This is a genomic window from Rhizobium azibense, from assembly GCF_004342325.1.
Classification (GTDB): Bacteria; Pseudomonadota; Alphaproteobacteria; order Rhizobiales; family Rhizobiaceae; genus Rhizobium; species Rhizobium etli_B.
Map to the genome: position 1 here is coordinate 170,579 of NZ_SMBJ01000006.1, position 230,686 is coordinate 401,264.

At 59.0% G+C, this 230,686-nt stretch carries 207 protein-coding genes and 1 tRNA gene (2 of these 208 cut by a window edge); 115 read left to right on the top strand and 93 right to left on the bottom strand.

Annotated elements, in window-relative coordinates:
- From EV130_RS16560 to EV130_RS16590, 7 genes are all read left to right on the top strand, one after another.
- Nucleotides 1–130, top strand: the final stretch of a protein-coding gene (locus EV130_RS16560; RefSeq protein ID WP_074064472.1) for an SDR family oxidoreductase. Its footprint begins 728 nt before the window's first position; only the last 130 of its 858 coding nucleotides appear in the window; its start codon lies off the left edge, out of view; the stop codon is at nucleotides 128–130.
- A 202-nt stretch (nucleotides 131–332) separates the two neighbouring features.
- Nucleotides 333–536: a hypothetical protein gene (locus EV130_RS16565; protein ID WP_074064471.1), complete on the top strand. Its 204-nt coding sequence runs from the start codon at nucleotides 333–335 to the stop codon at nucleotides 534–536.
- Between the two features lies 1 nt (nucleotide 537).
- Nucleotides 538–750: a hypothetical protein gene (locus tag EV130_RS33385; RefSeq protein ID WP_074064470.1), complete on the top strand. Its 213-nt coding sequence runs from the start codon at nucleotides 538–540 to the stop codon at nucleotides 748–750.
- Nucleotides 751–831: 81 nt separating this feature from the next.
- The gene (locus EV130_RS16575; RefSeq protein WP_132550739.1) at nucleotides 832–2,475 is read left to right on the top strand and encodes an alpha-amylase family protein; all 1,644 of its coding nucleotides are present in this window, start codon (nucleotides 832–834) and stop codon (nucleotides 2,473–2,475) included.
- Nucleotides 2,472–3,440, top strand: coding sequence for a TIGR03885 family FMN-dependent LLM class oxidoreductase (locus EV130_RS16580; protein ID WP_132550993.1), 969 nt, complete (start codon nucleotides 2,472–2,474; stop codon nucleotides 3,438–3,440). Before EV130_RS16575 ends, EV130_RS16580 begins: the two co-directional genes overlap by 4 nt.
- A gap of 640 nt (nucleotides 3,441–4,080) precedes the next feature.
- The gene (rfbC, locus tag EV130_RS16585) at nucleotides 4,081–4,644 is read left to right on the top strand and encodes a dTDP-4-dehydrorhamnose 3,5-epimerase (RefSeq protein WP_074064467.1); all 564 of its coding nucleotides are present in this window, start codon (nucleotides 4,081–4,083) and stop codon (nucleotides 4,642–4,644) included.
- A gap of 12 nt (nucleotides 4,645–4,656) precedes the next feature.
- Nucleotides 4,657–5,940, top strand: a complete 1,284-nt coding sequence (locus EV130_RS16590) for an NAD(P)H-dependent oxidoreductase (RefSeq protein WP_132550741.1) — start codon at nucleotides 4,657–4,659, stop codon at nucleotides 5,938–5,940.
- A gap of 440 nt (nucleotides 5,941–6,380) precedes the next feature.
- Here the strand turns inward: EV130_RS16590 and EV130_RS16595 are convergent, their stop codons facing one another.
- Together EV130_RS16595 and EV130_RS16600 are read right to left on the bottom strand one after the other, a co-directional pair.
- The gene (locus EV130_RS16595) at nucleotides 6,381–8,285 is read right to left on the bottom strand and encodes an acyltransferase family protein (RefSeq protein ID WP_074064465.1); all 1,905 of its coding nucleotides are present in this window, start codon (nucleotides 8,283–8,285) and stop codon (nucleotides 6,381–6,383) included.
- A gap of 547 nt (nucleotides 8,286–8,832) precedes the next feature.
- On the bottom strand, nucleotides 8,833–9,603 hold the full coding sequence (locus EV130_RS16600; protein ID WP_132550743.1) for a metallophosphoesterase family protein: 771 nt from the start codon (nucleotides 9,601–9,603) through the stop codon (nucleotides 8,833–8,835).
- 538 nt (nucleotides 9,604–10,141) lie between these two features.
- On the opposite strand from EV130_RS16600, the gene EV130_RS16605 reads away from it, so the two are divergent.
- From EV130_RS16605 to EV130_RS16680, 17 genes are all read left to right on the top strand, one after another.
- A complete protein-coding gene (locus EV130_RS16605) occupies nucleotides 10,142–11,563 on the top strand; it encodes a glutamate-1-semialdehyde 2,1-aminomutase (RefSeq protein WP_074064463.1) in 1,422 nt (473 codons plus the stop codon).
- Between the two features lie 171 nt (nucleotides 11,564–11,734).
- Entirely contained in the window at nucleotides 11,735–12,973 is a 1,239-nt protein-coding gene (locus EV130_RS16610; protein WP_074064462.1) for a class I SAM-dependent methyltransferase, read from the top strand.
- 41 nt (nucleotides 12,974–13,014) lie between these two features.
- Nucleotides 13,015–14,280: a DUF4910 domain-containing protein gene (locus EV130_RS16615; protein ID WP_132550995.1), complete on the top strand. Its 1,266-nt coding sequence runs from the start codon at nucleotides 13,015–13,017 to the stop codon at nucleotides 14,278–14,280.
- Nucleotides 14,281–14,286: 6 nt separating this feature from the next.
- Nucleotides 14,287–15,018: an SDR family NAD(P)-dependent oxidoreductase gene (locus EV130_RS16620; protein ID WP_132550745.1), complete on the top strand. Its 732-nt coding sequence runs from the start codon at nucleotides 14,287–14,289 to the stop codon at nucleotides 15,016–15,018.
- A gap of 453 nt (nucleotides 15,019–15,471) precedes the next feature.
- The gene (gene exoK / locus EV130_RS16625; protein WP_081377236.1) at nucleotides 15,472–16,341 is read left to right on the top strand and encodes an endo-1,3-1,4-beta-glycanase ExoK; all 870 of its coding nucleotides are present in this window, start codon (nucleotides 15,472–15,474) and stop codon (nucleotides 16,339–16,341) included.
- Between the two features lie 118 nt (nucleotides 16,342–16,459).
- Nucleotides 16,460–17,458 carry a glycosyltransferase family 2 protein gene (locus EV130_RS16630; protein ID WP_074064459.1) on the top strand — a complete coding sequence of 333 codons (999 nt, stop codon included), beginning with the start codon at nucleotides 16,460–16,462 and terminating at the stop codon, nucleotides 17,456–17,458.
- A complete protein-coding gene (locus EV130_RS33865; protein WP_257788712.1) occupies nucleotides 17,455–17,586 on the top strand; it encodes a hypothetical protein in 132 nt (43 codons plus the stop codon). The genes EV130_RS16630 and EV130_RS33865 overlap by 4 nt, the downstream gene beginning before the upstream one ends.
- The gene (locus EV130_RS16635; RefSeq protein ID WP_245520067.1) at nucleotides 17,583–19,973 is read left to right on the top strand and encodes a GNVR domain-containing protein; all 2,391 of its coding nucleotides are present in this window, start codon (nucleotides 17,583–17,585) and stop codon (nucleotides 19,971–19,973) included. The genes EV130_RS33865 and EV130_RS16635 overlap by 4 nt, the downstream gene beginning before the upstream one ends.
- Before the next feature lie 106 nt (nucleotides 19,974–20,079).
- Nucleotides 20,080–21,192 carry an NAD-dependent epimerase/dehydratase family protein gene (locus EV130_RS16640; RefSeq protein ID WP_074064458.1) on the top strand — a complete coding sequence of 371 codons (1,113 nt, stop codon included), beginning with the start codon at nucleotides 20,080–20,082 and terminating at the stop codon, nucleotides 21,190–21,192.
- Nucleotides 21,193–21,262: 70 nt separating this feature from the next.
- Entirely contained in the window at nucleotides 21,263–22,051 is a 789-nt protein-coding gene (rfbF, locus tag EV130_RS16645; RefSeq protein ID WP_074064457.1) for a glucose-1-phosphate cytidylyltransferase, read from the top strand.
- A 233-nt stretch (nucleotides 22,052–22,284) separates the two neighbouring features.
- Nucleotides 22,285–22,965, top strand: a complete 681-nt coding sequence (locus EV130_RS16650; protein WP_132550999.1) for a sugar transferase — start codon at nucleotides 22,285–22,287, stop codon at nucleotides 22,963–22,965.
- A 39-nt stretch (nucleotides 22,966–23,004) separates the two neighbouring features.
- The gene (locus EV130_RS16655) at nucleotides 23,005–24,294 is read left to right on the top strand and encodes a polysaccharide biosynthesis/export family protein (RefSeq protein ID WP_081377235.1); all 1,290 of its coding nucleotides are present in this window, start codon (nucleotides 23,005–23,007) and stop codon (nucleotides 24,292–24,294) included.
- Between the two features lie 22 nt (nucleotides 24,295–24,316).
- Nucleotides 24,317–25,615 (top strand): O-antigen ligase family protein, encoded by a 1,299-nt coding sequence (locus tag EV130_RS16660; protein WP_074064455.1) that lies wholly within the window; start codon nucleotides 24,317–24,319, stop codon nucleotides 25,613–25,615.
- A gap of 333 nt (nucleotides 25,616–25,948) precedes the next feature.
- Complete coding sequence (locus tag EV130_RS16665; protein ID WP_132550747.1) at nucleotides 25,949–26,911, top strand: glycosyltransferase family A protein; 963 nt, start codon at nucleotides 25,949–25,951, stop codon at nucleotides 26,909–26,911.
- A 56-nt stretch (nucleotides 26,912–26,967) separates the two neighbouring features.
- Nucleotides 26,968–28,035: a glycosyltransferase family 8 protein gene (locus EV130_RS16670; protein WP_165918535.1), complete on the top strand. Its 1,068-nt coding sequence runs from the start codon at nucleotides 26,968–26,970 to the stop codon at nucleotides 28,033–28,035.
- 90 nt (nucleotides 28,036–28,125) lie between these two features.
- Nucleotides 28,126–29,577: an oligosaccharide flippase family protein gene (locus tag EV130_RS16675; protein WP_165918536.1), complete on the top strand. Its 1,452-nt coding sequence runs from the start codon at nucleotides 28,126–28,128 to the stop codon at nucleotides 29,575–29,577.
- 379 nt (nucleotides 29,578–29,956) lie between these two features.
- The gene (locus EV130_RS16680; protein WP_132550753.1) at nucleotides 29,957–30,775 is read left to right on the top strand and encodes a hypothetical protein; all 819 of its coding nucleotides are present in this window, start codon (nucleotides 29,957–29,959) and stop codon (nucleotides 30,773–30,775) included.
- Nucleotides 30,776–30,848: 73 nt separating this feature from the next.
- Here EV130_RS16680 and EV130_RS16685 read toward each other — a convergent pair whose 3' ends face one another.
- Nucleotides 30,849–31,580 (bottom strand): sugar transferase, encoded by a 732-nt coding sequence (locus EV130_RS16685; RefSeq protein WP_132550755.1) that lies wholly within the window; start codon nucleotides 31,578–31,580, stop codon nucleotides 30,849–30,851.
- 429 nt (nucleotides 31,581–32,009) lie between these two features.
- Here EV130_RS16685 and EV130_RS34240 point away from each other — a divergent pair, with 429 nt between their 5' ends.
- The 5 genes from EV130_RS34240 to EV130_RS16710 all read left to right on the top strand — a co-directional run bounded on the left by EV130_RS34240 (nucleotide 32,010) and on the right by EV130_RS16710 (nucleotide 39,023).
- A complete protein-coding gene (locus EV130_RS34240) occupies nucleotides 32,010–32,219 on the top strand; it encodes an exopolysaccharide production repressor protein (protein WP_165918537.1) in 210 nt (69 codons plus the stop codon).
- A 182-nt stretch (nucleotides 32,220–32,401) separates the two neighbouring features.
- A complete protein-coding gene (locus tag EV130_RS16695; protein ID WP_074064448.1) occupies nucleotides 32,402–33,550 on the top strand; it encodes an NAD(P)/FAD-dependent oxidoreductase in 1,149 nt (382 codons plus the stop codon).
- A gap of 467 nt (nucleotides 33,551–34,017) precedes the next feature.
- Nucleotides 34,018–35,616 (top strand): FAD-dependent oxidoreductase, encoded by a 1,599-nt coding sequence (locus EV130_RS16700; protein ID WP_165921940.1) that lies wholly within the window; start codon nucleotides 34,018–34,020, stop codon nucleotides 35,614–35,616.
- A gap of 208 nt (nucleotides 35,617–35,824) precedes the next feature.
- Nucleotides 35,825–37,237, top strand: coding sequence for an FAD/NAD(P)-binding protein (locus EV130_RS16705; RefSeq protein ID WP_132660888.1), 1,413 nt, complete (start codon nucleotides 35,825–35,827; stop codon nucleotides 37,235–37,237).
- Nucleotides 37,238–37,526: 289 nt separating this feature from the next.
- The gene (locus EV130_RS16710; RefSeq protein WP_132550761.1) at nucleotides 37,527–39,023 is read left to right on the top strand and encodes a DegQ family serine endoprotease; all 1,497 of its coding nucleotides are present in this window, start codon (nucleotides 37,527–37,529) and stop codon (nucleotides 39,021–39,023) included.
- 156 nt (nucleotides 39,024–39,179) lie between these two features.
- Here the strand turns inward: EV130_RS16710 and EV130_RS16715 are convergent, their stop codons facing one another.
- The 9 genes from EV130_RS16715 to EV130_RS16750 all read right to left on the bottom strand — a co-directional run bounded on the left by EV130_RS16715 (nucleotide 39,180) and on the right by EV130_RS16750 (nucleotide 48,592).
- Entirely contained in the window at nucleotides 39,180–39,968 is a 789-nt protein-coding gene (locus EV130_RS16715) for a crotonase/enoyl-CoA hydratase family protein (RefSeq protein WP_074064445.1), read from the bottom strand.
- Complete coding sequence (locus tag EV130_RS16720; protein ID WP_074064444.1) at nucleotides 39,968–40,837, bottom strand: hydroxymethylglutaryl-CoA lyase; 870 nt, start codon at nucleotides 40,835–40,837, stop codon at nucleotides 39,968–39,970. The genes EV130_RS16715 and EV130_RS16720 overlap by 1 nt, the downstream gene beginning before the upstream one ends.
- Nucleotides 40,837–42,813: an acetyl/propionyl/methylcrotonyl-CoA carboxylase subunit alpha gene (locus EV130_RS16725; RefSeq protein WP_132550765.1), complete on the bottom strand. Its 1,977-nt coding sequence runs from the start codon at nucleotides 42,811–42,813 to the stop codon at nucleotides 40,837–40,839. Before EV130_RS16725 ends, EV130_RS16720 begins: the two co-directional genes overlap by 1 nt.
- Before the next feature lie 7 nt (nucleotides 42,814–42,820).
- Nucleotides 42,821–44,428, bottom strand: a complete 1,608-nt coding sequence (locus tag EV130_RS16730) for a carboxyl transferase domain-containing protein (protein WP_132550767.1) — start codon at nucleotides 44,426–44,428, stop codon at nucleotides 42,821–42,823.
- On the bottom strand, nucleotides 44,425–45,588 hold the full coding sequence (locus tag EV130_RS16735; protein WP_074064441.1) for an isovaleryl-CoA dehydrogenase: 1,164 nt from the start codon (nucleotides 45,586–45,588) through the stop codon (nucleotides 44,425–44,427). Before EV130_RS16735 ends, EV130_RS16730 begins: the two co-directional genes overlap by 4 nt.
- Nucleotides 45,589–45,894: 306 nt before the next feature.
- Nucleotides 45,895–46,926, bottom strand: coding sequence for a hydroxyacid dehydrogenase (locus EV130_RS16740; protein WP_074064440.1), 1,032 nt, complete (start codon nucleotides 46,924–46,926; stop codon nucleotides 45,895–45,897).
- A 243-nt stretch (nucleotides 46,927–47,169) separates the two neighbouring features.
- Nucleotides 47,170–47,355, bottom strand: coding sequence for a hypothetical protein (locus EV130_RS16745; protein WP_420493401.1), 186 nt, complete (start codon nucleotides 47,353–47,355; stop codon nucleotides 47,170–47,172).
- Nucleotides 47,356–47,616: 261 nt separating this feature from the next.
- Nucleotides 47,617–47,862 carry a hypothetical protein gene (locus EV130_RS32580; RefSeq protein ID WP_165918533.1) on the bottom strand — a complete coding sequence of 82 codons (246 nt, stop codon included), beginning with the start codon at nucleotides 47,860–47,862 and terminating at the stop codon, nucleotides 47,617–47,619.
- A 223-nt stretch (nucleotides 47,863–48,085) separates the two neighbouring features.
- Entirely contained in the window at nucleotides 48,086–48,592 is a 507-nt protein-coding gene (locus EV130_RS16750) for an Hsp20/alpha crystallin family protein (RefSeq protein WP_074064438.1), read from the bottom strand.
- A 342-nt stretch (nucleotides 48,593–48,934) separates the two neighbouring features.
- Here EV130_RS16750 and groES point away from each other — a divergent pair, with 342 nt between their 5' ends.
- The 11 genes from groES (at nucleotide 48,935) to EV130_RS16805 (ending at nucleotide 60,128) form a co-directional block, all read left to right on the top strand.
- Nucleotides 48,935–49,249, top strand: coding sequence for a co-chaperone GroES (gene groES / locus EV130_RS16755; protein WP_074064437.1), 315 nt, complete (start codon nucleotides 48,935–48,937; stop codon nucleotides 49,247–49,249).
- A 42-nt stretch (nucleotides 49,250–49,291) separates the two neighbouring features.
- On the top strand, nucleotides 49,292–50,923 hold the full coding sequence (gene groL, locus EV130_RS16760) for a chaperonin GroEL (RefSeq protein WP_132550770.1): 1,632 nt from the start codon (nucleotides 49,292–49,294) through the stop codon (nucleotides 50,921–50,923).
- Between the two features lie 54 nt (nucleotides 50,924–50,977).
- Complete coding sequence (locus EV130_RS16765) at nucleotides 50,978–51,217, top strand: hypothetical protein (RefSeq protein ID WP_074065644.1); 240 nt, start codon at nucleotides 50,978–50,980, stop codon at nucleotides 51,215–51,217.
- 230 nt (nucleotides 51,218–51,447) lie between these two features.
- Entirely contained in the window at nucleotides 51,448–51,735 is a 288-nt protein-coding gene (locus tag EV130_RS16770; protein ID WP_074064435.1) for a hypothetical protein, read from the top strand.
- Nucleotides 51,736–51,884: 149 nt separating this feature from the next.
- On the top strand, nucleotides 51,885–52,913 hold the full coding sequence (locus tag EV130_RS16775; RefSeq protein WP_132550772.1) for a LacI family DNA-binding transcriptional regulator: 1,029 nt from the start codon (nucleotides 51,885–51,887) through the stop codon (nucleotides 52,911–52,913).
- Between the two features lie 40 nt (nucleotides 52,914–52,953).
- Nucleotides 52,954–54,192 carry an ABC transporter substrate-binding protein gene (locus tag EV130_RS16780; RefSeq protein WP_132550774.1) on the top strand — a complete coding sequence of 413 codons (1,239 nt, stop codon included), beginning with the start codon at nucleotides 52,954–52,956 and terminating at the stop codon, nucleotides 54,190–54,192.
- Nucleotides 54,193–54,266: 74 nt separating this feature from the next.
- Complete coding sequence (locus EV130_RS16785) at nucleotides 54,267–55,181, top strand: carbohydrate ABC transporter permease (protein ID WP_074064432.1); 915 nt, start codon at nucleotides 54,267–54,269, stop codon at nucleotides 55,179–55,181.
- Nucleotides 55,178–56,041 carry a carbohydrate ABC transporter permease gene (locus EV130_RS16790; RefSeq protein ID WP_074064431.1) on the top strand — a complete coding sequence of 288 codons (864 nt, stop codon included), beginning with the start codon at nucleotides 55,178–55,180 and terminating at the stop codon, nucleotides 56,039–56,041. Before EV130_RS16785 ends, EV130_RS16790 begins: the two co-directional genes overlap by 4 nt.
- A gap of 23 nt (nucleotides 56,042–56,064) precedes the next feature.
- Nucleotides 56,065–57,993: a glycoside hydrolase family 127 protein gene (locus EV130_RS16795; protein ID WP_132550776.1), complete on the top strand. Its 1,929-nt coding sequence runs from the start codon at nucleotides 56,065–56,067 to the stop codon at nucleotides 57,991–57,993.
- A 1-nt stretch (nucleotide 57,994) separates the two neighbouring features.
- Nucleotides 57,995–59,071: an ABC transporter ATP-binding protein gene (locus tag EV130_RS16800; RefSeq protein ID WP_074065642.1), complete on the top strand. Its 1,077-nt coding sequence runs from the start codon at nucleotides 57,995–57,997 to the stop codon at nucleotides 59,069–59,071.
- 331 nt (nucleotides 59,072–59,402) lie between these two features.
- Nucleotides 59,403–60,128 carry a YoaK family protein gene (locus tag EV130_RS16805; RefSeq protein WP_074064429.1) on the top strand — a complete coding sequence of 242 codons (726 nt, stop codon included), beginning with the start codon at nucleotides 59,403–59,405 and terminating at the stop codon, nucleotides 60,126–60,128.
- A gap of 16 nt (nucleotides 60,129–60,144) precedes the next feature.
- Here the strand turns inward: EV130_RS16805 and EV130_RS16810 are convergent, their stop codons facing one another.
- Nucleotides 60,145–60,750, bottom strand: a complete 606-nt coding sequence (locus tag EV130_RS16810) for a class I SAM-dependent methyltransferase (protein ID WP_074064428.1) — start codon at nucleotides 60,748–60,750, stop codon at nucleotides 60,145–60,147.
- A gap of 269 nt (nucleotides 60,751–61,019) precedes the next feature.
- On the opposite strand from EV130_RS16810, the gene EV130_RS16815 reads away from it, so the two are divergent.
- Nucleotides 61,020–61,095 (top strand) — tRNA-Val (locus EV130_RS16815).
- Nucleotides 61,096–61,285: 190 nt separating this feature from the next.
- Here the strand turns inward: EV130_RS16815 and EV130_RS16820 are convergent.
- On the bottom strand, nucleotides 61,286–61,591 hold the full coding sequence (locus tag EV130_RS16820; protein ID WP_132550778.1) for a hypothetical protein: 306 nt from the start codon (nucleotides 61,589–61,591) through the stop codon (nucleotides 61,286–61,288).
- Nucleotides 61,592–61,968: 377 nt separating this feature from the next.
- On the opposite strand from EV130_RS16820, the gene EV130_RS16825 reads away from it, so the two are divergent.
- Nucleotides 61,969–62,406, top strand: coding sequence for a VOC family protein (locus tag EV130_RS16825; RefSeq protein WP_074064427.1), 438 nt, complete (start codon nucleotides 61,969–61,971; stop codon nucleotides 62,404–62,406).
- Nucleotides 62,407–62,629: 223 nt separating this feature from the next.
- Here the strand turns inward: EV130_RS16825 and EV130_RS16830 are convergent, their stop codons facing one another.
- The 4 genes from EV130_RS16830 to EV130_RS16845 all read right to left on the bottom strand — a co-directional run bounded on the left by EV130_RS16830 (nucleotide 62,630) and on the right by EV130_RS16845 (nucleotide 67,330).
- On the bottom strand, nucleotides 62,630–62,851 hold the full coding sequence (locus EV130_RS16830; protein ID WP_074064426.1) for a hypothetical protein: 222 nt from the start codon (nucleotides 62,849–62,851) through the stop codon (nucleotides 62,630–62,632).
- A gap of 311 nt (nucleotides 62,852–63,162) precedes the next feature.
- Nucleotides 63,163–65,661 carry an ImcF-related family protein gene (locus EV130_RS16835; protein WP_245520068.1) on the bottom strand — a complete coding sequence of 833 codons (2,499 nt, stop codon included), beginning with the start codon at nucleotides 65,659–65,661 and terminating at the stop codon, nucleotides 63,163–63,165.
- The gene (locus EV130_RS16840) at nucleotides 65,658–66,566 is read right to left on the bottom strand and encodes a M15 family metallopeptidase (RefSeq protein WP_237358654.1); all 909 of its coding nucleotides are present in this window, start codon (nucleotides 66,564–66,566) and stop codon (nucleotides 65,658–65,660) included. Before EV130_RS16840 ends, EV130_RS16835 begins: the two co-directional genes overlap by 4 nt.
- Nucleotides 66,563–67,330 (bottom strand): PP2C family protein-serine/threonine phosphatase, encoded by a 768-nt coding sequence (locus tag EV130_RS16845; protein ID WP_074065639.1) that lies wholly within the window; start codon nucleotides 67,328–67,330, stop codon nucleotides 66,563–66,565. The genes EV130_RS16840 and EV130_RS16845 overlap by 4 nt, the downstream gene beginning before the upstream one ends.
- A gap of 118 nt (nucleotides 67,331–67,448) precedes the next feature.
- Here EV130_RS16845 and EV130_RS16850 point away from each other — a divergent pair, with 118 nt between their 5' ends.
- Nucleotides 67,449–68,207: an OmpA family protein gene (locus EV130_RS16850; protein WP_074064424.1), complete on the top strand. Its 759-nt coding sequence runs from the start codon at nucleotides 67,449–67,451 to the stop codon at nucleotides 68,205–68,207.
- Between the two features lie 109 nt (nucleotides 68,208–68,316).
- Nucleotides 68,317–69,265, top strand: a protein-coding gene (locus EV130_RS16855; RefSeq protein WP_132660890.1) for an IS630 family transposase whose coding sequence is annotated in 2 segments (ribosomal slippage) — nucleotides 68,317–68,652 and nucleotides 68,654–69,265 — 948 coding nt in all. Because the reading frame shifts where the segments join, the coding sequence is not laid out codon by codon here.
- Between the two features lie 27 nt (nucleotides 69,266–69,292).
- On the opposite strand, the gene tssH is transcribed toward EV130_RS16855, so the two are convergent.
- Nucleotides 69,293–72,007: a type VI secretion system ATPase TssH gene (gene tssH / locus EV130_RS16860; protein ID WP_132550782.1), complete on the bottom strand. Its 2,715-nt coding sequence runs from the start codon at nucleotides 72,005–72,007 to the stop codon at nucleotides 69,293–69,295.
- Between the two features lie 162 nt (nucleotides 72,008–72,169).
- Between tssH and EV130_RS16865 the strand changes: the two genes are divergently transcribed.
- From EV130_RS16865 to EV130_RS16950, 18 genes are all read left to right on the top strand, one after another.
- Entirely contained in the window at nucleotides 72,170–74,263 is a 2,094-nt protein-coding gene (locus EV130_RS16865; RefSeq protein WP_132660892.1) for a serine/threonine protein kinase, read from the top strand.
- 96 nt (nucleotides 74,264–74,359) lie between these two features.
- Complete coding sequence (gene tssA / locus EV130_RS16870) at nucleotides 74,360–75,523, top strand: type VI secretion system protein TssA (protein ID WP_132550786.1); 1,164 nt, start codon at nucleotides 74,360–74,362, stop codon at nucleotides 75,521–75,523.
- On the top strand, nucleotides 75,520–76,056 hold the full coding sequence (gene tssB / locus EV130_RS16875; RefSeq protein WP_132550788.1) for a type VI secretion system contractile sheath small subunit: 537 nt from the start codon (nucleotides 75,520–75,522) through the stop codon (nucleotides 76,054–76,056). The genes tssA and tssB overlap by 4 nt, the downstream gene beginning before the upstream one ends.
- A 3-nt stretch (nucleotides 76,057–76,059) precedes the next feature.
- Nucleotides 76,060–77,568, top strand: a complete 1,509-nt coding sequence (gene tssC, locus EV130_RS16880; protein ID WP_074064419.1) for a type VI secretion system contractile sheath large subunit — start codon at nucleotides 76,060–76,062, stop codon at nucleotides 77,566–77,568.
- Nucleotides 77,569–77,596: 28 nt separating this feature from the next.
- Nucleotides 77,597–78,046, top strand: a complete 450-nt coding sequence (locus EV130_RS16885; protein WP_132550790.1) for an Hcp family type VI secretion system effector — start codon at nucleotides 77,597–77,599, stop codon at nucleotides 78,044–78,046.
- Nucleotides 78,033–78,791 (top strand): type VI secretion system baseplate subunit TssE, encoded by a 759-nt coding sequence (gene tssE, locus EV130_RS16890; RefSeq protein WP_132660963.1) that lies wholly within the window; start codon nucleotides 78,033–78,035, stop codon nucleotides 78,789–78,791. The genes EV130_RS16885 and tssE overlap by 14 nt, the downstream gene beginning before the upstream one ends.
- A gap of 2 nt (nucleotides 78,792–78,793) precedes the next feature.
- The gene (gene tssF, locus EV130_RS16895; RefSeq protein WP_074064416.1) at nucleotides 78,794–80,668 is read left to right on the top strand and encodes a type VI secretion system baseplate subunit TssF; all 1,875 of its coding nucleotides are present in this window, start codon (nucleotides 78,794–78,796) and stop codon (nucleotides 80,666–80,668) included.
- On the top strand, nucleotides 80,632–81,696 hold the full coding sequence (gene tssG / locus EV130_RS16900; RefSeq protein ID WP_132550794.1) for a type VI secretion system baseplate subunit TssG: 1,065 nt from the start codon (nucleotides 80,632–80,634) through the stop codon (nucleotides 81,694–81,696). Before tssF ends, tssG begins: the two co-directional genes overlap by 37 nt.
- Entirely contained in the window at nucleotides 81,693–82,961 is a 1,269-nt protein-coding gene (gene tagH / locus EV130_RS16905; protein WP_132550796.1) for a type VI secretion system-associated FHA domain protein TagH, read from the top strand. The genes tssG and tagH overlap by 4 nt, the downstream gene beginning before the upstream one ends.
- Nucleotides 82,961–83,422 carry a type VI secretion system lipoprotein TssJ gene (gene tssJ, locus EV130_RS16910; RefSeq protein WP_074064413.1) on the top strand — a complete coding sequence of 154 codons (462 nt, stop codon included), beginning with the start codon at nucleotides 82,961–82,963 and terminating at the stop codon, nucleotides 83,420–83,422. The genes tagH and tssJ overlap by 1 nt, the downstream gene beginning before the upstream one ends.
- Nucleotides 83,423–83,438: 16 nt before the next feature.
- Entirely contained in the window at nucleotides 83,439–84,773 is a 1,335-nt protein-coding gene (tssK, locus tag EV130_RS16915; protein ID WP_074064412.1) for a type VI secretion system baseplate subunit TssK, read from the top strand.
- Nucleotides 84,774–84,777: 4 nt separating this feature from the next.
- Nucleotides 84,778–86,100, top strand: coding sequence for a type IVB secretion system protein IcmH/DotU (gene icmH / locus EV130_RS16920; RefSeq protein WP_074064411.1), 1,323 nt, complete (start codon nucleotides 84,778–84,780; stop codon nucleotides 86,098–86,100).
- A 1-nt stretch (nucleotide 86,101) separates the two neighbouring features.
- A complete protein-coding gene (gene tssM, locus EV130_RS16925; RefSeq protein ID WP_132550798.1) occupies nucleotides 86,102–89,632 on the top strand; it encodes a type VI secretion system membrane subunit TssM in 3,531 nt (1,176 codons plus the stop codon).
- The gene (tagF, locus tag EV130_RS16930; RefSeq protein ID WP_132550800.1) at nucleotides 89,614–90,159 is read left to right on the top strand and encodes a type VI secretion system-associated protein TagF; all 546 of its coding nucleotides are present in this window, start codon (nucleotides 89,614–89,616) and stop codon (nucleotides 90,157–90,159) included. Before tssM ends, tagF begins: the two co-directional genes overlap by 19 nt.
- Complete coding sequence (locus EV130_RS16935) at nucleotides 90,159–91,262, top strand: DUF2169 family type VI secretion system accessory protein (RefSeq protein WP_132660894.1); 1,104 nt, start codon at nucleotides 90,159–90,161, stop codon at nucleotides 91,260–91,262. Before tagF ends, EV130_RS16935 begins: the two co-directional genes overlap by 1 nt.
- Nucleotides 91,259–92,281 carry a beta-ketoacyl synthase N-terminal-like domain-containing protein gene (locus EV130_RS16940; protein ID WP_132550804.1) on the top strand — a complete coding sequence of 341 codons (1,023 nt, stop codon included), beginning with the start codon at nucleotides 91,259–91,261 and terminating at the stop codon, nucleotides 92,279–92,281. The genes EV130_RS16935 and EV130_RS16940 overlap by 4 nt, the downstream gene beginning before the upstream one ends.
- A complete protein-coding gene (locus EV130_RS16945) occupies nucleotides 92,281–93,276 on the top strand; it encodes a DUF4150 domain-containing protein (protein ID WP_132550806.1) in 996 nt (331 codons plus the stop codon). The genes EV130_RS16940 and EV130_RS16945 overlap by 1 nt, the downstream gene beginning before the upstream one ends.
- A gap of 12 nt (nucleotides 93,277–93,288) precedes the next feature.
- Entirely contained in the window at nucleotides 93,289–94,134 is an 846-nt protein-coding gene (locus EV130_RS16950; protein WP_132660896.1) for a beta propeller repeat protein, read from the top strand.
- 23 nt (nucleotides 94,135–94,157) lie between these two features.
- On the opposite strand, the gene EV130_RS16955 is transcribed toward EV130_RS16950, so the two are convergent.
- The 3 genes from EV130_RS16955 to EV130_RS16965 are packed head-to-tail and all read right to left on the bottom strand — an operon-like array spanning nucleotide 94,158 to nucleotide 97,245.
- On the bottom strand, nucleotides 94,158–94,502 hold the full coding sequence (locus EV130_RS16955) for a hypothetical protein (protein ID WP_132550810.1): 345 nt from the start codon (nucleotides 94,500–94,502) through the stop codon (nucleotides 94,158–94,160).
- Nucleotides 94,502–94,927: a DUF6484 domain-containing protein gene (locus EV130_RS16960; RefSeq protein WP_132660898.1), complete on the bottom strand. Its 426-nt coding sequence runs from the start codon at nucleotides 94,925–94,927 to the stop codon at nucleotides 94,502–94,504. Before EV130_RS16960 ends, EV130_RS16955 begins: the two co-directional genes overlap by 1 nt.
- 11 nt (nucleotides 94,928–94,938) lie before the next feature.
- The gene (locus EV130_RS16965) at nucleotides 94,939–97,245 is read right to left on the bottom strand and encodes a type VI secretion system Vgr family protein (protein ID WP_132550814.1); all 2,307 of its coding nucleotides are present in this window, start codon (nucleotides 97,243–97,245) and stop codon (nucleotides 94,939–94,941) included.
- 283 nt (nucleotides 97,246–97,528) lie between these two features.
- Here EV130_RS16965 and EV130_RS16970 point away from each other — a divergent pair, with 283 nt between their 5' ends.
- Nucleotides 97,529–99,670, top strand: a complete 2,142-nt coding sequence (locus EV130_RS16970; protein ID WP_132550816.1) for a caspase family protein — start codon at nucleotides 97,529–97,531, stop codon at nucleotides 99,668–99,670.
- A 480-nt stretch (nucleotides 99,671–100,150) separates the two neighbouring features.
- Here EV130_RS16970 and EV130_RS16980 read toward each other — a convergent pair whose 3' ends face one another.
- From EV130_RS16980 to EV130_RS16995, 4 genes are all read right to left on the bottom strand, one after another.
- Nucleotides 100,151–102,400, bottom strand: a complete 2,250-nt coding sequence (locus tag EV130_RS16980) for a glycosyltransferase (RefSeq protein WP_132550818.1) — start codon at nucleotides 102,398–102,400, stop codon at nucleotides 100,151–100,153.
- A gap of 834 nt (nucleotides 102,401–103,234) precedes the next feature.
- Nucleotides 103,235–104,032 (bottom strand): ATP-binding cassette domain-containing protein, encoded by a 798-nt coding sequence (locus EV130_RS16985; RefSeq protein ID WP_132550820.1) that lies wholly within the window; start codon nucleotides 104,030–104,032, stop codon nucleotides 103,235–103,237.
- Nucleotides 104,025–106,277 carry an ABC transporter permease gene (locus EV130_RS16990; RefSeq protein ID WP_132550822.1) on the bottom strand — a complete coding sequence of 751 codons (2,253 nt, stop codon included), beginning with the start codon at nucleotides 106,275–106,277 and terminating at the stop codon, nucleotides 104,025–104,027. The genes EV130_RS16985 and EV130_RS16990 overlap by 8 nt, the downstream gene beginning before the upstream one ends.
- Nucleotides 106,278–106,354: 77 nt before the next feature.
- The gene (locus EV130_RS16995) at nucleotides 106,355–107,437 is read right to left on the bottom strand and encodes a substrate-binding domain-containing protein (RefSeq protein ID WP_132550824.1); all 1,083 of its coding nucleotides are present in this window, start codon (nucleotides 107,435–107,437) and stop codon (nucleotides 106,355–106,357) included.
- 362 nt (nucleotides 107,438–107,799) lie between these two features.
- Here EV130_RS16995 and EV130_RS17000 point away from each other — a divergent pair, with 362 nt between their 5' ends.
- A complete protein-coding gene (locus tag EV130_RS17000; protein WP_074065636.1) occupies nucleotides 107,800–108,441 on the top strand; it encodes an alpha/beta hydrolase family protein in 642 nt (213 codons plus the stop codon).
- A 187-nt stretch (nucleotides 108,442–108,628) separates the two neighbouring features.
- Here the strand turns inward: EV130_RS17000 and EV130_RS17005 are convergent, their stop codons facing one another.
- Nucleotides 108,629–110,590: a HAMP domain-containing methyl-accepting chemotaxis protein gene (locus tag EV130_RS17005; RefSeq protein WP_132550826.1), complete on the bottom strand. Its 1,962-nt coding sequence runs from the start codon at nucleotides 110,588–110,590 to the stop codon at nucleotides 108,629–108,631.
- 552 nt (nucleotides 110,591–111,142) lie between these two features.
- Nucleotides 111,143–111,958, bottom strand: a complete 816-nt coding sequence (locus EV130_RS17010) for a class I SAM-dependent methyltransferase (protein ID WP_425375512.1) — start codon at nucleotides 111,956–111,958, stop codon at nucleotides 111,143–111,145.
- A gap of 100 nt (nucleotides 111,959–112,058) precedes the next feature.
- On the opposite strand from EV130_RS17010, the gene EV130_RS17015 reads away from it, so the two are divergent.
- From EV130_RS17015 to EV130_RS17035, 5 genes are all read left to right on the top strand, one after another.
- Nucleotides 112,059–113,189 (top strand): ABC transporter substrate-binding protein, encoded by a 1,131-nt coding sequence (locus EV130_RS17015; RefSeq protein WP_074064396.1) that lies wholly within the window; start codon nucleotides 112,059–112,061, stop codon nucleotides 113,187–113,189.
- A gap of 84 nt (nucleotides 113,190–113,273) precedes the next feature.
- Entirely contained in the window at nucleotides 113,274–114,410 is a 1,137-nt protein-coding gene (locus EV130_RS17020) for an ABC transporter substrate-binding protein (protein ID WP_074065635.1), read from the top strand.
- Nucleotides 114,410–115,477, top strand: a complete 1,068-nt coding sequence (locus tag EV130_RS17025; RefSeq protein ID WP_132660900.1) for a FecCD family ABC transporter permease — start codon at nucleotides 114,410–114,412, stop codon at nucleotides 115,475–115,477. The genes EV130_RS17020 and EV130_RS17025 overlap by 1 nt, the downstream gene beginning before the upstream one ends.
- Nucleotides 115,471–116,223: an ABC transporter ATP-binding protein gene (locus EV130_RS17030; RefSeq protein ID WP_074064394.1), complete on the top strand. Its 753-nt coding sequence runs from the start codon at nucleotides 115,471–115,473 to the stop codon at nucleotides 116,221–116,223. The genes EV130_RS17025 and EV130_RS17030 overlap by 7 nt, the downstream gene beginning before the upstream one ends.
- Before the next feature lie 173 nt (nucleotides 116,224–116,396).
- Nucleotides 116,397–116,564, top strand: a complete 168-nt coding sequence (locus EV130_RS17035) for a Thivi_2564 family membrane protein (protein ID WP_022716243.1) — start codon at nucleotides 116,397–116,399, stop codon at nucleotides 116,562–116,564.
- Nucleotides 116,565–116,666: 102 nt separating this feature from the next.
- Here the strand turns inward: EV130_RS17035 and EV130_RS32585 are convergent, their stop codons facing one another.
- The 3 genes from EV130_RS32585 to EV130_RS17045 form a co-directional block, all read right to left on the bottom strand.
- Entirely contained in the window at nucleotides 116,667–116,837 is a 171-nt protein-coding gene (locus EV130_RS32585; protein WP_165918538.1) for a hypothetical protein, read from the bottom strand.
- A 109-nt stretch (nucleotides 116,838–116,946) separates the two neighbouring features.
- Nucleotides 116,947–117,156 (bottom strand): cold-shock protein, encoded by a 210-nt coding sequence (locus EV130_RS17040; RefSeq protein ID WP_074064393.1) that lies wholly within the window; start codon nucleotides 117,154–117,156, stop codon nucleotides 116,947–116,949.
- A gap of 364 nt (nucleotides 117,157–117,520) precedes the next feature.
- On the bottom strand, nucleotides 117,521–117,826 hold the full coding sequence (locus EV130_RS17045; RefSeq protein ID WP_074064392.1) for a DUF982 domain-containing protein: 306 nt from the start codon (nucleotides 117,824–117,826) through the stop codon (nucleotides 117,521–117,523).
- 445 nt (nucleotides 117,827–118,271) lie between these two features.
- On the opposite strand from EV130_RS17045, the gene EV130_RS34245 reads away from it, so the two are divergent.
- On the top strand, nucleotides 118,272–118,619 hold the full coding sequence (locus EV130_RS34245; RefSeq protein WP_074064391.1) for a helix-turn-helix domain-containing protein: 348 nt from the start codon (nucleotides 118,272–118,274) through the stop codon (nucleotides 118,617–118,619).
- Nucleotide 118,620: 1 nt separating this feature from the next.
- A complete protein-coding gene (locus EV130_RS17055) occupies nucleotides 118,621–118,845 on the top strand; it encodes a hypothetical protein (RefSeq protein ID WP_074064390.1) in 225 nt (74 codons plus the stop codon).
- A gap of 36 nt (nucleotides 118,846–118,881) precedes the next feature.
- Here the strand turns inward: EV130_RS17055 and solA are convergent, their stop codons facing one another.
- The 6 genes from solA to EV130_RS17085 all read right to left on the bottom strand — a co-directional run bounded on the left by solA (nucleotide 118,882) and on the right by EV130_RS17085 (nucleotide 124,731).
- The gene (gene solA, locus EV130_RS17060; RefSeq protein ID WP_132660902.1) at nucleotides 118,882–120,048 is read right to left on the bottom strand and encodes an N-methyl-L-tryptophan oxidase; all 1,167 of its coding nucleotides are present in this window, start codon (nucleotides 120,046–120,048) and stop codon (nucleotides 118,882–118,884) included.
- Between the two features lie 10 nt (nucleotides 120,049–120,058).
- On the bottom strand, nucleotides 120,059–121,552 hold the full coding sequence (locus tag EV130_RS17065) for an HAL/PAL/TAL family ammonia-lyase (protein WP_132660904.1): 1,494 nt from the start codon (nucleotides 121,550–121,552) through the stop codon (nucleotides 120,059–120,061).
- Nucleotides 121,549–122,325, bottom strand: a complete 777-nt coding sequence (locus EV130_RS17070; protein ID WP_132660906.1) for an ABC transporter ATP-binding protein — start codon at nucleotides 122,323–122,325, stop codon at nucleotides 121,549–121,551. Before EV130_RS17070 ends, EV130_RS17065 begins: the two co-directional genes overlap by 4 nt.
- Before the next feature lie 28 nt (nucleotides 122,326–122,353).
- Nucleotides 122,354–123,058, bottom strand: coding sequence for an ABC transporter permease (locus EV130_RS17075; protein WP_074064386.1), 705 nt, complete (start codon nucleotides 123,056–123,058; stop codon nucleotides 122,354–122,356).
- Between the two features lie 9 nt (nucleotides 123,059–123,067).
- On the bottom strand, nucleotides 123,068–123,793 hold the full coding sequence (locus EV130_RS17080; RefSeq protein WP_074064385.1) for an ABC transporter permease: 726 nt from the start codon (nucleotides 123,791–123,793) through the stop codon (nucleotides 123,068–123,070).
- Nucleotides 123,794–123,888: 95 nt separating this feature from the next.
- Nucleotides 123,889–124,731 carry a transporter substrate-binding domain-containing protein gene (locus EV130_RS17085; protein ID WP_074064384.1) on the bottom strand — a complete coding sequence of 281 codons (843 nt, stop codon included), beginning with the start codon at nucleotides 124,729–124,731 and terminating at the stop codon, nucleotides 123,889–123,891.
- 196 nt (nucleotides 124,732–124,927) lie between these two features.
- Between EV130_RS17085 and hutC the strand changes: the two genes are divergently transcribed.
- From hutC to EV130_RS17125, 8 genes are all read left to right on the top strand, one after another.
- The gene (gene hutC / locus EV130_RS17090) at nucleotides 124,928–125,683 is read left to right on the top strand and encodes a histidine utilization transcriptional repressor HutC (RefSeq protein ID WP_132550830.1); all 756 of its coding nucleotides are present in this window, start codon (nucleotides 124,928–124,930) and stop codon (nucleotides 125,681–125,683) included.
- A 320-nt stretch (nucleotides 125,684–126,003) separates the two neighbouring features.
- Nucleotides 126,004–126,396 carry a hypothetical protein gene (locus tag EV130_RS17095; RefSeq protein WP_074065633.1) on the top strand — a complete coding sequence of 131 codons (393 nt, stop codon included), beginning with the start codon at nucleotides 126,004–126,006 and terminating at the stop codon, nucleotides 126,394–126,396.
- A 92-nt stretch (nucleotides 126,397–126,488) separates the two neighbouring features.
- Nucleotides 126,489–126,716, top strand: coding sequence for a hypothetical protein (locus tag EV130_RS17100; RefSeq protein ID WP_074064383.1), 228 nt, complete (start codon nucleotides 126,489–126,491; stop codon nucleotides 126,714–126,716).
- Nucleotides 126,713–128,179, top strand: a complete 1,467-nt coding sequence (locus EV130_RS17105; protein ID WP_074064382.1) for a TolC family protein — start codon at nucleotides 126,713–126,715, stop codon at nucleotides 128,177–128,179. The genes EV130_RS17100 and EV130_RS17105 overlap by 4 nt, the downstream gene beginning before the upstream one ends.
- Nucleotides 128,180–128,193: 14 nt before the next feature.
- On the top strand, nucleotides 128,194–129,540 hold the full coding sequence (locus EV130_RS17110) for a multicopper oxidase family protein (protein ID WP_132550832.1): 1,347 nt from the start codon (nucleotides 128,194–128,196) through the stop codon (nucleotides 129,538–129,540).
- A gap of 34 nt (nucleotides 129,541–129,574) precedes the next feature.
- Nucleotides 129,575–130,054 (top strand): cupredoxin domain-containing protein, encoded by a 480-nt coding sequence (locus tag EV130_RS17115; RefSeq protein WP_074064380.1) that lies wholly within the window; start codon nucleotides 129,575–129,577, stop codon nucleotides 130,052–130,054.
- Between the two features lie 22 nt (nucleotides 130,055–130,076).
- Nucleotides 130,077–130,364 (top strand): copper-binding protein, encoded by a 288-nt coding sequence (locus EV130_RS17120; protein WP_074064379.1) that lies wholly within the window; start codon nucleotides 130,077–130,079, stop codon nucleotides 130,362–130,364.
- Nucleotides 130,365–130,419: 55 nt separating this feature from the next.
- The gene (locus EV130_RS17125; protein ID WP_074064378.1) at nucleotides 130,420–130,881 is read left to right on the top strand and encodes a DUF411 domain-containing protein; all 462 of its coding nucleotides are present in this window, start codon (nucleotides 130,420–130,422) and stop codon (nucleotides 130,879–130,881) included.
- 207 nt (nucleotides 130,882–131,088) lie between these two features.
- On the opposite strand, the gene EV130_RS17130 is transcribed toward EV130_RS17125, so the two are convergent.
- The 11 genes from EV130_RS17130 to EV130_RS17180 all read right to left on the bottom strand — a co-directional run bounded on the left by EV130_RS17130 (nucleotide 131,089) and on the right by EV130_RS17180 (nucleotide 142,401).
- Nucleotides 131,089–131,748 (bottom strand): peroxiredoxin, encoded by a 660-nt coding sequence (locus EV130_RS17130; protein WP_074064377.1) that lies wholly within the window; start codon nucleotides 131,746–131,748, stop codon nucleotides 131,089–131,091.
- A gap of 98 nt (nucleotides 131,749–131,846) precedes the next feature.
- Entirely contained in the window at nucleotides 131,847–132,431 is a 585-nt protein-coding gene (locus tag EV130_RS17135) for an RBBP9/YdeN family alpha/beta hydrolase (protein ID WP_074065632.1), read from the bottom strand.
- Nucleotides 132,432–132,546: 115 nt separating this feature from the next.
- Nucleotides 132,547–133,104, bottom strand: coding sequence for an FMN reductase (gene msuE / locus EV130_RS17140; protein ID WP_074064376.1), 558 nt, complete (start codon nucleotides 133,102–133,104; stop codon nucleotides 132,547–132,549).
- Nucleotides 133,105–133,356: 252 nt separating this feature from the next.
- Nucleotides 133,357–134,688 (bottom strand): hemolysin family protein, encoded by a 1,332-nt coding sequence (locus tag EV130_RS17145; protein WP_074064375.1) that lies wholly within the window; start codon nucleotides 134,686–134,688, stop codon nucleotides 133,357–133,359.
- 169 nt (nucleotides 134,689–134,857) lie between these two features.
- On the bottom strand, nucleotides 134,858–135,622 hold the full coding sequence (locus EV130_RS17150; protein ID WP_207900887.1) for a FadR/GntR family transcriptional regulator: 765 nt from the start codon (nucleotides 135,620–135,622) through the stop codon (nucleotides 134,858–134,860).
- Between the two features lie 23 nt (nucleotides 135,623–135,645).
- Nucleotides 135,646–136,707 carry a four-carbon acid sugar kinase family protein gene (locus EV130_RS17155; RefSeq protein WP_132660910.1) on the bottom strand — a complete coding sequence of 354 codons (1,062 nt, stop codon included), beginning with the start codon at nucleotides 136,705–136,707 and terminating at the stop codon, nucleotides 135,646–135,648.
- Nucleotides 136,704–137,696 (bottom strand): ABC transporter ATP-binding protein, encoded by a 993-nt coding sequence (locus tag EV130_RS17160; RefSeq protein WP_074064372.1) that lies wholly within the window; start codon nucleotides 137,694–137,696, stop codon nucleotides 136,704–136,706. Before EV130_RS17160 ends, EV130_RS17155 begins: the two co-directional genes overlap by 4 nt.
- On the bottom strand, nucleotides 137,696–138,700 hold the full coding sequence (locus EV130_RS17165) for an ABC transporter ATP-binding protein (RefSeq protein ID WP_074064371.1): 1,005 nt from the start codon (nucleotides 138,698–138,700) through the stop codon (nucleotides 137,696–137,698). Before EV130_RS17165 ends, EV130_RS17160 begins: the two co-directional genes overlap by 1 nt.
- Nucleotides 138,700–139,659 (bottom strand): ABC transporter permease, encoded by a 960-nt coding sequence (locus tag EV130_RS17170; protein WP_132660912.1) that lies wholly within the window; start codon nucleotides 139,657–139,659, stop codon nucleotides 138,700–138,702. The genes EV130_RS17165 and EV130_RS17170 overlap by 1 nt, the downstream gene beginning before the upstream one ends.
- A gap of 2 nt (nucleotides 139,660–139,661) precedes the next feature.
- Nucleotides 139,662–140,618 carry an ABC transporter permease gene (locus EV130_RS17175; RefSeq protein ID WP_074065631.1) on the bottom strand — a complete coding sequence of 319 codons (957 nt, stop codon included), beginning with the start codon at nucleotides 140,616–140,618 and terminating at the stop codon, nucleotides 139,662–139,664.
- Between the two features lie 136 nt (nucleotides 140,619–140,754).
- On the bottom strand, nucleotides 140,755–142,401 hold the full coding sequence (locus EV130_RS17180; protein WP_074064369.1) for an ABC transporter substrate-binding protein: 1,647 nt from the start codon (nucleotides 142,399–142,401) through the stop codon (nucleotides 140,755–140,757).
- Nucleotides 142,402–142,684: 283 nt separating this feature from the next.
- Here EV130_RS17180 and EV130_RS17185 point away from each other — a divergent pair, with 283 nt between their 5' ends.
- From EV130_RS17185 to pdxA, 4 genes are all read left to right on the top strand, one after another.
- Nucleotides 142,685–143,590 (top strand): dihydrodipicolinate synthase family protein, encoded by a 906-nt coding sequence (locus EV130_RS17185; RefSeq protein WP_132550838.1) that lies wholly within the window; start codon nucleotides 142,685–142,687, stop codon nucleotides 143,588–143,590.
- Nucleotides 143,591–143,600: 10 nt separating this feature from the next.
- Complete coding sequence (locus tag EV130_RS17190) at nucleotides 143,601–144,788, top strand: sialidase family protein (RefSeq protein ID WP_074064367.1); 1,188 nt, start codon at nucleotides 143,601–143,603, stop codon at nucleotides 144,786–144,788.
- Nucleotides 144,789–145,066: 278 nt separating this feature from the next.
- The gene (locus EV130_RS17195; RefSeq protein WP_074064366.1) at nucleotides 145,067–146,200 is read left to right on the top strand and encodes an iron-containing alcohol dehydrogenase; all 1,134 of its coding nucleotides are present in this window, start codon (nucleotides 145,067–145,069) and stop codon (nucleotides 146,198–146,200) included.
- A 28-nt stretch (nucleotides 146,201–146,228) separates the two neighbouring features.
- Complete coding sequence (pdxA, locus tag EV130_RS17200) at nucleotides 146,229–147,215, top strand: 4-hydroxythreonine-4-phosphate dehydrogenase PdxA (RefSeq protein ID WP_074064365.1); 987 nt, start codon at nucleotides 146,229–146,231, stop codon at nucleotides 147,213–147,215.
- A 279-nt stretch (nucleotides 147,216–147,494) separates the two neighbouring features.
- On the opposite strand, the gene EV130_RS17205 is transcribed toward pdxA, so the two are convergent.
- Complete coding sequence (locus tag EV130_RS17205) at nucleotides 147,495–147,971, bottom strand: Lrp/AsnC family transcriptional regulator (protein WP_074064363.1); 477 nt, start codon at nucleotides 147,969–147,971, stop codon at nucleotides 147,495–147,497.
- 589 nt (nucleotides 147,972–148,560) lie between these two features.
- Here EV130_RS17205 and EV130_RS17210 point away from each other — a divergent pair.
- The 12 genes from EV130_RS17210 (at nucleotide 148,561) to cysG (ending at nucleotide 164,360) form a co-directional block, all read left to right on the top strand.
- Nucleotides 148,561–149,148: an ANTAR domain-containing response regulator gene (locus EV130_RS17210; protein WP_074064362.1), complete on the top strand. Its 588-nt coding sequence runs from the start codon at nucleotides 148,561–148,563 to the stop codon at nucleotides 149,146–149,148.
- 49 nt (nucleotides 149,149–149,197) lie between these two features.
- Nucleotides 149,198–150,472, top strand: a complete 1,275-nt coding sequence (locus tag EV130_RS17215) for a CmpA/NrtA family ABC transporter substrate-binding protein (RefSeq protein WP_132550840.1) — start codon at nucleotides 149,198–149,200, stop codon at nucleotides 150,470–150,472.
- A gap of 362 nt (nucleotides 150,473–150,834) precedes the next feature.
- Complete coding sequence (locus EV130_RS17220; RefSeq protein WP_074065630.1) at nucleotides 150,835–152,133, top strand: CmpA/NrtA family ABC transporter substrate-binding protein; 1,299 nt, start codon at nucleotides 150,835–150,837, stop codon at nucleotides 152,131–152,133.
- A 59-nt stretch (nucleotides 152,134–152,192) separates the two neighbouring features.
- A complete protein-coding gene (ntrB, locus tag EV130_RS17225) occupies nucleotides 152,193–153,083 on the top strand; it encodes a nitrate ABC transporter permease (RefSeq protein WP_074064360.1) in 891 nt (296 codons plus the stop codon).
- Nucleotides 153,084–153,094: 11 nt separating this feature from the next.
- Complete coding sequence (locus tag EV130_RS17230) at nucleotides 153,095–153,892, top strand: ABC transporter ATP-binding protein (protein ID WP_074064359.1); 798 nt, start codon at nucleotides 153,095–153,097, stop codon at nucleotides 153,890–153,892.
- Between the two features lie 166 nt (nucleotides 153,893–154,058).
- Nucleotides 154,059–154,661: an ANTAR domain-containing response regulator gene (locus EV130_RS17235; protein WP_074064358.1), complete on the top strand. Its 603-nt coding sequence runs from the start codon at nucleotides 154,059–154,061 to the stop codon at nucleotides 154,659–154,661.
- Nucleotides 154,658–155,872 (top strand): CmpA/NrtA family ABC transporter substrate-binding protein, encoded by a 1,215-nt coding sequence (locus tag EV130_RS17240; RefSeq protein WP_132660914.1) that lies wholly within the window; start codon nucleotides 154,658–154,660, stop codon nucleotides 155,870–155,872. The genes EV130_RS17235 and EV130_RS17240 overlap by 4 nt, the downstream gene beginning before the upstream one ends.
- Nucleotides 155,873–156,188: 316 nt before the next feature.
- Nucleotides 156,189–157,454: an MFS transporter gene (locus EV130_RS17245; protein WP_074064356.1), complete on the top strand. Its 1,266-nt coding sequence runs from the start codon at nucleotides 156,189–156,191 to the stop codon at nucleotides 157,452–157,454.
- Nucleotides 157,455–157,470: 16 nt separating this feature from the next.
- A complete protein-coding gene (nirB, locus tag EV130_RS17250; RefSeq protein WP_132660916.1) occupies nucleotides 157,471–159,921 on the top strand; it encodes a nitrite reductase large subunit NirB in 2,451 nt (816 codons plus the stop codon).
- A gap of 10 nt (nucleotides 159,922–159,931) precedes the next feature.
- The gene (gene nirD / locus EV130_RS17255; RefSeq protein WP_022716194.1) at nucleotides 159,932–160,261 is read left to right on the top strand and encodes a nitrite reductase small subunit NirD; all 330 of its coding nucleotides are present in this window, start codon (nucleotides 159,932–159,934) and stop codon (nucleotides 160,259–160,261) included.
- On the top strand, nucleotides 160,262–162,919 hold the full coding sequence (locus EV130_RS17260; protein ID WP_132660918.1) for a nitrate reductase: 2,658 nt from the start codon (nucleotides 160,262–160,264) through the stop codon (nucleotides 162,917–162,919).
- Nucleotides 162,891–164,360 carry a siroheme synthase CysG gene (gene cysG / locus EV130_RS17265; RefSeq protein ID WP_132660920.1) on the top strand — a complete coding sequence of 490 codons (1,470 nt, stop codon included), beginning with the start codon at nucleotides 162,891–162,893 and terminating at the stop codon, nucleotides 164,358–164,360. Before EV130_RS17260 ends, cysG begins: the two co-directional genes overlap by 29 nt.
- A gap of 254 nt (nucleotides 164,361–164,614) precedes the next feature.
- Here cysG and EV130_RS17270 read toward each other — a convergent pair whose 3' ends face one another.
- Nucleotides 164,615–165,658, bottom strand: coding sequence for a LacI family DNA-binding transcriptional regulator (locus EV130_RS17270; RefSeq protein ID WP_074064351.1), 1,044 nt, complete (start codon nucleotides 165,656–165,658; stop codon nucleotides 164,615–164,617).
- A 139-nt stretch (nucleotides 165,659–165,797) separates the two neighbouring features.
- Here EV130_RS17270 and EV130_RS17275 point away from each other — a divergent pair, with 139 nt between their 5' ends.
- The 5 genes from EV130_RS17275 to EV130_RS17295 are packed head-to-tail and all read left to right on the top strand — an operon-like array spanning nucleotide 165,798 to nucleotide 172,184.
- On the top strand, nucleotides 165,798–168,119 hold the full coding sequence (locus EV130_RS17275) for an alpha-L-rhamnosidase (RefSeq protein ID WP_132550846.1): 2,322 nt from the start codon (nucleotides 165,798–165,800) through the stop codon (nucleotides 168,117–168,119).
- Between the two features lie 42 nt (nucleotides 168,120–168,161).
- Complete coding sequence (locus EV130_RS17280; protein ID WP_132550848.1) at nucleotides 168,162–169,442, top strand: ABC transporter substrate-binding protein; 1,281 nt, start codon at nucleotides 168,162–168,164, stop codon at nucleotides 169,440–169,442.
- A gap of 50 nt (nucleotides 169,443–169,492) precedes the next feature.
- Nucleotides 169,493–170,371 carry a carbohydrate ABC transporter permease gene (locus EV130_RS17285; protein WP_074064349.1) on the top strand — a complete coding sequence of 293 codons (879 nt, stop codon included), beginning with the start codon at nucleotides 169,493–169,495 and terminating at the stop codon, nucleotides 170,369–170,371.
- On the top strand, nucleotides 170,368–171,195 hold the full coding sequence (locus EV130_RS17290) for a carbohydrate ABC transporter permease (protein WP_074064348.1): 828 nt from the start codon (nucleotides 170,368–170,370) through the stop codon (nucleotides 171,193–171,195). Before EV130_RS17285 ends, EV130_RS17290 begins: the two co-directional genes overlap by 4 nt.
- 5 nt (nucleotides 171,196–171,200) lie before the next feature.
- Nucleotides 171,201–172,184 (top strand): ABC transporter ATP-binding protein, encoded by a 984-nt coding sequence (locus EV130_RS17295; protein WP_074064347.1) that lies wholly within the window; start codon nucleotides 171,201–171,203, stop codon nucleotides 172,182–172,184.
- A 19-nt stretch (nucleotides 172,185–172,203) separates the two neighbouring features.
- Here the strand turns inward: EV130_RS17295 and EV130_RS17300 are convergent, their stop codons facing one another.
- From EV130_RS17300 to EV130_RS17320, 5 genes are read right to left on the bottom strand one after another with little or no spacing between them, the layout of a single operon-like run.
- Nucleotides 172,204–172,941: an ABC transporter ATP-binding protein gene (locus tag EV130_RS17300; protein WP_132550850.1), complete on the bottom strand. Its 738-nt coding sequence runs from the start codon at nucleotides 172,939–172,941 to the stop codon at nucleotides 172,204–172,206.
- Nucleotides 172,938–173,783 carry an ABC transporter ATP-binding protein gene (locus EV130_RS17305; protein WP_132550852.1) on the bottom strand — a complete coding sequence of 282 codons (846 nt, stop codon included), beginning with the start codon at nucleotides 173,781–173,783 and terminating at the stop codon, nucleotides 172,938–172,940. The genes EV130_RS17300 and EV130_RS17305 overlap by 4 nt, the downstream gene beginning before the upstream one ends.
- Nucleotides 173,770–174,672: an ABC transporter permease gene (locus EV130_RS17310; protein ID WP_132550854.1), complete on the bottom strand. Its 903-nt coding sequence runs from the start codon at nucleotides 174,670–174,672 to the stop codon at nucleotides 173,770–173,772. The genes EV130_RS17305 and EV130_RS17310 overlap by 14 nt, the downstream gene beginning before the upstream one ends.
- A complete protein-coding gene (locus tag EV130_RS17315) occupies nucleotides 174,669–175,697 on the bottom strand; it encodes an ABC transporter permease (protein ID WP_132660922.1) in 1,029 nt (342 codons plus the stop codon). Before EV130_RS17315 ends, EV130_RS17310 begins: the two co-directional genes overlap by 4 nt.
- Before the next feature lie 19 nt (nucleotides 175,698–175,716).
- On the bottom strand, nucleotides 175,717–177,312 hold the full coding sequence (locus EV130_RS17320; RefSeq protein ID WP_074064342.1) for an ABC transporter substrate-binding protein: 1,596 nt from the start codon (nucleotides 177,310–177,312) through the stop codon (nucleotides 175,717–175,719).
- A 139-nt stretch (nucleotides 177,313–177,451) separates the two neighbouring features.
- On the opposite strand from EV130_RS17320, the gene EV130_RS17325 reads away from it, so the two are divergent.
- The 3 genes from EV130_RS17325 (at nucleotide 177,452) to kdgD (ending at nucleotide 180,177) form a co-directional block, all read left to right on the top strand.
- Complete coding sequence (locus EV130_RS17325; RefSeq protein WP_132550858.1) at nucleotides 177,452–178,153, top strand: FadR/GntR family transcriptional regulator; 702 nt, start codon at nucleotides 177,452–177,454, stop codon at nucleotides 178,151–178,153.
- A gap of 71 nt (nucleotides 178,154–178,224) precedes the next feature.
- Entirely contained in the window at nucleotides 178,225–179,205 is a 981-nt protein-coding gene (locus tag EV130_RS17330) for a mannonate dehydratase (protein ID WP_132550860.1), read from the top strand.
- A 48-nt stretch (nucleotides 179,206–179,253) separates the two neighbouring features.
- Nucleotides 179,254–180,177 (top strand): 5-dehydro-4-deoxyglucarate dehydratase, encoded by a 924-nt coding sequence (kdgD, locus tag EV130_RS17335; RefSeq protein WP_074064340.1) that lies wholly within the window; start codon nucleotides 179,254–179,256, stop codon nucleotides 180,175–180,177.
- A 352-nt stretch (nucleotides 180,178–180,529) separates the two neighbouring features.
- On the opposite strand, the gene EV130_RS17340 is transcribed toward kdgD, so the two are convergent.
- A complete protein-coding gene (locus EV130_RS17340; RefSeq protein ID WP_074064339.1) occupies nucleotides 180,530–181,864 on the bottom strand; it encodes a dicarboxylate/amino acid:cation symporter in 1,335 nt (444 codons plus the stop codon).
- 248 nt (nucleotides 181,865–182,112) lie between these two features.
- On the opposite strand from EV130_RS17340, the gene EV130_RS17345 reads away from it, so the two are divergent.
- Nucleotides 182,113–183,975 carry a sensor histidine kinase gene (locus EV130_RS17345; RefSeq protein ID WP_074064338.1) on the top strand — a complete coding sequence of 621 codons (1,863 nt, stop codon included), beginning with the start codon at nucleotides 182,113–182,115 and terminating at the stop codon, nucleotides 183,973–183,975.
- Nucleotides 183,972–185,339: a sigma-54-dependent transcriptional regulator gene (locus tag EV130_RS17350; RefSeq protein ID WP_132550864.1), complete on the top strand. Its 1,368-nt coding sequence runs from the start codon at nucleotides 183,972–183,974 to the stop codon at nucleotides 185,337–185,339. Before EV130_RS17345 ends, EV130_RS17350 begins: the two co-directional genes overlap by 4 nt.
- 376 nt (nucleotides 185,340–185,715) lie before the next feature.
- On the opposite strand, the gene EV130_RS17355 is transcribed toward EV130_RS17350, so the two are convergent.
- The 4 genes from EV130_RS17355 to EV130_RS17370 form a co-directional block, all read right to left on the bottom strand.
- Nucleotides 185,716–186,192 carry a hypothetical protein gene (locus EV130_RS17355; RefSeq protein ID WP_165918541.1) on the bottom strand — a complete coding sequence of 159 codons (477 nt, stop codon included), beginning with the start codon at nucleotides 186,190–186,192 and terminating at the stop codon, nucleotides 185,716–185,718.
- 48 nt (nucleotides 186,193–186,240) lie between these two features.
- On the bottom strand, nucleotides 186,241–186,717 hold the full coding sequence (locus EV130_RS17360; RefSeq protein ID WP_132550868.1) for a TspO/MBR family protein: 477 nt from the start codon (nucleotides 186,715–186,717) through the stop codon (nucleotides 186,241–186,243).
- Nucleotides 186,718–186,787: 70 nt separating this feature from the next.
- Complete coding sequence (locus EV130_RS17365) at nucleotides 186,788–187,012, bottom strand: DUF378 domain-containing protein (RefSeq protein ID WP_074064335.1); 225 nt, start codon at nucleotides 187,010–187,012, stop codon at nucleotides 186,788–186,790.
- A 70-nt stretch (nucleotides 187,013–187,082) separates the two neighbouring features.
- Nucleotides 187,083–187,565 (bottom strand): fasciclin domain-containing protein, encoded by a 483-nt coding sequence (locus EV130_RS17370; RefSeq protein WP_420493406.1) that lies wholly within the window; start codon nucleotides 187,563–187,565, stop codon nucleotides 187,083–187,085.
- A 172-nt stretch (nucleotides 187,566–187,737) separates the two neighbouring features.
- Between EV130_RS17370 and EV130_RS17375 the strand changes: the two genes are divergently transcribed.
- The 5 genes from EV130_RS17375 to EV130_RS17395 all read left to right on the top strand — a co-directional run bounded on the left by EV130_RS17375 (nucleotide 187,738) and on the right by EV130_RS17395 (nucleotide 193,678).
- Nucleotides 187,738–188,316: a helix-turn-helix domain-containing protein gene (locus EV130_RS17375; protein WP_132550870.1), complete on the top strand. Its 579-nt coding sequence runs from the start codon at nucleotides 187,738–187,740 to the stop codon at nucleotides 188,314–188,316.
- Nucleotides 188,317–188,961: 645 nt separating this feature from the next.
- A complete protein-coding gene (locus EV130_RS17380) occupies nucleotides 188,962–190,086 on the top strand; it encodes a sugar ABC transporter substrate-binding protein (RefSeq protein WP_074064333.1) in 1,125 nt (374 codons plus the stop codon).
- A 78-nt stretch (nucleotides 190,087–190,164) separates the two neighbouring features.
- Nucleotides 190,165–191,718: a sugar ABC transporter ATP-binding protein gene (locus tag EV130_RS17385; RefSeq protein WP_074064332.1), complete on the top strand. Its 1,554-nt coding sequence runs from the start codon at nucleotides 190,165–190,167 to the stop codon at nucleotides 191,716–191,718.
- Nucleotides 191,715–192,695 (top strand): ABC transporter permease, encoded by a 981-nt coding sequence (locus EV130_RS17390; protein WP_074064331.1) that lies wholly within the window; start codon nucleotides 191,715–191,717, stop codon nucleotides 192,693–192,695. The genes EV130_RS17385 and EV130_RS17390 overlap by 4 nt, the downstream gene beginning before the upstream one ends.
- Nucleotides 192,692–193,678, top strand: coding sequence for an ABC transporter permease (locus EV130_RS17395; RefSeq protein WP_132550874.1), 987 nt, complete (start codon nucleotides 192,692–192,694; stop codon nucleotides 193,676–193,678). The genes EV130_RS17390 and EV130_RS17395 overlap by 4 nt, the downstream gene beginning before the upstream one ends.
- Before the next feature lie 11 nt (nucleotides 193,679–193,689).
- On the opposite strand, the gene EV130_RS17400 is transcribed toward EV130_RS17395, so the two are convergent.
- The 19 genes from EV130_RS17400 to otnK form a co-directional block, all read right to left on the bottom strand.
- Entirely contained in the window at nucleotides 193,690–194,679 is a 990-nt protein-coding gene (locus EV130_RS17400; protein WP_132660926.1) for a beta-ketoacyl-ACP synthase III, read from the bottom strand.
- On the bottom strand, nucleotides 194,676–195,941 hold the full coding sequence (locus tag EV130_RS17405) for an adenosylmethionine--8-amino-7-oxononanoate transaminase (RefSeq protein WP_074064328.1): 1,266 nt from the start codon (nucleotides 195,939–195,941) through the stop codon (nucleotides 194,676–194,678). The genes EV130_RS17400 and EV130_RS17405 overlap by 4 nt, the downstream gene beginning before the upstream one ends.
- The gene (gene bioD, locus EV130_RS17410; protein WP_074064327.1) at nucleotides 195,938–196,576 is read right to left on the bottom strand and encodes a dethiobiotin synthase; all 639 of its coding nucleotides are present in this window, start codon (nucleotides 196,574–196,576) and stop codon (nucleotides 195,938–195,940) included. The genes EV130_RS17405 and bioD overlap by 4 nt, the downstream gene beginning before the upstream one ends.
- Nucleotides 196,573–197,721: an 8-amino-7-oxononanoate synthase gene (locus EV130_RS17415; RefSeq protein WP_132550878.1), complete on the bottom strand. Its 1,149-nt coding sequence runs from the start codon at nucleotides 197,719–197,721 to the stop codon at nucleotides 196,573–196,575. Before EV130_RS17415 ends, bioD begins: the two co-directional genes overlap by 4 nt.
- The gene (gene bioB / locus EV130_RS17420; RefSeq protein ID WP_074064325.1) at nucleotides 197,718–198,731 is read right to left on the bottom strand and encodes a biotin synthase BioB; all 1,014 of its coding nucleotides are present in this window, start codon (nucleotides 198,729–198,731) and stop codon (nucleotides 197,718–197,720) included. Before bioB ends, EV130_RS17415 begins: the two co-directional genes overlap by 4 nt.
- Before the next feature lie 128 nt (nucleotides 198,732–198,859).
- Entirely contained in the window at nucleotides 198,860–199,528 is a 669-nt protein-coding gene (locus tag EV130_RS17425) for a GntR family transcriptional regulator (RefSeq protein ID WP_074064324.1), read from the bottom strand.
- Nucleotides 199,529–199,588: 60 nt separating this feature from the next.
- On the bottom strand, nucleotides 199,589–201,310 hold the full coding sequence (locus EV130_RS17430; RefSeq protein ID WP_132660929.1) for an ABC transporter ATP-binding protein: 1,722 nt from the start codon (nucleotides 201,308–201,310) through the stop codon (nucleotides 199,589–199,591).
- A gap of 214 nt (nucleotides 201,311–201,524) precedes the next feature.
- On the bottom strand, nucleotides 201,525–203,159 hold the full coding sequence (locus tag EV130_RS17435; protein WP_132550884.1) for an FGGY-family carbohydrate kinase: 1,635 nt from the start codon (nucleotides 203,157–203,159) through the stop codon (nucleotides 201,525–201,527).
- Between the two features lie 2 nt (nucleotides 203,160–203,161).
- Nucleotides 203,162–203,890, bottom strand: coding sequence for an SDR family oxidoreductase (locus tag EV130_RS17440; RefSeq protein ID WP_074064321.1), 729 nt, complete (start codon nucleotides 203,888–203,890; stop codon nucleotides 203,162–203,164).
- A 25-nt stretch (nucleotides 203,891–203,915) separates the two neighbouring features.
- Entirely contained in the window at nucleotides 203,916–205,163 is a 1,248-nt protein-coding gene (locus tag EV130_RS17445) for a sugar ABC transporter permease (protein WP_132550886.1), read from the bottom strand.
- The gene (locus tag EV130_RS17450; RefSeq protein WP_132551005.1) at nucleotides 205,160–205,981 is read right to left on the bottom strand and encodes an ATP-binding cassette domain-containing protein; all 822 of its coding nucleotides are present in this window, start codon (nucleotides 205,979–205,981) and stop codon (nucleotides 205,160–205,162) included. The genes EV130_RS17445 and EV130_RS17450 overlap by 4 nt, the downstream gene beginning before the upstream one ends.
- An 80-nt stretch (nucleotides 205,982–206,061) precedes the next feature.
- Nucleotides 206,062–207,147: an ABC transporter substrate-binding protein gene (locus EV130_RS17455; protein ID WP_132550888.1), complete on the bottom strand. Its 1,086-nt coding sequence runs from the start codon at nucleotides 207,145–207,147 to the stop codon at nucleotides 206,062–206,064.
- 211 nt (nucleotides 207,148–207,358) lie between these two features.
- On the bottom strand, nucleotides 207,359–208,243 hold the full coding sequence (locus EV130_RS17460; protein WP_074064318.1) for an AraC family transcriptional regulator: 885 nt from the start codon (nucleotides 208,241–208,243) through the stop codon (nucleotides 207,359–207,361).
- 277 nt (nucleotides 208,244–208,520) lie between these two features.
- Nucleotides 208,521–209,231, bottom strand: a complete 711-nt coding sequence (locus EV130_RS17465; RefSeq protein WP_074064317.1) for a DUF899 family protein — start codon at nucleotides 209,229–209,231, stop codon at nucleotides 208,521–208,523.
- A 243-nt stretch (nucleotides 209,232–209,474) separates the two neighbouring features.
- Nucleotides 209,475–210,302, bottom strand: coding sequence for a 3-methyl-2-oxobutanoate hydroxymethyltransferase (gene panB, locus EV130_RS17470; protein ID WP_074064316.1), 828 nt, complete (start codon nucleotides 210,300–210,302; stop codon nucleotides 209,475–209,477).
- Nucleotides 210,302–211,177 carry a pantoate--beta-alanine ligase gene (gene panC, locus EV130_RS17475; RefSeq protein ID WP_132660931.1) on the bottom strand — a complete coding sequence of 292 codons (876 nt, stop codon included), beginning with the start codon at nucleotides 211,175–211,177 and terminating at the stop codon, nucleotides 210,302–210,304. The genes panB and panC overlap by 1 nt, the downstream gene beginning before the upstream one ends.
- A 142-nt stretch (nucleotides 211,178–211,319) precedes the next feature.
- A complete protein-coding gene (locus EV130_RS17480; RefSeq protein ID WP_257788711.1) occupies nucleotides 211,320–212,213 on the bottom strand; it encodes an NAD(P)-dependent oxidoreductase in 894 nt (297 codons plus the stop codon).
- Nucleotides 212,214–212,258: 45 nt separating this feature from the next.
- Complete coding sequence (otnC, locus tag EV130_RS17485) at nucleotides 212,259–212,900, bottom strand: 3-oxo-tetronate 4-phosphate decarboxylase (RefSeq protein ID WP_132550890.1); 642 nt, start codon at nucleotides 212,898–212,900, stop codon at nucleotides 212,259–212,261.
- Nucleotides 212,893–214,176 carry a 3-oxo-tetronate kinase gene (gene otnK, locus EV130_RS17490; protein WP_074064313.1) on the bottom strand — a complete coding sequence of 428 codons (1,284 nt, stop codon included), beginning with the start codon at nucleotides 214,174–214,176 and terminating at the stop codon, nucleotides 212,893–212,895. Before otnK ends, otnC begins: the two co-directional genes overlap by 8 nt.
- Nucleotides 214,177–214,363: 187 nt before the next feature.
- On the opposite strand from otnK, the gene ltnD reads away from it, so the two are divergent.
- The 3 genes from ltnD to EV130_RS17505 all read left to right on the top strand — a co-directional run bounded on the left by ltnD (nucleotide 214,364) and on the right by EV130_RS17505 (nucleotide 217,183).
- Entirely contained in the window at nucleotides 214,364–215,284 is a 921-nt protein-coding gene (gene ltnD / locus EV130_RS17495) for an L-threonate dehydrogenase (protein ID WP_132550892.1), read from the top strand.
- Nucleotides 215,284–216,060, top strand: coding sequence for a 2-oxo-tetronate isomerase (gene otnI, locus EV130_RS17500; protein WP_074064312.1), 777 nt, complete (start codon nucleotides 215,284–215,286; stop codon nucleotides 216,058–216,060). The genes ltnD and otnI overlap by 1 nt, the downstream gene beginning before the upstream one ends.
- 97 nt (nucleotides 216,061–216,157) lie before the next feature.
- Nucleotides 216,158–217,183: a LacI family DNA-binding transcriptional regulator gene (locus EV130_RS17505; RefSeq protein ID WP_074064311.1), complete on the top strand. Its 1,026-nt coding sequence runs from the start codon at nucleotides 216,158–216,160 to the stop codon at nucleotides 217,181–217,183.
- Between the two features lie 21 nt (nucleotides 217,184–217,204).
- Here EV130_RS17505 and EV130_RS17510 read toward each other — a convergent pair whose 3' ends face one another.
- From EV130_RS17510 to EV130_RS17550, 9 genes are all read right to left on the bottom strand, one after another.
- Nucleotides 217,205–217,951 (bottom strand): SDR family NAD(P)-dependent oxidoreductase, encoded by a 747-nt coding sequence (locus tag EV130_RS17510; RefSeq protein ID WP_074064310.1) that lies wholly within the window; start codon nucleotides 217,949–217,951, stop codon nucleotides 217,205–217,207.
- 39 nt (nucleotides 217,952–217,990) lie between these two features.
- Nucleotides 217,991–218,884, bottom strand: a complete 894-nt coding sequence (locus EV130_RS17515; RefSeq protein ID WP_074064309.1) for a carbohydrate ABC transporter permease — start codon at nucleotides 218,882–218,884, stop codon at nucleotides 217,991–217,993.
- Between the two features lie 16 nt (nucleotides 218,885–218,900).
- Entirely contained in the window at nucleotides 218,901–219,836 is a 936-nt protein-coding gene (locus tag EV130_RS17520; RefSeq protein WP_074064308.1) for a carbohydrate ABC transporter permease, read from the bottom strand.
- A gap of 65 nt (nucleotides 219,837–219,901) precedes the next feature.
- The gene (locus EV130_RS17525; protein ID WP_074064307.1) at nucleotides 219,902–221,215 is read right to left on the bottom strand and encodes an ABC transporter substrate-binding protein; all 1,314 of its coding nucleotides are present in this window, start codon (nucleotides 221,213–221,215) and stop codon (nucleotides 219,902–219,904) included.
- A gap of 129 nt (nucleotides 221,216–221,344) precedes the next feature.
- Nucleotides 221,345–222,412: an ABC transporter ATP-binding protein gene (locus tag EV130_RS17530; RefSeq protein WP_074064306.1), complete on the bottom strand. Its 1,068-nt coding sequence runs from the start codon at nucleotides 222,410–222,412 to the stop codon at nucleotides 221,345–221,347.
- Nucleotides 222,413–222,503: 91 nt separating this feature from the next.
- On the bottom strand, nucleotides 222,504–223,280 hold the full coding sequence (locus EV130_RS17535) for an SDR family oxidoreductase (protein ID WP_074064305.1): 777 nt from the start codon (nucleotides 223,278–223,280) through the stop codon (nucleotides 222,504–222,506).
- Between the two features lies 1 nt (nucleotide 223,281).
- Nucleotides 223,282–224,265 carry a D-erythronate dehydrogenase gene (gene denD, locus EV130_RS17540; RefSeq protein ID WP_132550894.1) on the bottom strand — a complete coding sequence of 328 codons (984 nt, stop codon included), beginning with the start codon at nucleotides 224,263–224,265 and terminating at the stop codon, nucleotides 223,282–223,284.
- A gap of 30 nt (nucleotides 224,266–224,295) precedes the next feature.
- Nucleotides 224,296–225,039: a FadR/GntR family transcriptional regulator gene (locus tag EV130_RS17545; protein ID WP_074064303.1), complete on the bottom strand. Its 744-nt coding sequence runs from the start codon at nucleotides 225,037–225,039 to the stop codon at nucleotides 224,296–224,298.
- A 197-nt stretch (nucleotides 225,040–225,236) separates the two neighbouring features.
- Nucleotides 225,237–225,680: a CBS domain-containing protein gene (locus tag EV130_RS17550; RefSeq protein ID WP_074064302.1), complete on the bottom strand. Its 444-nt coding sequence runs from the start codon at nucleotides 225,678–225,680 to the stop codon at nucleotides 225,237–225,239.
- A gap of 245 nt (nucleotides 225,681–225,925) precedes the next feature.
- On the opposite strand from EV130_RS17550, the gene EV130_RS17555 reads away from it, so the two are divergent.
- Nucleotides 225,926–226,366, top strand: a complete 441-nt coding sequence (locus EV130_RS17555; protein ID WP_074064301.1) for a DUF2267 domain-containing protein — start codon at nucleotides 225,926–225,928, stop codon at nucleotides 226,364–226,366.
- 96 nt (nucleotides 226,367–226,462) lie between these two features.
- Here the strand turns inward: EV130_RS17555 and EV130_RS17560 are convergent, their stop codons facing one another.
- The 3 genes from EV130_RS17560 to EV130_RS17570 form a co-directional block, all read right to left on the bottom strand.
- Nucleotides 226,463–226,927, bottom strand: a complete 465-nt coding sequence (locus EV130_RS17560; RefSeq protein ID WP_074064300.1) for a YbhB/YbcL family Raf kinase inhibitor-like protein — start codon at nucleotides 226,925–226,927, stop codon at nucleotides 226,463–226,465.
- Between the two features lie 305 nt (nucleotides 226,928–227,232).
- Nucleotides 227,233–227,877, bottom strand: a complete 645-nt coding sequence (locus EV130_RS17565; protein ID WP_132550896.1) for a TenA family protein — start codon at nucleotides 227,875–227,877, stop codon at nucleotides 227,233–227,235.
- Between the two features lie 5 nt (nucleotides 227,878–227,882).
- Complete coding sequence (locus EV130_RS17570; protein WP_074064299.1) at nucleotides 227,883–228,725, bottom strand: BtpA/SgcQ family protein; 843 nt, start codon at nucleotides 228,723–228,725, stop codon at nucleotides 227,883–227,885.
- A 24-nt stretch (nucleotides 228,726–228,749) separates the two neighbouring features.
- Here EV130_RS17570 and EV130_RS17575 point away from each other — a divergent pair, with 24 nt between their 5' ends.
- On the top strand, nucleotides 228,750–229,646 hold the full coding sequence (locus EV130_RS17575) for a ribokinase (RefSeq protein WP_132550898.1): 897 nt from the start codon (nucleotides 228,750–228,752) through the stop codon (nucleotides 229,644–229,646).
- Nucleotides 229,647–229,649: 3 nt separating this feature from the next.
- Here the strand turns inward: EV130_RS17575 and EV130_RS17580 are convergent, their stop codons facing one another.
- Together EV130_RS17580 and EV130_RS17585 are read right to left on the bottom strand one after the other, a co-directional pair.
- A complete protein-coding gene (locus EV130_RS17580; RefSeq protein ID WP_132550900.1) occupies nucleotides 229,650–230,420 on the bottom strand; it encodes a glutamine amidotransferase in 771 nt (256 codons plus the stop codon).
- A gap of 26 nt (nucleotides 230,421–230,446) precedes the next feature.
- Nucleotides 230,447–230,686 carry the end of a phosphotriesterase family protein gene (locus tag EV130_RS17585; RefSeq protein ID WP_132551007.1) on the bottom strand. 828 nt of this gene lie beyond the right edge of the window, so 240 of the gene's 1,068 nt are visible here — the last part of the coding sequence; its start codon lies off the right edge, out of view — the gene reads right to left on this strand; the stop codon is at nucleotides 230,447–230,449.

Consider the following 230,686-nt stretch of genomic DNA (forward strand, 5'->3'; position numbering starts at 1 on the left):
ACAGGTTCCCATGCAGCGCCCCGGGCAGCCGGCAGAACTGGCGACGACCTATGTAATGCTCGCCGATCCCCTGTCGAGCTATGTCTCAGGCGCAACAATTGCCGTTACAGGGGGCAAACCGATCATCTGATGGCAAGTGCCGGAACCCTGCCGGTAAGACAAGTTGAAGCGCGCCAGCGAGCATCTGCTGGCGGCTTCTGGCTCGACGGTCAAAATCCCCATTGCTCCGACTTGGGAACATTGGAGTTGATCAAGGGTTAGACCCTCAGGAATGATTACAGCGACGGCAGCCAGCAAGCCTGCCACAACCCATAGACAAACGGAGGACCAAGATGGGCATGAATACACCGAAGAATGGTCCACCAGGAACCACTGATCAGTCGCCACGTTGGGAAGGCCCCAAAGGCAACACTCCGCGAGGCTATCTTCCGCCGAAAGACGATCCGGACAATGATCGGGACGCGCTTGGTGAAAACAATCGTGATCCAGAGAAGAAAAATCTTTCCGATGCCTTCAAGACAAAAGGAGGGACCTGAAATGGGTGGCAACCCTAGAAAGGATGCAGCCGGGCAATTTGCGAGGTCTCGTGCAGACAGAAAGGCTTCCGGCGTCCACAGCGCCAAGCCCACCGTCATAACAGGTTCGGAGGATGCCACGGTTCACAAGAACCCTCCAGGCAGGCAAAAGCCGGAAAAAGACTGGGATCCGAATTATGATCCCGCCGACATGAACGAGGGCCAATCGCACTAGGGGTCTCATCGGTGGTGCAGATCACAGCGCTGCTGTCCTTCGTCCTATCGCGCTATCGGGTGGTCCAAACTGGGTTCCCAGATGCCTGAATCGATCGTTCCCTGGTATATCGACGCCGTTATCTACGGCGTGGATGTCGAGAAATTCGCTGACGGAAATGGCGATGGCATAGGTGATTTCGTCGGCCTGACGGAAAAGTTGCCATATCTCGGTGAGCTCGGCGTAACTTGTATCTGGCTGTTGCCCTTCTATGGCAGTCCGGACCGAGACAATGGCTATGACGTCAGTGACTTCTACGCCATCAATCCGAAGGTGGGAACGCGTAATGACTTCCTGCAATTTCTCCACAGGGCCGGCGAGCAAGGCATGCGGGTGATCATCGATCTCGTCGCCAATCACACATCAAACGAACATCCCTGGTTTGAGGCCGCTCGACGCGACCATCAAACGCGCTATCGCGATTATTACGTATGGAGCAATGATCCGCCGCCGATTGAAGCCGGCGCCACGTCGATCTTCCCCGGCGAGGAGTCGAAGCTATGGACGTATGACGACGTCGCAGGAGCCTACTACTTTCACAAATTCTATCACTTCCAGCCTGAACTCAACTTCGCCAATCCCGAGGTTCGCGGGGAGATCGAACGCGTCGTCGACTACTGGCTCGCATTTGGAATCAGCGGCTTCCGCTTGGACGCAGCGCCGCTCATCATCGGCGACAATGGGCTGGAAAGGGCAAACCCACGCGATCCTCACGGAGTATTGCGCGATCTTGGTGGGTATCTGCAAAAGCGGCGGCCAGGTGGCGTTTTGCTTGGGGAAGTCAATCTCGATCCAACTGAGATGAGCCTCTACTTCGGCGAGGGCGATCAGTTGGGACTGCTCTTCAATTTCATGCTGTCTTGCTACATTTTTGCTGCGATGGCGAAAAAGGAGGCGGCGCCGATTTACGAGGCGCTCAGTTTGCTGCCCGAGCCGCCTGTTCTGTGTGGCTGGGCAAACTTCTTGCGCAATCTCGACGACCTGGACTTTTCGCGCGTGCCGCCGGAGTTGAAGGACGTCGTCTTCAAAGCTTTTGCTCCCGAGGAAAACATGCAGGTCTTCGGCCGCGGCATCCGGCGCCGACTGGCGCCGATGCTGGACGGCGACCAGCGGCGGATCGAACTTGCCTTCAGCATCATTCTTTCCCTGCGCGGGCCACCACTATTCGTCTACGGCGATGAGATCGGAATGGGCGAGGACCTTTCCCAAGAGGGACGCAATGCCATGCGGGCACCAATGCAATGGTCTTCGGAACGAAATGGCGGATTTTCGACTGCTAAGGCCGAAACGATCTGTCAGCCTCCAATTTCGCGAGGCCCGTTTTCATACAAGCATGTGAATGTCGAAAGCCAGCAGAAGGATCCAGACTCGCTGTTTAGCTGCATCAAGCGGCTGATCACCTTTCGTCGTCGGAACGTCATTTTCTCCCAGGGCCGTTTTGTGCGACTGACCGCAGACCACCCGGCGATCCTGGCATATGGATTTGAAGATGCCGGCTCCGTCCTGTTGGTGGTGCACAACCTGGGCGACCACTCGGTCGATGTCGAGGTATCACTCGATGCTGTCCACTGCGAGCGCCTGCAAGACATGACGAGTGGAGACGTTTTCGAAGCATCGACCACGCTGAATGTCAAAATGGCACCATATGGTTATCGGTGGCTCGCTTCAAAAAAGGAGGCCGGCTGATGCATATAGGATATCATGCGTCCCATGAGCAGTTCACACCCTCGGACTTGCTACACTATGTGAAGCGTGCCGAGGCCACGGGCTTCCAGAGCATTATGTCTTCTGATCATTTCGCCCCGTGGAGCGAACGCCAGGGCCAGTCGGGTTTCGTCTGGTCATGGCTTGGAGCGGCAATGCAGGCAACGCGTCTGCCGTTTGGGCTCATCACGGTTCCTTCTGGTTGGCGCTATCACCCTGCGATCACTGCGCAGGCTGCCGCGACCGTGTGCGAGCTCTTTCCGGGAAGGCTGACATGGCTGGCGGTTGGCAGCGGCGAGGCTCTGAACGAGCACGTTGTCGGCGGCGACTGGCCATCCAAGGCGGAACGGAACGCCAGGCTGCTTGCCGGGGTCGAGATCATGAAGGAGCTCTGGGCAGGACGGACGGTCAGTCGGCTGAAGCCGATCAAGGTTGACGAGGCGAAACTTTATACGCTTCCAGCCGAACCACCGATGATCGTTGCCGGTGCACTTTCACCAGGAACAGCCGAGTGGGCCGGCCACTGGGCAGATGCGTTAATCACCGTCAATCAACCCCGCGAACGGCTCGCAGAGATCATAGACGCCTTCAGGCTCGGCGGCGGGAACGGAAAACCTCTCTATCTGCAGGCCCATGTCTCCTTCGCAAGAAGTCAGTTCGAGGCACGCGCGAATGCCTACGACCAGTGGCGCAGCAACGCGGTAACAGCGGCGATGGCGGAAGACCTCCGTCTCACTAGGGATTTCGACGATGCCTGTCGGCACGTTCGTCCAGAAGACATGGATCAGCATGTCCGCATTTCGGCCGATCCTGCAGATCATATCGCATGGTTGGGTGATGATGCGCGGATGGGCTTCGAAAAAGTATTCTTGCACAATGTCGGGCGCAACCAAGCCGAGTTCATTGACGTCTTTGCCAAAGAGGTCTTACCAGCGTTCAAAAGCTAGACGCGGCGCGCCGCCTGCTTGTGGCACGGTCTGACCGTCCACACCGTTTCAATCCGCCGGATCGTCAATGATGAGTGTCCCAAACGGCCCGTTTCATGATGCAGCACATGCCGCAGCATTCATCACGCCTTCCCGGTCACGCTATCGCTTCCCGCAATTAGCAACGTCAAGGTGATGTTGTCCTGTAATCTTCGGTCTCGGCGTTTATCGAACGACATTATTTCTTCCTGATGAATAAGTCTTAAGAGTTGACATTGCGTAATGGCGGAAGGTAGCATATAGCACGGTGGAATAAACGATATGGTATTGTCGATATTGGCAAGTATCGATTTTAATTAGCACAGACGTTTAAGACACTGTTTCTACCAGAGTTCCTTGCTTCTTTCAAAGTTCGATCGTCATTCTTTTAACATAACCCCCCTGTATTGACATTGTATTTGTACGAGGTGTGTATTTTGTTGACTTTAAAAGTTATAAATTTATCGCTAATGCACACTAAACTTCCGGAGCAGCGTGAAGAGCACATGATCGAGATTAATCTTTGCGAGCCATCCAAGGATGCTCAGAATGTCATCGCTCTACAGTCGGGGGCTGCTGCATCGCAGCTGGCCGCTAAACAGAGGGATACGAGGCTAGCAGCATGAAGTTTCACGCGACGCCTTTGGATGGTGCATACGTTATCGAGCCGGAACCGCGCGGCGACGAACGCGGGTGGTTTCAGCGCGTCTTTTGCGAAAGAGAAATGACCGATGCCGGCCTCGAAGGCCGCTTCGTACAAGTCAATAACTCGTTCAACGCCGAAGCAGGCACCCTGCGTGGACTGCACTATCAACTCCCGCCCTCGCCAGAAGTTAAGATCGTCCGGTGCCTCTCCGGAGCACTGTGGGATTGCATCATCGATTTGCGACCCAATTCGGCGACATACCTTGGTTGGCACGCAGTTGAGCTAACGGGTGAGAACCGGCTGGCATTTTATGTGCCCCGCGGCTTTGCCCACGGTTTTGTAACACTAAGGCCCAACACCGAAGCATTGTACCTTGCCAGCGAATTCTATGATCCAAATTCGGAGCGCGGTGTGCGTTGGAATGATCCGAAGTTCGGCATCGCCTGGCCGGTTGAAGGGGCCATAATTTCGGAGAAAGACGCGAAATGGCCCGACTTCGACGAGGATTTTCATGGCGTGGAACGCCTACGCGGCGTCTAGCAGGAGGTTTTGATGGTGATTGACACGCTCCTGAAGAAGCGGGAAGAGGATGGCCGTCCCATCAGGGTCGGGATGTATGGCGCAGGCTTTATGGCCAAGGGCATCGTCAACCAGATCTCCAATTCCGTGCCAGGAATGGTCCTTGGCGTGATCTGCAACCGAAACGTGGAAAAGGCAATATTGGCCTACCGCGATGCCGGCCTTGAAGCATCCTACGCTTCCGATAGCAGCAAGCTTTCCGACTTGATTGCCGAAGGCGTGCCGGCCGTCACTGACAATCCAGCATTGCTTTATGAGTCGGGTGACCTGGATTGCCTGATCGATGCGACGGGTGCGATTGAATATGGCGCCAATGTCAGCTTAGGTGCAATCGCGCACGGTCGCGACATGGTGACGATGAACGCCGAACTGGACGGTACGGTCGGCCCGCTTCTCAAGAAAAAGGCCGATGCGGCAGGGGTTATTTTCACGGCCTGCGATGGAGACCAGCCCGGGGTCCAGATGAATTTGTGGCGCTTCGTCAAATCCATCGGGCTAACGCCGCTGGTGTGCGGCAATATCAAGGGTCTGCAGGATCCCTATCGCACACCGACAACGCAGGCCGCATTCGCGGCAAAATGGGGGCAGGACCCGCATATGGTAACCAGCTTCGCTGATGGCACGAAGATTAGCTTCGAGCAAGCTATCGTCGCCAACGGCACTGGTATGTCCATTTTGAAGCGCGGCATGATGGGTCTCGAGCATCGTGGCCATGTCGATGAACTCGTCAATGCGTATGACATTGAGGCACTGAAAGCCGTAGGTGGAGCTGTCGATTATGTTGTGGGAGCGACACCAGGTCCGGGTGTCTTTGTTCTCGCCTATCACGACGATCCGAAGCAACAGCATTACCTGAACCTTTACAAGCTCGGAACCGGCCCGCTTTATAGCTTTTACACACCGTACCATCTCTGCCATTTTGAGGTCCCCCTCTCAGTGGCTCGAGTTGTACTTTTACGCGATCCGGTGCTTCAGCCACTGGAAGGGCCAAAGGTCGAGGTTGTGGCGACTGCAAAGCGCGACCTTGATGCTGGCGAAACGATCGACGGTTTGGGCGGCTACATGAGCTATGGCCAGTGCGAGCGCATCGACGTCGCCAGTGCTCAGGATCTGCTGCCCATGGGGGTTGCAGAGGGATGCGTCGTGAAACACGCCGTAGCGAAGGATCAAGTCCTTACCTATGCCGATGTGGTGCTGCCGGCGGGCCGCACCATCGATCTGTTGCGCCGCGAACAGGCGGAGATGTTTGCCGCGTAGTGCTGGAGACGGGACTCGGGCTGCGGCCCTTGCATCAACATATATATGGCTGATTCAATGGGGTTGTTCCCTCGGCGTACTCGTCCTTGCCGCGGTGATGAGCGGCGAAGAATCGTCCAGCCGTCCAGCATGCTGCTCTTCCTTTGCAACGCGTCGTACTCCATCTTACTTGGGATGTGTTATTCGGCGTGGCGATCGTCGCTCTTCTCCTGCAATGCGAAAATCCCCGTTCGGCCTTCCCTCCGATCGAAGTCGCGACCGCGCTCGAAAGATAGATCAATCCGTTCTTTTCAGACCAAACATCGCGACCCACTGGCGACAACGATCACCTGACGAAGAGGCCCAGGCTTGAGGGAAGGAGTTATGCCCTTGCAGCCTGAAAAAAAGCGGAGTGGGCAAGGCCTTGGGGTGGCCCGGCCGAAAGTCAACCGGCGCTTACTTCAATTGACACGGGATACGAGCGGGAAATAGCGTTCGACTACGCGAGCGCTGCCGAAATTCGACAGGTGGCCGGAATCGAAATAAAGCATTCTGCCATCGTCAATGTAAGGGCACTCGCCGGCTGTGCAATCCATTGCAATCGGATCAACGAAATCGGCGCCGCCCGCAGCAATACGCAGCCGCTCGTTGAAATCGTGATCGATCACGGTTGACCAGGAGGCCGCTTTTTGGCCGGAGGCGGCCTTCTTAAAAGCAATGACGTCGACATTGGTTACAAACATTGGCGATTGCCCGATCACTATCACCCGGACGCCCTCCGCCTGAAGCTGTCTGACGGTGTCTTCGAGCATTTCCAGCCCCCGGCGCTGCAAATCAACCCACCGGCCCGAGAGCACGACCGTCTTAACGTCGAGTGAGCGGATGATGTCTAAAGCCTTCTGATTGAATGCCTGGCAGTTCGGTCTGGCGTAGGAGTAGTAGGCAAGGACGGGAGGGCAGCCGGCAAATGTATACTCATAGACTCGGCCAGGAATGGACGCAGCGTTGGCGACGATCCCGGGGGCGTAGTGGGCGGCATAGGAATCCCCCCACAAAAGCGCGACATCGCCGGTGCTTGTCGTCAAAGCGCAATTTTCGGGGAGCCATTTTTTAAAGCCATCGTCGTCTTCGAAAAAGCACGTGCCATTCCGCCACGTCTGGCCGGCCTGCACTGTCGTATCCGCGCTCGCTACAACTGCTGAAACGTCAAGCATGCGCGCTTCGACGTTTGTTGCATAGCCTGGAAAACGCTGGGGAAAGCCATGAGCGGCAACCCCCGCGTAACCGAACAGCGAGACGATCGTCATGCTGGCAAGCGCTGAGCCTATGAGCGCGCGCCGGGTCCAACTCACGGTCTGCAGACGGAATGGCGTTTCGACAAAGCGCCAGGAGAAAATGGCAAGCAGGAGACTCGCGGCGACGATGCCCATGGCGTGGAGCCCATTGGGCTCCTCCAGGGTCACGTATCGGACGAAGACGGTGATTGGCCAGTGCGCCAGATAGAGCGAATAGGAAATCTTGCCGATGAACACGAACGGCGCGCTCGCAAGGATTTTTCCAACCACGGAACGGGTCGGGCCGCCTGTATAGATGATGAGAGCTGCGCCCGCGCATGGCAAAACCGCTGCAAGCCCGGGAAATGGGGTCGCATCGGTATAGGCAAATACCGAATAGAGGATCAAGATCGCCGCACCGATCGCAACGGCGCTGTTTGACCGGTAGGACAGCGTGCTTTGTCCGCCCCAAAGCGCCAGCAAGCTTCCAATCAACAGCTCCCAGCTTCGTGTCGGCAAGAGGAAGAAATTTGCCGTCGGTGCGACGTCGATTGCATAGATGCTTAAAGCCAGGGACAGTGTTAAGGCGAGTGCGAATGCCGCCAATCGCACCCGGAAGTTCACTTTGTAGAGCAGCCACATGGCGATCGGCATGAAGATGTAGAACTGCTCTTCGACCGCAAGCGACCAAGTATGCAGCAGCGGACGTAACAGCGCGCTGTTTTCGAAATAACCTGAGAACTTCCAGAAATAGATATTTGAGGTGAACGTCCCGACGGCCACCAGGCTTCGGGCGAAGTCTTCGAAGAATGGCGGCAGGAAAAGCATGTAGGCGGCGATCGCCGTCAGTAAAATATAGAAAACCAGTGCCGGAATGATCCTGCGAAAACGCCGCTCGTAGAATGTCAGTATGGAAAAGCGACGATTCTTGAGATCTTCGTCCAGAATTCTTGTTATGAGGAAGCCGGAAATAACAAAAAAAATGTCGACGCCGACGAATCCGCCAGAAAATCCAGTGACTCCGGCATGAAAGAACAGCACCGGCATAACTGCTATCGTCCGTAACCCGTCAATCTCCGGCCGATATTTCATGAATATCCTAGTTCGTAGAAGGATTTTCAGTTTTGTTAGTCATGGGTAATCAGCTTAGAAGACGGTGTCAATAGAACAGTTAAAGCGGAGAAACTTACTTATCTGTCCCGTGTAACATGGTTTCTTATTTGTTCATCAGCTTTCCTGGGTAGCTGTTGGTGTTCGCACGTCGGCGACTTACTTCACCGGTCGAAGCGGCCCGCGCCTCTCCTAAAGAACTTGCGTTGATTCACTCAAAGTCACACCTTGCCCCTCTTGCCAATTTCGCCATGCGCTTGAACAGCGGGCGCAAGGGTGGCCGGCGATCGCCAGAATCTGTCGGCAATGCGCCCTGCAATTTGTCTTCAACGGCTAAACAGTGAAGAGTGATGGCCTGTCATCCCTCGCAATTTCAGACGAGAGATGTCATTGCGTGCAGGCGTCCCGCGACGCTATGCCGTTGATTTTCACGGCAACGCCGCCGACGGCATCGTTCTTAACGAGGCTGCGAACATCGCGACACCTGGGCGACTGCGCGGCCAGACCCACCCAAAGGGTCCAGCCCGTGTCAGATGAAATTGAAGCTTTCGTCGGCGATCTTCAGCACCGTCAGGTGGCCAGTGGCCGCCGCCGCCGTGTCGATGGCAACCCGCTGCGGTCCGAAGGTCGGCTGCAGGACAGGGGTATGCCCGTGGACCACGAAGAGCGGCCGACGCGGGCCCTCGCTTAAGAACGGCTCGCGGATCCACATGAGGTCCATATCCGTTTGTTTGGACATATCGACGCCAGGCTTTATGCCGGCGTGCACGAAGAGCAATTTGCCGATCTGAAGCGAGACCGGCATCATTTCGATCATGGCGATGTGCCTTTCTGGCACGCGATCCGCGACAAGGCCTTGAAGGCCGCGCGTCCCTTTCGTCTTGATGACATGCGCAACGTCGATACCGTAGGAAGCAAGCGTTTCGGTCCCGGCGAAGTCGAGCCAATCGCCAATGATGGAAGGTTTGCGGAACATTCGGGCGAATTCGTCGTCGTGATTGCCCGAAAGCGCGACCTGCATGAAGCCATCAGGCGGCTCTGCGCCAAGCATGTCGAGGACCTTGCTGCTGGCGGGACCGCGATCAACGTAGTCGCCGAGAAAAACGAGGAGCTTTGGGCCAGGATAGGCCCGAGCGTCATGGTCTATGCGTCGTTTTGCTTCTGCCAGTTCATCAGCGCAACCGTGTATATCGCTGACAGCGTAGATCGCATCGAAGGCGTTATCGAGCCACAAGAGCCTTTGCCTGCCGATCGACTGCGGGTTCGGATTGCGGCGCCAACGCATCGGGAAGTGAAACATTCATCCACCGAAAATGACAAGGACTCAATCTCCCTACAGGAAGAATCTTAACTGAAGCCCAAAGGGGAAAATTCCCGAATCCCGTTTTGGTACAACTCCATGGGATTTGGTTACAATTGCATGCTTCATCCAACGCAATGCCATTGGCACCAAATATCAAAGCACACAAATACACCAGCGTGATTGCAATTTTAACTCCTCATTAATTGTCATTTACATGTTGTTGCTTTGGTGATAACTCTTGAACAGTAGCAGTGGAGTATAGTGTACTTGAGTGTATCCAGTGTGTACCTGACGAACTTGAAATCATGCGACCGTTGCATGATTTCAATTTGGCTAGCGTTGCAATATATGCGGCTGGCTCAACAGTTTTTCAGAAAGAATTTTGGCCGCTTTGATATCTCAAGGCATGGCCTTCCCGCGCTTGGGACATCCCACGGTCACCCTTCCCCGCTCAGCCATTTTAAAATGTCGTTAGACACGTCCTCCAACGCTTCTTGCAACGGCGTGCGACGTGTTTTCGGAGGGGTAGAAAACGGTGACCAGCCTCATTAGTAACTTTGAGCACTCGAATGAGTTGCGTCAGCGAGCCCGACGGTTGATTCCGGGAGGAGCGCACACTTATGCAAAGGGCGACGATCAGTATCCGGTCTTGTCGCCGGGCTTCATCGCCCGGGGGCACGGCGCCTATGTCTTCGATGTCGACGACAACAAGTATATCGAGTTTGGCATGGGAAACCGCGCAGTCTCCCTCGGCCACGCCTATCCAAAGGTCCTGCGCGCTGTCGAGCGGGAGCTGAAAAACGGCGCGAACTTCACGCGACCGGCAGTCATCGAGGTGGATTGCGCAGCAATCTTTCTTGAGACGATCCAAGGCGCCGAAATGGTCAAATTCTGCAAGGATGGATCACATGCGACCTCTGGCGCAATCCGTTTGGCAAGAGCCGTCACCGGGCGCGACCTCGTTGCTCGATGTGCCGATCACCCGTTCTTTTCGACCGACGATTGGTTTATCGGGACAACGCCCATGAATGCCGGCATCCCGAAAGCCGTACGGGATATGACGCTATCGTTTTGCTATAATGAAATTGACAGTGCCAGAGCACTGTTTGAGCAACATCCCGGTAAGATCGCGGCTGTCATTCTTGAGCCATCGAAAGGCGAACCGCCGAAGGATAATTTCCTGCACCGTCTGCGTGATCTTTGTCATGCCAATGGAGCACTTTTCATCCTGGACGAGATGATAACCGGTTTCCGGTGGCATCGGAACGGAGCGCAGGCTCTTTACGATATCCAGCCAGATCTATCCTGTTTCGGCAAGGCGATGGGCAATGGCTTTGCGGTCTCCGCACTTGCGGGAAAGCGCGAATTCATGGAGCTGGGCGGTATAGATCAGCGCGAGAAGCCACGGGTCTTCCTGCTGTCGACCACTCATGGCGCTGAAACGCACGCCATGGCGGCGGCAATTGCAACGATGAAGATCTATCGTGACGAGCCGGTGATCGAGCACCTTTATGAAAAAGGCGAGGCGCTTCGACAAGGCATTTCGCAGATTGCGGCCAGCCATGGAATAGGAAATCATTTCAGCGTCTTCGGGTTGGCAAGTAACCTCGTCTACGCAACGCTTGATGAGGATGGTCGTCCCTCCCAGGCGTTCCGCACGCTGTTTCTGCAGGAACTGATCAAGCGCGGCGTTCTCGCTCCCTCCTTCGTTGTCAGTTACACGCACGGCGACCCCGAGATTGCAAAGACGCTCGATGCAGTCGATGGCGCGCTCGGCGTTTACCGCAATGCCCTTGAAAACGGCGTATCCAGTTATCTGGTCGGGCGACCATCGGAGGTGGTGTTCCGCGCCACGAACCGCATGACAACGGAACCTGACGCTGTTCCCGCTCTGGTGCCTGAATTAGATCGTCGCGTCAAACGGCGCGAGACGCGCCTTGCCACTGCTGGCCGATAGGGAGGTTTGCCGATGCTTCACCACGTATCATTTCCAAGAAGCCTGAAACTCATGGACGATGCTTTGCCGGCAGTTGTTCTTCTGCAAACCGATCCGCAAAGCTAAACGTCTCTTGGAGCCGCGTTTCAACCAATTCTTCACCGTATCGTTTCGTCTAGGGGGACGAAGATCATGGCTTCATTCAACTGCAGGTTTTGCAACACCGCTCTCACTCAGACGGTCGTCGACCTTGGCGCGTCACCGCTTGCAAACTCCTATATCGCCGTCGACAAAACGCAGGACGCCGAACCGTTCTTTTCACTACATGCGTTCGTCTGCGACGAGTGCTTCCTGGTCCAGGTGCCTCCTATGGCGCCGCGCGAAGACATCTTCGACAGCGAGTATGCCTATTTCTCCTCCTATTCGGCCTCGGTACTGAAACATGCGCGCGAATATGTTGACCATATGGTCGAGCGGTTTCAGTTCGACTCGGGCCACCAGGTAATCGAAATTGCCAGCAACGACGGCTATCTTTTGAAAAACTTCAAGGAACGCGGCGTTCCGGTGCTCGGCATAGAACCATGTGCCAACGTCGCGGCTGTCGCGGTAGAGGCCGGCATCCCGAGCAGGGTACAGTTCTTCGGTGTGGAGACGGCACGGCAGTTGGTTGGCGATGGTCTCACCGCCGACCTGCTGATCGGCAACAACGTGCTGGCGCATGTCCCCAACATCAACGATTTTGTTGCCGGCATCAAGATCGTATTGTCGGCAACCGGCATCGCAACGATCGAGTTTCCGCATCTCATGAAGATGCTGGAGCTCAATTACTACGATACGATCTATCACGAGCACTATTCGTACCTGTCACTTTTTAGTGTCGAGAAAATCTTTGCCCACCACGGCTTGACGATCTTCGATGTCGATGAGATCGCTCCACAAGGGGGATCGTTGCGCATTTATGCTCGCCACGCCGAAGATCAAAGCCAGCCGGTCTCGGTGCGTGTAGATGAACTGCGTGCCCGCGAAATTGAAGGCGGCGTCAATTCTATCCAACGCTACAGCAAATTTTCCGAGCAGGTCCACCGCTCCAAGCGCGATCTTCTGCGATTTCTGATCGATGCAAAGGAAAGCAAGAAGACCGTTGTCGCCTATGGTGCTCCGGCAAAAGGCAACACGCTTTTGAATTTCTGCGGCGTTGGTACGGATCTTATCGAATATACTGTCGATGTCAGCCCTCACAAGCAGAACCACTTGCTTCCGGGCACCCGCATCCCGGTCCACGCACCACAAAAGATTGCAGAAACCAAGCCCGATTACGTCTTGATCCTGCCCTGGAACATCAAGGATGAGATCATCAGCCAAATGTCGGAGCTCAAAGGCTTGGGCAGCCAGTTTGTCGTTCCGCTTCCCAATGTCGAGGTCGTTGCTTGAGCGCCGTCAGCGCGACAGACAAGGAGCCTGCCGGCGCGCGGATGGCTGCCCTCATCGAGCGACTTTTTCCGATCTGTCGCAGCATCACCGGTCCGGGCGTCGTCGAGACCCTTGAGATTATCAGGCAGGAAATTCCGGTTACGATTCATCGCATAGCAAGCGGCACGCAGATCTTCGACTGGACCGTCCCGCAGGAATGGAGCATCCGCGATGCCTATGTGAAGGACGAGAAGGGCAACCGGATCATCGACTTCAAAGCAAGCAATCTGCACGTCGTCAACTATTCCCGACCGATCCGCGCGACATTGCCGCTTAATGCACTGAAGCTTCATCTGCACACCGACCCCGCCCATCCCGCCTGGATCCCCTACCGGACGACCTACTACAAGGCAGACTGGGGCTTCTGCCTCTCCCAGAACGCCCTGGAGGCGATGAGCGAAGGAACCTACGAGGTCCTGATAGACTCAACACTTTCAGATGGCGAACTTCTGTGGGGCGAATGTTTCATCCCCGGTACTACGACCGACGAAATCGTTATCTCGACCCATATCTGCCATCCATCACTTGCCAACGATAACCTGTCGGGCATCGCCGTCTGTGTCGAGCTTGCCAAGCTTTTGATGGCGGCACAGCGGCGCTATTCCGTGCGGTTGCTCTTCATTCCGGGCACCATCGGTTCGATTGCCTGGCTTTCGACGAACCGCGAGCGGCTGTCGCGCATCAGACATGGTCTTGTTGCCGTCAACCTCGGCGATCCCGGGATGCTTCATTATAAGAAGAGCCGTCACGAGACGGCTGAGATCGATCGGGTTGTGGAACATGTGCTGAAGTCAGCGGGACAACCCCATTCGATTATGGCGTTTGCTCCCTATGGCTATGACGAAAGGCAGTTCAGCTCACCTGGCATCAACCTTCCCTTCGGCTGTCTGTCGCGCACACCCTACGGGCGGTTTGCTGAGTACCATACGTCGGCCGACAACCTTGATTTCATCAAGCCTGAAGCGCTTGCCCACTCACTCAATACCTACGCCTCCGTGCTCGAAACACTTGACCGCAACCGAGCTTTCCTGAACCTTTCGCCGATGTGCGAGCCGCAACTTGGAAAACGCGGGCTTTATGATGCCGTCGGCGGAAAATCCGACACGAAGATACGTCAGATGGCCCTGCTCTGGGTTCTAAACTACTCGGACGGCAGACATGATCTCCTCGATATCGCCACAAAATCGGGTCTTGCGTTTGATTTGATCGCCGATGCCGCCGATCTTCTGATTGGCCATGATCTACTTGCACCGGCACAGAGGACCTAGGAGATCATGGAAAAATCTCTTCAGGGGCGCGTGGCAGTGGTGACCGGGGCAGCGGGCGGTATCGGTCAGGCGATCGTTTCGGCCTTCGGTGGAGCCGGCGTGACCGTTCATGCTCTTACCCGCGGCGGCGTCCCTCCGTCGTCCCTTAGCAATGGAGCATCGATCAGCTGGCATCACGTCGATCTTGCCGATGACCGGGCCATCGCCGAATTCGTCGCCCGTTTGCGGGTGAGCGAACGCGGCATCGATTACCTCGTGCACAGTGCTGGCGTCTTTCGTTCAGGCCCGGTTGCGCAAAGCCCGGTGGAGGAACTCGATAACGTCTGGCGCGTCAATCTGCGCGCTCCCTATGTTCTGACACAGCTCCTTCTCCCGGCACTGGCCAGACAGAAGGGTTATATCGCATTCATCAACTCAAGCGTGTGGCTCAATCCGAAAATCGATCTTGCGGGTTACACGATGAGTAAGTATGCGCTGAAGGCATTCGCCGACGTCCTGCGAGCCGAGATCAACAATCAGGACGTGCGCGTCCTCAGCATCTTTCCCGGCAAGACCGCAACGCCGATGCAGGAAACTATCCATGATGCAAGGGCGCTTTTCTACCAGTCAGACGAGCTGTTGCAGCCGGAATCGGTGGCAGCAAACCTGATCTCAGCCTTGTCGATGCCGTCCACCTGTGAAGTGACCGAAATTTTCATGCGGCCAGCACGGCCGACAACGCCGACCTTCAACGACTAGGCATTCCCAGTGCCATGATCTCCAGCGCCAGCATGATAAACCGCATGCACGCATGACGGACGAACGTCCCTGCCTCTCCGGCATTCGGAATGACTACCTGTACCATTATGAAACGACAGGAGCTGAACTTTGTTCAAACACTAATCTACGGCGTAAAATCAAGCTTTTAGCCATCACATTCGTTAATTTTATGTTGCCTCTTTCAATTTTCTGAAATAACGTCTCCGCAAATACTGCTACGCCGTTCTCGGGATGCCGGTATAGACGATCGTGATTAGTTGAACGCGGTCGAAGTTGGCAACGTCGGCGCTGCATATCAGGCAGGAAAACTATGCAATGATTCAACAATGCATGTATTCTGCCTGTAAAAAAGAATCGGGAAGTATAGCCTGGAATTTTTAGTGCCAACGTCGCCGCGCCATTTGTCTCTCGTACTCGCTTCGGGTTGCTATTATGAATTTCAATCAATCTTCACATGCTGACCGTGCAGCTACGGGTCGGGGATTCAGTTGCATTTTCCGGCACATCCTTTCACTGATCTTGCTGACATGTTGGTTTGCTCCTAACGTCGGGGCCGCGGACGGGCGCCCTGGAGCGTCGTTCTTGGAGAGCTTTGACCGCCTCGACCCCAACTTCTGGTATATTTCAGATGGCTGGACGAACGGTGATCACCAGAACTGCATCTGGTCGGCGAGAATGCTTAAGATTGCAGATGGCTTTGCCTCGCTCATGCTCGCAAAGGACACTATCGATCAGAAGGCCCTGCTATGCGCAGAAATCCAGACGAAGCAGCGCTACGGCTATGGTACCTACGAGGCACGGATAAAGACGGCGACCGGGTCAGGCATCAACTCGGCGTTCTTCTCCTATATTGGCCCCGCCGACCATGAGGAACACGACGAGATTGATTTCGAGGTGCTGGGGAAGAACAGTGCTGCTGTCCAGGTCAACCAATATGTGAAGGCGAAGGGCGGCAACGAAAAGCTCGTTTCGCTCGCCGGTCCGGCCGACGAGGAATTCAACCATTTCGCCTTTACCTGGGAGCCCTCCAGACTGCGGTTCTTCGTAAACGGCCTGCTCGTCAACGAGATTACCGATCCGCTCCGCATTCCGACGGCAAGGCAGAAAATCTTCTTTAGCCTGTGGGGAACCGATACGTTGACAGGCTGGATGGGCCCTTTTGCCTACAAAGGACCGGTGATCATGCAGGTCGACTGGGTGAGCTTTACCGCTACGGGCGAAAGATGTCTGTTTGCAGGCTCTGTGACCTGCGACGGCACGATCACCGTCAGCGCCCCTGCAAATCAGCAGGAGAACCTTTGATGGCGCCTGTGTTTTACCTGGTCCACGATCTGTACGATCCCGCTTGGCGAAAGCCGCCTCGCAAGACATCAGGTCACTTTCCGATCATTTCGTCATTTGCCATACAGGATTGAACGCGATGAATAAGCACGGGGGCCCAGAAGATTGCTGCTTGATCGTCATTCCATGCCTTAACGAACGAAACTACATCGGTGCGCTTCTGAACGATCTGAGCACGGAGCTTCAAGCGCCGGGCTGGCGCATTGTTGTGGCCGATGGCGGCAGCAAGGACGGCTCGCAGGATATCATTAAGGCCGCCTGCGCCATCGATCCGCGCATCATCTTCCTTGACAATCCGAAGCGCCTGCAAAGTGCGGCGATTAATCTTGCCGTGGCACGCTACGGCCGTGATTTTGACTATTTCGTCCGCATGGACGCCCATGGTCAATATCCGAGGAATTATTGCCAGCAGCTGATTGCCGATGCCGAGATGACCGCTGCTGCCTCCGTCGTCGTCGCCTTGGAGACGACTGGTTTCAACACATTCCAGAAAGCAGCGGCGATTGCACAGAACTCCAAGATCGGCAACGGCGGTTCTGCCCATCGCAACCAATCGACGGGTCGCTACGTCGACCACGGACACCACGCTTTGATGCGCGTCAGCGCCTTTCTCGCCGTTGGAGGCTACGACGAGACCTTTTCCCATAATGAAGATGCCGAGCTCGACTTCCGTCTGACGAAGGCCGGCTACAGGATCTGGATCAGCGGCAAGACAAGCATGATCTATCATCCGCGCGCAAGCGTTGGCGCGCTGTTTTGTCAATACCTCAATTACGGCCGCGGACGGGCGCGCAATATTCGCAAACACAAGACGATGCCAGCCTTGCGCCAAATGCTGCCGCTTACAGTCGCGCCCGCCGTTGCCGGCACTGCGCTCGCGCTGTTTTACTGGGCAGCCATCGTCCCAGCTTTCGCCTGGGCGTTCACCTGTATCGGCTATGGTTTTTACCTTCGCGTGCGCCAGCAAATGCCCCACGGACCATTGGCCGGGCTACTTGCTATGGTCATGCATGTAGCCTGGTCAACGGGTTTCTGGCTCGAGATGCTGTCGCTTGGTCCAAGAAGGAGCGTCTCATGAGCCGGCCACTTCTCATCGAAATCGCTGTTTGCACATACCCGTGGGGCTCGCTCAGAGCGGCACGCATCAAGCCAGCGGCAATGGCGCTGCAGACGCCTGTCTCGGCCGTTAGGCGGGTGTCGCAATGAACGAGTTCATAGGCAAGGCAAAGATGATGCAGGAAGCACTACGCCCCTATCTCGGCCCGCCGGGCACGGCCAAGCAGCCGGAAGCCGGCGATGAGAGGTTCATAGACGTCGACCGCCTGATACAGATCGCCAGGCGTCAAGCAAAGCTCGTCGTCCTTTTTGCCGCCATCGGCCTGCTGCTCGGCGTTACCCGTCTGGTGTTTGCAACCTATTATTACACGGCAGGCACGAGCGTCCTCATCGATGACAATCTGAGCCGGTTTGCTGGAGACGTTTCACCGGCACCTGCAAACATGGAATCTGACAAGAAGATCATGAGCCAGGTGGCGATCTTGAGGTCAAGCTCGCTTGCTGCAAAAGTAGTCGACAGACAGAAGCTTTACGAAAAGCGCGAATTCATAAGTCCTCCACTCTCGGTCACCCAGCAGATCAAGGGCCTTGGCAAGATGGCGATGGACGTGTTTGCCGGCATAGGCACAGAGATGGCAGATGCCGATAGCCTCGATGCGCGCAAGGGCACTGCCGTGGCAGTTCTCATGGACAATTTGAGGGTCGAGCAGCAACCGCAGAGTTTCGTGATCGACCTGTACTACACTTCGACGGACCCCACCTTGTCGGCGCAGATCGCTAACGCCTATGCCGAAGCCTATCTGTCAGACAAGCTCGATGCCAATTTCGACGCGTCACAAAGGGCGACGGTCTGGCTGCGCGCTCGGCTGACCGATCTGAAGGACCAGTCGCAGGAGGCGGCCCTGAAGGTCGAACGCTACCGCACGGAAAACGGCCTCACTTCAGCAAAAGGTGCCCTCTTGTCGGAAGAACAGCTCTCCGACATCAGTGGCCAGTACATCCTGGCCCAGGCGGACAGCGCAAAGGCACTCGCGCTTTACAATCAGTACAAAGCGATCGTCGCCGCCGGCCAGCAGACTGCAGTCGACAATGCCGCGACCGTCTCGGAGCAGGAAGGCTCCACAGTCATTTCGACGCTCAGAGCGCGCTACCTGACGGTCATCAAGAGGGCTCAGGAGATCGAAGGCCGTTTCGGCCCCGAACACCCGCAGGCAATCACGCTGCGTAAGGAGCAGGATGACATCGGGCGGCAAATCTTTCTAGAGCTCAAGCAGATGACGGAAAGCTACCGCAATCAGTATGAGGTTGCCCTCTCGCGCGAGGCATCGCTGAAGGAGGGACTGTCGAGGATTACCGGACAAACCTCGGCGGCGAATGAATCGCTCGTGCAATTGAAGGACCTCGAACGCAACGCCGAAGCCATCAGCGACCTCTACAAGACCTATCTGACGAAATATCAGGAAACGGCCCAGAACCAGTCGTTTCCAATATCAGAAGCGCGCGTCATCTCGCCTGCCTCGCCGCCGACCGAGGCATCCAGCCCCAAGCGCACCCTGACGCTTGGTGGCTCGCTGGTACTCGGCGCGATCTTCGGTATCGGCCTTGGCCTGTGGCGCGAGATTAGGGAAGGCACGTTCCGCCTTGGCGAGGAATTTACGGCGCTCGGCCTGAAGTTCTTCGGTTATCTGCCGCCGATCCCTGGAGCCACGCGTCCCTCCCCCGATGACGAAAGAAAGCTGATCGCCAATCCCGATGTCGAGACCATGCGGTTTGCGGTCAAATCGGGCGGCACCAAGTTTACCGAGACGCTACGGCACGCAAAGATCGTGACCGACACGATGCTTGGCAGCCAGAACTGCAAGGTCATCGGCGTCGTCTCAGTATTGCCTGGCGAAGGCAAGACGACAGTCGCGGCAAACTTTGCGACGCTCGTGGCCTCCAGCCCAGCCAAGGTGCTGATGATCGATGCTGATCTCAGACGCGGATCACTGACGCAGGGTCTTGGCATCCACTTTGAGACCGGCTGGACGGAGGCACTGGCCGGGGCAACGAGATGGCAAGATACCCTGGTTGTCGATCCGCAGACGGGTGCGAGCCTTCTCGCGACACCGCGCCAGCTTAAGGTCTTCAACACGAGCGAGCTGATCTCAGGTCCTTCCATGGCAGCTCTGTTAGAAGAGGCCCGCTCCATGTTCGACTACATAATCGTTGACCTTCCACCAATCGGGCCAGTCTTCGACGCCAAGGCTTTCGAGCCGTTGGCCGATGGTTTCCTGCTCGTGTCGGAATGGGGAGGCACACCACGAGCCCTTTTGAAGTCAACACTTGAACAAGAGCCGGCAATAGCAGCGAAATTGCTGGGGGTCGTGCTCAACAAGGCAGATCAAGAGAAGCTTTCGACCTATGGCGGCCTTGGCAGTTCCGAGAAGCTCTACTCCCGATATGCGAGCTACTACCTCGAGCAGGGCGAGCCCATCATGAAGGCGCGAGGCCGCAGGCGGCGAAAGTCGCGCGCGCAGCTATCGAAGGAGCTCTAGCGAAACGCGCAAGTAGCACTGATCCGATGCAATGTTGGTGTGAAGCAATTCTGGTTTGCGCCATGCCGATTTTCAATGACAGTTACCAGTTCCGGAGCGTTTGAAAATGAAGATCTTGATCACAGGAAACATGGGCTATGTCGGGCCTGCTGTCGTCTCTCACCTGCGCCGTGCGATGCCTGATTGCTTGCTTGTCGGCGTCGATACTGGCCTTTTCGCGCACTGCCTCACCCAAGCAAACCTACCTGAGCGTTTGCTTAATAGTCAGGTCTTTGCCGATGTCCGCGATCTGCCTGCCGAGCTATTCGAGGGCGTCGATGCGGTCGTGCATCTGGCAGCCGTTTCCAACGATCCGATGGGTGGCCGCTTTGAGGCAGTGACTGACGAGATTAACCATCGTGCCACACTCAGGACAGCCGAGCTCGCCGCCAGGATGGGCGTCAGAAGCTTTGTATTTGCCTCCAGCTGCTCAATGTACGGTTTTGCCGAGGGCGGCGCGCGCACCGAAGCAGATGATCTTAACCCTCTGACCGCTTATTCGCGCTCGAAGGTTGCGGCCGAGATCGGGCTTGGCGAGATTGCCCGCAACAGCCAGATGACGGTCAGCGCGTTGCGCTTCGCGACTGCGTGCGGCTTTTCGGGACGTACCCGGCTCGATCTCGTCCTTAACGATTTTGTGGCCTCGGCACTGAAGACCGGGCGCGTCTCGGTCCTCTCTGACGGCACGCCCTGGCGTCCGCTCATTCATGTCAACGACATGGCAAGGGCAATCGAATGGGCGCTGCTCAGGCGGGATGGCGCAAACTTTCTGGCCGTCAACGTCGGTTCCGAGGACTGGAACTATCAGGTCCGCGAGCTCGCGGAGGCCGTCGCCGCCTCGGTTGCGGGCACGGTGGTCGAAATCAACAAGGACGCTCCACCGGACCGGCGCTCTTATCGGGTTAATTTCGATCTATACCGGAGTCTGGCACCGGCCCATCAGCCAGAAGTAACGCTTGCAGGCGCTATTGCCGATCTCAAAAACGGCCTTGCTGCGGCGGGCTTGAAGGATCCCGATTACCGCTCTTCCCAACTCGTGCGGTTGAACGTGCTTACACAGGCAATCGACGGCGGCAGCCTTGGTACCGACCTGCGCTACACGGCCAATTCGTCCGACCTTGGTTCCATTCCTGGTTTCAAGGATCCGGCTCTTCAAACGCGCGAAGCCATGTCTGGCTGAACCGGTTCATGTGACACAGTGACTTTAAAACCGCCTATGGCGGGCAACGATTCAAATGACGAGGGACGCAATGAAAGTTGTCATTTTTGCAGGAGGCTACGGGAGCCGTCTTTCGGAGGAGACTACGCTTCGGCCAAAGCCTATGGTCGAGATCGGCGGGCGGCCGATCATCTGGCATATTATGAAGATCTATTCGCACTACGGCTTCAACGACTTCGTTGTGCTTGCCGGTTACAAGGCGGATTACATCAAGGACTACTTCATCAACTATGCGATGATCAACAGCGACTTCACAGTCGACCTAGCGACGGGCGAGTTTAAGTGGCTTCGCCGCGCGCTAGAGCCGTGGAGGGTCACCGTGCTCGATACCGGACTAAACACGATGACTGGCGGACGATTGAGGCGCGCCCGCGACGTCATCGGCGACAGGCGGTTCCTCCTTACCTATGGCGACGGTGTCTCCGATACCGATATCGCTGCAACCATTGAGCTTCATGAGAGGGACGCTAACTGGATCACGCTGACCGCCGTCAGCCAACCGGGCCGCTACGGCGCACTTGGGCTGTCCGACGACGGAACTCGGGTCCATGCCTTCCGCGAAAAACGCATTGGCGATGGCGGTCTGATCAACGGTGGCTTCTTTGTCTGCGAGCCTGACGTCTTCGACCTCATTGAGGGCGATGACACCGTTTGGGAAGAGGGTCCGATGGAAAGAGCGCTTCACATGGGCAAGGTTGGCTCGCACTGGCACCAGGGCTTTTGGCAAAGCATGGATTCGCTGCGAGACAAGATGGTGCTCGAGAAGGCCTGGGAGAGCGGCAATGCGCCATGGAAGCTCTGGGACCCGACGCCGGGGTGAAACGAAGCCTTGATGAGCGATAGGTCGCCTCTGCGGTTTGGCCCACCCGAACCGAAATTGAATAATACCTGCTACGAAATGGAAAATTGCCTGCGAACAGCGCGAACTACAGACTCAATCTGTATCACTTTGTTACATTAAGTATATTTCAATTAAGAAGGATCTTTTTCTATTGCCTTTTCGAACACTTTAGTTACTAATTTCTTAATATTCTGCTTTCGGGGAGCTTCATGATGAAGCATGATATCGATTTAGCCGATGCCTCTATTTTCTCGCATTACACCCAGTGGCCAATGAGGCCATTGGGCGGTTTGCGCAAGAGGGTGTTTGACATTGTCGGCGCCCTGGTTTTGCTCGTCCTGTTTTCCCCACTGTTCTTGCTGATCGCGATTGCCGTAAAGCTTGATGATCGCGGCCCCGTTCTTTTCGGTCATCAGCGCATTGGCCACAACGGAAAGTCGTTCCGTTGCCTGAAATTCCGGACCATGGTTACCGAGAGCGATGCGCGGCTTGCTGCCTATCTCGCCGAAAACCCCGCCGCCCTTGCTGAATGGGCGACGACGCGCAAGCTGCGTCACGACATCAGGGTAACCGCCACCGGAAAGGTGCTGCGAAAACTCAGTCTCGACGAGCTACCACAACTGCTCAATGTGTTGCGCGGCGATATGAGCCTTGTTGGACCTCGTCCGATCATGGGCGAGGAAATGGTCCGTTACGGTGATCGCGGAAGTCACTACCTTCGCTCGCGCCCCGGTCTCACCGGCAAGTGGCAGGTGAGCGGGCGAAGCGACACGAGCTACGAAGAGCGCGTTCAGCTCGACAGCCAGTATGTTGAGCAGTGGTCTTTCGTCGGCGACGTCTGGATCATCCTGAAAACCGTGCCGGTTGTCCTGTTCGCACGGGGTGCCCGCTAGCACGCCCACGCCTTTGCCAGGCGAAGATAGGAAAGTACCATGAGGTTAGTTCGTCAGCTTTCACTTGCCGCGCCTAACGCCATTTACGCGTTACCGCGGCTGTGCCTTGCAATACTTGCCGCAGTCGTCTGTCTTGTTCAACCGGCGTTGCTGTCGGCTGCGCGCGCTGATGCCTACAAGCTTGGAATCATGGACAAGCTGTCCGTCCGCGTGGTCGAATGGCAAACTGCCGAGGGGCAGTTTCGCGAGTGGCCGGGTATTACAGGCGAATACATCGTCGGTCCGAACGGCGATCTCGCTCTGCCGTTTGCCGGTGAGCTGAAGGTCACCGGTCGGTCGACCTCTGAGGTGGCGCACGAGATCGCACGCGCTCTCCAGGAGCGTTTCGGGCTTGCCAATCCGCCCGAAGCTTCGGTAGAGATTCTGGAATTCCGGCCGATTTTCGTAGCTGGCGAAGTCCACACGCCCGGCAAATACCCCTACGATCCGGAGATGACTGTTCTCAAAGCGATTAGCCTTGCGGGCGGCATGCGTCGCGGATTGCACGAAGGTCAGCGGTTCGAACGGGACTTCATCAACGCCAGGGGCAGCTACGAGGTGCTGGTCGCCGAGCGCGCCCGTCTGATGGCGAAGAAGGCGCGACTTGCCTCCGAGGCTGCCGGCAAGGAGAAGATTGCGGTTCCCCAAGACCTTGCCGCCATCGCGCAATCGCAAACGCTGATCGAGGATGAAATAGCAATCATGGAAACGAACCGCAACGCGTTCGACCTTCGCCTCAAAGGGCTTGATGAGCTGCAAACCCTCTACAGCAACGAAATCACCTCGCTCAGCAAGAAGGTCGACAACCAGACACGGCAAGTGGACCTTTACAAGCGGGAGCTTGAAAAGACTGCCAAGCTCGTCGATCAGGGCCTGGCAGTCAGTTCCCGGGCGCTGGGCCTGGAGACGACGCTTGCCGAAACCCAGAGCAACCTGCTCGACCTCGATGCTGCCTCGCTGCGCGCCAAGCAGGAGATGAATAAGGCCGCACTCGACACGATCGATCTGAAGAATGAGCGCAAATCCAAGATTGCGCTCGATATGCAGGAAACGAAGTCGCAGCTTGATGAAAATGCGCTGCAGCTTCAGATGTATCGCCAACTGATGGCAGAGGCGCTGGTGAATGCGCCAATGGCCTCGCAATTGACCGGAGGCGACGCCGACAGGCTCATCAGCTATTCGATCGTGCGCACAGTCGCCAGCAAGATACAGGAGATTCCAGCGACCGAAACGACCCCCGTGCAGCCGGGAGACTTGGTCAAGGTCAGTGTCACCAACGAAAAATCATAGGACTTGGGGTCGGCAGGTCGGCATGCGTATCAGCATCAATGCTTTCTTATCACCCGGACAGAACGCCCCCTTTGCGATCTCTGCTATGATCGCGACGATGTTTTTCATCGCCTATGCGCAACTGTTTGGCTCTGTCTTCATTTTGTTGTTCTATCTCGTGTGGCTGCCTCTTCTTGCCATGGATCCGCGCGCAGTCATCGGAGATCCACGGCCTTTCTACTGGATTTTTGCCTTTTCCATCTTTGCGTGCCTGTCCTTTTTTTGGTCCGCGGTTCCGGGGCTCAGCCTGCGCGGCGGACTCCAATATCTTTCAACGATTGCCTGCGCCTTGATTGCTGCACGGGTCGTGCCTGTAAAGGCGATGGTTTTGGGAATGAGCCTCGGCGCATCGCTGGTGCTGCTCTACTCACTGATGTTTGGACACTTCAGCTACGATCCTCTTGATGGCGTCTACAGCTTCATCGGCGCCTTCGCGTCGAAGAACCAACTCGGCATGTTTGCCGCGCTCGGCGTTTTTGCCTCCTTCTCGCTGGTCTTCATTCTGCGCGTGCAGATGATCTGGCGCATCCTGGCCCTGATGTCCGGCGTCTTCGGCGCCTTTTCGTTGCACGCCGCCCAGTCGGCGACGTCTACGATCACGATCGCCGCAACGATCGCCGTAGCGGTCGCTGCGGTCTTTTTGAAGCGGTTCTCACCGCGACACAGGACTGTCCTCTTCCTGTCTATCGTTCCAGCAGCAGCCGTCGGACTCCTAATTGCGCTGAGTAGCGGGCTGTTCGGCGCCATCCTCGGCGTCTTCGGCAAGGATGCGACCTTGACAGGCCGGACATATCTTTGGCAGCGCGGTATCGAAATCGCACACGACGAACCGATCTTTGGCCTCGGTTTTCAGGGTTTTTGGGTCCAGGGCTTTTCCCAACCGGAGGTCTTGTGGCAGCAATTCTACATTGCCTCGCGTGCGGGCTTTCACTTTCATAATACCTACATCGAGGCCGCGGTCGAACTCGGCTATATCGGGCTGGTCTTGCTCGGCGCCGTTATTCTTGGCCTCCTCGTTGGATACATCAGACGCCTCCTGTCATCAGGCGCGCGAGACGAGGACGTGATCCTCTTCGGTATCGTCATACTGTTCATCGGTCGCTCCTTTTTCGAGGTGGATTTTCTCAACCAGTACACGATCGGAACCTTCCTCATCTACTATTGTGCCGGTGCACTCGCAAAACCGGTCGCGGGAACGGCAAGCAGCGCCTCGGTGCGGTACTATTCTCAATTCGCTGGCAAAGAAGGTTTCCATGTGCCTCGCCGTGGCGGTCACGCTTGACCGCCGAAAAAACCGTGAGGCGACCGATGGAAGGCATTGATCTGGTTCTGTCGACTATCGTCTGCCCGATGTACCACCGTCCGCTCACGAAACGGTCGGCGCGGCGTTGTTTTTCAAATCCTGCCGTATTCCCAAGGGCGGCAAGCTGACGCCGAACCGTCATCAGAAGCACAGGAACGGCGCAAAAGATCTTTGATAGTCAGCTATACAGCGTATCCACAGTATCGTAATAATAAATTGGATTCCAAGCCAAGCCATTGTTGACTAATATCACCTGAACTATAACATAGCTTTAGTTCTTCTTTGGATTTCTTTCGCGTGGTGGAATGTACAATGTCTATGCCACTTGTCGCCGTTGTGACACCGACATATAATGGCGGGCGGTTCTTGGCTGAAACAATGGAATCCGTCCAGCAGCAAGATTGGCCAAATCTTGTTCACGTTGTTCTCGACAACAATAGCAGCGACAATACCGAAGAGATTGTCTCCGCCTATTTGAACAGGCGCATCCCTGTCCTTCGCTTCCGTAATGAAAAAACGCTGGATCAGCGTGCAAACTGGACGCAAGCGTATCGCCTCGTACCCCAGGACGCTGTCTATGTGCGCTATCTCTGCGACGACGACACGATCAGCCCGACGTCGATCTCCAAGATGGCGACACTCGGCGAAACCTTTCCCAATGTCGGAGTCATTGGCAGCCTGCATGACTGCGCGGGTGGCGTTCAAGATTTCTTCTGGCCACCCGGCAAGCCGGTGTTTTCCGGCAAGGAAGCCATGCGTATGGCGCTGCTGCGCCAGGGCATTTTGATGCCGGTCCAGATGATGTGGCGCAAGCGTGTGACTGACGCGCTCGAACCACTTTTCACTGGTGACATGGAAGGCAGTTGGGACCTCGATACGGTATTCCGGATGCTGGCCATCAGCGATTTCGGTTTTGTGCATGAAGCGCTTGGCTTTACCCGTGTTCACGAAAATACGGTAACTGCCTTACATTATGCCGGCAAAACCCGCGCCTGGACGCGCGATGGCCTTGATCTCATCATGCGCCACGGCCCGGTCGCCTTCGGGCCAGACTACCGCCGCCAGCTTCTTACGTTTCGCCGTTACTACGTGCGCCGCATTTTGACCTGGTGGCGCGAAGATCGCGGTCGCGAGCATCTGCAACCGCATTTAGATGCACTGGCAAAGGCCGGCTTTGGTGTTAACGGCCTGCTTGTCGTCGATGCCGTCCTGGACTGGATTTATGTCAAGCTTGGCATGCGCCGCGCCTGGACCGGATACCCGGGCTGGCAATAAGCGGCGAACGTTCGATGAAATGAGACAGGAGCATGAGGCTCCCGCATGGAGGGGTAATGAGTGATCCCGCATTTGAAGGAAATCTGGCATCTCCTACCATGGGCGCCTTGCCGATGAAGACTGCCAGTTTGCGGTCAATCACCGGGGGCCTGAACGGCCGCCCCCTTGCCGAACCTCTACTTGAGGCAGCAATGCAGCGATACAGCCGCCCGCGCCCGCCAGCATCGGAGGTGGCAATCGCCTTTGGACTCGATACCACTTACCTGCCGCATGCAGCTGTTGTGCTGGCATCGCTTATCGCTAACGCACCGGGCGCAAAATTCCGTTTTCTGGTGGTCCATGATGGCATTTCCCCCCAGGCCCGTTCGACCTTTGAACGCTGCGGCGAAGGGCATCGTTTTGATTGGCTGGAGATCAAAGGCTCAAGCGTCCTTGGAATGCCCGGCAAACGCCATATCAGCCGCGCCGGCTACTACCGACTGATGCTTGCCGAACTTGCCCCGCCAGATATCGATCGGGTCCTTTATCTCGATGCCGACCTCGTCGTCATGGGTGATATTCGCGAACTCTATGCATCCGATCTGGGAGAGCATGCAATTGGCGCGGTCTGCGACGTCGGCATGGATGGCGAGGTGTTCGCCGAGCGCTTTCAGCTGCAGCCCCAGCGTCTTGGCTACTTCAATTCCGGTGTGCTGTTGATGGATCTCGCCAAGCTGCGTGCCAGTGACGATCTTTCCAAAGTGATTACCGTTTTGGAAACGCGTATCGACGACATGGAATATGGTGATCAGTGCGCGCTGAACGTTGTCTTCTGGAGCCGATGGAAACAGCTTGACATATTGTGGAACGTCCAACGCCGCATGCTGATGCCGCAGGAAGGAAAGCCCTGCTATGCAACCGCTGCCGAGATAAAAAAAGGGCGCCGACCAAAGATCATCCACTTCACCGAGCACAACAAACCCTGGTCGACGGACGGATGGCATCCGTTGATCTGGACCTATTATCGCTACCTGAAGAAGACCCCTTATCGGGCCCAGGTCCTCAAGCTTGGCGAGGTCCACTTCGTCAAGGATCTGCGTCGGAAAATCAAGACCATCGTCAACTGGTACCGGTTGCAGGCGTGAGGCAGACCTGGATTTCCAGGCGCACATGCTTGATCATGACCCGCAGCGGCGCAACGGCGCCGGTTACACCTTGCACAGATGAGATGGTCCATGTCTGAAACGTCGCTGGCAACGGCACTTCGAAATGGCATTGCCTGGAACACCATCAACGCGATCTTTTCGCAGAGCGCCGGTTTTGTCATCTTCCTGGTTCTTGCGCGCATGCTGGAACCGGCCATCTTCGGAGCAGTCGCGCTCTCTGCTGTTGTTGCCGACTTCATTGCCAATGACGGCCGCTATGCCGGCATGGATGCGATCCTGCAGCGTGGTGACTTCGACAAGAAGAGCTTGAACGCAGCCTTCATTTCCCTTTCCTTGGTCGCCTCCCCCTTCGCGCTCTTTCTGGTCATGGCTGGGCCTATGATCGCAAGCTTTGAGGACGCGCCGCTGGTCGGCTACTATATGCCGATTTTCGGGCTCCTCTTGCTTTTTACGCCGTGGCTGTCGGTGATGGATGCGCTCATAATGCGCGAACTGGGCTTCAAGACGTTTGCCAAGCGCAATATGATTTCGACCCTTGCGGGCGGTATCGCCGGCATCACCTTGGCATTCTCACCGCTGGCAATTTGGGCGCTGCCTGCCCAGCGCATTGTTTCGACAATGGCCGTTGTTGTCTTTGAGTTCCGTCATACCGCTTGGCTTCCTGGGCGTCATATGGAAAAGGGCGCGTGCCGAGACATTCTTCGCCGCTTCCTGCCTCTGTGGATGGTCGCCGCCATTAACATATCCATGCAACGCGCCGCCGTGCTGGTCTTCGGCATCCGCTTCGATGGCGCGACCGTCGGTCTCTTCCGGGCCGCCGATAGGATCAGCGAGTCGCTGCAAAATCCCCTGGTCAGCCCGCTCTTTGCGCTTTGGTTTCCTTTGATGAGCAAGGTGCGCGGCAACCTTGCGGCGGAACGCGAAGTGTTTACCGCCATCATACGCACCGCTGCCTTCGTGACACTGCCGGCCTTTACCGGACTGATCGTTGTCGCCGATGATGCGGTGGCTTTGCTGTTGCCCTCTTCCTATGCAGGGGTTGCGCCCATTCTTCGCGCTGTGGCGATCACCTCGCTGATGATCCCGATCGTCTGGTTCAACCCCATTGCAATGAACGCGCTTGGCTTGAACCGCATGTCGCTGCAATATTCCACCCTGGTTGCCCTGACGTGTATCGGTGCGCTCGTCGTCATACCGACAGGCACGCCGGGCGCGGCGATTTTGGTGATGTCGTCGCCGGCGCTCGTCTATGGTGTGATCGGCAATATGTTGTTGCTGCGCCGGCTGAACCTGCCAGCGAAGGTGCATTACATGGGGCTCGCGCCGGCCGCAGCGGCGGCACTCGCCATGGGCATCATCGTCTATTATGTGCAAGCAACAGCAATGGCTGGGATGCAACCCTCCTTCCGCCTCGCGAGCTCGGCGAGCCTTGGCATGGTCATCTATTTCGGCTGGCTAACCTGCTTCAGCCGAGGCTGGATGATCGAGCGTATCCAGCTCCTGCGTGGACAAGGAAGATGACGCTCTCCTTCAAAGCCAGGTGACAGTCCCGGCGCAAGCTTCACCGTCTATCCTTCTCTCATGCGAAAGCGGAGAGCGAGATGAAGAAAGCGACGTTGCTGAATGCCACCGGGCTTTCCCTGCTCCTCTGGCTCTTTATCCTGCTCGCGATTGCCTGTCTGCTGCGCTAGCGCAAGCAGAAAGGATCGGCGCGCCAAGAGCTGCTCCGGGCTTGCCTTTTTCAAAGGATAGAAATTGGCAGATCGTATGCATGAATAAACCTGAGGCATTTGTGTCTCATTATCCAGATAGCGTAACATCATGAGCCTAAAATCGAAGTTTTTATCTGGCCTTTAGTCAGATATGTCTTCATATTGTTAGCGCTTCTACGGATGGTATAGTGATGTTACTCAATGATACCGTGTTTCCTGCCGTTCAGGCAGCATCAATCTGCATACTTGACAGACTTTTGGTCAGCGAGAGCGCTGAATTATCATTTTTGTACTTTCACTATGAGGCTCGCTTCGTCCTTATCATGCGCACAGCAGGTGCGCCGGCAAGGTGCGAAATCATTGAAGATTTCGAAGAAAAGACCGGGGCGGCGGCCGACAATTATTTCCGTGACTTTGCAGCGGCTGTGCTCGAAGTCAGATCCAGCGAGCTTGGACTTTATCTGACATCTGCAATATCTCCGGCAGAGGGCTTGGCAAATGGTGCGGTCGGGATCGCAAGGCGTGCTGGACGACACAGCGACGCGCTCGCCCTGGAAAAGCTGAGCGCCGCAAGCTTCCTGATTGGCCAGTTGCTCAAAACATTCACCGAGATCGCAAACGATGTGCCGCAACACGATGCCCTGCCCGGACTTGTCTTACATCGTGCCCTTGACGCGCTGACCATCCTTTTTGATCTGCGGGTATCTTTGCTGCGCAGCTTCGAGGGTATTGAAGCTTATCGGGAACGACTACTGATCCTGATCATCGCGCTGTCGACAATGGCAGCGAGCGCACAGGAAGCAGAGGCCGTCAGTGTCGAGATCGCGGGCGGGGCAGCAGAAGGATCGGTGACTTTCATCCAAAAGAACGCCACGCTAATGTTTCCGTTCATGAGCGGCCGGGATGCTGCGATCCTAAGGCGCGCCGTCAATGGCCTTGGCGCGCGGCTATCGGTCCAGCGTGATAGTCAGACCAATATTACCCGCGTCCAACTCATGATTCGCTAGTGAGGTTGGCCCCGAAAGCTCCCGGACTTACGCACCAGCACAGTCACGAACCGCGCTGCCTACAGCGGCCTTCTCAATGATCGAGCTGAAACCTTTCATCCTGGAACAGACCACCGATCGCCCGGACCAAAATTTTCAAATCACCAAAAAAACTCCACTGTGCGGCATAGGAAGCAGCCGCCATCTCTCCGTTCTTGACGCCGTCCGCCGTGGCGCAGCAACCGCTGATCATGCCTGGCCTGCAGAACTGTGCCGACACATTGACCCTTTTTACGAAGCCGCGCTCAACGGGCAGCGATGGTGGACCAACGAAGCTCATGTCACCAAGGAGCACGTTGAAAAGTTGCGGCAGGTCATCAAGCCCTGTTCGATGAAGAACTCGTCCAACTGGCGTAAGCAGAATGTCGTCCTTCAGCGTTTCCGTCATGATCCAACTGGCAAGCTCGTCTGGATAGCGCGACAGATGCTGACCCAACCGGAGGCGCCAGTCGACCGGCAGTTTCCGGAAGCTGTAGCAGTCAAACGCCTCTCCCCCGGCGGATCGCCGTCTTTCCAAGTGAAGGATCGGTCCGCCGTCGGAAAGACGAACAAGTAACGCGATCGCAATCATCAGCGGCAGAAGGCAAATGACAGCCACTCCCGCCAGAACGACGTCAAAAATCCGCTTCTGCGCACCCCCCGCAGGCTGCGGGATGTGACGATCGCCGTGATCACGTGAGGGATTTGCAAATTCGGCATCGTATTTCATTCTGAGGCCTCCACAGCGCTGGCCATTTAAATCGTAGTGATCAGTATTTTCAAGCAAAATCTGATGTATACCTCGAAAGCATGAACTACGTCTTGGAATACCCTACGTTACCGTAGGTAGCGTTACGTCATGAACGATTTACACGACGTCATTCATCTGGCGCATAGACTTCAGATTTGCGCCGATGACTCATTATCTTTCGTTTTGTAATCTTCTATGTTGCCGGTTACTGGCAGGGTCTCGTCATTTGCCGAAAATGTCGTTATCAAAAATGCGTTTAATGACTTTTTAACGATGACATCTTTTTGACATCTTGTCTGTTGAAGGTTTCAAGTGACGCATTAAGCATGGTAACATTGCATCAAAGAACTCAGTTATCTCTGATTATGCGAAGTATTGCGGGACGATAGAAGAAGGTCCCAGATCAGAGTGTGCGTCGCGAGGCCGGAGGGGGAGTTCATGTACGCACCCAGGGTTTTTGTTTCGATGGCCGCCGTGCTCATCGCTTTCTTTTGCGCGATATTATGGATACAAGGATCCGTTCTCAGCGCATTTGCCGATAGTCTGTTATGCGCTGTGCTGATCCAGTGCGGGTATTTTCTCGGGGTGCTGTTTCTGGTCTGGCACGAGGAGGCGTCCAGGCCTTCTCGCGCCCTTGATATTTCGAACCAGGCGGTCCGTCCCCGATCCCGATGAGGTCACGATCCTTTCAAGCAGTCCCCATGACTGTTTCAGATCGGCCCGAGGTGAGCGTTCTCCAATCTCGCATGACGAAAAATCTGCACCGCTTTGCACGCTGCAGAATTGACTTCGCTGCTCAGAGGTCAGATGAATGAGGGTGGTTCTTGCGTGGCGGCGGTTGGTGAGATGAAAGCCGGATGAGCAGATTGTTTGTCGACGCCATTGTCGTTGGCGCAGGCGTCATCGGCCTGGCGGTTGCCCGCAAGCTCGCGCTTTGCGGCCTTGAAACCATCATTCTCGAGCGCGCCAACGCAATCGGCACAGAAACTTCGTCGAGGAACTCGGAAGTTATCCACGCCGGTCTTTATTACCCACAAGGTTCGCTCAAGGCGACGGTATGCGTCAACGGCCGGGAAGCGCTTTACGACTATTGTGCCCGCCGCGGCGTGGAAGCGCGCCGGGTAGGCAAGATTCTGGTTGCAGCAAGCCCCGAGGAATTACCCAAACTTGAAGCGATTGCTGCGGCAGCCAAACGCAACGCCGTTTTCGACCTAGTTCCGCTCACACAAAGCGACGTCGCCGACCTCGAACCGGAGCTGCACTGCGCCGGCGCGCTGCTCTCGCCATCGACGGGCATCATCGACAGTCACGGCTATATGCAGGCGCTGCGCGAGGATTTCGAGACTGCCGGCGGCATGATCGCCTTCCACACGCCGGCTGTAGCAATCAGCTGCGGCGGTGCGCGGATCAGACTGACCACGGGCGGAGCGGAGCCTACCGAAATTGGGGCCAGCTTCGTGGTCAATTCCGCCGGCCACGGTGCCCCCGGCCTTGCGGCAAGAACAGCGGGACTTTCGCCCAACATGGTGCCGCCACAGTGGTACGCCAAGGGAAACTATTTCGCGCTTTCCGGACGCCAACCCTTTTCGCACCTCATCTATCCGATGCCAGACCATGCCGGCCTTGGAGTCCACGCAACACTCGATCTCAACGGACGCTGTCGTTTCGGGCCTGATGTCGAATGGGTCGACGAGAACTATTCGCTCGATGTTGCAGCCTCGCGCGCTGAACAGTTTTATGATGCGATCCGCCGCTATTGGCCAGGTTTGCGTGACGGCGCCTTGCAGCCGGATTATGCCGGGATACGGCCAAAGCTTCACGACGCAACCATGCCAATGCCGGACTTCCGCATCGACGGACCGCACCTGCACGGCGTCAAAGGCCTGGTCAATCTGTTCGGGATCGAAAGCCCGGGGCTGACGGGATCGCTTGCGATCGCGGATGAGGTTGCGGCCGCGCTTGGAGTTGCAGCAATAAGCAAGCCACCCATTCCGATCGATAATTAGTTCTTATACTCCTTATCTTGCTTGCGCGGCCGAGTTCACCGAGCAAGGGAGCGGAATCTCCTGCAATCGACGCCTTCTCGCAGGGTGATCCTTGTAAGTGCTTGGCGATGAATGCCGGAATAATGTTCCGATCCTTTGAGCAAGTGATATCAAAAAAATTTCGAGTATTAGTAGCATCGATACTGATACACGCAGTGATAGAGAAAATACTGCTCCATTGCCGGCCGCGCGATATCACTAATCTTTTCATACACATTACGTGATTGAACACTATTTCAAACTTATGATAGTAAATAAGTACTGCAGCCGACAGAATCATGCTGCCGCATCCTTCGTGAGAATCGTCGGGATTCTTCATCCAAATCCTGTTGAACCTCACGCCTGCATGTCTTTTTTTGCATTGAATGCATTGCAACATATCGCATCATAGTGACGGGGCCGGAATGATTTCAGGGCGCATTGATGACATGCCAGGTGACATCGATGTCCTAATCGTCGGATCCGGACCCGTCGGCCTCACCCTCGTCAAAGAGCTTCGGCGGGCCGACAAGCGCGTGCTCGTTGTTGAGTCGGGCGGGTTGGACCCATCTGCGGCCTCGAACGAACTCGCCGGCGCCTTGATCCTGGAGCCTGCCACCCATGATGACGTGCGCATCTGCGTCTCGCGCCAATTCGGCGGAACAAGCAACCTTTGGACCGGGCGATGCCTTCCCTTCGATCCGATCGACTTTGAAGATCGATTTACCGATGCTCGGTGGCCTATGTCCTATGACGAGATAAGACCGTTCTACGACCGTGCCGTTGAATACGCCAACTGTGGCCAAGGGTTCCTCGATAAGACGCCACTTGTGTCGGCAGACGCCCATTTCGAACTCACGCGCCTTGAACGTTACAGTCGTGATCCGAAACTGTTTCGCGCAAGCCTTCAGCAATTCAGCGAGGATAAGGGACTGACAATCCTCCTGAACACCACAGTCGTGGATCTGGTCCTGACGGAAAATGGCAGAGTCAGCCATATCGTGGCTCGTCACAAAAACGGTCTTGCCTACCGCATTTCATGCAAACTCGTGGTTCTTGCCTCAGGTGGGCTGGAAGCGGCGAGACTTCTGCTCAACATTCAGCGGCGTCACCCGCTGATGTTCGGCGGCCCCCATGGAGCGCTTGGCCGCTATTACATGGGCCATCTTTTCGGGCATGTTGCCGCGGTTAGATTTTCGAACAGGCCGGCTGAGGCACTTTTCGACTTCCGCAGGGACGAAACAGGCGCATACATGCGCAGACGCATCGTGCCGAGCGATACGCTAATCAACCAGCATCATCTGCCGAATGTGGCGTTCTGGCCCGACGTGCCGGCCCTTTCAGATCCGCAGCATGAAAGTGCCTTTTTGTCCGCCGCTTATCTTGCCCTGAATTTTCGTCCACTCGCACGATACCTTGCTCCTGAAGTCATCCGCCGGCATCACGCAAGCCGCCTTGATGCAATCGCCGGCCATCTCAAGAACCTCGCAATCAACCCAACCGAGATTGTCAGGCAGCTACCAGGTTATTTACGCAATCGCTATCGGCGAAGCGCCAGGAAACCCGGCTTCTTCATCAATAACAGCCGTTTGACCTACAGGCTCGCTTTCCATGCCGAACATTTCCCGGACAGACAAAGCCACGTGCGTTTGTCTGACAGTGTCGATGCCTTCTTCATGCCGCGGCTGACGATCGACATGCGCGTGCTCGACGAAAATATCCATGCACTCGTTCGCACCCATCGGCTCCTCAATGCCTGGCTTGAAAAAAACTGCCTGGGTCAACTCGATCTCGATCGAAATGACGATACGCTTGCAAGTGCCATCACTACGCGCATCCGCCATGGCACGCATCAGATTGGACTGACACGCATGGGAAGGAACCGCAACGAAGCCGTCGTCGACGCGAACTTGAAGATCTTCGATCTTGCTAACGCATATATTGCGAGTTCTTCTGTCTTTCCGACGTCGAGCCAAGCCAATCCAACATTGACGGCAATGGCCCTTGCAATTCGCCTCGCGCAGCACATCATCCAGCCGGCGCCCTAGCATTTTTCTGCAGAGTTCGAGCAACCTCAGGTTTTATTGAAGAACCTTGGCGAAACGAGTTTATATTGGCCTCTGTGAGTGCAGTTGCAGGTTCAAATTGATCTCCATTATAGATTATTTTACCGCGTCGGCCCCAAATACCGGCTAGGCCGAGCCTCGAAGAGGCCTCAAGCTCCTTCCAAATCTAAACAAAGTTGGATTAGCATCGGTGACGAAAACCCAAACGGATAGTGTCAAAAGACCGGCCATTGCCATTGTTGGCGGCGGCTTTTCCGGCGCGGGAGTAGCCTTTCACCTCGCAAGGACAATGCACGAGATGGCGCGCCTCATCGTCTTTGAGCCGCGCCGCGAATTGGGCCGCGGGCTTGCCTATGATACGGACGACCCTTCCCACCGCATCAATGTTCCGGCAGCCCGTATGAGTCTGCTTCCCGATGAACCGGAGGATTTCCTTGATTGGATTGCCGATACCGATGGTGTCGCGGACGATCCGGAAGCATTATGGCCGAATGGCAATCTCTATCCTCAACGCCGGCTCTTCGGCGCCTATGTCGCTGCGAGACTGCGCCCATACCTTGAAAACGGCAGGATAGAGCACAGGAGGACGCGTGTAAAAAGGGTGTTACCCGACCCAAAGGCTTGGATGATCACCGACAGCGATGGCGAGGAGATGCGCGCAGATTTACTCGTAATCGCCACCAGCCATCCAGCCCCCTCTGCACCGCCCAGCCTCTGCGCCGCATTGGCCGGCCACCCGCGCTTTGTTGCCGATCCGACGCGCCCCGGCTCACTCGATGCCATCCGTCCCGACGATCGGGTCCTCATTGTCGGCAACGGCTTGACATCCGCCGATATCATCGCGTCTCTAACACGCAGCGGCCATCAAGGTCCGATCACCTCCATCTCCCGCCGAGGGCTTCGTTCTCGCGGGCACCCGCCGTGCCCGCAGGAGCCCTTGGGCGACTTCCTTTCCGAGCCGGCAACAAGCGCTGCAGCACTGCTCCGCAACGTCCGAAACTCGATCGCGCAGGCTGCCGAACTCGGCGAAAGCTGGCATGCAGTCATCGATCAGGTCCGCAGCAACGGCCATGAAATCTGGCGCAATCTGCCTCTCGCCGAGCGGCAGCGCATCGTGCGTCATTTGCGACCTTACTGGGACGTCCATCGCTTCCGCATCGCACCGCAGGTCGAAGAGGTGCTGGACCGGGCGATCGCTGACGGACGCCTCGAGATCCTTGCCGCTTGCGTAGCCGGTGCAAAAATCGACGGAGCGGCGATCGATGTATTTCTATTGAGGCGAAGTGGCGAGCGCGTGGAGAAACGCTTCGATGCCGTGGTCGTGACCACCGGTCCTGCCCATGGCGGCATTCTCCAAAGCCAGATGTGGCTGCACGAACTCGCGCAGAGCGGTCATCTAACGCTCGATCCGACCGGCCTCGGAATCGCCTGCAACGAGAGCTCCGAAGCGGTCGGAACGGATGGGGTGGCGGATTCCTCATTGCTGATCTCGGGTCCGCTTGCGCGTGGCACTTTTGGAGAACTGATGGGGCTGCCGCAGGTAAGCGAACATGCTGTCTTCATCGCAGCCGAACTTGCAAAGAAATTGAAAGCGGTTCGCTGATGCGAGTACCGCCGACCGCTTGGCACCCGCCCGCATTGGTTTACGGTAGCAATAACCAGCTGTAATTCTTACATTTTTGCAATGAAACGGTAATGAACATTTAATTTGAAAATGGGCATTGGCCAGAGCATATCTTTTCGCGACGCCATTTCTTCAAACCGGCAGCATTCGCGACAGTCTCGATGTCCTCTGGAGGCCAAAGAATTGGCGCCACGTTCACCCGACGCCCGCGTTCCCCGACATGGAACCAAGACGCCGCCATGCAGTACTTCGCAAGGGACTTGTCACCATGTTACCAATCCTCCCCAAGCATCGCACCGCAGCGCTGATCGGCGTAGCGATTATCGCCGCCACTGCCGTCGCGCCGTTTGCCATCAACGCATCCAATGCCGCGGCCTCTGCGGCCGGAACCCAGGGCGCGCTTTCGGCCAGCGGCTCTTTCGCCTCCGTCGTTGATGCCGACAAGCCTGCCGTCGTCACGATCACCACGACGATGAGGGCCGACGCCAGCGCCGACGACGACCAATCGCCGATGGACGAGCAATTCCGGCAGTTCTTCGAACAGCAAGGCATACCATTTCCGAAACAGGCGCCGCAGCATCAGCACGGTGAGCGTGCCATGGCGCTCGGCTCCGGTTTCATCATCAGCCCCGATGGCGTCATCGTCACCAACAATCATGTGATCGACAATGCATTGGGCATCAAGGTGACACTCGATGATGGAACGGAACTGCCGGCCAAGCTGATCGGTGCCGATGCGAAGTCTGATATCGCTGTCTTAAAGATTGAAGCTTCGAAGCAGCTTGCAACGATTTCCTGGGGCGAATCTGATACGCTAAAGCTTGGCGATCAGATCCTGGCCATCGGCAATCCCTTCGGCATCGGCACGACAGTCACAGCTGGTATCGTGTCGGCCCGCGGCCGCGATCTGCACAGTGGTCCCTACGACGACTTCATCCAGATCGACGCCCCGATCAATCACGGCAATTCCGGCGGTCCGCTCGTCGACCACGACGGCAATGTCGTCGGCATCAACACGGCGATCTATTCACCAAACGGCGGCAGTGTCGGCGTCGGTTTTGCCATTCCCTCCGATGAGGCCAAGGCGATCGTCGCCAAGCTTCAGAAGGACGGGTCGATCGAGCATGGTTACCTTGGCGTGCAGATCCAGGCAGTTACCAAGGATGTTGCAGATGCCGTTGGGCTCAATGCCTCGCAGGGTGCGCTCGTTGCAGGCGTAACCGGGGGGAGTCCTGCCGCACGCGCCGGTGTGAAAACGGGCGATATCATCACCGCCTTAGGCAGCGAGGCCGTAAAGACGCCGAAAGACCTCTCGCGTCTCGTCGCCGACATGTCGCCGGGCGCCCGAGAGACGCTCACCGTCTGGCGTGACGGCCAGAGCACCGATCTCGCCGTCACCATCGGTAGCAACGGCACCGGCGAGAAGCAGGCAGCAGCCGAAGACAGCAGCGGCAGGACACCGGCCGGTTCGGGCATCGGAATTGCTCTTGCCGATCTGACGCCGGGTACGCGGGAGGAACTGAACCTGCCCAGAAGCGTCACAGGCGCAGTCGTCGCCAGTGTCAATCCGGACAAGACGGCCGCCGATGCAGGCATTCAGACGGGCGACGTCATCGTATCGGTGAACAACAAGGCCGTCCATAATGCAGGCGATGTGAAGAACGCCGTCACCTATGCTGCAAGATCCGGCCGCAAGTCAGTGCTCCTGCTTGTCGAACGTGGCGGCAATAGGATCTTCGTAGCGGTACCTTTCGTAGCGGCTTAACGGCGAACGTCCTGCGCTCTGCACTCCCGGTGAAAAGCGCTGTCGCTCCAAGGCCTGCGCCGCCGAGTTGCTCGGCGGCGCGCAGAGGCGATGGAAACGACGATGTTCATCGTCGAAGCCGACAGCGACATTGCCGAGCCAATCGAAGTACCCTTTTCAAGCATCACTTCGCCAGGATGGCTCCCGTCCCTCGAAGAAGGCGGCAATGCCTTCGCGCGCCTCTTCCGTTTCCCAGGTATCGGCCAATTGCTCGATGACGCTTTCGATGACCGCGTCCGTGATCGGCATTCCGAGCGAACGCGCAAGTGTCTTGGCTCTTGCCGCTGCATCCGGTGACGCCCTCAAAAAATGCCCGACTTCGGCCTCGACTGCCGCATCGAGGTCCTTGGTGGGTACAACATGCGCGGCCAGCCCGGCAGCCTTTGCCTCCGATGCGCTGATCAGTTTACCGGACATGATGAGAGGACGAGCAGCACCTTCGCCAATCCGCGCGACGACGAAAGGACTAATCGTCGCCGGGATGATACCGAGGCGAGCTTCGGTCAGGCCAAAACGGGCGCTTTCAGTGGCGATCACCAGATCGCAAACACTGACAAGGCCGACACCGCCGCCATAGGCATTGCCCTGAACACGGGCGATCACTGCCTTCGGAATTTCATTCAATGCGCGGAACATGGTGGCAAGCCGCCTTGCCTCGGACATTCGCTCAGCCCGCCCCGCCTCAAACTGGGCGCGCATCCAACCGAGATCGCCGCCCGCACAGAAGCTTGCTCCCTCTGCGGCAAGCACGATAACCCGAACGCTGCGATCAGCACCGAGAGCCTTTGATGCGGCGGTCAGTTCATCCATCATCCGGGGCGAGATCGCGTTGTGCTTTTCTGGCCGCGCAAGCGTCAGCCGCGCAAGGCCGCGGGCGTCGATATCGATGCGAAGCGTTTCAGGCATCACGACTTACTCCTCAACGCACGGGCAAATGCGGCTGCCTGCCGAAGCTTGTCTTGCGCAAGCCCTGTCGAATAACCTCTTGCCGCGAGGTGCCGCGCGACCGCCGCGGTGTCGACATTGCCCTTTGCACCGGGTGCATAAGGACAGCCTCCGAGCCCGGCGATCGAGGCATCGAAGACGCGAAGCCCATGGTCCAGCGCAACGTCGATATTCTCGAGCGCCCGGCCCGAGGTGTCGTGGAAATGGCCTGCAAGCATTGTGGCGGGTGCCTCGTCAAGCACGGCCGCGATCATCCTTGCCACAGCTTCCGGTGTTGCACGGCCGATCGTATCGCCAAGGCTGATCTCGTAGCATCCGAGGTCCCTCAGCAATGCTACCACCTTCGCGGCATTGGCAGGCGGTACACCACCGTCATAGGGGCATTCGACAACACAGCTGACATAGCCGCGCAGTGGAATGCCATGTGCGATACTTGCCTGCGCGACGGGTCTGAAACGGTCAATGCTCTCGGCAATCGAGCAATTGATATTATGCTGGGAGAAGCCTTCGGAAGCTGCGGCAAAGATCGCCACCTCGTCGGCCCGTGCCTCAAGTGCCGCCTCAAAGCCCTTCATGTTAGGGGTGAGGACGGCATACCGCACGCCAGGTACGCGGCGAATTCGGGCCATCACTTCGGCCGCGTCGACAAGCTGCGGCACCCATTTCGGGCTTACGAAACTCGTCACCTCGATACGCTCGTAGCCGCAATCGGACAGCATATCGACAAGAGCAATTTTGTCTGCCGTCTCGATGAAATGTTGCTCATTTTGCAGACCGTCACGCGGTGCCATCTCGACGATCGAAACATGTTCCTGGTGTAAAGCCGTCATCATGCCTCTCCGGCCTTCAGGGTGACGAGGACGGCGCCCTCGGAAACCTGCTGGCCCTCACTCGCGTGAACGCTTTCCACGATCGCGTCTCGCGCAGCGGTCAGCGTCAGCTCCATTTTCATGGCCTCCATGACGATCAGCGGCGCGCCTTTCGAGACTGCAGCACCTTCGCTTGTCCGCACGATCTTGACGAAGCCCGGCATCGGTGCGATCAGCCGATCGCCGACATCCGTTTCTGAGGTAGTCCCATCCAGCGGATCGGGCAGCGTAAAGAGATGCGAATTGCCGTCAAGCCTCAGGCACAACCGATGCGTCCCGCGCTCCACCTCGACGGCAACCTGCCTGCCATCGGTCTCCACTTGCAAACGGTCGGCATGTCGGCTGACGATCCTTATGGGGATGACGCGGCGGCCGTCATGGACGGCGAACATGCCGAAGCCTCGTGCAACGACGCACAGACTTGCAAGACTGCCTGCATGTTCCAACGTCACTTTACGCTGCATTTCGCCCCAGAGCTGCCAATGGCCGAGCGTGTCCCACGGATCGTTGCCGTGGCCCCTTGCCTCCAGCGACAGCACCGCCGCAAGGGCAATCACCGTGTCTTCGGCAGCCGGAATTGCGATCAAGGTCTCAAGATTGCGCTCAATCAGACCAGTGTCCGGATGGCCCGAGACAAACTCCTCCTGACGGCTCAGGTTGGTGAGAAAGCCGATATTGCTCACCGTCCCGGCGATGTGCGATGCCTGCAGTGCCCGCGTCAACATCGCAAGCGCATCGGCACGATCGGCGCCATGGACGATCATCTTGGCGATCATCGGGTCGTAGTAGGCAGAAATCCGATCGCCTGCCCTGACGCCCGCATCGATCCGCACGCCGTCTGGAAAGCGCATTCCGTCGATCACGCCCGTGGCGGGTAAAAAACCCCTTGCCGCGTCCTCCGCGTAAATGCGTGCCTCAAAGGCCCAGCCGTCGATCTTCAGCTCAGTTTGTTTTTTCGGAAGCGGCTCACCGGCTGCCACCCGCAATTGCCATTCGACGAGATCAACACCCGCAATTGCCTCCGTTACCGGATGCTCGACCTGCAGACGCGTGTTCATTTCCATGAAAAAGAAGCGGTCCGGCAGCAAGCCCTTCGAGACATCGGCGATGAACTCGACGGTCCCGGCGCCGCGATAATCGATCGCCCGCGCAGCGCGCACGGCCGCTTCGCCCATGGCGCGACGCATCTCGGCGGTCATGCCCGGAGCCGGCGCTTCCTCGATGACCTTCTGGTGGCGCCGCTGGAGTGAACAGTCGCGCTCGAAAAGGTGGACGACATTGCCGTACCTGTCTCCGAAAACCTGTATTTCGATATGACGCGGTCGAAGCAGGTACTTTTCGATCAGCACGGCATCATCGCCGAACGCCGCCTTCGCCTCGCGCTTTGCCGCCTCCAGGGCAGATGGAAGCTCCTCGGCGCCCTCGACACGGCGCATGCCCTTGCCGCCGCCGCCTGCGCGCGCCTTGATGAGAACGGGGTAGCCGATCTCGGCTGCCTTGTCCGCCAGAAGGTCCAGATCCTGGTCGTCGCCGTGGTAGCCCGGCACGATCGGAACGCCAGCGCTTTCCATCAGGGCCTTGGCGGCATCCTTGCGGCCCATTGCCCGGATCGCCATTGGCTGCGGACCAACGAAGACTATTCCCGCCGCCTCGACAGCCTCGGCGAACTCGGCGTTTTCCGAAAGAAAGCCATAGCCCGGATGAATCGCATCGGCGCCAGCCCGCTTGGCCGATTCTAAGACCCGCTCGATGGAAAGGTAACTTTCATGGGCCGCCGCACCGCCGATGCGGATCGCTTCGTCAGCAAGTTCGACGTGCAGCGCGTCGCTGTCGGCATCGGAATAGACCGTCGCTGTGCGCACGCCCAGGCGGCGGGCGGTACGAATGATACGGCAGGCGATTTCGCCACGGTTGGCAATCAGGATCTTTTCAAACATCGCCCCCTCACATCCTAAACAGGCCGAAGCGCGTGTCCTCGATCGGCGCATTCAGCGCCGCTGACAGCGACAGCCCGAGCACATTGCGGCTCTTTGCAGGATCGATGATGCCGTCGTCCCATAGGCGGGCGGAAGCATAGAGCGGATGGCTCTGGCTTTCGAAGAGATCGAGAACCGGCTTTTTGAAAGCCGCCTCGTCTTCTGCATTCCAAGGCGTTCCAGCGCGGATCAGCGCTTCGCTGCGAACGGTTGCAAGAACGCCTGCCGCCTGCTCGCCGCCCATTACGGAAATCCTACTGTTCGGCCAGGTCCAGAGGAAGCGCGGCGAAAAGGCGCGGCCTGCCATTCCGTAATTTCCGGCGCCGAAGGAGCCGCCGATCAGCATGGTGATCTTCGGTACCCTGGTCGTTGCCACTGCGGTGACCAGTTTGGCGCCATGCTTGGCGATACCTTCCGTCTCGTATTTGCGCCCGACCATGAAGCCGGTGATGTTTTGCAAGAAGACCAGCGGGATTTTCCGTTGCGAGCAGAGCTCGACAAAATGTACGCCCTTAAGAGCGGATTCGGAAAACAGGACGCCGTTGTTGGCAAGGATCCCGACGGGGATGCCATGAATATGCGCAAAGCCGCAGACGAGCGTGGCACCGTAGCGCGCCTTGAACTCGTCAAAACGCGAACCGTCGACGATGCGGGCGATCACCTCGCGGACCTCGTAGGGTGTGCGAAGGTCAGCGGGCACGATACCGGCGATTTCCGCCGGATCGTAGCGCGGCGGCTCTGCCTGGCGAAGCTCGACGGTATGCGCTTTTTGCCGGTTCAGCGAGGCAACGGCGCGGCGTGCCAGCGCCAGCGCATGGGCATCGTCGCGCGCCAGATAGTCGGCAACGCCGGAAAGGCGCGTGTGCACGTCGCCGCCGCCGAGCTCTTCGGCAGAGACCACCTCGCCCGTCGCCGCTTTGACAAGCGGCGGCCCGGCGAGAAAGATCGTTCCCTGCCCTTCCACGATGATGGCTTCGTCAGACATGGCCGGGACATAGGCCCCGCCTGCCGTACAAGAGCCCATCACCACGGCAATCTGGGGGATTCCGGCCGCCGACATATTGGCCTGGTTGAAGAAGATCCGGCCGAAGTGATCACGATCGGGAAAGACCTCGTCCTGATTGGGCAGATTGGCGCCGCCGGAATCAACCAAATAGATGCAGGGCAGGTTGTTCGCCGCTGCGATCTCCTGTGCCCTTAGGTGCTTCTTCACCGTCATCGGATAGTAAGTACCGCCTTTGACCGTCGCATCGTTGCACACGATCATGCATTCGCGACCTGCGACGCGCCCGATTCCCGCAATCAGCCCGGCTGCCGGCGCCTCGTCGCCGTACATGCCATAAGCAGCTGTCGCAGCAATTTCCAGAAACGGTGTTGCCGGGTCGATCAACTCCATGACCCTGTCGCGCGGTAGCATCTTGCCGCGACCCACATGCCGCTCGCGTGCCGCCGTCCCGCCGCCGTTCTGGGCCGATCGCGCGACGTCCTCAATAAGCCTGATAGCCTCCTGCATGGCCACCTGATTGGTCCTGAAGGTGTCAGAGTTGGTCGAGATCTGGGATTTGAGTACGGTCATGCCGTCTCCGCAAAGAGCTCACGTCCGATCAGCATTCGCCGGATTTCGGAGGTGCCGGCGCCGATCTCGTAGAGCTTGGCATCCCTTAAGAGCCGTCCTGCGGCATAATCGTTGGTGTAGCCATTGCCGCCCAGCGCCTGGATCGCTTCGAGCGCCACGCCAGTTGCCTTTTCCGCTGCATAAAGGATGCAACCTGCAGCGTCCTTGCGGGTCGTCTCACCGCGGTCGCAGGCCGCCGCCACGGCATAGACATAGGCGCGCGCCGTATTCAGCGTCACATACATGTCGGCGAGCTTGGCCTGCATCAACTGGAATTCGCCGATCGCCCGGCCGAACTGCTTGCGTTCATGCAGATAGGGCAGAACAAGATCGACGCAAGCCGCCATGATCCCGAGGGGACCGGCCGAAAGCACAACGCGTTCGTAATCCAGGCCTGACATCAGTATCTTCACACCGTCGCCGATTGCGCCCAGCACGTTCTCCTCGGGCACTTGGCAATCCCGAAAGATCAGCTCGCAGGTGTTCGAACCCCGCATCCCGAGCTTGTCGAGTTTCTGACCCGTGGTAAACCCCTGGAAAGTCTTCTCGACAAGGAACGCCGTAATGCCCCGCGATCCGGCCTCAGGGTCGGTCTTGGCATAGACCACGAGCAGATCGGCATCCGGACCGTTGGTGATCCACATCTTGTTACCGTTCAGGAGATATCGGTCGCCGCGCTTTTCGGCCTTGAGCTTCATCGAAACGACGTCCGAACCGGCATCCGGCTCCGACATGGCGAGTGCGCCGACATGTTCGCCCGAGATGAGCTTGGGCAGATAGCGGCGCTTCTGCGCGTCATTGCCGTTGCGGTTGATCTGATTGACGCAGAGGTTGGAATGCGCCCCATAGCTCAAGCCGACCGAGGCCGAGGCGCGGCTAATCTCCTCCATGGCGACGCAGTGGGCGAGATAACCGAGACCCGCACCGCCATAAGCGTCGTCCGCCGTAATGCCGAGCAAACCCATATCGCCCATCTCCCGCCAGAGCTGTGCTGGAAACTGGTTACTGCGATCGGTCTCTGCCGCCAGCGGCGCGATGCGACCACTGGCAAACCGCCTGACACTTTCGCGCAAGGCTTCGATCTCGTCTCCGAGCGCGAAATTCAACCCACCTGAATACATCCGGCCTCTCCCCTTAGCCGTCGACCACGCCGCATCGGCACCGGCATCTGCTCCTTCGAGGTCGCAGTGTTGATCCATGATACTGGAAGCATTGCTCCTCCGCTTCATCAGTCCATGTCAGAACGATAGCACCCGATCAGCATAATTTCCCCACCAAAAATGCGGCTGCAAAGCATCAATCGAAAAGCGAATGCCCAGGCTGGCGATATTTTTACAAAGAAGCTCGGATCGCCCGGATATTGAACCATCTGCTGCCGAGTGCGGCAATCGGCCCGTCGCATCCGGCGCTACTGGGGCGGCGCGGGATCAATTGATCTTCACGCCCTTAGAGCGCATGCGCGAAACGGTCTCACGCTCGGCCCGCTTGCACCGCATGGGCGGCAAACCGCGGTCCATAAGGTCCATGTCCTCCAGCACCATGTCGCCCATCTTCTTGAAGGCACTGTCAAGTGCACCGGCACGATGGGCGGAGCGGATGAACCCATTCAAAACGCGCGCCCCGTGGTCGAGCGGCAGCGGCTCTTCGGGATACACATCGCTGGCTGCAACGATATGGCCCGATGCGACGGCTGCCATCAGTGCGTCGAAATCGACGACATCGGCCCGACTGAGCAGGATGAACGCCGAGCCCGGCCGCATGCTGGCAAACGCCTCAGCATTAAGGAAATGCTTGTTCTCACTGGTCACTGCCGCAACGACAAAGATGAAATCGCTCTCGGTAAGCACCTCTTTTAGGCTTGCCGCCTGAACGCCGTTCTCCTCCAGCATCGAGCGCGGCAGCCAGGGATCGAAAACCCGGATCGTTGCCCGGAAACCGCATAGCACGCGTCGGAGCGCCCTACCGAGATCGCCGAAGCCGATGATGCCGATCTCGGAGCCTGCAATCAGCCTGGAGCGTGCATTGCCCTCGCCGCCCCAAAGCTCTCTGCCTTCACGAAAAGCCAAGTCCTGGTCGACGATGCCGCGCGCGAGCGAAAGTGCAAAACCCAGGCCAATCTCCGCCACAGGTTCGGCAAAGACCTGTCCCGTCGTGACGACGTGGATGCCGCGCTGGAAGAGGATTTCATAAGGCATATTGTTGATAAGGTTGCTTTCGACGTTCAGCACGCAGCGTAATTCGGGCATGCGCGCCAAGGTTCCGGCCGACAAGGGCGGCTGGCCGATGATGTAACGCGCCTTGCCGAGAACTTCATCGCTGAGCTCGGCGATATTGTCCGGATCGGCCTCCACGATCTGATATCTGGCGTGCAACAGTTTTCGCGCCTCGTCGCTAAAGATCAGATCGAGCGTGCGCGGTTCTGGTGCACTGATCGCCAGTGGCCGCTCGTCATATGCCATCTCTTTTCCTCCTCAGCACTTCATTGCCGTCTGAACACAAGCCGGCGCTTCACCTTCCGACGATCGCGATCATAGCCTGATAGTTCCCTGACCTGGTGCTTTTCTTCTTCGAGCCGAGCTGGACAGCGGCACATCGACAAACATCGGTAAAACGACATCGGACCCTGGGAACGGCTTCGATGATGAAGCTCGACAGCATATCAGGCCCAGGAAACACCCTCTTCTAGCGATGACAGAGACCTCTCAGTGATCGAGGTCAAGTTTGAGCTGCTCGCCGCCGCGCGTCTTAGCGAGATAGGGGTTTGGCGGTCTCATCAGCTGGATCCGCTCGAACAGCTTTTGACGGCGCTCCATGTCGCGCTCGCGCGCCGAGCGGGAGGCAGCAACAAAAGCCAAGGCATTCTGGATAACGCGTTCTGCGTGGGTCACGAGCATCTCCAATGAAAGAACACAACGGGCAAAAACAGTGCCATTTTCGGCTTGTCCCTGGTCTGCTTTGGTTTGGCCGACGTTGGCGCCGATCGGCTAGTTCTTCTGCGTCCGTCGCACAGGTGGTCCCGTCCCTCAGTACGGCATACCATTCTCAATCCGTGGCCCTAATGCCTGTGGCTTCTGTCACAGGGTGGAGTTCCGCTCCGGTCCGCGTTCGCGAAGGCGATGCGCAGCTCCGCGGGCCTTGTCGCTCGACCCTCAGGGGATGGACGAGAACGACGTCATCACAAATGTCGTCAAGCCGCTGCTGCCCTGCATCAGCATATGGCTATAGAATTTGTGGTAGTCGACGAGATCTTTAAAACCTCGATCTGAGCCCAAAGGCTGGAAGTGTGTCTGTCCCTCGATCATCACCTGCATCTCAGTGATCCGTTCTTTCGGCGGGCGCGGCCTCTTCATCGCCGCATATGTTCCCGGTATGTTCTTTTTTGCTGGCAAAGTCAACCGACAGCCCTCGCAGTAGACGGAAAATTCCCAATGTCGCTTCTTGACGCACGACGGCGGAAGGTGGGCCTGAGGGCACCGATTCAACTGACGTCATCATCGGCGCTCACTCAAACCCGTTTCCCCGTGGCATCAGCTTTATTTTCTGAGGTGAACGGGATCGACCCAGCGATCCCGTCCTGCCTTCGGGCCAGCCGATGTGGTTTGGCAGCGGTGGAAGGCCCTAGCCGTTAATCGTAATGCGCTTGGCGGTCGATTGCGCCGTTTCGGACCGTGGCAGAGTGATCGTCAGGACGCCGTTCTTGAAAGAAGCCTCCACCTTGTCTTCCTGCACCTCGTTATTGAGCGACAGACGGCGCTCGAAGCGGCCATAAAACCGCTCTGAGAATTGCCGGTCCTTGTCCTCGCTATCGGCCCGCTTTTCACCGCGGATGGTCAGAATGCCATTGTCGATCAGAAGTTCGATATCCTTCTCGTCCATTCCGGGAATTTCGGCGACGATCCGGATGTCCTTGTCGGTCTCCGAGACTTCGATTTTTGGCCAGGCCGTTTCGAACATGAAACCGGACCCGACTGTTGGAAAATGGCCTTCTACGCCGCGGAAGACATCATCGAACAACCTGTTCATCTCGCGATGAAGCGCAAGGAATGGATGCTGGTCTCTGCCTGCATAGCCTGTCGGGGCCGGACTGTTGCTGCGGCCCCAGGGAATGAGATCACGAACGCTCATCTTAAGCCTCCATGTTTTTCAACGCGCCAGATCCTCCGGCGCGCTCGCCTTTGCCCTGGTGGGGGTCAGGCGACTGCCTAAGTCACTCTTTGGATTGACACTGCACAGAACTGCCTGCGCCGCATCATAGATTAAACGCTGGTGGCGAAGCTTCCGTTCCGGCTGCGTTAGCACTCTCCCAACAAGAGTGCTAATTTTTTGCCGGCGCCCTCTTGAAATTCGAAAAGATCGGTAGCAGATTTTTTCCGCCGAGCGGTCAGGAAGGCTCGGCAGCCGCCCGGATTGGTGACCTGGTCTGGGAGCGTAATTAAGTGATCATCATCGTTGTCCATGGAGGGAGCCATGTCATTCCGACCGCTTCATGATCGCATTCTCGTCCGCCGTGTTGAGTCCGAAGAAAGAACCAAAGGCGGCATCATCATACCCGACACTGCCAAGGAAAAGCCGCAGGAAGGCGAAGTCATCGCCGTCGGCCCCGGTGCGCGCAATGACGCGGGCCAGGTTCAGCCGCTCGACGTCAAGGCTGGCGACCGTATCCTGTTTGGCAAATGGTCCGGCACCGAGATCAAGATTAACGGCGAAGATCTGCTGATTATGAAGGAAAGCGACGTAATGGGCATCATCGAGGTTCCGGCGGCCGGAAAGAAAGCCGCTTGAGGTGCCTAACGCCATCCGGCTATCCAATGGAGGAGTGAAGACATGGCTGCTAAAGAAGTCAAATTCCACAGCGACGCGCGCGACCGCATGCTGCGCGGGGTCGACGTGCTTGCCAACGCGGTGAAGGTGACGCTTGGTCCGAAGGGCCGCAACGTTGTGATCGACAAGTCCTTCGGCGCGCCGCGCATCACCAAGGACGGTGTTTCGGTCGCCAAGGAAATCGAACTGGAGGACAAGTTCGAGAACATGGGCGCGCAGATGCTGCGCGAAGTCGCCTCGAAGACCAGCGATGTTGCTGGCGACGGCACGACGACAGCAACCGTTCTTGCTCAAGCCATCGTTCGCGAAGGCGCCAAGGCCGTTGCAGCCGGCATGAACCCGATGGACCTGAAGCGCGGTATCGATCTTGCTGTCGATGCGGTCGTCAAGGAACTGAAGAACAACGCCCGCGAGATCTCGAACAATGCCGAGATCGCCCAAGTCGGCTCGATATCGGCCAATGGGGATGCCGAAATCGGCAGTTTCCTTGCCGAAGCCATGCAGAAGGTCGGCAACGAAGGCGTCATCACCGTCGAAGAAGCCAAGACCGCCGAAACCGAACTCGAAGTCGTCGAAGGCATGCAGTTCGACCGCGGCTACCTGTCGCCGTACTTCGTTACCAATCAGGACAAGATGCGGGTCGAGCTTGAGGATCCCTATGTCCTCATCCACGAGAAGAAGCTCTCGAACCTGCAGTCGATGCTTCCGGTTCTCGAAGCCGTCGTGCAATCCGGCAAGCCCCTGCTCATCATCGCTGAAGACGTCGAAGGCGAAGCGCTTGCAACGCTCGTCGTCAACAAGCTGCGCGGCGGGCTGAAGATTGCTGCCGTCAAGGCTCCGGGCTTCGGCGACCGCCGCAAGGCCATGCTCGAGGACATCGCGATCCTCACCGGCGGCACGGTCATCTCCGAAGACCTCGGCATCAAGCTGGAGTCCGTCACGCTCGACATGCTCGGCCGTGCGAAGAAAATCGTAGTCGAGAAGGAAAACACCACGATCATCGACGGCGCCGGCGCCAAGTCCGACATCGAAGGCCGCGTTGTCCAGATCAAGGCGCAGATCGAAGAAACCACCTCCGACTACGACCGCGAGAAGCTGCAGGAACGCCTTGCCAAGCTCGCCGGCGGCGTTGCCGTCATCCGCGTCGGCGGCTCGACGGAAGTCGAAGTGAAGGAAAAGAAGGACCGCGTCGACGATGCACTGCACGCGACCCGCGCGGCCGTCGAGGAGGGCATCTTGCCAGGCGGCGGCGTGGCGCTGCTGCGAGCCGTCAAGGCCCTCGACAACCTTACCGCGGCCAATTCTGACCAGCGTGTCGGCGTCGAGATCGTTCGGCGTGCAATCGAGTCCCCGGTGCGCCAGATCGCCGAGAATGCCGGGGCGGAAGGTTCGATTGTCGTCGGCAAGCTGCGTGAAAAGGCCGAATTCTCCTATGGCTGGAATGCCCAGACCAACGAGTATGGCGATCTCTATCAGATGGGCGTAATCGATCCGGTCAAGGTCGTGCGCACAGCACTTCAAGATGCTGCCTCCGTTGCCGGTCTGCTGGTGACGACGGAGGCGATGGTGGCGGAAAAACCCAAGAAGGAGGCCGCTGCCGCTGCCATGCCCCCCGGAGCCGGCATGGACTTCTAGGGAAGCCATTCGGCCCGCCTGGCGACGGGCGGGCCGTACGGAATGGAGGTCAAGATGGTTCAGACGATCATCAACAGATCGGAAGTGCCGCTGGATGCCCGTGACCTTGAGATGTGCCAATCTGTATTCGACGAGGTTCGATCGGAAGCCAAAATAGCCAAGGTTTCCGATGAGGCGGAGCGGATTGCTGCCATAACGATCGAACTCTATCGCCAGGGCGTGCGCAGCCCACACCATCTGAAGGTCATGGTAGAGGCGGCGCGCGGCCTAATTGCGCCGCGAAAAGTGGAATGAATTCACGGCGAGGAACGGCATGCCCATTTGGCACCTGCAAACGGGCATGCCTGGAAGATAAACGTTCTTTAGCTGGGGCAGACGCTCGCCGCGTTACCGATGATATGATTTTGCGGCCCCCTTAAACAGCCGCCTGCCAATGATCTGAATTTTTCGCCCCTTTTTCGAGGAGGTTCCATGAATCTGTGCTAAGTCGCGGAAAAGAACGCTAGCACAGGACTTATCGAACCATGATCGAACTTACACCATCGCAGATCGCAGCACTGAAACTTGCAAGGGACGGCGATCTTTATCCTCAGCCGATGAAGAAGTGGACGCACCAAAACGCCACGGTGACCTACGCGAAAACCGACCGTTGGAAAGAACGGCCGCAGAAGGTGAAATCCGTAACCAGCAAGGCGCTGGACGAGTTGAAAGCGTCGGGCTTTCTGGAGCGGCGCCATCTCGATCATGATGCTTCAAAGGATGTCTACGGGATCACGATGGCCGGCAAGATGTGGCTGCTAAAGAACAAATAGGCTTACGCAAATCCTCACGATCCTTGATCCTGATCATCCTGTGGTTCGGCACAAGCGCCTAGGACCATTTCACAAACAAAGAGAAAACGTTTTCGCAGTTGACATTTTTGTTGCGAAAAGGTTTTCTCTAATGGTCACGGGTGGAAGAAATGAGACCGGACCTTACAGGAAAAAAGCAGACCCGCATCACGATCCACGATCTAGCTGCTGCGGCTGGGGTCAGCATCTCGACGGCATCGAAGGCGTTGAACGATACGGGCCGCATGGGCGAGGAAACACGCGAGCGGGTCAAACGCATCGCGCGGGAAATCGGCTTCAGACCGAACGCACTGGCGCGTGGCCTCTTGAGCAAGCGCAGCTTCACTATCGGGCTTTTGACCAACGATACTTATGGCCGCTTCACCCTTCCGGTCATGGCAGGCGTTTCGGAAGCGCTCGTCGATCACGGCGTTTCGGTTTTTCTCTGTGCGATCGAGGATGATCCGGCTCTTGGGCAGATCCACGTGGATGCGATGCTGGACAAGCAGGTCGATGGGATCATCGCATCGGGAAAACGGGTCGATCGGCAGCTTCCGGTCGACTTGTCGAGCCTTCCGGTACCCGTAGTTTATGCCTTCACGGAAGGTGCGCCGGGCAGCGTGAGCTTCCGCTCGGATGACGCACAGGGCGCAAGGCTCGCCGTGGAATGGCTGATTGGGCTCGGGCGTTTCCGAATCGCCCATATTACTGGTCCTCAAAGCTTCTTTTCGGTGCGCGAACGCGCTTTTGCCTATCGCGAACTGGCAGGTGACGGTGAACCGGTTCTTTACGGCGCCTGGTTAGAGGCATGGGGTCACGAAGCGGTCGACCAAATATGGAGCCGCGCCGGAGAAAAACCCGATGGCATCTTCTGCGGCAACGATCAGATTGCCCGCGGCGTCGTCGATGCGCTGCGCGAACGGGGCGTTAAAGTACCAGAGGACGTTTCTGTGGTCGGCTTTGACAATTGGGAGATTGTCGCGGCGCAGACGCGGCCGCCGCTGACGACGATCGACATGGAATTGAAGGAACTCGGGCGCCAGGCAGGATTGACCGTGCTTGCCCTGGCCGAGGGCCGGCCCGTCGAGCCCGGCGTGCGGAAATTGCCGTGCCGTTTGGTCGTGCGGCAGTCCTGCGGGAGTGATGCCCGCGAAAAATGAGAAGCGGCGCGAGGAGACGCGCCATATTGGGAGGAATGTCATGATCAAGCGTCTAATCGCAGCGACCAGCATCGCTACCTTGTGCCTGGTATCGGGAGCATCGGCCGCAGAAAAAGTTGAAATGTGGGTGCGCACGGGAATCGGCGACGCCTTCAAGAAGGTCGTCGAAGCCTATAACGCCAGCCACGAGAACCAGGTGATCGCAACCGAGGTGCCGTTTTCCGAACTCGTCCAGAAATATGCAACCGCGATTGCCGGCGGACAGGCCCCTGATGCCCTTTCGATGGATCTTATCTATAACCCCGCCTTTGCTGCGGCCGGCCAGTTGGAGGACCTGACAGACTGGGCAAAATCCCTGCCCTACTTCAATTCGCTTTCGCCCTCACACGTCCGCCTCGGAACCTATCAGGATCGCATTTACGGCCTGCCGCTCTCCGTCGAAACCTCGGTCTTCGCCTGGAACAAGGATCTCTACAAGAAGGCCGGTCTCGACCCGGAAAGGGCTCCGGCAACATGGGACGAGATTACCTCGAACGCGGAAAAGATCCGCGCGCTCGGTGACGACACCTACGGATTTTATTTCTCCGGCGGCGGCTGCGGTGGCTGCATGATATTCACCTTCACGCCGCTCGTGTGGGGTGCCGGCGCCGATATCCTGTCGGCCGACAGCAAGACAGCAACGCTCGATACCCCTCAAATGCGCAAGGCCGTCGATATCTATCGCAACATGGTGGCGAAGGATCTCGTGCCGGCGGGAGCTGCAAGCGACAACGGCGCAAACTTCCTCACCTTCACCAACGGCAAAATCGGTCAGCAAAGCCTCGGCGCCTTTGCCATCGGCACCCTGGTGACCGAACATCCGGACATCAACTTCGGGGTAACGCTCATTCCCGGCGTCGACGGAAAGCCGTCCTCCTTCGCCGGCGGCGATAATTTCGTCATCACCAAGGGCACGAAGAAGATCGACGCCGTCAAGGAATTCCTCGAATATGTCTATGCAGTGGACGGCCAGAAGGTCATGGCCAAATACGGGAGCCTGCCGACACGCGGCGATATCGCCGAAAAGGTACTTGAAGGGCTCGATCCGCGCATGCAGGTCGGACTCAAGGCCATCGGCGTTGCCAAGACCCCCTATACGCTGCAGTTCAACGATCTGATCAACAGCGCCAACGGTCCGTGGGCCAGCTTCACCAATGCCGCGATCTTCGGCGACGATGTCGACGGCGCCTTTTCAAGCGCCCAGTCAGAAATGCAATCGATCATAGACAGCGGCCAATAGACCTCTCCCGGCCGCGGCCGGGAGGCGGTGGGAGCTTCCCGGCCGACCTCAATGAAAGATGCGGAGCGTTCTCGATGACAGGTTCAGGCTTACCGCACCAAGCTTGCGCGCGCAGGGCTCGCAGATCGCAATGGCGCGGCCTTGCCTATATCGCCCCTGCCATGGCGCTCGTTATCGTCTTCTTCATCATACCGGTGATTTTCACCGGATGGATGAGCCTTCACAACTGGCCACTGATGGGCGCTTCGCGCTGGATCGGATTCAACAATTACCTTCGCATGTATAACGACAGCCGCTTCATGACAGCGCTGAATTTTACGGCCTATTATACCGTGATCGTCACGATCGCGATCTTTTCGATCGCCTTTCCGCTCGCGATCTTTGTCGAAAAAGAGCGGCAATTTGTCAGCGCCTATCGCACGATCGTCTTCCTGCCCGTGGTCGTCGGCCTTGCGACGGCATCGCTGCTTTGGGTTTGGCTCGCCAATGTCGACAGCGGCTTCATCGGTCCCGCCTTGAAAAGCCTCGGCGTCGTGGCAAAGAGCCCGAACCTGCTTGCCACTTTCGACACGGCGTTTCTGACGATTGTCGTGATGGTGGTCTGGAAGATCGCAGGTTTCACCATGATCATCCTCTTGACCGGACTTCAGGCTATTCCCGCCGAACTCACCGAGGCGGCCCGCATCGATGGCGCCGGTCGTTGGCAGCGCTTCGTGCACCTGACACTGCCGTTGATGCGCAAAACGATCGCTTTGGCGCTAATCGTCTCCGTTACCGGATCGGTTCTCGCCTTTGACCAGTTCTATATCATGACGGCCGGCGGGCCGCAGAACAAGATGATCTCGGTCGTGTACTACATCTTCAATCAGTCCTTCGTATCCTTCAATCTCGGCTATGGCGCAGCGCTCTCGATCGCGCTTCTCGCGATCCTGGTTGCTATCAGTATCGTTCAGCTCTGGCTGCTGCGTGTCGGAGGGGATCACCAATGATCTCCGCGAAGGAAAAACGTGCACGAAAGCGCTTACGCTCGAAGTCGGCCTATCACCTGACCGGCATCACCATAGCAGTCTTCTTTCTTGCGCCTTTCGCCGTCACGCTGCTTGCCTCGTTCCGACACGGAACCGAGGCGTCCCTGCCGCCCCTGCCGCCATGGCCGACTGCGGGGATAAGCTTCGATTCCTATAGATTGCTGGATACCTTCGGCGCCGGGATCTGGCGGCATATGGTCAATTCGCTGCTCGTTTCCCTTGCCACCGTGGTTCTCACCGTTGCCGTCAGCCTGCTTGCGGGCTACGGATTTTCACGCTACCGCTTTCCGCTGAAGAACGTGCTCTTCGTGCTGATCATCACGACACTGATGATCCCGTTCCAGTCGATCCTGACGCCGCTTTTCATCATCCTTGCAAAGCTCGGGCTCAACAATTCGCTACTCGGGCTGACGCTCGTGTACGTGACGCTTCAGCTACCCTTTTCCGTTTTCATGATGCGAAATGCTTTCGACGCCGTGCCGAAGGAGATCGAGGAGGCTGCGCGCATCGATGGCGCCCGTGATTTGAAACTCCTCGCGCGCGTGCTGTTGCCCCTCGTCCTGCCGGGTGTCGCTACCGTCGCGATCTTTGCGTTCCTGAATGCCTGGAACGAGTTCCTGGCAGCACTTGTGCTGCTCTCCAGCAACGAGAAATACACCCTGCCGGTCCTCATGACGGCAGTTCGCGCCGGCCGCCTCGGCGCCATCAACTGGGGTGCTGTGCAGGCCGGCGTCGTCGTCATGACGGTCCCCTGCCTCATCGTCTTCCTGCTTTTGCAACGCTACTACATGCGCGGGCTGATGGCCGGCGCGGTAAAATGAAGCCACTTACAACGGATGAAGCCATGAACGATCCAAAACGAGACCGTCAGTTCCGCCCCCTGCCCGTTCCAAGCGTCGAGCTATGCGGCATCTTCGGTGACCGTCAGGAGGCCATCTGCGGATCCACGGCCGAGACACTTCTTGACCGCTGCGTGGAGGCGGGCATGCTGCGCGCGATCGATACCAGCCACCAGGGGCCTGGGGTCGTCATTCCGATTCAGCCCTGGGGTGGTACGACTCAGATGTTCTGGGACAGCGACCTTGGGAAGTCGATCGAGACCGTTGCCTATTCGCTCTACCGGCGTCCCAATCCCCGACTTGAGGCGCGAGTCGACGAAATCACCGACATGTACGAAAAGCTGCAGGATGCAGACGGCTATCTGAATGCCTGGTTCCAACGCGTTCAGCCCGGTCGCCGCTGGACCAACCTGCGCGATCACCACGAGCTTTATTGCGCCGGACACCTGATCGAGGGTGCCGTTGCCTATTTTCAGGCGACAGGCAAGCGAAAGCTGCTCGACATCATGTGCAGGTATGCCGATCACATGATCGAGGTCTTCGGCCATGGCGAGGGCAAGATCCCGGGCTATTGCGGCCATGAGGAGGTCGAGCTTGCACTCGTGAAACTCGCCCGGGTGACCGGCCAGAAGAAGTATCTGGATCTCGCCAAATATTTCATAGACGAGCGTGGCACCGAGCCGCATTTCTTCACCGAAGAAGCGATCCGTGATGGGCGCGATCCGACACATTTCATCCAGAAGACTTACGAATACAACCAGGCCCATCAACCGGTGCGAGAGCAGAAGAAGGTGGTCGGCCATGCGGTGCGTGCCATGTATCTTTATTCCGGCATGGCCGATATCGCGACGGAATATAACGACGACACGCTGACTGCAGCGCTCGAAACGCTCTGGGATGACCTTACAACTAAGCAGATGTACATTACCGGCGGCATCGGCCCGGCCGCTGCAAATGAGGGCTTCACCGACTACTACGATTTGCCGAACGAAAGCGCCTATGCGGAAACCTGCGCTTCGGTCGGCCTGGTGTTTTGGGCAAGCCGTATGCTCGGCCGCGGCCCGAACCGCCGCTATGCCGACATCATGGAACAGGCACTGTACAATGGCGCAATGGCCGGTATTTCGCTCGACGGCCGCACGTTCTTCTACGAAAATCCACTTGAAAGTAGCGGCAAGCATCATCGCTGGATCTGGCATCATTGCCCGTGCTGCCCGCCCAACATTGCCCGCCTGCTTTCTTCCATCGGGTCGTACATGTATGCCGTTGCCGACGACGAGATCGCCGTACATCTCTACGGAGAAAGCAAGGCGCATTTCGAAATCGGCGGCTCCAAGATTACACTGGCGCAGGAGACGCGCTATCCTTGGGATGGCGCCATACGTTTCGACATCGCAACGGAAAAGCCGGCGTGTTTTGCAGTGTCGCTTCGTATCCCCGAATGGGCAAACGGAGTGGCGATCAAGGTGAATGGCGAGACGTTTGATCTCTCTCGTGTGATGCTCGACGGCTATGCCCGCATCGAGCGGGAATGGAAAAGCGGCGACCGCGTCGATCTCGACATTCCTCTTGCAACGCGCTCGCTGTTTGCCAATCCGCTCGTTCGTCAGGATGCCGGCCGCATGGCTTTGATGCGTGGACCTTTGGTCTACTGCGTCGAAGCAACCGACAACGGCCCCGGCTTGAATGGAATCCGGCTCAATGGCGACGTTTCGAAAGCGAAAACCGCCGAAGTCGCCGAGCTTGGTGGTGCCATTGCTCTGGATTTGCCTGCAAGGCGCGATGAGGCCGACTGGGGCGAGGCCCTTTACAGGGCGTCGCCGCCGCATGCACGCGAAACGGCTGCGCGCTTTGTGCCCTATTCATTCTGGGACAATCGAGCGCCAGGTGAGATGCTTGTCTGGGTAAGAGCAGGTGAAGAAGGCGGTGATTAAACTGGCTGACACTGGCGTCGTGCTGGCGGGCGTCCGCAAGAGTTTCGCTGGCCTTGATGTCATTCACGGCATCGACCTTGAAATTGCCGAAGGTTCCTTCGTTGTCTTCGTGGGACCCTCCGGCTGCGGAAAGTCGACGCTGCTTCGCATGATTGCCGGATTGGAAGAGGTTACTGACGGCGAGATCGAGATCAAGGGGCGCAATGTCACCGATCTCGATCCGTCCGAGCGCGGCATTGCCATGGTGTTTCAGTCGTATGCTCTTTACCCACACATGAACGTTCGCGAAAACCTCGCATTCGGACTGAAGATGGCGAAAACGGCGGCAGCAGAGATCGAAGCACGCGTGATGGCCGCGTCCGCGATTTTGAAGATCGAGCACCTGCTCGACCGCAAGCCCGGACAACTCTCCGGCGGTCAGCGCCAACGCGTGGCGATCGGCCGGGCAATCGTGCGCAAGCCGCACGTGTTTTTGTTCGACGAGCCGCTTTCCAATCTCGATGCCGAATTGCGGGTCTCGATGCGCATCGAGATCGCTCGGCTACATCGCGAACTCGCCAACACGATGATCTATGTCACGCATGACCAGACCGAGGCGATGACACTTGCCGACAAGATCGTCGTTCTTCGCGATGGGCGCATCGAACAATCCGGAACGCCGCGCGAGGTCTATGAGAACCCGGCCAATGTCTTCGTAGCGGGCTTCATCGGTTCACCGCGGATGAATTTACTGCAAGCGACATGGTCGGGCGACGGCACAATCAGCGTCGCCGGGACGGCCATCCCGGCGCCGATTGCATCTGGCAAGCTTTCAGCTGGCGACAGGCTTACATTCGGCGTTCGCCCGGAGCACTTCATTGTCGCTGAAGCTGCGGCACAGACGCTTAGAGCGCGCGTTGATTTTTCTGAATACCTTGGCGGAACCCAGTACCTCTACTGCCAGCTCGATGATGGAGGGGCCGTTACCGCTGAACACAGGTCTTCGGTTCCAATCGAGGCCGGTGACACTATCCATCTCGCAAGCGAGATGACCAAGCGCCGCTTCTTCGATTCAGATGGGAAGCGGCTGGCGGATTGAAATCTTCTCCTGGTCGAAACTGTCCTCGGGTGCATTCGCTCGATCTTCCGATCAACTGCAAGAGCGGCACACGGGCCAAGAGTGATCCGCCGCATCTCAGGTGGATCATTTTTCGTTTCCGCGCTTTCTCCTGCGAAGTGAAGAACGCCGGACAAAACCGGCAATATCCGGCCGTGTTGACGTTCATGTTTGAGGCGATAGAAGTGAAAAGTGAATGGATTGTGCAGATTCTTCTGCTCTCGGTCTAAAGGCCCGACCGCATCGAAATTTCACGTCCCGTTGACCGCACTTTCCGGATCTTGACCCGATCCCGCCACTTTGAAGATTGACCATGCTGATCCGCCAGGGGCACGAACGCAACGAACAGATTGACAGGAAGCTCGCCTCTTGTCTTGCGGCCATCGCCGGCGCGCTCAACGCGGCCGCCTTTTACGCGGTCGGCTTCTTTTCGGCAAACATGACCGGTAACATTTCCATATTTTCCGATCACATTGCCGTCGGCGCGTGGATTTCCGCCCTGTTCTACCTTGCGATCATCGTAACCTTCATCCTGGGCGCAGCCGTCTCGACGCTGCTCATCAATGCCGGCCGCAGACGCAATATAAATGCCATCTACGCCTACAGCATCCTGACCGAAGGGATCTTGCTTGCAATACTTGGTTGTGCCGACCTTTGGCTGCTTGGAGAATGGCGAGCACCGGTTCTGGTGATCGGCCTTGCCTTTCTCATGGGACTTCAAAACGCAGTCGTCACCCGCATTTCCAACGCTCGGGTGAGGACCACCCACATCTCGGGAATGGCGACCGATGTCGGAATCGAGCTCGGGATGATGTTCGACATCCTGCGCGGGCGGGAGCGACCCAGCGAGGCGCAGCATGACCGCGCCAAACTCCTTTTACATGTCCAAACCATTCTCGCGTTTCTGTTCGGCGGGATCCTGGGCGTCCTCGTCTATCGCTCCGCCGGCGGCTTATTGCTTATCGCCACTGCCGCGCTACTGCTGGCGATTGCCATGGCCGGCATTTTCAGGGTGCGGCAGCAGCGGGTACAGGCGTGAATCGCAAGGCTGGTGATCAAAGGCGCTGCAGGCAGAAGGAAAAATGCGCATCTGGATCCAGCGTCAGGTATTCGAAGCGCCATCCATATTCCAAGCAGAACTTGTTGACGGCTTCCACGACGCCGTAGACGATCGGCTTTACGGTATTGCCGGTACAAAAATCGTGGCCCGCAATTCGCCCGCCGCGATTAACCTTGCTGTTTGAAAGGACCAGTTCCTTCCAGGTGAGTTCGAAGGAATGATCCGTGTCGATATAAACCCAGTCGAAAAAACTGTCGTCAAACATGCTTAGAGCTTCAAGCGACGTGCCCTGCCGGATCACCACCGTTCCCTCTTTTATCTCGCCGGCGAATTTCTCGCTCACCGTCGCCATGCCGGCCGAGTAACGATCCATTCCCCACGGATCGATCAGGAACAGTTTTTCGGGGCGATTCCGCTTGAGGATTTCACACGTGAACTCTCCTTCAGCTACTCCAATCTCGGCTGCAACTGCACGATTGGGCAGGCGATAAAGGAGTTCATTGCGATCAGGCAGGAGTTTGGCGCCTTCGGTATGGACAAAATCAAGCCTTGTTCGAGGTGTGCTGCTCCTCAGACGCAGCCGCTCTTCGCGCGTTTTCACTCTGTGCTCCAGTCTCGAATGGTTATTGTCACGACACAACACCAGAACGTGCCGCAACGCAGCCCATCTCTATACGCAAGTCCGGCGTCACGAAAGCTTGCGAGACAAGAAGATCCCCCTTGGCGGTTCACAATCATCTGAGCGCGTCCGCAGTTGACATGGTCCGATGATGCCGGTTCTAAAAATTTGCTAGAAAAAGCCGGCAATGGTCTTGCAGTTCTGCGCCGATATCGGTAGAGAGCCTTCACACTGGATGCTGCGGCATCGAGGGGCGATTAGCTCAGTTGGTAGAGCGCCTCGTTTACACCGAGGATGTCGGGAGTTCGAGTCTCTCATCGCCCACCATTCCCTCAGATTGCCTTTGTTTTTGTTTTCCTTTTCGGCTGAATCACGTACCGCGAGTAGGGTGCGGGTTTTTTGGCGGCCTCGATTTGTCCTGTGACCGGGCGTGAGGACTTCCAGCCCGGGCGCGGGCGCATGCGTCTCGTTCCTGCGAAAACAGGCTGACCAGAAAGCGTCCGTTTTAAAGCGCAAGCTACTGCTGCGCCGGAGCCGTTGGAGGAGTGGCCGGCGCCGGGGTTGCATCGTTGTCAGCCGGTGCGGCCGGTGTAGCCGGTGCTGGAGCAGGCTCCGATTTGGTCGTCGAGGACGTTGTCGCAGGGTCTGTATCCGGCCCATCGAGCCACTCGACCAGTGCGAAAGCCGCAACAGCGAAGACCACGATACCCGCGACCCAAGCGCCCCACGAAGGCCGGTTGCGAGCCGGTGTCGCGCGGAGGTCAGGCTCGCTTGGCGGCAGCGGGCGGTTCGGCTCGTTTGGGTTGTTGGGGTCGTATGTCATGCCACGTTCCTCATCTTTGGTGGTAGAGAAATGAAGCGATGGCATGTTTGTTCCGCGCGTCGGTCGCCAGTTGCCCAGCTTGCTCGATTCATTGATGGTGAAGAAACCTCCTGTCGAATATTCCGGCCGGCGCGCAATATATCGTTTGGGTGAAGCCGACGCTGGTGGCCGGTCGAATATCGCCCCTGGAGGCATGACGGCAGCTGCGGCAGTCGTCATATAGGGGCTGGTGAGCCGGAGGAACCGCGGGCGGTCTATGAGACCGACGGCGAATGAACCGTTGACGGGAATGAGGCCCGTGTCGGGGGGCCCCAAGCGTCCGTTGTCAGAGGTGGCGACGCCCCGTCGATTGAAACGACATTTCGGAGATTTATACCATGGCGGTCAAGCGGATGGACAATATCGGAATCGTCGTCGAAGACCTTGACGCGACGATTGATTTCTTTCGCGAACTCGGCCTCGAGCTTGAAGGGCGGGCCGCGATCGAAGGAGAGTGGGCCGGACGTGTTACTGGACTGGGCGATCAGCGTGTCGAGATTGCCATGATGCGCACACCCGACGGCCACAGCCGGCTCGAGCTCTCCCGCTTCATCACGCCGCCCGTCGTCGCAGATCACCGGAACGCCCCGGTCAATGCACTCGGCTACCTCCGCGTCATGTTCGCCGTCGACGACATCGACGAGACGCTTGAAAGGCTCTTCACGCATGGCGCCAAGCTCGTAGGCGAAGTCGTCGAGTATAAGGCCGCGTATCGGCTCTGCTACATCCGTGGGCCCGAAGGGCTTCTCATCGGACTCGCCCAAGAACTCAGTTGAGCGCACGAAGCTGGCTCCCGCGCATCGCTTTCGGCGGAGTCTCTGGACGCCGGATGTCTCTTAAGGGCATCGATAATCTCCATGGCGGTGGCTTCATCAAGGCGTTTGAGCGGCAGAGTTTCAGCAATGACGGCGACCTGGTGCGTTCGCGTATCGACAATCGACCAGGTGCCATCCCCATCGCGCCTGGCATAATAGTGCGGGAATGTTCGAGTGTTCATACCTACCTCTGTTTCTTGGCAATGCGCGCGAGAAGCTGTTCCAAGCTGTGTTCGTTCGTAACGCCGCGCTGATATAAACGGATGATCAGGGTTGCGAGCTCATCACATGCGTCGTCACCTCTTACGTGCTCGGCCGCGCAGATATGATCGAAGACTCTTTTGCAGATTACGATATCTTCGTTCTGCAATGGGGCATCGTTTGCAGCAAAATCATCTCTGGCCATGGGTCAACACTCCCTAAGAGAATGGGTTATTTTCGAAGATGTTCCTGAACGCAGGATGAAAATCCCGCTCGCGGCCAGGCATCGCTTTTGATATTCTGGTGTAGCCTTCGATCTTCCTTCAAGCCTCTCTCACCGTCGGTGCAAAGCCGTGGCGAGGCATAATGTTCAGCCTCTGCCAAGGTATGGTACATCGCCCATTGCCACTGGCGGGAGCGCCAACCGCCGATTGCATCGAGGTTTATTCGCCCGAACTGCAAAGCGCCGTCGATGGTTGGCACCCGGCCGCGCGGGTGTCATCGGTAAAAACGCTTTCAGAGCGTCAACGGACAGGTCAGGCCGCGCATCAGTGAGCGAACCGACACCGGGTTGGCAGCTCCTGCGAAGGACATCTGAAGATAGGCACGCGCCCCCTTGGCACGGACATCTATGAGGAACCGTCGACCGGCCTCGCGGGGCCGCAGGCGCGACCCATCCAGAAACCGCAAGAGACCCCAAGGACCCGGCGCGCTCTTCTTTTCGAGCGCAGGACCTGTATCGAAGGATATCTCAAAGCCTTGCGCGGGCGAGGCTCCTGGCCAGTTCAAGGTGACCGACTCCCCTGATGTGACGACCGGAGCATGAGCGCCGCCGATCGAGACAGTGGCGGCTCCTCGTTGGGCAAGAGCTTCCAGCACAATCGGGATGTCGGGCGGCGCTCCCTTGCGAAACAACGCCTCGCCAACTGCAATCGCCCTTTGGAGAAAGGCCGCGCTTTCGGGTGAGTAGCCCGAAAGCCGCGCTTGCGGCTTCCATCGCCACGGTGTGGTCGACGTGTCCATCAAGTGTGCCAGTTGTGCTCGGAAGTACTTTTCTATGGCGCCATCCGGCGCGAAGATCCGCGCGACTTCGGCCAGGTTCGCATCAGGCCCGTCAAAGAATGGATAATGGCCGCTTACGGCGGCCTGGCAGGCGGCCGCAACCTGGGAACCCCAAGGTGATTGTGGTGACAGCGAAGGCTGCGTTGCCTGAGGTGTCTGTTTGGGAGCGTGATCCACAACAACCTCCGACGCTTTTGGGGCAGCCGTCTGAGCGATCACGTCCTCGACGATCTGCACGACCAGCAGCGGGGCTTGCTGCAAGGCGACGATCGAGTTGGCGCGCTCCTGTGCGTCCATCAGGGATTTCTTTCCGATCTCCGCATCCGCATCGAGGACGGAGAGAGCGACGTTCAGCGACACAAAGAGCTGCGAGATCTCCGACATCCGGCCCTGTTCCACGAACTGGATGGCCGGACCCAATGCAGCTGCCACCTTAAGCTGGTGAGCGTGGCTTCGGCTGCGGTCGGTCCCGCCGGACTGGCGCCATGCCTCGCGGATAAGCGCCGACAGCGGCGAGTTGCGGGCGCTCAGCCCACCGCTGATCACGACAGACGTGGGTTGGTCCGTGAACGGCCGCACGCGAAGCTCACCCAGATACTGCGTCCATGCCTCAAGCGTGCGCTTTTGAAGGAGATCCATCACCGCATCCGTGGTCGCCGTGCCGCCCGAAGGCAGAAGCCTTGCGGCTTCGGACGTTGCCCGGCGGATCGCGTCGGCGGCGCCTGACCTGGCATAGTTCCATCCAGCCTCCGTATAGAGACCGGGGACCCCACGCTCGATCGGCAGGCCTGAGCGATGGATCAAGATCGTTTCGAGACCGGGAACCGCCTGAGCGAGAGACCAGGCAGGAATAGCTGCCGTCTTTTCGGCCCGCGTCAGTTCCAGCAAGGCGCGCTCACTCGCAAAGCCTTCAGCAGCGAATTGCCGTGCCTGGGCGATCGTTTCGGGATCGGGAGATGGAAGTCCCGGCTGAGGCTTTGGCATGGCTGCAACGTGCTCGGCCAGTAAAGCAAGTTCGGGGAAGCTCTCGGCGCGATCGGCGACCCACCCTCCCAAAAACCTGGGCTGCCAGTCCGATGTCCCCTTCAGTATCGACAAAGCGCGAAGGGTATCGTAGAGCGCATTGGCCTCCCCTTCCGTGGCAAGCGCAACAGCCAGTGCCTCGGCGAGCGGCTCGACAACCAAGGCTTCGGCCGCCTCGCCATAGTGACGGCGCGCCGCTGCAGCGGGATCGATCATCTCGATATGGTGAATGAGACCAAGCGGAGAGCGGGCGCCATCCTGCTCAACGAGCCGAACCGCCGCCACGAATGCATCGAGCTGAGCCGCCCGCGCGGCTGGCGTGGCGATCCTGCCCGCTTCCACAACGCTGCCGACGTCAGGTAATCGTGCCAGCAGCCGCTCGCGAAACTGCCACTCGGCCCAACCGGCCCAGGCGACCAGCATCGCGAAGAACAGAGCCACCGGAACAAAGACGAGGCCACGATCTGTTCGCGTTCTGTGCTTCTCCTCCTTCGACTGTGCAGCTTGAACGGCTTCACTGCAGTGCCCCAGAAAGCGCGCCAGATCTCGCCGAGACAGCCCCCCTTTCGCGGCTTGGGAGGCCCTTTCGGCGAGACCGTCGGCGCCAATCATGTGGTTGATCGGAAGAGCGGCTGCGAGCGCACGCTCCCATCGTTTGATCGGCAGCGCCGGATTGCTGCGCGCACGGACATCGAGCAACGCAACGAGCGCGTCGCGCGCATCCAGTATCCAGTCCGGCGGAACGTTCCTGCGCCGTCCTTCTTTCTCGAACTCGGCCACGAGCATGCGGGCCGTCGCAGCCAATTCCTGCGGATCAGGCCGCTTCTCGCTTTCGGCACGCTTCGCGAGGCCAAGCAGCGGCTCGGCCAATGCCGGAAGCACGTCCGCTCTCGCTCCATCCCGACCCGCAGGCTGGACATAGTCCCTCACAGTTTGCCCTCCGCGGCCCATTTGCGAAGCAGCGCCTCACCCACTTCAAAATGCATGGAATCTTCCCGGGTATAGCCAGCTCCCCAATACCAGCCGGCATCATTGAAGAACTCTGCGAGCACTACAAGTCCGAACTGTGTGCTGCTGTCTCCCATCCTGTCGAGGTTCTTCTTGAGCGTCAGATCGACGGCCGCGCCCCAGGCATGCGACGACACAGACCTGTTCGAGCCTCGAACATAACGCGCGCACAGCGCACCAGCCGTGCCGATTGCGGAATAGATATCCGGCTCCTCCTTTCGGAGGCGCTCCATGATATGCGCCAGCGAATCGAGGGCGGGCCTGATCATCGTCAGGCGGAAATGTCCTATGTCCCGGCTAACCAGGTTCTTGAGCAATTTCGGGTTGGTGACCGGTTGGCAGCTTGTGGAATAGGCACTACGCGGCTCGCCGAGGATCTGGCGGAGCACTGCCGGGGTCGGGCGTATGACCCCCTCGTTGAAGCGCTTCTTCGCCAGTTGCATCGGCTCCGTCATATTTTCGGTCTCCTCCGGCGGCGCCATGCCGCCGAACTGGTCGATCGAAAATGATTCCTGGCTCAAAGGTTCCCCGGGAGGGGCGGTGACGGCGAGGCTTGGCGCGACAGGATCGGGGCGCGGCGCCTTTGCTAGTTCTTCCACCTTTCCCTCTAGCTCTATCACCTTTGGCTTGACAGAATTCAGCTCAGCGCGCAGCGACTGGATCTCTCTGTCCTGCTGAGCGAGCTGTTGCGTCAACCGGTCTATTCTTCCCGCGTTCGGATCACGGTCCGTGTCTCGAAGCAAGTCGCCGACAAACGCGAAAACCGCCGCCGCAAGAATGATGCTCATTCCAATGACGACAGCCGCAATCGAATTGAGTGGCCTCAAGGCGCTGCATCTCCGTCAATCCGAATCACTACCACAGACACATTGTCTGGAGCGCCGTGATCGAGAGCGGCGGCGACCAGCTGGCGGCAGGCGGCGTCTGGGCTGGGCGCGTTCAAATGGGTGATGATCTCGGCCTCGGTAAGACAATCCGTCAATCCGTCGGAGCAAAGGAGCAGAAGATCGCCCGGCTCCAGCGCGACCTCGATGGAGTCCACGTCCAGCCGGTCGGCGGCGCCGATTGCCCGAGTAACCACGTGGGACTGCGGGTGCTGCTTGACAGCGGCAGGGCTAATGTGCCCTTCATCGAGAAGTTCCTGCACCACCGAATGGTCGCGCGTGAGTTGCAGCAACTCATCTTTTCGCAAACGATAGGCCCGGCTGTCTCCCACCCAAGCGATTGTTGTTGTCCCGCCGTCGATGAGTGCGGCGACCACTGTAGCGCCCATCTGTGCCACATTGGCCGAAGTCGCCCAACGGCGCACGGCGGAATTGGCCGACTGCAGTGCAGCAACGAGGTGAGCGCCGGAAACGGGATTGTGCGGAATGAGGGCGAGCTGTTCGATGACCAAGTCAGCCGCGACGTCGCCGTGACCGTAGCCGCCCATTCCGTCAGCTACTGCCCAAAGGACGCCCGAGGGATCGGTGAGAACCGCATCTTCGTTGGTTGTTCGCACATGACCGGTATGGCTTAGTCCCGCTCCTTGCGACCTGCCCGGCCGGTTCGGTGCCCGCGTCGAAGCATTGTCCCGAGAATCCGGGGTCATGATCGGATGAACCCCATTAAATCGATCCGTCGCAAGAGCGGCTAGCGGATCGGTTGCAGCCAAAGTCATCCTATAGTAATTTCGTAGAAGGCGAAACCTTTTTGCCAAGGAGCCTGAGATGAAGCGCTTGCTGACCACCAAGCTGACGATGTTTCTCGCTCTATTCTTCGTCACTCAAAGTGATTTGGGCGCGCAGGAACCGAACGATTTGGCGTCGCTCAAAGAGCGCTTTCAGCGGCAGATCGAGTTGTTCAAGGCGGCACGGCTCGGAGCCACTCGCGGCCTGGTTCTTACCAACTCCAACTCCGCGTCCGAAGCAGGGGCCATACCGGTGACAATTGCCACGCCTGAAACCGGAGGAGCCACAACCGCTCCGGCTCCCCCTCCCCCTGCAGCCATTACGTCGCAAGGCACCGAAGTTGCTCCAGCAGCCCCAAATGAAGGTCGGCCGTCAACCCAGCAACCGACGGCGACATCACCGGCAACCGCTCAATCCGCAGCGGCGACAAGCGAACAGCAGACATACTGGAAGCTACCGCCCGACGACCAGATCAACGTCCGCATAAATTTCGACTTCGATTCAGCGGCCATAGCGACGAAGCAAAAGGCGATGCTGCAGAAGTTCTGCGAAGTAATAAAGGATATGGACATTAAACTTGTCCGTATCATCGGTCACACGGATGCGGTCGGAGGCGCAAGCTACAATCAGCACCTTTCCGTGCTGCGCGCAAAGGAAGTAACGCGCTTCTTCACGGATGATTGCAACATCCCTCCAGAACGGCTCGAAGCCGTCGGCGTCGGCGAGCAGTTTCTTCTCAACCAGGAAAATCCGAAAGCCGACGAAAACAGACGCGTGGAATTCCAAGCTGTGAGCTAACGGCGGCCGCAACCGCTAGAGCGCTTCCGTTTTTAGCTGAATCGGAAGGGATTCCGTTTTTGGCTGTTTTGTGATTCAAGATGCTGGCTGGAGTGGAGGCCAGCATCGGATGACTCGACCTCTTTCAAATGATCTACGCAAGCGTGTTGTTGATGCCATCGAAGCCGGCGAGAGCTGCCGGTCGGTGGCGGTGCGGTTCGGTGTTGCGGTGTCTTCAGCGGTGAAGTGGTCTCAGCGCTACCGTTCGAGCGGATCTGTCGCGCCTGGGAAGATGGGCGGTCACCGCAAGCGTGTTCTTGAGCCGTACCGGGCGTTTATCGCCGAGCGAATTAACCAGACGCCGCATCTATCACTGCACGGGTTGAAGGAAGAATTGGCCGCACGAGGGGTGAAGGTATCCCACGACACCGTATGGCAATTCCTGCGGCGCGAGGGGCTGCGGTTCAAAAAAAACACTGTTCGCCCTTGAACAGGGACGTGCTGACATCGCGCGGCGACGACAACGCTGGCGGTCCTGGCAGACCGGTCTCGATCCTAGGCGGCTGGTCTTCATCGATGAAACCTGGATCAAGACCAACATGGCGCCGCTTCGGGGCTGGGGGCCGAAGGGCAAACGCCTGCGCGGCTTCGCCCCGCATGGCCATTGGCGCACCCTGACTTTCCTGGGCGCGTTGCGCTACGATCGGCTTGCCGCACCTTGTGTCTTCGATGGACCCATCAATGGCGAATGCTTCCGAGCCTATGTCGAACAGCAACTCCTATCGGTGCTCGAACCCGGCGACATCGTCGTGATGGATAATCTCGGCTCCCACAAGTCGGTCGCCATCCGTCAGATGATCCGTAACGCTGGTGCCCGACTCTGGTACCTGCCGCCGTACTCTCCCGACCTCAATCCGATCGAACAGGCCTTCGCCAAAATCAAGCACTGGATGCGCCTGGCTCAGAAGCGAACGATCGATGACACTTGGCGCCACATCGGACACCTCGTCACAACCATCGAGCCCGGCGAATGCAGCAACTACTTCGCCAATGCCGGATATGCTTCCGTGAAAACCTGAAACTCTCTAGCGGCGAAAGCACGTTCCTTATTCGAACGCGTAGGTGAAGCCTTCGGCAGATGCTCCGACCGTGGCCTTGGTAAGGCGTTTGCCTTCGAGCGCCCAGTTCAGCACACCTTGGCTCAGGGTCGGCAGAAGCGTGTTTGTCAAAATCGCGTCGATCATGCGTCCGCCTGATTCAACTTCGGTGCACCGTGCCTTAATCAATTCCAAAACACCGTTGCCGATGACCAGTTCGGCGTCATGGCTGGCGCGGAGTCGGCGCGCGATCTTGGCAAAATGATGTTGTGTGATCGCATCGATCATCAAATCCGAGAGCGGGTAATAGGGCACGACGATCACCCGTCCGAGGAACGCTGGCGGAAACACTTTCAGCAGTGGCGGCCGCAATGCGCTTTCGAGTTCCTCAAGCGGCGGCCGCGTCCTGCCGCCGTCTGTTCGCTTCATGATGACGTCGGATCCGACATTCGACGTCAGCAGGATAAGGGTGTTCCTGAAGTCGATCCGTCGACCCTCGCTGTCGTCCATCATTCCCTTGTCGAAAACCTGGAAGAAGATCTCGTGCACATCCGGGTGCGCCTTCTCGACTTCGTCGAGCAAGATGACGGAATAGGGGCGCCGCCGCACAGCTTCGGTCAGTACCCCCCCTTTGCCGTAGCCGACATAGCCTGGAGGGGCACCCTTGAGGGTCGAAACCGTGTGTGCCTCCTGAAATTCCGACATGTTGATGGAGATCAGATTCTGTTCGCCTCCATAGAGTGCCTCGGCGAGCGCCAGCGCCGTTTCTGTCTTGCCGACGCCTGAAGGCCCGCACAGCAGGAAAACGCCCACAGGCTTTTCAGGTGAGCCAAGTCCTGCACGGCTGGTTTGCACGCGCCGTGCGATCGATTCCATTGCAACCTCCTGGCCGACGACGCGCTCTCCAAGAAGCTCTGCGAGCTGTAGCGCCTTTTCAGTCTGGCTGGTCAGCATCCGGCCGACGGGAATACCCGTCCAGTCCTGCACGACGGAGGCCACAGCGTTGCGGTCAACGGAGAGCAGGATTAGCGGCGTCTCGCCCTGGATGCCTGCAAGTTCGGCCATCAGCATCTTGAGCCGTGCAAGATCGGCGACCTGGTCGGAGAGCTTTGTGTCGCCGTCCTGCTCGGGGAGATCCACGTCGGCGGCCACCGGCAATTCCACGTCCGCCTCTCCCCTGGCCAATACCGCATCAAGCTTAACTCCCTCTCCCCGCAGCCTCGCCCGTAGATCGAGGATCTGGGAGACCATGGATTGTTCTCTTTCCCAGCGAGCCCTTGCGGCAAGCAACGCGGATTCCGTCTCGCAAAGAGAGGCTTCGACCTTCGACAGGCGCTCCGCGACCTCGATGCCGATCGCAGCTTCGCGCTCAATGATGCCCTGCTCGATCTCGAGAGAGTGCTTGCGGCGCACAAGATCTTCGACCTCAGCCGGAGTCGCGTGCTGCGAGACCGCCACGCGTGCGCAGGCCGTATCGAGTAGGCTGACTGCCTTGTCCGGCAGTTGGCGCGCTGGGATATAGCGATGTGAAAGGCTGACGGCTGTCTCGATGGCTTCGTCCAGGACCTGCACCTGATGGTGCTTCTCCAACGCGCCTGCCACACCACGCAGCATCAAAATGGCGGCTTCTTCATCAGGCTCTTCAACCTTGACCACTTGGAAGCGGCGGGTCAAAGCTGGGTCTTTCTCGATATGCTGCTTGTATTCTGCCCATGTCGTTGCAGCGATGGTGCGAAGCTCGCCTCGCGCCAATGCCGGTTTGAGAAGATTTGCCGCGTCTCCCGTTCCCGCGGCACCGCCTGCCCCGATCAGAGTATGAGCTTCATCGATGAAGAGAATGATCGGAGTTTCCGATGACTGGACTTCATCGATGACTGTCTTCAGCCGCTTCTCGAACTCACCCTTGACGCTCGCTCCCGCCTGCATCAAACCGATGTCCAGCAGGTGTAGCGCCACGCCTTTAAGCGGCGGCGGCACGTCTCCTTCTGCAAGGCGCAGTGCAAAGCCCTCGACCACAGCCGTCTTGCCCACTCCGGCTTCGCCGGTCAGGATCGGGTTATTCTGGCGCCGGCGCATGAGGATATCGACGATTTGCCGGATCTCGGGATCGCGGCCCAGGACCGGATCAATCTTGCCCTCGCGTGCGCGCCGGGTGAGGTCGGTGGCGTATTTCGCCAATGCCGAGTCACCGCCCGCCGGGCGTTTTTTCCGGGACAATTCTGGAGCTTCGGGCTTACCGGCATTTTCAAGTGAGCCGGCCAGTACGTCGTCCAGCCGCGGGATAACCGCATCCGCCTCGATCCGATCGAATTCGGCACTGATCTTCAACAGGAGCCCGTCAAGTACCGCCACCTTTCTGCACGCCAGCAGAACATGCACGCCGCGAACCTCCTCAGATGCGAACTGCAGGCTTGCGAGGCTCCAGGCCTCCTGGATGGCATGAAAGATGTGATCGGAAAACTCCTCGATGGAGGTAGCGCCATAAGGTAGCTTGTCGATCGCCCTCGCCATGTCGGCAGCAAGCCTTCCGACGTCGACGCCGGCATCGGCGAGGATAAGCTGAAAATCTGCGCGGTCGACCAGGGCCAGCTGTTCGATCCAGTGGACGAGTTCGACATAGGGATTGCCGCGAAGCTTGGCCGCGTCCGCCGCCGCCTTGAAAGCGCGCAAGCACACAGGATTGAGCTTGCCGACCAGTTCCTTGCGCTTGAAGCTCTGCTGCATGTCGGTCAGCTCCCATCATGTGATCTTGAATAGAACGTCGCTGCCCTTCGATCGCTAGTCACAGCGTGCCACATTAGAGTATTCTTGACAAATATCCGACCCGCGTGTTCTTGATGAATATTATGTCGCGTGGTTTCCACTGGGTGCGCTGGGAGGCTCCAGATGATTGATCCACTGCCTGGCGACATCTTCCGCAAAGGACAGTTGCTCAACAACACCTATGAGATCGAGGGTGTTCTCGGCCGCGGTGGAACGGGTGAGGTCTATCGGGCAAGCAATCGGATCACCGGGCGGGTGGTAGCGCTCAAGGCGCTGAAACGGGAGCTCTCGGCAAATGCCGGCTATCTGGAGCTGATGAAGCGAGAGGAGGAGATGCGCAGCATCTCCCACCCCGCGGTCGTGCGCTACACCGACTGCAGCCAGACCGGCGACGGCCACGTCTATCTGGTGATGGACTATGTTGCCGGCACGCCGCTCAGTGAGTGGCTCGAACAGGGCGGGGCTTCCCCGCGAGATCTGCTGATCGTGGCAAAAAGAGTGGCCGAAGGCCTTGTCGCAACGCATGAGCGCAAGATCGTCCACCGCGACCTTTCCCCCGACAACATCATCCTCCGCGACGGCAGGCCGGAGGAAGCCGTCATTATCGATTTTGGTATCGCCAAGGACAGCAACACGGGGGCGCGCACGATCGTCGGCAACGAGTTTGCGGGCAAGTACGAATATGCCGCGCCGGAGCAGATGCATGGGCAAGCGGAGCCGCGCTCCGACCTTTATGCCCTGGGCGCATCGCTGCTTGCAACCTTTCGGGGAAAGGTTCCAGACGTCGGAATGAGTCCGGGCGCGGTCGTCCGCCATAAGGAGCGCCGGCTTGACACCTCGGGCGTTCCAGAGCCGCTTAAGTCACTGATCGACGACCTCACTCAGCCTGACCCGACCCACCGGCCACCGAGTGCTGCCGCGGTCGTCAGGGAAATCGGGGAGCTGTTGCAAGCTGGTCTCGCCAAAGCACAGCCGGACGGGAGCGGCACGAAATCCAAGTGGCGGGCCTGGCTTGCAATCCTGCCTCTCGCGGTGCTGGCGGCGATCGCCGGCCTTTGGTTTTTCGGAGTTTTTCAGAGCTTGTCTCCGAAGACCCTGCCGATCGCTACGCCTTACAAGCTGACCGCCGGAGTGGACGGCCAGGGCCGGCCCACGCTTGCCGGTTTCGCACCCGATGCCAACCAGCATCAGGCAATCCTGGCAAACTTCGCCCGCACCGTCGGCCTTCCCCCACCCAACGACGCCCTCACACTCGCCCAAGGCGCTCCATCCGAACGGTGGGCGCAGGACGTCGATGTGCTTTTTTCGGCCGCCGTTCCGCTCGACGAGTGGAAGCTCGAAATAGCTGATCGAACGGTCCGCCTGACGGGCCTCGCACCCGATAAAACCGGACGCGAAGCTGCCGTTACGCGATTTAATGAAGTGGCAGAAGCGGCCGGATACAGGCCTGTTGCCCGTATTGCGGCCGGTCCGCGAGATCTGTCGCCGGACCAACTGAAACCGCTTATCGTGCCGCTGGAGACTTGCGGTCCACTGCGCGTTCAACAACCGGAGGGCGGTACCTTTCCCCTCGGATCGACGATCTCCGTCCAAGGAGACGTCGCTTCAAGCGGCGACCTCGAAGCCATCCAGCAGGCTCTCGCACCCCGTGTCGGAGATCGCGAGCTGCGCTTCGATGCCACGGTGCTCAGCCGCCAACTGTGCGTTGTTCAAGAGCTGTTGCCGGATACGCCGCAAGGTCAGATGACGATCGTTCTTGGCTATGGCGACAGATCCGAGCCAAACATGTCGGGCATCTATACAGTTGGCGACAATCCGGTCATCGATGTGCTTGCGCCGGCTACGGTTGACAAGGGGTATCTGTGGGTCGCCATCGCCGACGTCACTGGCAATCTCTTCAATGTCCTTCCGAACATCAAGAGACCCGATCACGCAATCGCAAAGGTCGGGACCGTGTCGGACGGAATGCGCACCATCCGGGTTGCCTATCCGACGGCAGAGGGTGCGGCCGACCCCGCAAAGCTCACCTTCGCCGTCGACAACACCTTCGGCAGAACCCTGATAATTGCCATGCAGACCGATCGGCCACTTTTTTCACAACTTCGGCCAACAACCGAGTCCACCAAGTCCTTTGCCGAAGATTTGCGTGCAGTGATAGCGGCCGGTCATGTCTCGATCCTTTCGATGACCACCCGGCTCATCGATACTCGTAATTAATTACAACTCGAAGATACGTTGCATTAGTCTAGGCCAAGAACTTGTGGTAAAAGCAAGAAGGTAGGGGAATATTAGTCGGTTATCGGGGGGAATTTGTTGTTCAACTCGGCTCTCTGGTTAAGTCCACTGAACGGCGACAACCCGTCAGGCGAAAGCTTGCGGAATGACGGGCGTTTCCACGAGTTGGAACGTCTTGTGCAGCCACAGATAGAAATCAGCCGCGATGAACGCAATAACCCGGTCTCACGGACCGAGGTCCCTGTCGATTGGTCGATCGTCCTTCGAAAATCAGAAGAGTTGCGCCAGCACGGACGGGATCTGAGGCTCCTCGTGATCGTGACGCGCGCCCTGGCAAACGAACAGGGCCTTGCTGGCCTCGCAGAAGGCTTGAACCTGATCACCGGAACCTTCGACATGCATTGGGAAACGATGCATCCGGAACTTCGTGAGGGCTTGCCGCCACGGGATGCCGCGCTACGCCGGACCAATGCTCTTCTCCAACTCCAAAACGACAAGGATGGGCTGCTCGGCGATCTTCGCAAGATGACTTTCTTTGCGCCGCGTAGCGTCGGCCCAGTCACAGGACGCGATCTCGAACGCGGGGCTCTCGACACCCGAACCGTTCTCAACGAGGCTGCACCCGGACTGAGCGAGGCAGAGACGGCGTCGCTCGTAAGCGAGCACGACCAGTTACTAAATCGCGTGAGGATCGGCTGTGCGGCGTTTGCGGAACAAGCCGCGGACGAGGCAGCCGCGCTTATCGTCAGCGCAAACGCTGCTGCCACGGCGATGGAGGCTCTCGAGACGTCTCTCAATCGGCGAATCGGCGGTGATGTGCGCGTGAGCTTGCCGGATCTGAGCCGCTTCCTGCAGCGAGTGATCTCGACGCTTGAGCGCGCCAGGCCCAGCCCCAGGCAGGAAACTGCAAACGAGGAAACGCTCGATCGTGAGACCGCGTCTGCAAATACGAACTCTGACGCAGCACCCGCCTATGCCGGAGCACCGGCAGTCTTTCCCTCGCGGCTCACCTCGCGCGAGGACGTCACAAAGTGCATCGACCTCATCATTGCCTTCTACGACCGCACCGAACCGTCGAGTCCCATTCCCCATCTGGCGCACAGGATCAAACGTATGGTGCCGATGGATTTTCTGGAACTCATGGAGGACCTGGCGCCCTCCGGTTTGAAGGAATTCCGGCTTCTGGCCGGCGTGCCGGAAAGAAAAAAACCTGTCCCTGGGACGAAAGGTGACCACCAATGAGCGAAACTAAGGCCAAAGTTATTGAACGAAACCGGGCGCCTCGCGTCCAGATCGCTTACGAAGTCGAAACTTACGGCAGCCCGACCACCATCGAGTTGCCGTTCGTGATGGGCGTGATGGCTGATCTCGCCGGCGCCTCCGAGACGCCGGAGGCTCGCAAGTCCGTCCGCGACCGCTCCTTTGTCGAAACCGACGCAAACAGGTTCGGTCGTTTCATGGAAGCCCTCAGCCCGCGCGTCAAAGCGCGCGTGAGAAACACCCTTCCTCAACCGATCGGCGAAGAGCGCGACGAAGAGCTTGCGCTGGACCTGACCTTTACGAGCATGGCCGATTTCGCGCCGGATCGTATTGCCGAACAAGTTCCGCAGCTTGCAGAACTTTTGAGAATGCGCCGCCAACTTGAAGAATTGCTTGGCTTCATGGATGGCCGCATCGACGCCGAAAAACGCATCGCGCAACTTTTGAACAACGAGCCCCTGTTGGGAAAGATCGCCGATCAGGCGCTCGAAGATAGCAGCAAGTCGGAGGTCTGAACCATGGCCGAACAGGAAAGAGCCGCTGCGGTTGGTGTCACGGAAACCAAAGAAGTCGACCTTCAGGAATTCAGCGAACTTCTGGAAAAGGACTTCAAGGTCAAGAAAGATGACAGCGACAAGCTTCAAACCTTGGTCAAAAATCTGGCGCTTGCTGCGCGCGGCCGCACAGAATCGACCGTCATCTCTTCCAACGCGATCAAATCGATCAAGTCCTTGATTGCCGGCATCGACAAGCTGCTGACCGAGCAGACCAACGAGATTCTCCATGCGCCTGAAGTGCTTCAGATGGAAGGCACATGGCGCGGACTGTGGTACCTCGTGAACAATACCGAGACGGATCAAAAGTTGAAGATCCGCGTCATGAACATTTCGAAAGAGGAGTTGGCTGATACCCTTGAGGATTACGAGGGTCAGATGTGGGACCAAAGTCCCATATTCAAGAAAGTCTACACCGACGAATACTCGATGCTCGGCGGCAACCCCTTTGGCTGCCTGATCGGGGCCTACGAATTCTCAAATCATCCGAAGGATGCCGGTCTGCTCCGCAACATGTCCGGCATCTGCGCCTCGGCGCACACCCCTTTCATCGCCGCCGCCGCCCCCCGTCTGTTCCGCATGGAAAGTTGGCAGGAACTGCCCAACCCTCAGGACCTGCAACAGATCGTGTCGTCGCCGGCCTATGCCTCGTGGCAGTCACTGCGCGAGAGCGAGGACGCCCGCTACATTGGCTTGACAATGCCACGGGTGCTGGCGAGGCTGCCTTACGGCGCAGAAACCGTTCCTGTAAAGGGCTTCGCCTTTGAGGAAGAGGTACAGGGCGACCATCATAAGTATGTCTGGATGAACGCGGCCTTCCCGATGGGGGTCAACATCAACCGCAGCCACAAGCTGTTCGGCTGGGGCACGCAAATCCGTGGGGTCGAGAACGGCGGGGCAGTGATCAATCTTCCCGTCCACAACTTCCCGACCGACGACGGGACGGTGGCGATGAAATGCCCGACCGAGGTCGCCATTGACGATCGGCGCGAGGCCGAGCTCGCCAAGCTCGGGCTGATGCCGATCCTCCATCGAAAGAACACTGATATTGCCGCCTTCATCGGCGCCCATTCCTTGCAAGACGACGAGGCGCGAGCCGGCCGTCTGGTCGATCCGGATGCTCAGGCCAACGAGAGACTGAGCGCAAATCTGCCCTACCTTTTCCCGGTTTCCCGTTTCGCCCATTACCTGAAAGCGATCGCACGGGATAAGATCGGCTCATTCAAGGAACGTGCCGACATGCAGATCTGGCTGACGGAGTGGATCAACCGCTACGTTCTCGCCAACCCCGCCTTTGCCGACGAAAAAGCCCGCGCAAAACGTCCCCTTGCAGCTGCCGAGGTCCAGGTTGACAGCGTGGAGGGTCGCCCCGGCTGGTACAATGCTCGGTTTTACCTGCGACCCCACTACCAACTGGAAGGTATCAATGCTTCGCTCCGGCTCGTTTCGGAGCTGCCGTCTATGAAGTCCTGAACAACATTTAGCCCATGGGAGGTTATTCATGAAAATCGACGGTTTTCTCAAGGTACCTGACATCACGGGGCCAAGCGTTCGCGACGGCCACGAAGACGAAATCGAGGTCCACGGAGTAGAGTTTGAAATGCAGGCTCCTTACGATCCGAATTCGCTATCGCGGAGAGGCCGCGTCAGCATGGGCATGCTCAATTTTATCAAGCACTACGACAAGGCCTCGCCCTATCTGAAGAAGGCTCTGTTCGAAAACAAGCTTCTGGACGAGGTCAAGTTTTCAGCGCGCAGAACGATAGAGGGCGAAACGAGCGACTACCTGGTCATCACGTTGAAGGAAGCTTCGGTGACCAACTACACCATGAAGCCGAGTGAGGAGGAGCCAGATGTGATCGAAGAGCGCGTCGGCTTCGCTTACAAGAACATCAATTTCAATTACGACGACAAGGACGAGGTCGAGATGGATGTCTATGTCGGCAAGTGACGGCTGGCAAAAAGGATTTGGAAGGAAGGCGAGACCCGGCGGGCACCTGCGGGCGACTCGAGAAGCGATCCAGCCGTCCTTGTGGGATCGCCTGGTGAACGACCTGCCGGGGCTCAACTCGGAAATCAACCAACTTCGGCAGGCGATCCAGAAAGAAATAGACCCCGACCGTCTGGACGGGCTGGTTGCCGCAGGTCTTCACCAAATGGAGGCCGCTGCCGATATCACCGCCGAGCAGAAGAAGAGCATACACCGTCTGTTCTCTCTCGAGCGACGCCAGGCGGAACTGGAAAGTCGCGGCGTCGTCGTCTCGACCGATGTGCTGCGCGAGGCAGTGCGGCGCGATATCGAGGCGCTTTTTAATGCCCAACGCTTCGAATCGACGCCGCTCCTGACGGACTTCGAGGCAGATCAGGCTGGCGACAACCCTCCGTCGCTTGAGGATTTCCCGGAAGTTCGCCGCAGTGTCATAAATTATGGTGTGCCCCCCTTCTCCGGCCGTTCCTCCCGTGACTTCGATCGCGACGAACTGTCGAAGGAAATCCGAAGCGTGCTCGCCGCATTCGAACCGCGGCTGAAGGAAAGCGCGACGAAAGTAACCGTCAGCCTCGGCGACAGGGCAACCGGTCTCAGGATCGACATCGACGCACTGCTGCTTACCTCGCCGGCCCCTGAACGGCTGCTCCTGCGCACGATACTCAACCTCGACGACGGTTCGGCGCGGACTGAATTGAAGGACACCTGACCATGGACCGGGTCTTCCTGGAGTATTACGAGGAAGAACTCACCCACATCCGGGCGCTCGCTGCCGAGTTTGCAGATATGCATCCCTCGATCGCACGCAACCTTTCTCTTGATACAGTCCCGTGTCCCGACCCCTTCGTCGAACGCCTGCTGGATGGAGTGGCTTATCTCGCCGCGCGCACCCGACAGAAGGTGGATGCAGAAAGCTCCCGTTTCGCACGAAGCGTGCTCGAAAATTTCTATCCGGATCTCGTTTCGCCGACGCCCGCAACCGCCATGGCTTTGCTGAAGCCGGGCCAGCAGGTTCAAACGATGCTCGCAGGACACCTTGTGAAGCGCGGGACCCGGCTGGTTTCGAGCGTCCGTCCGGGCATTTCCACCCGGTGCATCTATACCACGGCGCAGGATGTGATGCTCTGGCCGCTCGCGATTACCTCGGTCACCTACATCCAGGATCGAAGTGCACTCGCAGCAGCGGGGATTGCTCCGGTCGACGGGGTAAGCGGTTCGGCGGCATTGAGCATCACCTTCAATCGAACTGGCAAAGGCAAGCTCAGCGACTTGTCGCTTGACCGTCTGGATCTGTATTTTGGCGACAAGAGCAAGGCGTCGCTGCTCTTTGATACGCTCTTTGGCGCTTGCGCTGCGACCGGCGCCCGCCCGGAAGGGCGCGATAACGCCCTGAGCGCACTTCCGGAGCCGGAGATGATCGGGATCTCCGACGACGAAGCGCTTATGCCGCGCACGCGCGAAACATTCGAAGGCTACAGGCTGTTACGGGAATACTTCATTGCGCCGGAAAGATTTCACTATGTGCGCGTCAAAGGGCTGCAGCCGGTCGTTCGGCGTTGTTCGGCTGGGCTGGAACTGCTCTTTCTGTTGCGGCGTCCGATCCCCGAGCTTGCGAATATCGCAGCGAAGGATTTCGAACTCTTCGCAACGCCAATCATCAATCTGTTCGAGCGCGGCTGCAACGTCATCGAACTCGATGCGCGGCGCACCCGTCAAGTGCTTCACGCCGATCGCACCCGTCCACGGGATTTCGAGATCTATCGCACAATCCGCGTCGAAGATGCCGATGCCGAGCGCCCCGACGCGGAGATGCCGGCACTGTTCAGCCTGGGCCAGAACCGTGGAAACGGCTGGGTCTATTTTACCGAACGCCGCCCGCGGCGCCCGAGCGAAGACGAGCTTCGCCAGGGGCAAACGCGGACCTCCTATCCAGGTGACGATGTCTTCATCACACTTTCGCGCCCCGCTCAGTCCAAAGCTGACCGGCCACCGAAGCGGATCGAGGTGACAGCGCTGTGCACCAATCGCGATCTACCGATATTGGACGACACGCCGTCCCTCACGCTCGAGAGCGGCGATCCCGTGGAGACTATTCAGCTCCTTGGCGCCGTGCGGCCGCCGTGGCCCTCGATTCCAGCGACGCTTCCGGCTGGAGCAGCGGAAGGCTCCAGAGCCGATGAACTCGCCTGGCGGCTCATCGCGCAACTCTCGCTAAATTTCCTCAGCCTGGCCGAGGAGGGCCGCGGAGTGGATCCACTTCACGCTCTGCTCGAGCTTTATGCGAACCGCGGGGATCCAAGCCTAAACCGGCACGTGCGCGCCGTCGCCCGCGTCGAGGCTCGACCCTTGATCGAGCGCTTGGCAATTGCCGGGCCAATGTGTTTCGCGCGAGGCACCGAGGTTATTCTTCATATCGACCAATCCGTGCTTGCCGGGCACAGCACGTTGTTGCTCTCGGCGCTGCTGGCAAGGCTTTTTGCTCGCTATGCGGCAATCAACGCATTCGTGCGAACCCGCGCGCGGATCATACAAAAGCAGGAGGATGTGCTATGGCCCATAGCGCCGGGCAATCGCTTCCTGATCTGAAGGACGTGGCCCCATCCCTTGAGGCTTTCGACTTTTTCGAGCTCCTGCGGCGCCTCGAAGACGACGGACGACTTTTTGGGATGGCCGGCCGCCCGGACCGGGAGCCGGCGCGACTCGGACAGCATGTGCGGCTCGGTTTTGCCGTGCAGGATGTCGCGAAGGTCGAGCCGGCCACCGAAACCACGCCGGCTCGCGTCACGGTCTCGAACCTTGGCTTGCTTGGGCCAGAGGGTCCAATGCCCCTCTACCTAACACGTTGGGTGCTGGATCGGCTGTCGCAGCGCTGGTTTGCCAGGGCGGACATGCGCGAGGTCAGCGATACGACCTTCGTTGATTTCGTGAATATTCTTCAGCATCGCATGATCGCGCTCTTTTACCGGGCGTGGGCCGACGCTCATCCGGCGGTGCAGGTCAGGCGCCACGACGGCGGCCGTATTCGAGCAATGTCGGCGGCCATGGCTGGCCTTGGCTTGTGCGGAAGGGAGCAACATGGTGAGCGCGCAGCTATCAATGCCACGAAACTCTCACACGCGCCGGCGCTCGCCCATCAGGTAGACGGGCCGGAAAGGCTCACCCTGTTTCTTGCCGACCTCCTGAAGGTGCCGGTTCGACTTCGCGAATTTGTCGGCACTTGGATGCCTATACCGAACGGGCTCCAGTCCCGGCTTGGCGGCGCGCATGCGCAACTCGGACGAAGCGCCACGATCGGACCGAGGACGTTCCAGCGACAGCAAAGGATAGAGCTTTCGATCGGCCCGCTGACGCTTGCCGACTACGTGGCTTTCCTGCCCGGCTGCGAACGACGCGCAACCCTGCAAACCGCAATCCGCGATCTCGTGGGACACGGGCTCGATGTCGACGTAAGGCTCGTGCTCAGGCGGGACGAAGTTCCCGCGGCCAAAATGGGAGCAGCGCGGATCGGACACATCGCTTGGCTTGCTCGACCGAAAGACCGCAGTGATGCAGATGATCTGTGCATACGCACCATCATTGGCTGGCGGCCGGAAATGCCGGAGGCTTCGAGATGAGCCTGATCCTTACTCTCGAGCAGGCGCCCCGACCCCAAGCCGTCCGTCAGATGCGGCTCGTCGAGGGAAAGCTGGTCATCGGTCGCAGCGCAGACGCCGACTGGCGGATCGAAGATCCCGACATGTACATCTCACGCGCTCATTGCACGATCGGTTGCGTTCGCGGCCAGTATGTGGTGACGGACACCTCCAGCGGCGGGCTTTTCATCGATGGATCGCGCACGCCGCTTGGATTTGGGAACTCCGCCCCGCTGCATGACGGAGCGCGCTTGCAACTCGGCAATTATGTGGTGCGCGTCGACTTGCAAGCGACGCCGACGGAGCGGGTACCTGAACACCCGGCTTCCCCACCGCCGGCCGGCTTCGAGCGGGACGATTTCTTCTCCGAGCACAAAGAGCCCGCAGCGCCCACCCCGCGGCCAGCAGGATTGCCCGACCCATTCGAACAACCGGCCGCAGGGGCGTTCGCCGCAGCCGGCAGAGGCGAAACAGCAAGAGGGACGCCCATGTTCGACGATCCCTTCAGCCTTGATGCGTTGCCTGCGTCGGGTCAGGAAAAAGGGGCTTGGGATTTTTCTTTGCCCAGTACCACGCCGACCGAGCAGCCTGTCACAGAGCCTGCAGCCGAGCCGGGTCCTGCCCCGAAACCACAAGCAAGGCCAATGCAGGAAAGGACGGCACAAACCGAAACTGCCTTGCGCGACGCCTTCCTGCGGGGGCTGGGGCTCGGCGCCGATGAATTCACGACATCCGATCCGGTCGCCCAGATGGAGAATTTCGGCCGGGAATACCGGATGATGCTGGAAGGGCTGATGCATCTCCTGCGCAAGCGCACCGAAGAAAAGGGCGAAGCGAGGATCGCCCAGACTGTGGTCGGAGCATCCGAGGTCAACCCCCTTAAATTCCTGCCCACGGTGGACGATGTGATCGCGACCTTCCTGGCTCAGCGGCAGGCCGGTTTTCTTCCTCCTGAGGCCGCCATCGGCAGTTCCATCCGCGATCTCGCACACCACCATGTAAGAACATGGCGCGGTGTCCAGGCAGCGCTCGCCCGGATGATTGACCGCTTCGACCCGGCGACCCTGGAAAGCGAACTGAAATCGCATTCGGCGTTGGATGCCCTGCTTGCGGGTGGCCGGCGGGCAAAGCTCTGGGAGCTTTATGAGAAACGCTATCGCGAGATCGCCAAGAGTGCGTCGACGCGCTTCCTTGGAGAGATCGGCAGCGACTTTCGGGACGGCTATGAAGAGAGGGAGAACGACTGATGCTTAACCGACGCGACTTTCTGATGGTGATCGGCGCGACAGGCGCGCTTTCCGCCTGCATGGGGGGCCCGCCAAAATCGTCGACCGTAACGGTCACGGCGACGGGACAAGCGGGGATGAATGCTGCCGCTGGTGGAGGGGAGCGTCCGGTGACCCTCCTTGTTCTTCGGCTGAAGGATGTCGGCAAATTCAACTCTGCCGATATTTTCGCCCTTCAATCCGATCCGGCCGGCGCGCTCGGAGCAGACCTCGTCGGGTCCGAGCAAATGACGGTCGCCCCGGGTGCAAGCGCCTCAAAGACGGTCGCGTTCCCGCCAGAAGCCACATTCCTCGGACTTGTCGCGCTGTTCCGGGAACCAGGCGGTCGCACCTGGCGAAGGAGCGTGCCGATCAGGCCGGAATCGACGGTGACGGCGAATGTCGTACTCAGCCGCGGCGGTATGGCGCTCGCGCTCGCCTGAATGGAGGGCGTTCAGCATGACGGATATCAACAAGGTGCTTTGGTCCGAGGGGCTGTTCCTCCGGACGCAGCATTTCCAGCAGCAGGACCGTTATACCGAAGCTTTGGTGCGGGGCGCGCTGCAGGCTGGACGGCTGCAGACCTTCGGTTTCAGATCCCTCACGCTCGATGCCGCACAGCTGGAAGCCGGGCGGGTGGCGGTAACGTCGGCGCGCGGCATTTTTCCGGACGGCACTCCGTTTGCCATACCCGAAACGATGGACGCCCCCACACCTTTGACAATCACCGGTGACATGGGCGCGGGAGCGGTGCAGCTCGCCCTGCCCTTGGAGCCACCCGGCGGCGCCAGTTTCGACCCGGCTCACCGCGAACCAACCGGAGCGCGGTTTAGAGGACGGATCGAATGGGTACGCGATGCCGTCCACGGGGGCGCTGATCCCGAAGAGATCGAGATCGCCCGGCCGCAAGCCCTCCTCCTTTCGCCGGCGCAGGCGACCGGTGGCTACTCGGCAATGCCGGTGACGAACGTTACCGGGCTGCTTTCCGATGGCAGTGTGGCGATGTCCGAAAATTTCCTGCCGCCGGCGCTCGTAACCGGCGCGGTGCCCTTCTACGGCCAGCTCCTGCAGGAGGTAATCACGGGGCTCGATCGCATAGCCGAAGCGCATGGCAAGATGGTGCTTGGCGGCCCCGGCCGCAGCGTGGAAAATCTGCTGGTGCTCGATCTCGCCAACAGCGCGCGGCCGCGACTGGCCCACATGCTTCCTCAGGAGGTTTTTCATCCGGCCGAGCTCTTTCTGGAGCTCAGTGGACTGGCTGGACGAATGGCAACCTACGGATCGGGCTCACGGCGGCTGAGCGAACTTCCCACCTATGAGCATATGGCGCCGGGGCCGGCCTTTGCCGCACTCGCCGACACATTGCGCTCGCTGATCTTGAGCCTGCGCTATGTCGAGCCGAAGTCGCGGGCGCTGCCGGTTCTGAAGCACGCGACCAATGTCTGGAAGGTCCGCGTCGACAATCCCGAACTGCTAACGGCAAGTCGCATCGTTGTGCGCGTCGGGTGCGACATGTCCGACGAGGCATTGCGCAAGATCTTCGTCAATCAGGTGACCGTCGGTGCTGCAGACGAATTCGAGGCGCTGTGGAAGTCTCGACTGCCCGGCATCCGCCTCAAGCCCCTTCACTCGCAGCCCCGCGAAATCCCCTACGACGGGGACCGTCTCTGCCTTGAGCTCGATCAACGCAGCGAGCATTGGGAATCGCTTCTGCGCTCGCCCGGGTTCGTGATCGGAGTTTCCGGCGTTTTGCCCAGCGAACCACAGGTCGACTGCTATTCGGTAAACAGGTAGCACCATGACAAGTGAGGATCCATTCGGCCTTTCGGAAGATCAGGGCCGTACGCGCATCCGCCCGCCGGCGGGCGCAATGCCCCCTGTCATTCCCACCGGCGCATTGGCGAGACGCGCGCGATCCCACCCCAACACGCTGATCAACGCTTTCGCCACCTTGCTTGAATTTGCGCCGGAGCTCGAGAATGCATTGCCACCTGGCAATCCGGAAGCGCTGCGGACCAGACTGATGGAGGAGCTGGTTTCGGCGCGCGACGCGGCCGTGGCCGCCGGCGCGAGCCTGGCACAGGCAGATGCGGCCGCCTGGGCTGTCGCCTCCCTGCTCGACGATCTGGCGCTCAACACGCCTTGGGGCGGCTCCAGCGCCTGGCCCCGCCAGCCGCTGGTCGTCATGCTCCGCGGCGATGTGGACGCCGGAGCACAGTTCTTCGCAAGGCTGGAGGAGCTGGAGCGCTATCCTGGCCGCGATCGTGAACTGCTGGAGTTGCAATACTTCTGTCTGGCGCTTGGTTTCCGCGGCAAATATCGGGTGCCAGGGCGTGCGGGCGATCGCTCCATCAGCGCCGTTCGCGCTGCAGCGGCTCGCTTCCTGCGCGACGCTGATGCCGAAGGCGCGCCGCTCTCGCCCAGATGGGAAGGTGTCGCGGCAGCCGATGAGCCTTCCCGCTTTGCCGTTCCAATCTGGGTCCTCGCAGTCGTGGCTGTGGCGCTCGCGACGGCGATTTACGTGCTTCTGTCGGCGCGGCTAGGCGCCAGGGCAGAAGAACTTGCCACGCTCGTTCGGGCGCTACCGCCGCCGGAGCGCGCCGAGATCTATCGGCCGGAAAAACGTGCGCCGGCACCGGATGCGCCCCCGGTCGAACCTGTCGTCCTTGAGCTGCTGCCAGAGTTCCGTGCCGCCGCACCTTCTGCGCTTCTGCCGGCCTTGAAGGGCAATGAAAACGCCTCTCGGGTCACACTCCTGCTTCAGTCGAGCACTCCGGAGCTTTTCCAGTCTGCCCGGCCCGAATTGACGAAAAGCTTCGAGCCGCTTGTCGCCTCCGTCGCAGCTGTTATCAAGGAGAATGCCGAACTGATCAGAAGTGTCACGATCATCGGACATACCGACAATGTTCCGCTCCAGACCTCTAATCCTCTATCCAACAACCAACGCCTCTCCGAGGCGCGCGCCGCAACGATTGCCGCTTTACTGCGTGCAAGCGGCTTGCCGCCTGAACGCTTGAAATCGGAAGGACGTGCGGCAACGCAGCCCCTTGCCAGAAACGACACTCGCGAAGGCCGGGCTGCCAACCGCCGCATCGAGCTCCTGATCGAGAAGGGGCTTTGAGATGGCGATCTTCCGTTTCCTCTGGGCTATCCTAACCTCGCGCTGGCTCTGGACCTTCATCGGGCTCGCGTTGCTGTCCCTGATCGTCTGGATCTTCGGCCCGATTGTCAGCGTCGGAGAGAGCGCGCCATTAGCGTCCGAGACGGTGCGATTGGTCATCATAGGCCTTCTCTTCGTTCTGTTTCTCATCTGGTGGATCACGGCACAACGCCGGGCAATCCGCGCCAATCGCCTTTTCGTTTCCGAAATCACCCCGCCACCGGAAGCGCCCCCGAGCCCGGCTGAGGAAGGCGTCGCCTCCGTAGGCGCAAAGTTCCGAGAAGTGATGTCGGAGCTGAAACGCCACAAAATCGGCGGCCGAAAGTTTCTCCGGGAGATGCCTTGGTACGTGATCATCGGCCCGCCTGCGACCGGCAAGACAACGGCACTGCGGCAATCTGGACTAAGCTTCCCCATCGACCTCTCCGACGATTTGCATGGCGTGGGCGGGACGCGCAACTGCGACTGGTTCTTTTCCGAAGAGGCGGTGCTGATCGACACCGCGGGCCGCTACGTTCAACAGGAAAGCCAACCCGACGTCGACGCAGCGGAATGGTTGGGCTTCCTCGATCTTCTGAAAAAGCACCGGGGCCGCCGGGCCTTGAACGGCGTCATCGTGGCACTCGCCATCGACACGCTTCTAGAAGGCGACGCGGCCATTCGCGCGCACGGCCGCCAGATCCGCAAACGGCTAACCGAACTTCAGGAACGGCTCGAGATCCGCCTGCCCGTCTACCTGATGCTGACCAAGGCCGATCTCATAAAGGGGTTCGAGACTTTCTTCGGAGGGCTGTCGACGGCCGATCGCGAGCAGGTCTGGGGAGTGACCTTCCCGCCCGGCGCGAGCATCGACGGCAGCGAAGTCACGCGGGAACTTGCCGCATTGGCTGGCGAGCTCGAACGACGCCTCGTTCCGCGTCTCGAAGGCGAAGAAAACCTTACCGCGCGCGCGGAGATATTTCGTTTCCCGGCACAGGTTGGGAGCCTCTCCGAGCCCATTCGCGTGCTGGTCGAAACCGTCTTTGGTGAAAGCCGCTATGCCGAAAGTGCCTGGTTGCGTGGCATCTATTTAACCTCCGCCACTCAGGAAGGCACGGCAATCGACCGGCTGACGGCAGCCCTCGCGTCCTCCTTCGGCCTTCCGGCACAGCCCGCCGCGCCGATGCTGCGGGTTGAAAAGCGCAGCTTCTTCCTGAAGGACCTGCTCACCAAAGTGATCTTCAAGGAGGCGGGTCTCGGCACGTTCGATCCTGCCGCAGAGGAACGGCGTATCTGGATATGGCGAGGCGCCGCAGTGGCCGCCGCGGCATTGGTTGTCGTCGCCGGCCTGGCCTTTACGGTTTCCTATCGGAAAAACAGCGCCGCCCTTTCGGCACAGGCCGAACAGCTGGAGGCCCTGCAGCTTCCGCTCACTCCGGTTGCTGCACGTCAGGCGCCGCTGGAACCGCTCGACCTGGATGTGGCGCTCGAGGCCGCAACCGAAGTATCGAATGCCCGGACCGAGCCGCCAGGCGGGATTGCTGCGTTGATCGGCCCTTCCGCGGCGACCGAGATCAGACAGGCGCAGGAGGACGCTTATCACCGCTCGCTTCGCAACATATTGGAACCACGCATGGTTGCGCTGCTCGAGGCGACGATGTGGCGTCAGATCCGTGACCCGGAGTTCCTTCTCGGCGCCTTGAAGACGTATCGCATGATGACCGGATTGTCGCCGATGGACCCCGAATTCGCCAAGCAATGGTGGACTGAGCGGCTGCCCGAATTCGCGCCTGCGCCGCCCTTCCGGACCGAGATGGCTGCCGAACATCAACTCGCTGCAATCGATAACATGGCGGCGGATCAAGCGCTTATCCAGCCAGATGAGGCGCTGGTGGGCGAAGCACTGCGGAGCATCTGCTCAATTCCGCTTCCAGTGCGTGCCTATAATGCACTGCTCTCAGATCCGCAGATCACAGCACTTAAAGATTGGATTCCGGCGGACCATGTCGGCCCAAACGGCCTTAAGGTCCTCGCTCGACGCTCGGACAAGACCCTTAGGGTGGGCATCAGCGGCGCCTTCACCTATGACGGCTTTCACAGCGGAATTCTTGCACGGCTCGAGGACGTCGCCACTCAGGCTGCGCTCGATCGCTCCGTTTTCGCCGGAGGGTGCTCGGAAAATGCCAGCCCGTCGGTCGCCGCGCTTTCCCAGGACATCCTCAAGCTTTACTACGACGATTACATCGCGAAGTGGGACAGCTTTCTGCGCGACGTAAGGCTCGCGCCGCTGGTAGACCTGCAGACGGCGAGCGAAAACCTCAAGGATCTCTCCAGCGCAGATTCCTCGATGAAGCGACTGCTGAACGCCGTCATTCAGGAGACCGAGCTTACCCGTTCCGAAGATGACGCTGGGGGCAAAGTTCCTCCGGCAGCAGCTTCCAAGCTTTTGTCCAAACTCGGCAAGATCGGCAAGCTTGCCAAAAAGGGCGCGAAGCTGATGCCTGCCCCCGGCTCCAAGGCTGAAGTGGATCTCTCGGGCGTGCTGGTTGCCGAGCATTTCAAACCCATCAAGGCTGCGATCGCCGAGGTCGACGGCCAACCTCCAGCACTCAATGACGCCGTTGCAGCGCTCACTGCGCTCTCGAACATGCTGCAGACCGTATCGGCAAGTCCCGATGCCGAGGATGCGATAAAGCGGCAAGGCGGCTTGGCCGAACTCACAGGGGCGGTGGCAAAACAGGCCATGACCCTCCCTGACCCGCTCGACGACTGGCTGGCCGGCATCGCCGGCGACACGAGCGGCCTTACAACGGAAGCGGTCACCTCTGAACTTAACGCCATCTGGCGCGCCGATGTGCTGCCTTTCTGTCAGGCGGCGCTGGCGAACCGCTATCCGTTCATCCCTGACAGCGCAATCGATGTCAACGTGGTCGACTTTGCGCGGGTCTTTGGTCCGGGCGGGCTGATTGACAGCTTCATAAACAATCAGCTGATCAACTATGTCGACATGACGCGCCACCCCTGGAAATGGCGTGCGGACATCCGGCTCGATTCGTCAGCCTTAGCGGCCTTGGAACAGGCCCGGCTGATCCGCGACAGCCTCTTTCCAGGTGGTGCCGGACCGATCCTGACCTTTACGCTCGAGCCCAAGGACCTTTCGCCGACGGTCGGCCGCGTGACGCTGAACGTCGACGGCCAGAGTCTCACCTATTTCAACAACCCAACTCGCCCGCAGCCAATGACGTGGCCGGGCAAGGACGGGACGGGCGTCATTACCCTCGCCTTTCAGCCGCTTGACGGCTCGCCGGAAGTGATGGTCAGCGAAACCGGGAGCTGGGCTTTCCTGCGAATGCTGCGTGCCGGCCGACTGAGCGGGACCGAACTTCCGGAACTCTACAAGCTGCGGCTTGCCGCCCAGGGCCACTACGCCGATTTCGAGCTTCGGGCCGCGAGCGTGGCCAATCCCTACGACCTGAAAATGTTTGCGAGGTTTTCGTGCCCGACGCGGCTGTGATCCTGCCAGGCTTCTTCGGAAAACTGCCCGCGACGGGGGATTTCGTCACGCGCGGCCTGCCGGCATCCTTCGTCGGCGCTTGGGATCGCTGGATTAGCCGGCATCTGGTTCACCGGTTTCCGGAAGGTTCGATGTCGGTTCATCCGGCATTGCGATTTATCCTCGGCCCAGAAGCCTTCGGACCCATGACCGGCGTGGTGATGGCAAGCGCCGACCGCGCGGGCCGGCGGTTTCCGTTGACCATCGCGGCTGTGCCGCCGACCGCCACAACTGACATCACCACGCTTGCCGCGGACTGGCTCGATGCGGTGGAAGCTGCGGGAAAGTCTGCGCGCGAAGGCGAGACGGACGGTGACGGACTGGCGGCCCGCCTTGGATCCCTGCCCTATCCCGCGATCGCGGCGTGCGGCGCTCCAGTCCGGCGCATGACATTGTGGATGGGTGAATGCGAGGCATTCGAAGTTGATCCCGGCGCACCTGAAGCAGCGCTGCGCCACCTCTTCCCAGAAGGCCTGGAGGCCGGCTGATGCAGATCTGGAACCAAACCGGCTTTCCGACCGAGTTCACGATGGGCATGGACAAAGAGGGCCGCGAGTACATCGTCGTCGTCGTCAAGGGAACCTTCGATTTTCCGGAAACGCCGGGTGGCTCCGTGCGAAAATCATCCGTGCAGGTGCCGCTGGTGATGGCCGATACGCATACAGGTGAGCCCGGTTTTTCGGCCACCCTCTGGGAAACCGACTTTGCTTTTCGAAAGCCCCGCTGCGACATCATCGCCAATGGATGTGCCTATGCTCCCGGAGGGCGTCCGGTCGAACGTGTCAGCGTCGGAATCAAGGTGGGCAACTGGTCAAAGATCTTCGACGTAATCGGGCATCGCGAGTGGCGCGCCCGTGGACCGCTCTTGGTCGCCACTGCCCCGCAACCCTTCCTGCGTCAACCCTTCTCATACGACACGGCGTGGGGAGGCACCGACCGCCTCGACCCGGACGACAGGCTTCCCGCGAGCTACCCGCTCAACCCGGTCGGCACCGGCTGGGCACGCACGCGCAACCAGCATCGGATCCCGGGCCTTCGCCTTCCCAACACCCAGGCGGTCGGCGAGGAAATCCGCTCGCCTTTCGGCGACTACCGGCCGATGAGTTTCGGACCCTATGGCCGAGGCTGGCCGGGCAGGATCGAATTCGGCGGCACTTACGACCAGAACTGGATCGACAATATCTTCCCGTTCCTGCCGCCGGATTTCGACGACCGTTATTTCCAGATGGCGCCGCCCGACCAGCAGACAGACCCTCCGAAGGGCGGCGAAGAAGTGGTGCTGGTCAACCTTACGCCTGCCGGACGCGAGAGCTTTCGCCTGCCGACCACCAGCCTTCCGATGACGCTGTTCAAGGGCCGTGAGAAAGCCTTCGAGAGTGCAATACCGCCCGATACGGTCTTGTTTGATCCGGAGAACCGGCGCTTTTCACTGGTCTGGCGCGTGTCGCAGCGCATCCATCGGACGATCCTCGACTTCAGCGAATGCTGGGTCGGCTCACCCACGGAATCCATGCTTAGGGCGCGGGCAGCAGGTCGCGCCTTTGTGCGTGCGAGGAGTGCGCCTGCGCCGGAAGAGGAGGAAGAGGCATGACCACCCCGATCGACATCATCTCGATCGGTATGGTAACGGCGGTCGGCCTTGACGCCCCCTCCGCATGCGCGGCAATGCGGGCCCGGCTGGACGGTTTTCAGCAAACGAGGTTTCTGGGATCCGGTGGCGATTGGCTGATCGGTGCTCCTGTGCCCTTGCCGCGCCACTGGATTGGGGAAAAGCGTATTGCACACCTCGCGGCAGCCGCCATCTGCGAAGCCTTTGAAGCCGTGCCGCAAGCCCGCGGCCAGACCGCGCTCATTCTTTGCCTTGCCGAGGAAGAACGATCTGGCCGCCCCGCCCCCGATGGCGCGCGCCTTCTTGGCCGCATCGCCGATATCGTGGAAAGTCCGCCGCACGGCCGCTCGAGGATCGTTTCCCATGGGCGCCCCTCTGGACACGTCGCTCTCGAGCAGGCGCGTCGGATGCTTATGGCCGGCGAGGCACTTTATGTAATGATTGTCGGCGTCGACAGCTATTTGACGACGGAGGCCATTGCCCACTACCTCGCCGACGATCGCCTGCTAACTCCGGACAATCCAAACGGCTTTATCCCCGGTGAAGCGGCCGCAGCCGTCCTATGCACACACTCGCACAACAGCGGAATTCGCCTCTTCGGACTCGGTCTCGCCCGCGAGCAAGCCTTCATCTACAACTTAGACAACCTTCCGCTACGCGGCGACGGCATGATCTCGGCTTACCGCGCAGCACTTAATGAGTGCGGCATAGAGATGAACCGCCTCGGCTATCGCATTGCCGATCTTATCGGAGAGCAGTACTGGTTCAAGCAAAGCGCGCTGGCCAGTCTGCGCCTCGTACGCGGCGCTCATGGATTTCAGGACATTTGGAGCCCTGCCGAATCCCTTGGCAACGTCGGCGCCGCCGTGGTTCCGCTGATGATAGGAATGGCTTTCACCGCTGCCCGCAAGGACTACGCCGCCGGAAACCCGGTTTTGATCGAAGCCTCTAACGATTCCGGCGTCTGCGGCGCTGCGATCCTCTCGGCGAGGATCACCTGATGGGCGACGTTTACGCCAATGGGCTCGAGATTTCCGGCAAGGGCAGCGACGGCAAAACCATCGCCGCTTTCCCCGACGTCTGCTTCACTCCGCCCGAAAATCCGGCTACTCCGCCTGGTGTGCCAGTGCCGTATCCGAGTTTCGGCATGTCGGGCGACACGGATAAGGGAACCTCCACAGTAAAGATATCTGGAAAAACGATCAATATTAAGAATAAATCCTATCTTACCAGGACATCTGGTACGGAGGCTGGGGTCGCCGCCAAAAAAGGCATAATCACATCAAAGAACACTGGAAAGGAATATTTCAATTCTTGGTCTAGCGACGTAAAATTCGACGGTGAACCGGTAATCCGAATGTCGGATCTGGCCACAAATAATCACGCATCGCCGCAGGGTAATACCCCACCGTGGGTACATGTCTTGAAGATTAAAGTCGGTCGGTTCACCTGCGCCGCAATCCTAGCCAAGTTGGACATCGTAGTGCACCCCTACAAGAACGCCGACAAACACTGTGAGAGCCGAGACCAGTCCAAACCTGCCGCTAAGGACAACAAGTACCAGCAATCTGACCATATTATTCAAAACGCCTGCTTCGAGAACGCTCGCGGAACCGGCGGAATCAAGACCTTCAAGGACTATAATATGAACGACGCACCGTGTGTCTGTCTAAAGGACGGCACGCGACGTGGCACAGAGCACGGTGAAAAGACCGCAGCGCAGAACGAATGGACCAATAACCAGCTCGAGAAAAACAAGAATCCGACTTACGAGGAGGTCCGCGAAGCCAACCTTGAGGCAATGAAAAAGGCCAAGGCGCCGCACATGGATGATAAGAATGGTAAGGAGCATCCTGCGCTAGACTGCCTGCGCGCCATCTGCGATGCATTCTTCCACCCCCTAATGGAAAATGAGGGTGACGACAATACACAAACGCGTACACCAAGAGGTGGACGTTTCAAGCAGCCGGCAGCCGGTAAGAAGGCACGCAAATAGGGAGACGAATCAATGCCAACCTACAGCGTTTCTTGTGACAGCGTTGCGCTCGGAGCGAGGGGCGAACTCTATACCCTAGTCGTATATACCGACGGCGAGGCCTTCAACTCCTATGTGCTTGAAGAGGTTGACCTCAGCCAGGAAGAAGTAGAGCGGATAGAACACCTCGATATCCAGATTTGGCTCACTGATTTGTGGCGGGCTGCAGGCGGCCCGTTATTTGTTTGCGATGAAAACGGTAAAGTGCATGTCGGCCGAGCAGGAACTTGGGCCGTAGAGGCAACGGAGAGCTCGCGCGCACTTACCTGCCTTTGGGGTCTTAGCGAGGACACCGTCTTCACAGCGGGCGACGCCGGTATCGTTTTTCAACGTCGCGGCACTGCCTGGCCTGCAATCAGCCCGCCTTTCGATCAAACGCTGTTCGGCATTGGGGGCACATCCACCAGTGATATCTATGTCTGTGGCGACCGCGGCTTTTTCGCCCATTTCGATGGCCGGACGTGGTCCACTATTCCTTTGCCAACAAACAACCGCCTTCTGGGAATCCTCGCGCTTTCTCCCGAGGACGTCCTTGTTTGTGGTGCTGCAGGCGTACTTTTTCGGGGAAGCGGCGACAGCTGGCGTTCATATGTGCCGGCGGAGAGTGACTTACACTCCATCGCCCGCTTCCGCGACCGCATTTTTCTTGCTGCTAGCCGTTCGGGCGTGCTTGAGCTCGTCGATGACAGCTTTATCGTCGTCCGAGACACATTTGTTTCCTACAAGCTAATTGCCAGTGACGCCTTTTTGGCTAGCGCAGGGGATATTTCGGCCGTGCGAAGCGACCTCAGCACGTGGGACGCAATAGACTATGAATAACAGTCACAGCGACAAAGTCGGACTTAAATTGAACCCTGATTTACGGAAAGCCACACCCTCACTTTTTCAACGTCGAGCTCCACGACCGGCGGTGCCTCGTTCACGGACAGCATCCTCAGCACGAACAACTCCCCAGCCTCCGGAAACTCGGCGTACCGCTCCTTCGCAATTTCCAGCCCCGCCTGCCCCGCTACTCTGAGCCCGTCAAGATGCGCCTCAAGCCGCTCGACGAGGCGTGCAAGCCGCTCCTCGTCCATGTCGGGGTTCTCGTCCGGATGAAGCAGGTGGTAATCGTAGACAGTCCACAGGAATGCCGCCATCTCGGCATGCTGTCGGACGATTTCGCGAAGAACTGGCGCAGCAGGCATCAGTTGAGGTTCACCGAGCCGCCACGAATACGGTTTGCGGCGCTGGCGTGGCTTGTCACATAGGTGCCGCGGATCGTGATATGGCCATCCTTTTCCATGATGATTGTCGCCTTGCCGCAACGAAGCTCGATGCGCTCTTCGCCCGTGATCCGCACGCGCTCTCCATCGCGAATGACATTTGGCGTCGAAGACTTGCGCGCCGGCTCCACGATCCGGCCAACGATCAGCGGTCGCGTCGCGTCTCCACCCTCGAAGAGCAGCGCGACCTCGGCACCGATCATTGCCGATGTGAGGTCGCACAAGCTTCGTGCGGGCAATGCAGTATCCCGGGGGTTGCCGGGAAAGACTACCAGTGGCACACCGGCGTCGAAACCCAGCAACACGCCGATCACCACTCCTTCGATACGTTCCCGTGTGTCGAACATCTGAAAACCCCTCAATTATGACTGATCTTGCTGCCCTTCCAAACGACCTCACCGGACGCCTTGCCGTTGAACTTGCCCGTGGCCCTGACCGAAATATCCTTGCCTTCGATCGAGATCGTGCCGTCCTTTTTCATTGCAATGGCCGCCGAGCCGCACTTGATGACCACCGAGTCGCCGGCTTCGATCAGCAGATCCTTTCCGATCTTGATCAGCCCATCCTCTCCGACCTCGACTGCGCTTCCTTTGGCGACCTTCACCATCCGGGCGCCTCCGATCTCGGTCGCATCATCCTCGCCGATCTTGGCGCTGCGGCCCTTGCCGATCTCGCTCGTCTGTCCGCCGCCAATCTCGATGCTTTGATTAGTGCCGATCTCCCAGCTGTCGGATGTACCGATGTCGTGGCTCTGGCTGATGCCGACACTGACCGATCGCGTCGCGCCGATGGTGTTCATCTGTGCCGCGCCGACGGTTCTGGTCTCTGCGGCCCCGACCGTATCGATCCGCGCCGCGCCGACGGTGACTGTCTGGACGATGCCGACAGTCTGGGTGTGGTTGGAACCAATCGTCTCGGTGGAATTTGCGCCGATACCGATCGTCTCGTCAGCGCCGACGGTGAGAGAGCGGTTGATGCCTACCGTCTCGGTGTCATTGGAGCCGATGTTCACTGTGCGGTCGACGCCCACCTTTGTCGTCTTGTTGTTGCCGACATCCTCGTCGAGGTTCACCCCGACTGAATGCTTGGCGTTGTTGTCGATGCGGTCGGACTGGTCATGTTGGACGAGCTTGCTGCGGTCGTTCTTGATCAGCAGGTTGTGGTCCTTCTGCGCCTGGAAATAGACTTCTTCGGATCCTGCCTTGTCCTCGAAACGCAGTTCGTTCCAACCGCCCCCGCCGGGCGAGGAATTCGTCTTCAATCCGGACTGGGTGGCATTTCCCGGAAGCTCATAGGGAGGCATCTCCTTGCCGTTATAGACCCTGCCGGTGATAATGGGCCGGTCGGGATCTCCCTCGAGGAAATCGACGATCACCTCCTGGCCGATGCGGGGGATCTGGATAAAGCCCCAGCTCCCGCCAGCCCAGGTTTGCGAGACCCGCACGAAGCAGGAACTGTTCTGGTCCTTCTTACCGAGGCGGTCCCAGTGAAACTGTATCTTCACCCGCGCATATTTGTCCGTGAAGATTTCCTCACCCGAAGGGCCGACCACCGTCGCGGTTTGCGGGCCCCGCATGATCGGTCGGGGCGTGGTTCGCGCCGGCCGATAAGTGACGGAGGTCGGAGCAACCTGGAGTGCCGCACGGAAAGTTTCTTCGCCCGCAAAACCGGCGGGGCGGTAGCCAGGATCGAACAAGCGGTAGTCGGCGCTGAGGACCACATGGTTCGTGTTCTGATCCTTGCGCGGGAAATTTTCCAGTTTGAAGGTGCAGCCCGAAGCCAGTCCGCGCAAAGTGCCGGCGGCAGCGATGCGTTGATGGGCTGCCTGAAGCTCCTCGCGACGCACTACGGCAATTGCGTCGCCGCGGCCAACCGTCAGATGGGCGCCGGGATGGCGATAGTGCTCGCCCTGTGATTCCGCGTGAGCAAAGGGCTGCGCCGATTGCGCCATCAGGTCGGCGCCGGGCTTGGTGAAGTCGAAGTCCGTATGAGCATAGGTACCCGGGTGAACAGAACTGGTTGACACCCATTCTGTGATATATTCCTGGTCTCGGCGCAGTGGTTCTCCTTCGGCGCGGAACTTGACCGTCGCATAACCCGGCGCGGGCTTCAGCTTGTTCATGGCGTCGGCAAGAATGAGGGTGTGCTCTCCCTCGCCATATTCGAAGAAATACATGATGCCTTCATGCTCAAGCAGCCGCTGCACGAAATCCAGGTCGGTTTCGTCATACTGCACGCAATATTCCCGTGCCTCGTAGGAACCCTGCAGCCGCTTCTCGAACTTGGCGGGCTTATATTTCGAGAATATTTCCTCGACGATTTCCACCACACTCATGTTCTGGAAGATGCGGCAGTCGGTGGTGTTGCCCAGCAGCCAAAGCCACGGCCGCAGCTCCGCCTCGTAATAGGCAAATCCTTCTTCGATGCGGGTCAGGCGAAAGTCTGATACGAGCCCGCTGAACCACCGTTTGGGGTCTCCTGCCTCGCCTTCAACCGAAATTGGCTTTCCGAGAAGCCTCAGGGCATCGACGTTCGCGTCGGGGCTGACGAACCCAACGGTGAAGGCAAAACACCTGCTGATCTCATCATGGCCGACAAGGTGCGTGAAGGTCAGCGTCTCTGGTCCAAGCGGCGTCTGGACGGTTGTCTTGCGTTCTTCGGCCATGCGGAGAGTGCCCCTGTTCGTGACGCCGGCAGTCCTGGATCATGAACCTATCATAAAGACCCGCCACCTCGAAAGCAGCATGGCAATAGCACCGGGTTTATCCTCTCAGGGCAAAGAATCCGGCCGGAAACGCGTCAGCCTGAATTCGCGATGCCATTGGAAGCGGCATTCGCTGGCATTGATCCTTTACCCCCATGCCAAGGTCCGAAAATTGCATTACTATGGAGGCATTATTCTTACCTCTCGTCAGGACTACGAAGTCAACAATCTGGGCTAACCTGCCATGATGCAAAGAAGTTCCTGCTTTCGGCCGAAGTGGATTTTCCTGATCCCGCTGTTGGCGCTGTTCTTAACGGCATTCTCGCAGATGGCCCATGCGGAGCGGCGAGCCGCCATCGTGGTGGGGAATGGCGAATACGAGTTTGCGCCTCTGGCGAACCCCAAAAACGATTCCAAGCTGATTGCCGCGACGCTCACGGAGCTTGGTTTCGATGTCCTGCTTTTCTACGACGTCAAGAAGGCCGCTGTCGGCGACCTCGAAAATGCAACCCGCACGCATCTTCTCGGCGCTGATCTGGCTATCCTCTACTACGCGGGACATGCGCTGCAATTCGAAGGGCGAAGCCTGCTGCTACCCGTCGATGTAAGGACCGGATCGGCCAAAGAGGTGGTCGACGACGCCATGGTTCTCAATGACCTCATAGACATCGTCAAGGACGACCCGGTCGGCGTCAAGCTGATCATTTTGGACGCCTGCCGCAACAACCCACTGACCTCGGAAAAGGGACTGCAGCAGGGCTTGGCAAATATCGAGGCCGGCTCGGGTCAGGTCCTCATCGCCTTCGCCACAGGCGCCGGCGAAGTGGCTTACGACGGTACCGGAGTGAACAGCCCTTATTCTTTGGCGCTGGCCAATGCGCTTCAGCAGCCGGGCCTCGACATCTACGACACGTTCAGAACAGTGCGTGGAGACGTGCGCCTTGCCACCAGCGGATCGCAAATACCATGGATCACAGGCTCGATCGAAACCAAGTTCGTCCTGAAGCCGGGCGGCGCCGACGAACCAGCACCCGAGGTCCCGGGGGGCGATGGCGCGCTGACTATTGACCAGGTCCTGTGGTATTTCATTCAAGACAGCGCGGATCCAACTGATTTCGAACGTTTCGCAAAGGTGTTTCCGAAGAGCCAGCTTGCGGTCGAAGCGCTCAAACGCAGCAGTCTCCAGGTTGCTGAGTTGCAGAAGCGCGGGCTGTTTGTCAGCGGTGCACTTGCCGCCACCGCGATTTCCACCGAGCCGCCGTCCGATGAGGCTACTGAAGCCGCTGGAGCGGAGTTTGTTTTTCAGCAGGCCGGCGAGCGCGCCGTCAGCGAGACTTTTCGTGTCTGGCCACGCGAAATGCCCGACACACAAAGCGGCATGAAGACAATCGTTACGGATTGCGATCTGTATGCAGCCGATCCCAACGATCCTCAACGCGTGGTACCGGGTGTTACGAACGGGCTGGTTAACGTCCGCGACGGACTGCGCTCCTGCGGTTATGCGCTCGCTGCAGATCCCAGCAACCCACGCCTGCAGTTTCAGTTGGCCCGCGTCCTTGAAATAGCGAAACGCTATGACTGGGCGGAGCATTTCTATGAACTCGCCAGCCAGCAGCAATACAGCGCCGCATTCGTCAATCTCGGTTACATGGCCCGGGCCGGTGTCGGCCGCGAGGTCGATTACAAGCGTGCCTTGGATTTCTACATGAAGGCGGCACCGCTCGGAAATCTCAGAGCAAGGACAAATGTGGGAACGGCCTACATCCGCGGTCAAGGCGTGCCTCAAAATCCCGAAGAGGGGATCCTATGGTACAGACTTGCAGCATCAAGCGGCTGGTCGAACGCGATCACAGCACTCGGCGACAGCTTCCGTCGCGGCACCGGCGTGAAGAAAGATGATGTGGAGGCGACGAGGCTTTATGCCGCGGCGGCCGATGCCGGTCAGATCGACGCCATGACCAATCTCGGCCGTGCCTATGTCAGCGGATTGGGTGTGAAGAAAGATGTCAAGCGCGGCTTTGATCTGATGATCCGCGCGACGGAAATGGGTAACCAGTATGCGCCCTTCTACGCAGCACGCCTTCTCGTGAAGGGCGAAGGCAACGTTTCTCGCGATGCCAATCGCGCATTTGCCCTGCTGGAACTGTCAGCACGCCGAGGCTTCGAAGACGCCTATCTCGAACTTGCCAAGGGTTACGCGGAGGGCAGTTTTAGTCGTGGAAAGCCGGATTTAAAGAAGGCATATTTCAACGCAACGCTCGCCACTCGTTTCAAGGTCGATGAGGCAGAACGGACCAGGTCTTCGGTGGGTGAAAAACTGAACGCTGCGACGCGAAAGCAAATCGATGAGGAAGTCGAACTTTTTGTTCAGCAGAATGGGCTTTGAGGATGAATGGCTTTGCGCTGGATCATAGACAAAGTTGGCGGGTTTTTACCGTTCGGCAGGCGCAAGCGAAGTGCGCGGACCCTCAATCCGGCCGATGAAGAGGACAGCCTTCTTTACGTCCTGCAAGATCCGGTCGAGGAAGCCAAAGCCAGGAGCCTTATTTCTGTCCTCGGCGTGATGCCCGCCAACCTCCGCGAGATTCTCGATGCTGCTGTGGAGGCTTGCAGGGCTAATGGCGAATTTCCTGTTGTCGTTCTTTCAGAACTGCGTCCCGACCTGACCGCTGCAAGTTCGGCTCCTTTGGAGTTTCTCCCTACCCGAGGCTACCTGCCTTCGCTCTCCCCCGAAATCTATGGCAGATATGCTCGTCGACGCTGGTCATTGATCCTCGCGAAATGGGACATTTCCAGCGAAATCGCACTTTCATCGACCATCGACGAGTTTCTTGCCGACCAGGTGGGCGCCGATGCGTCCCTTAGCTCAACTGCGAGCAATCGAGGCATGCAGCGGACGGTCAGCGCGGATACTGAAGACAAGCTGCTCGATCGCATTCGCAGCCATGGCGGCGCCATTGACGTAACCAACGCGAGCCAATCGCCGGCGAACCTCGGTGCGGAAAGCGTCAGATAGTGCCAGATCGAGGGTTGTCTCCACACGATCCAATTCCGAGTACCGCAGGCACAGACCCAAACCTGCTGTTTGGGCATAAACAGCGCGAAGGTGCTGGTCATCCATTTCCGGCGCTTCATTTGGCACGAAGATCGAAGGGATCCCTCCCAAGATGCTTTCATGGAAGCTGTTATACCCGGCAGTGGTGACAAGAAGGTCGATCGCGCTGACATATTCAGCCAAGGGGTAAACGCTCGTGCGCAAAACCCCCGGCCGTTCCTGCTTGGAAGGTTTCGCGAGCGGATTGAGAACCTGAACTGTTTGTATGTTCCGCCTTACCAGGCCGGCAAAAATCAAACCGGGCAAATCCTCAAAGTCAAAGTTGCGCTGCGAGCCTAGTTGTACCGCGACAGTGAAGCGGCCCGGGTCGACGCCTAGCTTGCCGGCGGCTTCGTTCCTGGGCATTCGCGTCCCTGGGTCCAACAGAAGCACAGGAGGGACGGCGACAGTCCCCAGCATATCGCGAGTGGGACCATCATCTTCGTCATGGGCAAATTCGCCCGGCTCGATCACCATATCGAATATATCCTGGGAACATGGGTCAAAGTCGTGGTCAAGGCGCCACAAGGCGCGCCGGATCCAAATCCAGGCCAGGTCGCGACGGTTTTCGGCAACGGCAATCAATCCTGGAAACGGCCTGTTCCCATCGAACACCACCGCCGAAACATCAAACGCCTCAACGGCCGTCAGCAGCTCTTGCGCATATGCCCGATTCCAGCTGTCGTCCGTCACTCCGATCGCCAAGCCGGAAGGAGTATAGTCAACAGCGTGACCTCGCGCATAAGCCAACGCCGACCCGGCCGATCGGGTAAAGAAAATGGGATCCATGTCCTCGGGCAGACGCTCTGCGATAGCCATCAGTCGCGTGATGTGTCCAAGCCCGATACCGTTTGTCGCGACAAAGAGTATCCGCCGTTTCTTGCCCATAAGCCGCGGCAATGATCCGGGCGCCTTGTCCGCGACGGTTTTGGCAAATACCGCGGTTCGGCTGCATTTCAGGGTGGAGGGCCTGGACAGTTCAAGATCATCACATAGACGTTCCATGCGCTGCGGGTATTGATCGATCGCAAACTTTCTCCGCACAAGCTCTCGCGCGGCATTCGATTGTTGCAGATAGGTCGAAGGTGAAGCGACAAATCGCTCGATGACGTTGCGCGTTTCGGCAACTTTGCAATAGACGGCGCCATCTTCGAAGAGGCTTTCAAACGAAGGATCGAGCATCGTCACCAAACCGCTCGCCATTGCTTCCGCGATACATAATCCAAAGGCTTCCACCCACTGCGGGCTGTGAAAGTAAACGTAAAAATCCAGGAGCCTGAGAAAGTCCGATACGCTGTTTTGCGCGAACGGACTGATCTGCCAGTTCGAGCCTATCCAGGGCTGGATTGACATCGGGGCGCCACCCAAGACCTTGATGGCGAAATCGGGTGTGTCGGGATAGGCTGCTCTTAGCTCATCTGCGGAACTGGGCCATTTCGCCGGATCCGCTCTCGAGTGGCGCCCCAAATTGACGGTGCCTGTTGGAGCTGTACGCTGGGGAAATGACCATTCAGCAAGGTCAATCATGTTCCACAAATCGTGCCGGAGCAGCGCAGGACTCTCGGTCCCGATACTGTCGAACTGGGATCGGACCTTCGGTCCAACAGGAGCAAACACGACCGGAACGCCAAAGAGCCGATCCAACACGCGTTCCACGACCCCTAGATCGTATTGCGGAACGCGATTGCCGTCGAACAGGGGGTGATGAACGACGCAAACGACGCGGCGAGGCTGCAAACGCACCGGTGAACGCGGCATTCGCTCGAACACGGCAGGATGGTGAGCCAGAAGGATGTCGCAGGTCGCCTCTTCGGATCCTGTGAGCCAAACAGTATCCGCTTGCTCGATCGCTGCGGCTGTACGACTGTCGAAGACGCCGAGCTCGCGCGTGCGCTGCCCCAAAAAAGGCAGCAGACCACAGCTCACCCCCCACTGTTTCGCCGCCTTGAGTTCGGCTCTCAGTGCGCTGGACGCGCCACCTCGAAATCGCGGGTCAGCAGCATGAACAACGTCAAAATGCATCAGCTAATTCCACGATAGTATCCGCCGCTGAGCTTCCAGCCTGCCGCCCCTCGATCAAGGTTTCGCCCGTTTATAGATGCGGCTTTGCTCCACGAAAAAGCAGTTTATGAAACAGAGCCGACAGCGCTAGTACACTCGCCGTCCCCAGAAGTCTCGCCGAGGTTGTGTCGCCAATTTCCGCACTGTGACAGGCTGCTTTTGAACCGTCGTCCTCATCCTTTCAACGGCCAAGGTCCCGTAGCAGCTGCGAGGGTATTGTGCGAGGAAAGCCTGATAGGATTGACGTGTATTTTGCCTTTGTGCCCTGCGCCAGGCGGCAGCTTCAGCTGCGCTTGGCCTTGTGCTTTGACAGTTGCTGGCACTGGGTGGCGCCATTGTCAGGTATGGCCAGGATGGTACACATCCTGTCAAAAAGACCGAGAAAAGGACGGCAACACGTTTCAGCATTGCGAGAACGCTCCAATCCAGGCGAGGGCAAAAAACCCACAAGAAATAGTAGAATAACTACAGCCAAATAACAAGCACCGCAGACGGCTTCGAACAGTGATCCCGTGCGGCTAATGGTTAAGGTGAATACGCTAGCCGTAAGTCGCTGCTGCTCTTTCGTCCGCAATTTCGATTGTGGTCGATAGCGCGGGCTTCCCGATCTGACATCCATTGTATTGCAGCCTGAGGTTGATCGTCGTCTGCGCGCATTCCCTGCCCCACGCAGACGCCGGAAGCCAGCAGATCTCACAAGAGTGAACTTGCGTAAAAGCAAGAAGGATGGGGGCAATTCTCACCCAGTTCCTGGATGAGGAGATCGCCTTTCGGCCCCGTTTTTCTCTCGGAAGTTCAAAGCTTGCCTTTCCAAGTCCGCCTTGCCTCATCGGCCGTCAGCGCGAGCTCTCGCGTGCCGGACACAATGATCTCAAGAACCTCATGCTCGTCTGTGTTCTTGATGTAGCGGTCGCCCACATACTCGCCGCGCTTCAGCACCATGACGCGGTCACCCACGGCGAAAATGTCGACGAGGCGATGCGAAATGATGATTTGCGCGACACCCTGCTTCTTTAACTCCAGCATGGTTTCAAGCAGGCGCTCGGTCGCCATCACGGAAAGATTGGCTGTCGGCTCGTCTAGGATCACGACGCGCGGGCCAAAGGATATCGCGCGTGCAATCGCTACAGATTGCTGGCGGCCACCCGACAGGCTTTCGACCTTCTGATAGACCGAGTTCACGTCGACCTTGAGCCGTTTCAGCACATTATCAGCTTCGGCATACATCTTGCTACGATTGACGAAGGGACCTTTGAGTGGCCAGCGGCCAAGGAAAATGTTCTGTCCGACATCCATGTTGCCGCAGAGAGCGAAGTCCTGGTAGATCATCTCGATGCCGACATCCCGGCTTTCGTGCGGGCTCTTGAAATGCGCCGGCTGTCCGGCAACGAAGATCTCACCGGCATCGCGCTGATAGGCACCGGTCAGGATCTTCATGAGCGTCGATTTGCCAGCCGAGTTGTCGCCGACCAGGCCGAGTATCTCGCCGGGATAGAGCACGAGATCCACCTTGCGGAGGGCCTGCACCGCACCGAAGGCTTTTTCGATATTCCGCATTTCCACGATCGGCTCGGATTGTGTTACGTCAACCATGAGCGATTTCCTTACCCCTGCGCATTCTTGCGAGACGGGCGAGCACGTGTGCGAGAATATTGGCTTGGCGAACCCATATGTCGATCAAGACCGCGACGATGAGGATGAGCCCGATGAAGACGTTGATCCAGTGCTGCGGCATAGTGAATCCCTGGACGTTGAGCTGCATGAGAGCCCGCACGAGTGTAATCACGGCTGCGCCGGCGAGTGCACCAATCATGGTGCCGTAGCCTCCGAAGATCGAACCGCCGCCTATGATGACTGAAGCGATGGCATCAAGCTCGCGGAACTGACCGGCAACCGGATTGAAGCTCCGAAAATAGGCAACGTTGATGATCCCTGCCATGGCTGCACATAATGCGGCCAGCATGAGTGCGATAAAGCGCACCCTGTTGGTATCGATGCCGGCATAGGCAGCGGCGCGGATGTTACCGCCGGTGGCACAGACTTTCATCCCGAACGGCGTAAAGGCGAGCACGGCGCCGGCCATCAGGGCGACGAAAAACATCCAGATCGTCTGAACACTGACGACTTCCGCCACGCTACGCATTACTCCGGACGGCAGCGAAAGACCGAAATGGAGGAGAATGTCATTCACCTTGCGGCCGAGCAGATTGTAGTCCTCCGGCCAGCCTGCCAATTGCTGTCCGGCAACGAACCAGGCAGCCAGACCACGGGCGATATAGTACATGCCGAGTGTGGCGATGAACGCCGGCAACTTGAACCCGACCGTCACGACGGCATTGACGAGGCCAGCGGCCATTCCCGCAAGAAGGCCCATGGCAATCGCCGTGAATGGATCGGCGCCGAGGACTTTCAAAAAGTAGGCAGCCGTACTCCCGGAAAGGGCAAGGACCGATCCGACGGAAAGGTCGATATCGCCCGCGGCAATGACATAAGTAAGCCCGATCGCGATCAGCGCCAATTCTGTATAGTTGAGCAGGATCGCAAAGCTGTTCGAAAGGTTCCACCAGTAGTCGGGCCTGAGCGCGACACCCGTAAACCACAGCAAAACAGCCAGGATGATGGCAAGCGAGTCACGCCGGCCAACAAACCTGCCGATGGTAGTCGTCGACATCGCAGTGTCCGTTGCCATGGCACCTTTGGTCTGAACGCCCTCCAGCGCGACACCGCCGATCTCGTAGGCGGGCGGCGGCGGCTTGCCGCAGATCCACGCCCAGAAGCGCGTTGCAACCTGGCGCCGAATGAGATGGGGTTCGATCAGCACCGCGATGACAAGAAGGAATCCGAGGAAGACCGGGACGGCACCGACCGGCAGCGAGAATATCGCGTTGACCGTGATTTCCTCGTCGCCGATCTTGACCGTGCGTGTGATCGGCCAGCCCTCGCGCAGCACCTTGTCGAGAAGCACAACCAGCAGTGCACCGAGGCATGAGCCGGCCACGCGGCCACGGCCGCCGAGGATTGAAGCGCCGCCGATGATGACTGCGGCGATGACCGTCAGCTCGCCGCTCACACCGTAAAGGGGCGTCACTCCCTTATCCTGCGCGGCGGACATCAGGCCGGCGAGCGTCGCGCAAAGAGAGGAGATCAGGTAGGCCCGTATACGCACCCAGTTCGTCGGTATGCCGGCATAAACAGCGGCCTGCTCATTTCCGCCCGTGGCGAATGTCTCGTAGCCCCACCGCGTCTTGGCCAACACAAGGGCGCCGATCACCGCGACGACGGCGAAGATCGCAATCTGGTTGTTGAAGCCGAAAACATTTGTTTCACCGAGGTGGAAGAACAACGGATATTCTTTCGCCTTGCCGGGATAATAGATTGCCTGGCCATGCGTGAGTGCGAGTACGAAGCCGCGGCCTATAAACAGAACAGTCAGTGTGGCAATGAATGCGGGCACTTTCAGAACGGTGACAAGCAGGCCGTTCGCGAGACCGATCACAACACCTAACGTCAAACAGAGTATTATCGCTGTCAGGACATTGAGGTCGAGAACGTTGGATGCGAACAGCCGGGCAAAGACGACCGCAATCAGGCCATAGGTTGAGCCGACCGAGAGATCGAGATCCTTGTTGACAATGACGAAGGTCATCCCGACTGCAATGATGGCCACCCGGGAGGTATCGCGAAGCAGGGCATGGAACGCCTCCGCCGATCCAAAGAAGGCGGGATTGACGATAGCGCCGCCGAGATAGAGAAGCACGAGCAGGCTCACAAGCCCCGCCTCCCAGCCGCCGATCAGTTGGGATGGTGCGCGCTCGTGCCGGGTCGCGTTAGGCTCCATAAGCTTGTTCTATCCGGCTTTGGCATGCTGCAGGCAGAGATCCCTCTCCCGCAGTGATTGTTGAGCCCTGCGCGACGTCAATTCTCGAAGCGCTTGCCAACATTTCCGACAGTGTCCTTGGTCACGAGCTGGGCGCGCGTGTCGAGATTGGCGGCCGCGATTCCACGATCGATCTGCAGATAGAGCTGCATGACCGGCCAGAAGCCCTGCAAGAATGGCTGCTGACCAAGCGCGCCGGTCAAGTCGCCGCTGTTCAACGCATCCTGCTGGGCCGGCCCGAGGTCGAATCCATAGGCGCAGATCTTGCCGGTCATGCCGGTCTGGGCGACGGCCTTGGCAAGGGCCGGCGTGAATACGTTGTTACCGGCGAAGGCGCCAACAACGTCGCCGCGCGATTCAAACAACGTCACGATACCGTTCACCGGATCATTCGGATTGGTGTCGATGCCGGTGTTCTCGGGTCCTGCATCGACCTTGAAGTTCTCCAGCTTGCCTGCATCCTTAAGTCCTTTGACGATCGCGTTGAAAGCCGATGTCACTCGATTGTTCACCTCGATGTTGCCCATCGCAGTCGACGAGGGCAGCACGATCGACCCCTTGTCGATGCCTTTGTCTGCCAAGCACTTGACGAGTGCCTCGCCGGCAATTGCCGCAGCAGACGCGTCCTGGCCGGTATGGCTGATCTTGCTGCGGTTGAGAATGGTCCCATCGAAGGAGTTTGTGGTGGCAATCGGGATACCCTTCGCTTCGGCGGCTTTGACGATGTCGTTGTAGGCGCCAGCCTGCGGCGTTGTCATGATCAGCCCGTCGATCGTCGGATCCTGCACGATCTGGTTCAGGATTTCGATCTCGCGAGCGGGGTCGTCGGTCGGTGATTCCGAACCGAGCAACAGGACCTTGGCGCCGATCAGATTGCCGGCAACCGTCGCGCCGACATAGACCGGATCGAAGAACCCGTTGCCAGCCGTGTGGGTTACAATTGCAAAGGTCAGATGGCCGTCGGCTGAATGAAAATCCTTCGTGCCGGCTGCTTCCTTTGCGGCCTCATCGAAGTTGTATCCGCCTACTGCCTTTTCAACGCTGCCAGATTGCGCGAAAGCAAATGAGACAGCGAGCGACACTGCAGCGGTCGATGCCGCAAGCAACATAATTCGCCTCATGAGAGCTCCTCCCTTACCCGTTTTGCAAGGCATTCGAGCGCAATTGTCGTGTTGTTCGAATACCTTTACCAATTATTTTCTAATATTCTAATATGCGGCGCAAATGCTGCGGAAGTAAATGGTGAACTCGTCGTATCGACGAATTTGTTCAATCTCGAAGCGAGTTCCATTGCCGGATTGGAAGGACGGACGTCGTCAGCCTGGTTGCGAACAGCGTCCGGGGCTTACGGTGTCTTAAGCAACGTCGGCAGGGTCTCCGGCTCATCGAGCAGGTTTCGTGATTGGAAAGAGCCACCCCGTCGCTGGCCTAAATTGCCATCGGTGTGCTGACAAAGAACGGAAGACCCCTTATGAATTGCGTGATGCGACATGGCTTTTTGATAAATGGCCCCGACGACGCAGAGTTTACGATCCTGCTTGCTCATGGCGCCGGCGGGGCGATGGATGCGACGTCGATGACGGCTGCGGCCGAAGCGCTGGCCGCCATTGGCTTTCGCGTCGCCAGGTTCGAATTTGCCTATATGGCGGCAAGGCGGACCTCCAAGGGCCGCAAGCCGCCGCCGCGCGCCGACAGGCTTATTGGCGAATATGGTGCTGCGGTCGAGCGTTTCGGCGTCCGCAATCGTTTGATCATCGGTGGAAAATCGATGGGCGGCCGCGTTGCCAGCATGATTGCCGACGATCTCTTCGCCAAAGGAAAGGTCGCCGGGCTCCTTTGCCTCGGCTATCCGTTCCACCCGCCGGGCAAGCCCGAAGAGCTGCGCACAAAGCATCTCGAAACGCTAAAGACGCCGGCGCTGATTGTCCAGGGAACACGAGACGTGTTCGGAACTCGGCGGGAGGTCCAAAACTACAACCTGTCCAACAAAATTGACCTCGTTTGGCTTGAAGACGGCGATCATGATCTGACGCCGAGAAAGAAAATATCGGGATTCTCATTGGCCGATCATCTGGCAAGCATGGCAGCGGCCGTCAAAAGCTGGGCACCTTCGTTGGCACCATAGCTGCGAAGCGCTTGAGCCGCGGCGGCTCGCCATCGCGGGCGTCAAGCGGTATACGCATAGCAGCAGCTCGGCCGCCTGCGGACACGCGGTCAAACGTGCTCTCACACCACGCGCCATGCCTGGGGCACAATGAAAAGGCCCGCGAAAGTGCGGGCCTTTGAATATCACTTCCGGAAACAAGAGAGGATTAGAATTCCTCCCAATCCGACGACGCCGCAACCGCGGCTTGGGACCTTCCACCGGTGAAGGCTGATGAAATCTTACGGATCATGGCTGCAGGTGCAGAAGGCCTCGACAGAGAGGCGGGGGCCGCTTGACGGACGGTGACCGACTTTGCGCCGTCGAAACGGAACTTTGCCAGCTGTGCTGAAAGCGCTGCTGCTTCAGCTGCCAGTTTTTGTCCGGCGGCCGACGTCTCCTCGACCATGGCGGCGTTCTGCTGGGTCGATTGATCCATCGCATTGACGGCATTGTTGATTTCTCGAAGGGCCGTCGACTGCTCTTTTGCCGATTCAACAATCGAATCGACGTGGCGGTTGATCTCCTGCACTTCCAGAACGATTTCCGTCAGTGCCTTGCCTGTTTCGTCAACGAGCGCCACGCCGGAGCGCACCTGTTCGGCGGATGTGTGGATCAATTGCTTGATTTCCTTGGCGGCCCTGGCGGAGCGCTGCGCCAGTTCGCGCACTTCCTGTGCCACCACGGCAAAACCCTTGCCGGCCTCGCCCGCACGGGCCGCTTCAACGCCGGCATTGAGCGCCAAGAGATTTGTCTGAAATGCGATTTCGTCGATGACGCTGATGATATTGTTGATTTCGCTGGAGGAAGTTTCGATTTGTCCCATCGCAAGGACGGCGCGCTTGACGACGTCGCCCGATCGCTCGGCATTCTGCCGGGTTTTGGCGACAACCGTGCGCGCCTCTTCAGCGCGTGCGGTCGAGCCGTTAACCGTTGTTGTAATCTCGTCGAGCGCGGCTGCGGTTTCTTCGAGGGAAGCAGCCTGCTGCTCCGTGCGGCGTGCAAGGTCGTTGGAGGCCGTGCTGATTTCGGCTGCACCAGCGTCGATCGAGAGGGCGTTGCCGCCGATTGCCTTCAGGGACGACTGCAACTTGTCGGCGGAATTGTTGAAGTTTATGCGCAGCGTGTCGAGCGCCGGACCGAATGGCCGCACGAGGCGGAAGGCGAGATCGCCATCGGCCATTGCCTCAAGTGCCTGACCTAATTGGGCAACGGCATCGTTGGTTTCAGTTGCGGCAGCCTCACGCTCCCTGGCAGCGCCTTCGAGCTGCTCGCGTTCTGCAGCGGCGCGTCTTGCGTCGACCTCAGCCCGGTGCGTAGCCTGTGCACTGAGCGCGTCGCGCACCGCGCCGACGGCGCGCGCGAGATCCCCGATCTCGTCCCGGCGGGTATCGAGCGTAGAATCGGCTCCGACCCCTCCTCCGCTGGCCATATGCCGCAGTGCCGATTGCAGCTTTGCGATCGGTCTCGTAATCGAGCGACTTGCGACAAAGGCCGCGACAATCGCCAACAGCATGGCGACAGCCAGCGACCCGAACGCCAAAGTCTGGAAACCATTGACGGATTGACGAACGTCGTCGCCGACCTTCTGGTTCAGGGCCTCCTGGTAATCAATGAATTTGTTGATTGCGCCGAGCCAAGCGACGAACAGCGGGCGGGCCTGTTCAAGCAGGATTTTCTTTGCCTGCGCCCCATCGCCTTTTACCTGCAGATTGATGATCTGGACAACGAGCGGGTTGGTTTTCGATTGGATGTCGGCAATCTCAGCAAGGATTGTCCTTTCCTCGGCCGAAGCGCCCGCCGGCGAAGACACCATCTGCGCCATTTTTTTCTCGTTGACGGCATAGGCCTCGGCCAGTTTAGCGATCAGTTCCACTGCTGCCTGCCGGTCTGCAGTTGCTTCGACCAGGGTAACATCCCGGATTGCAATAGCCCGGTCGTGCACGCTGCCACGGAAATTGATGGCAAAGCGCTGCTTGACGCTGTTGACGTCGTTGACCTGGCCAAGATCGCTATTGATGAAGTTGACCTCGGTCACCGAATACTGGGTCAGCGCCAGCATCAGGAGAAGAAGGAAACCGAAGCCGATCCCCAAGCGTGTTCCAATTCCAAAGCGGGTCATTTTCCTCATCCGTATGTTCCGGTCTGAACGTAGCCAGGCGCATGGCATTTGATATATAAGTAAAATTCACTACAAATCTTAAATAACATTGAAGTATCCAAAAAATGTATTCCATCCTCCGAAAGACCGATTACTATATATCTACGGGCGATTAGGTCGTTACAAAATACAACGGCAAGTTATACATTCGAACCCAGGGGCTCGCACGGCCCCTGCCCCGTCGGAGCTCGTACCTCGCAGGCTGGGTTTTCTGACGCTGGCACTCGTTGCCAATCTCTCGGCTGCAGCAATCATCTGCAGGAGAACGGATCCTGATTTTCGGGGCAGTTTCAAACGGCCTGGCGCGACGAGAGGCGCGCGCGCCGGCGCGGAAGTCGCCATTGCCGGCCGAAAGCAGAAAAACTGAAACGCGTCAGCGACGAACCACCGAACCCAACGGCACTCGACGCGGGCCAGCGCGATGGACAGTCAAGTAGCGGGATGCGCCGAGGCTGTCGCGTCTATGCCATTGATCGGTCGCAGAACGATTGCAATGAGGCAGCGGCGCGATCCCATCAAGTCCTAGCGAGGTTTGCACGCACTGATCGCGTAGCGGTGCTGGAGGCCTCTGGAAAGCGCCTTGAAATAGTTCCAGTGGCTGGCCTGCGCTTTGTGTACTTCGCGCAGGTCATCATCGATCTGGACGTGTTCGAAACCGGCATTGTGCAGAAGTGCGGCGACCTTGTCGGCCCGCGCGCCCTTTGAGAAATAGACCCGCGACAGGATCCTGCTATGGATCTCTGCCATACCGGGCGCATGGCCCGGATCCGCTTTCAAGAGTCCGCCGCCTTCAAGCAATTTCATGAGACGCTTCACCAGCCGCTCGGCGAAATTGGCACTGACGAAATCGCCATCGACGATCAGCAGCGTTCCGCCAGGCTTCAACACACGCATCCATTCCGCAAATGCTTTTTCGGGATCAATGAGGGTCCACACCAGATGGCGGGTCACGATGACGTCGTAAGTGTCATCCAATTCGGTGGTGTTTTCGACATCAGCCATGCGGAAACGGATCATGCGGCCCCGGCTCTTTGCTTTGGCACGGGCGCGTTCGAGCATCGGCTCGGCCCAGTCGAGACCGGTCACCTCGAAACCGAGATCGTCCATGAGATGCGAAATCACACCCGTGCCGCTCGCCAGGTCGAGCGCACGCCTGCCCTGTCCCGCACCAAGATGCTTTACAATCAACCGATGCCAGGCGCTGCGCTCCGTCTCGGTGAAAATCTCATGGCCCGGCGACTGGTCGAAGGACTCCGCCCTGGCCGACCAATAGGCCTTGATCTCGTCACGAAGCCCATAATTCTCGCCGCCCGCCCCTTGCCCGTCCATTACCGTCATGCCAGCCAGTCCCAGTTTGAAATCGTTCTAATAGATAGAACTTGACGATAACACTCATAAAATAATAGAGGGCATTTCAGTTTTCCACGGAGTGAATCTAATGCGCATTACAGGCAAAGCGGCCGTTCTTGCAATGGGCCTTGTCGTTACCGCCGTCTGGCCGGCTTTTGCCGACAAGATCACCGTGAGGGACGTGACCGGGCGCGAGGTCGAGGTGAACGCCCCGGTCAAACACATGATCCTCGGCGAGGGCAGACAGATCTATTTTCTGGCAGCACTGGATAAGGAAGCCCCCTTTAAGCACGTCGTCGGGTGGCGCGACGACCTGCCAAAGGCAGACCCTGAATCCTACGACGCCTATCTTGCGAAGTATCCCGATATCGCCAAGCTGCCGACCTTTGGCGGCATGAAGGACGGCACCTTCGATATCGAACAAGCCGTCGCGCTGAAGCCCGACGTGATCTTGATGAACATCGACGCGAAAACCGCAACCGAAGAAGCCGGATACATCGAAAAGCTCGGTAAAGTCGGCATTCCGCTTGTCTATGTCGACTTTCGCGAAAAGCCGATGGAAAACACCGAGCCCAGCATGCGTATCATGGGCAAGCTGATGGATAAGGAAGCGATCGCGGAAGATTTCATCAAATTCCGCGCCGACAGCATCAAACGCGTGACCGACGTGCTGCAAAAGGCCAACCCGCCGAAGCCTGTCGTCTTCGTCGAGCGCGCTGGAGGTTATTCCGAGGATTGCTGCATGTCCTTCGGCAACGAAAATTTCGGCAAGATGGTCGAAATTGCCGGCGGCATCAACATGGCCAAGGACATCATCCCCGGCACGTTCGGAACGGTCAATCCCGAGCAGATCATTGCCTCCAATCCGGACCAGATCATCGTCACCGGCGGCAACTGGGACAAATATGTGCCCGGCGGGGCCTGGGTTGGGGTCGGCTATGGCGCAGATCTCGAGAAAGCTCACCACAAACTCGAAGCCCTGACCAAGCGCCCGGCCTTTACCGGAGTCAAGGCGGTGGCCGATCATAACGTTCATGCAATCTGGCACCAGTTCTACAACAACCCCTACCAGTTCGTCGCCATCCAGGAGATCGCGAAGTGGCTCCATCCGGACCTTTTTGCCGACCTCGATCCTGAGGCGACCTTCAAGGAATTGCATGCCCGCTTCCTGCCGCTCGACTACAAGCCGGGATATTTCGTCTCCCTGAAGGACGAGTGAGTTAACCTGGGCCGACGGCAAGAACCGTCGGCCCGACCATTGCTGTCACCGGCGCGCGACCTTTGCGTCGAGAAGGAGCCTCTCATGCGGTTTTCTGCCATCCGACACATCGCCGCCATTCTGATTGGCCTGGTTGCGACGACCGCGACGGCTGCCGAGATCACGGATGCTGCGGGCCGCACGCTCAAGATCGACCTGCCAGCAAAACGCGTCATCGTTGGCGAGGCACGGCAGATCCACGTCATCGCCGCCCTTAAGGGTGATAAGACTTTCGATCAGATTGTTGGCTGGCGCGATGATCTGATCAAGAAGGACCCAGACAGCTACACAGCCTATGTCGAGGCTTTTCCGCAGATTGCCGACCTGCCACGTTTCGGTTATCTGCCCCAAGGTGAATTCAGCCTCGAAGCGGCAGTTGCGCTCTCGCCCGATGTCATCACCCTCAATCTGGAGGCGCAAAAGTCCGCGACGGAAAGCGGCTTTGAGGAAAAGGCCGCCGCCGCCGGTGTGAAGATCGTCTATCTCGATTTTCGCCTCGATCCGGTTCGCAACACCGAGCCATCGATCGAACTGCTCGGCCGCCTTTTCGGCGCCGAAGAGCGGGCCAAGGAATTTATTACTTATCGGCGCGCGCAGATCGCCCGCGTGACCGACAGGCTCGCAACGATCAAGGACCTGAAACGCCCGAACGTCTTTATCGAGCGGGCGCCCGGTATTTCGGGGGAAAACAACTGTTGCCGCACCTTCGGACCGGTCAATTTCGGCGCTATGGTGGAAGAAGCCGGTGGCCATAATATCGCATCAGATGTCATTGCCACGACATTCGGCGATCTCAACCCCGAACAGCTTGTCGTGTCCGACCCCGAACATGTGATTGTCACCGGCTCGAACTGGGCAGCCGAATCCGACATCAACCAGTTCGTGCCCGTCGGCCGCGATGCGGATATGTCGCTTGCCCGCGACAGGCTCGCAAAACTGATGACGCGCACACCCTTTCCGGCCCTAAAGGCTGTGAGGAGTGGACGAGTTCACGCCGCGTGGCATCAGTTTTATGGCGCGCCATATGAGTTCTACCCGATCCAGCAATTTGCCAGATGGCTTCACCCCGAGCTCTTTGCTGATCTCGATCCCGATCAGACATTCAAGGAATTCCATGAGAGGTTTCTTCCCGTGACCTTCAAGCCTGGCTATTTCGTATCGCTGGAACAGGGATCAAACTGATGGCTGAGGCAACCCAGCTCCTCGTTACGCCGGCGGGACGCGAGCGATATCGTGCTCTAGCAACGCGCAGGATCCTGATCCTAACCGGGCTGGTTGGCGCGCTGTGCCTGAATGTCGCAGCAGACATGGCACTTGGGCCGGCCCGCTACAGCCTGACGGAGGTTATCTCGGCGATCTTCGGTCCCGGTGAAGTTGCAAACCAGCTGAGGGTCGTGATCTGGGATATTCGCATGCCCATTGCGCTGATGGCGATCACGGTCGGCGCATCGCTTTCGGTCGCCGGGGCCCAGATGCAGACGATCCTTTCCAATCCGTTGGCGAGCCCTTTTACGCTTGGCATTTCGGCGGCCGCCAGCTTCGGCGCAGCACTCGCACTCGTTGGCGGCGTCTCCCTGTTTCCCGGCGCCATCGAATACGTGGTGCCGCTGAACGCCTTTATCATGGCGATGGTCGCAGCACTCTTCATCCACTTCGCCTCCACGATGCGCGGTGTCAGCGTCGAAACAATCGTGCTGCTCGGCATTGCCCTGGTCTTCACGTTCAACGCAGCCCTCTCCCTCCTCGAATATCTGGCTTCCGAACAGGCGCTCGCGGCAGTCGTCTTTTGGACCATGGGCAGCCTGACGAAAGCCACCTGGGCCAAGGTCTATTTCACCGGGGCGGTGCTTCTCGTCACCGTGCCGCTGTTCATGAAGGACGCCTGGGCGCTGACTGCTCTTCGCCTCGGTGACGACAAGGCTGCCAGCATGGGTGTCAATGTCCGCCGCCTGCGACTGCAGACGATGATGATCGTCAGCCTGCTTGCTGCAATCCCCGTCTCCTTCGTCGGCACCATCGGCTTCGTCGGGCTTGTCGGACCGCATATCGCCCGTATGCTGGTCGGAGAGGACCAACGCTTCTTCCTGCCAGGAGCCGTCATCTGCGGGGCGCTTCTGTTGTCGACGACATCCGTCGTCAGCAAGATGCTCATTCCTGGCGCCATCCTTCCAATAGGCGTGATCACGGCGCTCGTCGGCGTTCCTTTCTTCTTCGTTCTTATATTCAGCAACCGGAGACGCGCATGGTAGGTCTTGCGCTTCAGGACGTGGGGGCCGCTTACGGCCGCAGGACGGTGCTTTCCAGTGTCAGCACGGACATGCTCCGGAGCGGCAGTGTAACGGCGGTGATCGGCCCCAACGCGGCAGGCAAATCGACGTTGTTCAAACGCATCGCCTCGTTGATCTCCGGGCCGGGGCTCGTTGAACTCTCCGGCACGGCGCGAGGACCGAGAACGATCTGCTACATGCCGCAAGATACCGGCGCCAACGCCGTTCTGACGGTCTACGAATCGATCCTGCTGTCTGCCAAACAGGGCAGCGGCTGGCGCGTTCACGACGATGAGCTCGCCGAAATCGACGCCATCTTGAAGGCACTGCGGATCGAGGATCTCGCATTTCGAGAGCTCGGGGAGCTTTCTGGCGGGCAGCGGCAGCTGGTATCGCTGGCACAGGCGCTCGTGCGCCGACCCGAGGTCCTCCTCATGGACGAGCCGACTTCCGCGCTCGACCTGCATCGCCAGGTGGATGTCCTGACCTTCATTTCCGACCTGGCAGCGCGCAAGGGCATGATCGTTCTGGTTGCGCTCCATGATCTCAACCACGCCCTTCGCTACTGTCAAAATACGATTGTCATTGCCGACGGTTCCATGGCGATCAGCGGCGATACATCGGCCGTCATCACCCCCGAAATGCTCCGCGACATCTATAAAGTCGCAGCCCGTATCGAGACCTGCTCGCAGGGACGCGCGCTGGTTATCGTTGATAACGCCATCTAGGCGAGGAAGCTGCACAGATGCGGCAACAGAAGGAAAGACGAGTGCCGGGACCTCACTGCCCCGGCGATACCAGCAGTGAATCGAACTGAAAATTCCCGCTCTTTCCTTTGTCCTGCCATCCGTTAGTTAAACGCCTGTTGTCCAAAGGCTTTCATCTGCAGGAGTGAGGATAAATGGGTGCGTCAGTGATAATCGGAATTTTGATCACGTTTCTCGTGATCATTCTCGTCTTATACTTGGTTCAGCGACTGCCGATCGATGCCCGCATGCGACAGATCGTGCAGATCATCGTGATAATCATCGGTATTGTTTCGCTCCTGAAGTATCTGGCCGTTTGGTAATTACAGGCGGCCTGCGACTGGCCGGCAACGTCAGCTCTTTGTGGCGAAGACAATGCCCGCTGCACTGGGGCAACGGGCACTCTTGCTCCGGTCGACGCCGACTTATCGTCCGTTGGTGTTCCGGCGAACCTTGTCGGTTTTTGCCTTCACTGATGACGTCTTAGCGTCATAGGCCTGTCCGAAATTGGTCCCACCCAGATGCCCGCCGGCGCTCGTATTGGCGACCTGCCGCTTGGCGCGCTGAAGAAGTTGATCTGCATTGGTTTTCTTCATCTCGTAGCTCCAAAATTGAAAATCGAAAAAGGCCGGGCGAACCCGACCTCAATAGTTGATAAAGGACCGGTCCAGGAAATCCGGGTCAGTGGCCGATCAGGTTGGATGGTTACGCAGCGAAAAGGTTCTCGGCGGCGTTCTTTCCGCTTTTGTTGTCGCGCACGATATCAAAGGTAACCTTCTGGCCTTCCCTCAGATCGGACATGCCGGAGCGCTCAACCGCAGAAATGTGAACAAAGACATCCGTTGATCCATCGCTTGGCTGAATGAAGCCGAAGCCTTTGGCCGCATTGAAAAATTTAACAGTTCCGCTGTTCATGACGATATCCTTTCAATCGCACAGGATGAGTCGCTCGGCCATTGCCGACGACGGATGATCGATTTTGAGAGGAAAGACCGCCTTGAGCGCGAAGTGGCGCCAAAACAAAGCTTAACAGGCAAGCTCGATGCCCGACTTTTAAGCGACAACTGTGTCTAGATAAAGGCTGGATCGCACTACCTAAGCTGGCATGCGCGCTCAAAGAAGAGGCCATCCCAGCAGCCGACCTAATCTCGTATTCCCAACCTGATCTCGCACCAAGGAAGACACATGCGGTGTTACACAAAAACCTTTGCGACAGCGCCGAAAGCGCCTCGACCATTCAAAACCAATGCTGCCGTCGCTTTGTGCCGACGGCCGTCCATTATGTGCCCATTGCAAGGTTCGGCGATGATGCTTGTGTAAGAGCGGCGACGGTGCCTGCCATTGCCGGGACGCCGGCCTCCAGGCAGGCTGCGATAAATGCTTCGCGTGCCACCTCTGCGGGGACGACCCGGCTCAATGCTCCCCGGCACTGGTTGACGGCTCGATGGTAGCGCTCACCTCGCCGCTCGGGCCACTCGTTCTCAAGAAAACCAAGGGTCTCAAAGGCTGACGTCAATGTCCGCTGAAATCCGCACTCCAAGCGGACGGTTATCGGAACCCGCCAAGGCACCTCACTCACAAGCATGATGTTTTCTCCTCTCTCGATGCCGCTACGCCACCCGGGAAAATATTGGTTTTAATCGGTTTTCGTTCAAGAGGTAATGGCCTAGACCAATCGGATGAGTTCCTGCAACGATCGTCATCAGGACGCCATCATTTTGAGAGTATCGCGCCGCGCGCAGGTCGGTGACCGCGCCGATCTGAGGCAAACTCGCAACCGCGCATCTTCCTCCTACCGGCATAGCGACGGCGACGGCCAGTTCCAACGAGCACCGCGCTTCCGGTCGGTTTTCCCGGATGACTGGCGCCTACAACTTCGTCGCCAGAACTGACGCTTCTACCAGTGAGCCCAGCGGACGAAGAGCTTGTGGATTATAGGTGTTGGGGCAGGATTTCATCCTGATTGATCAAAATCGCTCAGCTTGATAATATATCTTCATCAACAGAGGCGGCAAGCGGCTGGAACCACCATGCGTGAAATCAACCACATCACCGGCAAACAGCTGGCAGCGGCGCGTGTGTTGGCGGGTCTTGGTCAAGTCGAACTTGCAAAGCACGCCAATGTTTCTGCCCCCACCTTACGCCGCATGGAGGCAAGCGATGGACAGATCAAGGGCATGCCTAACAACGTCGTCGCCGTCGTTCGTGCCCTTGAAGCGGCCGGCATTGCCTTCCTCGACGGCGACTATTCAGGCTCCGGCGGCCCAGGGATTCGGCTTGTGGCACCTGCGCGAGGGTCGATCGACGTCGATGAGAAACAGATGATTCAGTACCGCGAAGTTTTCGAAAACGATGCACCTCCCGGCGCAGGCGGCTGATATGGAAGAACATTTCGGACATCGCCGCGACGAGCCGCTTACGTCTGAAGATCTGACCGTCTGCAATGACGTCCTTGATGATCTGTGTGCTCAGATGGAGATCACCGACAATAAAACGGTCGCACGTCTGGCCTCGATCATCATAGAACTGTATCGCCAAGGTGTGCACGAACCGGAGCAATTGACGCTTCTGGCGGGCGCGACACGTGATGACCCCGCCGCCTGATGGAGGGCTTGGGTCGTCGGTCGCCAGCAGCAGAGGTTAGTTGACGCCAGGAGATCGCGAATGGCGATGTCTTTCGAGGGCGTCGAAGGAGAAAGCGCCTATCTCCAACGCGGTGCCACCATCGAGTGCAAGGTCAGACAGAATCTCACCGACAACGCTCGTAAATTTGAATCCATGTCCGGAACAGGGCGATGCAACGACAATGTTTGGCTGCCCGGGCAGAAGGTCGAAGAGGAAATCCTCGCTCGGCAACATTGTATAGCGGCAGGAGGCCGCGCGAACACGAAGTCCGGCGGCGGCAGGCAAACGTCTGGATGCAAAGTCATCAAGCAGTGCGGTATCTCGGTCGTTGATCGGCGCATTGGGTCGGTTAGGGTCGATCGGTTCGCGGAAATGCGCGTGGCGGCCGAGCTTCATGCCGTCGACGCCGATCGCAGGGAAGCCAAAATAAGAACCTTCCCGACCTTCGTCGCGAAGGAAACATGGCATGCGTTGCGGCGCTGCGACAAAGCCGTCCTTTGGCTGATACCACGCCACGACCTGACGGATCGGTGTCGCGTGTGATTTCAGGCGCGGAACGAGTTCGGCAATCCATGATCCCGTCGCGATGACGACCTTTCTGGCGTGGTAGCAGCCATTTGCTGAGGCGATAGTCACACCCCCGTCACCCGGATCCAGAGCCATGACCTTCTCGCCAAAATGGATCATCGCTCCGCTTTCGGCCGCAAGTTTGACGTAGCCCATGATGGCTGTCTCCGGTCGCAGATACCCGCCTTGCGGATCAAAGATGGCAACCTCATCGTCATCGAGCTGAAACGCGGGAAAGCGGCGCGCCATTTCCGCTGCGTCGAGCTCTTCATGGGCAAGGCCGTGCAACCTGCACGAAGTGCGCGTGCCGCTCACGATCTTGCTGTCTGGCAAACCGATCTGCAACACGCCGGTGATGGTCAGGATATCGGTCCTTAGGCTGGTTTCGAGCGCTCGCCAGTTGCGATAGGCACGTTGAAGAAGCGGCACATAGGACGGGTCCTCGAAATAGCCGAGCCGAATGAGCCGGCTGTCGCCATGCGACGAGCTCATCGCATGTGCGGGAAAATAAGCGTCGATGCCAATCACCTTGACGCCACGGGCGGCGAGAAATGCAAGTGCTGCGCTTCCCATGGCGCCAAGGCCGATCACAGCGACGTCGAAACGAGCGATCATGGCAACCCCTTCAAATACCCGTCGGCGGCGACCGATCCCGAAGCAAAATGCGCAATGTCTCCACGTCCCCAGCAAGCGGGCGGTCGTCGGCATAGTGCTGCACATGCGCACGCACGATAACATGGATTTCTTCCGTGCCCCTCGCCCTCGGCGCTGTCGCCTCGAGAAAATCATGGGCCTGTGCTGCAGCCATCAGTTCGATCGCAAGGATGTATTCAGCATTATCGATGACGGTAAGCAGCTTGTTTGCAGCAGCTGTCGGATGCGCGAGAAAATCCTCCTGCAGACCCGATGTCAGGCCGCCATCCAACGAGGCGGGAGCAGCAAGACGGCGGTTCTCATTACTGAGCGCGGCAGCCGTATACTGGGCGATCATGAAGCCGGAATCGCTGCCGGCATCACTGGCAAGGAAAGGCGGAAGGCCGCTTACCAGCGGATTGACAAGCCGATCAATTCGCCGCTCGCTCATCGCGCCGATTTGAGCGATTGCGATTGCAAGGCTGTCGATCGCCTGCGCGAGTGCCGGAGCAACGGCATGCGCTTCGGACGAGACGATCGGATTGTCCGGCGTGCCCGAGATCGCCGGATTGTCGGTGACGGACGCGAGCTCCCGGTCGACGATCCCGGCTGACTGCTCGAATACGTCGCGCGCGCCGCCATGGGCGTGCGGTACCGCACGCAGGCTCAGCGCATCCTGCGTACGCCTTGCGAGGGCGACCGCAACAAGCCCACTGCCCGAAAGGCGATTGCGGATCGACGCGCCGACCGTCGCGATACCCCTCGAAGGACGAAGCGCAAGCACGGCTTCGTCGAATGCTGCCAGCTGGCAGCCGGCAGCTTCCAAGGTAAGAGCGGCGATTGCATCGGCCCAATCGAGAAGGCGCGCGGCACGTGCGAGAGCGATGCTCGAAAGGCCGGTCGCGCAAGCCGTGCCATTGACAAGGCTCAACCCTTCTTTGGCCTTGAGGACGAGTGGCGCAAGACCGATCGCCGTCAACGCGTCGCGCCCGTGCATCGGACGACCGGCGACGCGCGCAGATCCCTCCCCAATCAAGACGAGCGCACTGTGGGCATTGTGGGTGAGATAGCCGGCTGAGCCTTTCGACGGCACATCGGGAATGCAATCCCTCTCGAGAAAGGCAGCCAGGTTTTTGACGATTTCCGGCCGCACGCCTGAGTGGCCGTGGGCAAAATTGGCGATCTGCGCGGCAATAATGGCCCGCACCTCGCGTGGTGCCAGGAGCGAGCCGACGCCGCATGCGTGACTGAGTACGATATTGCGCGAGAGTCGGCTTTGCGAGCTACGATCAACGACCGTGTCCGACAGGGCGCCGACGCCGGTATTTATACCGTAGGCCCGCACCCCGCTATCGACGATAGACCCGACGATACGGGCAGCGTGGGCGATACGTTCCTCTGCAGCCGGCGACAGTGCAAGTGCTGCGCCTTCGCCGACCTCAGCGATGTCGCGCCAGCCAAGCCTCTCCCCGATCGTGACGGTCATTGTCCACTTCCGAAATCGCCGATGAACTGGCGGAAGGCTTTCGATGCGCCGCCGCCGAACATTGCGTCCGGAGCGCCACGGCTTTCCACAAGCCCTTGGCGCATGAAGATGACGCGATTAGAGACGTTGCGGGCAAAACTCATTTCGTGCGTGACAACGAGCATGGTCATGCCCTCTTCGGCGAGCGCACGCATGACGCGGAGTACCTCACCGACGAGTTCTGGATCAAGGGCAGAAGTCGGCTCGTCAAAGAGCATCACCTTCGGCTTCATCGCAAGCGCGCGCGCGATTGCAGCACGCTGCTGCTGGCCGCCCGAAAGATGCGCCGGATAGGCATGACGTTTATCGGCGATGCCGACCTTTTCGAGCAGCGCTTCGGCTTCGGAAATGCACTCTGCACGCGGCCGTTTGAGGACATGCACGGGGCCTTCGATCACATTCTGCAGGATGGTCATATGTGACCAGAGATTAAATTGCTGAAAGACCATGCCGAGTTCGGAGCGGATATGATCGACCTGCTTCTGGCTCGCGGGCCTGCTTCTTCCGTTCTTGTGCACCATGTGGATCTCTTCGCCATCGACCCAGATCTCGCCACTGGTCGCCGTCTCGAGAAGGTTGATGCAACGCAGGAACGTCGATTTGCCGGAGCCTGATGCGCCGAGCAGCGAAATCACATCGCCATCCTGTGCATCGAGGGAAATTCCGCGCAACACCTCGTGAGTGCCGAAGCTCTTGCGGATGTTGCGGACCGAAAGTCGGGTCTGACCGGGCATGAAGGCTCCAATCGGTTTGAGTCTGATCCTACGCCTTCAGCGCCGCCGGAGTGGCGCGGCGATGTCGGGAGAGCGAATATTCAAGCAGGGTCATGCCCTGAAGGATGATGAAGTTCAAAACAAGATAGATGAGGGCAGCACAGAGGAAGACCTCCATCGTACGATAGGTCTGCGAGATCAGACGCTGGGCGACACCTGTGACCTCCCATACCGTGACGAGGCTTGCGAGAGCCGTCGACTTCATCATCAGGACGATTTCGGTCGAATAAGCGGGCAAGGCATGCCTAAAAGCGATGGGCGCCAGGATGCGGCGCACAAGCACAAAGCCCGACATGCCGATCGAGCGGGCGGCCTCGATTTCCCTTGGAGAGATTGCCCGAATGCCGCCGCGGAAGATCTCGGCCGTGTAACCGGCAGTGCACAGCGCCAGCGACAGAACGGCACAGACGAAAGGCTCTCTCAGGAACGGCCAGAGGAAGGAATAGCGGATGAAACCAAATTGCCCGAGGCCGTAAAAGACGAGAAACATCTGGATCAGAAGCGGTGAGCCGCGAAAGACAAAGACGTAGCCCTTGGCAATCGCCGAGAGTACCGGATTGCCGCCAACGCGCATCCAGACAATCAAGAGCGCCAGAAAGAGGCCGAAGAAGATCGACGCGGAAAACAGCGCCAGCGTCATCGGCACAGCCTTCAAAAGCGTGATCATGGTCTGCGACAGAAAGGTGAAGTCCATGGTCGTTCCTCAGGCCTGGCCCATCGCAGCTGCCGGCATGCTGCGGTTTGTCCGCCGCTCGGCACCGTTGAATACCCGATCGGAAAGGCTCGTCAGGATCAGATAGAGCGCGCCACCGATGATGAAGAAGAGGAAATATTGCCGGGTAGAGCCGGCCGCGACCTGGCTGGTCCGCATCAGTTCGGCAAGACCCGTCACCGAAACCAGCGCCGAGTCCTTGAGGCTCAACTGCCAGACATTGCCGAGACCGGGAATGGCAAAGCGCAGGACCTGTGGCATGATAATGCGCCGGAAGCGCAAGCCGCGATGCATGCCGATTGCGGATGCCGCCTCAAGTTCTCCCTTGGAAATCGCAAGATAGGCGCCACGGAAGACCTCCGCCTGATATGCGCCTGAAATGATACCAACCGCCAGCGCACCGGCCGCGAAGGAAGGTAGTCCGAGAAAACCCTCGTAACCCATGGCCGTGCCGATCGCCGTCATTGCGGACGATCCGCCGAAATAGATCAGATAGATGATCAGCAGTTCGGGAACGCCGCGAAAAACGGTGGTGTAGAGACTGCCCATGGCAGACAGCAGCCAATTGCCGGACAGCTTGGCGCCGGCGACGATCGTTCCGAGCAGCGCCCCGATTGCGAGCGCCGTCGCCGTCACGGCAAGCGTCGTCGCGGCACCGAGCAGAAGCAGTGCCCCCCATCCTGTCGAGCCGAAGCCAATCAGTTCCATTGTCGCCATATCCGTTCCCCGCGCTGCCCTCCAAGGGCCGTCAGAATAACATGCGGTCCCCGTCGAGTAAGCGGGGACCGGAAGTTTTCGGCCGGAACCGGCGCTTACTTCTGCGGGCTGACGTCGACCTTGAACCACTTCATCGAGAGGTTTTTGACGGTGCCGTCAGCAAGGGCAGACTTGATGGCCTCGTTGAACTTGTCGCGCAGATCCGTATCTGCCTTGCGCAGCCCAAGACCTTCGCCCTCACCCCAGATGGAACCGGCTATTTCGGGACCGGTAAAGGCAAGCGCACCATTTGCGGCTTGAAAGGCGTTGTTGAAATAGACCGCATCGTCAAAGCCGAGATCGATGCGGCCGCTCTGCAAGTCAAGGTCGCGGTCTGCACCGGTCTTGTATTCACGGATCTCGGCGATGCTGCCGAAGTTGTCATAGACGAATTTGGCATAGACAGTCGCCGCCTGAATGCCGATCGTCTTGTCCTTGAAGGCTTCCTTGAGGGCTTCGATTTCCTTCACCCCGCTCTGGCCGGGAGTCATCGTGATGGTCGAGCCTGTGCCTGCGGCGTTGGCAAGCGGACTATCCTTGGCTGTCGCAAAGGCGGCGGGGGTCGCGGCGTAGGGAACCGTAAAGTCGATGATCTTCTTGCGTTCCTCGGTAATCGACAAGGCGTCCATGATGACGTCGAACTTGCCGGCGTTGAGGGCTGGAATCATTCCGTCCCAGTCTGAGGCGACGAGGCTGCACTCAATCTTGGCACGTTCGCAAAGAATCTTGGCGAGTTCCGGTTCGAAACCGCCGAGCGAGCCGTCGGCATTCGTCAGGTTCCACGGCGCGTAGGCGCCTTCGAGCGTTATGGTGGCGGTCTTCCAATCCTTGGCCGCGAGCGGGGCGGCGAAGGTCGCGAGCATGAACCCGGCAGAAAGAAAAAGCGTCTTCAATCTCATATCATCAATCTCCTCTGAAGTTGTCATTGATCTTGTGGTTTCATGAAACCGGTCTGCGCCGGCTTGCCTGTCGTCATCGACGCTAATCGAACGCTTGACCAGGAGGTTGTATAGGGTAGCATATGAGAGATTTCATGATATGCAAGAGGAAAGTCTGTTTATCGGGCAGATTCCATCGATGCAAAAGGAATGGGCAATGAAGCGTCCGGGCGAGATGAAGCGCGAGTTTTCCGAAAATGACACCGCACCGCTTTACGCCGGCGTCAAACAGGTGATTCTCGATCGCATTCACAGCGGCGAGTGGCCGCCCAAGCATCGCGTGCCTTCCGAAAACGAACTCGTCGTCGAGCTCGGCGTCAGCAAGATGACCGCCAACCGCGCCTTGCGCGAGCTTGCCAGCGAGGGTGAGCTGGTGCGCATCCAGGGCGTCGGTTCGTTTGTTGCGGAGCGCAAAGGCTATTCTGCGCTTTTTGAAGTGCGTAATATTGCTGAAGAGATTGCCGAGCGTGGAAACGAGCATGAGGCAAATGTCATTGTTCTTGCAAGAGAAATCGCCTCCCCGGAAGTGGCTGATGCGCTGGAGCTTGAAATCGGCGGCCCCGTATTCCACTCGCTCATCGTTCACAGCGAAAACGGCGTTCCGGTGCAAATCGAAGACCGCTTCGTCAACCCGTCGGCAGCGCAGAATTACCTTGAGCAAGATTTCTCCTCGGTGACACCGAATGCCTATCTCACAGCCGCAGCGCCATTGAGTGGATCCGAGCATGTCGTCGAGGCAGCAATGCCGAGGAGTTGGGAATGCAAGCTGCTGATGATTTTGAAAACGGAACCCTGTCTTGCGATCCGGCGACGGACCTGGTCGGGCAAGAAGGTTGTCTCGACTGCCAGACTTGTTTATCCGGGGCATCGCTATCGGCTGGAAGCACGCAGTGGCCGGATGTTTGATGAATAGGTATAAAGTTCCATATGGAAGCTTTGCCGCAACGGAGCTGAGCGGTTTCGGTAGAGCCGGCACGAGCATAGGCCGATCAGCGCGGTCCGATTGGATATGCAGTATCGTCGCTGCGCCGAGAGCCGCGGCAAATAGAGCCGGGCAGCATTCGAGATCGGGCACAGTCAGGGAAGAACAGCTCCTTGACCTTACCAGCATTGGAACCTCTAGCCTGTGCATAAGGTAATGTTCGCGCCACATAAACGACGCGAACATCAACAACATATGGGACCAGATTGAAATCGGGCTGCTTTGCATGTAGCTCGTTGGGAATGGGCAAGATGTACCGAATCATAGTGAGCAGGCTGCTCGTGATGATGCGGCTGGTGATCATCGTATCGCTGGCGGGGTATTCGCTGTCGAACGCTAATGCAGCGATGCATGGCTCTCCCTTCCCAGATCCTGGAGCCGCTCCGTTTGACGCGATGCTGTCGCACGGCGCGCATGACAGGGTCGACGTCGCCCAACATGACCACTCGCATGGCGATGTCTCCGATGATGACGGATCAAAGCTCGTCAAACAGGACTGCTGTGACGATTTTTGCGGCGGCATCGGTATTATTTCTGATGGCCAGGACGTCGGTGGGCCCGTCGTGACTTCGATCCGGCAGTTCGTCGACGACCGGACGACGCTTGGTGAACTGCCAACGCTCGACCGTCCTCCGAACATCTGAATAGAGACGCGCCCGCTTGATCGGGTCCAGCCGGACATCTGCCTTTGTGTGGCGGGTGCCCTTTAGGCTATCTCATACTCGGAAATTTCATAATGAAAACCTCGCTTCTCGTGGTGGGGCTGCCGCTTGTTATCGGCGGCTGCGCATCCACACTTCCTCCCGACGTAACGGCGTCGTCGGCCGCAGTCGAACAGCCCTCCCCGCGCCCGGTCGCATACCGGTCGCCGATCTCGGGCTATGTCGACAGGCAGCCCGTCGACCCCAGGCCCTGGCGGCAACAGAACCAGTCGCAGTCTCCCGCCGAAGGAGACCCGTCATGACCCCGACGAAACTGCTCGCAGCCATCTCAGTTATTCCATTCGTCCTAGCAGGCTGTGTCAGCAGCGCGGAATATGCCAGGAATGAAGCCGGTTTCACCACTGTCTCCAGTAAGACTGCTGCCATCGCCTCTAAGCGAACCGTCTGGGTGCAAAATCAACAACAGGCGCGAGCAGCATCTGCTCAGGTCAGAGCGCTCCTGGCTCGCAAGAAGTCACTCGACGTCGAGACCGCCGTACAGATCGCCCTGCTGAACAACAAGGGCCTTCAGGCGGCGTATGCCGATCTTGGCGACAGCGCCGCTGACGCCTGGCAATCGACAATGTTCCTGAACCCGACTGTAGCCGTTGGTTTGACAGGCATCGGGACGCCCGGGTTAGAGGCCTTCAAGACAGTCGAAGGGGCAGTCGTCACCAACATCCTGGCGCTTGCCACGAAGAAGCGTGACATCGAAATCGCTGACACGCGGTTCCGGCAAGCACAGTTGAACGCTGCTGTGCGTACGCTTCAGCTTGCCGCCGACACCCGTCGCGCCTGGATCAACGCCGTTGCTGCCTGGGAGAACGTGGGCCAGTTGCAACGCGCCCAAGCCACTGCCGATGCAGCCTCCGAGCTAGCACAGAAGCTGGGCGAGACCGGGGCAATGACCAAAGGCGCTCAAGCTCGCGAGCATGTTTTTGTAGCCGAGCTTGCAGGCGAAACCGCAAAGGCGCGTCTGGCGGCCCGGCTGACAAAGGAAGAGCTTACGCGTCTTATGGGTCTTTGGGGCTCTGACCTCGACTATCAAGTCCCGAACAGCCTGCCGTCCCTGCCAAGGGCTGTCGTCAAGCGCGATACCATCGAGGCGGAGGCACTTCGCAACCGTATCGATCTGCAAGTCGCCAAACTTGAGTTGGAGGCGACCGCTCGCTCCTATGGGCTGACAGAGGCAACTCGGTATGTGACCGATCTGGAAATCCTGACGGGGCTTGAAACGGAACGCGAAATCGAGGACGGCGACAAGAAGGTCGACACGACGGGATTTGCCGAGCTGGAATTCGCGATCCCAATCTTCGACACCGGCAAGGCCCGGATGCGCAAGGCCGAGCTTGACTACATGCGTGCCGCCAACGAGTTGGCGGAAAAAGCCATCAACGTCCGTTCGGAAGCACGCTCCGCCTACGAGGCCTACCGGTCGAACTACGACATCGCCCGGCACTACCGCAACAGCGTCGTGCCGCTGCGCACCAAGGTCGAAGAGGAGTCTCTGCTGACCTACAACGGCATGATCACCAACACGTTCGAACTGCTCACCGACACACGCGACAAGATCAACTCCATCCTGCTCTCCGTCAACGCCAAACGCGACTTCTGGTTGGCCGAAGCCAACCTTGCGCCAGCGATTTATGGCGGCGGCGCGACGGCTACGTCAGCAGAGACCGAAGTTGCCTCTGCCTCCGAGAGCCGCGGTGGCGGCGGCCATTGAGAAAGGACATCGCTATGTTCAATAGAAGACAGATCATTGGAGCTAGCGCCGCTCTCCTTTCGACGGCCGCTTGGACAAAGACGTCGGCAATGGGTCTGCCCGACGCACCAACGATGGAATCGGCGGACATGCAGCCACCGCTCCATCCGACCTCGGGACCAGATTACCAGCCAGTGGTTACGCTCAATGGCTGGACCCTGCCGCACCGGATGAACAACGGTGTCAAGGAGTTCCACCTGGTCGCCGAACCGGTCGAACGCGAGATGGCTGACGGCATGACGGCCTATCTCTGGGGCTACAACGGTCAATCACCCGGTCCCACCATCGAGGCGGTCGAAGGAGATCGCGTCCGCATTTTCGTCACGAACAAATTGCCGGAACACACGACGATCCATTGGCACGGCATGCTCGTGCCGTCGGGCATGGACGGTGTCGGTGGCCTGACACAGCCGCATATCCCGGTCGGCAAGACCTATGTCTACGAGTTCGATCTCGTAAAGTCGGGAACCTTCATGTACCACCCGCACTCCGACGAGATGGTGCAGATGGCCATGGGCATGATGGGCTTCTTCGTCGTCCACCCGAAGGACCCGAAGTTCATGCCGGTCGACCGTGACTTCGTCTTCCTTCTCAATGCCTATGACATCGATCCCGGCTCCTACGTGCCCCGGATCATGGAAATGACCGACTTCAACATGTGGTGCTGGAACAGCCGCGTGTTTCCGGACATCAGTCCACTCGTCGTTTCCAAGAACGACCGGGTCCGCGTCCGCGTCGGCAACCTGACGATGACGAACCATCCGATCCACATGCATGGCTACGACTTCGAGGTGACCTGTACCGACGGTGGCTGGGTGCGGCCGGAAGCGCGGTGGCCGGAGGTAAGCATCGACATTCCGGTCGGTGCAATGCGTGCCTACGAGTTCGACGCCAAGTACCTCGGCGACTGGGCGATCCATTGCCACAAGTCGCATCACACGATGAACGCGATGGGACACGACATCCCGACCTTCATCGGTGCCGACAAGTCCAAGGTCGCCGAGAAGATCAAGAAGCTTCAGCCGGAATACATGCCCATGGGCACCAAGGGTATGGCTGATATGGGCGAAATGGAAATGCCTATCCCCGAGAACACCATTCCGATGATGACCGGCTGGGGGCCGCACGGCCCCATCGAGATGGGCGGCATGTTCTCGGTCGTCAAGGTCCGCGAGGGCATCTCGGCGGGCGACTACTCCGATCCGGGCTGGTACGAGAACCCGCCGGGGACCCAGGCTTGGGAATGGACCGGCGAACTGCCGGACGCGACCAAGGCCAAGGACGCGAAAACGCAAATCACACCGAAGCCGACAAACGGCTGAGGCTCAATCCTCCACATCAAAAAAGGATTTACCCATGAAAAACTATGTACTGGCACTGGCGCTGGTCGCGCTCGCAACCCCAGCCCTGGCCACCGGCAATCACGCTGGCGGTCACGGTGAAAAGATGCCCGTTGGCGAACCTGGCGACAAAGCCAAGGCGACGCAAACGATCCGCGTCACGATGAAGGAAACCGACGACGGGAAGATGCTGTTTACCCCCGCCGTCTTCAATGTCCGCAAGGGGCAGACAGTCAAGATCGCGATCAAGAATGCCGGCACCGTCGATCACGAATTCGTGCTCGATCAGGAAGACAAGATCCTTGAGCATAAGGCGGTCATGGAGAAGTTCCCGGAGATGGAACATGACGATCCGAATTCGATCCGGCTTCCGGCAGGTCAATCCGGCGAGATCGTCTGGAAGTTCACCACCGACGGCCAGTTCAAGTTCGCCTGCCTGATCCCTGGTCACTATGAAGCAGGCATGCACGGCGACGTCACCGTCGCCGGGAAGTAATCGAAACCAAGGAGACACAGAGATGAAAACTGCAATGATCAAGGTCACCGTAGCCGCCCTGCTCTGCGCCAGCACGGCCTTCGGTGCGTTTGCCCAGGAATTCACCAAGGGCGTTGTCAACAAGGTCGACACCAAGGCAAAGAAGGTCACCATCAAACATGAAGACCTCAAGGGCCTCGACATGCCCGCGATGACCATGGTTTTCCGTGTTGAAGACCCTGCATTGCTGGAAAAGCTGAAGGAAGGCTCGAACATCGAGTTCGTTGCCGAACGCGTGAATGGCAAGCTGATGGTCACCGAGGTAAAATAGCCGCCTCCTGCCGCCCGCGTCCATCCGGGCGGCAGGACATCAAGGAGTGGAGACGATGCACAGGAGAAGCTTCATCACAATGGCGGCATCCGCCCTGGTGTTCCTTGGCAGCGGGGTCCGCGCCGCCGCCCCAGCGAAGATGACTGTCCACAAGGATCCGAACTGCGGTTGCTGTCGCGAATGGTCGAAGGCGATGGCCGCGGCGGGATTTTCTGTCGACGTGCGCGACACCGGCGACCTTGCCGCAGTTAAAGCGCGGCTGGGAGTCCCCGCCGCCCTTGAGGGATGCCACACTGCCATCGTCGAGGAATACTACCTTGAGGGACACGTTCCGCTTGAGGCCGTTCAGCGCCTGCTGCGGGAGCGGCCGCCGGTCCGAGGGCTGGCCGTGCCTGGCATGCCCCCTGGCTCGTTGGGGATGGGAGACGACCCGCAGGCGTCCTATGACGTCTATGCGATCCCCTCGGGAACCGGCGCACCATACCTATTCATGGAGGTCCGACCCCGGAAGGGGTGACGTCGCGATCAAGCGGCCGCGTCGAGCGCTCATTGCAGGGCGCGGCTTCAAGATCTTGGCCGGCAGATCCGAACGAAGCGATGTGGGGAGACCTGGACGAGTGTGGGGAATGCGCGCAAACGATCAGGGACGAAAATCGGGCGTCTCTCCCGCTTCCGTGGTCGTTGCGCGCCGATCCAGTCAATCCGCACAAGCTCCGAGGCTCGATCAACCGGTCGGCTGCTTGGTCTTCCTGAGATAGGGAAGGACAGTGTCGAAAGAGCCGAAGCGCGAGATCGCGTCTTCGTTCGAAACCGCAGCCGTGATGATGACGTCTTCCCCCTGCTGCCAGTTTGCAGGTGTCGCTACCTGATGCTTGGCCGTCAATTGAATGGAATCGATGGCACGCAAGATTTCATTGAAGTTGCGGCCCGTCGTCATCGGATAGGTGAGGATGAGCTTGATCTTCTTGTCGGGGCCGATGACGAAGACAGAGCGCACGGTGGCGTTGTCGGCCGGCGTGCGGCCTTCCGAGCTCTCGCCTGCGCCTGCCGGCAGCATGTCATAGAGCTTGGCGACCTTGAGATCCTTGTCGCCGATCAGTGGATAGCCGACATCGAAACCGGTAGCCGTCTTGATGTCGTTCTTCCACTTGCCGTGGCTTTCCACCGGATCGACGGATATGCCGATGATCTTGACACCGCGTTTAGTGAACTCCTGTTCGAGCCCGGCCATTGCGCCAAGTTCCGTCGTGCAGACTGGCGTGAAGTTCTTCGGATGCGAGAACAACACCGCCCAACCATCTGCTATCCACTCATGAAAATGGATTGGGCCCTGCGTCGTCTCGGCGGAGAAGTCAGGTGCAATATCATTGATGCGAAGGCTCATGGGTTGGGTCCTTTCTCCTGGATCACGCGTGAATTCCGTCTTCGGCTAGCGATATACGCTCATCTTAGCCGACAGCAAGCCGCTTGCGGCCGCACGCTTCAAACATTGGTGACCGCTCGCCTACGTTCAACCTGCCGCGGGCGGCGGGTGCGGCTCTTCAACGTTGTCAAAAGTCCATACCCGCTCGGCCAGCGCCCGAATCCGCTTGCGACGTTGATATGTCCGGCCAATCCGATGTTCCTGAGATCGGATCTCCAAAGGCGCGCAAACATCGTCAACCGGTCAAGGCTTATATAGATATCGTTGAGACTGCCGACGACGATGCTTGGAAAGGGCAGCGCCTTGGTGGGCATCGTGCCAAAGTCGATGTGACCGGGATGGAGCGCTTCTGTTGCACGCAGATCGCATGGCGCAACAAGAAGGGCTCCCCTGACGCGCCGAGCCGATGGCCGGCCTGCCAGTTGAGCGGCCAAAAGGCAACCGAGACTGTGAGCGACAATATAGGCATCGTCCTCCTCCTCGGCTAATGTTTCCTCAAGTCTGAGCATCCAGTCGTGCAAGCGGGGACGATCCCAGTCGTCCTGTTCGACAAGCCGGCTGTGCGGATGCTCCTTCAACCAATGGTGCTGCCAGTGCCCCTCACCTGAACCGAAGAGGCCGGGGAGAATGAGTATTCGGCTCATTGCAACACGCTTCATAAGTCGCTCCGCGACATGCCGCGGCATTTTAATGCGGCAGTGCAAAGGGTTGTCGGCATCGAATTCCTCTTAGTCCCGCGAGGATATCAGGCCTTGAACGTTATTCGGCGGCCGCAACGATCACATCGCCTGGAAAAAAAGCTGCAAGTTCGCCTACCACTTCGTCAATCCGCGTCGACAGTGGCTTTGAAGCAACCTTGTAGTCCGCAAAATCTCGGTCCGATCCGTAGACGGCCGTCGGCAGGGTATGGGACATGAAGAAGCCGAAGAGCGGCCGCAGTTGGTGCTCGACCACCAGAGCATGCCGGTCTCCGCCGCCAGTTGCCGTGATGATGATCGGCTTTGCGCGCAGTTCCCCGGGTTCAATAAGGTCGATCAGATGTTTGAACAGACCGGGATAGGATCCCTTGTAAGTCGGCGAGCCGACCACCAAAGCGTCAGCGCCGACGATTGCATCGATGACACCCTTTGCCTGATCGTCCAGTTCCCTTCGCGATAACGCACTGCCGAGCGATGGGCCAACATCGTGTAGATCATAAACGCGACGGTCGAAGCCATATCTATGCGCCGCGCGATCGGCAACCTCCTCAACGAGCGCGCATGTCTTGGAAGGGCGGTTGAAGCTGCCGGCAATTCCGACCAGTCGCAGAGCGGCCATCTGTTTTCCTTTCCGATTGAATGAACTATTTATTGTCTATAAATTTAGTGGTTAAAAGCAAAGAGCATTTCCAATGATGGATGACAGGGAAATTTCTTTCTGCCCGGCGGCTGATCGCTTTGATGCGTCTGAACGCCGGGATTGATTTTTATGAGCCTGACAATGGCAGGCATGATCGGAGGTTGCGCCGGAGATTTCAAGAATCGGCGGTGATCGGAAAACGAATGAGACTGGCTCGGCACGGCAGCCAGCCTAGATATCGGCTCCTTGCGTCGGACTGCGCGTTGCCAGGATCTTGTCGATGCGCATTCCATCCATATCGATGACTTCGAACCGCCATCCGTCGAACTCGAAAACCTCACCGGTCTCCGGGATGTGCTGGAGCTGATGAAGGGCAAATCCCGCAAGCGTATGGAAGTCAGCATCCGGTTTGTTCCGCAGGCCCAGTTTTTCGAAAGCGTCGAAGGCCGGCATCATTGCATCAACGAGCAGTGAGCCGTCTTCGCGAACCACGATCGCCGGTTCCTCGTCGGATCCCGGCAGTTCCCCGGCGATCGCCTCCAGCAAGTCCGTCTGCGTGACAATTCCCTCGAGACTGCCATATTCGTCGATGACGATAGCGAGGTGGACCGGTGACGCCTTGAAGCTGCTGAGAACGCGGACCACCGAGGTTCCTTCGTGAAGCACCAGCGGCTGCTTGATGACATCCATCGGCCGGATCCTGCCGCCGTCCAAAACCTGATCGAGCAAGTCCTTCTTAAGAACCATCCCGATCGGCTCGTCGATTGAGCCGCGAGCAACGAGAAGCTGTTCGTGCCTGCACTCCCTAATCGTTCTCAGGATTTCTGCCTCGCTGTCGTCGGCGTCGAACCACTCCACGTCCAGACGCGGTGTCATGACGTCGGAAATCGGTCTTTCGCCGATATTGAGCACGCGCTCGACGAGCTGTTGCTGCACCTGGTTGAGAAGACCCGCCTCCTGGCTTTCGGCCACCAGCAACTTCAGCTCTTGCGGAGAATGGAAGGAGGATTCACCAGTTCCGGGGTGAAGGCCGAAAGCACGAAGCACGAGGTTGCCCATACCATTGAGAGCAAAAATCGCCGGCTTGAATAAGACGAGAAAGAACCCAAGCGGCCGGACCACGGCCAACGAGGTTTCCTCACTACGCTGCAGAGCGAGGCTCTTCGGTGCCAGCTCGCCAAGCACAATGTGAAGCGCCGTTATGATCACAAACGCAATGACAACTGCGATGGCATGAGAGCCTGTCCTTGCCCAGTCACCGGGCAACCACGCCAATAGCGGCTCGATCAGATGCGCCAGCGCCGGTTCGCCGACCCAGCCAAGAGCGAGTGAAGAGATCGTTATGCCGAGCTGGGTGGCCGCAAGATTTGCATCGAGATTGTCCACAGCCCGCTGAAGCGCTGAAGCGTTCATACGTCCCGCGGCCGCGAGCTCGGCCACGCGGCTGCGCCTGACGGAAACCAATGCGAATTCGGCAGCCACGAAAAAACCGTTGGCGCCAACGAGAAAAAACACGGCAAGAATCCCGACATAATCAAGAATACTGCCATCCTGGCCCGTCATGAGTTGATCGTCCCTAACTGTTGAAGGAACCAATATCGTAGCATGGGCAAGCGCAAACGGGCACGCGCCAATAGAGACTGTTTTTTCTTTCCCATGACCAGGTGCGCAGACGAAAATGCCGGTCGCCAACCGTGACGGCGACAGACCTCCGTGACACCGTCGCTGGCAACTAGAAGGAGAGGTCGAGAACACGACCCTCGAAGAGGCGATCTCTCGAGCCCTCAAGATGGGCCCGCATCAGCTCCCGGGCGTCGTCTGCCCGGCCCTCGGCAATAGCCTTGTAGATTTCATCGTGTTCCTGAAACACTTTCTGAAGGCCCTGGCGGGGACCGAGAAGCGACAATCCATGCAGATGCATACCAACCGCGATATGCGGTTTGAGAGCGTCCATGGAGGCCGTGTAATAGTGATTGTTAGCAGCCTCAGTGACAGCCCGATGAAACAGGAAATCGGCGTCGGTTCGATGAAGCTGGTGGTTCGTCGCCTCGCGAAGATCCGCAAGCGCCGTTGCTATCTTCTCAAGCGCTCCACTGTCGCGGCGCTTGGCGGCAAAGTAGGCCGCCGCGGGCTCGATCGTCAGGCGGAATTCGTAGCAACGCTGAATGTCGGCGATCGTCTTGACAGGCGAGTAAGCCAGGTGCGCGGCCGGCAAGCCGTGGGCGCTGACGAAGGTTCCTGCTCCCTGACGGGCATAAACCATGCCCTGGTCGCGCAAGCGCGCGAGCGCGTCGCGAACGATTGGACGCGATACGCCCAGCATCGACGCCAGTTCATGCTCTCCCGGCAAGCGTGAATCAGCTGGATAGTTTCCGGCGCGAATACGTTCCAGAAGCTGGTCGAAGACGCGATCCACGAGCTTCACGGCCTTTCCGCGCTCGGGCTTTGCGGCTCGGCCGGTTCCCGCGTTCAAAGATGCTCCATTTCTTTCATCCACCTTCATTCTCCCGCCGGCATCCGCTAGGCCGCCTGAACCCGCACAATCAGTCTTAGCAAACTATCGCAGCTGCCGAACCCCCCGGACTTTACCGCAGAACGAAGATGGCGCCCGTCTGCGGCTGTAACGTCGAACCACGGCACGCCTGCCTCGATTTCACCTTTCGGGACGAGGATGCGCATACCAAGCTCGCCAAACACCGCAAGCGCAGTGTCGCCACCGCCAACCATCAGCATATCCGGCCGTGTATCGTCCATGACCGATTTTACGCCTTTTGCAAAGCGTTGCGCTACTGCTGCAGCATCGTCTGCAATTCCGCCACTGCAGCGAAGCAGAGCAGGAAGCTCAAAGCCTTCGCCGCTTTCCACAGCTCCCAGCGGTGCGTCTGCGACCATGCGCAAGGCACCGGATGCCTCGAGGCGGTCCATCTGCTGGGCGGTAATCGGATCGCGGGAGCCGATGGCAAAAAGTGTCCTGATGGCCGGCTCGAAGGTTTGGCTATGCCCGCCCGCCTTGCCCAGGCGTCGGGCCAGGGCCGCGCCAAGGCCACGCGCGCCGACGGCCAGAACCGAACGCCAATCATTTTCGCCGGCGATGGAGTCGAGATCGCTATCGTCCTCGGCATCTGCAACGGCCACGATTTGCGAATGGTTAGCAAAAAGCTCGGCAACCGGGATCGGACTGTCGACACCGCGCCCGACGACGCAACCGCGATAAGTAAAGCGCTTCTGGTCCGGAATCGCAGGCGCAACCAGAATTGACTTGAGGGCGAATACCTCAACAAGGGCAGAGCTTTCGGCAGCGACGTTGCCTTTTAGCCTGGAATCGATCTTCTTCATGACGATTGCAGGTTCGGCCGACAGCAAGACCTCTGCTGCCAGCCGCACCCTGTGTGCGGCGGCATCCTCGGCAAGAGCACGCGAGGCTGTGTTGATCACCACGACATCGGCACTCCTCGCAATCGCCTCCCTTGCCGCCTCAACATCAATGGCGACAGCAACGGCAAGGCCCGCTTCGACGAAAGGCGCGGCCGTATCGAGTGCCCCGGTCAGGTCGTCGGCAATGATGGCGACTTTCAGCGTCACGTCGTCTGACCCCAATTGACGGCGTGGCAGGCAACGAGATGGCCGGGACTTGCTTCCTTCCATTCGGGAACGAGTCTGCTGCAGACATCGGTTGCGATCGGGCAGCGGGTGTGAAAGCGGCAGCCGGACGGCGGGTCGAGCGGACTTGGAACGTCACCCTGCAGGATCTGGCGCTTGCGGCTCCGCTCGTGGGAAGGATCGGTTTCCGGCACCGCCGAAAGCAGCGCCTTCGTGTAGGGATGCAGCGGATTTTTGAACAGCTCTTCGCGGCTGGCAAGCTCGGCAAGCCGGCCGAGATACATGACGCCTACGCGCGTGCTGATATGGTGGACGACTGCCAGGTCATGCGCGATGAAGAGATATGTGAGGCCGTATTTCTCCTGCAGATCGAGCAGCAGATTGATGATCTGTGCCTGGATCGAAACGTCGAGTGCTGAGATTGCCTCGTCGCAGACGATGAATTTCGGCTGGCAGGCAAGCGCACGCGCGATGGCGACGCGCTGGCGCTGGCCACCTGAGAGCTCATGCGGATAACGCTGCGCAAAGCGCGCCGGCAGCCCAACATCACTCAGCAGGTTTGCGACCTTGTCCTTGAGCTCGCCCTTGGTGCATAACCTGTGGAAGAGGATTGGCTCGCCGATCGCCTCGCCGATCGTCATGCGCGGATTGAGCGTCGAATAGGGATCTTGAAAGACGATCTGCAGGTCGCGGCGGAATGGCCGCATTTCCTTTTCGCCAAGCCTCGACAGATCCTGCCCCTTGTAGACAACCTTGCCGCTCGTGGCCTTGTAGAGATTGAGGATCGTAAAACCGGTCGTCGATTTGCCGCAACCGGATTCCCCGACAAGGCTTAAGGTCTCGCCTTCCATGATATCAAGATTGACGTTGTCGAGCGCGTAAACGGTTGCCGAGCGCTCGCCGAAAGCGCCGAGCTTGACGTGAAAGTGCTTGACCAGGTTTTCGACCTTCAGAAGCGGTTCAGCGCCCATCACGCAGCCTCCTGCACTTTCTGGACAACAAAACATGCGGTGCGATGGTTGGCGGCTCCGGCCAAAGGTTCAAGCTTCGGAGCGCGCTCGTGGCAGATGGTCTCGACAAGCGGACAGCGCGGGGCGAACGGACACCCTTTCGGACGCAGGCCGGGCTCAGGCGGTGTTCCCCCGATCGAACTTAGACGGCTTGCAGGCGCATCCGAGAGCTTCGGGATCGACGCAAGCAGCCCGCGCGTATAAGGATGGCTTGGCCGAGCATAGAGCTCATCGACCGGCGCAACTTCGACGACAGTGCCGGCATAAAGCACCGCCACGCGATCGACGAGACCTGCAATCAGCGCCAGATCGTGCGTGATCCACACCACCGACATGCCAAGCTTGGCCCGCAGCTCCTTCACGAGATCGACGATCTGGGCCTGGATCGTGACGTCGAGCGCCGTGGTCGGCTCGTCGGCGATCAGAAGCTTCGGATCGCAGGCAAGGCCGATGGCGATCATCACGCGCTGGCGCATGCCGCCCGAAAGCTCATGCGGGTATGCCATCAGGCGTTCCTCAGGGCCGGGAATACCCACCAGCCGCAGGAGCTCGACCGCCCGAATTCGCGCATCTGCCTTGCTCATCTTGCGATGATAGATCAGCGGCTCGCAGATCTGCTCGCCGACGCGCATCACCGGATTGAGCGAGGTCATCGGATCCTGGAAGACGAAGCCGATGTCACCACCGCGCACCTTCCGCAGATCGGCGTTCGACATCGTCTGCAGATCGCGTCCGTCGAAATGCGCCGTGCCCCTGGCGACTCTGATCTTGTTCGGCAGGAGCCGCATCAGGCTCAGCATCGTCAAGCTCTTGCCGCAGCCGGACTCGCCGACGACGCCAAGCGTTTCGCCCTTGTTGACGTAGAGATCGATGCCATCGACCACGACGGCAGTCCCTCGGCGCGTCTCTATCTCGACGGTGAGGTCGCGCACGTCAAGAAGGCGGTCATTGGTCGTCGTGTTCATTACTTGCTGCCCCGCGGATTGAGCGCATCATTGAGACCATCGCCCAGGAAGCTGAAAGCAACCGAAGCAAGTCCGAGCACAGCCGCCGGCGCAGCAAGCAGATGCGGATAATGCTGCCAGACACGCAGGCCATCCGAGATCATGTTGCCCCAGCTGGGCGTTGGTGGATTGACGCCGACACCGAGGAAACTGAAGGCACTTTCGAGCACCATCGCAGTACCGAGACCGGCGCTGACGGAAACGATCAGCGGACCGAGGGCATTCGGAATGACGTAGCGCGTGATAACGATCCAGCTCGAAAGGCCGAGCGCCTGCGCCGCCGTGATATAGGGCCGGCTGCGGATCGACAGGACCTGGGCGCGGACGAGACGGGCGTAGGGCGGCCAGGCGATCAGGGCCATTGACCCGAAAACCAGGATGAAATCAACCCAAACCGTCTGACGATAAAAAGGATTGAGGGTCTCCAGGTAGCGGGCTTCCATCCAGTTGGTGATCGGCGATTTCAGCGAAGCGTTGATGACGACGACCAGGAGCAGATTCGGCACCGACATGGTGACATCGGTCAGCCACATGATGACGCGATCGAATGGATCGCCGAAGAAGCCAGCAACAGCGCCGAGGGCCAGTCCGATCAAAACGGCGACGAGCGTGACGATCACGGCGACGAGAAAGGCGGTGCGTGTGCCGTAGACGACGCGGCTGAAGACGTCCCGGCCAAGATCATCGGTGCCGAATAGATGTGTCAGCGAGGGTGCGGCGTTGCGGGCATCAAGGTCCTGGCCCAGGTAGTCATAGGGCGTAAGGTATGGTCCGAAGACCGCTGCCAGAGCCAGCACAACGACAACCGCGAGGCCGAAAAGGGCAAGCCTGTTGCGCTTCAGGCGGAACCAGGCATCGCGCCAAAGGCTGACCGGGGGTTCTTCTGCGGTCTCGATCGTCGAGAGAGGGACTGCGGACATTGTCAGCGACTCCTTCTTGCATCGTTGGCGCGTGGGTCAAGCAGCGGATAGAGAACGTCGACCAGAAGGTTCGAGACCATCACCAGGAAGGATCCGATGAGCGTGATCGCCAGGATGACTGGATAATCGGAATTCGTGAGCGCCTGCACGGTCAGACGGCCGAGGCCGGGTAGGCCGAAGACCAGTTCAACGAAGATCGCACCGTTGACGATGGTGATCATGACGAGCCCGAGCTGGGTGACGACCGGGGTCAGCACCGGGCGCAGGATATGCCTGAGAGCGACGACGATTTCCGGTACGCCCTTGGCCCGCGCCGTGCGTACGAAATCCTCCGACAGCACTTCAATCACTGCCGCACGCGTCTGGCGTACGATGAGCGCAATCGGCTGAAAGGACAAAACAATCAGGGGCAGCAGGATGCGGACATCAAAAATACCTCCCCAACCGTAGGGAACCTTGATCATCGGCAGGAAGACGATCAATCCGACCATGAGCAGTGGTCCGGCGACATAGGCAGGAATTGCCCATAAGAACAGGGCCGAGCCGAGGATCGTATAGTCGAGCCTGGAATTCTGATTGAGCGCTGCGATCATGCCGAGGGGGATGGCAACGACCGCTGTCAAGGTGATGGAACAAAGCGCCAGTTTGAAGGAGACGGGAGCGGCTGCGGAAACCATCGCCCAGACCGAGCGGCCCGAGGTCAGCGAATTGCCGAACTGGCCATGCAGCAAGTTCCAGATGTAAAGGCCGAACTGCTCGATGAATGGTTTGTTAAGGCCGGCGCTCTCTCGAATGGCTTCGATCCGTTCCGGATTATAGGCGACATCGCCCGGTGCACGAAGAAAGATCAGCTTGATCGGATCGCCGGCACCGTAAAATGCCATCGCATAAACGGCCATCATCACGACAAGGACGGACGGAATCCAGATGGCAAACCGCGTTAACACGTAACGAAACAAAGCCACCTCCACTTGTTCATCGGCGCAGTTTTCACGGGGATAGCCGCGGACAACCGCGCCTTCTGTTTGAAACATGCGCGAAGGCCGTACGGACCTCGCGCATGTTGCTGTTCAGCGACAAAGTCGGCGAAAGCCATTATGCTTGATCGATGGAAATGTCCCATGGTGCAACGACTTGCCAGTCCAGGTTCTTCTCCATCCCCTTGACCTCCTTCGTCGCCCAGCGGGACATCGCCTGAGAATACCATGGAATGAATACCCAATCGTCGCGGAACGCCTTTTGTGCCTCCTGCGCCAGTTTCACGCGCTGCGGGTCGTCTGCAGCCTTGGTCGCGGCTTCGGCAAGCAGGCTGTCGACCTTGTCGTTCTTGTAACCGCCGAGCTTGTTTTGGGCGTTGGAGGAGGTGGAGGCGATTGAACCGGCGAGGTAGGAAACGGCATCGGGGACGCGCGTGCCGACATCGTCGCGGAAAATCTGAACCGAGTTCTGGTCAGGCCCGGCATAGGCGTCCTGCTGCGGTTTCATGTCGACTGCGGTAATGCCGAGGTTCTGGCGCCACTGTTCCGCGATGAATTGGGCAGCTGCCTGGATCGCGGGCGCCGAGATGCCAACGAACATGATCTTCGGCAGCCGCTCGGGACCACCATAGCTCGATTGAGCAAGCAGCTTTTTTGCCCCTTCAGGATCAAAAGGATAGGGTTCGAAGCCGGAACCGTCCGCGCCAGGCACGGAATTCAGGATCTGGTCTGCCTTCTTGTGCGGTCCATCCGGATAAGACGCCTTGAAAAGCCCGTCGCGGTCAACCGCCATGATCAGCGCCTGACGCACTTTCGCATCGTTCATCGGTGCACGCGAAATGTTGAACCAGAAGTGCTGGCTCGTAGGAATGATCGGCCCTGCCGAAAACTCCGGACCGAGATCCTGGATTATCGTCGAGGTGACCAGTTCCGTATGGACGTTATACTCGCCGGAATTGATGAGAGACGTCGCCGTCACATTGTCTTCGATCGAACTGATCTCGATGCGAGCAAGCTTCGGCTTCGGACCGAAGAAATTCTCGTTCGGCTCAAACGTCAGGCTCCCTGCGTCGATGTCGATGCTCGTTAGCTTGAAAGGACCGGAGTAGACGGCATTATTGTCCGGCTTGTACCAGTCGGCTATCTCTTCCCCGTCGCTGCCTCTCGACTGCGACGCCTTGGTCACGGGAATAATATGGTTTGCCAGGCGCATGAAGAAAATCGGGTCAGCTTGCGTGAGTGTAACGGTGACCGTCCCTTCATCCGGCGTTGCGACCCCGGTAAGCTCAGTGCCGGAACCGGCTCCGATCTCTTTGTAGCCTTGCACCTTGCTCAGCACTTGGTCGGCGCGCTGGCTCTTGGTGTTCGGCATCGAGGCCACTTCCCATGAACCCTTCACATCCGCCGACGTGATCTTGCTGCCGTCGGAAAAAACAGCCTTCGGATCGATCTTGAAGGTCCAGACCTTGTTGTCGGACGATTCCCAGCTCGTGAATACATAAGGCTGCAACTTGCCTTCCGTGTCGAAATACATCGGCGACGCCCACCAGAACGAATTCCAGCGGAAGGTTCTGCCGCCGCCACGAAGTGGCGACCAATCCTGGTCGAAGGCCGGATTGATGGCCTTGAGAACCTGACCTTCCTCGGCCATGACAACACGTGCACTCATGCCGAACATCGTTAGGCCGACGCCTGCGGCGAGGCTAAGCTTCAGCGCATCACGGCGCGAAATTTGTGAGGCAGTCTGGTTCTTTCGAATTGTCATCTGCTCCTCCCATGAGCATTCAACGCGCCCTCGAAAGCCCTCCCCGAGCCAGCACGATGGAATGAGCAGCAGAGTTGCGCGACAATGTAAATCTGTCAATATAAAATTCATATTCTCGGCTGCAAAAACTTTGATACAAAAATTTTTCCCATTATAACAACACCTTGATCTAAGGTTGGCTTCAACGTGCAGCTTGTAAGATTGACAACAACTTTCTCCTGTGGACAAAACACTGCGGCAAAAAGCGTATACAGGCGCTGTCGCTTCGACGAGGAGGAAAAAGATGAGCAATCATAAGATTACAGGCGTCTTCAGCGCCGCAACCACGCCTCTCAACGCTGACGGCAGCCCGGATCTTGGCCTTTTCACCGAGCATTGCCAACGTCTGCTTTCGGAGGGATGTCACGGTGTGGCGCTTCTTGGCACGACAGGCGAAGCGAATTCATTCTCGCTCGCCGAACGGCGCACCATTCTTGAAGCGGCCCTGAAAGCCGGCGTTCCGGCCGAAAACCTTCTGCCGGGGACCGGCGTTGCCGCCATTCCCGAAACCATCGAGCTCACCAACCATGCGCTTTCGCTCGGCGTGACCAAAGTCGTGATGTTGCCACCCTTCTACTACAAGGGCGTATCGGACGATGGCCTCTTCAATGCCTATTTCCAGATTCTAAACCGGGTGAACGACAGTCGCCTGCGCGTCATTCTCTATCATATACCGCAGGTCTCTGGCATTGCGATCTCGATCCCGTTGATCGGCAGACTGATCGATGCCTTCCCCGAAACCGTGGTTGGCATCAAGGAATCGGCTGGCGATTTCAATAACATGCAGGCAATCATCTCCGCCCATCCGGGCTTTTCGGTGCTTTGCGGCGCAGACCCATTGCTGCTGCCTTTGTTGAAGGCAGGTGGCGCCGGCTGTATTACGGCAACGTCCAATCTGGTCGCCTCTTCGCTCCGCACCGTCTATGACAACGTTTTCGATGCGACACGCGCCGCACAGGTCGATAAGGCACAAGAGCGCATCAATGCCTATCGCACGGTTTCGAATTCCTATGCACAGATCCCGGCGATCAAAGCCATGGTCGGCCTCAAGACGGGTGACAGTGCGTGGAAGCGCACCCGCCCGCCGCTGGTGGCGCTCAACGACGCCGAGTATGCGGCTTTGTCCGAAAACTATGCGCAGTTGCCATAAGGAGAACCTCATGAGCTTGACAGCTTTGCCGCCGGAAAAGATCCCCGCATTGATGAACGGCCTGATCCGGCCGAATTCCGCTCACGCTGGCCGCGCAGACGCCTACCTGCCCTCGCCATGCATCCAAAATCATGCCGCCAACCTCGCTTTTCTCCCCGGCGGCACCTTGAGCTGCGTCTGGTTCGGCGGCACGATGGAGGGCATGGGCGACATAGCGGTTTACATGTCGAAGCTCGCACCAGGAACAGCGCAATGGTCCGAGCCGCAGAAACTTTCAGACGACCCTTCAAAGTCCGAGCAGAACCCATTGATTTTCAATGCACCGGACAGGACCGTCTGGCTGCTTTACACTTCGCAGACTTCGGGCGATCAGGATGGCGCGGTTGTCAAATGCCGAATATCTCGCGACGACGGAAAAACGTTCGGACCGGTCCGGCTTCTTTGCGATTTGCCCGGAACCTTCGTCCGCCAACCGATCGTGACAAATTCCAAAGGAGACTGGCTTCTGCCGGCATTCCGCTGCGTCAGCCTACCGGGCCAACGCTGGAGCGGTGATGTAGACACCGCAGGTGTGCTGATATCCCGCGATCAGGGTCAGTCCTGGACCATGACCGACGTTCCTGACAGCCTCGGCGCAGTCCATATGAACATTCTGGCGCTCGGCAAGGGCAGGATGATAGCCTTCTTCCGCAACCGCTTTGCGCTAAACGTCCTCTCGGCTGCATCCGAAGACGACGGCGAAAGCTGGTCCCGTCCACGACCTATCAACCTGCCAAACAACAACTCGTCCATTCAGGCTGTTTTGCTGAAGGACGACAGGATTGCAATGGTTTACAACCACAGTAGTGCCGAGACTTCCACGGCGCGACGCCGGTCGCTTTACGACGAGATCGAAAGCGATCAATCTGAAATGGGCGCCACTGAGCCGGTCACATCGGGCCGCAAAGCAATATGGGGCGTGTCGCGCGCGCCTCTCAGCCTTGCCCTTTCCGACAACGGCGGTGCAGACTTTCATCGCCTGATCGATCTTGATACCGGCGACGGCTATTGCCTCAGCAACAATTCCAGGGATTCGCTCAATCGCGAATTCTCCTATCCCTCAATCGTTGAAGGCCCGGACGGAACGCTGCACATCGCCTATACCTATTATCGTCGGGCAATCAAATATGTCCGGCTTCCGGCTGAGGCACTCGGCTAGCCAGCTCACCGCCGATATTGACAAATATACGTTCAAACCGCGTGGGCACTATCCATCGGTGCCAGCGCGTCCGCGTCAGCGAATGATGTTCCATCATTATTAAATAAATTCAAGTGGTTGTATAATGCTGCGCTCTTTTCTAGTCTTCACCCATTCAGCCTTTTGACGATCTTTCGAGATGTCCTGAGCATTTTTCTTGCCAGAAACAGGCGGCTGATATAACAACTTTACATCCTTGACGGTGATCGGCCGTTTTTTGTTAGGGAGGAGCCGCTTTCATGGCCAGTCTGGGTTCGCCTATCACGACCATCAGGCCGAACATCATCGAGTTCGGCATCGGCACGGCCGGCAGGCTCGGCAAATGGGCCGCAGAGAAAGGCTACACCCGCACGCTCGTCATTTCGGATGCCTTCAACGCTTCGCGCGTCGATGCCCTCGAGATCCAGGGCAAGGTCGAAGTGTTTGGAAATGTCATTCCGGAACCCGACATCGGCAATCTCGACAAGGTGCTGAGTGCCGCCGAAGCCGCCCGGGCAGAACTCGTCGTCGGCTTCGGCGGCGGCAGCGCCATGGACCTTGCCAAGCTCGCCTCCGTGCTTGCCGGTTCGCCGCAAAGCCTGCGCGAGGTCGTCGGAGCGAACATGGTTCAAGGCCCGCGCAAAGTGGCTCTCGCACAAGTGCCAACGACATCTGGAACCGGCAGCGAGGCGGGTATCCGCGCGCTGGTAACCGATCCCGAAACGATGGCGAAACTTGCCGTCGAAAGCGTCTACATGCTTGCCGATATCGCCGTCGTCGATCCGGCGCTTTCCTTTACCGTTCCGCCCCGCACGACGGCTGCGACCGGAGTGGATGCAATGGCGCATTGCGTGGAGGCCTTTACCAATCGCAAGGCGCATCCGATGATCGATATCTACGCGATCGAAGGCACGCGGCTCGTTGGCAAATATCTGGAACGTGCTGTCAGGGACGGCGCCGATGCAGAAGCGCGCGCTGGCTTGTCGCTCGCCTCCCTTTATGGCGGCTTCTGCCTGGGACCGGTCAATACGGCCGGCGGCCACGCCCTCGCCTATCCGCTCGGCACGCGCTGGCATGTCGCCCATGGCGCTGCAAATGCACTGATCTTCCCGCATGTGCTGGCTTTCAACACACCGTCGGTTCCGGCCAAGACCAAGGCTGTCCTGGAAGCTCTCGGCCATCCCGCCTCCGCTGAGATCAAAACCGTCTTCTCAGCCGCCTATGAGTTTTGCGCAGAACTCGGCATCGAGATGAAGCTGTCGGGTTTGGGTGTGCCTGAAAGCAGCCTGGACGAGATGGCCGATGATGCCTTTGCCATCCGCCGCCTGCTCGATAATAATCCGCGTGATCTGACACGCGACGACATCCGCTCGATCTATGAAGCCGCCTTCTAGGCCGGCCCTTGCAAAGGGAAATTGACTGATGGTCAAAAATGCGAAAGTCGCAGTCACGCTCGGCGATCCGGCAGGCGTTGGCCCGGAAGTCATCGTCAAAGCGCTTGCGGCAATGCCAAGACATGAGCGCCGCGATTTCGTCATCGTCGGCAGTAGCAATGCACTGCAGCGGGCCTGCCGCACGACCGGCATCGACCTGCGCTTTGCGCCCTCTGCATCGGAAGACGGATCGACGATTGCCCTCGACGAGGTGGCGCTTGACGGCAGCCTTCCCGAAATCGGCAAAATCAGCCCCGTCGCAGGCGACGCTTGCGTTCGCTACATCAGCCGCGCCGTCGAGCTTGCGATGTCGGGCGATGCCGACGTGATCGTCACGGCGCCGATCAACAAGGAGGCAATGAACCTTGCCGGGCATCATTTCGACGGCCACACCGGCCTGCTTGCGCATCTGACCGGCTCGAGGAGTTCGTTCATGCTGCTTGCCTCGGAGCGCCTTAATACGATCCATGTTTCGACGCATGTCTCGCTGCGAGGTGCCATCGAGCGCGCCAAGACGGACCGCGTCATTGCAACGATCGAAGCGGGCCATAACCACTTTGTGCGCCTTGGCAAGAAACCACGGATCGCCGTTGCCGGCATCAACCCGCATTGCGGCGAAAACGGCCTCTTCGGCACGGAAGACATGGAGTTTCTGACGCCTGCGGTCGAACTGGCTCAAGCTAAGGGCATTGACGTGGTTGGCCCGATTTCAGCCGATACCGTCTTTGCGCGTGCCTATAACGGCGCCTTCGATCTGGTAATTGCCCAGTATCACGACCAGGGCCACATTCCGATCAAGCTCGTCGCCTTCGAAACCGCCGTCAATGTGTCGCTCGGTCTTCCAATCGACCGCGTCTCCGTCGATCACGGCACCGCCTTCGATATTGCTGGCACCGGAAAGGCAAATCACGCCAACATGCTATCGGCGATTGCCTACGCGCAGCTGATGGCGCGTTCACCGCGCCAGCGCGCATAGTTCAAACGACGCTCGATAGTATGTTACATATCGTCGATCCGACATTACAGGCGATCGGCCTGATCGATGACGTCAGTTTCAAAGCCTTTCCCTTTTTCTCACGGGTAATCCCGAAAACCTGTGACAACCCCGCGGTCAGGCATCTTCAAGTTGCGTGGAACAGACACCTTCCGACAGCCTGCGTGCCGAAACTCGATCCAACCCGGCTCGATGGACTTGAGCAGGAGCCGAAACTCGTGCGTGCCTAATGCCGGCGCTGCGCTGAGACACTGCCAGCATCTACACCGGAAAGAGGCTGGTCAGCGGCATGTGGGCCTTGACGATCGGTGATTTCAGCACCACGAAGCTGAAATACTTGTCAATGCCGATGTCCATGTCCGTTAGCCGCTCCATAATGGTCTGGTACTCGCCGATGCCCGCTGTTACGAACTTCAGCATATAGTCGTAGCCACCGGAGACCAGGTGGCATTCGATCACCTGGTCGATCTTCTCGACTGCCGCAAGGAAGCGGGCGAAATCGATCTGCCTGTGGTTCTTGAGGGTAACCTCGGTGAAGACCGTGAGGGTCTGACCAAGCTTGCCGACATTCACCTGGGCGCAATAGCCGATAATATAGCCCTCTGACTGCAGCTTCTTCACGCGCATGAGGCAAGGGCTTGGCGAAAGATTGACCAGTTCGGCAAGCTCGACATTGGTGATACGGCCATTTTTCTGCAGCTCATAGAGAATCTTGATGTCGATCCGATCGAGTTTCATGTGAGCCCTGCCTTAACTGGTTTCATCGATCGGCAACCGCAGCAGAAAATGCTGCGCCATGCCGATCCGACCATAGCATATAAGTCCCTCCTGTCATTATCTGTGCGCTTGCCCTGACAAGCATAAACGGTTGCACGATCGCGCAAGGGCAGTAGAAAATGCTGACCCTTCACGAACTCCAGCTCTGTCCTTCTCGGCCAGGCTTTCGATCGACGGCCTCAGCTGGAACATCGAGCCTGCCCCCGATTGGTGCCGGAACTCGAGCGGAACTGGGGGGTGGTGGTGCCAGCTGGCAGCTTGGACAGGATAAAATTGGGACGGCACCCCAGCCATCGGGGAAATGGCTTCCAGGGTTCGCCATTGCCGCCGGCTCCAGCGGATGTGGGTTGAGCATCGGACCTATCGCCGACATCCGATCGCCGACTCCCCACAGGCTCGCCGCTCGTGGAACCCGATAAAGGCGCTTCAAACCATCGGCCTGCGAAGGCTGGGGATGCCTAAACCGCGTATTTTTTGTGCATTATTACATAATGCTTATTTTTGCGGCTTTTAACTTGCCTGTTTTATTGCGGTGCGTCATAAACGGCGCATGAGCCGTTTCGACCTGACAATTCTGGTCATAGATGAAAATGCAATCCGCGCCTCGATTATCGAGGAGGGCTTGCAGGAGGCCGGCCACACGCGGGTCACCGTCATTCACGAAGTCCAGGGCGTCGCACGCATCATCGAAACACTGAAACCGGACGTTATCATCATCGACATCGAGAATCCGAACCGCGACATGATGGAGCACCTGTTCCAGCTGACACGAACGGTCAGTCGGCCGATCGCGATGTTCGTCGATCGGTCCGATACGGCTTCCATCGAAGCGGCCGTAGATGCCGGCGTCTCTGCCTATATCGTCGACGGTCTGAAAAAGGAGCGGGTCAAACCCATTCTCGATATGGCCGTCAGCCGGTTCAATGCCTTCAGCCGCCTGCAGCGGGAGCTCGCCGACGCAAAATCGGCACTCGAAGAGCGCAAGGTCGTCGAGCGGGCCAAAGGCATCCTGATGAAGATGCGCGGCCTTTCGGAGGAACAGGCATTCGCTCTGCTGCGCCAGACGGCGATGAACGAGAAGAAGAAGATGTCCGAAATCGCACAAAGCGTCGTGACGGCCGCAGGGTTGCTGATGTGACCCGCCGCCACGGCCAATCGATTGTCCGGAGGACTGCGGAGTGAATGCGGTGACGAAAATAGACACACAGCAAGGACGCGTCTCTGCGCCTTCAAAACTCAGCAGCGAGGGCCCGCGTGTTCTTCGCGCCGGCTTTATTCCCTTGGTCGACGCCTCGGTGCTGATTGCGGCCGCTGAATTCGGATTTGCCGAGAAGGAGGGCCTGACCCTCGATCTCGTCAGAGACGTTTCATGGGCGAATGTTCGCGACCGCCTGGCCTTTCGCCAGTTTGATATAGCCCATATGCTCTCACCGATGCCTGTTGCGGCAGCACTTGGACTGGGCTCGAACCCTTCGCCGACCATCACACCCTTTTCGCTCGGGCGCGGCGGCAATGCGATCACCCTTTCGACGCGCCTCTTCGAACGGATGCGCGAAACCGCAGGTCTTTCCGAGGAAGCCAGCGCCCTCGAAAGCGCGCGCGCCTTTGCATTGGTGCTGAACCAGATGCGGCTGACCGGCGAGCCGGTGCCGACTCTCGGGATGACCTATCCCTTTTCCTCGCACAACTACGAATTCCGCTACTGGCTGGCCGCAGGCGGCATTGATCCCGACAAGGACGTGAAGCTCGTCGTCGTCCCGCCGCCACTCACCTCCGACGCTCTGGCCGCCGGCGCGATCGACGGCTTCTGTGTCGGCGCGCCGTGGAACATGGTGGCGTCTGAGCGCGGTGTCGGTCGGATCGTTGCGACAAAACAGGATATCTGGCCGTCAGCCCCGGAAAAGGTCGTCGGCATGCGGCCGGATTGGGCAGAGAGCCATCCGGAAACGGTCTCCCGGCTGATCGTGGCGCTCGATGCCGCAGCACGCTGGTGCGACGATGCCGCAAACCACGATGCCTTGGCCGCGCTACTGGCCGATCAGCGCTATATTGCAGCACCCGTCGACATTATCCGATATGTGCTTGCCGGCGAGTTCAGCCTGGATGCCAAGGGCAACCGCCGCGTCATCAATAACTACTTCCTGTTCCATGGCGGCTTTGCAAACTACCCAAGGCCGAGCCAAGCATTGTGGATCTATAGCCAGATGGTCCGCTGGGGACAGGCGTCAATCAGCCTGAACAGCGCGCGCGCGGCAGCTTCCGCCTATCGCCCCGACCTCTACAGGACGGCACTCGGGGAGACGCGCACGCCTCAGGATGCCGATATCCGCATCGAAGGCGACAACGACCAAGACCGCTTCATGGACGGCCGCCCTTTCGATCCGGCGCGGCTCGTGGAGTATGTCCGCGGATTTGCGGTTCGCAGCACCCTACCCTTTGCACCGGATGCGCACGAGGCCTGATTTCCTTTTTGCTTTGCACAAAAGGCTGGCAGCCGCCCGCGCACGAGAAATAGCATTAGCACAAAATATACGCAGGATTGGTATAAGCTCAAAATTTGTGCATAGGCGCTTAAAGCGCAGAACTTGATTTAATTTCAATGATCTAAAGTTCACTTCAAAAACTGGCACGGGGCTTGCAGGAGAAACCTTGCCCGGATCAATGGCGATCTTGGCGGACAAGCGCGCGATAAGCGCTTGCAAAAGACATCGACGTCGCACGGTTTTTGCTGTCCGGGAACTCTCCCTTCCCGCAGACGCAATTTCCGGGCGGCGTTTTTTTATTCCCGAACATTCCTGCGACGACCAACAAGGGGAACCAGCGCATGAACAAGATCCTTACGAGCGGCATGAGCCGCCGCAGCCTCCTGAAAACAACCGCCGCGGCTGCCTTGATCGGCGCAGTCCGCACGGCTTTTCCCTCCGGCGCTTTTGCAGCAGCCGCAGCACCTGAAGTTACGGGCGCCAAACTTGGCTTTATCGCGCTGACCGACGCTGCCGCGTTGATCGTCGCCAAGGAGAAGGGCCTTTTCGAAAAACACGGCCTTGCCGATGTCGAGGTCGCCAAGCAGGCTTCCTGGGGCGCAACACGCGACAATCTCGTTCTCGGCGGTGCCTCGAACGGGATCGACGGTGCTCATATCCTTTCGCCGCTGCCCTATCTCATGCATACGGGCAAAGTGACGCAGAACAATCAGCCGGTACCGATGGCCCTGCTCGCCCGCCTGAATTACGACAGCCAGGGCATTTCCGTCGCCAAGGAATATGCCGATACCGGCGTCCAGCTCGACGCATCCAAGCTGAAGGCGGCCTTCGAAAAAAAGAAGGCCGAAGGCAAGGAAGTGAAGGCCGCAATGACCTTCCCCGGCGGCACCCACGACCTTTGGATCCGCTACTGGCTCGCCGCCGGCGGTATCGATCCGGACAAGGACGTCTCCACCATCGTCGTGCCGCCGCCGCAAATGGTGGCAAACATGAAGGTCGGCAACATGGACGTCTTCTGTGTCGGCGAGCCATGGAACGAGCAGCTCGTCAATCAGGGCATCGGCTTTACCGCAGCAACGACCGGCGAACTCTGGAAGGGACATCCTGAAAAGGCGCTCGGCATGCGCGCCGACTGGGTCGAGAAGAACCCGAATGCCACAAGAGCCCTGCTGATGGCCGTGATGGAAGCCCAGCAATGGTGCGACAGCATGGACAACAAGGAGGAGATGGCAACAATCCTCGGCAAGCGCCAATGGTTCAACGTGCCGCCGAAGGACGTCCTTGGCCGCCTCAAGGGAGACATCAACTACGGCAACGGCCGTGTCGTCCATGGCACCGATCTTTACATGAAGTTCTGGGCAGGCGGCGCTTCCTATCCCTTCAAGAGCCACGATACCTGGTTCATGGCCGAGAACGTTCGCTGGGGCAAGTTCGCCCCTGATACCGACATCAAGGCTCTCGTCGACCAGGTCAACCGGGAGGATCTCTGGCGCGATGCGGCCAAGGCGCTGGGTGTCGCTGCCGCCGACATCCCCTCTTCTCCGTCCCGGGGCAAGGAAACCTTCTTCGACGGCAAGGTCTTCGATCCGGAAAATCCGTCCGCCTATCTCGATAGCCTTGCCATCAAGGCCGCATCCTGATCCCCACCTCCGGCGCGCGACAGGCGCGCCGGCCTTTTATTCACGACGAGGAGCGCCCCATGTCCGCCCTGGCAAAGAACAAACCCATACCGGCAAAGACTGCGCCGAAGGCTGCAAATGTCGTGCGCCTTGCAAGACAGCCGGCACCCCGGATCAATGTCCGCGACGTTGCGATGGTGGCCGCACGCACCATCGTGCCGCCGCTTGTCGTGCTTACGATTATTCTGACCGTCTGGCAGGTGCTCTGTTCGTCGCCCGACGCCTCGCTGCCCTCTCCCCACCGGGTCTGGCAGGAAAGCTTCGATCTGATTGCTTATCCCTTCTTCAATTACGGCTCCCAGGACATCGGGCTTGGCTGGCGCGTCATTATCTCGCTGCAGCGCGTCGCCTACGGTTTCGGTCTTGCCGCGATTTCGGGTGTCGTCATCGGCGCCGTCATTGGTCAATCCATTTGGGCCATGCGCGGGCTCGATCCGATCTTTCAGGTCTTGCGCACTGTCCCGCCACTTGCCTGGCTGCCGCTGTCGCTCGCCGCCTTTCAAGATTCCAATCCTTCAGCAATCTTCGTAATCTTCATCACCTCCATCTGGCCAGTGATCATCAACACGGCCGTTGGTGTGCGCAATATTCCGCAGGACTACCGCAACGTGGCGCAGGTGCTGCGACTCAATCACTTCGAATTCTTCTTCAAGATCATGCTGCCATCGGCGGCGCCCTACATCTTTACCGGCCTTCGTATCGGCGTCGGTCTGTCGTGGCTTGCCATCGTCGCAGCCGAGATGCTGACCGGCGGCGTCGGTATCGGCTTCTTCATCTGGGATGCGTGGAATTCGTCGCGCTTGCCGGACATCATCGTCGCCCTGGCCTATATCGGCGTCGTCGGTTTCGCGCTCGACAAGCTGGTGGCCGCCTCAGGCCGACTGATCACCCGTGGCGCTTCGGCAAACTGAAAGGAACGACCATGACTGCCTATCTCAAGCTCGACCATGTCGACAAGCATTTTGACCGGGCCGGAACGCGCGCCGAAGTGCTGAAGGGCATCAGCCTGACGATTGCCAAGGGTGAGTATGTATCGATCATCGGCCACTCCGGTTGCGGCAAATCCACGCTTTTGAACCTGATCGCCGGATTGACGCCGGTTTCGGCCGGTGCCGTGCTTCTCGAAAACCGGGAAGTCAATGCGCCCGGTCCCGAACGCGCCGTCGTGTTCCAGAACCACAGCCTGCTTCCCTGGCTCACCGTCTATGAGAACGTCAACCTGGCCGTTTCCAAGGTCTTCAGCAGTTCGAAGAGCAGGGCGGAGCGTCACGAATGGGTCATGGCCAATCTTGATCTCGTCCAGATGGCCCATGCCAAGGACAAGCGGCCCGCTGAGATTTCCGGCGGCATGAAGCAGCGTGTCGGCATTGCCCGTGCGCTGTCGATGGAGCCGAAAATCCTGCTGCTCGACGAACCCTTCGGTGCACTCGACGCGCTGACGCGTGCCCATCTGCAGGATGCGGTGATGGATATCCACGCACGTCTCGGCAACACGATGGTGATGATCACACACGATGTCGACGAGGCCGTGCTGCTCTCTGACCGCATCGTGATGATGACCAACGGACCCGCGGCCAAGATCGGTGAAATCCTCGACGTGCCGATCGAAAAGCCGCGCAACCGCATCGAACTCGCTTCGGACCGCACATACCTCAAATGCCGCGAGGCGGTGTTGAAGTTTCTTTACGAACGTCACCGCTTCGTTGAAGCCGCGGAGTAGCTCACAACGATTGGCGCTGCGCAGATACCGTGGTCGACTCCTCGAGATTGAGCAACCAAGATATTACTTGATTTTGTGTCTGTCTTCGCGCATCTGCGGCCTCGTGTCCTTGGCTCCTGCATCATCGGCGCGCTGTTGCCAATGAATACCAATAACCCGCGGTCTCATGAAAGCTAACAGTCTGAATGTCCTGGTCATTGATGAGAACCGCATTCGTGCGTCCATCATCGAGGACGGGTTGCTCGAGGCCGGTTACGACCGGGTGACGATCATCGATGACATGAATGGTCTTGCCAGGCGCATCACCGAGATCAATCCCGATGTCATCGTCATCGATCTCGAAAACCCCAACCGCGACATGCTCGAGAGCATCTTCCAGATATCGCGTGCGGTGAAGAGGCCTATTGCCATGTTCGTGGACAAATCCGATGAGGCCTCGATCGAAGCTGCGGTCGAGGCGGGTGTTTCCGCATATATTGTCGATGGCCTGAAGCAGGAACGCGTCCGACCCATCCTCAAGATGGCGATCAGTCGTTTCAATGCCTTTGCGCGATTGAGCCAAGAACTGGAAGAAACACGCGGCGAGTTGGAAAAACGAAAACTGATCGATCGCGCCAAGGGGTTGCTGATGCGCACCCGCGGGCTGTCGGAAGCCGAAGCCTACGCGCTATTGCGGCGCACGGCTATGAACCAGAACAGGAAAGTCGTCGAGATCGCTCAAAGCCTTGTCACCGCGGCAAACCTGCTTGATCCTGGAGCGGACGTATGAGGAACAGGCATGACATCACCGCGGGCTTCGTTCCGCTTCTCGACAGCGCACTGCTCGTCGTCGCCAAAGAGAAGGGCTTTGCTGCAGCGCAGGAAGTGGCCCTCACGCTCGTGCGGGAGCGATCCTGGGCAACGATCAGGGACAGGCTGGCGGTCGGCCATTTCGAAGTCGCTCATATTCTTGCCCCCATGCCGATCGCCTGCAATTTAGGTCTCATGGCCCCCGCGCCGCGCATGATCGTACCCATGGCGCTCGGACTCGGCGGAAATGCCGTCACCGTTTCGGGCGCCTTGTGGCGGGAAATGGCCGACGATGGTGCAACCGATCCGCTTGATGCGCGCTCAAGCGGTGCCGCACTGAAGAAAGTGATATCGCAGCGGGCAGGCGAGAAGCTTCGTTTCGGCATCGTACACCCCTATTCCGGACATAACTACGAATTGCGCTACTGGCTTTCTGGAAGCGGCATCGATCCGGAGCGCGAGATCGAGATCACGACCCTTCCGCCGCAGGATATGGGTGACGCGCTGAGGTCGGGCCTGATCGACGGCTATTGTGCTGGAGAACCATGGAATACTTTCGGCGTCCTCAAACGCGGCGCCCATATTGCAACCGTCAAGGCAGCAATCTGGAAATCCAGCCCCGAAAAGGTGCTCGGGGTGAACAGTCGCTGGGGCGATAGCAATCCTGAGGCTCTCGTGGCCCTTTTGCGAGCGCTCTACAATGCCTCACTCTGGTGCGCCGATCCCGCCAATCATGAAGAGCTTGCCCTATTGCTTTCGGGTCCGGCCTATATCAACAGTCCTGCGGAGTGGCTGCTTCCATCCGTTACCGGCGTGCTCAGAATTGGCCGAGACGCTACGCAGACGGTCAGCGACTTCTTCGTCCCGCACGCCAAGGCGGCGACGTTTCCATGGAAGAGCCACGCACTTTGGTTCTACACGCAGATGGTCCGCTGGGGCCACGTCGATCACACCACAGCCCATCAGAGCGTAGCCGGCAACACCTATCGGCCGGATATCTACCGCAACGCTCTAAAGGCGCTTGGCGTTGCCATGCCTGCTGCAAGTTCAAAGGTTGAGGGCGCCTTGCGCATGGAGACGCCAGTTGGCTCCAGCGGCACGATGACGCTCGGTCCCGATGGCTTTTTCGACGGCAATCTCTTCGATCCCGATTGCGTCGATGCGTATATTGCTGCTCAAAAGCAGGCATAGCATGACGCCTAATTTCTATGCATTGCATAATTTTTGACCGAAGAAGCCGGGTGTCGCGACCTGGCCATCCTGACCAATAAGGCGGATTTACCCTGAGAATTGGCCAAATCCACTTCGATTTCGAGTTGGCACGCCTCTTGCATGGATAATAGCGAGGCCGAAAGGTCGCATTTTTCGGCGTCCAAAGACGGGCGCCTCAGGCAAAGCCGCTGATCAGGACATCCCGCGCATTCTTGTGTGCGCGACCTGGCCAGCGGCTTTTTGTTTTAACTCTTACCGATTGATTGGCACGACATTGTCGGGCCCTGGAGAAGCCATGCCTTTTTCTGAGAAACCCCAGCCAATGTCTGCTGGCGAGTCAGCCAGAGCATTGTGGATTTCGACGGTCGCCTTCACCGTTTGTTTCGCCGTCTGGACGATCTTTGCGATTATAGGCGTTCGTATCAAACAGGAACTCGGTCTCAACGAGGCAGAATTCGGACTGCTGGTCGGCACCCCCGTGTTGACCGGCTCGCTCGTCCGGATCGTGCTAGGCATATGGACGAGCCGCTATGGCGGCCGTCTGGTCTACACGCTCACCATGGTGGCAGCGGCCATAGCGACTTTCCTGCTCTCCTACGCAACAAGCTACACGGAAATGCTGATTGCTGGACTCGGGATCGGCCTCGCCGGGGGCTCTTTCGCAGTTGGTGTCGCATATGTCTCGCCGTTCTTTCCGCCAGACAAGCAGGGTACTGCGCTGGGGATTTTCGGCGCTGGCAATGTCGGAGCCGCGGTTACCAAGTTCGCGGCGCCCTTCGTGCTCATCGCCTGGGGATGGCAGGCGGTTGCTGAAATCTGGGCTCTCGTTCTTGTGGCGATGGCCGTCGTCTTCTGGTTTTCGACCACCGACGACCCAGCTTTTCGCGACCGCCGCTGTCGCGGCGTCGCACCCAAGAGCTTCCTTGAAGAATTCACTCCTCTCAAGAACATCCAGGTCTGGCGTTTCTCGCTTTACTATTTTTTCGCCTTCGGCGGGTTTGTCGCTTTGTCGCTGTGGTTGCCGCGCTATCTGGTCGGCGTCTACGGGTTCAATCTGGAAATCGCCGGCATGATTGCGGCGGCCTATTCCGTTCCAGGCAGCATCTTTAGAGCATTCGGCGGCGTCCTGTCCGACAAGAAGGGCGCAAGAAGCGTCATGTACGCGATGCTGGCCGTTTCCGCCGTCGCTACCCTCATCCTGTCGCTACCGGCTGCATCCGGATCCGAGCCCGGGCTTGGTATCACGCCGGCAATCTTCATCATCGTCATCTTCGTGCTCGGCTTCTTCATGAGCCTCGGCAAAGCAGCCGTCTACAAACACATTCCCGCCTACTATCCCGAAAGCGTCGGCGCAGTCGGCGGCGTCGTCGGCATGATGGGCGGCCTTGGCGGCTTCATCCTTCCGATCGCTTTCGGCCTGCTCAAGGACATCACCGGCCTTTGGTCCAGCTGCTTCCTGCTGCTGTTTGCGATCGTCGTGACGTCACTCATCTGGATGCACCTGTCCGTAAAGCACCTGTCACGCCAGGGGCACGCCGTGCCCGCAGTGGCGGCAACCTAATCAAGGACTTGTTACTATGACAGAAAAACTCGTTATCATCGGCAACGGCATGGCGCCCGGGCGCATGCTCGAGCACCTCTTCGAAAAGGCGCCTGGTCAGTACGAGGTGATAATCTTCAACGCTGAACCCCGCGTCAATTACGACCGCATCATGCTCTCGCCTGTTCTTTCGGGAGAAAAGGACTATGAGCAGATCATCATTCATGGCGACGGCTGGTACATCAAGCACGGGATCACGCTCTACAAGGGCCACAAGATCGTCGCGATCGATCGACACGCGAAGACCGTGACCTCCGACCACGGCGTCACCGAGAGCTACGACAAGCTGGTGATCGCCACCGGCTCCGTGCCCTTCATCATTCCGGTTCCCGGCAAAGACCTACCCGGCGTCATCACCTACCGTGACCTCGACGACGTGCAGGCAATGCTGCTTGCTGCCCAGTCACGGGAAAAGGCAATCGTCATCGGCGGCGGCTTGCTGGGTCTTGAGGCGGCAGCTGGCCTTGCCCAGCGTGGCATGGACGTGACCGTGCTGCATGTGATGCCGACGCTGATGGAGCGTCAACTGGATCCTGCGGCCGGCTATCTACTGCAAAGGGCCGTCGAGGAGCGCGGCATCAAGGTCATCACCAGGGCCAATACCAAGGCAATCATCGGCGATGGCAAGGTCGAGGGCATCGAGCTCGACGACGGACGCATCATTCCGGCAACGCTCGTCGTCATGGCCGTCGGCATCCGTCCGAATGTCGGCCTGGCGAAAGAGGCTGGTATCGCGGTCAATCGCGGCATCGTCGTCGATAACGGCATGCAGACCTCGGACGGCAGCATCATGGCGCTCGGCGAATGTGCCGAAGTCGGTGGACAGGTCTACGGTCTTGTCGCGCCGCTCTACGAAATGGCCCGCGTTGCCGCCGCCCACCTCTCCGGTGACACCTCCGCTGCTTTCGTTCACTCCGACACCCCGACCAAGCTCAAGGTCACCGGAATCGAGCTCTATTCACTTGGCGATTTCGCCGATGGCGACGACCGCGAGGAGATCGTCCTTCGCGACGCTTCGGCTGGCGTCTACAAGCGCCTGGTGCTGAAGGACAACAAGATCATCGGGACGGTGCTGTACGGCGAAACCGCAGACGGCGCCTGGTTCAACGATCTCAAGAAGAAGCAGACCGATATTTCCGAGATGCGCGAGACGCTGATCTTCGGACAGGCCTACCAGGGAGGGTCTCCGCTGGACCCTATGGCGGCCGTTGCAGCCTTGCCGGATGACGCGGAAATCTGTGGCTGCAACGGCGTGTGCAAGGGTAAAATCAGTTCGACCATCACGGCCAAGGGCCTGACCTCGCTGGATGACGTGCGCGCCCACACCAAGGCCTCGGCGTCCTGCGGCTCCTGTACAGGCCTCGTCGAGCAGCTGATGGCGCTGACACTCGGCGACAGCTATAACCCTGCCGCCGTGCAGCCGATGTGCAGCTGCACCGAACTTGGCCATGACGACGTGCGGCGCCTGATCAAGGCCAAGGGGCTGAAGACCATCCCTGCCGTCATGCAGGAGCTGGAGTGGAAGACTTCCTGCGGTTGTGCCAAGTGCCGTCCAGCGCTCAACTACTACCTCGTCTGCGACTGGCCGGACGAATATGCCGACGATTATCAGTCGCGGTTCATCAACGAGCGCGTCCACGCAAACATCCAGAAGGACGGCAGCTACTCGGTGGTGCCGCGGATGTGGGGCGGCGTTACCTCCTCCAAGGAGCTGCGCGCCATCGCCGACGTGGTCGACAAGTTCGAAATCCCGATGGTGAAGGTCACCGGCGGCCAGCGCATCGACCTGCTCGGCGTCGAGAAAGAGGACCTTCCCGCCGTCTGGGCCGACCTCGGCAAGGCAGGCTTTGTCTCCGGTCAGGCCTATGCCAAGGGCCTGCGCACGGTCAAGACCTGTGTCGGCTCAGACTGGTGCCGCTTCGGCACGCAGGATTCGACCGGGCTCGGCATCCGCATTGAAAAATTCATGTGGGGCTCTTGGACGCCGGCAAAGCTCAAGATGGCTGTCTCCGGATGTCCCCGCAACTGCGCGGAGGCGACCTGCAAGGATATCGGCGTCATCTGCGTGGATTCCGGCTACGAAATTCATTTCGCCGGTGCGGCCGGTCTCGACATCAAGGGCACCGAAATCCTCGGTCTCGTCAAGACCGAGGATGAAGCGCTCGTTCACATCGTTGCGCTGACGCAGATGTACCGCGAGCAGGCACGTTATCTCGAACGCATCTACAAATGGGCCAAGCGCATCGGCCTCGAAGAGATCCGTCGCCAGATCATGGGCGATGCCGAAAAGCGCAAGGCCTATTTCGAGCGCTTCGTGTTCAGCCAGAAATTCGCACAGGTCGATCCCTGGTCGGAACGCGTCTCGGGCAAGGATAAGCACGAGTTCAAGCCGATGGCGACGATCGGCTATCCTCAGGCTGCAGAGTAAGGAGATCAAGATGAACTGGATTGCAATCGGTGATATCTCCGAGATCCCGCTGCGCGGTGCGCGCTGCGTGAAGACGCCTCAGGGCAAGATCGCCGTCTTCCGGACGGCTGAAAACGAAGTCTTCGCCATAGAAGATCACTGCCCCCACAAGGGCGGTCCTCTCAGCCAGGGTATCGTGCATGCCAAGGCGGTCACCTGCCCGCTGCACAACTGGGTCATCTCGCTCGAAACCGGCAAGGCGCTTGGCGCCGATGAGGGGGCGGTGCGAACCATTCCGGTCCGCAACCAGGACGGCGCCCTCTTCATCGCTCTTGAAAGCTTGATGATGGCGGCGGAATAGATGACACGAGAGATCAAGACGACCTGCCCCTACTGCGGCGTCGGCTGCGGAGTGATCGCCAGGATCGCGGATGACGGCAATGTTTCCGTCAAGGGCGACCCGGACCATCCGGCGAATTTCGGGCGGCTGTGCTCGAAGGGCTCGGCGCTCGCCGAAACGATCGATCTCGACGGACGCGTACTGCATCCGGAGATCGCGGGACGGCGGGCCGGATGGAATGAGGCTCTTGATCTCGTGGCGCAGCGCTTTTCGGATGCCATTGCCGAGCACGGGCCAGACTCCGTCGCCTTTTATGTCTCGGGTCAGCTGCTGACCGAGGACTATTACGTCGCCAACAAGTTGATGAAGGGTTTCATCGGCTCGGCCAACATCGACACCAACTCGCGCCTGTGCATGTCATCTTCCGTGGCCGGCCACCGCCGCGCCTTCGGCGCCGATACCGTTCCCGGGACCTACGAGGATCTGGAGCTTGCCGACCTGGTGATCCTTACCGGATCCAACCTCGCCTGGTGTCATCCTGTCATCTATCAGCGGCTGACGGCCGCCAAGCAGGCGCGTCCCGGCATGAAGATCGTCGTCATCGATCCGCGCCGCACGATGACAGCCGACTTCGCTGATCTCCACCTGGCGATCCGGCCGGACAGCGATGTCGCTCTTTTTCTCGGCCTCTTCGAGCACCTGATCGCAAACAATGCCATCGACCAGAATTATGTGGCTGAACACACGAACGGCTTTGCCGAGGCTTTTGCATCAGCCTCTGGCGTCTCCTTCAACGAGGTACTGGAGCGGACCGGCCTGCCAGCAATGCAGCTTCGCGAATTCTACCGTCTCTTCGAGGCGACCGAAAAGACCGTCACCTGCTACAGCCAGGGCATCAACCAATCCTCGTCAGGGACCGATAAGGTCAACGCCATCATCAACTGTCATCTCGCCACCGGACGCATCGGCAGGCCCGGCATGGGTCCCTTCTCGCTTACGGGCCAACCGAACGCGATGGGCGGCCGCGAGGTTGGCGGACTGGCTAATATGCTTGCCGCCCACATGGCGATTGAGAGCGGACAAGACCGTGATCGCGTGCAACGTTTCTGGCAGTCGCCGGCGATTGCCGAAGCGCCGGGTCTGAAGGCCGTCGACATGTTCAAGGCGGTCGGCGACGGCCGCATAAAGGCGCTCTGGATCATGGCGACGAACCCTGTGGTCTCGCTGCCGGATTCCGATGCCGTCGAGGCCGCGATCAAGGCCTGCCCTTTCGTCGTCGTCTCCGATATCCTCAAGACGACCGACACCGCCCGCCATGCCCAGGTATTGCTGCCCTCTCTGGGATGGGGAGAAAAAAGCGGCACAGTTACCAATTCCGAACGTCGCATTTCGCGTCAGCGTTCCTTCATCGACGCCCCCGGCGAGGCGCGCGCGGATTGGTGGCAATTGGCCGAGGTCGCACGCCGCATGGGTTTTGCCGATGCGTTCGCCTTTGCCTCTCCGGCAGACATTTTCGTTGAGCACGCCGCACTTTCGGCCTTCGAAAACAGCGGCAGCCGCGATTTCGACATCGGCGCCTATGCTGGCATCGGCAAAGCTGCCTACGAGGAGATGACACCCTTTCAGTGGCCGCAGCCCATCGGCGACGAGAGGATTGTGACCCGTTTCTTTGCGAAGGGCAGCTTTTTTCATGCTGATCGCAAGGCACGCTTCGTGCCGGTCGAACCACCCGCATCCGACCGCACCAGCGCCGACTACCCCTTCACGCTGAACACGGGACGTATCCGCGACCAATGGCATACGATGACGCGCACTGGTAAAAGTGCGCGGCTTTCGGCCCATATTGCCGAACCCTTTGGCGAACTACACCCCCGAGACGCGATGGAAATCGGTATCGGCAATGCCGGGCTGGTCGAAATTGAAAGCCCGCATGGAAGGGTCATCGTGCGCGCGCTGATCACCGAACGCCAAGCCCGCGGCAGCATTTTCGTACCCATGCACTGGAACGATCAGTTTGCCGCCAGGGCTCGTATCGACGCCGTGGTTGGCCCGCTCACCGATCCGTTTTCCGGCCAGCCTGCCTCCAAGAACGTCGCCGTCGCTGCCCGGCCATTGAAGGCAGCCCGCTATGGCTTTGCAGTGTCGGCGGGCAAACCGCAAAATCTCAGTGCCACCTATTGGGCCTTGGCCAAAGCAGATGGCGGCTGGCGACTGGAACTGGCCTTCGACCACGCGGTCGAAGACTGGTGCGCCTGGTGTCGCAGCACCTTTGATATTTCTGCCGAGATCGAGCCGCTCGGCTACGCAGATCAGCAATCGGGCGATCTGCGACTTGCCTTCTTCGACGGCACGCGCCTGCTTGCAGCCCTTTTCCTCGCCGCCGAACCGGTCGCTGTCGCTCGCAACTGGGCGATCTCACAGCTTGCCGCCGAACATGGCGACTTGCGCAAGCGCTTTGCCCTTGTCGCCGGCCGACCGGGCGCCGATAAACCGGACCCAGGCGCCACGGTCTGTTCCTGCTTCGCCGTCGGAGTCAATCAGATCGTAGCGGCGGTCCGCGGCGGCTGCCACAGTGTCGAAGCAATCGGCAAAGAGCTCAACGCTGGCACCAACTGCGGCTCCTGCCGCGCCGAAATCAAGGGGATCGTCGATGGATGTCTTGCAGCAGCCGCGGAATGACAATCCAGCCCGCATGGAGCCGCTTGCAAAGCTGCCCGTCTTCTGGGCGCTTGAAGGCAAGCGGTGCGTGGTGGCCGGCGGCTCCGACGCCTGCGCCTGGAAGGCGGAACTTCTTGCCGCTTGTGGCGCTCATGTCGAAATCTATGCCGAAACGCTGAGCGATACCTTCAGGACACTTCTTGCCCGCAATCTCGAGCACGCCGCGGCCAGACTGACCCATCATCCAAGGCATTGGCAGCTGGAAGCTCTCGCCGGCGCTGCCATCGCAATTGCCGACTGCGACGACGAGATCGAAGCCGGGCGCTTTTTCAGCGCGGCATGCGCGATGGGCGTTCCGGTCAATGTCATTGATAAGCCGGATTTCTGCCAGTTCCAGTTCGGATCGATCGTCAACCGCTCGCCTGTCGTTGTTGCAATCTCGACGGATGGTGCAGCACCCATTCTTGCCCAGACCATCCGGCGCAAGATCGAGACCCTGCTCCCGCGCACGCTGAAATCCTGGGCTGGACTTGCCCAATCAATACGCGGCAAGGTCAACGGGCTCCTCGAATCCGCTTCCGCGCGGCGGCTTTTTTGGGAAAAATTCGCCGACATGGCTTTCGACGGTCCTGCCTTAGACCATGCCGAGGAGCAGCTTTTGCTTGCCGCTCGGGGCTTGACGTGCGCAACAAGCACAACCGGACGCGTCACTCTCGTCGGAGCCGGGCCGGGCGATGCCGAGCTTCTGACACTGAAGGCGGTTCGCGCCCTGCAGGCCGCCGACGTCATCCTTTTCGATGATCTCGTTTCCGCCGAGGTGCTGGAACTCGCGCGCCGCGAGGCCAAGCGCATGCTGGTCGGCAAGCGCGGCGGCCGCACCAGCTGCCGCCAGGAGGACATCAACGCGACGATGGTAAAACTCGCAAAGGCGGGCAAGCGCGTCGTCCGCCTCAAGGCCGGCGATCCCATGATCTTCGGCCGCGCTGGCGAAGAGATCGCTCATCTCGATCGCGAAAACATTCCGGTCGACGTCATTCCCGGCATCACGGCCGCAAGCGCGATGGCCTCGCGCCTTGGCATTTCGCTGACCCATCGCGAGCATGCCCAGTCTGTCCGTTTCATCACTGGCCATTCCCGCCATGGCGGATTGCCGATGGATATCGATTGGACCGCCGCTGCCGATCCGCACACGACCACCGTCTTCTATATGGGCGGGAGAACAGCGCCGCTTATAGCCGACCGCCTGGTCGCCGAAGGGTTGTCGCCGAAAACACCGGTCGTCATCATGAGCGACGTGAGCCGCACGACGCAGCGTCAGTGGCACGGGAAGCTTCTCGGTCTTGCCGAAGGCATCCGCGAGATCGGCTATGATAACCCTGTCTTGATCGCAGTCGGTGATGTTTTTGCCGCCCGGCAACACGCCGCCCACGCAGCACCTTTGTCGGCCGCTGCGTCCCAATAGCAACTTTTTGCTGCTGCGCCCGCAATGACCTATTCCTGCGCAAGAACCTCGAGCGGCAGCGATGTTCCTTCATCTCCACTCAAGCGAATCTCAAAAAGATCTTGCAGGTAAGCGGTTCGGCAGATTTTTGAAACGACTGGTTCACGCGGCAGCTTGCAAGCACTGCTTGGTTGCCATTCAGCGGTTTCCGGCTATTTCCACTTGCGGGAAAACCCATCTCGGCGGCCTTGCTCATAACGCAAGAAGCACCAGGGTCACAATGAATCGATTAAGCTCTTCCTGCGGACCAACGATGGCATCAGCAGAAGATGCTCCGCTTCGCTACGACCCTCTATCCTCGACAAGAGGGTTCGCGTCGCTGCTTCACCGAGTTCCCTGCCCGACTGGTCGATGCTTGCCAGATTGACCAGGCTGAGAGCTGCGGTCGTCGAATTGTCATAGCCAACGACCGCCAGGTCTTCAGGTATCCGCACGCCCATTTCCGCCGCCGTGCTCAAAAGCGTGATCGCATCAAGATCGCTCCAGCAGAAGACGGCGCGGGGCCTATCGCTTCGCGCCAAAAACACCCGCATTGCCTCTTCGCGCTTCGGGGAATGGACCGGAATGTGGCTGATCGGTGCTGAGGAGCTCAGTCCGGACCGAAGCATGGCGCGCCGGTATCCGATTTCACGCTGACGCACTACGGAGACCTTGTGACCTTCGCGAGCTCCCAGGCTGAGCATCTCGATGTCGCGATAACCACATTTCAGCAATGCCTCTACCGCTATCTCAGCCCCTTGCTGGTCATCGGTGTTGACCGTGTCGAAGGTCTTTGCTTTCCCATCATGATAGCCAACAGCCACAATCGGAACTTGACCCGCAAATTCTGCGATGATTTCAGTCGGCAGGCGGGGAGCCACGAGGATGAGTCCATCCATCTTATAGTCGATCATGGATTCGATGAGAGAGGTCTCCAGTTGCATGCGGCCTTCGCCGACCCCGATCATTGCCTGGTAATGCGATGGTGCCAGAACGCCATTCACGCCGTCGATGACTTCGGGCAGGAAGGGGTTGCGTATGTCGACAAGGAGCAATCCGATCGTAAACGAACGACCGCGCAGGCCGCGTGCGGTTCTTGACGGTCGATAACCCAGTTCTTCAATCGATCTGGTCACCCTGGCGCGCAGGCTCTCGCTCACACCATACGCATTTCGCATGACCTTCGAAACCGCCGCAACGGATACGCCTGCATGCGCAGCGACCGTCCGTATCGTCACACGATCCCGCTTTGCAGGCTTCGACTTCTCTCTGATCGGCATGAAATCCTCAGATTAGATCTGCAGGCCCTGGAGCCTCACCAAATCACCATGGCAGACCAGTCGCAAAATATCTATTGCGCTTTTGTAGAAAATGTAGAACGTTATACGAAGAACGTTCTACACTAATGTGGGGAATCTGATGAATTTTCACCCGATGGCGGCCAGCGAAAATCTGGTTTCACGAGCCTGGACCAGCGATATGATCGCGCCGCTGTCGGATCGCGGTCAAGGAACGGCCGCAAGTTTTGTCGCCAAGACGTTCAACTGCGAGGGCGTCGTGACGCCTGCCGAACTCTTCATTTCGGCGCTCGGCCTCTATCGCTGCTTCATCAATGGCAAACGGGTGGGCAATGATCTGCTGACACCCGGCTGGACAAGCTACGATCATCGCCTGGCCTATCAGCACTACGACGTCTCGGACCTCATCAGGCCTGGCCAGAACCGTATCGAGATCTGGCTTGCGGACGGGTGGTACAGGTCTCCGCTCATGTGGGGTCAAAAGGCCATTCCCAATTGCTGGGGTCAGCAAACGGCAGCCATTGCAGAGCTGGTCGGGCCAAATGGCGTTGTTGTCTCAACCGATACCACCTGGCAGAGCGGGCTGCTGCCGATACGCAAATCTGGCATCTATTTCGGCGAGATCTATGATGCACGCGAAGAAAGCCTTGCCGATACGCACGGCACCGCGAGGCTTCCTTTCGACAAGGCCTTGCTCGTTGCGCACGAAACGGCGCCGGTCCGTGAATTGCCGCCGATCAGTCCGATTGATAGCTGGACAGACGCGCAAGGGCGGATGATCTACGACTTCGGCCAGAACATCGGCGGTTATGTGCGCTATACGGTCCGCGGGACAGCGGGCGCCGAAATCCGCGTCGAACATTCCGAAGTCTTGGGGCCCGGCGGGTACTTCGACAACCGCAACTATCGAACCGCGCAAGCCCATACGATCTATACGCTGGGCGCAGGCGGCGACCAGACCTACGCGCCACATTTCAGCTTTCAAGGCTTCCGCTATGCCAGGGTGACGGTTACGGGCGAGGCACGTATCTTGGCGATCTCGTCGATTCCGATCTCCTCCGTTCCCAATCTGAGCGGCGGCTTCCAGTCGGGCAACGCACTCGTCAACCGGCTTGTCCAGAACACCATCTGGTCACAGCGCGCCAATTTCATCGAGGTCCCGACCGATTGCCCCCAGCGCGACGAACGCCTCGGCTGGACAGGCGACGCTCAGGTGTTTGCTGCAACGGCGTGCTGGCTGACGGACTGCCAGACCTTCTTCCGGAAATACCTGCGCGACGTCATGGCCGATCAGCGTGAGGATGGTGCCATTTCCCACTTTTCGCCCGACCCGACACGCCTGCATCCGAGGAATTTTCCCGGATATGCCGGTTCGACTGGCTGGGGCGACGCCATCGTCGTGATCCCCTGGGTTCTTTACACGCATTACGGGGATCGGGCAGTTCTTTGCGAATGCCTGGACTCAATGGTGCGCTGGGTCGACTTCGTCTGGTCGATATCGAATGGCCCGATCGTGCGCCCGCCGTCCCACTGGGGCGAACGCGGCTTCACATTTGGGGACTGGCTGCAGCCGACCGGCGACAACCGCAAGCCACGCCCGACAGTTGCCGACGATTGCTCTGCGACACTTTATCACTTCATCTCCACCGACTTGCTGGCAAAGATCGCAGGGGTCCTCGGCAACCAGGCTCTGGAAGCGCGTATGCAGAGACGTGCTGAAGACATTCGACGCGCCTTTGCGCACGAGTTCGTCGCACCATCCGGACGCATTGCACATAACGACCAGACGTCTTACGCGCTGGCATTCCTGTACGACCTGATCCCGGCTGCGCACCATGAGGCTGCCAAGCAACATTTCAGACAGGTGATCATCGATGCCGACTACAAGATCGGCACGGGTTTCATAGGCACGCCCGCCCTGCTGCCGGCTTTGACAAAGCTCGGAATGGACGACCTTGCCGAAAAGGTGTTCCTGCAGGAGGAAGTTCCGGGCTGGCTCTATCAGGTGTCCAGGGGCGCAACCACGATCTGGGAGCGCTGGGATTCAATGGCGCCGGACGGCACCATCTACGAGCCTGACATGAACAGCTACAACCACTATGCCTATGGTGCCGTGTGCCAATGGCTGTTTGAGAGCGTCGCGGGCATCTCGCCGAGCCCAAGCGCACCTGGATTTTCCGAGGTCATCATCGATCCGGCGCCGATTGCCGCGCTCTCGCCCGTCACCGCCTATCATGACGTGCGTCAAGGCCGCATTGAAGCTCAATGGGAGTGCAGCGGCAACAGGGTCACCTATAAAGTGAGGCTTCCAGAAGGCTGTGTCGGTCGATTCCGAGCCGGACGCCGGCATCTGAACCCGCTGCTTGACGACAAGCCCGTCACGGGGGAGGCCGTCCTTGGAGCGGGGACACATGAGCTGATCTTTTCTCTTCCCCATCCTTGAGGAGGATGCCTGCCACCGTCAAACCGTTCGAGGAGGAACGTCATGACACACCGCATCAAAGTCATTCTTGCCGGTGCCACGGCACTCATAGCACTGGCTGCCGCAGGCCCGTCGCATGCAGAATCGACGCTCTCGTTCCTGATCGACAACAGCCCCGACACCGTCGCAGCCGCCGAGGCGCTGGTTGCAGCTTACGAGAAGATCGCGCCGGATGTAACGATCGAAATCGAGCAGCGGCCGGGTGGTGGCGAGGGCGACAACATCGTCAAGACGCGGCTGGCGACAGGCGAGATGTCGGATGTCTTTTTATACAATTCCGGCTCGCTGATGCAGGCGCTGAAACCAGCACAGACGTTGGCCGACCTTGGTGATCTTTCATCGCAGGCAAAAGTAGACGAGAGCTTCAAGGCCGTGGTCCGCGCTGACGGCAAGCTATACGGCGTTCCCTTCGGTACGGCGATGGCTGGCGGGATCCTCTACAACAGAAAAATCTATCAGGACCTCGCCTTGCCAGTCCCGAAGAGATGGGCCGAGTTCATGGCCAACAACGAAAAGGTGAAGGCGGCCGGCAAAGTCGCTGTTGCCCAGACCTATCGTGACACCTGGACCTCCCAGCTCTTCGTTCTGGCGGATTACTACAACCTGCATCAGGCCGCACCGAACTTCGCAACCGATTATACGGCCAACAAGGCCAAATACGCCACAACGCCTGCGGCCATGAAAGGTTTCGAGCGCCTGAAGGAGGTTCACGACGCCGGCCTGATGAACGAGGATTTCGGCGCGGCAAGCTATGACGAGGGCCTCAGGATGGTGGCGACAGGCGAAGCGGCCCATTACCCAATGCTCACCTTTGCGGTCGGCGCTTTGAAACAGAATTATCCGGAAAATCTGGAGGGTGTCGGCTTCTTCGCGCAGCCGGGGGACGATGCGGCCAAGAACGGTCTGACGGTCTGGATGCCACCTGCCCTTTATGTCCCGCTCGCAAGCAAGAATGCGGATGAAGCCCGCAAATTTGTGGATTTCGCCGGAAGCGTCGAAGGCTGCAGGATCATGGTTGAAACCAACACTGCCCAAGGTCCCTCCCTCGTCGACGGATGTGCGTTGCCGGCCGACGTCCCGCCCGCGGTGAAGGACATGCTGCCTTATTTCGCGGCAAAGGCGACTACGCCGGCGCTGGAATTCGTATCGCCGATCAAGGGACCGGCCCTTGAACAGATCACCGTCGAGGTCGGGTCCGGCATCCGCCAGCCAGCCGAGGCAGCCGCCCTTTATGACGACGACGTGCGCAAGCAAGCAAAGCAGCTCGGTCTACCCAACTGGTAGAGGCCCTTCCCGAAAGCCTCGCCTTCACAGGCGAGGCCCAAGAGGTAAACATGACCGAAACACGCCTCCGCTCACGCAAGTCGCCCTACCCCTTGTGGTTTTTTCTTCCTGCCGCAGCCGTCTACGGCGTGCTGTTTGTCGTCCCTACGGTGTCTTCTTTCTGGTTCAGCCTCACACGTTGGGATCTTTCGACCGCCGAGTTCACTGGATTGGAGAACTTCCGGCAGTTCTTTTCCGAGCCGTTTCTGATCAAGGCGCTCGTCAACACGCTGATCTATGCCTTAACGACTTCCGGCCTGAAGACGATATGCGGGCTCCTGCTCGCCGTACTGCTTTCCGGCAACATTTTCGCTCGAGGTTTCCTGCGCACGCTCGTTTTCTTTCCAGTTCTGGTATCGGCGATCGGCATCGGCATTACCTTTAGCGTGATGATGCACCCGACCAAGGGCATCATCAACGTCATGCTTGCAACGCTCGCCATTCCCGGACCGGGCTGGCTGACCAATCCCGCACTTGCTCTTTTTTCCGTGGCGCTCGTCGATCTGTGGAAAGGCGTGGGTCTTGCCACCTTGATTTTCATCGCCGGCCTCGCCGCAATCAGCCCCGACTACTACGAGGCTGCGAGAATTGACGGTGCCACACGTTCCCAGCAGTTCTGGCGCATCACCTTACCTCTCGTACGTCCGGCGACGATCACCGTCATTACGCTGTCGTTGATCGGCGGCCTCCGGTCGTTCGATCTCATTTGGGCGATGACGCGTGGTGGGCCGGGATTTTCCTCGGATGTGATCGCATCGGTCATCTACAAGCAGTATCAGGCTGGATTTTACGGTTTGTCGACTGCGGGCAATGTCATCCTGTTTGCCCTGATCGCCACCATCATTCTGCCGCTTACCCTGTGGCTAAACCGACGCGGGGCCGAACAATGAAACAGATGCGGCCCTATGCCAGCGGCGCGATCGCAATTGCCCTGGGCACCGTCATCTTCGTGCTGCCGTTCGTGTTCATTGCGCTCCAGGCGGTCAAGTCGAAATCCGAGGCATCCCGGCTCGACTTCACACTCCCGGAAAAGTGGCTGTTGTGGGACAACCTCGCAGCCGTGTTCAAGGCGCGCGACTATCAGCTCGTGCTGGCCTATTTCAATTCGACACTGATCACCGTCGTCTCGGTCACCATACTGATACTGTTTTCGGCGATGGTCGGCTATGTCATGCAGCGCCGCAGAACCCGCTGGAATGCCGTTGCCTCTGGTGCGCTCTTCATGGGACTGATGATGCCACCGGCGGTCGTCCCGACGATCGGACTGCTTCAGGATATCGGCCTCTTCAAGACCATTACCGGAATGATCCTGATCCAGGTTGCCTATAATCTCTCGTTCTCGACGCTGCTCTACCGATCGTTCATTTCGACCATTCCGCGCGATCTCGATGAGGCGGCATTGATCGATGGTGCAAGGGCCTGGCAGATATTCTTCCGGGTGATCCTGCCTCTCCTCAAGCCGGTGACGGTGACCAATATTGTCGTGCAGTCGATCGCGATCTTCAACGATTTCACGAACCCGCTCTATTACCTGCCAGGCAAAGAAAACGTCACCGTGCAGCTGACGCTCTATAATTTCCAGAGCATGTACACGAGCCAGTACAACCTGCTGTTCATGAACATCCTGCTCGTCACCGTCCCTCCCCTCATCGTCTTCATCTTCTTCAACAGGCAGATCGTGGCGGGCATGACTGCCGGCGCAGTGAAAGGTTAGTGTCAATGGCCGAGGTCACTCTTACCCGGATTTGCAAGAGCTTTGGCGCCCTTGATGTCATCAAGGGCATCGATCTGGAGGTGCGTTCGGGTGAATTCGTCGTATTTGTCGGGCCGTCTGGATGCGGAAAATCGACCTTGCTGCGCATCATTGCCGGGCTTGAGGAGTCGACGTCCGGCATGCTGACCATAGGCGGCAAGGACGTCACGGACGCCGAACCATCAAAGCGCGGTATCGCCATGGTATTCCAGAGCTACGCGCTTTATCCGCATATGACGGTCGCCGATAATATCGGCTTCGGGCTTTCGCTTGCCCGCCGCCCGAAATCCGAGATCGAGGCCAAGGTCCGCGCAGCAGCCGAGACCTTGCAGCTCACGCATTTGCTCGACCGCAAGCCAAAGGCGCTTTCCGGCGGGCAAAGGCAGCGCGTTGCCATCGGCCGCGCGATCGTCCGTGATCCAAAGGTCTTTTTGTTCGACGAGCCGCTCTCGAACCTCGACGCATCCTTGCGAGCCCAAATGCGGCTTGAGATTGCACAACTTCATGCCCGTCTAAGAGCAACCATGATCTACGTTACCCACGACCAGGTCGAAGCGATGACGATGGCCGACAAGATCGTCGTCTTAAACGGTGGCAGGGTCGAGCAGGTGGGCAGCCCGATGGAACTCTACCGCAAGCCGGCGACGCCCTTCGTCGCCGGCTTTATCGGCAGTCCGAAGATGAACCTCTATGCGGGCGAGATTGCGCAGCGCTTCGGGTGCCAGACATACGGGATCCGACCCGAGCATATTCGACTTTCACAAGCCGGAGGCGAGTGGCAAGGCAGGGTCAGACATATTGAGCGGCTCGGGGCCGATGCCATCCTCTATCTGGATGTTCCAGAAATCGGCGAAATGGTGGTGCGCGCCGAAGGAGAGACCGTATTTGCAACAGGTGCCACCATTTGGGCAAGTCCGGTGGAAGGCGCGGCCCACCTGTTCGGTGCATAGCCGGATCGCCGAGCAGGAATCAGAGAAAACTTGCCTCGAAAAGTTCTCGTGAATAATCGGCATGGGTGGCACCTTTTTCCAGATCGGCTTTCGTCAGTTCATCGACGAAAGCACCATCTTTCATGATAAGGACCCTGTCGCACATGTGCGCGATCACTGCGAGATCGTGGCTCACGAGCACGTAGGTCAGCCCATGCTCGTCGCGCTTGTCTGCAAGAAGATTGAGGATCTCGGCCTGTACGGAGACGTCAAGTGCCGAGGTCGGCTCATCGAGCAGCAGGATTGGTGGCGACAGGATAAGAGCCCGCGCAATGGCAACGCGCTGACGCTGGCCCCCCGACAATTCATGGGGAAAGCGGTTGGCAAAGCTGTCGGGCAGTCCCACCTGCCGCAGCGCCTTTTGAACGGCAGACCAACCATCACCCTGCCCCATCGACCGGAGAGGCTCGGCCAGGGCCGTCCCGATGCGATGACGCGGATGAAGCGAACCATAGGGATCCTGAAACACCATTTGAGCGCACTTCAGCTCATTTTTCGACCGGATCTTTCCGATTACCTTGCCGTCGAGTTCTATTGAACCCGTCCATTTCTGCTCGATACCGGCTAGAGATCGCAGAACCGTCGATTTGCCGCAGCCGGATTCCCCGACGATGCCAAGCGTTTCGCCCTTGGCGACCTCGAAGCCTACCCCTTTTACGACGTGATTGCGCGTTTTGCCCGCACCATAGACAACGTCGAGATTGCTGATCCTGATCATTTCGCCGCCTCTGTTTCCAATGCCTTCCTGTCCAGTACTTTCAGTCTGCGGACGGGATGACGAGGGTCGGGAAGCGCCGCAATCAGGCCACGGGTATAGGGATGGCGGGCGTTATCGAGGCTGGTGAGCGTTTCAACGACGCGACCCGAATACATGACCAGGATCCGCTCGCAGAAGGCTGCGACCATGCGGATATCGTGGCTGATGAGGATGAGGCCGGAATCATTTTCCCGCACCAGTTCGTCGAGCAGGACGAGTACGTCCTTCCTGACACTGACATCGAGCGCCGATGTGGGCTCGTCGGCAATGACCAGCTTCGGCTTGGCAAGCAGCATCATCGCAATCATCACGCGCTGGCCCATTCCACCGGATATCTGATGCGGGTAGAGTCCCATGACGCGCTCTGCATCACTGATCCTGACGCGTTGGAGCATGCTTCTTGCACTCTCCATCGCTTCAGCGCGACGCAGGCCAAGATGAAGCCTTGCCGCCTCCGCCACCTGCCGGCCGATGGTCAGCACCGGATTGAGCGAATAGCGTGGATCTTGCATGATCAGTGCCATCTCCTTGCCGCGCAGTGCACCCATCTGCCGTTCGGTCCTTTCAAGCAGAGGACTGCCGGCAAGGTCGAAACGCTCCGCCGAGATCTCGGCGCTCGGCGAAAGAAGGCGCATGATCGCCCGCCCGGTCGTCGATTTTCCGGAACCGGACTCGCCCACAATTCCCAGCCTTTCCCGCCCCAGGTCGAAGCTGACTTCGCTGACGGCCGGTATTGAACTGCGCCCAAAGCGCACGTTCAAATTCCGCACAGAAAGGATCGTTGAGGTTTCACGATCTTGCATGGCGCGGATCCAGGATATCGCGCAGCGTATCGCCGGCGATGTTGAAGGCGAGGCTCGTGAGCAAGATGGCAATGCCGGGCATGACGGCAACCCACCAGTAATCGAGCATGAACTTGCGTCCGCTTGATATCATCGCGCCCCATTCCGGCGCCGGCGGCTGCGCGCCAAGGCCGAGGAAGCCGAGCGATGCCGCCGTCAAGATGATCCCGGCCATGTTGAGCGTCAGGCGCACGATCACCGACGGGACGCACATCGGTGCAATGTAAAGAAGCAGTATTCTCAAGGAAGAGGCTCCGTAAAGGCGGGCTGCGGCAACGTAGTCGGCGTTGCGCACGACCAGGGCCTCTGCTCGGGCAAGCCGGGCAATCGGCGGCCAGGCCGTCAACGAGATTGCGATGATCGCCGTGTTCAATCCGGCTCCAAGGGCGGCGGCAAATGCAAGGGCCAGGATCAGCGAGGGAAAGGACAGGACGATGTCGGTTGCACGCATCAAGATCGCGTCTGTCCGGCCGCCGAAAAAGCCGGATACGATGCCGATGAGCAATCCCACAGGGCCGACAATTACCGATATCGAGAACACCGTCTGGATGGTGATCCTTGTCCCATAGACTAGACGGCTGAAGATATCGCGTCCAAACTCATCTGTCCCTGCAAGATGTGCAAGGCTGGGCGGCTGCAGTGCGTCACTCAGCATTTGGACATTTGGATCATAAGGCGCAAGCGCCGGGCCAATGACTGCAACGATGCAAAGCACCACGAGGATAAGGAAGCCGCAGAGACCGAGCGGCTCGTCGGCAAGTTTGCGCCCGGCGCGCGCCAGCGAGGCGGCGATGCGGGCGGGAATAGGCGGGCGCCTGATCTCGCTTTGAGAATGGAGCGCGTCGGTCATTGCGTGGCCTCCCGGGTGCGCGGGTCAAGCAGCGCATAGGCAATGTCTGCTACAAAATTGAGGAACATGAAGATGAAGCCAACGATGATTGTTGCGGCCAGGATGGCGTTCATATCGCCGATCATCAACGCATTCGTCATGTATTGACCAATCCCCGGCCATGAGAAGACGATCTCGGTCACGACCGCGCCTTCCAGAAGATTTCCATAGGAAATCGCAAGAACGGTGATCAGCTGCACGGCAATGTTTGGCAGAACATGACCGAGCACCGTATTCGCCGGCCCGACCCCTTTGGCTCGCGCAGCAATGACGTAGTCCTGATTGAGCTGCTCAAGTGTAAAGCTGCGGGTCATGCGGGTGATATATGCCATGGCGGCGTAAGCAAGGATGATGGCCGGCAGAATGATGTGCGAGAGCGCATTCCAGAAAATTTCGGGCTCGCCTTCGAGCAGGCTGTCCACCAGCATCAGACCGGTCCTTGGGGTTACGATACCCTCGTAATAGACATCGACCCTGCCTGGACCGCCCACCCAGTTGAGCCCGGCATAGAAGATTACCAGCCCGACGATACCGAACCAGAAGACCGGTATCGAATGACCGACAAGGGCCACGACCCGCGCCGTCTTGTCGATCCAGCTGTCGCGGAAAAGTGCGGCCGCAAGTCCGAGCGGTACACCTATGAATGTCGATATGATGACCGCCAAAGTGGCAAGCTCAAACGTTGCCGGAAATGCCTGAGCCAGATCCTTCGAAACGGGATTGCCCGTCAGGATTGCCGTTCCGAAATCACCATGCAGCAAGCCCGTCAGATAAATGAAGAACTGCTGATAAAGTGGCAGATCAAGCCCAAGGCGCGCCCGCATCGCCGCGTAGGCGGCAGGGTCGGCAAGCTCGCCGACCACTGCGCCGACGGGATCGGCGGGCATGACGCGGCCGATCACGAAGGTGACGCAAAGCAAGATGAACAGACTGACGATGAGTTGGAGGACGCGCCTTCCAAGCTCACTCGTGGACAATTCCTTCATGATCGGCTGCCTGCGTCGGTTATTCGGTTTCTGCCTTGGTTACGGCTTCAAGTCGCGTCGTCATGTTCGGATGGCCGACATAGTCCTTAACGCGCGCGTTTAGAACGATCGGCTCGTAACGCTCGAAGAGCGGCAGCACAGCCGGTTTGAGGTCGACGAACATCTTTTGCATTTCGACATAAAGCTCGCCGCGCTTCTTGGCATCCGGCTCAAGCGAAGCCTTTGCGGTCAGCTTCGTCAGTTCGGGGATATCCCAGGCCGAGCGCCAGACGAAGTTGCCGGCGTTGTTTGCCTCCCTGGAATTGTCCGGATTGCTGGAAAACTGCTCCATCGAACCAAGAACGTTCGGCATGTAGGAGCCAGTCTGCGGGATCAAGAGGTCGAAATCGCGGGCGCGGTGGGCCGCGATGATCTCCGAACCATTGCCCTGCTGGATATTGACCTTGATGCCGATCTGCGCAAGCGAGGCCTGGATGGCTGTCGCAAGATCGATACGCGGCGTCTGCGCGATCGTCTTCAAAGAAAGCGAAAAGCCGTCCTTGAACCCGGCCTCCGCCAAAAGCGACTTGGCCTTTTCGACATCGAGATGCCAATCAGGGCTCGAAATTGCATATTCGTAGTTCTCCGGAACCGGCACCGTCCGCACCCTGCCGTAAGGCCCCATGATGGTCTTTTCGATGCCGGCATAATCGATGCCGTAGGCGATCGCCTCGCGGACCTTTGGATTAGACAGATATTGATTTCCGGCATTCATGGAAAGCACATAGAACCCGCCGGTCGGTACGCGCTGAATTTCGAATCCCTGCTTGTTTTGAAACGTCGCAAGATCAGATGCGCTCAATGCGCTTGCAATGTCGATGTCGCCGCGCTCAAGCATCAGGCGCTCGACCTGGCTTTCAGGAACATGCCTGATAACGACGCGCCGCATCTTCGGTTCGCCCCCGACATACTCCTTGTTGACGTCCAGAATGACGATCTCGTTGGGTGTCCAGCGATTGAGCGTGAAGGGACCCGAACCGGCAGAATTCGTGCGCAGCCACGCGTTTCCATAGTCGTTGTCCTTGACGTGCTTCAAAACCTCGACGCTGTCGACAACGCTGGTGGTCACCATAGCGAGACGATAGAGAAGCAGTTCCGGCGTAACCTCGCCCGACAGATCAATGCGAACTGTATGTTCGTCGGGTGCCGTCACCAGCTTTTCAATATTGTCGGCATTGTAGCCGACCCGCTTCAGGTTGGCCGCTGCTGCCTGGTTCATCTTGAGAAGACGCGTCAGCGAAAATACGACATCCTTGGATGTCACCGGATTACCGGAGGCAAATGCCGCCTCCCTGAGCTTGAACGTAATGCCTTTATCATCGATCGCCCAGCTTTCTGCCAGTTGCGGAGCGATCTTTCCCTCCGGTGTCGCCAGGACCAGACGGTCATAGAGATTGCACATGATTTCATTGGCCTTGCCCTCCGTCGCCTGCTGCGGATCGAGCGACAACACCTGGGCAAGCGACGTGCCGATGACGAGTTGATCCTTCGGCGTTTCGGCGACGGCGGCAGAAGCAGTCAGCGCCAGAAAACTGATGGCGGCTCCAACGAATAGCCCCTTGCGAAAATGCTTCATTTCAATTCCTCCCTAGTCTACTATAGAAGACATATTATGTCATCGGTATGTCGTATTATGATTTACAGAAGTTCCTGCGGGTTGGCAAGAGCCGCCCATGGGCATTTGCGACAGGCGCTGTGAGGGTTGGGATTTGAAAATGCGACGGAGCCGGGAAAGACTTGCGCAGCAGTTGATCGATCAGATGCGTGCCCAGATCGAGTCAGGAAAGCTTAAAGAGGGAGACCAGTTGCCCACCGAGCCGCAGCTGGAGGCGACTTTTGGTGTAAGCCGCACCGTTGTTCGCGAGGCCATCGCCGATCTTCGCTCAGCCGGCTATGTCCGACCCATCCAGGGAAAGGGAGTGTTCGTCAGCAATCCTTCTGCGCAAAAGGCATTTTCGCTAACGCCGATCGAAATCAGGAGCATCCCGGAAACCCTTGAATTGCTTGAATTTCGTATGGCCACGGAGGGAGAGGCGGCCGCAATTGCGGCCTATCGAAGAACAGCTGAACAGGAGGCTGCAATACGTGCAGCCAACCGCAAGATGGCCCAGATGATCGAGGATGGCGCCCCCACGGTCGAAGCAGATTACGAGTTTCATATGGCGATCGCAGCGGCGACGAATAACCGCTTCTATGTCGACGTATTGCGGCATTTTGGCCCTCGGTCCATCCCCAGGGGGCAGTTTCCAACGCTGCCCGAGGCCCATGATCGTGCCTATCTCGAGAAGGTCCACGCAGAACATGTCGAGATCCTTGAGGCCATTGCGGATCAGGAACCCGAGCGGGCGCGGCAGGCCATGCGGGCGCATTTGCTTGCCAGCCAGCGGCGCTACCGGAAGCTGGCCGAACAGCGATAAGCCACTCGACACCTCTCGGAATTCATATTATGTCATATGACATTTCTGAAATTTGGAGAGGATTTCAAAACATGTATGTTGGGACCCAGGTCGCGGTTCGCGACGACGACGATTTGCGTGTTTTCGCGCAGCTCGGGCTGAAGCATATCTGCGCCGACCCGCCCGGACCGCCTGCGAGCTGGTCTCTTGATGATCTCGAACGCCACCGCGACAAGATCGAGAGCTTCGGATTGATCCTTGATATGGTTCAGCTGCCCCTTCCCTCGCGGCCGATCGAGAAGGCCTCTTATCCAGATATTCTGCTTGCCGGTCCCCAACGTGATCGTCAGATCGATGCCGTCTGCAGACTGATCGAGGATATTGCCGCGGCAGGCATTCCAGCGGCAAAATATAACCTCAATCTGATCGGCATCCCCCGCACGCCGATGGAGCCGGGCCGCGGCGGCTCGATGAACGAGGCCTTTCGCTGGGAAAAAGCCGATCAGGGAGCAGCGCCCGGTCTTGCCGGGACGCTTTCCGAGGACGAGAACTGGGAAAGAATCGATTATTTCCTCCAGCGTGTCGTGCCGGTTGCCGAAAGCAATCGCGTGCGGCTCGCCTGCCATCCGCATGATCCCTACACGCCCCCCGGCTATCGCGGCGTCACCCGCGTCCTGGGGACTGTCGACGGCCTGAAGAAGTTCGTGACCATGCACGAAAGTCCCTATCACGGACTGAATTTCTGCCAGGGGTCGATCGGCGAGATGCTCGAGAATCCGCGCGAAGAAATCGAAGAGGTCATCCGCTGGTTCGGAACGCGCGGAAAAATCTTCAATGTTCACTTCCGCAACATCAAGGGCGGAAAACTGTCCTTCATGGAAACCTTCCCCGACGAGGGCGACATGGACATGGTCCGCTCTGCACGGATCTACAAGGAGGTTGACTACAAGTACATGCTGATGCCCGATCACGTCCCGACGATCAGCGGCAGGGATCCTTCCGGCGTGGCCTTTGCCTTTTGCTACGGCTACATCGCAGCGCTCGTCGAAGCGCTTGAGACGGCCTCAATCTAAGCCGATCCCGCATTCCCTTCACCTATGAACATCAAACAGGAATGAACAATGGATCCAATAGAACTCAAGCGAGCGGTAGGCAGCGGGCTCCTCTCCTTCCCGGTCACGCATTTCGATCAAGAACTCAAATTCGACGAGGATTCATATCGCAAACACATCGAATGGTTGGCCGGCTACGACGCGGCCGCTTTATTCGCCGCGGGCGGCACCGGGGAGTTCTTTTCGCTCAATCCGCAGGAAATTCCTTGCGTCGTGGCGGCGGCAAAAGGATCGGCCGGGAAAACACCGATCATCTGCGGCGCCGGATACGGCACCTCGCTTGCAATCGACATCGCCAAATCCGCCGAGAAGGCCGGCGCAGACGGTCTATTGCTTTTGCCGCCCTATCTGATGTTCAGCGAACAAGCCGGCCTCATCGACCATGTGAAGGCCATCTGCAAGTCGGTCGGCATCGGCGTCATCGTCTATAACCGTGACAATGCCGTCTTGACGGCCGACAGCATTGCAAGGCTTTGCGATGAGTGCCCGAACCTGATCGGCTTTAAAGACGGCGTAGGTGATGTCGACAAGGTGATCGAAATTACCACCAAGCTTCAGGACCGTCTGGTCTATGTCGGCGGCATGCCGACGCATGAGGTGTATGCGCAGGCCTATTTTGCAGCCGGCGTCACCACCTACTCCTCGGCGGTCTTCAACTTCATACCGGCGCTTGCCCAGCGTTTCTATCAGGCGCTTCGCTCAGGCAATCAGCCTGTCGTTGACGAAATCCTGAAGACTTTCTTCTTTCCCTTTGTGGCCTTGCGCAATCGCAAGAAGGGTTACGCTGTCTCGATCATCAAGGCCGGGCTGCGGGTGCGTGACCGGGACCCCGGCCCCGTCCGTCCGCCGCTTATCGATCTCAACCCGGAAGAAACGGCGCTGCTTGAGCATATCGTTCAGGCAAACGAAATTGAAAAAATCGCAGCGGAGTGAAGAGGCGGCAGGGCCACACGGTGCCCTCCCAGCCGTCCTGAACCACCTCTTCAAGAACGGCCGCGCGGCATGGTTGGATCCGCGCGGCCGTCTGCTGACCAGGCATTTCCCAACGGCCAGATCAGCCGACGGGCGGCGGGGTTTCGCTCTGGCCGCCGTCATGGCTTCAGCCGAGGGCTGTGAGCCTCTGTCGCCTGAGACGTTGTCATCTCCTCGGCACGCGCGGCCCCTCGCCTTAAGGTTGGGCGTTACATTGAGGAGCCAGAAAATTCCACCATGCCCGCCTTTGTGGAGGCGCGAAAAAGCCGCGCCCTCGTCAGAGCGCGGCGACTTGTCGCTGAAAGCTCAGGCGTTATTCGGCAGCCTGAAGTGAGGGGACGGTCACGTCACCAATTTCCGGCAGGTCACCGGCCATTGCTGCAGCAAACTTTGTCTGATCCAGTTCGTTCTCCCAGCGAGCGACGACAACGGTGGCGACTGCGTTTCCGACGAAATTCGTCAACGCGCGGCATTCCGACATGAAGCGGTCGATGCCGAGGATGAGCGCCATGCCGGCGACGGGAACCGACGGAACGACCGAGAGCGTGGCAGCGAGCGTGATGAAGCCCGCGCCGGTGATGCCTGCAGCACCCTTTGAGCTCAGCATTGCTACCAGCAAAAGCAGGATCTGGTCAGCGAAGGACAGCGGCGTGTCCGTCGCCTGTGCGATGAACAAGGCTGCCAGCGTCATGTAGATGTTGGTGCCGTCGAGATTGAAGGAATAGCCGGTCGGGATCACAAGGCCTACGACGGAGCGCTTGCAGCCGGCTTGTTCCATCTTCGCCATGAGACCGGGAAGGGCTGCTTCCGACGACGACGTACCCAGGACAAGCAGCAGTTCCTCCTTGATGTAGCGGATCAGCGCCAGGATCGAGAAGCCGTTGTAGCGGGCAACGCCGCCAAGCACGATCAAGACGAAAAGCAGTGACGTCAGATAGAAGGTGCCGATGAGCATGGCAAGATTGGCGATCGAACCGATGCCGTATTTGCCGATCGTAAAAGCCATCGCACCAAAGGCTCCGATGGGGGCCGCCTTCATCAGGATCGCAACGAGGCGGAAGATCGGCGTCGTCAAAGCCTGCAGGAAATCCACCACTGGCCGGCCGCGGTCGCCGACCATGGCAAGCGCAATACCGAACAGCACCGAAAAGAACAGCACCTGCAGGATGTCGCCGTCGGCGAAAGCACCGACGATGGTCGTCGGGATGATATTCATCAAGAAGCCAGTGATGGTCGAGTCGTGGGCCTTTTCGGCATAGGTCGCCACCGCCTTGGCGTCGAGCGTGGCCGGATCGATATGCATGCCCGCACCCGGCTGGATGACGTTGGAAACGACAAGACCGACGGCAAGTGCGAGCGTCGAAAAGACGAGGAAGTAGATCATCGCCTTGCCGGCGACGCGCCCGACCTTGTGCAGATCGGACATCCCGGCGATGCCGGTTGCCACCGTCAGGAAAATGACCGGCGCGATGATCATCTTGACGAGCCTGATAAAGGCATCGCCCAGCGGTTTCAGCGCCGTGCCGAGTTCGGGGTAGAAGTGCCCGAGAAGAATGCCTGCACAGATCGCGAAAACGACCTGCACATAGAGATGCCGGTAGAATGGAACTTTGCCGCGCGCCGGCGAGGCTGGAATTGCTACACCCATAGTGTCCTCCATAAAGCCCCAAACCGAAAAACGGCCTCCCGGGGCGGATGATGCGGATATCTGGTAATTCAACAGCCACCCGGCTGTTTGCAGACACATTGCAACGGCCATGCCAGTTTGCTTCCACGCCCCTAAACCCCTGTTTTTTCGTATGTTTTCGACAATCCGATCGGGAAAGCGAATTCAGCTGGGCGCCTTTTCGCACAAAATGATTTGACCATTGTGCGAGAATACGCACATTCTTGGTCATGCTTCAGCGGTCAACCACTGACAAAGTTCGAACTCCGCCGGATGTCATTCGGCAGGCGCGTCGGGCCTGGATCTTCTTTCTAACTGCATCTGCGATGCTGATTGCGGCAGCGCTCGTCGGCGCCGAACTTTACGGGCGCCGTTCGGCGATCGAAGCGTTGGAAAGCCGTGCCCGCACCGATGCCAATCTCAAGGTCGCTTTGCTGACGGCCGTTCTGGAGCGCCCTCGCGCCCTGCCTCTACTCCTTTCGGAGGATCAACAGGTTCTTGACGCGCTCTCATCTGCAAAGAGCGGCGCAACTGATCTCTTAAACCGCAAGCTGGAGCGGCTGGTCACCGACACGCAAGCCGCCGTGCTTTATGTCATCGGTCCCGATGGCATAGCCGTGTCCTCAAGCAACTGGCGCCAGTCCACCAGTTTCGTGGGAAACGACTACGCGTTCCGCGACTATTTCCGTCGCGCGATGGAGCAAGGCACGGCGGAGCACTTCGCCCTTGGCAGCGTCAGCAAACGCCCCGGCCTTTACATCTCCCGAAGGGTCGGCAGTGCGGCCGCTCCACTCGGGGTCGTTGTCGTCAAAATGGAATTCGACCGTCTGGAAAGTGACTGGCGTGACGCAAGCCGGCCCGTTTACGTGACGGACAACCATGGGGTCGTTTTGATCACCAGCATTCCTTCCTGGCGTTTCATGACCACCGGGCCGGTACCGCAGCAGGATCTTGCATCCATTCGAAGCAGCCTGCAGTTCGGAGATGCACCGCTGGCTGAGCTTCCCATCATGCATCCCTTAACCATCGGCCCGGACGCAGCCATTGTTTCTGCGGTCCTGCCCGGGGGCGGAGAGGCCCAGTATCTGCGCCTCTTTGCGGCGGTTCCCACGACGCCATGGCGGCTGGAATATTTGGTTCCAACCGAAGCGCCGGTCGCCTCGGCTGTGCGGGAGATGCGGCTTATCGCACTGGCGTTTTTGCTGCCCATTGTCGCAATCGCTGCCGTTTTGCTGAGACGGCGGCAGGTATCCATGATGAGGATCGCCAGCGAACAGGCCATGCGCGAGGAACTGGAGCGCCGGGTCGTTGCCAGGACAGATGAATTGAGCCGTGCTCGCGATCGCCTGCAGGCGGAAATTTCCGATCATCGAGATACGGAGGCGAAGCTGCAGATCGTGCAACAGGAGCTCGTGCAGGCAAACCGGCTCGCCATCCTCGGGCAGGTTGCAGCCGGCGTAGCCCATGAGATCAATCAGCCGGTTGCCACGATCCGCGCTTACGCCGACAACGCCCGCGTCTTCCTGCAGCGCAAAGAGCCAAGTCCGGCCGAGGAGAATCTCGGTGCCATTGCTCAGCTCACCGAAAGAATCGGCACGATTACCGAGGAATTGAAAGCCTTTGCGCGCAAAGGTAGGACGGCTGCCGAGCCCGTTGAGCTTAGCACCATCATCGAAGGCGCCGTCGTCTTGCTGAAGAGCCGGTTTGCCGGGCAGCTGAACGCACTCGACATTCAGATGCCGCCACCGGGTCTCTTCGTCATGGGCAATCGGATCCGGCTGGAGCAGATTCTGATCAATCTGTTCCAGAACGCCCTTGAGGCGCTCGAAGGCCGCGACGATGCGAAGGTGGAGGTATCCGTTGCAGCTACGCCCGAGCAGGTCGCCATCGCCGTGTCGGATAATGGACCCGGCATTCCACCGGCAATTCTCGACACTCTCTTTACGCCGTTTCATACATCCAAGGAAAAAGGCTTGGGCCTCGGGCTGGTCATTTCAAAGGACATCGTTGCCGATTACGGCGGCCGGATCGATGTCACAAGCAGCGGCAACGGCACATGTTTTACAGTCCACCTTATGAGGGCAAAGACATGAGGGATGCGTTATCGATCTTTCTCATCGACGATGACAAGGACCTGCTGCGGGCGACCAAGCAAACCTTGGAGCTTGCGGGCTTTAAAGTTTCAGCCTTCTCGGTCGCCAGTGAAGCCCTTGGTGCCCTTAGCGCCGATCATGCAGGCGCGGTCGTTTCCGATATCCGCATGCCGCAGATTGACGGTCTGCAGCTTTTCGATCGCGTGCGGAAGGAAGACGAGGACCTGCCGGTCATCCTGATCACCGGCCACGGCGATATTCCCATGGCGGTGAAGGCCATTCAGGACGGCGCATACGATTTCATCACCAAGCCGTTTGCAACCGACCGGCTGGTGCAATCAGTCAGAAGGGCGGTGGAAAAACGCGCTCTCGTTCTGGAAAATAGAGCGCTGCGCCGGGCCGCCGATCAGGCTCGGGACGACCTGCCGCTGATCGGCCAGACAGCGACGATGGAGCGGCTGCGCCGGACCTTGCGCCAGATCGCCGATACCGAGGTCGACGTGCTCGTCACGGGTGAGACGGGCAGCGGCAAGGAAGTGGTGGCCAGCCTGCTGCATCGATGGAGCCGCAGAGCATCGGGCAATTTCGTTGCCCTCAACTGCGGAGCTCTGCCGGAGACGGTCATAGAGAGCGAGCTCTTCGGCCATGAACCCGGCGCCTTTACCGGAGCGCAAAAGAAGCGCGTCGGGCGTATTGAGCATGCAAGCGGCGGGACGCTTTTTCTCGACGAGATCGAAAGCATGCCGCCGTCGACCCAGGTGCACATGCTGCGCGTTCTCGAGATGCGGGAAGTGACGCCGCTGGGCACCAATGAGGTCAGACCCGTTGATCTGCGCGTCGTCGCCGCCGCAAAGGTGGATCTTTCAGACCCGGAACAGCGCGGGAATTTTCGTGAGGATCTCTATTACCGGCTGAATGTGGTCACGATCTCGATCCCGCCGCTTCGAGAGCGCCGGGACGACATCCCCCTCCTCTTTGGCCATTTTGCCGAGCGCGCGGCCTCCCGGTTTCACCGCGAAGTTCCGGCGATCTCGTCAGCCATTCAACGTCATTTGCAGGGTCACGACTGGCCAGGCAACGTGCGCGAACTGTCGCACTTTGCCGAACGCTTCGTCCTCGGCGTTGAGCAGGCTTCGGCAGGTAGCCAAGCGTCGCCTCCCGATACGGGACAAGGCCTTCCCCTGCCCGAGAGACTGGACCGCTATGAGGCCAGCATCATCCGTGAGGCGCTCGATGCCAATGGCGGCGACGTGCGCCGCACGATTGCGGAGCTCGGAATACCGCGCAAGACTTTTTACGACAAGCTCCAGCGCCACGGCATCGTCCGCAGTCAGTTCGCAGCAGCCAAATCCGGGCAGATTTGAACGGAGCTGCATCGATCGAGACAAATGAATCCGAATTCGCATTCCCGTCGGTACTCGAACCCGCGACGATCCGCCATGCGCTCTCGCCGCTCGAAAGGACGACGTCGTCGTTGTCTCGTCTCCCGCCCATGCCATTGTCCTGCTCGTCGCCGTAAGGAGCCAGAGGGAGGCTCGAGCGGACACAGCCGGCACTGCGGAAGGCAGATTGCGACCAAGTCATTGCTGCCGTCACGCCCAAATCTAGCGGCCGTTTGGCGAAAAAGACCGACCGGGCCGTTCGGGGCCCGCCTCCCATGCCGCCGTGGGGGCCGGAGGGGGCAATATGCCTGGCGCGGCGAACGACATGGAATTCTTGCATCTGAAAGTGGCGCCTGCTTTACAGTTTCCGGCTGTCATAGGCCCAGTGAAGCAGCGCCTGCCGCTGGCGCCGGCGACACCAGAGATCGCCGGGCTCGCAATGGTGCCTGATCTGGGCGATGTGTCGCCGCATGGCCCGCCAGCGGCCGATCTGACGTTCGTCCTCGCCGGGCATCCTGCGGCCGCGGAAATAGCGACAATACCACTGAAACCAGCCCCTCGGATCGTCTGGATGGATCCAGCCCTTTGCTCGCCAGACACTGAGAGGCTGACTGGCGTCAACACCAAAGTAGTTGAGCGAGGGATCGCGGGTAACCGGCGAAAGGCGAGCTTGCCCGAACCAGCTTTCAGGAAATTCTTGCCGGCAGTCAGTCATGTATTTGCCGGCGAAGAGCCCAAGCGCCAACATGTCCGGCGGCATGAGGCCCGGCCGGAATTCTGCATGGAACTCGCATCCCGTCGCTGCCGTAAGGGCGTAGCGGTAACCCTGCTGCATGCGGTCATTCACCTCGATCCATCTGGCGCCCAAGGAGTGCACTCCCTTCTAGACACGCACCGGCAGTGGGTTGCGCCGCCAGATCGCGAAGTTGAGCACCGATGCGAAGCTTACCCATGCCAGGTAGGGCAGGAGCAGCAGCGCTGCTGCCGTGCTGATCGGGTAGAACAGCAAGATGGTGGCCGCGATGGAGAGCCAGACCACAATAATCTCGAAGAAGGCCAGGTCGAGCCGATGAAGACCAAAAAAGATCGGTGACCAGGCTGCATTCAGCATCAGCTGAAGCGTGTAGACGGTGAGTGGCAAAGCGACCTCGGGCAATCCGCCCTCCCGCCAGACCAGCCACCCGGACAGTGCGATCGTCCCGTAAAGAAGCATCCACACGGGCGCAAAGTACCGATCCGGCGGGCGCCAAGCCGGCTTATCCAACCGCGTATACCATTTTCCCGGACGAAAGAGCGCACCGATGGCACCGGCGGCGAACGTGGCCAGTGCAAATCCAAGAAGCATGAGGAGGGAAATCATATCCGTTGGAACCCTGTCGCTACGATGCCGAGCGGCCGCTCGCAATGTCGAGCAGCCTCTCGTTTCAGATCTATCGGCCACGCTGCGCAGCAATTTCCCCCGCGCCGACTGCAAAAACCAACGGCCGGAACTGCCATGCCGCCGACAGTCCGACCAGCGTGTAGACGGTGCGGGCAAGAGCCGAGCCGGCCCCAAGAATCGCGGCGACCAGGTCGAAGCCGAACAGGCCAACGAGGCCCCAGTTGAGACCGCCGACGATGACGAGGGCGAGCGTCAGAATATTCAAGAACTTCATGTCATTCTCCATGGTTGTCTGTCGGGCGAGGCGACGGCGCCTTCGGCCGGGCCACGCGGGGGAATGGCGATCAGCCCTTCGGCGGCAAAATCACCCGGTCGATGACGTGAATTACGCCGTTGGAAGCAGCGATGTCGGTCGCGGTGACGTTTGCGTCATTGACCTTGACCGAACGACCCATTGTCTCGACGTCGATCATCTTGCCGTTGACCGATTTCGCTTCGTCGACGCCGATGACGTCGGCGGCCATCACTTTTCCGCGAACGACGTGGTAGGTAAGGATATCGATGAGCTGCTCCTTGTTCTCCGGCTTCAGCAACTCCGCCACCATGCCGGCGGGCAGCTTGGCAAAGGCGGCATCGGTTGGCGCAAAGACGGTGAACGGTCCGGGTTCCTTCAGGGTGGGAACGAGCCCGGCAGCGTCGAGCGCCGAGGCAAGCGTCTTGAACTGGCCGGCCTCCACTGCCGTATCGACGATGTCCTTTTCAGCAGCCTGCGCCTGGAGTCCGATGGCTGCAATGGCAACCACAGCGGCTGCGAATACGCGTTTCATCCTCATTGTCATGCTCCCTGTTTTCAAACGCGCCTCAATCCGAGACGCATGAATTATCGTTTAATGAAATTTCTTTTTCCTACCAGTAATATTTTCGTGACAATAATAAGTTTTGTCTTGACGGGAACATTTGGCATGACACCTTATCGCCTGACGAAAAGGAGTTGATAAAATGCTATCCGACACACTCGCTGGCGAACTCGAGCGCTACAGGATCGGGCCGCGCATAAAGACGCTGCGGCTGAATAAGAAGATGGGCTTGGTGCAACTTGGGACCCATACGGACCTGTCGCCCGGGATGCTTTCGAAGATCGAGCGCGGTCAGTTGTTTCCGACCTTGCCAACGCTGCTGAGGATCGCGATGGTCTTCGGCGTCGATCTCGATTACTTCTTCAACAAGGAAGGGCCGCTGGTTACCGTGACCAGAAGGGATGAGCGTCTGCGGCTTCCAAGCCCGCCAGACGAGGCGACGCCATTTTATCTTTTCGAAAGCTTGAACTATCCGGCCGGCGAACGGCGCATGGACGCCTACTTCGCGGAGTTTTCCGCCAATACCCAGCCTTCAAAACCGCACCGTCATGGCAGCGCGGAGTTCATCTACGCCATGAGCGGCCGGCTGACTGTCGATGTCGACGGCGAAGAGACGTCCCTGAACGAAGGCGATGCCATGCATTTCGATTCAAGTGTGCCGCACAGCTATCGCCGTGAGGGCGAGAGCGCCTGCACGGCAATCGTGGTGACGATCCCCTGAACATACAATCTTGTTCCAGCGCCTGAAGACCGCCTCGCCTCCCGCCAATGCCATTGTCCTGTCCATCTACGAAAAGAGCCAGATCCCGACAATGGCACCGTCAAACCTGGGCATCAACACTTGCCGGCGCCAGAATTGGCGCGCAGCGCTTCCGCAAGCTCTTCCTATCAATATTGGATACGCAATATGCTGCACCACGCTTTGCCTGACGCGCGATGCTCCAAATGGGGAAAACCCCACGGTGGGATGGCCATGTTTTCAAACAACCGCATGGGCACAGACGGTCTTCACGCCGCTGGGTTGTGGCATCTCTCGTTCCGGAGTAACCGTCCTGTCCGCACAAAGGCCGCAGCAAAAGACCGCCACCAATCTCGGTTTAGGCATCGCGCACGCAAAACCGCAACGCTGCAGAAACGCAAGATTCCCTAGCAGAGCAGGTCAACCCGGGCCGCTTTACAATCATGGTTGCCAGCGCTAGCATTGCCTTCGTGACGCAGGGGAGGAGCCCGTCTGACGTCATCTGGATAGCGTATCGACATGCCTTGCCGGACCGGCACCGACTGCACAAAACAACCGCAGCGGAGGGTCGATGATGCCGACACCCATTCGACGCCATTCCAAGTACGGCAACAATGGGAGGATTCGATGTACAAGACATTGGTCGGCGGCATCCTGGCCGCGGCTGCAATCACGCTTTCCCAATCCACGGCACTCGCCGAGCCGGAAATCGTCAGCGGGCCTGCGGCCGAAGCCGAGTGCTTCGTGCCGTGGACGGCAGAAACTAAGTTCTTCAAATTTCCAAAGAAGGACGCCCCCTACCGCATAGCGCTCGCCAACGGCTATATCGCCAATACCTGGCGAATCCAGATGATCCAGACGGCGAAAGCCTATGCGTCGCAGCCGGAGGTCGCATCGAAACTCAAGGAGTTCAAGGTTGTTTCGACCGGCGAGGACGTGCCTGCGCAGATCTCGGCAATCAACAACTTCATCGATTCAGGCTATGACGCCATCGTCGTCAATGCCCAGAACCCGACGGCGTTCGGACCGGTCATCAAGCGTGCCAAGCAGGCCGGCGTCATCCTGGTCGCCTTCGACAACATCCTGGACACCGAAGACGCAATCAATGTCAACGTCGACCAGAAGGGCCTTGGCGTATTGTGGGCAAACTGGCTGGCAAAGCATCTGCCTGACGGCGGCAAGGTTCTGGAAGTGCGCGGCGTTCCCGGTACCTCGGTCGACACAGACCGTCACAACGGCATTCACGAAACCTTTGCTGCGACCGGCAAGAAATGGGATGTCGTCGAAGTGCTCGGAAAATGGGACGATCCGACAGCACAAAAGGCGACCGCCGACGCAATTGCCGTGCACAAGAAATTTGACGGGATCACCGCGCAGGGCGGCGATACCGGCGTCGTCCAGGCGATGATCGATGCCGGACATCCCTTTGTGCCTTTCGGGGGAGAGACTGAGAACGGCTTTCGCAAGTTCTGCGCCAAACATGCCGCCGAGGGTCTGAAATGCTCCTCCGCCGGTACAGGCCCCGCACAGGTGGCGGTTGCCATCAAGACGGCGATCGCTGCGCTTGAAGGACAGGTTGTGCCGCAATCCATCAAGCTGCCGCTGGCAATTGTTGAAGATCCAAACTTCAAGGAAGGCCAGGACTTTTATCCCGATCAATCCGACAACTTCTTCGTCGGCAATGCCTTTCCGACCTGCGGCATCAACTTCACCGCGCAGGAGATCATGGGGCAGTCGAAGGAAAACCAGTAGACCGGGTCCAAGCCACCCGCCTGAGCGGCGCGTCGCGGTAGCCGCGACGTGCCAGTAAGACCGGTTTCGAGGAGCCTTATGATTACATCAGAAAGCCCGGCGACAACGCCCCTCTTCAAGATGAGCGGTGTTTCGAAGCGTTACGGCGGCGTTCACGCTCTGGAAAATGCCGAACTCACCGTGAAACCGGGGCGGATTCACGCCATTCTCGGCGAGAACGGCGCCGGAAAATCGACCCTTATCAAGATCATGGCAGGTGTCGTCGCGCCCGACGAGGGCCAAATGTTGCTGAACGGACGCCCGGTCAGCTTCAGGTCCCCCGCCGAAGCCTGCGCTGCGGGGGTCACTTGCGTGTTCCAAGAGCTTTCGCTCATTCCCGACCTGAGCGTTGCCGACAACATCTGCATCGCTGCGCCGCCGCGCCATTTCGGCCTGATCAATCGCAAGGCACAGCGCGCGATCGCCGAGGAGATGCTGGCCAGGGCAGGCGCCGAAGACGTCCATCCGCGGGCGCTGGTCAAGGATCTGTCACTGTCGCGTCGGCAACTGGTCGAGATCGCCAAGGCGCTCGCATGGAAGCCGCGCATTCTTATTCTCGACGAGGGAACGTCGGCGCTTACGGCGACTGATGTCGCCAAGGTTTTTTCCGTCCTGAGGCGGCTCCGGTCCGAGGGCTTGGCGCTGCTTTACATTTCACACCGCATGCAAGAGATCGCCGAACTGGCCGATGAATGCACGGTTTTGCGCAATGGCCGCAATGTGATGAGCTTTGCGGCCGGAACGCGCAGTGGCAGCGAGATCGTCGAAATGATGATCGGCCGTGAATATTCCAACGCCTTCCCGCCGAAACCGGCGCGAGCGACAGCCGATACGGCTCCGCCTCCGCTTGAGTGCCGCAAGCTGTGCTGGGGGGACAGCCTGCGCGACATTTCTCTTGCCGTCGGCAGAGGCGAGGTGGTCGGCCTTGGCGGTCTGGACGGTCAAGGACAGCGCGAAATGCTGCTTGCCCTTTTCGGCGTACTTCGCGGCACCACCGGCTCCGTCCTTGTCGATGGCAAGCCGGTCACGCTCACCAGTCCGGCGGTCGCACGTTCAAAGCATATCGGCATGGCTCTGATCCCCGAGGACCGCAAGACCGAAGGATTGATGCTGGAGATGACGGTCCGGGAAAATCTCTCCTTCGCGGTGCTGGACCGAGTATCCAAGGGAGGCGTCATTGACCGGAAAAAGGAAGGACAGCTGATCGACGAGATGGTGCAGTTGCTGGCGATCAAGACGGCAGGTTTCGACATTCCGGTCAGCGAGCTTTCTGGCGGCAATCAGCAAAAGGTCGTCATTGCCAAGTGGCTGATGCGCCGGCCCCGGATCGTGCTGCTCAACGACCCCACACGCGGCATCGATGTCGGCACCAAACAGGAAATTTACCAGTTGCTGCGACGGCTTGCCGAGGCTGGCGCGGCCATCCTTTTTTATTCGACGGATTACGATGAACTGATCGGCTGCTGCGATCGCGTTCTCGTATTTTATAAGGGCAGCATCGTACGCGAACTGCGGGATGGCGGCATCACGCAGCATGCTTTGGTCGCAAGCGCGCTCAATGTCGAGGGCGAGAAGGCGGAGAGCGCGGCATGAAGGAATGGCGTTACCGTTTGCACGAACGACGCGGCACGCTGATGGCAGCGGCTGTTTTCTTCGTCATGTTTGCCATCTACGTCTCCAACCATCCGGCCGGTTTAACGTCCAACGTCGTGCAGACCGCCGCCAACAAGGGTGTTCTGCTTGCTTTTGTCGCGATGGCGCAGACGCTGGTCGTGATCACGGCCGGCATCGACCTCTCGGTCGGCATGATCTTCATCCTTACGAATGCGCTGGCTTCCTGGGTCGTTCTCGGAACGGCGGTTGAAACGGCCTTCGGCGTGATCGCCGTTCTGACTACCGGTCTTTTCTGCGGAGCATTGAACGGCCTGATCGTCATTTATGGAAGATTGCAGCCGATTGTCGCCACCATCGCGACGGGCGCCATCTTCTTCGGGATCGCCTTGTTGCTGCGGCCCTTTCCCGGCGGCTCGGTCAATGAGGAACTGGCAGATCTCATGACGGGAAAGATATTCGGCACTGTGCCCGCCAGCCTGATTGCCCTGGCTGCCATCGTTCTCGTCATTTGGGTGCCGTTCAGCCGGTCGATCATCGGACGGACAGCTTATGCATCCGGCTCGTCGGAGACCGCAGCCTATATGTCCGGACTACCGATCCGTCGCGCCAAGTTTACTGCCTATACGCTGGCCGGCCTTCTTGCCTCGATCGGCGGCCTGTTTCTCACATTCTTCACTTTCACGGGCGAGGCAGCCCTTGCGAGCGGCAATGCCTACACGCTCTTCTCGATCGCCTCGGTCGTGCTTGGAGGCGTATCCCTTTTTGGCGGCAAGGGCAGCGCGATCGGTGCGGTATTCGGAGCTCTCGCCTTCCGCACCATCGGCGACCTGCTTTTCGTCTTCGATTTCGATCCGCTGTGGCAGCCTCTGTTCCAGGGTGTGGTGCTGCTGGTAGCGGTCAGCCTCGGAGCCTTCGGATTGTTTCGCGTCCGCAATCGGCTGGAGTGGTTCGGATGAGCAACGTAACGCGAGAAGAGCCGGTGAGCTCTTCGCCTAAAATCGCCCGGCGGCTTGATCCGGCGATCGCGACGGCCTTCGGTTGCATCATCCTTTTGCTGATCATCGGCAGTTTTTATTCGACGAGTTTTCTGTCGCCTCAATATCTCCTGCAGCAGTTGAAAGTGGCCTCCTTCCTCGGCGTCATTGCCACCGGCATGATGATCGTCATCCTCCTCGGCCAGATCGATCTTTCAGTTCCCTGGTCGATTGCCGTTGGTGGAATGATGGCTTGTGCTGCGGCCGCATATGGTCCTGCAGGCGAGGTGCTTGCCATTCCCTTCGGAATCGTCTGTGGCATGGCGATCGGCCTCGCCAACGGGATCGGCGTTGCCTATCTGCGCATTCCATCGATGATCATCACTCTGGCGACCAACGCCGTCGCTCAGGGGTTGATGGTCCTTTATACCGGTGGTTTTTCGCCACAGGATTCGGCTACATTTGCCATGCGCTATCTGGCAACCGGGTTTCTTCTCCCCGCCATACCCAATGCCGTCCTCATCTGGGCCGTCATCGGTTCCGGCACGGTCTTTGCGCTCACGCGCACGACATTCGGCCGTTCCGTCTACGGCATCGGCAACCGCGAGAGCGCGGCCTATCTTTCCGGCATCAACACCCGTCGCATCGTCCTGATCGCCTTCATCGCATCCGGTGCCCTTTCCGCCTTTGGCGGTGCCCTGCTTGCCGGCTATGCGTCGAAGGCGGCCCAATCGATGGGCGATGCTTATCTTTTACCTTCGATCGCCGCCGTCGTCCTCGGTGGAACGTCCATTCTCGGCGGCAGGGGCTCCTATCTCGGCACGGTCGCCGGCGTGATCTTAATCACGCTCCTGCAATCGATCCTCTCGGTCATGCAGATGCCGGAGGCAGGAAGGCAGATCATCTACGGCACTGTCATCATCGCCATGCTGCTGCTTTACGGCCGCAGTCCTGCCAACCGGTGACCCGCGGCCTCTCAAAATCCCCAAACCAAGGCACCACCGGTCAATCCGGCGCCGGCAGCCGCTAGAAGCACCACCTCACCCGATGCAAACGGCCGTTTCTCCTTGGCGATCGACAGCGACAGGGCAATCGTCGCGGCAGATGAATTGCCGTAGTCGGCAATTGTGCTGACGGTCTTGACCGCCGGGATGCCCAGCTTCTCGCCGACGGCGGTGAAGATTCGCGTATTGGCCTGGTGCGGCACGAACCGGTTGACATCCGGCGTGATCACGCCCGCGCGATCGAGCGCCCGCAGCGACGAAGCCGCCATCATCTCGACGGCACGCGAAAACACCTCGCGTCCATCGCGCATCGTCATGAGAAAATCCTCGGGCCTCATTCCCGGCCCAAAGGGGCGGTTGCTGCCGCCGGCAGCAATCGAGATAAGATCATAGCCGCTTCCATCGGACGCAAGATCGACGCCGAGGAGACCGGTGCCGGGCTCGAGCGATGGTAAAAGCACGACCGCACCTGCTGCGTCGGCAAACAGAACCGAGCTTGCGCGCTCGGCCGGGTTGATCCGCCGGCTTAGAATGTTTGCGGCAACGACGAGTACCGGTCTTCCTTGGCTTCGAACAAAGCCGTCGGCAAGTGTCAGCGCGTAAAGAAACCCCGAGCAGGCGCCTGCAAGATCGATTGCTCCGGAATTTGCAAGCCCGAGGCGATGGGCAAGCAGGGGTGCCGACGGCGGCAGCAAATGGTCAGGGGTCGAGGTTGCAAGCAGCGTGAGGGCGATTTCGGTCCGCTCGATGCCGGCATCGCTAAGGGCCATGACCCCGGCGCGGGCCGCAAGCCCGCTCAATGTGTCGCCCTCTTCGGCCCAGTGCCTGGCACGAATCCCTGTACGACGTTCGATCCAGCCAGGTTCGAGCCCATGCGCTTGCTCAATCTCGACGTTTTCGACCCGTCGCGCCGGCACGCTGTGCCCGAAGCCCGCCAGGCGCGAAGCCCGCACCCCAGTCATGCCGAACCCCTGAAATGAAAGGCGGCTTCGTCGATCGCTTCATAGGCACGGCCGAGCTCCTTTGCGGTGATGCAATAGGGCGGCATCAGGTAGATGACATTGCCGAGCGGCCGGATGAGCAGGTGACGCTCGCGGAAGAAGGCGCGCAGCCTCGGGCCGACCTGTGCCAAGTATCCGCCCGAGGCGACCTCGAGATCGAGCGCCGCGATGGTTCCGATCTGTCGAACATTGCGGAAACGCACATCATTCGAAAAACCGGTCAGATGCGCCCGATGCGCTTGCGCCAGAGACTCAATCCGTGCCTGCACCGGCTCATCGCGCCAGACGGAGAGATTGGCAACCGCAGCGGCGCAGGCGATCGGATTGGCGGTGTAGGAACTCGAATGAAAAAAGGTTCTGCGGCGGTCAGTGGAGAGGTGCGCCTCGAAGATTTCCGCCGTGCACAACGTTGCCGCCAACGGCAAAGCCCCTCCCGTCAGGCCTTTCGAGGTACAGAGGATGTCTGGGGTGATCGCTGCCTGCTCACAGCCGAAAAGCGTTCCGGTGCGTCCCCAACCGGTCATCACTTCATCGGCAATGAAAAGCGTCCCGCAACGTAAGGCAACCTCCTTGAGGCCAGCCAGGAGCGACGGCGCATAGATCTTCATGCCGCCCGCCCCGAGAACGAGCGGCTCGATGAGAAGAGCTGCCACCTGGCCTGAGCGGCAGTAGCGTTCGAAGGCATCGAGGGTTTCCTGCTCGCGGCCCGCCTCTGGGAAAGCCAGCCGGTCGACGGCAAAGAGCAGCGGTTCGTAGGCAGCATTGAACACGCCGCGCTCACCGGTCGACATCGTGCCGATCGTATCGCCGTGATAGGCATGCTCCATGACGACGATGCGATTGCGCCGCTCGCCTTGGTTATGGAAAAAACCGAGCGCCATCTTCAGAGCGACCTCGACTGCGGTCGATCCGCTGTCGGAATAAAAGACATGGGCCAGTCCGGGCGGTGCAACGGCGATCAGGCCTTCAGCCAGTTCTTCAGCCGGCGCATGCGTGTATTCAGAAAAGATGAGCTGGTCGTAGTGTCCAGCGGCGGCAGCAATTGCCCTCATGATGGCAGGGTGCCGATGGCCGTGGGTGGTCACCCACCAGGATGAGATCGCGTCAAGCACATGATTGCCGTCCTCATCGATAAGGTAGGCGCCAGCCGTCTCAACGATCGGCTTCATGCGCGGTTCGAGCGCGTGCTGGGTGAAGGGATGCCACACGCGAGAATTCTTCATGCCAGGGCTGCCTTGATGTGCTCGATATCGATGTTTCCATCGAAAGCTTTCTGCAATGTCTTGGGCGTTGGAACAGACAGCCACGGCAGGCAGCCAAGCGACCGAATGGCTCCGATCTTCACGATCACCCGCTGCGTTTCGTCGTTCTCCTCGCCGATGAAAGCCACGCCGAGGATCGGTACGGCACGGCGCTTCAGCGCCTCTAGCGACAGCAGCGTGTGATTGATCGTTCCAAGCGTTGTCCTCGCGCACAAAATGACAGGGATCTGCCAACGGGCAAAAATATCCACGAACAACAGCCGGTCGGTCAGCGGGACCAAAAGTCCGCCGGCCCCTTCCACAACCAGAGGATGGTCGGTTTCGGGGAGGATCAATCGCTCGGGCTCGACTGCCACGCGATCGAGCCTGGCGGAGAGATGCGGGGATGCGGGCGTCTTCAGCCTGTAAGCCTCCGGGATGATCCGTGCCGCAGTAATGCCGCCCAGGCGAGCGACAGCCTGGCTGTCTGTCTCTTCCTCAAGGCCCGCCTGCACAGGCTTCCAGTAATAGCCATCGAGCGCCCGCGTCAGGGCAGCGGCGAACCACGTCTTGCCGATGCCGGTATCCGTCCCGGTGACGACGCAAGCCTGCGTCATGACCGCTCCTCCTCCGTCAGGACGGCCGCCAGCTGCTCGAACATGCTGGAAACCATGCTGCAATCCACGTTCAGCGTGATTGCGATTCTCAGTCGCGCAGTCTTTTCCGGCACGGTCGGCGGGCGGATTGCCCTGATGTCGAAGCCTTGGTCGCGCATATGCGCAGCAATCGCGACGGCGCGTGCATTGTCGCCGATCATCACCGGCAGGATCTGGGAACCGTTGCCTTTGGCACCGGTCGCAGCCGCAAGCGCGCCGTTTGCAAAGGCCCGCAACTTGTCGAGCTCCGCGCGCCGTTGCGGCTCGTCCTGGAGAATTCGCAACGATTCGCCAACAGCAGCCGCCATCAATGGCGACGGCGCCGTCGAATAGATGAAACCGCGGGCGCGGTTGACGAGGTAGTCACAGATGACAGCGCTTGCACAAAGCAGCGCTCCGGCAACACCGAGCGCCTTGCCGCAGGTGTGAAGGACGATCACGTTGTCTTGCGCTTCCAGACCTGCCGAAAAACCGCGCCCCCCCGGCCCGAAGACACCCGTTGCATGCGCTTCGTCCACGACCAGGAAGGCGTCATGCGCATTCGCAACGCTTACAAGCTGGGCAAGAGGTGCGCGATCGCCGTCCATGGAATAGAGGCTCTCGACGGCAATCCACGCCCTGCCAGTTCCACCTGACCGGCGCCATCTCCTGATCGCCTCATCGAAGGCGGCAGCATCGTTGTGGGTGACAGATATCGCCCGTGCCTTGCTCGCCGCGATCCCCTCATGCGCGCTTGCATGGATCAGGCCATCGTGGACAATGATGTCCCCGCGCTGGGGAAGGGTCGAAAAGACAGCGACGTTGGCAGCGTAACCGCTGCCGAAATAGACGACCCTTTCGGTACCGAAATAGGCGGCTGCCTGCTCCTCGAGCGCTGCGTGCTCGCCATGATTGCCCCGCAACAGCCTCGATCCCCCTGCCCCGATCGCAACCCCGCGTTCGATCGCTTCGGCAATCGCGTTCCTAAGGCGCTCCGATTGAGCAAGCCCCAGATAGTCGTTCGACGTAAAATCGATGCCGCTCTGGCCGATCAGCGTCCGGGCGCGGCCTTTCCGCTCAAGGCCGGCCAGTGTCCGCTCATAGCGGGCAAGGCCCGAAAACCTCACGGGACCGCCTCCGCGCCGTCCAGCTCCATCGGCTTCAGACCTAGGCGGCGAAACAGTGCGCTGTCATGGTCCTCCCCCGGATTGTCGGCTGTCAAAAGCGTATCGCCGACGAAGATGGAATTGGCACCTGCGAAAAAACAGAGGGCCTGCATCTCATCGCTCATATCCGAACGTCCTGCCGAAAGCCGCAGGTGCGAGGCCGGCATCAGGATGCGGGCCAGAGCGATCGTTCGCACGAACTCGATCGGATCGATGGGTTCGGCCTCGGCAAGCTTCGAACCCGGGATCGGGATCAGCATGTTGATCGGCACGCTCTCGGGAGGAACGGCAAGATTGGCAAGCGTCACCAGCATCGCGATGCGGTCGGCGGCCGTCTCTCCCATCCCGAGGATGCCTCCGGCACAGACCTTGATGCCGGCGTCGCGAACGTTCGACAGTGTCTCCAAACGGTCGGCAAATGTCCGCGACGTTATGATTTGACCGTAGAAGCGCTCTGAGGTGTCGATATTGTGATTGTAGTAGTCAAGTCCCGCTTTGGCGAGCGCAGCGCTCTGTGCCGGCGTCAGCATGCCGAGCGTCATGCAGGTTTCCATGCCCAGCGCCTTGACGCCCTTGACCATGGCTGCGATCGCATCCATATCGCGATCCTTCGGGCTGCGCCATGCCGCGCCCATGCAATAGCGGGTGGCGCCGCCCTCCTTTGCCTTGCGCGCTTCGGCAAGGACACGCTCTACCTCCATCAGCTTCGAGGCCTTGAGCCCGGTCGGATAATGGGCCGACTGGCTGCAATAGCCGCAGTCCTCGGCGCAGCCGCCGGTCTTGATGGACAGCAGACGGCTCATCTGGACGGCGTTCGGATCAAAATTTTCGCGATGAATGCTGTGGGCGCGATAAAGAAGATCGTTGAATGGCAAATTATAGATAATTTCTGCTTCGTCGGCGCGATACCGAGTGGAGAAAGGCTCCGAATCCTCGATTGCACCATGCGAATCAGCCGTTTCAGCCTGCATCAAACCAGATCCTCCCCTTACAGACGTGCTGCAATAGATATCGTTACCGATTTATCTATAATAATGCAGCGCAGCATAAGGCAAGGGCAGCGATGAATTTTCCGCGAGCGACAGAATTGCAGCGATGCTCAGCCGACGATCGCAAAACGTTCGGCGAAAGCAGCGCCGCCGCTTCTCGCCGGCCGTCGGCCGATCCATTGAACGTGCCGCTCGAGAACAGTGGCGGCGTGTTCGGTTTCTCCCTCGCGAAGAAAACCGAGGATCGCTCGATGATCGCGATCCTTGGGTGTCATCCAGCCCGAGTTCCAGGTCGCGAAAAGAAACCGCGCGCTCGCAGCGTGCAGATCATCGATAGCGGCCAGCAGGCGCGGCATCCCGCAAGGCGAAAGCACCAGCCGGTGAAATCGCCTGTTTGCGGCTTCCCAGCCGGCAACATCAACGGCCCGGTCGCCTTCGAGGGTGGCGTGCTCGGCCTGATCGAGGATGGACGGCGTCAGGTGGGGAGCAGCATGGCGAAGCGCCAGAACCTCGAGCGCGGCGCGCATGCGCGCCACTTCCTGCACTTCAGCAAGGTCGAATGACGCCACGCGGACGCCTCGTCTCGGCTCGCTGATGGCAAGCCCCTGCGCCTCCAGCCGCCTAAGTGCCTCGCGCACCGGTACGTGGCTGGAGCCGAACTCTTCGGCGATATGATCCTGCTTGAGTTTGGAACCGGGTGCGAGCTGTCCTGTCACGATCCGGTCGGCAAGTACGCGGCTGATCCGCGCGGCAATTGTCTCGTCACTGTGATCGGTCATTTTTTATAGGTAATTCGCTTCGCTACGACTGTCGAGACGCCAACCGTCTCAAGCCCGCGGTCAAGAATCGATCGCAAGCTGGGCATCATACAGGCGCGCGTAATGGCCGCGCCGCTTTAGCAATTCGGCATGCGAACCCACTTCGACGACCCGTGAGCCGTCGACGACAACGATGCGGTCCGCATCGCGTATTGTTGCTAGCCGGTGCGCGATGATCAGTGTGGTCCTGCCTTCGGCAAGCTTGGCCAGCGATTGTTGTATCTGGCGTTCGGTCTCAGTGTCGAGCGCCGATGTCGCCTCGTCGAGGATGAGGATCGGCGGGTTCTTCAGGAACATGCGGGCAATGGCTAGGCGCTGTTTCTGGCCGCCCGACAATTTGACGCCGCGTTCGCCGATCATCGTATCCAGCCCGTTTGGCAGAGATGCAATCGTCTCGTCAAGCTTGGCGCGCACAGCTGCCTCGATGATATCGGCTTCGCCGGCGTCCAGCCTTCCATAGGCGATGTTTTCGCGAATCGTTCCTGCGAACAGGAAGACATCCTGCTGCACGACGCCGATCTGACGTCTGAGCGAGGCGAGTTTGATATGGCGGATGTCGATGCCATCCACCGAGATTGCACCGCAGCCGACTTCATAAAAACGTGGCAGCAGCGAGCATATCGTCGTCTTTCCTGCGCCGGAGGGGCCGACGAATGCAACCGTCTCGCCTGCCTCGATAGTCAGATTGACGTGCTTAAGCGCCGGCTTGCCGCTGCTGTAGGCGAAAGACACATCGCGATAGGCGATTTTTCCCCTCAGATGATCGACTTCGATCGCGTTGGGCGCATCTTCGATATCGGGTTCCGTGTCGATCAGCTCGGTAAACCGCCGGAAACCGGCAATGCCCTTCGGGTAGGTCTCGATAACCGGGTTGATCTTCTCGACGGGCCGGAAAAAGACGCCGACGAGAAGCAGGAAACCAATGAACCCACCAGCCGTCAGCTCGCCCGACAGAACGAAATAGCTGCCGGCGACCATCACGATCATCTGCGTCAGCCGCATGCTCATGTAACTCAGCGAGGTGCTGGCAGCCATGATGCGGTAGGCTTCGAGCTTCGTCTTCCGATAGCTTTGGTTGTCATTTTCAAAGAGGGCCCTTTCATGGTCCTCGTTGCCGAAGGCCTGCACGACCCTGACGCCGCCGACGCTCTCTTCGATCCGGGCGTTGAAATCGCCGACGCGCCCGAAAAGCGCCCGCGAATTCCGCGTCATCCGGGTTCCGTAACGGCTGGTCACCCATGCCGTCAACGGCACGATGACGGCGGTGATGACCGCGAGCTGCCAATTGACAGTCAGCATCAAGATGAGCGCGCCTGCAAATGTCATCACCGCAATGAAAAGATCCTCCGGACCGTGATGGGCGACCTCGCCGATCTCCTCGAGATCCTTCGTCAGACGGCCGACCAGATGGCCGGTCTTTTGATTGTCGTAATAGCTGAAAGAGAGTTTCTGAAGGTGGTCGAAGGCCGCGCGGCGCATGTCTGTCTCGATGTTGATGCCGAGCATGTGCCCCCAATAGGTGACGATCGCCATCAGACCGGTATTGATCGCATAAACGACCAGAAGACCGGCAGATGCCAATAGAATGAGCAGCCAGTCCTGGCCGATCAGAAGCCGATCGACGAACAGCTTCACAGCCATCGGAAAGCCGAGCTCGAGCAGGCCCGAGATGATCGCGCAGCCGAAATCCAGCACGAAGAGGCCGCGATAGGGCCTGTAATAGGAAAAGAAGCGACGGAGCATTTCGGCCTTTAAAGGTATAAACTTAGCGGCGGCATTGACGCGGAGCGCGCATCAACACGAAATGTGATCCCAATTCTCATATTTCTTGACGAAAGCCAATAGCGCACCGGGCGTGAGACTGCACCTCGGCAATAACCGGCAAGCGCCGCCGAAGTGTGGAAGCTGGCAAGCGGTCGGCTTCGATCACTCTTCATCAGCCTCGTAACTGATGCTGTCATTCGCCCGGCTTAAAAAGCGATCGGATATCGCGGTCAGCCGATTGCAGCAGTCCGAAGGCCTGGTACCTGCGTTTGTGCAGGTCTGCAATTGCGCCACCGACGGGATAAAACAGTCTGGAAAGGCGCGACATCGCCTGCATGGCGTCCGGCAGCGAACGATGACGTCCGCCGGCGACAGCCGCAAGCATTGCCGCACCGAGCAGTACAGGCTCCTCGGTGTCGGCGATTGCCAAGGGTACATTCGTCGTATCGGCGAGAATCTGGCGCACGAGATTGCTTTGCGCAGCACCTCCGCTTGCGACGATCAGGTCAATCTCAATGCCGTCCTGAGCCAACCGTTCCAAAAGCTGTTTGAGGCCGTAACCGATCCCGCAAAGGCCGGCAACATAGAGCGAGATCAAACTGGGAATGTCGCTGTCAAGTCCGATGCCGGAGACGACGCCGCGAGCCTCGGGGTCGGCATGGGGGGAGCGGTTTCCGAGAAACTCGGGCACGACGTGAAGGGACTTCGCAAGTTCGACAGCACGCCCCAGGTCCGTACATTTTTCGGTGGCCTGCCTGTCGAGCCAGGCAACGAGTGTGAGCCCCGCGGCATCCGCCTTCGCGCGTGCCTCGACAGAGGCGGGATGCATGCTCACCAGATGGTCTATGGCAGCTCCTGCCGCAGACTGCCCGCCTTCCGTCAGCCAGAGCCCCGGCACCATTGCCGAATAATATGGTCCCCAGACGCCACCGACGAAGATCGGATTGTCGCTTGAGGCCATCGAACAGGCGGATGTGCCAAAGATATAGGCAAGCCTGTTTCTGACATCCGAACCGCCGCTTGTTTGGGCTCCGCCGAGCGTGCCGACACCGCCGGCATGCGCATCGATCAGCGCCGCTCCGACAGGCGTTGCGACCGGCAATCCGAGATCGGCGGCGGCGCTTTGCGTAAGCCCGTTTGCCAGCGCCGTGCCAGGATCGACGATATCCGTACCTATCCTGGCAAATCCCTCCGCCACCAGCTCTTCAAGGCCGATATCCCTGAAGTACTGGTCATCCCAGCGCGCTTCGTGGGCAAGAAAGGTCCATTTGCAGGTCACTGTACAGACCGACCGGCTGAGCGAGCCGGTTGCGCGCCAGGTCAAATAGTCCGCAAGGTCGAAAAAATGACCGGCAGTGGCAAAGGAGGCCGGCAGATGGCGCTTCAGCCACAAAAGCTTGGGTGTTTCCATTTCCGGAGAGATCCGCCCGCCGACGTAACGCAGGACCTTGTGATCTCCAGCATTGATTTCCGCAGCTTCACCGGCGGCACGGTGATCCATCCAGACGATGATATTGCGGTTGGGATCGCCGGAGGGGCCGACGGCGACCGGCGCGCCGTCGGCGGTCACCGCAACGAGAGAACAGGTCGCATCAAAACCCACACCGGCAACAGCTGCAGGCGCAATTGCTGCCGCTGCAACAGCTTCCTTGACGCTGTCGCAGATCGCTTTCCATATCTGCTCGCTCGATTGCTCGACAATGCTGCCTGCCTCATACCAGATCGTGATGGGTCGTTTTGCAGCCGCCAGCAGAATGCCGTCTTCGTCGAAGACCCCTGCGCGCGCGCTGCCTGTACCGATATCGACGCCGATAAAGTACTGCGCCATGGTCAAAGGTCCGTGCTGTGCGGCAAAATGACGAGGTCGCGGATCGTCACGTTGCGTGGTCGCGTCAGCATGAAGAGCACCGCGTCTGCGACCTCCCTGGCCTCCATCAATCCTCCTGCGGCAATCGTCTCATCGAGTTTCTCCTGCGGCCAATCGCTGATCAGGGCCGTCACCACCGGGCCCGGCGCGACAGCACCGACGCGAATGCCGTGCTTTATGACCTGACGCCTGACCGTATGGACGAAGGCCTGCACGGCGTGTTTCGACGCAGTATAGATCGGCTCCCACACCACGGGAACCAGACCGGCGATCGAGCTGGTCATGATGATGTCGCCGGTCTTTCTCTCCACCATATGAGGCAAGACCGACTGGACCGATCGGAAGGCTGCATTGATATTCAGGTTCAGCATCCGGTCCCAGGCATCCGGATCGCCGTCCACGACCTCCCCGCCGATGTAGGAGCCCGCATTGGCGTGAAAGATATCGAGCTTTCCGAAACGCTCGAGAATCTGCGGCATCATCGTTGAGACGCTGGCGGGATCGGTCAGATCGGCGGCCAGAGGGAAGGCGCTCGCACCCAGCTTAGAGCATATGCTTTTCAGTGAATCTTCGGCCTTGTCGATGAGAGCGACGCTCGCACCCTCCCGCAATAACGATTTGGCGCATTCAAGACCGATCCCCGAGGCAGCCCCGGTAATCGCTGCGACCTTTCCAGAAAGTTCCTGTCCCATGTCAATCCTTGCTTTCGTAGTTGTATCAGGCGCGGCCGTGCGAGACCCGCGACCGGCGTGCCAGCGAATCGACGATGACTGCAATGGCGAGAACTGCGCCGGTGATCATGTAGCGAAGCGCCGAAGACAGATCGAGCATCGTCAGTCCGCTTGCGATCGACTGGATGACGATGATGCCGAGGAGTGCCGAGTAAGCGCTGCCGCGGCCCCCGAAGAGGCTTGTTCCGCCGATGACGGCTGCTGCGATCGCATTCAGGTTGACGTCGCCGGTCCCGGCCTGCTGGCTTGCCGATGCAAGACGCGCCGCCGCGAGCACGCCGCCAAGTGCGGCAAACATGGCGCAGAGAACGAAGGCGCTGGTGTAGATGAGCCGGACATTGATACCTGCGCGGCGTGCCGCCTCGCGATTGCCGCCGACGGCCGCCATCGAGCGGCCCCATTGGGTCCGCGTGAGCGCGTAGTTCATCACGATCGCAAGGGCGACGAAGAGCGCGAACATCCACGGGATGCCGCGATCCTGATTGAGATAAAAGACGACGAATTCGAGGAGGATCGTGATTAAAGCGACACGCACGACGAGAGCACCGATCGAGCGCGACGAGAGATTGGCTTGCCTGCGGCGTTGCCCAGCCCGATAGCCTGAAACCAGCATCACGACGCCCGGCAGCAGCGCAAGCACGTATGCCAGTGGACGCGGAATGACGAGCAGTTGCCCGAAGTTCACCAAAGGCGAGCCGTAAGGCAGGTTGATCGAGCCTGTCGCGCCAAGCAGATAGAGCTGCATTCCGAGTACCGCCAGCAGACCGGCAAGCGTCGAAACGAAACTGGGCATTCCAAGGCGATTGAAAAGCAGAGCATACAGCGAGCCGATCAATCCGCCGACGGTGATGGCGGCAATGATTGCAATCGCCACGGGCCAGCCCTGATTGACCCACAGCATGCCGACCATGGCGGAAGCAAAGCCACTGATTGAACCGACCGACAGGTCGATCTCGCCGACCATCAGCACGCAAACGATTCCAAGCGAAATCACCCCGACCGTGGATGCGTCGAAAAGCAGGTTTGCAAGATTGTTGCTTGAAAGAAACGTCGGGTTGAGGGTTCCGAAGACTGTCCAGATGATCACCAGGCCAACGACCACAGGAAGCGAGCCAAGGTCGCCAGAGCGCACCTTGTCGATCGAAGAACGGATCGTCGCGCCAATACCCGCATCGTGGCTGACGCGAACATCACCTCGATCCAGAAGCGTTGTTTGTTTCGCATCGCTGGTCATACTTGGCCCTCCTGCCTCGTGTCCTGCTGCGCCTGGCGACGGCTGGCACGGCGCGAGACTGCATTCTCAGTCGCCCCGGTGATGGCGGTGACGAGTTCCTGGTTGGACGCATCGGGATAGAAAACTCCATTGTTCCGCCCGAGTCTCAAGACGACGATGCGGTCGGCTACGGCACGCACGTCCTCCATGTTATGGCTGATCATTACGACGCCGAGGCCGCGATCGCGCACCCGCTCGATCAGGTTCAGAACCTCTGCCGTCTGGGCAACGCCAAGGGCAGCTGTCGGCTCGTCGAGCAGGATGAGCTTTGGCTCCAGAAGCAGGGACCGGGCGATCGCCACCGTCTGTCGTTGTCCACCCGACAGCGATGCGATCGGAATGCGGACACTTGGAATGCGGGCCGAAAGCTCGTTCAACAGCGTCCAGGCACGAACCTCCATCGCGGTCTCGTCAAGCCTCAAAGGACTGAGCTCACGGCCGAGGAAAATGTTGGCAACGACATCAAGGTTCTCGCAAAGTGCAAGGTCCTGAAACACGGTCGCAATACCCAGGGAGAGGGCCGCACTCGGGTCGGCCAACGTCACCTTGCTGCCGCGGAACGCGATCTCGCCCGAACTCGGCTGGTGGACGCCGGCAAGGATCTTCACGAGCGTCGATTTGCCGGCGCCGTTGTCGCCAACGAGCGCCACGACTTCGCCTGCGTGAACGTCAAGATCGATATCGGTGAGCGCCGAGACGGCACCGAAATGTTTCGAGATACCCTTTAGGCTGAGCACCACTTCCCCGGGCGGGGCTGCTTGGTTGGAAGCGTCAGTCATCTGTCGCAAGCCTTTCATCATGAATTTCAGGTCCTTCGACCATTCGCAAGAGCGGTCGAAGGACCTTCTGCGAGGACCGATCAGCTGCCGATGCCGAGCTTTTTGCAGCCTTCGGCGTAACGATCCGTGCACAGCTCCTCGGGGGTCTGGATCGGTTTGCCATTGACTGTTTTGTCGATGATCTCGGCCTTCAGGTTTTCAGCGGTAACGAGGGCCGGCGTGAAGAGTTGCGTCGGCGTGTCGAAGAGCGTGGTATCGGCCTTCGGCGTTTCGCCCGACAGCAGCTGCATGGCGACATTGGCCGCAGCCGCGGCGACGATCTCGCTTGGCTTGGAGATGGTGTTGTATTGGTCGCCTGCGATAATGAGCTGCAGGCCGGCGATCGTCGCATCATTGCCGGTGACCGGCGGCACAGGATCGATGCCGGCAGCCTTGAAGGCTGCAACGGCAGCGCCACCTGTGCCATCATTGGCGGCCACGACGCCGATGATCTTCTTGCCGAATCGGGTGATCTGTCCGCTCGCCCACTGCTGCGCCTTCGGCGGAGCCCATTCGGGCGTGTCGAATTCGGCAAGGATCGGATAGCCGCCCTCGGCAAGACCGGCATGAATACCCTTCTTGATGAGGCCTGCGGCAGCATCCGTCGGCGAGCCGTTGATCGCAAGTAGACCACCGTCGCCAGCTTGGACGTTCTTTGCCTTCAGATGATCGACCAGCGATTTGGCGATCATCTTGCCAATTTCCTCATTGTTGAAGGAGACGTAATAGTCTGCCGCGGCAGAGGGAATCGGACGGTCATAGGCGATCACCTTGACGCCCTGGCTCTGCGCCATCTTGACCAGTGATGCGGCAGCCGTCGAATCGACCGGATCAAGCACGATCGCCTTGGCGCCTTGCGAGATCGCCGAGTTGAATTGTTGCTGCTGGCGCGAAGCGTCGCCGTTCGCGTTTTGGTAAATCACCTTGCAGCCGGCGCAAAGCTTTTTCATTTCCGCTTCAAAGCCCGGATAGTCGTGCTCCTCATAGCGTGTGGAGCTTTGGTCGGGCATCAGAAAGGCGACCGTTGCATCGGTTACCTTTGCAGACTGCGCAAAGGCCGACGTGCTGCCGAGAAGACCGACGGCGAGCGCTGCTGCGCCTGCCAATTTCCATGCGAATTGGGTCATTGGAATTTCTCCGTACCAAATGGTAACTGTTTCGATGAAGTCTCAAGCTCGCTCGAACCCGACACTCTTTGTGCGATCCCGCCGTGCGAGGCGCCTTCTTGACCGGCGCTTCTCCAGCTGGTTTTGCGGACAAGCAATCCCGTTCGGGCCACGTGCGTGCCCGGTCGCCCTGCCCTGGTTGTTCGTTTTCTCCTCCCCGGTCCTCCCCTTTTTAGGCGGCCTCCACCGCTCTTGCATTTTGTGCCAGCAATGTTCTGAAACGCGAGGGCGCCATGCCCTTCTGATCCAGAAACCGGCGATTGAAATTCGAGATGTTGTTGAAGCCGGCAGCAAAGCAGATGTCGGTTATCGACATGGCCGTTTCGCTCATCAGCAGATGGCAAGCGAAGTTGATCCGCAGCCGGTTTACATATTGGACAAGCGCCATGCCGGTATGCCGACGGAAGCTGCGGGAGAACGCGCTTGGGCTTTGCCCGGTCAGGCCGGCAAGGTCGCTTTCACTGAAAGGTTCGGTCAGATGCGTATTGATAAAGGCCAGCGCCTGGTTCACCCCGGCCGACATGAAACCCGAGGGATCCGGATGATAGAGCGCGCTTGCAAGGGTGCGCGTGCCCGGCGCAGAACTCAGCGTGTCGAGCACGTTCATGAAAAGCTCGATGCGGCGAATTCCCTTGGCGTCGACCAGCTCCCCAAGGAACGGGCCGACGAGCGACGCCGTTTCAGATGTGAACAACGCACCCCGACGGCTCATTTCCAAAATGCCGGCACAGGCCGAGAGCTCCGGAAATATCCGAGTTGCATCTGCAAGGAAGGACTCGGTGAATTGAAGCACCCGGCAGCGCAGTGGCAGGCATGTGCCCGGCGGCACGTCGCTCACCCAGTTGTGCGGCAGGTTCGGTCCGGTAAGCACAAGGTTGTCCGGCTCGAATTCACCGATAAAATCACCGACGAAATATTGTCCCGTCGTCGCCACGACATGGTGGATCTCATACTCGGGATGGAAGTGCCAGCGGACCGTACGGTAGGGATAACCATGCTCCCAGGCCTTGAAGGACTCGCCGCTGCCGATCGCGACCACTTCCAAATCCGGATTCATGGAACCTTCCTCCCTGCGCTTCAACCGGAATTTCACCGGCAATGGCGCCTCCTCCCAGAGGTCATCATTTTCTGATGGGGACTTTACCCGCAGGCATCAGCGATCGCTACTACGCCATCGACCTCCCGCTGATACTTTTTTGACAATTCTCCCATCATTTGTGGCCATTCGCGCAGTTATTCCGTCTCGGCCGGACCGCTAAAATCGAACCCGGCCCTTGATTTCTGTGGCGGACCGGCCTTGCGCAACCTCCCTCCCCGATATTCGCTTCAGACGGTCAACTCGGGTAGGAGAGCTTCGGATACCAGTCCGGCGCACGTCCTTCCGGCGTGCAATCGAGCACCGTCCAGATAGGCATGGCGTCGGGAGCACCGCGCGGGTCTTGTCCCGGGTCGGCTGTCGCCGGTCCCATTTCCTCGCTCCAGAAATGCCGGATCGTCCCGTCGCGTCGCGTGAAGACGTTGAATGCCGCATCATCGCTGCCGCCATGACCGAGCGCGCGATAGTCCCGGCTATAGTCGTCATCAATATCCGAATAGAGCGGTAGATAACGCCAACCGCGCTCCTTCTGGAACGACAGCAGCCTTTCGAGGGGCGAACGGGCAACAACCGCGAGCGCTATGCGCTGCTGCATGTCGGGCACTTCCCCATCCCAGGCGGATAATAAGGATGTACACATAGGACAAGGACGTTCGCGCTCAGGCCCGAACATGTAGCTGTAAACAACCAGCGTGTTCTTGTCGGCGAACAGGTCTTTCAACGACACGATACCGTTATTTCCCTCAAATCTGTATTCCTTCGTCACTACGCCTCCAGGCGGAAGAGCGCGTCTTTGCGCGGCGACGCGTTCTATGTGGCGGCGCAGCTCGATCTCTTCGGCAAGCAGCGCGTCGCGCGCACGCCGGTAGTCTTCACTCTCGTTCGGAAATCGGGCGCCGTTTCTGCGGGCGAGTTCGATTGCGGGTGTCAGGTGCGGATGATCAGCCATAATATCCTCCATCGATCTGATCGTGAGAGAGAAACCTGTGCCGGACTCTCCTAGCTTTTGAACGCGTGGCGCCGGCCGTCATTCCGGAACTGGAGCGCTCGCCTGTTCAAGGACGATCGACGGCCGTCGAAATCGACAGTGCTGCTGATAAATGTTTTTCGTGCATGCAAAAAAGATAGGCCGACCGGTTTCACGAATTTGCAAAGGTGAACCGATAGGAGCATGGCATTCAGAACCCACAGATCACTGCGGTGATCGAACGTCGAACGTGTGTTCCTTGGCCGGGAACCGTCGATTTCGCACATCGTCAGCATAGGCGCTTGCCGCCTCCTCGATCGTCTGTGCAAGTCCAGCATAGCGTTTGACGAATTTGGGCTTGAAATCGGTGAAGACGCCCAGCATGTCTTCGGCTACCAAAATCTGCCCGTCGCAGGCCGGCGAGGCGCCGATGCCGATCGTCGCGGCGTGGATCGAGGCGGTCACCTCGCGCGCCAGAGGCTCCACCATTCCCTCGACGACGACCGCAAAAGCGCCGGATCCGCCGACTGCTCGGGCATCGCGCCTGACCCTGGCGATCTCGCTTTCGTTGTGGCCGAGCGAGCGGTAACCGCCGGCGGTGTGCACCTGTTGCGGCATCAGCCCGATATGTCCGCATACCGGCACGCCGCGCGCGGTCAAAAAGGCGATGGTCTCGACCATCTCCTCGCCACCCTCCAGCTTGACGCCGTCGCAGCCGGTTTCCTTCATGATACGCACGGCACTGCGGAAAGCCTGTTCTTTCGATTCCTGGTAGCTGCCGAAGGGCAAATCGACGATGACGCAGGCCCGCGAGACCCCCCGCATGACCGCCTGGCCGTGGGCGATCATCATGTCGAGCGTAACGGAAGTCGTGCTCGGCAGGCCATAGAGCACCATGCCGACGGAATCGCCGACCAAAAGCAGATCGCAATGGGCATCAAGGGCACGCGCCATCGGTGTCGTATAAGCGGTCAGGCAAACGATCGGCGTTGAGCCCTTCATGGACTGGATGCGAATTGGCGTCAGCCGCCGTTGATTGGAGGGCTTGCTCATCACGCAGCCCTCGACTGGGCGTGGCGCCGGTGGCCGATGATCCTGTTGTCAAGGAGCCTTGTCGAACCGATCCGCACGAAAAGGGCGACAAGGGCCTGCCGACCGTGCAAGGTTTCAAGTCGTGTCAGGGTCTGCGGATCGCGAACGGCGACGACTTCAGCCACGGCGAGCGGCTCGCGTGCAATGAACGCGGCCAATGCCGCCTCTAGCGCCTGAGGCCCGTCGATGCCCTCCCGGCAAAGTCGTTCGGCTTCCTCAAGGGCCTTTGGAACGATCACCGCTGCGGCACGCTCCTGCGCCGTCAGGTAACTGTTTCGCGATGAAAACGCGAGCCCGTCGGCTTCCCGGACAGTCTCGACCGCGACAATGCGGACCGGCAGTGCAAGATCCTCGACCATCCGCTTGATGATTACGACCTGTTGGTAGTCCTTTTTGCCAAAATAGGCGGCATCCGGCTGAACGATATTGAAAAGCTTGGTCACGACAGTCGCAACACCGGCAAAATGTCCGGGCCGCACGGCACCTTCCAATTCGCTGCCGAGTGCCGGCACGTCCACGATCGTCTGCATCGGTCGCGGATACATCTCCGAAACGCTTGGGCAAAAAAGGATATCGACGCCGGCGGCAGAGAGCATGGCGCTGTCCCTTTCCAGGTCTCTCGGATAGCGCGTCAGGTCTTCGTTCTTTCCGAACTGCAACGGATTGACGAATATGGAGACGACGACGGCATCGTTGTCGGTGCGTGCACGCGCGACCAGCTCCATATGCCCGGAGTGAAGGTACCCCATCGTCGGGACGAATCCGAGGGTCCGGCCTTCCTTCTTGATCGCCGCAACCTGCTCCCGCAGTTCGGCAATCTTTGTTACGACACGCATCCTTCAACCTCCCCAAAAAGCGGTGGCGGATAGAAGTTGATTTCGCGCGAAGCGTCAACTTACCTGATAAGATAATATCGATTAGACGCTGCTGAAACTTATTTCAGCCGATCGCAACACCGTCGCTTACCTTGATCTGCGGTCAACCGACATTGTTTCTCCGGGCAACAAAATCTGCAAGATGCGGCACGTAATCCTCAGGACCGTTGCCGCCGTCTGCCACTGCCGCCGCATATGAATTCTTCACCGCACTTGCAAGCGGCGTGGCAACGGTCGCGTCATTTGCCATGGATTCCAGATATTTCAAATCCTTATACGCGTTCGAAAGCGTGAAGCGATGCGCATTTCGATTCCCGTCCAGAGCATAACCCATGAAGGTCTGGTAAAATCCGCTGTCCATGCGCCCGCCCCGGATGACGCTGTCGAAGCGTTCCACCGAGATTCCGACCTTTCGGGAAAGTGCCAGAGCCTCGGCAAAGAGAGCGCCCATGCCCAACGAAATGAAATTGTTGAGAAGCTTCATACGATGACCGTCGGCGACCCCGCCGATATGAACGATCTTTGCCGCCCATGTCGATACCACCGGCTGAATCCGTTCGAATGTCGCATCATCGGCGCCGACCATGCAGTCCAAAGTCCCCTCCCACGCCTCCTTCGGCGTCCGGCTAAGCGGTGCGTCGGCAAAATGGACCTTTAGCGCCGCAAGCGTTTCGGCAATACGCATTGTCACCGTGGGATCCCCGGTCGAGCAGTCGACAATCACCGTTTCCGGGGCAAGGGCCGGCCGCATTTCCTCGATCACCAGGGACACTTCCTTCGAGCTTGTGAGGCACAGAAAGATCATCGTCGAATTTTTCGCAAGCTCCGAAAGCGAACCCGCCTCGCGGGCGCCGCGGCCGATGAGGTCGTCGACCGGATCTCGATTACGGTGTGCGATCACCGTCAGCGGGAAGCCTTTTTCGACGATGTTCTTCGCAATCCCGTGACCCATCAGTCCAACGCCGACAAATCCGACTTTCTCCTTGATCTCAGCCACGTTTCTCTCCCGTTCAATCGTTTCGAAGTTCTGCTGGCGATCGGCCTAAGGTAGGTTGAAGCGTTTGCGCAATTCGTCTACCTGTTCTGCACTCAGCATCCTTTTGGCGTGATGCTGCAGCATGAGAAAAAGCTTTGCAGTTTCCTCAAGCTCTTCGGCGGCGAACTGGGCGTTTGCGAGCGTCGTGCCGGCGACGACCGGCCCATGATTGGCAAGCAGCATGGCGTGATGACGACCGGCCAGCGACCGCACCGCGTCTGCGAGCGCCATATCCCCAGGGGCAAAATAGGGAACAAGAGGCAAGCGCCCCACGCGCATGACGTAATAGGCGGTCAAGGGCGGCAGCACGTCGAACGGATCGATATCGCGCAGAATGCTGACGGCAGTTGCATGGCTCGAATGGAGATGGACGACAGCGCCGGCATCACCGCGCTCGCCATACATCGAAAAATGCAGAAATGCTTCCTTGGTCGGCGCATCGCCGGACAGGAGTTTGCCCGAGGCGTCGAAGAGGGAAAGGCGGGCCGGATCAAGCGTCCCCATCGAGGCATTGGTCGGCGTCATCAGCCAACCGCCGTCGGAAAGGCGAACGGAGATATTGCCGGTCGAGCCGGAGGTCAGCCCACGCTCGAATAGCGACTGCCCCGTACGGCATATCTCTTCACGCACGCGGTTAATCTCAGACATCCGACCCCTCCGTTTCAAGCTGCGCCCATGCTTTCAGGAAGAAATCCGGAGCGCCGAAGTTGCCGGATTTCAAAGCCAGCACAATGTCGGGACCGCTTAGGCTGCGGGTCCATGGCACGCCGGGATCGATTTCAGGGCCGATCGAAAGTGTCTTGACGCCGAGCGCATTGATCACCGCGCCTGAAGTCTCTCCGCCAGCAATCAGAAAACGGGTAAAGCCATTCTGCTTCAGCCGCTCGGCCACCTCGGCCAGCGTCTGTTCGACGAGCGCTCCGGATTCGTGCCGTCCCATGGCCGCCTGGATGCTCTGAAGTTGTTCGGGACTGGCGCTGGAATAAACGAGCGGCAGACGGTCCTTGTCTTGCGAAATCACCCAGTCGGCGATTTCTGCCGCGCTCTGGCTTCCATCGGCAACGGCCGAAATATCAAGCCTCAGAACCGCCGCAGCGTCATTGCGGGCAACCTCGATCTGACCGCGGGTAGCAAGCGAGCAGGATCCGGCAAGGACAACCCGGCGCCCTGCCGGCGCCGTCATGCGGGTCATGGCCCTGCGGACGGGCAATTTCTTGCGTTTTCTGAAATTCTCGGGCAAGCCCATGGCAATGCCGGAACCGCCCGTCACAAGCTTCATGCCGTCGCAAGCCGCCCCGATCGTGCGCAGATCGGCATCCGACAATGTATCGACGACGAGGATGCGCTTTCCTGCCGCCTGCTGCTGCGCAAATGCCCCCCGGATGGCGTCTTCGCCCCTGGCGATCACCGGCCAATCGACAAGACCGACCGGCCGTCTTGTCTGCCGTTGCAGGACCCGGACAAGATCGGGATCGTGCATTGGCGTTAAGGGATGGTCCTTCAGAGAGCTTTCCGACAGGAGCCGGTCGCCGACAAAAAGATGCCCCTTATAGACGGTGCGGCCGGCTGCAGGAAAGGACGGACAAGCAATTGTCAGCTCGGCCCCGGTCAGATCCTGAAGCGCGTCGGCGACCGGCCCGATATTGCCGTCATCAGTGGAATCGAACGTCGAGCAATATTTGAACAGCAGCTGCTCTGCACCGGCGGCAAGCAGCTTGCCGGCCGCCGCCGTCGAATCCCTGACGGCTTCGGCCGCAGGGACCGTTCTCGATTTGAGCGCGACGACCACCGCATCGGCATCGCCAAAATCAGTCCCTTCCTCCGGCATTCCGATGACTTGCAGGGTCTTCATGCCTTCACGCGACAGCATGAGGCAAAGATCGGTGGCTCCGGTGATGTCGTCGGCTACAGCACCGATTAGCACATCGTTTCTCCTGCCTGTTTGCGTTGAATGAGCGGGCTGACGAAGTGCAAGTACCCGATGAGAAATAGAACTTGCAATCCGTTCTGCCGATAAGCTAACCATAGAGTGGCAGCGCTGTCATCAGTTTTTCGCAGATCACGATTCAAGCCAATTGCGCCCAAAGTGAATGCAACAATGGATTTCGAGCATGAGCGAAGCGGTTAACCTGAAGCTCTGCGTCATCGGTCTCGGATCGATGGGTTTTGGCATCGCGACATCACTGCTGGAGAAGGGCTTTGAGACCCACGGCTACGACATCAGCGCCGAAACGACGTCGCGGTTCGTGGCGGCAGGAGGCAAAGGGGCCGCAAGTCCAGCCGAAGCAGCTGCCGGGGCCGATGTCGTCGTGACCGTGGTCGTTGATGGCGCCCAGACAGAACAGGTTCTATTTGGTAAGGGCGGTGCGGCCCACAGCATGTCGAAGGGCGGCACGATCCTTTCCTTTGCAACGATGCCGCCGCAGACGGCCGAAGATCTGGCGCAACGCGCCGGCGCGCTCGCTCTGAACTATATCGACGGGCCCATCAGCGGCGGCGCCAAACGTGCCGCTACCGGGCAACTCACGATAATGGCATCGGGACGACCCGAAGCTTTCAACCATGCCCGCCCCGTGCTTGATGCGATTGCCGTGAAGGTCTACGAACTCGCAGACCGGCCCGGCATCGGATCATCCTTCAAGATCGTCAACCAGCTCCTTGCCGGCGTTCATATCGCGGCCGCCTGTGAAGCGATAACCTTTGCCAAGGCGCTTGGTCTTGATATCGACAAGGTCTATGAGGTCATCATAGCGTCGGCCGGCAATTCCTGGATGTTCGAAAACCGCGTCCCCCACATCCTGCAAGGTGATTATTCCCCCCAGAGCGCCGTCGATATTTTCACGAAGGACCTTGGCATCGTGTCGGACCTTGGGCGCGGGCTGAAATTTCCACTGCCGATCACTTCCACGGCACTTCAGATGTTCATCATGACGGCTGCAGCCGGCATGGGCCGAGACGATGATGCCTCCGTCGCAAGGCTGATCGCAAAAGTGACGGGCATTGAGCTTCCCGGCGGGCCGGAGGCTGCGTGATGCCGCAATTCGCCGCAAACCTTACCATGATGTTCAACGAAGTGGCGTTTTTGGAACGGTTCGCGGCAGCGGCAATGGTCGGCTTTTCCGCCGTCGAGTTCCTGTTTCCCTATGACCACCCGCCGGAGGTCATCGGCGAGCGCCTGCGGGAAAACGGATTGACGCTTGCACTCTTCAACTTGCCGCCGGGAAACTGGCAGGCCGGCGAACGGGGCCTTGCTGCGCTCGACGGCCGGAGAAGCGAATTTCGAACCTCGGTGGATACCGCCTTAGAATACGCCCGATGCGCAGGGGCCCGCACGCTGCATGTCATGAGCGGTCTGGCTTCGCGCCGGGACCCGGCCGCGATTGCGGTTTACCGCGACTCTCTGGCATTCGCCTGCGACCGGGCAGGCGAAAGCGACATCGACATCGTCATCGAGCCGATTAACCCGCGGGACATGCCGGGCTATTTTCTCAACGACTTCGACTTCGCAGCCGACATCATCAGTGCATTGAAGAGGCCAAACCTGAAGCTGCAATTCGACATCTATCATCGTCAGATCATTCACGGCGATGTGCTCACGGGGCTCCGACAGCTTATACCGCTCGTCGGCCACGTACAGATTGCTTCGGTGCCGCTGCGCAACGAACCCGCAACGGGCGAGCTTGACGATTTTCGTGTGCTCCGAGAGCTGGATGGACTTGGCTATAAGGGCTTCGTGGGCTGCGAGTATCGCCCTGCAGGCAAGACGGTGGCAGGTCTTGGCTGGCTAGAGGCTTTTGCAAGCCGCTGAGCACAAGCAGCGGCAATCGAACGTTGAGCTGGCCTTTTATGCAGCGGCTCGTGAACGTGGAGATGACGCTCGCCCGGGGCTGAATCAGGAGGACTTGATGCAGCAAAAACAGCGTCTGCCGGCAAGGAAAAGCAAGGTGACGGTCAGGGATGTCGCCCTTCGCGCCGGCGTGGGCGAGTCGACCGTCTCGCGGATCATGCGCAACAAGGGGCCGGTTGCAGAAGAGACGCGCCGGCGAGTGATGGAGGCCGTCCGGGCGACGGGTTATGTCCCCAACCGGATTGCCGGTTCGCTTGCCTCGCTCGATTCCCATCTGGTTGGCGTCATCGTTCCCTCACTGTCCAACATCGTGTTTCCCGAAGTTTTGCAAGGTGTCCATTCCGCTTTGCGCGGCAGCGACTATCAGCCCGTCATCAGCATTACCGGCTACGACATCGATCTGGAGGAAACGATCGTTCGCGGACTGCTGTCATGGAAGCCCGCAGCCATCCTGATTGCCGGCTTCGATCATACCCCGGCAACCCATCGCATGCTTTTTGAAAGCGGAATCCGCATTGTCGAGATGATGGACATCGATTCGGCACCGATCGATATCGCCGTCGGCATGTCGCATCGGCGTGCCGGCTATGCCACGGGTCAATACCTTGTCGAGCGCGGATACCACCGGTTCGGATATGTCGGTCATGACTGGAATGCCGACAGGCGGGCCCGTCTGCGCTACGACGGGATCTGTGGCGCCTTGGGCGACGCGGGATTGCAAATTGCCGCCCAGGCGATCGCCGATGCGCCGAGTTCCGTCGGTGTCGGACGGGAGATGACGGCACGCCTTTTGGCCGGGCCGGCAAAGCTCGACGCGATCATCTATTCCAACGACGACATGGCTCTCGGCGGTGTCTTCCACTGCCTCGGTTCCGGCGTTCGCATGCCCGACGATCTTGCCATCTTTGGTTTCAATGGCCTAGATATCGGCCGCGAACTGCCGCAGCCTCTTGCGACTGTACGCTCCAACCGCTTCCTGATTGGCCGCACATCAGTGGAAAAGGCATTCGAAACGCCGCAGCGGCCGCAAACGAGATCCATTGTCGATACAGGCTTCGAGATTTTTCCAGGTGCCACGGCCTAAGTTGGTGAAGCGCCATGTCCTTCAATAGGTGGCACGCCCGCCTGACAGGTCGAATATCGAGGCTGTGGTAAAGCTGTTTTCCTTTGATACCAGCCAGGCGACCATGGAAGCTGCCTCCTCGACTTTCAAAAAGCGGCCGCGCGGAATGCGCGAGCGCATATATTCGATGAATTCCGGCGTCAACTGTTCCAGAATCCGCGTCTGAGCGGTTGCCGGCGTAATGCAATTGACGGCGATGTCGTAGGCTGCAAGCTCCTTGCCCAGCGACTTGGTAAGACCGATGACGCCTGCCTTCGAGGCGGAATAGGCCGCAGCGTTCGGATTGCCTTCCTTGCCCGCGATCGAGGCAATATTGACGATGCGGCCATAGTTTCGCGCCTTCATGTCCGGGACAACTGCGCGGTTGACGTAGAATGTGCCGGTGAGATTGATATCGATGATCTTCGCCCACATGGCGATGTCGTAGGTGTCAACCGGCGCTGCATCTCCGGCGATGCCGGCGGAATTGACGAGGATCGAAACCGGTGGGCCATCGGCGGCAGTGGCGGCATAGGCAGCCTCGACCTGGTCGAAGCGTGAGATATCGGCAACGGCGCTGCGAGCTCCTGCGCCAAGCGCAGCCTCCGCCTTTTTGAGCAACGGCCCATCCATGTCCCAGAGCGTGACCTCCGCACCGGAGGCTATGAGACGGCTGGCGATTGCAAAACCAATACCCTGTGCACCTCCTGTGACGATCGCATGCTGGCCTTCCAGATCAATCCTGTTCATCCACCCCTCTCTCTCGCGAACGCTGACACTCAGTTTTCGTCATTCCTTCACCGCCCCGGTCATCGACGAGACATAGTAGTCGACGAAGAACGAATAGAGGATCACGACGGGCAGCGAGCCGAACAAGGCCCCGGCCATCAGTGATCCCCATTCGAAGACGTCACCGCGCACCAGCTCCGTCAAAACACCGACGGGAATCGTCTTGTTTTCGGACGACTGAATGAATGTGAGCGCATAGATGAACTCGTTCCACGAGAGCGTGAAGGCGAAAATGCCGGCCGATATTAACCCGGGCACGGCAAGCGGCAGGATGATCTTCACGAGAATCTGCCAGCGATTGGCGCCGTCGACCAACGCACTTTCCTCGAGCTCGAAAGGGATCGACCGGAAATAGCCCATCAGCAGCCAGGTGCAGAACGGAATGAGGAAGGTCGGATAGGTGAAGATCAGCGCCAGCCTGGAATCATAGATGCCGAGCTTGAAGACGATGAAGGCCAGCGGGATGAAGAGGATCGATGGCGGCACGAGATAGGCGAGAAAAATGAGGAGCCCGACCGGGCGCGATCCAGTAAAGCGCACGCGCTCGATTGCGTAGGCGCCGAAAACGGATGCTGCAAGCGACAGCACCGTAGATCCGACCGCAACCAGCATGGTGTTCCAGAGCCAGCCCGGATAGGAGGTTTCAAGGAACAGATACTTGATGTGGTCTAGCGTCGGCTCGACCACCCAAAAGGGGCTGTAGTTGTTGTAATCGGTCAACTGCGCGTTCGGTTTGACGGCGGTAATCGCCATCCAATAGAACGGAAAGAGCAGCACGAAGACGAAGACTGCCATCGGCAGATAGAGCATGACGATGCGCCGTGGCAGACGATTGAGATAACTCATCCCCTGGACGTTGTCGGTCAGAACCTGATCGGTAGTGTTGGCGTTCATGATTGTCTCCCGACCGTTAATCCTGGCCGCCCTGCTGCCATTTGCGGCGCTGCAGACCGAAGAAGCTGAACATGATGGCGGCAAGCAGGAAGGGGATCATCGCAACCGCAATGGCAGCCCCCTCGCCCAATTGACCGCCCGGAATGCCGCGCTGGAACGACAGCGTCGCCATCAGGTGCGTTGCATTGACCGGACCGCCTTTGGTCAACACGTAGATCAGCTGGAAATCGGTGAAGGTAAAAAGCACCGAAAAGGTCATCACGACGGCGATGATCGGCGTCAGCATCGGCAGTGTCACATAGCGGAACCGCTGCCAGCTGGTTGCACCGTCGAGCGAAGCGGCTTCCTGGAGCGAGGCGGGAATGGTCTGCAGGCCGGCGAGCAGCGAGATGGCGACGAAGGGTATGCCGCGCCAGACATTGGCGATAATCACCGAAATTCGCGCATTCGTGGGATCACCGAGAAAATTGATCGGTGCATCAATCAGTCCCATCTGCATCAGCGACCAGGAAAGGATCGAGAACTGGGAATCGTAGATCCACCAGAAAGCCAGCCCCGACAGCACCGTCGGAACGACCCATGGAAGCAGGACGATAGCGCGGAAGAACGACTTGAACGGCAGGTGCTGATTGAGAAGCAGTGCCAGCCAGAGGCCCAGCACGAATTTCAACACGGAGGCAACGAACGTATAAAGCAGGGTATTGAAGACCGAGAGCCAGAAAACGGAATCCCCGGCGAGGAACTGATAGTTCTCAAGGCCGATGAAGATCCCGTCGCGACCGATCCGGGTATCGGTGAAGCCCAGCCAGACGCCCAGCCCGAGCGGGTAGGTGAGGAAACACACGAGAAAGATGGCCGCCGGTAGCATGAACAAGAAGCCGAGCATGTTGTTGTTCTGCATGAGCGATGCGACCCGGCCGCGCGTCGTATCCTCGGATGTCACGGTCGACATGGTTCTACCTCCTGATGGACAATCGCAGCATGCCGTCGCCGGCATGCTGCAGGCCTTAAGCGGGCTTAAACCCGGTAGTAGCGGTTTGCCCGGCGCTCTGCTTCCTTCATCGCGTCTTCCGGCGTCATCTGCCCGGTTACAGCAACGGCGAACATGTCGACGAGTACGTAGTCGGCCATGGTGCCTGCCGAAGCATAGCCGAGAGGGCCCGCATAACCGTTCGGCCTCAGTGTCTCCGATGCACGCGCATAGGGCGCATGGATCGGATCGGCCGTCCAGACGGGATTGTCGGAAAAGGCCTTCAGCGGCTGGCAGCAATAGGCGCTGGAACCTGTAATCCACGCATTCATCTGGTCGGCTTCCATCATGAACTTGATGTAGGCTTTTGCGGCTTCCGGATACTCGGTATGATTGAAAAGAAGCAGCGAGCTCGTCTGGTGCAGCTCGACGCTCTTGCCGACCGGACCAATCGGGAAGTTCGTTGTTCTCATGTCTGCGGTGAGTTCGGCAAGCTTTGGATCCTTTTTCGCCGCATAGTAGACTGACACACCGTTTGCGATCAGCGAAACCTGCCCAGCGAGGAATGCGCGGTTGTTGTTGATGTCCTGCCAGCTTTCCGTGCCCGGGATGAAGGTCGCATAGAGCTCCTTCGCATAGTTGATGGCAGCCAGCGTTTCGGGGCTGTTGATGGTCACCTTGCCGCTTTCGTCCACCATCTTGCCGCCATGGCTCCAAAGCAGCCAATGGGCATAATTGTTGCCGTCGCCGACTGCCTTGCCATGCGGGAATCCGGCGGGCGTGCCCTTGGCTTTCATTGCCTTGCAAAGTTCAAGAAAGCCTGCCGTATCCTTCGGGAACTCGCTGAAGCCGGCCGCCTTTACATGGCTGTCGCGGTAGACGACCGCATTGCCGATCGCCGTCAGTGGCATGGCGATGAACTTGTCGTCGCGGGTTGCATAGCCGCGGACACCGTCATACCAGCCGCCGTACTTGTTGCCGAGATAGGTCGCAAGTTCGGTCAGGTCGACGAGTTTGTCGGGATACTGGTGGGCGTCGTCGAACCAGCACATCACCATGTCCGGACCCGAGCCGACATTGGCGGCGACGGCAGCCTTCGGACGGATATCTTCCCAGCTTTCCTTGTCGACGCGAACCGCAACGCCGGTCGCTTCGGTGAACTTCTTGGTGTTGGCAAGCCAGGCATCCTCGTCTCCCTTGACGAAGGGCGTCCAGCGAAGAAGCCTGAGGCTTGCGCCTTCTTCCGGCTTGTAATTCGGCTCGGCCTGGGCGAAAGACGGTCGGACCCCGAACGGCGAAAGGCCCGCGATACCGGCCGCGGCCGCCGACGCGGCAAGAAAATCACGTCTTTTGATTGTCATAATACTCCTCCTTGAAAAGCGGGAGCGAATTCTCCGGCGTTCACCTTCCCGCTTGGCGAACGACGGTCATTGCAACGGCGGATGAGCAAGGGAAGGCTCCTCTTCTTCCCTGCCTCCGCTGCAGCGTTATCAGGTACTCAATCTTTGTCCGCTTTCGGCATCGAAGAGATGCACATGCGGCGCGTCGATTGAAATGCGCAGCGTCTCGCCTGGACGCGCGTTGACGCGTTCGCGGAAGACGCAACTGACATCAGCGCCTGCGAACCTCATGGTCAACTGCGTTTCGTAGCCGGTCGGCTCGATGACGACGATCTCAGCCGGCAGACCATTGGCATCGAGAGCGATGTATTCCGGGCGCAACCCGTAGATCAGATCGCGTCCCTTCGCTCCGGCAGGCGGATTTGCAACCGGCAGGGCCGTTCCGTCCGACGCGATGAACTGGTTGGCGTTATCCGGATTGAGCCGGCCCTTGAACATGTTCATCGCCGGCGAGCCGATGAAGCCAGCGACAAAGAGGTTCGCCGGATTGTCGTAAAGATCGAGCGGCGCGCCAATTTGTTCCACCGCGCCGTCATGCATGACGACGATCTTGTCGGCCATCGTCATCGCCTCGATCTGGTCGTGGGTGACATAGACGGTCGTGGTGCTAAGACGCTGGTGAAGCTCCTTGATCTCGGCGCGCATGGCGACGCGGAGCTTGGCGTCGAGGTTGGAGAGCGGTTCGTCGAAAAGGAAGACCTGCGGATCGCGAACGATCGCCCGGCCCATGGCAACGCGCTGCCGCTGACCGCCCGAAAGCTGCCGTGGATAGCGGTCGAGTAGTTTGGTGAGGCCGAGGATGCCGGCGGCCTTGTTGACGCGCTGATCCATGTCCACCTTCGGCGCACGTTTGAGCATCAGCGAAAACGCCATGTTCTGGGCGACCGTCATGTGCGGATAAAGCGCATAGTTCTGAAAGACCATGGCGATATCGCGTTCTCCAGGCGCCAGCCCGTTGACCACGCGGCTGCCAATGCGAATTTGCCCGGCGGATATATTTTCGAGGCCAGCGAGCATTCTCAAAAGCGTTGATTTTCCGCACCCAGACGGCCCGACCAGGATCACGAACTCCCCGTCGGCAATCTCGATGTTCACACCCTTGATGACGGGGAACGCTCCGAACGATTTTCTGACATCGACAAACTCGACAGCTGCCATAAAAGTCCCTCCCAGACCTTGTCTTCGCCTTTGGCCTGCCTGCCATCCCTCCTCAGGATAAGGGCGCAGGCCAATTCAACTTGGGTTATGCCTATCCCCTGCCCACCAGGGGCATTTTTGTCGCCATCACAGTCATGGTCAGCACGTTTGCCTCCAACGGCAGGCTCGCCATATAGACGACGGCGCGGGCGATATGCTCGGACGGGATCGTCGGCTCGCTCGCAATCTCTCCATTCGCCTGCAGCACTCCCGAGCTCATCTTCGATGTCATATCCGTTGCGGCATTGCCGATATCGATCTGGCCGCAGGCGATATCGTACGGCCGCCCGTCGAGTGCGGCCGACTTCGTCAGGCCGGTAATCGCATGCTTCGTCGTCGTATAAGGTGCGGAATTCGGCCTCGGCGTCGTGGCGGAAATCGATCCGTTGTTGATGATGCGGCCGCCACGCGGCTCCTGCGATTTCATCAACTTGAAAGCCTGCTGCGTGCATAGAAAGGCGCCGGTGAGGTTGGCCGCGACTACCCCGCTCCACTGATCGAAGCTCACGTCCTCCAGCGGAATTGCCGCAATATTGGTGCCGGCATTGTTGACGAGAAGGTCGAGCCTAGCGAACTCGGCTTTGATCTGACCAAAAAGGTCCGCCACCTGCTCGGCAAGGCCGATATCGCAGGACATCGCGCGCACCGTGCCGCCGGTTTCGGCAGCAAGCTCTGTGGCGGCTTTTTCCAGAACATCGCTTCGGCGGCCGGTGATGACGACGATATAGCCTTCAGCGCTCAAGGCCCGGGCGATGCTGCGGCCGATGCCGGTGCCTCCGCCGGTGACGAGCGCGATCTTGCCTTTCTCCAGGGTTGCGGATAGCGGCATGTTAGATTTTACCCCCGAGTTCGTCGTCTATGTGGATCTTGATGATTTCGTCGAAACTGGTTTCCGCCTTGAAACCGAGCGCGGCGGCGCGCTGCGCATTGAAATTGGTTGCCCAGCCGGAAACAATCGAACGAATTGTGGGGTCGGCCTCGCGGCGGATGAGTCTGACGGCCTTGTCGCCGGCAACGCGGCGCAGCGCCTCGATCTCTTCGCCGACGAGCGCAGAAAGGCCGGGCATGGTCAGATTGCGGCGTGGCCCGATCTCGCTGGTGTCGATGCGCGCTGCATGGACGAAGAAGCCAACTGCCGAACGGGGGCTTGCAAACCAGTGACGGACGGTCTCTTCGACGGGGAGCACGGCCTCCTGGCCGACCAACGGCTCGCGCAGGATGTTGGAAAAAAATCCCGAGGCTGCCTTGTTGGGCTTGCCAGGGCGAATGCAGATCGTCGGAAGGCGAATGCCGATGCCGTCGAAAAAGCCACGCCGTGTATAATCGGCCAACAGGAGTTCGCAGATTGCCTTCTGCGTCCCGTAGCTCGTCAGCGGCGTCGTGAAGAAATCATCTTCGATCTTCTCCGGGAATGGCTGCCCGAAGACGGCGATTGATGACGCAAAGATCAGGCGCGGGATGTAAGGCTCTTTTTGGCCTTCGTACCGGATCGCCTCAAAGAGCGAGTGCGTCCCGTCAAGATTGATGCGGTAGCCTTTGTCGAAGTCCGCCTCGGCCTCACCTGACACGATGGCCGCGAGATGGAAGATCAGGTCCGGCCGCAAGGAGGCAAGCCTGGCTGCGGCGCCGGCATCCGAAAGATCAAGCGCCAGCGCATTGGAAACGGAGGCAAGTGCGGCAGGCAGAGGCGGAGCAACGACATCGACGAGCGTCAGCCTGTCGATGCCGCGGCCGAGCGCTTCGGCGTTGGAGTCGAGCGTCTCCACCAGTTTGCGTCCGACCATGCCGGCTGCGCCGATAACCATCACATGCATATCAGGCAAATCTCCTCATGCTATACCGGCTCACGCCGGACTGCCGGCGCTCAAAAGAGCCCTGGTTGTTTCGTAAATCCGCGTCAGATGATGGCGAAATGCGGCGATCACGGCCTCTCGGTCATGCCGTTCAAGAGCCTCGGCAATCGCAACGTGATCGGCATAGCTGGCCTTAATGGCGCCAGGCTTCGACATTGCCTTGCGTCGGTGGTCCATCATGTAGGTGTATAGATCGGTGACAAAATCGGCGAGCAGCGGGTTTCCGCAAGCGCGATAGATTGCGACGTGGAATTCACGGTCACAGATGAGAAAGCGCATTGCATCGTCGCCACCCAGACGCTGCGCTTCGATGAGGCCCTGCAGTTTAGTCAGCGTTTCGGCGTCGATCCTTTCGGCGGCATCGCCGACGACCTTCAGTTCGATATGCAGGCGCGCCGCATGAACCGATTCCAAATCGTAGCTGTCGATGGCGTTCGGGGATGCGATGGTGACGGTGATGTGGCTGAGATCGACCTTTCCGACGCGGCTGCGGCTGCCGTGCGAGACTTCGATGATGCCTTGGGCAGCAAGCATCTGGATTGCGCCGCGCACCGTTTCCCTGCTGACATGAAGAACATTGGCAAGCTCGCGCTCACCCGGCAGCTCGTCGCCTGGCCGCAGCATGTTCGTGGCAATCAGGACCATCAGTTTTTCAGCGATGACGTCGCGCGCCGTCTGGCGCGCCAGGCTTCGCCCGACATTCGGTACCTGCGTCAAGATCGGGCTCTCGTCCATCACCACTCACTGATCCACTGGTTGGTCCACCAGATCAGTTGAGTAAAGGTCACAGTAGCTCGGGCGTCAAGAGGCAATCGTCGCTGCATCGCACCATAGAGGTTGCATGCGCAGCATTACGGCCTGCAGTGCGCATTGGCGGGAAAAGAGGGCGCCACGGCGCCATTTTCCCGCATCTTCACTCATCGCGTGGCCCGTCAGTGAAGGCCGCTCGACTGCGAATGTTGGCCTCCGTGCCGCGATATGCCCGCAAGCGCTGCGCCGGCCGCTCCCTTTTCGGCGACTGTTGCCAGATCACCAAGCGACAATATTCCAACCAGCCGCTTGTCGCGATTAACCACCGGGATGCGCCTGATCTGTTGATCGGCAAGATTCTTGCAGACTTCGTCAGTGTCCTGATCATCGAAGCAGTATCTGACTTCGGACGTCATGATATCGCCGACCTTCGCCTCAGGCCCCTGGCCTCTGGCAATGGCGCGCACCGCGATGTCGCGATCCGTCAGCATGCCGACCAGCCGGTCATTATCCTGAACCGGCACCACCCCGGCGTCGAGTTCGGCCATCATCCTTGCCGCTTCCTGTATCGTGTCATCCGGCCTGACGAGCCGGACGTCGCGCGTCATCACTTCGCTCACTTTCATGATTTTTATCCTCCGCCTTGTATGGATTTCTACAAAAGTCGAACGTCTCTGGCTCGGCAATGTTCCACGCGGCGTCGATTAACGTCACCGTCGCCAATTGCCCGCTGCGTCAGGCATTGTCCGCACTGGACGCTCAACCGGTTTTCTTCACCATGGGCGAAACAATTGCAGCCAATTGCAGTTGTGCTCTTTGAGAAGCAATGTCCGGGGTTCGAGGGGCCTTGCATAGGAAGGAGGGTGTGAAGATGAGCACAACCGGTCTCGATGTCTTCGACAAGACGCTGCAAACCACCAATATCTGGCTGAACGAAATCATGGCCGACCATGGTCCCGACCGCCACGTCGCATGGCATATTCTGGGCGCCGTCCTTAAGGCCCTGCGCGACAGGCTTTCGCCGGACCTTGCGGCCCATCTCGGCGCGGAACTGCCGCTCATCGTTCGCGGCATTTACTACGATCAATATCGACCGTCCCAAATGCCGGACAAGACACGTTCGCGCGATGAGTTCCTCGCGCGTGTCGCCGAAGGTCTGAAATCCATTCGTCCGGTCGATCCCGCCGATGCGGCGAAATCGGTTTTCCACGTTCTTGCCCGTCATATCGATCTCGGCCAATCGGCGAAAGTGCGCGACGCACTGCCCAAGGAAATCCAGGCTTTGTGGCCCGACAGCGTCGGCGTAAGATAGCAACGGAACACGCAACCACGGTCCATCTCACCGGGACCTTCGTCGCATGGTGCTTTGCGATCGCACTTGCCAAGTCGGAAATCAAATCAGCTCAGCCTACGAGGTCTGATATGTGCCGGTAATGGTTGCCTCGGCGAGCATATGTTTCCTTGCTTCCTTCCACATAGTAGCGATACCGGCCTCGCCGGGAACCGAAAGACTCGGGACGTCGAGCGCGGCAAGGCGAAAAACGTAGTGATGCGCCTGGTCGCCCCGTGGCGGCTGCGGACCATCATAGCGGACGTTTCCGAAATCATTGGCATAAAAGCGTGGCGCGTTTTGCGGTGCGGTATCAGCGCTTTCGGCCAGAGCGTCCCAATCGGAAGGGATATTGGCAATGCCGCAATGGCGGAAGGTGCCATGTGGCGCGTCCGGGTCTTCGACGATCAAGGCAAAGCTTCTCGTCCCTTGCGGAGCCCCGCCCCATTTGAGAGGCGGAAGCAGATTTTCGCCGGAGCGCGCATATTTCTTGGGAATGGGATTGTCCTGTGTAAATGCCGGGCTCATCAGGGTCAGTGCCATGGCGCTTCTCCATTCATCTTGCTGCCTCAAGCGTCAGCCTCTGCGGTCTTGTGTTGAAGCAAGATCAACCTGCAGGCAGCGGTATTGTTCCCGGTCCGATGGCTTCTGGCAGCTTCACCTTGAGGATCGTCCGTAGCCATTGGCAGTCAGCGCCTCGACATACCCCGATTGCGGCAATGCCATCGAGCCTGTGCCGTGCGAAGAAACCGGCACCCGCCTTCTTTTCGACCAGGCGACGGACCCCGGCGCCAAGAGCCCTCTCACGGTTGCCTCGCCACCGATGCCAACTGCCTGTGTCGTGGGCATCATCGATAGGCAGCGTCGTGAAAATCGATCTCCAGCTGCTGGACCCGGCCGAAGACGCTGCTGAGCCGCGAGCGCTCGGCGCGATCGAGGCGATCGGCCGCAAGGTCGAGTTCCGCCTTAAGCCAGCGCGCCTGGGCGGCAAAATCCTCATGCGCGTGGAGGTCCACCCATTCCTTGAGCAATGGATCGTCGATCCGGAATTCGGCCGCCTCACTTGACCAGGTCCAATACATCCATTCAGCAGCAAACATGGCGGCGATCGTGTCGTGGAAGCTTCCAGATCTTGCAATCTCCAGCATGCCGTTGCAGAAGTTCGCCACCTCCGGCCGATCCACATCGAAGGCCGCGGGATCGATCCCGCGTGCGGCGAAGGTCTTCTCGAAATAGGCAAGCTGCTGATTGGCGAGCACGTGAAGCACATCGATCAGCCATCGCTTCTGCGCAATGGTCTCTGCCCTGGCCGTAGCCAGGGCGAAGATGGAGATGGCTGTTTCGACAAAGGCACCCTCATAAACGAGGTACCTGTCGAACACTTCCTTCGACAGGCGACCGGCCTTGATGTCCTCGACAAAACGATGACCGACCATCGCCTCGAAGACGGACCGGTTTTCCCGGATGATCTGGTCCGACAAGCTCTGCCGCATATCATTCATCCCTTCAAAGCCGGTCCGGCGGCTGCAACGAAGGCCTTCACGCGCTCGACGTCGACCGGGTTCCACCACAGTCCGCCGTGCTTCAGCGAGGAGGCGACGATGACGCCGTTGGTGCGCTTCAGGATTTCGACGATATTGTCCTTGCTGACGCCGGAACCGACCAGCAAGGGCAGGTGGGTCGCTGCGCCGATTGCTTCAATTTCATCGATGCTCGCCGTGTCACCGGTGCGCTGTCCCGTGGCGATCACGGCATCGGCGTCGAAGAAAGCAAGGTCGCGGGTCAGTTCCTCGATCGTGCGGTCGGCGGTGATGGCGTGTGCGCCATGCTTGACGTGGCTGTCGGCGAAAACCTTGATGTGCTCGGCTCTCAACATCGACCGGTAGCGCATCGCCTGCGCCGCACGGCCCTCCATGAAGCCCTCATTCGCTACATAGGCGTTGGCCCACTGGTTGACCCGGATGAACTTCGCGCCGCCGGCCATGGCGATGGCGAATGATGGGATCGGCGCATTCGCAAGGACGTTGATCCCGATCGGGACGCCAACTGCGCGTGCGATGCGATCGGTGACAACCGACATGAAAGCCGCGGTCTCCGGGCCGATATCCTCCGGTTTCGAGAACGGGATGTCGCCATGATTTTCGATAATCAGGCCGTGCATACCACCCTCTATCAGTGCCTCGGCGTCGCGAAGGCAGGCTTCATAGATGGCGTTCATCTCTTTGCCGTGGTAACGCGGGGCGCCGGGAAAGGCGGGGCAATGGATCATGCCGATCAGCGCCTTGTCAGTCCCGAATATTTCCCGTATGGCGCTTGAGGTCTTGTCGGATATTTCCTGCATCTGTTTCCCTTTCGAAAGCCAGTCATGCGTGCTTATGTCATCGGCAACGTCACAGTGGACGAAACTATTTCCGTATCGGCCATGCCTGAGGCAGGCGCTTCGATTCTCGGCCGCCAGCAAACCCGTGATCTTGGCGGCAAAGGCGCAAACCAGGCCGTGGTGATGGGCCGTGCCGGTCTTGCCTCCATCCTTGTTGCAGCCGTCGGCGATGATTTTCGCGCTGAGATCATCCGCAGCCAGTTGGGCGAAGAGCCGGTCGATGCGCGACTGGTCCGGCTCGCCGGAAAGGCGAGCGATTTCTCCATCATCTTCACCACCCCCGATGGCGAGAATGCCATTGTCACGACCTCCGATTCTGCCGGTTCGCTGACCATTTCGGATGCCATTCGGCCGCTTGCCGAAACTGCCGCTGGCGATCTCGTTGTCCTGCAGGGCAACCTTTCCGACGACGTTACCCGCGGCATTCTTGAAGAAGCCAGGCGCCGACAGCTGGTCACCGCATTCAACCCCTCACCCCTTCGTCGCTTTTTCGCCGATCTCTGGCCGCTCATCGACATTGCCTTTGTGAATAAAGGTGAAGCCGAGAGCTTAACTGGAACCGGCGGCCAAGCTGCCGCCTCGGCCCTGATCTCTGCGGGGGTCAAATATGCTGTCCTGACACTCGGGGCCGAAGGCGCAATGCTCGCAAGCCGGGCAGGCACCCTTGAGATCCCGGCAGCCCCCGCCATCGCCATCGATACCACGGGCGCCGGCGACACCTTCATGGGCACGGCACTTGCCTCTTGTGCGCTGCGGGGCGTGCCGCTTGACGCCCGCGCCATAGGCCACGCGACCGCAGCTGCTGCCTTAACTGTCAGCCGGCGGGGCACCCGATCTGCGTTTCCCACCAATGGCGAACTTCGTGCCATTCTCGCCGCCTGAGCTTCAGCGCGCCTCGGTCAACCAGCCAAGGAGATTGGTCCACAAGCGTCCATACCCTTCCCACTCGCAAAAAGCCGGCGACAGCCAATGGGGACCGATATCAGAGGTCCAGGCGGCCGTTCGGCCCTTGCCGTGCGACCCCAGAACCAGCAACGGATGGCTCCCCTGATCTTCCGGCAGGCGGGCAAGCACTTCGATATCGGCACGGTCGCGCGGTTCCACTTCATTGACGCCGAGAAGCAGCGGCCATTCGCCGTCAAGCCCGGCCATGACCGGATGTTCCGGCCTCAGGACAATGGCGGTCGATCCTTCCGGCATTTCAACGCGGTCGTCATAGGCAAGGCAGGTGACGGGCAAGACATCTTCGACCGGCGTACGGCGCCAGCGCGCCTTGCCGTCGATCCCCTGAAAGGAGAAGTAGCCGCCGACCATCAACAGCCCGCCCCCCTTCTCCACCCAGGCCTTAATGAGTTTCAGCCGGTTCGGCACCGTCTGCGAGTGCAGCCAGACCGCTGGCGGCAGGAGCAGCGAGTTCGCGCCGATGTCTGACAGGATGACCGCGTCATAGGCGTCAAGCCCGGCCATGCCGAAGGGAAATTTTTCCACCGCCTCGTGCGCGGGCATGTAGGTCAGATCGAATTCGCTGCCCTGAAGCGCCTTGACCAGCGGTTCGGCGCCTAGATGGAAAGTTACGCTGCCGAACTGGTCGAAGCCCTTGTAGTGGGTGGCCGAACTGATCCAGCTTTCACCGACGAGGAGTACTTTCTTTGTCATTGTCCCTTACCGTTTCTTTGATGGTGTCAGGCAGAAGCCTGGAAGACCGACCGCGGATTGTCGCGCATCATTTGGCCGATGACCCGGTCATTGAGGCCGTGGCGTTTGAGGCGCGGGAGGAAATGCCTGAGCACGTAGGCATAGCCGTTGCCGCCGTACTTCGTCAGCATCATCTTCAGGAATACGTCGTGCGACAGCAGGATACGCCCGGCGTGTCCCATCTCGACGAGCTTGACGATGGCGCGTGCAGCCTCTTCGTCGCTCGG

Coding starts and splice junctions, on each gene's coding strand:
- EV130_RS16830 (WP_074064426.1), bottom strand. CDS start 62,851: ATGGCCAGAGATGATTTTGCTGCAAACGATGCCCCATTGCAGAACGAA.
- EV130_RS17580 (WP_132550900.1), bottom strand. CDS start 230,420: ATGACAAAGAAAGTACTCCTCGTCGGTGAAAGCTGGATCAGTTCGGCC.
- pdxA (WP_074064365.1), top strand. CDS start 146,229: ATGGTCAAAAATGCGAAAGTCGCAGTCACGCTCGGCGATCCGGCAGGC.
- EV130_RS16790 (WP_074064431.1), top strand. CDS start 55,178: ATGATCTCCGCGAAGGAAAAACGTGCACGAAAGCGCTTACGCTCGAAG.
- EV130_RS17505 (WP_074064311.1), top strand. CDS start 216,158: ATGCAGCAAAAACAGCGTCTGCCGGCAAGGAAAAGCAAGGTGACGGTC.
- EV130_RS33385 (WP_074064470.1), top strand. CDS start 538: ATGGGTGGCAACCCTAGAAAGGATGCAGCCGGGCAATTTGCGAGGTCT.
- EV130_RS16995 (WP_132550824.1), bottom strand. CDS start 107,437: ATGAGGCGAATTATGTTGCTTGCGGCATCGACCGCTGCAGTGTCGCTC.
- EV130_RS17055 (WP_074064390.1), top strand. CDS start 118,621: ATGGAAGAACATTTCGGACATCGCCGCGACGAGCCGCTTACGTCTGAA.
- EV130_RS17110 (WP_132550832.1), top strand. CDS start 128,194: ATGTTCAATAGAAGACAGATCATTGGAGCTAGCGCCGCTCTCCTTTCG.
- EV130_RS16740 (WP_074064440.1), bottom strand. CDS start 46,926: ATGGCATATGACGAGCGGCCACTGGCGATCAGTGCACCAGAACCGCGC.
- EV130_RS17230 (WP_074064359.1), top strand. CDS start 153,095: ATGACTGCCTATCTCAAGCTCGACCATGTCGACAAGCATTTTGACCGG.
- EV130_RS16770 (WP_074064435.1), top strand. CDS start 51,448: ATGATCGAACTTACACCATCGCAGATCGCAGCACTGAAACTTGCAAGG.
- EV130_RS17010 (WP_425375512.1), bottom strand. CDS start 111,958: ATGACGGTAATGGACGGGCAAGGGGCGGGCGGCGAGAATTATGGGCTT.
- EV130_RS16735 (WP_074064441.1), bottom strand. CDS start 45,588: ATGTATTCAGGTGGGTTGAATTTCGCGCTCGGAGACGAGATCGAAGCC.
- EV130_RS17520 (WP_074064308.1), bottom strand. CDS start 219,836: ATGTCGACCGTGACATCCGAGGATACGACGCGCGGCCGGGTCGCATCG.
- EV130_RS17030 (WP_074064394.1), top strand. CDS start 115,471: ATGGTAGGTCTTGCGCTTCAGGACGTGGGGGCCGCTTACGGCCGCAGG.
- EV130_RS16780 (WP_132550774.1), top strand. CDS start 52,954: ATGATCAAGCGTCTAATCGCAGCGACCAGCATCGCTACCTTGTGCCTG.
- EV130_RS16710 (WP_132550761.1), top strand. CDS start 37,527: ATGTTACCAATCCTCCCCAAGCATCGCACCGCAGCGCTGATCGGCGTA.
- EV130_RS17260 (WP_132660918.1), top strand. CDS start 160,262: ATGACACGAGAGATCAAGACGACCTGCCCCTACTGCGGCGTCGGCTGC.
- tssF (WP_074064416.1), top strand. CDS start 78,794: ATGGACCGGGTCTTCCTGGAGTATTACGAGGAAGAACTCACCCACATC.
- EV130_RS16590 (WP_132550741.1), top strand. CDS start 4,657: ATGGTGATTGACACGCTCCTGAAGAAGCGGGAAGAGGATGGCCGTCCC.
- EV130_RS17120 (WP_074064379.1), top strand. CDS start 130,077: ATGAAAACTGCAATGATCAAGGTCACCGTAGCCGCCCTGCTCTGCGCC.
- EV130_RS17190 (WP_074064367.1), top strand. CDS start 143,601: ATGAGCTTGACAGCTTTGCCGCCGGAAAAGATCCCCGCATTGATGAAC.
- nirD (WP_022716194.1), top strand. CDS start 159,932: ATGAACTGGATTGCAATCGGTGATATCTCCGAGATCCCGCTGCGCGGT.
- EV130_RS17290 (WP_074064348.1), top strand. CDS start 170,368: ATGAAACAGATGCGGCCCTATGCCAGCGGCGCGATCGCAATTGCCCTG.
- EV130_RS16965 (WP_132550814.1), bottom strand. CDS start 97,245: ATGGCCGAAGAACGCAAGACAACCGTCCAGACGCCGCTTGGACCAGAG.
- panB (WP_074064316.1), bottom strand. CDS start 210,302: ATGAGCAAGCCCTCCAATCAACGGCGGCTGACGCCAATTCGCATCCAG.
- EV130_RS17095 (WP_074065633.1), top strand. CDS start 126,004: ATGTACCGAATCATAGTGAGCAGGCTGCTCGTGATGATGCGGCTGGTG.
- rfbF (WP_074064457.1), top strand. CDS start 21,263: ATGAAAGTTGTCATTTTTGCAGGAGGCTACGGGAGCCGTCTTTCGGAG.
- EV130_RS17000 (WP_074065636.1), top strand. CDS start 107,800: ATGCGACATGGCTTTTTGATAAATGGCCCCGACGACGCAGAGTTTACG.
- EV130_RS17360 (WP_132550868.1), bottom strand. CDS start 186,717: ATGATTTCCCTCCTCATGCTTCTTGGATTTGCACTGGCCACGTTCGCC.
- EV130_RS16610 (WP_074064462.1), top strand. CDS start 11,735: ATGGCTTCATTCAACTGCAGGTTTTGCAACACCGCTCTCACTCAGACG.
- EV130_RS17385 (WP_074064332.1), top strand. CDS start 190,165: ATGATTACATCAGAAAGCCCGGCGACAACGCCCCTCTTCAAGATGAGC.
- nirB (WP_132660916.1), top strand. CDS start 157,471: ATGACAGAAAAACTCGTTATCATCGGCAACGGCATGGCGCCCGGGCGC.
- EV130_RS16720 (WP_074064444.1), bottom strand. CDS start 40,837: ATGACGGCTTTACACCAGGAACATGTTTCGATCGTCGAGATGGCACCG.
- EV130_RS17565 (WP_132550896.1), bottom strand. CDS start 227,877: ATGCGGCAGAGCTTGTCGGACCAGATCATCCGGGAAAACCGGTCCGTC.
- otnI (WP_074064312.1), top strand. CDS start 215,284: ATGCCGCAATTCGCCGCAAACCTTACCATGATGTTCAACGAAGTGGCG.
- EV130_RS17145 (WP_074064375.1), bottom strand. CDS start 134,688: ATGACGGGCCAGGATGGCAGTATTCTTGATTATGTCGGGATTCTTGCC.
- EV130_RS16865 (WP_132660892.1), top strand. CDS start 72,170: ATGATTGATCCACTGCCTGGCGACATCTTCCGCAAAGGACAGTTGCTC.
- EV130_RS16775 (WP_132550772.1), top strand. CDS start 51,885: ATGAGACCGGACCTTACAGGAAAAAAGCAGACCCGCATCACGATCCAC.
- EV130_RS17375 (WP_132550870.1), top strand. CDS start 187,738: ATGCTATCCGACACACTCGCTGGCGAACTCGAGCGCTACAGGATCGGG.
- msuE (WP_074064376.1), bottom strand. CDS start 133,104: ATGGCCGCTCTGCGACTGGTCGGAATTGCCGGCAGCTTCAACCGCCCT.
- EV130_RS16600 (WP_132550743.1), bottom strand. CDS start 9,603: ATGTTTCACTTCCCGATGCGTTGGCGCCGCAATCCGAACCCGCAGTCG.
- EV130_RS17430 (WP_132660929.1), bottom strand. CDS start 201,310: ATGCTCCGTCGCTTCTTTTCCTATTACAGGCCCTATCGCGGCCTCTTC.
- EV130_RS17125 (WP_074064378.1), top strand. CDS start 130,420: ATGCACAGGAGAAGCTTCATCACAATGGCGGCATCCGCCCTGGTGTTC.
- EV130_RS16785 (WP_074064432.1), top strand. CDS start 54,267: ATGACAGGTTCAGGCTTACCGCACCAAGCTTGCGCGCGCAGGGCTCGC.
- EV130_RS17040 (WP_074064393.1), bottom strand. CDS start 117,156: ATGAACAGCGGAACTGTTAAATTTTTCAATGCGGCCAAAGGCTTCGGC.
- EV130_RS16730 (WP_132550767.1), bottom strand. CDS start 44,428: ATGACCGTACTCAAATCCCAGATCTCGACCAACTCTGACACCTTCAGG.
- EV130_RS17570 (WP_074064299.1), bottom strand. CDS start 228,725: ATGCAGGAAATATCCGACAAGACCTCAAGCGCCATACGGGAAATATTC.
- EV130_RS17530 (WP_074064306.1), bottom strand. CDS start 222,412: ATGGCAGCTGTCGAGTTTGTCGATGTCAGAAAATCGTTCGGAGCGTTC.
- EV130_RS17555 (WP_074064301.1), top strand. CDS start 225,926: ATGAGCACAACCGGTCTCGATGTCTTCGACAAGACGCTGCAAACCACC.
- EV130_RS17320 (WP_074064342.1), bottom strand. CDS start 177,312: ATGAAGCATTTTCGCAAGGGGCTATTCGTTGGAGCCGCCATCAGTTTT.
- EV130_RS16725 (WP_132550765.1), bottom strand. CDS start 42,813: ATGTTTGAAAAGATCCTGATTGCCAACCGTGGCGAAATCGCCTGCCGT.
- EV130_RS16635 (WP_245520067.1), top strand. CDS start 17,583: ATGAACGAGTTCATAGGCAAGGCAAAGATGATGCAGGAAGCACTACGC.
- EV130_RS17340 (WP_074064339.1), bottom strand. CDS start 181,864: ATGGGTGTAGCAATTCCAGCCTCGCCGGCGCGCGGCAAAGTTCCATTC.
- solA (WP_132660902.1), bottom strand. CDS start 120,048: ATGATCGCTCGTTTCGACGTCGCTGTGATCGGCCTTGGCGCCATGGGA.
- EV130_RS16670 (WP_165918535.1), top strand. CDS start 26,968: ATGAGTGATCCCGCATTTGAAGGAAATCTGGCATCTCCTACCATGGGC.
- EV130_RS17070 (WP_132660906.1), bottom strand. CDS start 122,325: ATGCCCGGTCAGACCCGACTTTCGGTCCGCAACATCCGCAAGAGCTTC.
- EV130_RS17085 (WP_074064384.1), bottom strand. CDS start 124,731: ATGAGATTGAAGACGCTTTTTCTTTCTGCCGGGTTCATGCTCGCGACC.
- EV130_RS16820 (WP_132550778.1), bottom strand. CDS start 61,591: ATGACATACGACCCCAACAACCCAAACGAGCCGAACCGCCCGCTGCCG.
- EV130_RS16950 (WP_132660896.1), top strand. CDS start 93,289: ATGCCAACCTACAGCGTTTCTTGTGACAGCGTTGCGCTCGGAGCGAGG.
- EV130_RS17455 (WP_132550888.1), bottom strand. CDS start 207,147: ATGACCCAATTCGCATGGAAATTGGCAGGCGCAGCAGCGCTCGCCGTC.
- EV130_RS17015 (WP_074064396.1), top strand. CDS start 112,059: ATGCGCATTACAGGCAAAGCGGCCGTTCTTGCAATGGGCCTTGTCGTT.
- EV130_RS16825 (WP_074064427.1), top strand. CDS start 61,969: ATGGCGGTCAAGCGGATGGACAATATCGGAATCGTCGTCGAAGACCTT.
- EV130_RS16750 (WP_074064438.1), bottom strand. CDS start 48,592: ATGAGCGTTCGTGATCTCATTCCCTGGGGCCGCAGCAACAGTCCGGCC.
- panC (WP_132660931.1), bottom strand. CDS start 211,177: ATGCGTGTCGTAACAAAGATTGCCGAACTGCGGGAGCAGGTTGCGGCG.
- EV130_RS17005 (WP_132550826.1), bottom strand. CDS start 110,590: ATGAGGAAAATGACCCGCTTTGGAATTGGAACACGCTTGGGGATCGGC.
- otnC (WP_132550890.1), bottom strand. CDS start 212,900: ATGTCTGAGATTAACCGCGTGCGTGAAGAGATATGCCGTACGGGGCAG.
- denD (WP_132550894.1), bottom strand. CDS start 224,265: ATGCATGTGATGGTTATCGGCGCAGCCGGCATGGTCGGACGCAAACTG.
- EV130_RS17165 (WP_074064371.1), bottom strand. CDS start 138,700: ATGAACACGACGACCAATGACCGCCTTCTTGACGTGCGCGACCTCACC.
- EV130_RS17390 (WP_074064331.1), top strand. CDS start 191,715: ATGAAGGAATGGCGTTACCGTTTGCACGAACGACGCGGCACGCTGATG.
- EV130_RS17405 (WP_074064328.1), bottom strand. CDS start 195,941: ATGAAGAATTCTCGCGTGTGGCATCCCTTCACCCAGCACGCGCTCGAA.
- groL (WP_132550770.1), top strand. CDS start 49,292: ATGGCTGCTAAAGAAGTCAAATTCCACAGCGACGCGCGCGACCGCATG.
- tssM (WP_132550798.1), top strand. CDS start 86,102: ATGGCGATCTTCCGTTTCCTCTGGGCTATCCTAACCTCGCGCTGGCTC.
- EV130_RS16955 (WP_132550810.1), bottom strand. CDS start 94,502: ATGCCTGCTGCGCCAGTTCTTCGCGAAATCGTCCGACAGCATGCCGAG.
- EV130_RS33865 (WP_257788712.1), top strand. CDS start 17,455: ATGAGCCGGCCACTTCTCATCGAAATCGCTGTTTGCACATACCCGTGG.
- EV130_RS16960 (WP_132660898.1), bottom strand. CDS start 94,927: ATGTTCGACACACGGGAACGTATCGAAGGAGTGGTGATCGGCGTGTTG.
- exoK (WP_081377236.1), top strand. CDS start 15,472: ATGAATTTCAATCAATCTTCACATGCTGACCGTGCAGCTACGGGTCGG.
- EV130_RS16985 (WP_132550820.1), bottom strand. CDS start 104,032: ATGGTTGACGTAACACAATCCGAGCCGATCGTGGAAATGCGGAATATC.
- EV130_RS16660 (WP_074064455.1), top strand. CDS start 24,317: ATGCGTATCAGCATCAATGCTTTCTTATCACCCGGACAGAACGCCCCC.
- EV130_RS17370 (WP_420493406.1), bottom strand. CDS start 187,565: ATGAAACGCGTATTCGCAGCCGCTGTGGTTGCCATTGCAGCCATCGGA.
- EV130_RS16885 (WP_132550790.1), top strand. CDS start 77,597: ATGAAAATCGACGGTTTTCTCAAGGTACCTGACATCACGGGGCCAAGC.
- EV130_RS17310 (WP_132550854.1), bottom strand. CDS start 174,672: ATGACCGACGCGCTCCATTCTCAAAGCGAGATCAGGCGCCCGCCTATT.
- EV130_RS17115 (WP_074064380.1), top strand. CDS start 129,575: ATGAAAAACTATGTACTGGCACTGGCGCTGGTCGCGCTCGCAACCCCA.
- EV130_RS16700 (WP_165921940.1), top strand. CDS start 34,018: ATGCCAGGTGACATCGATGTCCTAATCGTCGGATCCGGACCCGTCGGC.
- EV130_RS17280 (WP_132550848.1), top strand. CDS start 168,162: ATGACACACCGCATCAAAGTCATTCTTGCCGGTGCCACGGCACTCATA.
- EV130_RS17325 (WP_132550858.1), top strand. CDS start 177,452: ATGCGACGGAGCCGGGAAAGACTTGCGCAGCAGTTGATCGATCAGATG.
- EV130_RS17330 (WP_132550860.1), top strand. CDS start 178,225: ATGTATGTTGGGACCCAGGTCGCGGTTCGCGACGACGACGATTTGCGT.
- tagH (WP_132550796.1), top strand. CDS start 81,693: ATGAGCCTGATCCTTACTCTCGAGCAGGCGCCCCGACCCCAAGCCGTC.
- EV130_RS16850 (WP_074064424.1), top strand. CDS start 67,449: ATGAAGCGCTTGCTGACCACCAAGCTGACGATGTTTCTCGCTCTATTC.
- EV130_RS17560 (WP_074064300.1), bottom strand. CDS start 226,927: ATGGCACTGACCCTGATGAGCCCGGCATTTACACAGGACAATCCCATT.
- EV130_RS16655 (WP_081377235.1), top strand. CDS start 23,005: ATGAGGTTAGTTCGTCAGCTTTCACTTGCCGCGCCTAACGCCATTTAC.
- cysG (WP_132660920.1), top strand. CDS start 162,891: ATGGATGTCTTGCAGCAGCCGCGGAATGACAATCCAGCCCGCATGGAG.
- EV130_RS17315 (WP_132660922.1), bottom strand. CDS start 175,697: ATGAAGGAATTGTCCACGAGTGAGCTTGGAAGGCGCGTCCTCCAACTC.
- EV130_RS17535 (WP_074064305.1), bottom strand. CDS start 223,280: ATGCCGCTATCCGCAACCCTGGAGAAAGGCAAGATCGCGCTCGTCACC.
- EV130_RS16695 (WP_074064448.1), top strand. CDS start 32,402: ATGAGCAGATTGTTTGTCGACGCCATTGTCGTTGGCGCAGGCGTCATC.
- EV130_RS17270 (WP_074064351.1), bottom strand. CDS start 165,658: ATGCCGATCAGAGAGAAGTCGAAGCCTGCAAAGCGGGATCGTGTGACG.
- EV130_RS17460 (WP_074064318.1), bottom strand. CDS start 208,243: ATGAATCCGGATTTGGAAGTGGTCGCGATCGGCAGCGGCGAGTCCTTC.
- EV130_RS17240 (WP_132660914.1), top strand. CDS start 154,658: ATGAGGAACAGGCATGACATCACCGCGGGCTTCGTTCCGCTTCTCGAC.
- EV130_RS17275 (WP_132550846.1), top strand. CDS start 165,798: ATGAATTTTCACCCGATGGCGGCCAGCGAAAATCTGGTTTCACGAGCC.
- EV130_RS16765 (WP_074065644.1), top strand. CDS start 50,978: ATGGTTCAGACGATCATCAACAGATCGGAAGTGCCGCTGGATGCCCGT.
- EV130_RS17020 (WP_074065635.1), top strand. CDS start 113,274: ATGCGGTTTTCTGCCATCCGACACATCGCCGCCATTCTGATTGGCCTG.
- EV130_RS17550 (WP_074064302.1), bottom strand. CDS start 225,680: ATGAAAGTGAGCGAAGTGATGACGCGCGACGTCCGGCTCGTCAGGCCG.
- EV130_RS17515 (WP_074064309.1), bottom strand. CDS start 218,884: ATGAACGCCAACACTACCGATCAGGTTCTGACCGACAACGTCCAGGGG.
- EV130_RS17440 (WP_074064321.1), bottom strand. CDS start 203,890: ATGGGACAGGAACTTTCTGGAAAGGTCGCAGCGATTACCGGGGCTGCC.
- kdgD (WP_074064340.1), top strand. CDS start 179,254: ATGGATCCAATAGAACTCAAGCGAGCGGTAGGCAGCGGGCTCCTCTCC.
- EV130_RS17295 (WP_074064347.1), top strand. CDS start 171,201: ATGGCCGAGGTCACTCTTACCCGGATTTGCAAGAGCTTTGGCGCCCTT.
- EV130_RS16970 (WP_132550816.1), top strand. CDS start 97,529: ATGATGCAAAGAAGTTCCTGCTTTCGGCCGAAGTGGATTTTCCTGATC.
- EV130_RS17465 (WP_074064317.1), bottom strand. CDS start 209,231: ATGGCTGATCATCCGCACCTGACACCCGCAATCGAACTCGCCCGCAGA.
- tssJ (WP_074064413.1), top strand. CDS start 82,961: ATGCTTAACCGACGCGACTTTCTGATGGTGATCGGCGCGACAGGCGCG.
- EV130_RS17305 (WP_132550852.1), bottom strand. CDS start 173,783: ATGCAAGATCGTGAAACCTCAACGATCCTTTCTGTGCGGAATTTGAAC.
- EV130_RS17035 (WP_022716243.1), top strand. CDS start 116,397: ATGGGTGCGTCAGTGATAATCGGAATTTTGATCACGTTTCTCGTGATC.
- EV130_RS17170 (WP_132660912.1), bottom strand. CDS start 139,659: ATGTCCGCAGTCCCTCTCTCGACGATCGAGACCGCAGAAGAACCCCCG.
- EV130_RS17380 (WP_074064333.1), top strand. CDS start 188,962: ATGTACAAGACATTGGTCGGCGGCATCCTGGCCGCGGCTGCAATCACG.
- EV130_RS17450 (WP_132551005.1), bottom strand. CDS start 205,981: ATGACTGACGCTTCCAACCAAGCAGCCCCGCCCGGGGAAGTGGTGCTC.
- groES (WP_074064437.1), top strand. CDS start 48,935: ATGTCATTCCGACCGCTTCATGATCGCATTCTCGTCCGCCGTGTTGAG.
- EV130_RS16990 (WP_132550822.1), bottom strand. CDS start 106,277: ATGGAGCCTAACGCGACCCGGCACGAGCGCGCACCATCCCAACTGATC.
- bioB (WP_074064325.1), bottom strand. CDS start 198,731: ATGCAGGCTGAAACGGCTGATTCGCATGGTGCAATCGAGGATTCGGAG.
- EV130_RS34240 (WP_165918537.1), top strand. CDS start 32,010: ATGGCCGCCGTGCTCATCGCTTTCTTTTGCGCGATATTATGGATACAA.
- EV130_RS17285 (WP_074064349.1), top strand. CDS start 169,493: ATGACCGAAACACGCCTCCGCTCACGCAAGTCGCCCTACCCCTTGTGG.
- bioD (WP_074064327.1), bottom strand. CDS start 196,576: ATGACGCAGGCTTGCGTCGTCACCGGGACGGATACCGGCATCGGCAAG.
- EV130_RS16575 (WP_132550739.1), top strand. CDS start 832: ATGCCTGAATCGATCGTTCCCTGGTATATCGACGCCGTTATCTACGGC.
- EV130_RS17065 (WP_132660904.1), bottom strand. CDS start 121,552: ATGACCGTCACGATCGGGGAGAGGCTTGGCTGGCGCGACATCGCTGAG.
- EV130_RS17135 (WP_074065632.1), bottom strand. CDS start 132,431: ATGAGCCGAATACTCATTCTCCCCGGCCTCTTCGGTTCAGGTGAGGGG.
- EV130_RS17355 (WP_165918541.1), bottom strand. CDS start 186,192: ATGCAGCAGGGTTACCGCTACGCCCTTACGGCAGCGACGGGATGCGAG.
- EV130_RS17185 (WP_132550838.1), top strand. CDS start 142,685: ATGAGCAATCATAAGATTACAGGCGTCTTCAGCGCCGCAACCACGCCT.
- EV130_RS16665 (WP_132550747.1), top strand. CDS start 25,949: ATGTCTATGCCACTTGTCGCCGTTGTGACACCGACATATAATGGCGGG.
- EV130_RS16935 (WP_132660894.1), top strand. CDS start 90,159: ATGCAGATCTGGAACCAAACCGGCTTTCCGACCGAGTTCACGATGGGC.
- EV130_RS17205 (WP_074064363.1), bottom strand. CDS start 147,971: ATGAAACTCGATCGGATCGACATCAAGATTCTCTATGAGCTGCAGAAA.
- EV130_RS16675 (WP_165918536.1), top strand. CDS start 28,126: ATGTCTGAAACGTCGCTGGCAACGGCACTTCGAAATGGCATTGCCTGG.
- tssK (WP_074064412.1), top strand. CDS start 83,439: ATGACGGATATCAACAAGGTGCTTTGGTCCGAGGGGCTGTTCCTCCGG.
- EV130_RS17025 (WP_132660900.1), top strand. CDS start 114,410: ATGGCTGAGGCAACCCAGCTCCTCGTTACGCCGGCGGGACGCGAGCGA.
- EV130_RS16715 (WP_074064445.1), bottom strand. CDS start 39,968: ATGCCTGAAACGCTTCGCATCGATATCGACGCCCGCGGCCTTGCGCGG.
- EV130_RS17080 (WP_074064385.1), bottom strand. CDS start 123,793: ATGGCGACAATGGAACTGATTGGCTTCGGCTCGACAGGATGGGGGGCA.
- EV130_RS16845 (WP_074065639.1), bottom strand. CDS start 67,330: ATGACCCCGGATTCTCGGGACAATGCTTCGACGCGGGCACCGAACCGG.
- EV130_RS17235 (WP_074064358.1), top strand. CDS start 154,059: ATGAAAGCTAACAGTCTGAATGTCCTGGTCATTGATGAGAACCGCATT.
- EV130_RS17130 (WP_074064377.1), bottom strand. CDS start 131,748: ATGAGCCTTCGCATCAATGATATTGCACCTGACTTCTCCGCCGAGACG.
- EV130_RS17345 (WP_074064338.1), top strand. CDS start 182,113: ATGCTTCAGCGGTCAACCACTGACAAAGTTCGAACTCCGCCGGATGTC.
- EV130_RS17160 (WP_074064372.1), bottom strand. CDS start 137,696: ATGGGCGCTGAACCGCTTCTGAAGGTCGAAAACCTGGTCAAGCACTTT.
- EV130_RS32585 (WP_165918538.1), bottom strand. CDS start 116,837: ATGAAGAAAACCAATGCAGATCAACTTCTTCAGCGCGCCAAGCGGCAG.
- EV130_RS17105 (WP_074064382.1), top strand. CDS start 126,713: ATGACCCCGACGAAACTGCTCGCAGCCATCTCAGTTATTCCATTCGTC.
- EV130_RS17210 (WP_074064362.1), top strand. CDS start 148,561: ATGAGCCGTTTCGACCTGACAATTCTGGTCATAGATGAAAATGCAATC.
- EV130_RS17100 (WP_074064383.1), top strand. CDS start 126,489: ATGAAAACCTCGCTTCTCGTGGTGGGGCTGCCGCTTGTTATCGGCGGC.
- EV130_RS17425 (WP_074064324.1), bottom strand. CDS start 199,528: ATGACCGATCACAGTGACGAGACAATTGCCGCGCGGATCAGCCGCGTA.
- EV130_RS16615 (WP_132550995.1), top strand. CDS start 13,015: ATGGCTGCCCTCATCGAGCGACTTTTTCCGATCTGTCGCAGCATCACC.
- EV130_RS17510 (WP_074064310.1), bottom strand. CDS start 217,951: ATGAACAGGATTGATCTGGAAGGCCAGCATGCGATCGTCACAGGAGGT.
- tssC (WP_074064419.1), top strand. CDS start 76,060: ATGGCCGAACAGGAAAGAGCCGCTGCGGTTGGTGTCACGGAAACCAAA.
- EV130_RS34245 (WP_074064391.1), top strand. CDS start 118,272: ATGCGTGAAATCAACCACATCACCGGCAAACAGCTGGCAGCGGCGCGT.
- EV130_RS17045 (WP_074064392.1), bottom strand. CDS start 117,826: ATGCTTGTGAGTGAGGTGCCTTGGCGGGTTCCGATAACCGTCCGCTTG.
- EV130_RS17575 (WP_132550898.1), top strand. CDS start 228,750: ATGCGTGCTTATGTCATCGGCAACGTCACAGTGGACGAAACTATTTCC.
- EV130_RS16640 (WP_074064458.1), top strand. CDS start 20,080: ATGAAGATCTTGATCACAGGAAACATGGGCTATGTCGGGCCTGCTGTC.
- EV130_RS16630 (WP_074064459.1), top strand. CDS start 16,460: ATGAATAAGCACGGGGGCCCAGAAGATTGCTGCTTGATCGTCATTCCA.
- EV130_RS17435 (WP_132550884.1), bottom strand. CDS start 203,159: ATGGCGCAGTACTTTATCGGCGTCGATATCGGTACAGGCAGCGCGCGC.
- EV130_RS17400 (WP_132660926.1), bottom strand. CDS start 194,679: ATGACTGGGGTGCGGGCTTCGCGCCTGGCGGGCTTCGGGCACAGCGTG.
- tssE (WP_132660963.1), top strand. CDS start 78,033: ATGTCGGCAAGTGACGGCTGGCAAAAAGGATTTGGAAGGAAGGCGAGA.
- ltnD (WP_132550892.1), top strand. CDS start 214,364: ATGAGCGAAGCGGTTAACCTGAAGCTCTGCGTCATCGGTCTCGGATCG.
- ntrB (WP_074064360.1), top strand. CDS start 152,193: ATGTCCGCCCTGGCAAAGAACAAACCCATACCGGCAAAGACTGCGCCG.
- EV130_RS16795 (WP_132550776.1), top strand. CDS start 56,065: ATGAACGATCCAAAACGAGACCGTCAGTTCCGCCCCCTGCCCGTTCCA.
- EV130_RS16945 (WP_132550806.1), top strand. CDS start 92,281: ATGGGCGACGTTTACGCCAATGGGCTCGAGATTTCCGGCAAGGGCAGC.
- EV130_RS17445 (WP_132550886.1), bottom strand. CDS start 205,163: ATGACCAGCGATGCGAAACAAACAACGCTTCTGGATCGAGGTGATGTT.
- EV130_RS17300 (WP_132550850.1), bottom strand. CDS start 172,941: ATGATCAGGATCAGCAATCTCGACGTTGTCTATGGTGCGGGCAAAACG.
- EV130_RS16805 (WP_074064429.1), top strand. CDS start 59,403: ATGCTGATCCGCCAGGGGCACGAACGCAACGAACAGATTGACAGGAAG.
- EV130_RS17525 (WP_074064307.1), bottom strand. CDS start 221,215: ATGACAATCAAAAGACGTGATTTTCTTGCCGCGTCGGCGGCCGCGGCC.
- EV130_RS17075 (WP_074064386.1), bottom strand. CDS start 123,058: ATGGACTTCACCTTTCTGTCGCAGACCATGATCACGCTTTTGAAGGCT.
- tssG (WP_132550794.1), top strand. CDS start 80,632: ATGGCCCATAGCGCCGGGCAATCGCTTCCTGATCTGAAGGACGTGGCC.
- EV130_RS16565 (WP_074064471.1), top strand. CDS start 333: ATGGGCATGAATACACCGAAGAATGGTCCACCAGGAACCACTGATCAG.
- EV130_RS17545 (WP_074064303.1), bottom strand. CDS start 225,039: ATGGACGAGAGCCCGATCTTGACGCAGGTACCGAATGTCGGGCGAAGC.
- icmH (WP_074064411.1), top strand. CDS start 84,778: ATGACAAGTGAGGATCCATTCGGCCTTTCGGAAGATCAGGGCCGTACG.
- tssB (WP_132550788.1), top strand. CDS start 75,520: ATGAGCGAAACTAAGGCCAAAGTTATTGAACGAAACCGGGCGCCTCGC.
- tssH (WP_132550782.1), bottom strand. CDS start 72,007: ATGCAGCAGAGCTTCAAGCGCAAGGAACTGGTCGGCAAGCTCAATCCT.
- EV130_RS16980 (WP_132550818.1), bottom strand. CDS start 102,400: ATGCATTTTGACGTTGTTCATGCTGCTGACCCGCGATTTCGAGGTGGC.
- EV130_RS17195 (WP_074064366.1), top strand. CDS start 145,067: ATGGCCAGTCTGGGTTCGCCTATCACGACCATCAGGCCGAACATCATC.
- EV130_RS17220 (WP_074065630.1), top strand. CDS start 150,835: ATGAACAAGATCCTTACGAGCGGCATGAGCCGCCGCAGCCTCCTGAAA.
- EV130_RS16940 (WP_132550804.1), top strand. CDS start 91,259: ATGACCACCCCGATCGACATCATCTCGATCGGTATGGTAACGGCGGTC.
- EV130_RS17395 (WP_132550874.1), top strand. CDS start 192,692: ATGAGCAACGTAACGCGAGAAGAGCCGGTGAGCTCTTCGCCTAAAATC.
- EV130_RS16595 (WP_074064465.1), bottom strand. CDS start 8,285: ATGAAATATCGGCCGGAGATTGACGGGTTACGGACGATAGCAGTTATG.
- hutC (WP_132550830.1), top strand. CDS start 124,928: ATGAAGCGTCCGGGCGAGATGAAGCGCGAGTTTTCCGAAAATGACACC.
- EV130_RS16620 (WP_132550745.1), top strand. CDS start 14,287: ATGGAAAAATCTCTTCAGGGGCGCGTGGCAGTGGTGACCGGGGCAGCG.
- EV130_RS16650 (WP_132550999.1), top strand. CDS start 22,285: ATGAAGCATGATATCGATTTAGCCGATGCCTCTATTTTCTCGCATTAC.
- EV130_RS17365 (WP_074064335.1), bottom strand. CDS start 187,012: ATGAAGTTCTTGAATATTCTGACGCTCGCCCTCGTCATCGTCGGCGGT.
- EV130_RS17245 (WP_074064356.1), top strand. CDS start 156,189: ATGCCTTTTTCTGAGAAACCCCAGCCAATGTCTGCTGGCGAGTCAGCC.
- EV130_RS17180 (WP_074064369.1), bottom strand. CDS start 142,401: ATGACAATTCGAAAGAACCAGACTGCCTCACAAATTTCGCGCCGTGAT.
- rfbC (WP_074064467.1), top strand. CDS start 4,081: ATGAAGTTTCACGCGACGCCTTTGGATGGTGCATACGTTATCGAGCCG.
- EV130_RS17350 (WP_132550864.1), top strand. CDS start 183,972: ATGAGGGATGCGTTATCGATCTTTCTCATCGACGATGACAAGGACCTG.